We start from the raw sequence: 225,557 nt of genomic DNA, 5'->3' as shown, positions 1-225,557 counted from the left end.
CGCGGGGTCCACGGGCTGCGTCCACTGCCGGGCAAAGGCCCCGTAGCCGCCCGCAGGCTCGCTGCGTGGCTTGAAATCGCCGCGCAGCGAGCGCCAGACCATTTCGTACCAGGGGAAGTTGCCGATCACCACGGCAGGGTGCGTGTTGGCAAAGCGGCGGGGCGGTGAGGTCATGGTGGGGGGCTGCGTCCGTGCAAAAAGATCGGGCCAGGCTACGAGGCCGCATGATGCCGGATGCCCGGTGCTGTGGCGGGTTGCCAGCGCATCAACCCTGCGGCGCGCGGGCCTTGTCCTCTGCCACGCCAGCGGCAGGGCGCGCCACGGGGTCAGCCGCCCGCCACCGCGTCCCGCGCCGCAAAACGCACGCTGAAGCGTGCACCGGGCGGGGTCTGGCCAGGCCGTGCGTCTTCGAGCGTGACCTCGGCATCGTGCTTGCTGGCGATCTCCAGCACGATGGGCAGGCCCAGGCCGGAGCCGTCGGCCTCGCTGCCCAGTGCGCGGTAGAACGGCTGGAACACCAGCTCGCGCTCGGCCTCGGGCACGCCGGGGCCGGAGTCCTCGACCTGCAGCAGCAGCACATGGCCGAAAGTGTCGGCCAGCACGCGGGCGGTAACCACGCCGGGCTTGTCGGGGGTGGAGGGCGTGTAGTTGATGGCGTTGTCCACCAGGTTGCGCACCAGCTCCTTGAGCAGCGTGGGGTTGCCGTCGATCAGCACACCCGGCGATCCGGGCTCGGCGCCGTCGTAGCCCAGGTCGATGTGTTTGTCGAGCGCACGGGGCACCGAGTCGCGCACCACCTCGATCACCAGGCGCGCCAGGTCGCAGGGCTGGCGGGCAATGCCCACGCCGCTGCCCTCGGCCCGCGCCAGCGCCAGCAGCTGGTTGACGGTGTGCGTGGCGCGGATGCTGGAGCGCCCGATCTGCTGCAGCGAGCGCTTGAGCTCTTCGGTGCTGGTGCCTTCGCGCTGGGCCAGGTCGGCCTGCATGCGCAGGCCCGCCAGCGGGGTCTTGAGCTGGTGCGCGGCATCGGCCAGAAAGCGCTTTTGCGTGGCCAGCGAATCGTTCAGTCGCGTGAGCAGGTCGTTGACGGACGACACCAGTGGCGCCACTTCGAGCGGCACGGTGCGGTCGTCCAGCGGCGAGAGGTCGTCGGGGTTGCGCGCGCGGATGCGCTGCTCCAGCTGGTTGAGCGGCTGGATGCCGCGCGCCAGCGCCAGCCAGACCAGCAGCACCGCCAGCGGCAGGATGACGAACTGCGGCAGCATCACGCCCTTGATGATTTCGGTGGCCAGTACGCTGCGTTTTTCGCGCGTCTCGGCCACCTGGACCAGCGCCACCGGCGTGTCTTTCAGCGGCAGGCGCACCCAGATGTAGGCCACGCGGATGTCGATGCCGCGCATCTCGGCATCGCGCAGCCGCACCTCGCCCGACAGGGGCACCTCGTCGCTCGGGGGCTCGGGCAGTTCGCGCTCGCCTGAGAGGAACTCGCCGCCCGGGCCGATGACCTGGTAGTACACGATGTCGGAGTCGTCGGCGCGCAGGATCTCGCTGGCGGGCTGGGGCAGGTTGAACTGGGCCTTGTCGCCCACCACGCTCACCAGTTGGGCGAGGGCGTGGGCGTTGTACTCCAGCGCCCGGTCAAACGGCTTGTTGGCCAGGCCCTGTGCCACCAGCCAGGTCAGCGCCAGGCTCACAGGCCACAGCAGCAGCAGCGGCGTGAGCATCCAGTCGAGGATTTCGCCGAACAGGGAGCGCTGCTCGCGCTGGAAGATCTTCACAGCGGCCGCCGTGGCATTTTTGAAGCCAAAACACCCGATAGCGCTAGATTCATATGCACAAGCTGCTATCGTTTTGATAGTTAATTGGGGATCTTCTCAAGGCAGTAGCCCAGGCCGCGCACGGTGGCGATGCGGATGGGCCCGCCTTCGATCTTCTTGCGCAGGCGGTGGATGTAGACCTCGATGGCGTTGTTGCTCACCTCCTCGCCCCACTCGCACAGGCGCTCCACCAGCTGCTCCTTGCTCACCAGGCGGCCGGCGCGCTGCAGCAGCACTTCCAGCAGGCCCAGCTCGCGGGCGGACAGCTCGATCATCTTGCCGTCGATGGTGGCCACGCGGCCGGCCTGGTCGTACACCAGCGGGCCGTGCTTGATGGCGCTGCTGGTGCCGCCCATGCCCCGGCGCGTGAGGGCACGCACGCGGGCTTCGAGCTCTTGCAGGCTGAAGGGCTTGGCCATGTAGTCGTCGGCGCCAAAGTCCAGGCCCTTCACGCGTTCTTCCACGCTGTCTGCGGCGGTGAGGATGAGCACCGGCAGGGCGGAGCCCCGGCCGCGCAGCTTTTTCAGCACCTCCAGCCCATGCATCTTGGGCAGGCCCAGGTCCAGGATGAGCAGGTCGAACTCGTTGTTGGTCATCAGCGCCGCGTCGGCCTCGCTGCCGCTGGCGACATGGTCCACCACGGCGCCCGAGGCACGCAGCGTGCGCAGCAGGCCATCGGCCAGCACCTGGTCGTCTTCGGCAATGAGGATGCGCATGCGGACTGTCTCCTTGGGTGGTGCGGCCCGTGGGCGGGCCTGTGTCGTCATTGTCTGCCTGTGCGAGGATTTTAGGGTGCCCAAAGACGCCAGCTCCCGGTCCGGCGTCTTTGGCTGACTGCAAGCTGGGGACGCGGAAAATGGCGGCCATGCACATCCTGCTCATCGAAGACGACCTGGACCTGGGCCAGGCCCTGCTGCAAGCCCTGCAGCAGGGCGGTTTCACGGTGCAATGGCTGCGCAGCGTGGCCGCCACGCCGCCCCTGCCCGACGCCAACGAGGTCGCCGCCGTGCTGCTGGACCTGACCCTGCCCGACGGCCAGGGCATGGCGTTGCTGCGTCGCTGGCGCCGCGCGGGCCTCAGCCTGCCGGTGATCGTGATCACGGCCCGCACCGCCTTGCAGGACCGGCTTGACGGCCTGGACGGCGGTGCCGACGACTACGTGCTCAAGCCTTTCGACGTGCCCGAGCTGCTGTCGCGCCTGCACGCCGTGCTGCGGCGCAGTGCGCGCCAGGCCAGCGAGGAGTGGACGCTGGGCGCACTGCGCTTGGCGCCCCGGCGGCACGAGGCCTGGCTGGGCAAAGAGCCCCTGGCGCTGTCGCCGCGCGAGTTCCGGCTGCTGGTGGAGCTGGCGCGCGAACCCGGCAAGGTGGTGGCCAAGAACGTGCTTGCCCAGCGGCTCGAACCCCTGGGCGATGCGCTGGACCCCGCCACACTGGAGGTGCATGTCTCCAACCTGCGCAAGAAGATCGGCGCAGAGCGGGTGGTCACGGTGCGTGGCGTGGGCTACCGGCTGCAGCCATGACACCACCGACCGAAACCCCCGCGCCCCCACGCGGCTGGTGGGGCCCGAGCCTCATGCGCCGCACCCTGCTGGCGCTGCTCGCGGCCATGGCGTTGGTGTGGCTGGTGCTGCTGGGCCAGGCGGCCATCACCCACTACCGCGCCATAGACACCAACCCCGGCGTGCGCCAGCTCGCGCAGGGGCTGGCAGGGGCGCTGGCCACGCTGGAGCAACCCGCCGAGGCCCGCGCGCTGGTGCACGGCATGGCCCACACCCTCAATGCCATGCGCGCCGATGTGGACCTGCTGCAGGGCACCTCGGTGCTGCTGGCGCTGCCGCTGGTGGGCCTGCCGCTGTGGCTGGCCGTGCGCACCGGGCTGCGCCCGCTGGCGCGGCTGGATGCCCAGATCGCCGCGCGCTCGGCCAACGACCTGCGGCCGCTGCAGCACCTGCCGCCCCAGCGCGAGCTGCACGGCCTGGCCCAGTCGTTCGACCAGCTGCTGGCCCGCCTGCGGGCCCACCTGGCGCGCGAAAAGGCCCTGGTGCACGACGCGGCCCACGAACTGCGCACGCCCATGGCGGTCATCGCCACCCAGGCCCATGTGCTGGCGCAAGCCCCCGAAGGCCCCGCACGCGCGCAGGCCAGCGAGGCGCTGACGCGCGCCGTGCAGCGCGCCGCGCATCTGAGCGAACAGCTGCTCATGCTGGCAGCCCTGGAAGAAGCCCCCGCGCTGGACCCCGCCGCGCCCCAGGACCTGATGGCGCTGCTGCAGGACTGCCTGGCAGAGCGCGCGGGCTGGGCCGAGGGCCTGGGCGTGGAGCTGTCGCTGGACGGCCCGGACACCCTGGAGCTGCCGTTGGACCGACAGCTGCTCTGGTCCGCCCTGGGCAATGTGCTGGACAACGCGCTCAAGCATGGCTGCGGCCCCGGTGCGGGGCGCGAGGTGCAGTTGCGGGTGTGGCAGGAGGGCGGCGACGTGGTGGTCTGGGTTGCCGACGACGGCCCGGGCATAGCGGCCGGCGAGCAAGACCGGGTGTTCGAGCGCTTCTGGCGCTCGCCACGCGCGCGCAGCAGCGGATCGGGCCTGGGGCTCACCATTGCGCAGCAGGCCATCGGCCACCTGGGCGGGCAGGTCCGCCTGGGGCCGGGGCTGCACGGGCGGGGCGTGGGCTTCACGCTGCGTTGGCCGGTGGCGGGCTGACAAACCGTACCCGGCAGCCGTCATTCCCCACACAGATCTTTGGGTTTGCCCAAGGTTGGCGTTTCAACAATCCCGGCATCTTCTTCACTTCACGAGATGCCATGAACCCTACCCGCCTTGTTACCCCGTCCACGGCGCGCAGCGCCCCCCTTCTCTCGCGGCGCCACTGGCTGGCCGCCGCAGGCCTGTCCACGCTGGGCAGTGTGCTCACCGCCTGCGGCGGTGGCGACGACGACGGCCCCCGGGAAGCCCACAAGCGGGTGCAGACCCTGGCCCAAGGGCTGGTGAAGCAGGGTGTGGTGGGCGCCGCAGCCGGGTGGGCGGACCCGCGCCAGGTCCGCACAGCCGTCGCGGGGCTGCGCCGCCTGGGTGGCAATGCGCCCCTGGCCACCGGCGACCTGATGGCCATCGGCTCCAACACCAAGGCCATGACGGCCTGCGCGGCCGCGAGCGTGGTGGACCAGGGCCTGCTGCGCTGGGACAGCACGCTGGCCCAGACCTTGCCCGAGCTGGCGCGGAGCGCCCTGCCCGCCTACCAGCAGATCACGCTGCGCGACCTGCTGGACCATCGCGCCGGGGTGATGGGTTTTTCAGCCATCGAAGACGTGGACCTGTTCGTGAATGCAGTGGGCCCTGAGGTGCTGGCGCGCTGGCAGCAACCTGCGGAGGCGGAGGCGTTCTTCCTGCAGTGGCTGCTGCGCCAGCCGCCCGTTCGCGGCACGGGCGCAGACCCGGGCTTTGCCTACTCCAACGCAGGCTATGCGCTGGCGGCCCGCATGCTGCGGGCGGCCACGGGTCTCGGGTGGGAGGACTTGCTGCGCCAGCGCGTGGCCCAGCCCCTGGGTCTTTCGCTCTTTGTGGGAGAGCCGATGCGTGCCGGGAGCCAGCAGCCCGCCGGACATGAAATCCTGGACGGGCGGCTGCAGCCCCTGCCGCTGGCCGAGGCGCCGGAACGTGTGTGGCTGGAGGTCTTGGACCCGGCAGGCGCCTTGAGCCTGACGGTGGAGGAGGACGCGCGGTGGCTGCAGTGGCACCTGCAGGCATTGCGCGGCGACGCCACCCCCTTGCCCCGCAGCTATGTGAAGGGCCTGCAGGACCTGGGGCATGCCCCCGCAGGCCGCTATGGCCTGGGTTGGCTGGTGCATGCGGTGCACGGCACGGGCTGGTTGCTGCACAACGGCCAGGACGCGGGCTTTCAGGCCATGTCGGTGGTCGCACTCGATGGTTCGCGCGCGGGCCTGGCCCACAGCAATATCGCCACGGCGGACAGCATGGGCCTGCTCTACGAAGGGGTCTCCACGCTGGTGGCCTGAGCCCGCCGGGCCTGCGTCGGGTGCTCAGCGCGGATCGTGTGCCAGCAGCCTCTGCACCAGGGTCTTGAGGTCCGCCTGCAGCCGCGCCATGCCCTCGGGCATCTGCGCGAGCGTGGTCTCGTCCATGTACAGCTTGCGGTTGATCTCGACCTGGATGCTGTGGCGGTGCTGCGCGGGGTTGCCGTAGCGGCGCACCAGCTCCACGCCCTTGTAGGGGTGGTTGTATTCGACGCTGTAGCCGCACGCGCGCAGGTGCTCGCAGATCAGTGCCGACAGCGCAGGGCTGGCGGTGGTGCCATCGCGGTCGCCCACCACAAAGTCGGCATGTTCCAGCCCCGGAAACTCGGTGGCAAAGCGCCCAGCCACGGCGGGCATGGAGTGGCAGTTGAGGTGGATGCTGTAGCCGTGGCGCGCATGGGCGGCGTCAATGGCCTGGGCCACGGCGGCGTGGTACGGGCGCCAGCAGCGGTCGATGCGCGCACGCACCTCGGCCACGGTGAGCTGGCGCTGGTAGATGGGTTCGCCCTGGTCGGTGAACTTCCAGATCAGCCCCTTGCCCAGGCGCACCTTGCTGAGCACCTTGGGGTCGGTGGAGATGGGGTCGGGCCAGTCGCCATCGAGCAGGCTGGTGTCCAGCTCGGTCGTATCGCGGTTGGCGTCCAGGTAGATGCGGGGGAAGTGGGCCTCGACCCAGGCCACGCCGAGCGCGGGGGCAAAGGCGTAGATCTTTTCGACGTGCGTGTCTTCGGCCCGGCGCAGCGTGGCCAGGTCGAGGGCGGAACCAAAGTCGTCGGGGTACCGGGTGCCGCTGTGGGGGGAGTCGAGTACCAGTGGTGTGCTGCCGGGCACCGCAGTGACGGTGGCGGTGCTGGACGGTTGTGTGGCAAGCCCCGGCGAGCCGGTGACGCCGGGCTGGGCCTGCTGGAAGCGGTGGTGGATCAGTTTCAAGGCTGCATGCATAGGCAGAGTGTGCGCAAAGGAGGGCGGCTGGCCTAGCCGCCCAGACCGGGATGTGACTATGGTTATCCCTGAGACCTTGAGCAGGCCCGGGAAGCAGGCTTGCCTGCGTCGTCTCACCATCCCAGCTGTGGCCGTCCCCGGGCCCAGGGCCCGGGGGAATCAGGTCAGTCGAGCACCACCTTGGCGTAGGCCGCCACGCGCTTCATCTTGTCGATCTCGCTGGCGATCTGGGCCGTGAATTCCTTGGGTGTTGTGCCCGAGGGGTAGAGGCCCTGTCCCGCCAGGCGCTCGCGCACGGCGGGCTCCTTCAGGGTCTGGGCGACGGCTTGCTGGATGCGGTCTGCCGCCGCCGGGGGCGTGCCCGCAGGGGCCACCAGGCCAAACCATGAAGGCTCGTTGGCCTGCTTGTAGCCCAGTTCGGCGTAGGTGGGCACATCGGGCAACACATCCAGCCGCTCGGGCCACGACACCGCCAGCGCCTTGAGCTTGCCCGATTTGACGTGCGGGAGCGACGAAGCCACCTGGTCAAAGTACACCGCCACCTGACCCGCCAGCACGTCGTTGATGGCCGGGCCTGCACCACGGTAGGGGATGTGCACCATGGAGGTGCCGGTGCTGCTCTTGAACAGCTCGCCCCACATGTGGCCGATGGTGCCGTTGCCGGGGGTGGCGTAGGACACCTTGCCGGGGTTGGCCTTGAGGTACTTCACCAGCTCCGCAAAGTCCTTGACGGGCACCACGGCCGGGTTGATCACGATGACGCCCGGGGCCTTGACGATCTCGGTCACGCCGATGAAGTCCTTGGTCGGGTGGTAGGGCAGCTTGGTGTACACGGCGGGGTTCACGCCATGGGTGGACAGCGTGGCCACGCCCAGGGTGAGGCCGTCTGCCGGCGCGCGGGCGACTTCGGCCATGCCGATGGAGCCGCCTGCGCCGCCCCGGTTTTCCAGCACCACGGGCTGCTTGAGGATGCGCGCCAGCGACTCTTGCAGGCTGCGGGCCGTGATGTCCGTGGCGCCCCCGGGCGGGAACGGAACGATGATGCGCAGGGGCTTGCCCTCTTGCGCCAAAGACATTCCGGGAGCGAAAGATACGGCGGCCAGCGCTGAGAGCAGGTGACGGCGTTGCATGGGCGTTTCTCCTATGGGTTGCATTGAGGTTAAAGGATTCAATGCGCTCTACCAAGCAATGGATATGCCTGATAACATTCCTATTTGGAATGATTTGATTACTTACTATGTCATCCCTTCGCCGCCTCTCGCCACCCGTTCACCTGCTGCGGGCTTTTTCCACGGTGACGCGGTTCGGCGGGGTGTCCCGCGCGGCCGAGGCCCTGCACCTCACCCAAAGCGCGGTCAGCAAACAGGTCAAGGAACTGGAGACCTGGGTGGGCGTGCCGCTGTTCGAACGCAGCCGCAAGCGCCTGGCGCTCACCCCCGCCGGCGAGCGCTACGAAAAGGCGGTGCGTGGCGTGCTGGCGCAGCTGGAGGCCGCCACGCTGGAGCTGATCACCAGCGATGACGGTGGGGGGGCGCTGCACCTGTCCAGCCTGCCCACGTTTGCGGCCAAATGGCTCATCCCACGCCTGCCGCAGTTCCAGCAGCAGCACCCCCAAATCACGCTGCACTTTGTGCCCTATGTGCACAGCTACGACTTCACCCGCCCCGAGCTGGACTGCGCCATCCTTTTCGGCGACGGCCACTGGCCCGGCGCGCACGCCCACCACATCACGGGCAACGAGGTGGCGCTGATCGCCCCCCGCACCAAGGTGGCCGACTGGCCCATCCACACCCCGCGCGATGTAGCCCGCTACACGCTGCTGCGCCACGTGACCGTGCCCGAGGCGTGGTTGCGCTGGAGCGAGACGCACGGGGTGGAGGGCCTCATCGATCCGCTGGCCGGGCCGCAGTTCGACCAGTTCCAGACCATGATCCGCGCCGTGATGGCGGGCATGGGCCTGGCGCTGGTGCCGCGCTGCCTGGTGCAGGATGAAATCACGGCAGGCCTGGTGCGCGAGCCCCTGCCCGATGCCGACCTGCGCGGCGGTTACCGGAGTGATGTGGGCTACTGGTTCTGCTACCCCGAAGGCCGCACGCAGCTGCACGCGCTGCAGTGCTTCAGGGAATGGCTGCTGGCGTGCGCCGAGCCGATGGGGGCTCAGGCACCCGTATCGCCGCCCGCATAGGCCTCCAGCCCAATGGCCACCACGGTGGCCACGTCATGGCCCACCTCGGCGCGGAACTCCGCCTCGGCCTGCGCCACGGCATCCCGGAACGCCTGCAGCCACGCCAGGCCGGTGGGCGTGAAGCACACGCGGCGCGCCCGCGCATCCAGCGGGTCGGCCTCGCGCGTGACCAGCCCCCAGGCCTCGCACTGGTCCACCAGGTTGGCCATGGCCTGCTTGGTCATGCCCGCGCGCTGGGCCAGATCGGTCAGTCGGTCGCCCTGCAAGGCCAGGTGCCGGGTGATGTGCACGTGTGCAGCCGTCACCTGGTCGCGTGCTGCCAGGTTGGACAGCGCCAGCGGCACCTCCACATTGCGCGCCATGAGCTGCAGTACCCGCGCGTCGAAGCGGCGCAGGGCGCTGCCCATCAGGCGGCCCAGGTGGGTCTGGCGCCAGCGGTCGTCAGGCCCCTGGGCGGGCGTGGCAAGGGGGGCGGCTGGAGAAAAATCGGGCATCCGATATTGTCAGGCAAACTGACTAAAAATCGCTTTATCTAGATTTTATTGCTCGCTTAAACTACTGTTCAAGCATCCAGCCTGTGATTAACCGCAGAGCGATGCAAGCATCCAACCTGTTGTTTTTCAAGGAGTTTCTCATGGACGTCGCAGTCAAAGGCACCAACCCCGCATTGCCCGTGAACACGGAAAAGGCCAAGGCCCTGGCCGCCGCGCTCGCCCAGATCGAGAAGCAATTCGGCAAGGGCACGATCATGCGCCTGGGTGAAGGCGAGGTGATCGAGGACATCCAGGTCGTCTCCACCGGCTCGCTGGGCCTGGACATTGCGCTGGGTGTGGGTGGTCTGCCCCGTGGCCGTGTGGTCGAAATCTATGGCCCGGAATCGTCGGGCAAGACCACGCTCACGCTGCAGGTGATTGCCGAGATGCAAAAACAGGGCGGCACCTGCGCGTTTGTCGACGCAGAGCACGCCCTGGATGTGCAGTACGCCCAGAAGCTGGGTGTGCAACTGTCCGACCTGCTGATCAGCCAGCCTGACACCGGCGAGCAGGCGCTGGAAATCGTGGACAGCCTGGTGCGCTCCGGCGCCGTGGACCTGATCGTGGTGGACTCGGTGGCTGCGCTCACGCCCAAGGCCGAAATCGAAGGCGAGATGGGCGACGCCCTGCCCGGCCTGCAAGCCCGCCTGATGAGCCAGGCGCTGCGCAAGCTCACCGCCACGATCAAGAAGACCAACTGCATGGTCATCTTCATCAACCAGATCCGCATGAAGATCGGCGTGATGTTCGGCTCGCCCGAAACGACGACCGGCGGCAATGCGCTCAAGTTCTATGCCTCGGTGCGCCTCGACATCCGTCGCACCGGCACGATCAAGAAGGGCGACGAAGCCATCGGCAACGAGACCAAGGTCAAGGTGGTCAAGAACAAAGTGAGCCCGCCCTTCAAGACGGCCGAGTTCGACATCCTGTTCGGTGAAGGCATCAGCCGCGAGGGCGAGATCATCGACATGGGCGTGACGGCCAAGATCGTGGAAAAGAGCGGTGCCTGGTACGCCTACAACGGCGAAAAGATCGGCCAGGGCCGCGACAACGCGCGTGAGTTTTTGCGCGAAAACCCCGACCTGGCCCGCGAGATTGAGAACAAGGTGCGTGAAGGCCTGGGCATTGCGCTGCTGCCTGGCGCACTGCAGGCCCCAGCAGCGGCTGCGGACGAGTGATTTCCGGTTTTTGAAGGCAAATAGCCTGCAGGCGCACATTTCATATGCGCCTGCAGCTATTAAAACTATAGCTTTGGATCAGTCATGGGATTCACTGCGCTCTCGCTCAAGGGCCGTGCGCTGCGGCTGCTGAGCCAGCGGGAGCATTCGCGCGCCGAGCTGCAGCGCAAGCTCGCGCCCCATGTGCAGGAGGGCGAAGACCTGGACGCCGTGCTGGACGACCTGCAGGCCAAGGACTTCATCAGCGAGGCCAGGGTGGTGGAGTCGGTGTTGCACCGGCGCGCAGGGCGTCTGGGCGCTTCGCGCATCCGGCAGGAGCTGCAGTCCAAGGGGCTGGGGGCAGAGGCTGTGCAGCAAGCAGTGGCCCAGCTGCAGGGCAGCGAACTGGAGCGTGCCCGCGAGGTGTGGCGCCGCAAGTTTGGCGAGCCTGCCGCAGATCCGCAAACCCGCGCCAAGCAGATGCGGTTTTTGCTGGTGCGGGGGTTCTCAGGCGATGTGGCGCGGCGTGCGGTGCTGGGCGCCGATGCGTCTGACGAGGGCTGACCGCAACGCCAACAAGCGGGGCATCGGTCCCGCTTCCTGATGCGCTCTGAGGTGTTTACACGCCCAGCATCAATTGCAGGTTCTGCACTGCAGCGCCACTGGCGCCCTTGCCCAGGTTGTCCAGGCGCGCGATGACCACGGCCTGCCGGTACTGCTCGTTGGCAAACACGCGGAGCTCCAGCTTGTTGGTGTCGGTCAGCGTGTCGGCAGCCAGCTTCAAATCGTCGGTGGGGGGCAGCACGCTGACCCATTGTTCTGGCGTGTTGGTGCGGCTGTAGTGGCTGGCCAGCACGTCGTGCAGGTCGTTGGCCTTGGGGGCTCCGGGCAGCAGGTCCAGGTGCAGCGGCAACTGCACCAGCATGCCCTGGCGGAAGTTGCCCACGGCGGGGATGAACACCGGGCGGCGTGTGAGCCCGGTGTAGCGCAAGATTTCGGGGATGTGCTTGTGCGACAGGCCCAGTGCATACGCCTCATACGGCGCTGCGGTGCCCGCCTCGTAGGCTTCGATCATGGTGCGGCCGCCGCCGGAGTAGCCCGAGACCGAGGGCAGGCTCAAAGGGTAGTCCGCCGGGATCAGGCCCGCATCGACCAGCGGGCGCAGCATGGCAATCGCCCCCGTGGCGTAGCAGCCGGGATTGGAGACGCGGGTGGCGTCGCGCACCGCTTGTGTCTGCGCTGGCGCGAGTTCCGGAAACCCGTACACCCAACCATTGGCCGTGCGGTGCGCCGTGCTGGCATCGATCACCTTGACCTTGCGGCCCGAGCTGCGCTCGATCTCGTCCACCATCGCCACGGTGTCGCGCGCAGCGTCGTCGTGCAGGCACAGCACCACCAGATCCACCCCCGCGATCAGGTCGCGCTTGGCGGCCGGGTCCTTGCGCAGCTCGGGCGCAATGCTGACCAGTTCGATCTGCGACATGGCCTGCAGGCGCTCGCGGATCTGCAGGCCCGTGGTGCCGGCTTCGCCATCAATAAAGACTTTGGACATAGGGTGCTCCTGCAAAAAGATGGCAGCGTCTGCCGGATAGAAGTGGGGGCGGGAAGGCCGCCAGGCCCACCCAGGGTGTAAGTCAGGCACAAGGATGGTGCGTTGCAGCATGATACAGTCGCGGGTTGCCATGTCCCAAGCCCGCGGCCAGACATCTGTTCATGGTAAACGGGTAACTACCACCCTTCCCTGAGAGAGACCTCATGAAGATTCACGAATACCAAGGCAAGGAAATCTTGCGCAATTTTGGTGTGCCCGTTCCGCGTGGCATTCCCGCATTCACGGTGCAAGAAGCCGTGGAAGCAGCCCAGAAGCTCGGCGGCCCCGTGTGGGTTGTCAAGGCCCAGATCCACGCCGGTGGCCGTGGCAAGGGCGGCGGCGTGAAGGTTGCCAAGACCATCGACGACGTGAAAGCACGCGCCAGCGACATCCTGGGCATGCAGCTGGTCACGCACCAGACCGGCGCTGAGGGCCAGAAGGTCCGCCGCCTGTACATCGAAGACGGCGCCGACATCAAGAACGAACTGTACGTCTCGCTGGTCACCGACCGCGCCACGCAGAAGGTCGCCCTGATCGCTTCGAGCGAAGGCGGCATGGACATCGAGGAAGTGGCCCACTCCACACCCGAGAAGATCGTCACCGAGATGATCGACCCGCTGGCCGGCATCACCGAAGCGCAGAGCCGCAAGGTGGCAGCTGCCATTGGCCTGACCGGCGCTTCCATCGACCAAGCCGTAGACATCTTCGCCAAGATCTACAAGTGCTACATGGAAACCGACGCGTCGCTGGTGGAAATCAACCCCCTGAACTGCGACTCCAAGGGCAACCTGATGGCCCTGGACGCAAAGTTCAACTTTGACGCCAACGCCCTGTTCCGTCACCCAGAAATCGTGGCCTTCCGCGATCTGGACGAAGAAGATCCGGCCGAAGTGGAAGCCTCCAAATTCGACCTGGCCTACATCAGCCTCGATGGCAACATCGGCTGCCTGGTGAACGGCGCCGGCCTGGCCATGGCCACCATGGACACCATCAAGCTGTTCGGCGGCGAGCCAGCCAACTTCCTGGACGTGGGCGGCGGTGCCACCCCCGAGAAGGTGACTGAAGCCTTCAAGATCATGCTGAAGAACCCCAAGGTCGAAGGCATTCTGGTCAACATCTTTGGCGGCATCATGAAGTGCGACACCATCGCCACCGGCGTGATCACTGCTTGCAAGGCCGTGAACCTGAACGTGCCGCTGGTCGTGCGCATGAAGGGCACGAACGAAGAGCTGGGCAAAAAGATGCTGGCCGAGTCTGGCCTGCCCATCATTGCCGCTGACACCATGGCCGAAGCTGCGACCAAGATCGTTGCTGCCGTCAAGTAAGCCCGGAGAACACACATGTCGATCTACATCAACAAAGACACCAAGGTCATCACCCAGGGCATCACGGGCAAGACTGGCCAGTTCCACACCGAAAAGTGCCAGGAATACGCGAACGGCAAGAACTGCTTCGTGGCGGGCGTGAACCCCAAGAAGGCGGGCGAGTCGATCTTCAACATCCCGATCTACGCCTCCGTCAAGGAAGCCGCCCAGCAGACCGGTGCCACCGTGTCGGTGATCTATGTGCCGCCCGCAGGCGCTGCTGCCGCCATCTGGGAAGCTGTCGAAGCCGACCTGGACATGGCCATCTGCATCACCGAAGGCATTCCAGTGCGCGACATGCTGGAAGTGCGCAACAAGATGAAGGCCAAGGAAGCGGCCGGCGGCAAGAAGACGCTGCTGCTGGGCCCCAACTGCCCTGGCCTGATCACGCCCGACGAGATCAAGATCGGCATCATGCCCGGCCACATCCACCGCAAGGGCCGCATCGGCGTGGTGAGCCGTTCCGGCACGCTGACGTACGAAGCCGTGGCCATGCTGACCGAAGTGGGCCTGGGCCAGTCGAGCGCCGTGGGCATTGGTGGCGACCCCATCAACGGCCTCAAGCACATCGACGTGATGAAGGCCTTCAACGACGATCCGGACACCGATGCCGTGATCATGATCGGTGAAATCGGCGGACCCGACGAAGCCGAAGCCGCCCAGTGGTGCAAGGCCAACATGAAGAAGCCTATCGTGGGCTTCATCGCTGGCGTGACCGCCCCTCCCGGCAAGCGCATGGGCCACGCTGGCGCGCTGATCTCCGGCGGCGCCGACACGGCCGATGCCAAGCTCGCCATCATGGAAGAGTCGGGTTTCATCATCACCCGCAACCCTTCGGAACTGGGCAAGCTGCTCAAGGCCCAGCTGAAGTAAACGGGCTGCCGCCGTCCCGTCCGTAAGCACAATTACGGACGCGGGGCGCGGCACAGACCGCTAGACTAGTGGCTCCTACAAAAAGAGAAGCGCTCGGAACCCTGGTTCCGGGCGCTTCTTGCATTCATAACAGTGGAGTCAGTCATGGAGTTTCTGCAAAGCGCCGATTTTTGGATCGGCTTGGTGAAGATCGTCTGGATCAACATCATCTTGTCGGGTGACAACGCGGTGGTCATTGCGCTGGCAGCCCGGTCCCTTCCCCCCCATCAGCAAAAGAAAGCCGTGTTCTGGGGCTCCGGCGCTGCCGTGGTCTTGCGGATTTTGCTGACCGTTGTGGCTGCCAAGCTGCTAGAGCTGTCGTTCCTGCAGATCGTGGGCGGGTGTCTGCTGCTGTGGATCGGCTTTCAGCTGCTCAGCGACGACGAGGAGGACGAGGGCGAGTCCAAAACCTATGGCAGCCTGATGGCCGCTGTCCGCACCATCCTCATCGCCGACCTGGTGATGAGCCTGGACAACGTGATCGCTGTGGCGGCTGCGGCCCAGGGCAACGTGGTGCTGCTGGTGTTGGGCTTGGCCATCAGTATCCCGCTGGTGATTTTCGGCAGCACCCTCATGATCAAGCTCATGGAGCGTTTCCCTGTCATCGTGGTGCTCGGCGCCGCGCTGATCGGCTGGGTGGGTGGAGAAACCATCGCCAGCGATGCCATCTTGCATGACTACGCTGTGGCGCACCCAGCGTTGCACTATGTAGCGGCCGCGCTGGGCGCCGCGCTGGTGGTGGGCGTGGGCAAATTCTGGCGCAAGGGATCCAACAGCGCATCCGCGACCTGAGGGTTGCAACCAGGGGGCTCGCACGAAGGTGCAACCCCTCTTTGAGGCCAGCGAGTGACAAAAATGGCATCGCGCTGGCGTCCCATCCCGGGGTTGCGTGACAAGAACGACACGCAACGCCACCCCTGCTGCCCATTCGCTCCAAATCTCCTCTTGTCAACGGTCCTGAGGCCCTTGGATTGCATGGGCGCAGTTATTGCTTCAAACCCACCCAATACTGAGTGGAATAACAGCAAGTGGGACGAAAAACCTCGGCGCGGCGGATGGATGGATGGCGTACCGATGGCTTATGGGGCGGATTGGTGGCACTGGCCGTAGCGGGCCTGTGCGCGGTCACGGGCGCATCGTTGTCGCTCGAACACAAGCTCTACGACGCAGCCATCCGCACCTCGTCCCCCGCCCCGTTGGCAGACGTGGTGATTGTGGGCATCGACGATGCCAGCTTGGCCGCTCTGGGGCCGTGGCCCTGGTCGCGTGATATCCATGCGCGCTTGGTTGATCGCCTGTCAGCGGCTGGCGTACAAACCGTTGTTTACACCCCCCCACTCACACAGCCCCAAAACGACAGGGGCTTGGGCTACCTGAGAAAAATCCGCGAAACCCTTGCCGCTGCGCCTGAGGGAACCGCACTGACGGCCGAGCTCGGCCGTGTGGTGGGTGAGGCAGAAGCTCTACTCGACGGCGATGCGCGTCTGGCAGCCTCCATACAGCGGGCGGGCAACGTGCTCCTGGCTTCGCGTTATGAAAGTGGCGGGGCTGCTGCGCCCCTGCCATCGTACGTGCGTCGCAGCACGCTACCCGACCCGGGTGCTGCTGTAACGCCGATACAGTCGGCGCAGCACCCCATCCCGTCGTTGGGCGCAGTGGCGGCTGGGGTGGGGCACTTGTATGCAGAGGCTGACCTGGATGGGCGTGTACGCCAGGTTCCACTGCTTCTTCGCTACGACAGCGTGGGGGTGCCGTCCTTGGCGTTGCTGGCGGCGCAACACAGCCTGCATCTGGGGTTGGGTGATATCCGCGTGGCGGATGCGCCTGCGGGGCTGCGGCTCGGAGGGCTGAACATTGCCACCAATGCAGCCGCCGTGCTGCGTCCCCGCTGGCAGGTGGCTGGCGATGGAGCCGGCACCTTCCCTATCCTGTCGGCTGCCAGCGTGCTCGATGGAACCGCCGCCGCCGGTAGCCTGCAGGGCAAGATCGTGTTGGTGGGCGAAATGACGGAGAAGCTGGTCGCCCCAGCGGCGCAGCTGGGGGAGCGTGCTGTCTATCCGGTGGAGGTTGTGGCGCAAACCTTGTCATCCATTCGCCTCGGGCTGGGCGTGATAGAGCCAGGCTGGGCTACTCCGGTCGCTTGGCTGGTGTTGGCGCTGGGGGCGGTGTATCTGGTGTTGTTGGCGCCGCGTTTGGCGCGCCCCGTCGGGATGGGGGTCGGTACGGCGCTCGTGCTCACCGTTGTCATCGCCGAATGGACCCTTCTGCGCTATGGGGGGTTGTGGGTTCCGTTGTTGCTGCCAGTGCTGGCTGTGTTGGCGGGTACTACCGTGGTGGTGCTTTTGCACCGTGGTCGACTGAGTGACGCCTCCGGACGTTCCGCAGAAGCCGCCGAGACGGACCGCATGATGGGCTTGGCCCTGCAGGGCCAGGGACAACTGGATATGGCCTTTGAGCGCCTGCGCAAGGTACCTGCCAGCGACGCGCTTCTGGACAATCTCTACCATCTGGCGGAGGATTTCGAGCGCAAGCGCCACTTCGGCAAGGCGCAGACGGTCTACGAACATATCCTGCGCCATGACCGGCACTACAAGGACGCCCGCAGCCGCTACAAGCGTGCCAAGGCTCAGGCACAAGGTGGCGCGCAAGCTCCGCAGGGCGCCACAGACTCTTTGCCGGGTGTCGGCGCTGCAGCGCCCCGCCTGCCAGGCGATGCGAGTGTCGGCGTGCCCATGTTGGGGCGCTACCAGATTGATCGCGAAATTGGCAAAGGCGCCATGGGAGTGGTGTATCTGGGGCGCGATCCGAAGATCGGCCGCGTCGTAGCCATCAAGACACTGGCCTTGGGGCAGGAGTTCGAAGGTGACGCCCTGATCGATGCGCGCGCACGGTTTTTCCGCGAGGCCGAAACTGCTGGCCGATTACAGCATCCGAACATCGTCACCATTTTTGATGCCGGTGAGGAGCATGACTTGGCCTATATCGCCATGGAGTTCCTCAAGGGTCAGGACCTGACCCATGTCTGTGGCCAGGACCGGCTGCTGCCGGTCCCCACCGTGCTCTCCATTGCAGCCAGGGTGGCCGATGCGCTGGACTATGCCCACGCCCACAATGTGGTGCACCGCGATATCAAGCCCGCCAACATCATGTTTGACAGCGGCTCAGACGCGGTCAAAGTGACGGACTTCGGTATTGCCCGCATCACGGATTCGAGCAAGACCCGTACGGGGCTGGTTCTGGGAACACCCAGCTTCATGTCTCCGGAGCAACTGGCGGGAAAGAAAGTCGATGGGCGCTCCGACCTTTATTCGCTGGGCATCACCCTCTTCCAGTTGTTGACGGGCACGCTGCCGCTGCGGGGCGCGTCCATGACCGAGCTGATGCACAAGATCGCGAGCGTGGAGGCTCCCGATGTGCGCCAGCTGCGCCCCGAACTCTCAGCCGCGGTGGCCAGGGTGGTGGCGCTTTCGTTGCAAAAGCGGCCAGAGGCGCGTTATCAGACCGGGCGGCAGTTCGCGGCGGATCTGCGGCAGGCCATGGCCGGAGATGCCCGATTCAGCCCTGAATCAGTCGTCTATGATGCGGACCGCGATGCAACAGGGCAAGAAATGGCGGATTTTCAGGAAACCGTGATGGAGCCCCCCGCTGTGCGGGGTGCGGCAGCCCCGCCGATTTCGGGCGCCCCATGACGCACGCCTCCACATCCATGACCTACGAATTCACTGCGCGGACCGACAAGGGCCGCGTGCGTTCCAACAACGAAGACGCGGTAGCCGTTGACCGCGATGCGCAGGTCGCGATATTGGCCGATGGCATGGGCGGCTACAACGCGGGCGAAGTGGCCAGTGGCATGGCCACCACCTTCATCCGCACCGAAATGGCCCGCTGGTTGGCCCAAGCCGGCGCGAGTCCTCAGTCCACGGACGTGCGCCGGGCGCTGGAAATCTGCGTAGAAAACGCCAATCACGCCATTCTGGGGGCATCTCTCTCCAATCCGCAGTACGCGGGCATGGGTACGACGCTGGTGGTTGCCGTGTTCCACGGCAGCCGCCTGATCCTGGGGCATATTGGCGATTCGCGCTGTTACCGTCTGCGTGATGGTGCTTTGCAGCAAATCACGCGCGACCATTCCTGGTTGCAGGAACAGGTCGATGCGGGGCTGCTGACGGCGCAGCAGGCGGCCATGTCTTCCAATCGCAATCTGGTGACTCGGGCCTTGGGTGTGGAGCCCAATGTGCTGATGGAAGTCAACGAGTTTCAGGTGGCGCCGAATGATCTGTTTCTACTCTGTTCCGATGGGCTCACCGACATGGTGTCCGATTCGGATCTGGCGGAGCTCGTGCGGGCGCCCATGCCTTTGGAGGAAAAAGCGACACTGCTCATTGACACCGCCAACGCCAACGGCGGTCGTGATAACGTGAGCGTGCTGCTGGTGCAGGCTGCCGCTGGGGGCAAGAAGCGTGGCCTCATGTCCCGATTGCTAGGGGCCTCTTGAACGGCCCGAACTACAACAATTCATCACATCAGGAGTGGATCATGCCGAGAATGATCGTTTCAATCGACGGCGTTGTCATCAAGGAAGTGCAGCTGACCAAGGAGCGGACCACGCTGGGCCGGCGCCCCTACAACGACATCGTGATCGACAACCTTGCGGTGAGCGGTGAGCATGCCGTGCTCCACATGGTGGGACAGGATGTGGAGATTGAAGACCTGGGCAGCACCAACGGCACTTATGTGAACGCCAAGGCCGTCAAGCGCCAGGAGTTGCGCAATGGCGATACGGTGGAGGTGGGCAAGTACAAGATTCGGTTCCTCCAGGACGCCGAAGGGCAGAACTTTGAGAAGACCATGATCTTCAAGCCCGGAATGGTGCCGCCTGCGGTCGCCGCTGCCAGGACCGCTCCGGCCGCGCCCGCGCCAGCCCCGATTTCGGCCGTGATTCGGGTCATGTCCGGTGCCGCTGCGGGGCGTGAAGTGTCGCTGCAGAAGGTGGTCACCACGATTGGCAAGCCGGGTGTGGCTGTGGCTTCCATCACCAAGCGGCACCAGGGTTTTGTCTTGGCCCATGTCGAAGGACCGGACATGCCGCTGCTCAACGGCGCTGCCATTGGTGCATCGCCGGTTCCTCTTAAGCACGGGGATCGCCTGGAGCTGGCGGGCACCGAGATGCAGTTCGAGCAAAGCTGATACTCTGCAAAAGGCTCGCATCTTCGCTGCGGGCCCTTGCTGACTGGACACTCCCATTCCTGCGCGTGGACCTATGTTGCAGTCCTTGTCGCAGCTGTTCCTCCGACGCTGGCAACGCATCGCAGTCACGCTGATACCGCTGGTTTTTGCGTTGCTGCACGTGGCCGATGTGCTCCACCTGCAGGTGTTGGAGCGACTGGATAACATCATCTATGACACCCGCTTGCGGGTGACCATGCCACGAACGCTGGATGAGCGGATCGTCATCGTCGATATCGACGAGAAGAGCCTGGGGCGTGTGGGGCAATGGCCCTGGCGCAGGGACAAGATGGCTGCGCTGGTGCGTGAGCTGTTTGAGCGCCAGCAAGTGTCGGTCGTTGGATTTGACGTTCTGTTTGCCGAGTCCGATGAAAGTTCGGGCCTCGCTACGTTGCAACAACTGGCGCAGGGCCCTTTACGCAGTCAGTCGGCATTCAAAGAGCAACTGGAACGTCTGGCGCCCTCGCTGGACCATGACGCTCTTTTTGCGCAGTCTCTGCATGGGCAGCCAGTGGTGCTGGGTTACTACCTTTCGGGCGAAGACCGCGATGGCATCACGAAAGGCATGTTGCCAGAACCCGCCCTGCCCGTGGAGCGCTTGCGGGGCTTGCCTCTGGGGGCTACTACGTGGCGTGGGTACAGCAGCAATATTGAGTCCCTGACCCAGGCGGCACCTGCTGCAGGCTTCTTCAACTCGATCACGGACGAGGACGGAGTTGTTCGTTCCCTGCCCCTGTTGGCAGAGTACCAGGGGCAGTATTACGAATCGCTGGCATTGGCCATGTTCCGCACCGCCATCGGTCTGCCAGAGATTCACCCGGGCTTTGTGAATCCCAAGCCGTCCGGGACGCATGATGTGCTCCAAAGCATCGTGCTGCGCCAAGATGGTCGCACGCTGGCGCTCCCCGTGGACCAGCAGTTGGCCACGCTCATCCCCTACCGTGGGCCGGGCGATGCCAAGGGTGGTTCCTTTCGGTACATCTCGGCGTCGGATGTTCTGGATGGCTTGCTGCCGGCTGGTCAACTCAAGGACCAATTGGTGCTGGTAGGTTCGACGGCACCTGGTTTGCTGGATTTGCGTGTGACGCCGGTGGGCAGAACGTACCCAGGCGTGGAGACCCATGCCAACGTGTTGTCGGCATTCCTGGATGGCAAGAGCATTGTTCGGCCTGACTATGCCGCTGGGTTTGATGTGCTGCAGCTGCTGTGCGCGGGTTTGCTATTGGCCGTTGCCTTGCCGCTCTTGTCTGCATCGTCTGCGGTCTTGCTCAGTGGTGGTGTGCTTTGTGCGCTGGTAGGAATCAACCTGTGGATGTACATCGCGCAGGGGCTGGCGTTTCCGCTCGCCACTGCGGTGGTGATGGCTATGCTGGCCTTTGCCCTCAACATGGCGTATGGCTACTTTGTGGAGAGCCGCTCCAAGCGCGAGCTCGCAGCGCTGTTCAGCGCCTATGTGCCGCCAGAGCTGGTGGCCGAGATGGTCAAGCAGCCTGAGCACTACAGCATGCAGGCCACCAACCGGGAGCTGACGGTGATGTTCTGCGATATGCGCGGCTTCACCGCAATGTCTGAACGGATGGAACCGCTGCAATTGCAAGGCTTGTTGAATGAGGTGTTCAGCAAGCTCACCCACATCATCCGCAGCCACCGGGGAACGATTGACAAATACATGGGCGACTGCGTTATGGCTTTTTGGGGGGCTCCAGTGGCCACGCCTGATCATGCGCAACTGGCAGTGACTGCGGCCCTGGAAATGTCGCAGGCCATTGGGCAAATCAACGCCAATCATCGCCAGCGCGGTTTGCCCGAGATCGGAGTGGGCATTGGACTCAACACCGGGGTCATGTGCGTAGGTGACATGGGCTCGGACATCCGGCGCAGCTATACGGTCATCGGCGATGCGGTCAACCTTGGCTCCCGCCTGGAGGGACTGTCCAAGCACTACGGTACTTCGATCGTGGTGAGCGAATCTGCGATGCAGCTCGCCCCTCAGTTTGTATGGCAGGCCATGGATCGCGTGCGCGTCAAGGGCAAGGCGCAGGCCGTGCCGATTTATCAGCCGCTGGCGCCCCGGGATCACCTACCCGCCGAACTCGCCGAAGAACTGGTGGTATGGGAGGGTTTTCTGCGAGCCTATGCGGTACAGGAATGGGCACAATGCGACAAGCTGATGGCTCAGTTGCGAGGCCTCAGACCTCGCTGCACTCTCTACGAGTTGTATGCTGCACGGGTCGAAGGCCTGCGTGGGTTGCCTTTTAATCCAGACTGGGACGGCGCCACCAATTTCGACACCAAGTAGAAGGCTCGACATGAAGGTTCGCGTGCTGGGATGTTCCGGCGCTATCGCCAAGGACTGTCGCACGACATCGTTCTTGATTGGTGAGAGCATCTTGCTTGATGCTGGCACCGGCGTGGGTGACCTGACGTTGGAAGAGATGGGCAAGATTGACCATGTACTGTTGACCCATTCCCACTTGGACCACATCGCCGCGCTGCCCCTGATGCTCGACGCGGTGTCGTCACAGCGCCGTCACCCGGTGCAAGTGCACGCCCTTACTGCCACCATCTCTGCGCTTCAGACGCATGTCTTCAACAACGTTATCTGGCCGGATTTCAGCGCGATACCGTCCGCTGCATCCCCATTTCTGCAGTATCAGGCTTTTGTATGCGGTGACGTACTGAGCATCGCAGGGGTTCAGATCGAAGTGCTGCCGGCCCACCATACGGTCCCCGCCGTGGGGTTTGCGATGCAAGGCGACACCGGCTGGTGGGTGTTCAGCGGCGATACCGAGCGCAATCCTCTATTCTGGAATCGCATCAACACGTTGAAAGTGGTTTGTCTGGTGATCGAGACAGCCTTTAGCAATCGTGAGCGTGATCTGGCCCGGCGAAGCTTGCACCTCTCCCCCGAGACCTTGGCTCAGGAGTTGGCTCACATCCCCGCAGCGGACCGTTACCCTATCTACATCACTCACACTAAGCCGCAGGAGACTGCACTTATCGTAGAGGAGATCCGGCAATTCGATAGCAGTCCCCTGCACTGCTGTAACCCGCACAACATCCGATGGCTTGAGGCGGGGCAGATTCTCGATGTGTGAGGCTTACAAAAGCTGACATTACTGAATGACAAAAATGTAATAAACCTTGAAAACTGACTTCGATGTTCAAGGAGCACTGGCTAGGTTGAGATCGCGCTTTTGATGCTCCCCCTTGGCTCAAAAACGGACAAAGTTCACTTATCGAATGATTCGTGAAGATGCGGCTTGGCCTCTGTCGGGTGTGTAGCTACTGATGACATAAGCTGGCGTTGGCCCTTTGCGCGCTCCATTCATCAGCGGGCATGGGGATTGCATAGCAATCCTGCATTTGCAACTTTTCAAGGAGTTTTTCATGAAGCGCTCTCTCCAAAAGGGTTTTACCCTGATCGAACTGATGATCGTTGTGGCGATCATCGGTATCTTGGCAGCCGTGGCCCTGCCTGCATACCAAGACTACACTGTGCGCGCACGCGTGACTGAAGGTATTTCTCTGGCCAACGCTGCGAAGAAGCTGGTGGAAACAGACGCTCAGACAGCAGCCGAACTGACCGCTTTGGCCAATACCTTCAATAAGCAAGCCAACAGCACTGGTGCTACCAGTAAATATGTCAAGAACGTCCAAATCGACGCCGCGACGGGTGCAGTGACGGTGACCTTTAATGAAGCCAACATTGGTGCTATCCCTGTGAATTCCACCTTGGTTTACACCCCTTACATTCGTTTGGGCGCGACGACTCCACAGCTGCAAGCTGCGTTGACTGGTACGGACACTGGCTCTATGGACTGGGGTTGTGCTTCCGTTTCTAATGCGGTCTCTGCCGGTCGTGGCTTGCCGACCCTCACCGCTGGCACTTTGCCCGCTAAGTACGCCCCCAGCGAATGCCGCTGATGGTTTGAGCGGGTAAAAGCCGCTCATTGGCAGTCAAAGCGCCCGCTTTGCGGGCGCTTTTTTTATTGTGGGCCCAGGAAGTTTGAGCCCACTAGGAACGGTTAGGTCTGACGCCCAACGCGAAGAGGTGAGTCCCACATGCCTGTTTCTTTGAATGAGCCGCGCTGCAAGGTGGTAGCCACGCATTTCGCTGTCTCGCTTTTTTTTGCTACTTTGCTGGCAATTTTAGTGTTCAGGCTTTGGTTTCCAGAGGGGACCCACAGGCTCTCAGGCGGTTGGCAGCTGTTCTGGTGGATTGTGTGTGTTGATGTAGTTTGTGGACCGCTACTAACGCTGCTGCTATACAACCCGCACAAACCCAAGTGGGAGCGTTACACCGACCTTGCGCTCGTGCTGTTGATTCAACTGGCGGCTCTGGGTTTTGGCCTGCACAGCCTGGCGCAGGTGCGTCCGTTAGCGCTGGTGTTTGAAGTAGATCGGTTTCGCGTGGTTAGTGCTGCGGATATCGTTGACGCAGATATTGATCATCTGCCCGGCTGGTTCCGGCCTTGGAGCGCAACGTCAATACGTACTTTGGGTGCGCGCCCGCTGACTTCTGAGAATGAAAAGTGGAAGAGCCTTGAAGCTGCCTTGCAGGGAGTTGAGGCGGGGCAACGGCCTTGGCGGTGGCAGGACTATGAAAAAAGCCGTCCTGAAGTTCTGGCGCATGCCCGGCCGCTGGCTGGTTTGCAAGCTGCACACCCGGAAAAGCGCATGTTGATTGACAGCGCAATTGAAGCGGCACTGAGTGAAACACTGGCAAGAGAAGAGCGCGATGGCCAAGGGTTGCTTTGGCTGCCTCTGGTGTCGCGCAGAAGCATGGAGTGGGTTGTTCTAATTGACCCCTTGACCTTGCGAATCAGGGCGTACGTTCCTCTAGATGGCTTCAAATAAGCATGGAATGCTTTTTGCACTTGGCTTGCGGAAATCTATTGGAGGTTCAATAAATCATGATCTCTTCAAAATATCGAGGCTTCACTCTCATAGAGTTGATGATCGTCGTTGTAGTGATTGGAATTTTGGCCGCAGTTGCCATGCCTGCTTATCAAGATTTCACGATTCGGGCTCGGGTGTCTGAGGGGTTGCTAGTTGCGAGCGGAGCACAGCTTGAAGTAAGTGTCGGATCGGGTACTGCGTTGGATTTGGTGAGTACTGTCTCGACATGGAACGCTCGAGCGGGTGGAAAGGGGGCGCTCAGTAAGTATGTGACTAGCGTTCTGATGAATCCTGCCGTTGGAACGGCTTCTCATGGCGAGATCACAGTCACATTTAGCGCCAATGCAGGTCCCATTGATGGGCGGACGCTTGTGCTGACACCTTGGATACGAGCCGCTGCCGGGCCCGTACCTTTGGGGACCTCTTACGCGACCAGTACGACAGGAACACTGGATTGGAGCTGTCAATCGCTGACTAACAATGTCTCTGTAGCGCGCGCTATGGGTGGAACGTCGGGCACCTTACCTGCGAAATTTTCGCCAAGTGAATGCCGTTAGTCCATGTGTCAGAGTTGCTCTTCTGATGTATCACCGAAGGTAGCGTTCAACAAAGGCGCATGACATTAATCAGCGGACGCGGCGCGTGTTATTTTGTCGTAACCACCCGCGCTAAGCTTGTCTTTGTTGAAAGATTAGTGCCTGCGAGAGAGGCGCACGCTGACGATCTAACGCCTTGGCGAAGGCAGGAGCGGGGATAAGTCGATGAACATCTATTCGAGTGATGCCAAGGCTCGTCTATATGTATCCCCGTCATTCGAACAATACCGCCCACTGCAGAGGACCGTGTGTTGCTACCGATCACAGAGCTGGAAAAAATTTCGTATTGAGAAGTGCATCCGAAATGCACTTCCGATAATCACTTAGGAAAGAGTTGAGTTGACGCTGCTTTGAGGGGTTGGCATATAAAACCAAATGGTGGTCTGCTGGCATTTTTTCTTGTTTGCATCGACAGACGCAACACTACCAACTTCGATAGATGGTCCTCCAGATAATTAAGAATTTTTCTAAAGGCCGAGAAATACCTGTTCCCTGGTGGATTTTTGGGGCAATTATTTTCGTGGTCAATCTCCCCAATTTTCTGTGGCTCGAATCGAGTGGATCTTTGCAAGTTCACTCCATCGAGTTTCTAGAAAAATTGCTGTTTTGCCTCTTGCTGACTGCCTGTTTTCTCACCCTTTTCGCGCGCCCTCGGCAAGCGTGGTTAGTACTTTACTTGTTGTTTCTCTGGTGGCAACCACTGGCATTGGGTGTGCGCTTCATGAGTGGACTGCCCATCAATGCAACGATGGTGGGGATGGCTATGGCTACAAGCCCCACCGAACTTCGTAATTTGTCGACAATTATTCCAGGGCAGTGGTTTGCCTTCTTCATCATATGGAATATGTTTTGCGGCGGGGTGTTGTGTGCATTGTTGAAGAAGCCCCATTGGCGCTGGAGTTGGAATTTTCGCAGTAAGGTTTTTATATTTAATTTCGCTTTGTTGGCTCTGCCTTACATAGTACTGTCCGGAGTGAGTAAGGTTCCAGGGGAACCGGTACAGCCAACTACCACATCGGATCAACTTGATTCAATTGACTTTTGGAATGGCTTTAAACAGGCGGACCAGCATGCGGATAGGGCAAAGAATTTATCAGAGGCCTTCCCTTATGAGCTGCCGTTTGCCATCCTGCACTACTTGGAGGGTAGGCGTGCGATAAATGCCGTGCGCGCCCACCTGAGTCCCCCCCCGCCTGAATATACCCTCGAAGGTGTTCAACCTCGTGCAGAGGTGGTGGTATTGGTCATTGGTGAGTCGTCTACACGTAACGCTTGGCACTGGTTTAATCCGCAAGCCCCGGCCACCACACCAATGTTGGAAGCACGTGCTGCGCGCGGCGAATATATATTCGGTTACTCTCAAGCACTGGCTCAAACTACTTCAACGCGCCAAGCGGTGCCCTCAATGCTTTCGGTACAACCTCTGGTGTGGCCCGATGGCTCGTTCAACCCAAAAGCAACGTACTCCATTGTGTCGGTGGCAAAACAAGCAGGCTTCGCCACCGCGTGGCTTTCTAACCAAGCCGCCATTGGAACCCATGATGGAATCATAGCTGCCTATGCGCAAGAGGCCGAGGCCCAGGCCTTCCTGAATCCGTCTGGTTTTGCTGACCAAGGTAATTTTGATAATGTACTGCTGCCCGCCCTGCAGCGCTACCTAGCAGAAAACTCTCGTGCTTTTGTTGTTCTGCACACCATGGGCAGTCACTTTAATTACAAATATCGCTACCCTAATGGGTTTGGCCCGTATCCAAATAGCAGAGATGCGCGCGAGGCATATTTTAACAGCGTGGCTTATACAGATACGATACTCGACCAGATTGTAGAAATGCTGGCCCGTGACGGACGTAAAGCTGTATTGTTGTACGCGTCCGATCATGGCGAAGCGGTGCCTGGTGGGGCTTGCAATGTCGGAAGTGCTAATCGAAATACCATCGATGCTTATGAGGTGCCAGTACTTGTATGGCTTAGCCGCTCTTATGGTGACGCCAACCGCGCTTTGGCCGAGCGTTTAGCTCAGCATCAAACGCAATCATATACAGTAGCCGCAATCCCTCAAACTTTGATTGACTTGATGCGTGGAGATATAAGAGAACCTACTCCCGGGCTTCAGAGCCTTGCTTGGTCCTCGCGGCGGCATAACTCGACTTGGCCCGAATCGTTATCCGTATGGGTTGAGAAATATAAAAAAGCAGCGGAGAAAAATCCTTGTTTCGTGTTAATTCGCTGAGAGAGTGATCGATGGAAAAAAAGCTTCTAAAGATAGAAGGAATTAGGTTCCTGGATGTGGTTTTGTCTGGTAGCTTTTTTCTCTCTGGCTGTTGTGCATTAGTATACCAAGTTGGGTGGCAGCGTATTCTATATGGTATTGTTGGGGTGGATATTGATTCAATAACCATTATAGTTTCTGTGTTTATGTTTGGTATCGGCGTCGGTGGGATGCTTGGTGGCCGGGTTGCAGATATTGCACCTCATCGTAGAATAAAACATTACGCCATTGCAGAATTTTCGATCGCGATATATGGGTTGGTGTCTGTTGAGTTATTGCAATACTTGGGAGAATGGCTTGCGCTGACTAGGAGCGATGCTCTATGGAGTGGAGTAGCAAGCTTTCTTTTTCTTATTGTGCCGACCGTGTTAATGGGTATGACCCTGCCTCTTTTGACAATGGCTTTCAATGAATGGAATCAAAGCGTTGGCGTTTCTGTCGGACGACTGTACTTTTTTAACACGCTCGGAGCGGCCATTGGTGCAGGGGTCGTACCTTTTCTGCTTTTTCCCCGATGGGTGTTGAATGACGTCATTTTCTTTGCTGCCATGGGCAATGTTTTTGTGGGACTAACTGCCATTGTTGCATACAGAAGGCAGATGAGTCTCAAAAATAAATATTCACTGGACTTATGAACTATCCGGCAATACTTTCCTTTTTTTGTGGATTCATTAGCTTAAGTCTTGAAATTCTTTGGGTCCGGCTCTATGGGTTTGCGATGCTGTCGACCCCTAAGGCGTTTGGCTTCGTGTTGATGGCCTATTTGGCTGGAATCGCGCTGGGAGCATGGCAAGGGGGTAAAGTCTGTAAAAAAACGACTGATCGCTTGGTGCTCTGGAGGCACAGTGTGGCAGCTTTGGCCATTTCTGCTGTATTGACTCTCATAAATCCCGTAATTTTTGTCTGGGCGCAGAATCAATGGTGGCGCAACCCTGTGTTTGATTTTTTAATGATTGCCTCTGTCTCTTATGTCTTAGCCTATATTTTTCCGATTGCCCATCATTTGGGGGCGGGTTTCAGCGCAAAGAAGCAAGGGCAGCGATTTGCAGATGTCTATACATCCAATGTTGTTGGCGCTTCTTTGGGGCCTCTGGTAGTTGGTTATGTAATACTTAATTATCTAACATTGCAACAGGCATTTGTTTGTGTGGCATTGCTGCAGTTGAGTGTGATCGGGATTTTCTATTGGGTGCAGAGAGTCGGGGTATTCCGTGCTGCCATATTGGTAGGCTGCTTGCTTGTATCTGCTGCATTTGTGGTTTTATCAAGCAGATTTGACTCTCACGCGCTTGTTCAGAAAATAAACAATAATAAGCTAGTTGCGACTCAGGTTGTTGAGAATAGGCACGGCATTATTACTATTTTTCCCGGTGATGGGGAGAAAAAATTAATAGGTGACGATGCGGTCTATGGGGGTAATGTGTATGATGGTCGGACGAATCTCTCTATTAAAGAAAATACTAACGGATTGCATCGACCGTTATTGTTGGCCGCACTCCAGCCAAAGCCGAAGAAGGTGTTGATGGTTGGTTTGTCTATAGGGTCTTGGTTAGCACTTGTGAATGGTATGCCTGGAGTGGAGAAAATTGATGTAGTTGAGATAAACGACGGGTATTTGAGGGCGATAAAGCCTTATCCTATTCAGGCAAATGCTTTGCAAGATCCCCGTGTACGAATTATTGTTGATGATGCAAGGCGCTGGCTACGCCTTCATCAAGAAGAAAGTTACGATGTAATTATTATGAATACCACGTGGCATTGGCGTGCTAACGCAGGTTTTTTACTATCGCAAGAGTTTTTCCAGCTTGTGAAAAAACATATGGCTTCAGGGGCTGTAATGGCATTCAATGCGACGGGCTCGCCAGATGCATTTTTCACGGCAACGCATGTTTTCAATCATGCTTATCGATATGATAATTTCATCTATGCTGCAGATTTTGATTTCAGGTATAGAAAAGATAATGATGATGCTAAAAAGATTTATTCTAGTATAAAAATTGAAGATAAAAAATTATTTGTAGATGATGGTTTGATTGTTGACTTGTTGAGTAAAAAATTTGTGACTATTGAGCATGATGCTAAAAATTTAGAGCGCCCATTGGAGATAATTTTGGACAATAATGGAATTACTGAATTCAAATACGGATACCCTCTGAGTCATCTGTACTGAGTCAAATTAATGATTGTCGCCCGTGTTCCATCCGTTTGCGGAATTTGCCTAATTATTCGAGGAGATGGTCAAAATTTATTTCGAAAATATTTAATTGCAATTGTGGATTTTCCTGCAAGCAGGAGTGCGAAATTTAGTGCTCCTAGTGCTTTGGTGCGTTTTGTATTGTGAAATTGTGAGCGCTTAAATTAATATTAGGCCTAATGTTCCGGGTAGGCTGATGATGGAAAGGGTCATATTTTATTCAGGAGCTCACGAAACTTCCTGATTTGCCTCCATGCTTTTCTATCAAGCGCACATCCTGTATCGCCATGCCTCGATCTGCGGCTTTGCACATGTCGTAGATAGTAAGCAACGCGATTTGTACAGCAGTTAGAGCTTCCATTTCAACGCCGGTGACGCCAATGGTTTCAACGGTCGCTGTACAAAAAATGCCTACGGTACCGCGTTCATAGATGTTAGTTGAGTCAAAATCGACGGTGATGCGTGTCAGTGCTAGCGGGTGGCACAATGGGATGAGATCACCGGTTCTTTTGGCCGCCATAATTCCAGCGATACGGGCAATGCCCAGTACGTCGCCCTTTTTGGAGGTGCCAGCCTCGATCAGGGAAAGTGTTGCGGGCTGCATTTCGATGCGGCCGCTGGCAACCGCAACGCGATGCGTGGCGGCCTTAGCTGATACATCAACCATGTGGGCTTGGCCCTGGGCGTCAAAGTGGGTGAGTGCAGACATAGGGTGGTAATTTGTCGGTTGGCAGGAAACATTTCTGCGAAAAGGCATCATACGAGGATGCTAAGCACCAATAGCGTCCCTGCAGAGCCTACAAATGAGTATCCGTTGGTTACTCGTAGGGCCCCACGGAAAATGCATGCAACGCTTTCTAGATTTGGGCGTGCGATCTTTTTGTTGGTAGCGATGGTGGGCGGGATAGCTTGGTCCGCAAAAGCTCAGCCTCCCCTCCCCACCCTCGGCGACACCAGCGACCTCACCACCAGCGCGGAGCGTCGCTTGGGCGACCGCATCATCCGCGAGCTGTACAGGGACCCCGACTACGTCGATGATCCGGTCGTGGCTGACTATGTGCAGGGGATCTGGCAGCCTCTCCTGTCCGCAGCCAAGTCACGCGGTGAATTGAGCCCCGAACTTGACGAACGCTTTGCCTGGGAGATCCTGCTGGGACGCGATCGTACTGTGAATGCTTTTGCCCTGCCCGGCGGCTACCTAGGGGTACATCTGGGGTTGATTGGTGTGGTGGCGACCCGCGATGAACTGGCCTCCGTACTGGCGCACGAGCTGAGCCATGTGACCCAGCGTCACATCTCGCGACTGATCACGCAGCAGAGCAAGCAGACGCCCTTGCTGCTGGGGGCCATGGTGTTGGGTGCACTTGCGGCCAGCAAGAACCCAGGCGCCACGCAGGCCCTGGTCGTGGGAGGCCAAGCCTTGGCCATTCAGAATCAGCTCAATTTCTCGCGGGACATGGAGCGTGAGGCGGACCGCATTGGCTACGGGCTGATGGCCCCCGCAGGTTTTGCGCCCCAAGGGTTTGTGAGCATGTTTGAAAAGCTGCAGCAAGCCAATCGACTCAATGACAATGGGTCGTGGCCTTACTTGCGCAGCCACCCGCTGACCACGGAGCGTATGGCAGACATGCAGTCGCGCATCCCTCCGGGTGCAACATCTGCGCCGGGCGCCGCAATGCAGGCTTCCAGCGAACATGCCATGGTGGCTGCGCGGGCGCGTGTGCTGTCTAACCCCGGAGTGGATACCTTGCGCCAGTGGATCGCTGAGCCCAAGGGCTCCGCGTTTCAGTCGCAGCCGCTGCCACGACGGGCCGCCGCGCTGTATGCGGCGGCGTTGGCAAGCAGCCAGTTGCGTGATGCGGCAAATGCGCGTCTGATCGCGCGCCAACTGGAGGACTTGGTGCGGCAGGACGCCGCTGCGCATCGCCAAGCACGCCTGTTGGTGGCAGAGACCGAATTGGCAGCTGGCGATGCATCTGCGGCCCTGCCGTCCATTCCAGATGGCAACAACGCACGCAGGCCAGAACTTGTGCTGCGTACCCAAGCCCTGTTGCGCGCCAACCGACCTGCTGACGCCACGCAAGCCTTGCAAACCTGGGTGGCAACCCACCCCAAGGATGCGACTGTATGGCAACTACTGGCGTCCACCTGGCAAGCACAAGGCCAGGCGCTCAGGGCGATTCGTGCCGAGGCAGAAGCGCAGGCTGCACGCTATGACTATGCCGCCGCTGTAGACCGGTTCAAGGCCGGCCAGGATATGGCTCGCCGAGGCGGTGCGGCGGTGGATCATATTGAGGCCTCCATCATCGACACGCGCCTGCGTGCGATGGAGTCACTTCTTCGCGAACAAGCCGCCGAGCGCTGATTCGATGACCAGGCCCAGCACCGAGTAGATCAGCGAACCCAGCAGCGCAGCCCCAAAACCGGCGACGTGGAAGCCGTTCAGCACGCTGGCCGCTGCCCAGAACATGAGTGCGTTGATGACGAAGAGAAACAGCCCGACCGTAACGATGGTGACGGGTAAGGTGAGTACGACCAGCACCGGTCGCAACACCACATTGAACAGGCCGATCACGAAGGCCGCGATCAGCGCCGAGGTGAAGCTTTTCACCTCCACACCGCTGTAGATGTAAGCCACAAACAGCAGCGATGCAGCGCTGAGCAGCCATTTCAGAAGAAGTCGCATGGCCGGAGAATAGCACTGGCCTGCTGTACTGCAATCGCTGGATGTGGCTTGCCAGGCCACACACACCTACCGGCCTATTCGAGCGCCAGCACCCACAACACACCAAAGCCGGTGAGCACGCTGCCTAGCGTGCCCGACAGTGACGACCAGCGCCCGTCCACGCGGCCTGTGGGCTGCAACGGCTCGGACTTGGGTCGGCGCGCGTCCACCACGGGTGCGGTCGCCATGCCGCCGGCATCTGCCTGCAGCTGAGCCGTGAGCTCGGCCAACGGGCCCTTGGCCACCACGGTGGTTACAGCCCCCGAGGGGGTATGCAGTGTCGGAACAATTTGTGCGAACAGCTTATCCGCCCACTTGGTACGCCAGTTCTCGCGGGTGCTGTGGCTCACCCATTTGCTGACACGGTGGGTCATGCGTGGCGCACACGCTACCAGCACCCAATGGGTGTGTGCGCTGGCTGGGCGCCCACACAGGGGTGCCAGCACTTGCTGTGCGTACGCTGCGTCGTCCACATACACGATGACTCTGTCCATACCCACCTCCAGGTGTGATGCTGACCACAGGGGAGCGGTATGGCCCCCTGCGCCGCCTCAGATGCAATGCAATTCGCGTGAAGCGGTCAGTGCCCAGCCGGTGCCGAGCCGGCACTGGCACGGCGAGCCAGGATGATCTTGCCAGCCAGCAAAACCAGCAGCGCACCGGCCACACTGGCCCCGTACTTCACGACATCGGTGACTTCCCCGCTCACGCTATCGACGGGCATCTTGAGCATCCACTGCCACTTGTCAGGGTTGGCGAGGGCTGGGTCGGTGACCAGCATGCCGCCGGCAATCCAGCCCAGCAGCATGCCACCCAGCGTGATGATGAGGGGAAACCGCTCCATGAGCTTGATGACCAGCTGACTCCCCCAGACGATGATCGGGATAGAGATCAGCAAACCCAGCACCACCAGCAGGAACGAATGGTCACCTGCGTTCTGGGCTGCGCCGGCGATAGCGATCACGTTGTCCACGCTCATGACCAGGTCGGCCACGATGATGGTCTTGATGGCAGCCAGCAGCTTGTCGCTACCTTGCACGTCGCCATGGCCCTCTTCATCGGGAGCCAGCAGCTTCACACCGATCCACACCAGAAGCAGCGCGCCCACGAACTTGAGGAAGGGCAGCGCCAGCAAGGTCATCGCAAAGGCGATCAGGATCACGCGAAGCACGATGGCGCCCGCAGTGCCCCAGATGATGCCCTTGGTGCGTTGTGCAGGGGGCAGTTTGCGGCAGGCCAGGGCAATGACCACGGCGTTGTCACCACCCAGCAGGATGTCGATGATGATGATCTGGCCGAGTGCGAGCCAGAATTCGGGCGAAGCCAAAAAGTCCATAAATTCCTCAATGTCAGTGGCGCGAAACGAGGATCCTGGCGCCACTGTAGCGCCGAGTCCCCCGCAGGGATAGGGGGCTTACGGTGACCTGGTCAAGGAAGGCTTGCCCCAGACAGGGGGAGACATGGCAAGCGAAGGGACGGCCTTGATCAGCCCACGATGGGCCCATCAAAGGTCTTGCTCAGTTCTACACAAGCTGGTTGTGCGTGAACCCGGATTGCCGGAAGCAAAGCTTCGTATTGACGACAAATCCGATGCCTTGTGCCGCTCAAGCCCGGATAGCGGTGGGCTGGCTGGCAAGGCGGGAGCTACTCCCCTTCGAGACCGCGATTGGAACATTACCGGCGAGGCAGCGCAAGGGCCGGGGTGTTGTGGTTACTGCGTACACGCTGGGGTGGGGCTGGGCGTGCTGCCTCGCCCGGGGAAATACGACGGATACCACCACTGCCAGCATCCCTTGTGGCGGGCCGCTATCATCCAGCCCCTCTTGTGCCCCTGCGCTTGCGCGTCCCTTGTCCCCCTTTCATGGCTGCCATCCACATCACCGACATCGAAGCTGCCATCAATCACTGGCGGCACCGTGCGCCCGCATCACCCGATGGGTTGGGTCTGGCGCCAGAGGTCCAGGCCCTGGGGGAGGTCTATGCGCTGATGGTCTACGGGCACACCACAGAGATCGACGAGGACAGCCTGCCTCCCGCAGCCATGGCGGCATGGCAGGCCTGGTACGACACGACGCCAGACACACCTTGCATCGCGATTTGCTCCACCAGCCAAGGCGACGACCTGTGCAAGGGCTGCGGGCGCACCTTCGACGAGGTGCAATTCTGGCCCTCGTTCACTCCGGCGGAAAAGCGGGGGGTGTGGCGCCGTATCACGCTGGAGCACTCGGCCTGGCGTTTCAACCGATACGCCGAGCGCGCGGCAGAGGGCGTGACCGCGCCAGGGGCGCCAACGGCGGGGTAGGTTGATGGGCGATGGGCTGTACGCACGCCCGGCAAACCGCTAAGGTGGCGCCATGCTGCGCCTGACCCAAGCTCCGAACATCGCCATCGCCACCCTGTGGGCGGATCTGCTGTGCGAAGCGGGCATGACGGCCTCTGTGCAGCGTCAGTACCTGGGCGCTGCCGCCGGACACCTGCCACCCGATCAGTGCCTGCCCGAGATCTGGCTGGACCACGAAGAGCACGCTGCGCGTGCACAAGCCTTGCTGCAAGAGTTACACAACCTGCCGCAGCGCCACTGGGCCTGTCTCTGTGGCGAGTGGGTAGAAGGCGGTTTTGAACAGTGCTGGAATTGCGGAGCGTTCATGCCGCGCGACTGACGGTATCGGGTGGTTTGCTATATATTTGATAGCTAGTAAGGTATATTCCTCTGGCGCTACCAGGAACTTTGCCCAAAAACGCCCTCACTTCCAGCGTACAGGCTCCACATGCACGCTGCCTTGTGTGCTGCTGAGGGTGATGGATCCTTCCTGCACTGTGGCCTGCAGCTGCATGCTGCGCTCGGCCAGCTGCGCCAGCGCTTGCGACGCCTCGGTCGGAATGCGCCAGACCTGCAGCTTGTCCAGCCGCGAAAGCTTGGTTTCAATGCCCTTCCACCAGATCTCGGCCGCGTGGTTGAAGCAGTACACGATCACCGAGTCGGCCTTGCTGCAGGCTTTGGTCAGGGGCTTGTCTTCCGGCTGCCCTACTTCGATCCACACGCGTTTACGGCCGGTAAAGTCCGTCAGCGATGCATCTGGGTCATCCGGGTCTGACAGCCCTGCGCCGAACGCGAGTGTGGCGTCGCCATTGCACAGGTCATTGAGCTGGTGCGCCTGAATGGCCAGGGCCGCCAGCCGCACCATCATGCGCTCGTCCGTCTCGCTGGGGTGGCGTGCCAGGGTGAGCGCATGGTCGGCGTAGTAGCCGTGGTCGATGTCGGCGATTTGCAGGTTCGCCTTGAAAATGGTGGATTTGATGGCCATGGGGTGTATCAAAAACAAGAGCTGCCAGCGCAAGTATTTACTTGCTTTGGCAGCTCTAGAGGTTTCAAAAGCCCGTGCTACCGGCACAGGCAGCTATCATTTTTATACGCGACGGGCCAGCTCGGCCGCCTTGCCCACATAGCTGCCGGGCGTCATCGCCAGCAGTCGGTCCTTTTCGGCCTGAGGAATCTCCAGCGACTGGATCAACCCGTGCAGCGCTTCGGCTGTCACGGTCTTGCCCCGGGTCACTTCCTTGAGCTTTTCGTAGGCGCCCTGCACTCCAAAGCGGCGCATCACCGTCTGGATGGGTTCAGCCAGCACTTCCCAGGACGCGTCCAGGTCTTCGGCCAGGGCTTCTTCGTTGATTTCGAGCTTGTTCAGGCCCGTGAGCAACGAGGCATAAGCCAGCGTGGCGTAGCCCAGGGCCACGCCCATGTTGCGCAGCACGGTGCTGTCGGTCAGGTCACGCTGCCAGCGGCTGATGGGCAGCTTTTCGGACAGGTGCTTGAGCAGCGCGTTGGCCAGGCCCAGGTTGCCTTCGGCGTTCTCGAAGTCGATGGGGTTGACTTTGTGCGGCATGGTGGACGAGCCGATTTCGCCCGCCTTGAGGCGCTGCTTGAAGTAGCCCAGGCTCACGTAACCCCAGATGTCGCGCGAGAGGTCGATCAGGATGGTGTTGGCACGGGCGACGGCATCGAACAGCTCGGCCATGTAGTCATGGGGCTCGATCTGGATGCTGTACGGCTGGAAAGTCAGGCCCAGGCCCAGAGGCTCGGGTGTCTCGATGACCTTCTTGCTAAAGGCTTCCCAGTCAAAGTCGGGCCAGGCAGACAGGTGGGCGTTGTAGTTGCCCACTGCACCGTTCATCTTGCCCATGATCTTGACGCTGGCGATGCGGTCGCAGGCGGTTTGCAGGCGCATCACCACATTGGCCATTTCCTTGCCCACGGTGGTGGGGCTGGCCGTCTGGCCGTGGGTGCGGCTGAGCATGGGCACTTCGGCAAAGGCGTGGGCCATTTCGCGCAGCTTGAGCACGATGCGGTCCAGCCCTGGCAGCACCACCTGGTCGCGACCCGAGCGCAGCTGCAGGGCATGGCTGGTGTTGTTGATGTCTTCGCTGGTGCAGGCGAAGTGCACGAACTCCGAGGCTTTTTCCAGCTCGGGGCGTGCCTCGAACTTGCTCTTGATCCAGTATTCGACCGCCTTCACGTCGTGGTTGGTGGTCTTCTCGATCTCCTTGATGGCTGCAGCATCGGCCTCGGAGAAGTTCTTGACCAGGCCCAGCAAGTAAGCGCGCGCTCCGGTGGTGAGGGGCTTGAACTCTGCAAACCCTGCATCCGACAAGGTAATGAACCACGCCACTTCCACTTGCACGCGGCGGTGCATGTAGCCGTGCTCGCTCATGATCGGGCGAAGGGCGGCAAGTTTGGGGGCGTAACGGCCGTCAAGCGGCGACAGGGCGGTGATGGTGGACAGGCTCATGGCGCACGATTGTAGGCGGGGCCGGTCGGCGGGGTTTGTGGGGGCGGCGCATCAGTCAGCCTCATGCCGGGTCGCTGTCGATAGAATCAAACCCGAATTGTTCAGCATTCCCCGCGCACTGGAAGACACACCATGAAATTGATCGGAGCCACCGCCAGCCCCTACGTGCGCAAGGTACGTATCGTGATGGCTGAGAAAAAGCTCGACTACCAGTTCGTGCAAGAAAACGTCTGGGCAGACGACACCCATATCTCTGCATCCAACCCCCTGGGCAAGGTACCCTGTCTGGTGATGGAAGGCGGCGAGGCTGTGTTTGATTCGCGCGTCATCGTCGAATACCTCGACACCTTGTCGCCCGTGGGCAAGCTCATCCCTTCCCAGGGCCGCGAGCGGGCTGAAGTCAAAACCTGGGAGGCCCTGGCCGACGGCGTGATGGATGCCGGCATCCTGGCCCGCCTGGAAGCCACCTGGGTGCACCGCAAGGACAGCGAACGCAGCCAGGCCTGGATCGACCGTCAACTGCTCAAGGTGAACGATGGCCTCAAGTCCATGAGCCAGGGCCTGGGCGACAAGCCCTATTGCAGCGGCATCCATCTGAGCCTGTCGGACATCGCCGTGGGTTGCGCTCTGGGTTGGCTTGAGTTCCGCTTTCCCGAGATCGCCTGGCGCAGCGAGTACCCCAACCTAGGCAAGCTGCTCGACAAGCTGATGCAGCGCCCGAGTTTCGCGGACACCAAGCCTGCCTGACCCCGTCGCTCGGCTGCTGAAAGGCTCCGGCGAGTCCGTCCTCCCGCGGAGTGCCGCGGGTCTTTGTGCAGTTCCGGTCCCCTGCTTGCCGTATGCTCCCGGGCGTATGAACGAAATGGTTCAAAACCCACCCCCCACCGCTGGTACCAGGGCGACCCGCCAGCGCGCCGCGCGCGAGGCCGCGGCCACGCCGGGCGCCGACCGGGTGCGCGTGAACGACCCAGACCGCACCATGGCCAACATCCTGCAGGTGGCCACGGCAGAGTTTGCCGACAAGGGCCTGGCCGGAGCCCGCATCGACGAGATCGCGGCACTGACCAGCACCAGCAAGCGCATGATCTACTACTACTTTGGTAGCAAGGAAGGTCTGTATGTGGCGGTGCTGGAAGACGCCTACCGCCGCATCCGGCGCATTGAGTCCGAGCTGCACCTCGAAGACCTGGCGCCCGAGCAGGCACTGCGCACGCTGGTCGGTTTCACGGTGGACTACCAGCTTGCCAATCCCGACTTCATCCGCCTGGTCATGAACGAGAACATGCACCGGGGCGAGTACATCACCCAATCCGCCACGATCCAGGAACTGAATATTCCGGTCATCCATGCCGTGCGCGACGTGTACCAGCGTGGCGTGGCGGCGGGGGTTTTTCGTCCGGACGTGGACCCTGTCGATCTGCACATGTCGATTTCGGCGCTGTGCTTTTTCAACGTGGCCAACCGCCACACCTTTGGCGCGATCTTCAAGCGCTCGCTGGATACGCCTGCCGCCACGGCGCAACGCCGTGAATCGATCATTGAAATGATCGTGCGCTTTCTGCGGCCCTAAATCGAATCCCCCCGGCGCTGCGCGCCTGGCACCCTGCTGTTCTTCAGGGCCATGAGCCGGAGGACGCTCTTCGCCGGGCGTGGTTGACCCTCCAATCGCGGGCCCACCGCGCGCCACCCGGTGCTGCCCTATCGCTGTTCGCGAGCAGGGTTTGCACCTAGATCAAATACTAACCAGTTCGTACAAAATTAAATCCACTAACTGATAACGACTGGAGACACCATGCTTGCACTGGCCGACCGCTGGCTCGGGCGATACACCCGCGCACTCGACATGCTTTCCGGCCTGTGTCTGGCCATCATGGTGGTGCTGGTGTTTGGCAACGTGGTGCTGCGCTACACGGTGAACTCGGGCATCACGGTGTCCGAAGAGCTGTCGCGATGGCTGTTTGTGTGGCTGACCTTCATGGGGGCCGTGGTGGCTTTGCGAGAGCATGGGCACCTGGGCACCGATGTCTTGGTGTCCCGCCTGCCCTCTGCGGGCAAGAAGGTCTGCCTGGTTCTCGCACAGATCTCGATGCTGTATGTCTCCTGGCTGCTGCTCAAAGGCAGCTGGGCCCAGATGCTGATCAATGCCGACACCGAAGCGCCGGTGACCGGGGCGTCCGTGGGCATCTTCTACGCCAGCGGTGTGCTCATGGGCGCATCAGCCATTGCCATTCTGGTCCGCGATCTGCTGCGCACGCTCTTTGTGCCAATGGGCGAGCATGAGCTGGTCATGGTGCAGGAAAGTGAAGAACTCGCGGCACTGCAACACCGCACGGAAGACGCCAGTGCCACCCCTCCCTCGGCGGGCACACGCCGCTGATCCCTCTTTTGCACTGGAACGCGCACCATGACCGTCACCATCTTCCTCGGTTCCCTGCTGCTCGCCATGGCGATCGGTGTCCCCATCGCTTACGCGCTGCTGATCTGCGGTGTGGCGCTGATGTGGCATCTGGACCTGTTCGACGCGCAGATCCTGGCACAGAACGTGATCAACGGCGCGGACAGCTTCCCGCTGCTGGCCGTGCCGTTCTTCATGCTGGCGGGCGAGATCATGAATGTGGGCGGGCTGTCCAAGCGCATCGTGAAGCTGGCGCTCACCGTGGTAGGCCATGTCCCCGGTGGCCTGGGCTACGTGGCCATCATGGCGGCCGTGATCCTGGCGGCAGTGTCGGGCTCGGCCGTGGCGGACGCGGCGGCCTTGGCGTCGCTGCTGCTGCCCATGATGGTGGCTGCGGGGCACAACAAGGAGCGTTCGGCGGGCTTGATTGCCTCCGCCGGGATCATCGCGCCAGTGATACCGCCCTCGATCGGCTTTGTGATCTTTGGCGTGGCCGCCAACGTGTCCATCAGCAAGCTGTTCCTGGCGGGCATTGTTCCTGGCGTGCTGCTGGGGCTCTCGCTGGCTGTGACTTGGTGGTGGCTGGTGCGGCGCGAGAACGTGGCGCCGCCGAAGCGCGCAACGCGCGCCGAGCTGCTGCTGGCGTTGCGTGAAGCCGTGTGGGCCCTGGGCCTGCCCATCATCATCCTGGTGGGTCTGCGCATGGGGGTGTTCACACCCACCGAGGCTGCTGTGGTGGCCGCCGTGTACTCGTTGTTTGTCGCGATGGTCGTGTACCGCGAGCTGACCTTGCGCCAGCTGGTGGATATCTTCCAGACCTCCGCACGCACCAGTGCCGTGGTCATGTTCCTGGTCGCAGCTGCCATGGTGTCGGCCTGGCTCATCACCGTGGCCGATCTTCCGTCCGCTGTCATCGGCATGCTGGAGCCTTTCATGGGCAACCAGACGCTGCTGCTGATCGCCATCATGGTGCTGGTCATGGTGGTGGGCACCGCGATGGACATGACGCCGACCATCCTCATCCTCACGCCCGTGCTGATGCCGGTGGTGAAGGCCGCGGGCATTGACCCGGTGTACTTCGGCGTGCTGTTCATCATCAACAACGCCATTGGCCTCATCACGCCGCCCGTGGGCACCGTGCTCAACGTGGTGGCCGGGGTGGGCCGCATTTCCATGTCGCAAGTCACCCGGGGCGTCATGCCGTTCATGGTGGCGCAGTTCATCGTCATGTTCCTGCTGGTGCTGTTCCCGTCCATTGTTCTCGTGCCCTTGCGCCTGCTGGGGGGCTGACCCTCCCTCCCGCGCCTACCGTTTCTGCCTGCCAAAAAACCAAGGAGACCATCCCATGAAGCTGCTCAAGACCCTGCTCGCCACGGCCCTCGTCGCCGCATCGCTGCTGCCCGCTGCGCACGCGCAGGAGCGCACCATCAAGTTCGCCTTCCAGAACCAGAAGGACCACCCGCAGGCCCAGGGCGCGCAAAAGTTTGCCGACCTGGTGGCGGCCAAGACCAACGGCCGCATTGCCGTCAAGCTCTTCCCCGGCGGCACGCTGGGCGGCGACCTGCAGACCGTGTCGGCGCTGCAAGGTGGCACGGTGGAGATGACGGTGCTCAACGCGGGCATTCTGTCGGCCCAGGCCAAGGAATTCGGCATCTACGACTTCCCCTTCCTGTTCGCTACGCCCCAAGAGGCTGACGCCGTGACGGACGGCCCCTTCGGCAAGAAGCTGCTCGACAAGCTGCAGGCCAAGAACCTGGTGGGCCTGGGTTATTGGGAGCTGGGCTTTCGCAACCTCACCAACAGCAAGCGCCCCATCACCAAGGCTGAAGACATTGCAGGCCTCAAGATCCGCGTGATCCAGTCGCCCATCTACATCGACATGTTCAACGCGCTGGGCGCCAATGCCGTGCCCATGCCCTTCCCCGAGCTGTACACGGCCATGGAGCAGAAGGCCGTGGACGGCCAGGAGAACCCGTTCTCCACCATCCTGTCGTCCAAGTTTGCGGAGGTGCAGAAGTACCTGACCGTGACGCGCCACATGTACAACCCCCAGGCCGTGATCGTGAGCAAGAAGTTCTGGGACAGTCTGAACCCTGCTGACCAGAAGGCGCTGACCGACGCCATGGCCGAGGCCACCACCTTCCAGCGCGGTGTGTCGCGCGTGCAGGCCAATGTGGCGCTGGAAGACCTCAAGAAGGCCGGCATGCAGGTGTCCGAGTTCTCGCCTGCCGAGCTGGACAAGCTGCGCGCCAAGGTGAAACCCGTGGTCGAAAAGCACAGCGAAAAAGTGGGCGCAGAGACGGTGAAAGAGGTCTACGCCACGCTGGCCAAGCTGCGCGGCGGCAAGTAAGCCCCACGCTGCCCTCCCTGCACGGCTGCCAGTGGCCCCGCCACGCCCGGCCGTGCATTCACCCCGTATCCCGCCCGCCCCATGAGCATCCAGCTGCTTGATCCACCGGTCACCACACCCACGTTCGCCATGCCATCCACAAGCCCCCGCAAGGTGCTGATCGGACTGATCGGTGCCGGCATCCAGAAATCGCTGTCGCCCGCGCTGCACGAAGAAGAAGCGCGCCACCACGGCATGCGCCTGCACTACCAGCTCATCGACCTGGACCGCTCTGCTTCCTCGGCGGAGCATCTGCCCACGCTGTTGTCGGCGGCGCGCATCATGGGCTACGCGGGCTGCAACGTGACCTACCCCTGCAAGCAGGCGGTGATTCCGCACCTTGACAGCCTGTCCGAAGAAGCGCGCGCCATGGGCGCCGTGAACACCGTGGTCATCCAGGGCGGAAAACTCGTGGGCCACAACACCGACGGATCGGGCTGGGCCTGGGGCTTTACCCGCGCACTGCCTGGCGCCGACCTGCGCCGCGTGGTGCTGCTCGGCGCGGGCGGTGCCGGCGCTGCGATTGCACACGCCGTGCTGCGGCTGGGCGCCGAGCACCTGAGCATCGTCGATGCGCAGCCCGAGCGTGCGGCTCAACTGGCAGCCGACGTGAATGCGCTTTACGGCGTCCGGGCCGAAGCCTCCGACATCCAATCGGCCATGGCGCAGGCCACAGGCCTGATCCACGCCACGCCCACGGGCATGGACAAACTGCCCGGCCTGCCACTCGATGTGGCCCTGCTGCGGCCCCCGATGTGGGTGTCCGAAGTGGTGTATTTCCCGCTCGACACCGCCCTGGTGCAGGCCGCACGCGCGCTGGGCTGCCGGGTATCCGACGGCGGTGGCATGGCTGTGGGACAGGCCGTAGGCGCTTTCGAGCTGTTCACCGGCGAGGCGCCCGATGCGGCGCGCATGGATGCACATTTCCGCCGCCTGGTCAGCACGCGCTGATGCCACTGCCCGCCGCAACCCCCAAGGAGCCGACACCATGAGCACCCCGATGATGGCCGCCCGCGAAACGCTGGGCGAACTGCCCAACCCCCTGGGCCTGCAGGGCGTGGAGTTCATCGAATACGCCACCAGCCGTCCGCAGGCGCTGGGCCAGGCGCTGGAGCGCATGGGCTTTCAGCCCGTGGCGCGCCACCGCTCGCGCGAGGTGCTGCTGTACCGCCAGGGCGACATGAACATCATCGTCAACGCCCACCAGGACAAAGAGCTCACCGGCGTGCACGCCCCGCCCGCGCTCACCGAAGCGCCGGTGCTCGCCGCCATTGCTTTTCGCGTGGGCAATGCGGCCGCGGCCTACCGCCGGGTGCTGGAACTGGGTGCCTGGGCCGTGCACACCGAGGTCGAGGTGATGGAGCTGAACATCCCCGCCATCCACGGGGTGGGTGCCAGCCGCATCTACTTTGTCGACCGCTGGAAGGAGTTCTCCATCTACGACGTGGACTTTGTGCCCATCCCCACCGTCAACCAGCGCCCGCCCGCGTTGCAGGGCCTGCACCTGTTTGGCGTGGTGCAGTACATCGGCCTGGGCCGTGGGGAGGACTGGATCCACTTCTACAGGGAACTGTTTGGCTTCGCCGAGCTGGCACCGGACCAGTCGTTTGGCGTGCTCACCCACGGCCGCATCCTGGCCAGCCCCTGTGGCACGCTGCATTGGCAGCTCATCGAACCGCTGGTCGATGCGCTGGAAGCCGACCCCGAAGAGTTGCTGCAACGTGTGGCCTTTGGCGCGCCCGACGTGCTGGCCACGGTGCAAGCGCTGCGCGAGCGCGGCGTGGACTTCGTCGAGTCCCCCACCGGCGTGCACACGGGCACGCGCGGCGCCCTCACCCGCGCAGATGCCGGAGCACCCAGCTTCGAACTGGTGCTGGACGCACGCTGAGCCTGGAGACTGCCCCATGCGCACATCCACCATGCAACGCAACGTCGCCGACTTTGGCATGGACACCATCAGCCTGGCCGGCCCGCTGGAGGCCAAGCTCGCCGCCGTCAAGGCCGCCGGATTTGGCCAGATCATGCTGGCCGCACGCGACATCGTGGGCCACCCCGAAGGCATCGAGGCCGCCGTGCATGCCGTGCGCAGCAGCGGCCTGCGGGTGACGGGCTTCCAGGTGCTGCGCGATTTTGAAGGCTTGTCGGGCCATCTGCACAGCTACAAGGTGGACATCGCCAAGCAGATGATCCTGATGGCGCGTGACCTGGGCGCGCCCGTGCTGCTGGCATGCAGCTCCACGTCTGCGCACGCCACGTCTGACGCCGATGCGATTGCGCGCGACCTGCGCAAGCTGGCCCTGCTGGCGCTGCCCCATGGCATCCGCGTGGCGTTTGAGGGCCTCTCCTGGGGCCGCCACATCAATGAGGTGCACCAGGCCTGGGCCGCCGTGGAACAGGCCGATTGCCCCAACCTCGGGCTGGCCATTGATTCGTACCACCAGTTCGCCACCAGCACGCCGCTCGCGGCGCTGGAGGACGTGGACCCCGCCAAGATCTACCTCGTGCAGCTGTCCGACTTCATGTGGCAGGAAACGCGCACAGTGCAAGAGCGCATCGAGACCGCACGGCACTTTCGCGTGTTCCCTGGCGAAGGCGTGCACAGCAAGGCGCTGGCCGAACTGGTACGCACGCTGGACGGCATGGGCTACCAGGGCGATTACAGCTTTGAGGTCTTCAACGACGACTACCAGCAGCTGCCTCTGCCCTATGTGGCGCAACGGGCGTGGAACAGTGCGCTGTGGCTGGCCGAAGGCGTGTTGCAACGCGCAGTGCCCTTGCCCGGGCATTCGCGCATCCGGGCAGTGGGGTGAAGAGGGTGAACAGGCCCCGGGGACCCGCTGCACGAATCACCGCGCCGTGTGCATCTGCGGTCTCGGGCAGCCTGCGGTGTTGCAACACCTCGCAATAGCGACAGCTAGTGCTGCGTTTTGCGCCTAGCAGATCATCCCGATCCGTAGCGCCCATATACCGCTCGATGCGTGCGGAGGATACTTAGCTGTTGGCGCGCTTTTTGAGCCAGCGCATCAGTGCGCCCACCACGGGCAGCTTTTCGTACAGCTCTTCGGCCGCATCCCAGTAGTCGCGGTGCAGCGTCACCCGACCCTGTTCGTCCAGCACCAGGTGCGAGGCACCACGCACCGTCTGCGTCACGCCCTTGTGAAAGTCCTTGAACGCGAACAGGAAGTCCCAGGTCAAGAAGCACTGCGTGCCCTGCACCACCCGGCCGGTGACCACAAAACGCGGCTGCTCCAGCGCCTCGAACATGTGGGCAAAAATGGCCTGGATGGCAGGCACGCCCTGCACCTCGTTGAAGGGGTCCTTGAAGCGCGCCTGTGGTGCGTAGAACTGGCCAATGGCCGCTATGTCGGCAGGCGAGAGGTTTTCAAAGAACGCGACAACGCGCGTGACGGCTTCTTCGGTGGATGGGGATGTGTTCGGGGGCTGCATCGCAAAAGTCAAAGGCCTGTGAAGCGGCGAACGGCGGGGAAATACCAACGGTACGGCAACAGCCGCAGCAGCTTCATCACGCGTGTGAAACGCTTGGGGAAGTGGATGTCGAAATGCCCCCGCTCCCAGCCCTGCACGATGGCCGCCGCTGCTGCTTCGGGTGAGATGAGGGCAGGCATGGTGAAGTCGTTGCCCGCCGTGAGTGGCGTAGCCACAAAACCAGGGTTGATCACGCTCACGCCCATGCCCAGGTCGTGCAGGTCCAGGTACAGCGCCTCGGCCAGGTTGATGAGGGCCGCCTTGGTGGGTCCATAGGCCAGGCTCTTGGGCAGGCCGCGAAAGCCTGCCACGCTGCTGATCAGGCTCACGTGGCCTGGGCGCCCGGCCTCCGCTGCGGCCAGCATGGCGGGCAACACGGCGGCCAGCACGTGCAGCACGCCGTTGTAGTTGATCTGCTCATGGCGCAGCATCACGGCCAGATCGAAGTCGGTGGCGCGCATGTCGCGGTAGTAGCCCGCGCAGTAGCACACCAGGTCGGGCGCCCCTCCCGCGAGCACCTGCGCTGCGGCGGCCTGCACCTGTGCCGGTTCGGCAGTGTCAAAAGCCAGCGCCATGCTGCCGGGGTGCTGCACAACAAAGGCGTTCAGTGCATCACCGCTGCGCGCCGACACGATGACCTGCGCACCGCGCGCATGCAGCGCGGCTGCGGTGGCCCGGCCAATGCCACTGCTGGCCCCGATGAGCCAGGCACGGCGACCCTGCCAGTCGCGCAAGGGAGGGTTGAGGCTCATGGTGCGCGTTTGGTGAAGGACAGCGTGATCTCGCCCAGGCGCACGCCGAACTTGGTCATGGTGGCGCGGTTGAGCATCACCCGGTCGTCGATGAGGTACATCCAGTCGTCCAGGTCCACGTTGTAGACCTTGCCATCCACCGGCAGGGCCAGCGTGTAGTTCCAGCGGAAGGCGTTGCCGCGCGTCTGGCCGTTGGCCACGCCCACCACATCGTCGGCGGTGCCGGTGTAACGGCCGTCGGCATGCTTCGTCAGCCGCCAGATGCGGCGCTGCGTGGTGCCGTCGGAGTAGGTGAAGGCTTCGTCGAGCACGCCTTCGTTGCCTTTCCATGTGCAGTCCATCACCACGGTGAAGCGTTTGACGATCTGGCCGCTGCGGTCCTGGAAGATGCCGTAGGCGTCGATCTTGCCGTTGAAATACTGGGCCAAGTCCAGCACCGGTTTCTCGGTGGCGTAGCCATCGAGGTTCTGGCTGGCGCAGCCGGACAGCACTACGGGCGCAGCCACAGCGGCGGAGAGGAGGAGGCGTCTTTGCATCATGGGTTGTGCCTTGGGGGTATGGGTGTCAGGTTCCAGCCATCGCCGCACCGCGTGGGTGCCGCAGAAAAAGGACGTACAGCGCTGCCGCTGCCGCCAGCTTGAGCGCGCAGGGCAGCACGGCGTAGGCCAGGCCCAGTGTCTGCAGGCCGTCATCGCTGCGCGTGCCCGGCGTGTAGCCCAACCAGCCCAGCAGAGGCAGCGCCAGGCCTGCGGCCAGGGCCAGGTTGAGCTTGGTGGCAAAGTTCCACCAGCCGAAGTACGCGCCCTCGTGCTGGCCGCTGTCGCCCTCGGCCGCGATCACGCCCGCCAGCAGGGCGCTGGGCAGGGCCAGGTCCGTGCCCAGGGCCACGCCTGACAGCGCGCAGACCAGGAGGAACGGCAACACATCACCCGCGCCCAGAAACGCCGTCCACACAAACACGGCAATCGCCAGCAGCATGCCCGCCAGCCAGGTGCGCGCCAGGCCCCAGCGCGCCACGGCACGCAGCCACAGCGGGATGGACAGCGCCGCACAGACAAAATAGGCTGCGAGGAACATGGGCTCCTGCGCAGGCGGGGCCTGCAGGCGGTCCTGGATGAAGAACAGCACCAGCGTGGCCGGGATGGCACTGGCGATGCCGTTGAGCATGAACACGGCCAGCAGGCGGCGAAAGGCAGCCCGTCCCCAGGGCCGCCACAGGCTGGCGCGCTGTGCCGGGCGGTACACGCCTGCCACGGCCTCAGCATGGTCTGCGGGGCGTGGGGCTCTGGTCCACGCCCACCAGCCCAGCAGCAGGGTGAGGGCAAACACACTGAGCATCACGGGCAGGCCCAGCAGCGCGGGCAGCACCGAAGCCAGCACCACGCCCACCAGCGCGGCGCCCTCACGCCAGGCCACGATGCGGCCGCGCTGCAGCTCATCGCCGCCCAGCCGTGCGCCCCAAGACTGGTGCGCAATGCCCAGCTGGCTATAGGCCGTGTAGGTGATGAGCAGTGCCACCAGCGCCCAGGCAATCAATGCATCCGCCCCACGCACCCACGGAAAGAACAGGCTGGTCAGCCCCAGTGCCAGCACCACGGCCGACACCGCGCCCACCACCAGCACGGCGCGCACCGAACGGCCGAACAGGTAGTCGGACAGGCGCCCCAGCAGCGGGTCGGACACCGCGTCGAACAGCCGCGCCGCCAGCAGCACCGAGCCCAGCGTGGCCAGCGGCATGCCGAACTCGCGGGCGTAGTGATTGGGCAGCAGCACGTACAGCGGCAGCGCCACAAAAGCCAGCGGCAGGCCCAGCAGCCCATAGGCCAAGCCTTGGCTGGCGCGCATGGGCGTGGTGGAGGTCATTGCTGCCCTTGTCCCGCAGTGCGGGTGGCCGCGATCAGCTCTTGCCGCAGTCCGGGTTCGGAGGTCTGCGGCGACAGCCAGATGCCGAAGAACAGGCGCGAGAACTCGGCGTCAGGCACTTCGCCCACCACCCGCCCGCCCATCTTGAACACGGCGCCCGTGCCGGGCTGGTACAGGCCCAGCAGCCGGTCGCCGGCCTTCACATCCGGCAGCGCGGCGGTCAGTGCCTGCTGCCAGCGCGCGGCCTGTTGCGGCGTGAAGCTGCCCACGCGGCGCATCTCTTCGATGGAGCGCTTGGCAATCGCCTCGGCCGAAAAATCGCGGTGGTAGGTCAGCTCCAGCGCCAGGGGGTGGGCGGCGTAGTTGTCGGCATCAAAGCCGGGCTGCACCCACAGCCGCGCACGGTAGATCTCAAACCCCAGAAACCGCAGCACGCCCTGGCCGACCAGGCGGGCCCCCGACAGCGGGGCTGCGGCGGCTGCGCTGGCCTCTGCAACCTGCGCCAGCGCGGTTTGAGGGCCAAAAGCCATCAATGCGCTGGTGAATATTGCGGTAGCAGCTATATTTTTCATAGCAATCATCAGTCCTTGGCCAGGGTGTACTGCACCAGGTCGATGTTGCTCATCGCAAACGCCGCCTCGCAATACGCCAGGTAGAACTCCCAGATGTGCATGAAGCGCTCGTCAAAGCCCAGCTGCAGGATCTGCGTGCGCTGCGCCAGGAAGCGCTCGCGCCACCGCTTGAGGGTTTCGGCGTAGTCCTGGCCAAACGCAAACTCGTCGACCACGCGCAGACCTGCCGCCTCGGCTTCGCGGCGGAACTCGCGCGGACACGGCAGGCAGCCACCCGGGAAGATGTACTGCTGGATGAAATCCGTGGAGCTGATGTAGCGCTCGAACAGGCTGTCGTCGATGACGATGCTCTGGATGCAGGCCCGGCCGCCGGGCTTGAGCAAGCGGTTCACCGACTGGAAGTAGGTGGGCCAGTATTCGCGGCCCACGGCCTCGACCATCTCGATGGAGCAGATGGCGTCGTACGGGCCGTCCTGGATGTCGCGGTAGTCCTGCAGGCGCAGGTCGGCGTGCTCGGCCACCCCTTGCTGCGCCATGCGCTTTTGCGCGAAGGCGAGCTGCTCGGTGGAGAGTGTCACGCCCGTCAGGTGGGCGCCGAATTCGACGGTCGCCATCTCGGCCAGCGCGCCCCAGCCACAGCCGATCTCCAGCACCCGGGAATTTGGCTGCACACCGGCCATGCGCAACGCGCGCCGCACCTTGGCGTGCTGGGCAGCGCGCATGTCGCCGCCTGCATCGCCTTCGAACCAGGCGGACGAGTAGTTCATCGTGTCGTCCAGCCAGAGTTCGTAGAACGCGTTGCCCAGGTCGTAGTGGGCGTGGATGTTCTTCTGGCTGTTGGCGCGGGTGTTGCGGTTGAGCAGGTGCTTGATGCGGTACAGCAGGCGGCCGGCCCAGGTGCCGTAGATCACGCCTTCCACCTGCTGGCGGTTGGCGATGAAGAGCTTGAGCAGATCGGTCAGGTGCGGGGTGGTCCAGTCGCCCGCGATGTAGCTCTCGGCAAAGCCGATGTCGCCCGACTTGAGCGCGGCGCTGCAGACATTCCAGTTCTTGAGCGTGATCGCCGCCGACGGGCCATCGCCGTGCCCGAAGTGCTGCAGGGTGCCGTCAGGCAACTGCACCGTGAGGTGACCGTGCTGCAGGCGCTGCAGCAGCCTGAGCGCGGTGCGGGCGGCTGCCGGAGTGCCTGCGGGCAGGGCCTGCGCGTTGCGGTCGGAGCGGGTGGCGGTGGTGGAGTTCATGGCGGCGGTCTCGCGGGGCTGGAACGACATGGAGATCAACGGGTCACGATGGAGGCAGGCGCCTCGGGCTTGCGATGGAAACGCACGCGCTTGAGCCACAGCTGCAGCGCGTGCCAGTGGATGCGGGCAATGATGGCCAGCGTCATGGCGGGGTAGCCCCAGAGCGCCTGGCGCAGGGTCTGTGCGGTGATGGCCTGCAGGGTGCCGCTCACGCTGGTCTGGATGAGCGGGCCGGTGTCGTCGTCGTGGTCGATGCGCACCACGGTGCGGCCTGCGTCCTGTGCACCGGCCTCGGTGCGCATGAAACGAAAGCGGTAACCGCCGCTCACCTCGCAGAACGGCGACACGTGGAACACCTTGCGTGCCTGCTGTTCCACGCCGTACTGCGGCGCATCCAGCAGGTAGCAGTGGCGCTCGCCAAAGGTGTTGTTCACTTCCACCACGATGGCGCGCAGGTGGCCATCGGCACGGTGGCAGTACCAGAAGCTCACGGGTTTGAAGGTGTAGCCCAGCACACGGGGGTAGCAGTGCAGCCACACCTCACCTGTGGCGTCGGTGATGCCTTCGGTGCGCAGCAACTCGTCCAGCCAGGCCAGCGCCCCGCCCTGCGCGGCGCTGCGGCCGTCGCCGTGGTCCGCATCATGGAAGCTGATGGCGCCACGCCGGTTCACAGCCAGCTCACCACGCATGCCGGGCAAGCTGCGCATCGGCAGCATCAGGAAAAACGTGGGGTAGGCGAACGCATGCCGCCGGGGCCGCAGCCGCGTGTGGCGCACCTGGCCGAAGCCGATCAGGGGCGCTGCGGTGGGGGCCGGCGCGTGGCTCACGCAGCCTCCGCCAGGGGGGCTGGCAGGGCTGCCAGCAATTGCTCGGCCACGGCCAGGCCCGATTTGAGGCCGTCTTCGTGGAAGCCGTAGCCCGTCCAGGCGCCGCAGAACCAGGTGTGCTGCTGCCCTTGCAGCTTGCCCACCTGCTGCTGCGCGCGGATGGCGGCCATGTCAAACACGGGGTGGGCGTAGTCGTAGCTGCCGATCACGTGTTCGGGCGCTATGTCGCGCACCGGGTTCAGTGACACCACCACGGGCTGCGCAAAGGGCACGGGCTGCAGCTGGTTGATGAGGTAGTGCAGGCACACGCGGGCCGACTCCCGGCTGCGTTGCTGGGCGCGCTCGTAGTTCCACGCAGCCCAGGCGGCGCGGCGCGCCGGCAGCACGGACGTATCGGTGTGCAACACGGCGCGGTTGGCCTGGTAGCGGATGGAGCCGAGCACGGCGCGCTCCTGCGTCGAAGGCTGGGCCAGCAGCGCGAGCGACTGGTCCGAATGGGTGGCCAGCACCACCTGGTCAAAGTGTTCGGTGTGGCCTGCGGTCACCACGCGCACCCCGGCGGCATCGCGCTCGATGCGGCGCACGGGGGTGTTCAGGCGCTTGTCGGCAATGCCCGCCACGATCTTGTCCACGTAATGGCGCGCACCGCCAGACACCGTCCACCACTGGGGGCGGTTGCTCACCTGGATGAGCCCATGGTTGTGGCAAAACCGGATCATGGTGGCCACGGGGAACTTCAGCATCTGGTCGGTGGGGCAGCTCCAGATGCAACCCAGCATGGGCAAGAAGTACCAATCGCGGAAGGCGTCGCCAAAGCGGTGCTCGCGCAAGAAGTCGCCCAGGGGCTGCATCAGCGCTGCCTCGGCCTGCTTGTCGGCAATGCGCGTGCAGAGCTTGTTGAAGCGCAGCAGGTCGCGCAGCATGCCCAGAAAGCGCGGGTTGATCAGGTTGGAGCGCTGGGCAAACACGGTGCTGAGGTTGGTGCCGCTCCATTCGAGCGCGCGGCCGCCGCCCAGTGCTGCGGGCACCTGCACTGAGAACGACATGTCCGACTTGGCGGTCTCGACGCCCAGCTCGGCCAGCAGGCGGATCAGGTGGGGGTAGGTGCGCTCGTTGAACACCAGAAAGCCGGTGTCCACGCCGTGGGTGACCGGGGTGCCTGACGCATCGGGCAGAGTGACATCGACGGTGTGGGTGTGACCGCCGAAGTAGTCGCCCGCCTCAAACAGCGTGATGTCCGCCTGGCCGCGCAGCTGGTGCGCGACGGAAAGCCCGGAGATGCCGGAGCCGATGATGGCGATTTTCATGACCGGCTCCCTCTGGCCGGTGCACGGAATAAAAAGGTTGCGAAGCGTCCCGAAACGAATAAGAGAGGGAGGGAGGAGAAGCGCTCCAGGAGGTCAGTCGGAACCCAGGGGCCCGAAAGGCTTCGCAACATTAAAACTGTACGCTGCGCAATCGTCTTGCGCAATGGATAGAGTGAGGCCGCCCCGGCGAAGTTCCAGAGGCCTCCTGTATTTTTTTTCAAAAAATGTAAAGAAGTCATTGCGCTCACCGGGGTGTGGGCATGGCGAGCTGCTGTTCGATGGCACGCACCAGGCCCTTGTTGTCCGGCCCGGTCAGGCTGGAGTAGTTGTCCACCAGCTTGCCGTCGCGGCCCAGCAGGTATTTGTGGAAGTTCCAGCGGGGCGCCGTGCCCGACAGCTGCGCCAGTTGCTGGTACAGCGGCGAGGCCTCCGGGCCCTTCACGCTGCTTTTGGCAAACATGGGAAATTTCACCCCGAAGGTGTTTTCGCAGAAGTCGGCGATTTCCTTGTTGCTGCCCTTTTCCTGGGCAAAGTCGTTGGACGGGAAGCCCAGCACCACCAGCCCCTTGTCCTTGTAGCGGGCATACAGCTCTTCCAGTCCCTTGTACTGGCCGGTAAAGCCACAGAAGCTGGCCGTGTTGACCACCAGAACCACTTTTCCGCTGTACTGGCAAAGCGACTGCGGCTTTTCGTCCTGCAGGCGCGGAAAGGTGTGCTGCAGCGTGGCCGGGCACGCTGCAGGCGCATCGGCCGCTTGGGCGGCGGGCGCCAGCAGCAGCCAGGCCGCCAGCGCGGTGGCTGTCGAGAGGAGTCTTGTAAGGCGGTTCATAGGACTTTGGGCAGTGAGTGCGGCCAATTTAACCATTTCATCATTTTTTGTCCACATGAGTTTTTATTTGTACTGAATGGTTTACGTGGTGCGAACGCATTTGGATTCAGATTTCGGAAGCAACGGGGTGAGGAGGCCCAAAACGGCCGTGCAGCCCAAACGGCGTCGGACGTTCACCCGGCAGGGACAGGGGCGAGCGCGGCGTCAGACCCGGTGCCAGGCACTAGGCACCAGGAGCAAGGCATGAGGGGCCGCTCAATGCCCAAAACAGGGGATGTGTTGTCCGCCGCAGACAGCGGCGGCACGCAGAACCGGGGGGCTCGCAGCGCCCTCCCAGGCGTCAGACCATCTGCAGCAGGCGGTCCAGCGACAGGTTGACCCGCACGTCCTTGAAAGCCACCACACCGGTGACCTTCCAGGGCGGCATGCCCGTATCGCGGGGAATGGGCTCGCCCGTGGCCATGCCGTCGCGGTTGGTCACCACGGCCACGCGAGGGGTGGTGGCGGTGGTGCCCCGGCGGATGACCACGCCCACTTCACGGCTGGCCAGGCGCACAAAGGCACCGGGGGGATAGACGCCCAGGGTCTTGACGAGGGCGGCTCCGGCCTCGTCCACCTGGTGCTCTTCGTCGTAGTAGCTGGCCTGCATGGCGGCAGTGACAGGCATGGGCAGCCGTGCGGCGCGGGGGGCCAGGCGGGCGCCAAAAATGTCGGCGCGCTGCAGCAGGCGGGCCATTTGCTGGGCTTCGGTCTTTTTGCCCAGCGGCCCGGGCGTGCGGTGGTGGTGGCAGCGCACGGCCTCCAGCCACACCGGGTCGGCCACGCCCAGATGGCGCAGCAGCGCCTCGGACCGCGCCGCGTGGTCTTCCACGGCGGCAATCTGGGTCGCGGTGAGGGGCTGGGTCTGCAGCACCAACTGGTCCTGCAGCTCGGTCATGGCGATGTTCATGCTCAGCGCTGCGTGCCCCAATTGCTGCACCCGGCCGCTGGGCCAGCGCAGCATCTCGCGGGCCACCACCATGCACACGCAGCTGACCAGCATGGAATGCGTGGCGCTGTACATGCGCGTTTCCTGGGCCGAGAGATAGATCAGTGCCAGCAGCGTGGCGTCGGGCGTCTGTTCGCAATGGCGCACCAGCTCGTCGTGCAGGGCCTGAAACCGACCGCCAAAGTCGCTGGGCGACGGGGCGCGCAGCAGCTGCGTAGCGCGCAACTGCAGCTCGGGCCAGTCGGGCAGGGTTTTGCCCGCACGCGCAGCGGCCGCTGCGGCGGCCTGCTCGCCGGCCGTCATCTTCATGGCGGCGATCTCGCCCAGGTTGGTGTCGGCGATCAGCATGCGCTGCAGCTGCGCCAGGTAGGCGCGGTGGCTGCCGCCGGATTCGTCGGTGTCCACACACAGCTCGCGCCCGCGTTCGACCAGCTTGGCCAGTTCGTCGCGGGTGCGGATCACATAGCCCTTTTGCGCCAGCAACACGCCGTCGGCCCCCCGCAGCACAAAAGGCAGGGGATGGCCCAGCTGGATGGATTCGATGTTGAGGCTGACGAGGTTCATGGTGCGCGTTGCATTATCCGACGGCTACCTCCCGCCAAAGCCCGCGCGACCCCCGTGATTGCCCTGCTTTTTGGGCTCACGCCGGGGGGGCGCGCCAAGACTTGGCGTCAGGGGGCAGAGGGAGAGGTGCTGGTTGCGCCGTGGCTGTGGCTGTGGCTTTGGCTGTGGGGGCCGCCGGTTCGCCCGGGGCATGGCGCCCCCCGCGCAGGCGGCGGGCCAGCCGGCCGAACCCTTGGCCCAGGTCGTCCACCCCAGTAAACACTGCCGGAATCACCAGGAGGCTCAGCAGCGTGGAGGTGATGAGCCCGCCAATCACCGCCACCGCCATCGGCGAGCGAAAGCTCGCGTCCGCAGCACCCAGGCCGATGGCGATGGGCAGCATGCCCGCGCCCATGGCCAGCGTGGTCATGATGATGGGGCGTGCACGCTTATGGCAGGCGTCGATCAGCGCCTCAAAGCGCGTCATGCCATGCTCGCGCCGCGCCAGGATGGCGTACTCCACCAGCAGGATGGAGTTCTTGGTGGCAATGCCCATGAGCATGATCAGCCCGATGAGCGAGGGCATCGAGAAGCTCTTCTGCGCAATCAGCAGCCCCACAAACGCGCCGCCCAGCGACAGCGGCAGCGCCGCCAGGATGGTCACCGGGTGCAGGAAGTCCTTGAACAGCAGCACCAGCACGATGTAGATGCACAGCACGCCGGTGAGCATGGCCAGGCCAAAGCTGGCAAACAGCTCGCCCATCATCTCGGCATCGCCAATGGTGATCTGGCGCACGCCGGCTGGCAGGTTCTGGATGGAGGGCAGCGCTTCCACCGCCTTGGTCACGTCGCCCAGCGGCTGGCCCGAGAGTTCGATCTCGAAGTTCACGTTGCGCGCGCGGTCGTAGCGGTCCACCACGGCCGGTCCGCCGCTGAACTCCAGCGTGGCCACCTGGCCCAGCATCACCGGGCCCTTGGCGCCGGGCACCGGCAGGCGTTCCAGCAGCGACAGGTCCTTGCGCGCATCGTCCTGCAGCTTGACGACGATGGGCACCTGGCGCGCGGCCAGGTTGAGCTTGGGCAGCGACACGTCGTAGTCGCCCACGGTGGCAATGCGCAGCGTTTCGGCAATCGCGCTGCTGGTCACGCCCAGGTCGGCGGCGCGCGCAAAGTCGGGGCGCACGGCAATTTCGGAGCGCACGAGGCTGGCGGTGGACGAGATGCTGCCCAGGCCGGGGATGGTGCGCAGGTCTTTCTCGACCGCCAATGCGGCCGTGGTCAGCGCCTGCGGGTCGTCGCCTGTGAGCACCAGCACGTACTTCTCGCCCGAGCCGCCCAGGCCCACCTTGCTGCGCACGCCAGGCAGCGTCTCCAGCGCGGCGCGGATCTGGTTCTCGATACCCTGCTTGCGCGGACGGTCGCCGCGCTCGGACAGCAAGATGGTCAGCGTGGCTTTGCGCGTTTCGGTGCTGGCGCCGCCCATAAAGGGGTCAGTGCCGGCCGAGCCGCCGCCGATGGTGGTGTACACACTTTGCACATGCTCCACCTTGGCGATGCGCTGCCGCGCGTCTTCTGCCACGGCACGTGTCTGCGCCAGCGTGGCGCCGGGTGGCAGCTCCAGGTACACCTGGGTCTGCGAGTTGTCGTCAGGCGGGATGAAGCCCGTAGGCAGCAGCGGGATCAGCGCCAGCGAGCCGATGAAAAAGGCCGCCGTGGCAATGAAGGTCATCCACCGGTGCTTGATGCACCACGCGGCCCAGCGCAGGTACACCGTCATCCAGCGCGGGTCCTTGTGGTTGCCCACGATGGGCTTGAGGATGTAGGCCGCCATCATGGGCGTGAGCAGGCGCGCCACCACCAGGCTGGCAAACACCGCGAGCGACGCCGTCCAGCCAAACTGCTTGAAGAACTTGCCCGCAATGCCGCTCATGAACGCCGTAGGCAGAAACACCGCGATCAGCGTGAAGGTGGTGGCGATCACGGCCAGGCCGATCTCGTCGGCCGCCTCCATGGCCGCCTGGTAGGGCGTCTTGCCCATGCGCAGGTGGCGCACGATGTTCTCGACTTCCACGATGGCGTCGTCCACCAGGATGCCCACCACCAGCGACAGCGCCAGTAGCGTGATCACGTTGATCGAGAAGCCCAGCCAGTACATGCCGATGAACGCCGGGATCACCGACAGCGGCAGCGCCACGGCCGACACAAACGTGGCGCGCCAGTCGCGCAGGAACAGCCACACCACCAGCACGGCTAGCAGCGCGCCTTCGTACAGCAGGTGCATGGAGCCGTCGTATTCCTCCTGCACGGGCTGCACGAAGTTGAAGGCCTCGGTGATTTCCAGGTCCGGGTGCTGCGCGCGCATCTCTTGCAGGGCCGCCTGCACGGCAGCGCCCACTTCCACTTCGCTCGCGCCCTTGCTGCGGGCCACCTCGAAGCCCACCACCGGCTTGCCGTTGAGCAGGGCCAGCGCGCGGGGCTCGGCGATGGTGTCTGTCACCGTGGCCACCTGGTCCAGCCGCACGTGGCGGCCGTCCGACAGTGCCAGCGTCAGGCCCGCCAGCTCCTGCGCCGACTGCACCGTGGCCAGCGTGCGCACCGGCTGCTCGCTGCCGCCCAGGTCGGTGCGTCCGCCGGCACTCTCCGTCTGCACCAGCCGCAGCTGGCGCGACACATCGGCCGCCGTGGCGCCCAGGGACTGCAGCTTGACCGGGTCGAGTGCCACATGCACCTCGCGCTGCACACCGCCCACGCGGTTGACGGCGCCCACGCCGCGCACGGTGAGCAGCTTCTTGGCCACGGCATCGTCCACAAACCAGGACAGCGCCTCGTCGTCCATGCGGGCCGACGCGATGGTGAAGGCCAGCACGGGCTGCGCGGCCAGGTCCATCTTGGTCACGATGGGGTCGCGCACGTCGCCCGGCAGGTCGCCGCGCACACGGGCCACGGCGGAGCGCGCGTCGTCCAGCGCCTCCTGCGTGGGCTTCTCCAGCCGGAACTCGGCGGTGATGGTGGCGCCGCCGTCCTGCACCTTGGTGTAGATGTGCTTGAGGCCCTGCAGCGTGGCGATGCTGTTCTCGATCTTGCGCGCCACGTCGTTCTCCAGCTGCGCGGGCGAGGCGCCCGGCAGCGCCACGGTCACGGAGATCGTGGGCAGGTCGATGTCGGGAAAGTTCTGCACCTTCATGGCGTTGAAGGACAGCAGGCCGCCGAAGGTCAGCAGCACAAACAGCATCAGCGCCGGTATGGGGTTCTTGATGGACCAGGTGGACACATTCATGTGGAATGCTCCTTAATTGATAGCCGTTTGCGCATGATTCACTAGCGCTACAGGCACTTTTTGCATGAAATGCTGGCTGGAGGACTGCTTGCCAGCCGCTGGCGCCGCCGCAGGGGCCGCCACGCGCACCAGGTCGCCATCGTTCAAAAAGCCCGCACCGCGCACAGCGACGGAGGCTCCAGCGTCCAGGCCCGACAGCACCTCGACCCGGTCGGCCACGCGGCGGCCGGTCTGGACCTTGCGCATCTGCACGCGCTGGTCTCCGCCCACCACAAACACGTACGAGAACCCGTCGCGCACCACCAGCGCCTCTTGTGGCACGGTGAGTGCGTCGCTGCTGCCCAGTGCGAACTCGCCCCGCGCAAACATCCCGGCGCGGAAGTCGGTGTTGGCGGGCAGGTCCACGTAGACCAGCGCATTGCGCGTTTGCGGGTCCACCGTGGGTGCGACCATGCGCACGGTGCCCTCGGCCGCGGCGCCGCTGGCAGCCGTAACGCTGACCTTGGCTCCGGGCTGAACGCGCCGCAGCTCGGTGGACGTGACCTCGGCGCGCCACTCCAGGCGGCCCTTGCGCACCATGCGGAACAGCTCCGTGCCTGCCCCCACCACCGCGCCCACGGTGGCCGTGCGGGCCGAGATCACGCCGCTGTCAGGCGCCACCACCTGCGTGTATTTGAGGCGCAGCTGCTGCGCGTTCAGCGCGGCCTTGGACGCTTCCACGCGGGCCTGGGCGGTTTGCTCAGCCGTGGTGAACTGCTGGATCTGCTGCTGGCTGAGTGCGCCCGTGGCTTGCAACGAGCGGGCGCGGTCGGCATTGGCGGAGGCCTCGGCCGCATTGGCCTGGGCTTCGAGCAGGCTGGCGCGGCTCTGGGCCACATCGGCCAGCACCGTGTCGGCCGAGAAGGTGGCCAGCACCTGCCCGGCCTTGACCATATCGCCCACGTTCACACGCACCTCGGTCAGGCGCAGGCCGTTGCTCTCGGCCCCAATACTCGCCTCTTGCCACGCGGCGATGTTGCCGTTGGCTGCCAGGCGCAGCGGCACCGGCATGCGCTGTGGCTGCGCCGTGCTGACGGTGAGTGCAGGCCGGGGCTGACCCGCCTTGGGTTCATCGGCGGCACGCGATGCGCCCGAGAAAACCAGTGCACCGCCCGTGGCCAGCACGCAGGCGGCGATCACGGCGAAGGCGGTGGGGGAAAACTTGAAGGAGAAAGAGGAGTGTTGCATGTGCATCTGTCCTGAAAAATTCATATCAGCTGTGCATGGTGTTGGGCGTCGCCCACTGCGTCCGAAACTGGCGGTGCGCAGACAAGGCGCAAAGCGCCTCAGGGGCGTGTCTCATAGCTTCCATCCGCCGCCAGCGGCGCGGTACAGCGCTATCCAGGCGGTCTGGCGCTCGTGTTGCAGCGCGACCAGCGCGTTCTCGGCGGCCAGTGCTGTGCGCCGGGCATCTTCCAGCTCCACCAGACTGGCCAGGCCACCACGCCAGCGCGCCTCGGTCGCGTCGAACGATGCGCGGTAGCCCTCGGCGGCCGTGCGCGCGCTGGCGCTGCGCTCGGCCGTGCTTTGCAGGCGTACCAGGGCTTGCTCGACCTCGCTCACGGCCTGGCGCACCTTGGCGCGGTACTGCGACGCGGCCTCGTCGTAGCGGGCCTGCGCCGCATCGGTCTGCGCGGCGCGGCGGCCGCCGTCAAAGATCGGCACGCTGAGCGCCAGCGGGCCGATGGTCCAGGTGTTCAGGTCGGTGGTCACGCCCCCCATGCGCACCTGGGCTGCACCCACACTGCCGCTGAGGGTCAGACGTGGGTAGCGCTGGGCCTGGGCGCTGGCGACGTCCGCACTGGCGGCAGCCACTTCGCGCTCGGCGTTGTACACGTCAGGGCGCTGGGTCAGCACCTGGGCGGGCAGTGCGTCCACGGTGAATAACGCGTCCGGGGCCGCAGCCACCGGCTGGGCCAACCGGGTGCGCAGCGTGGGTTCTTCCCAGCCGGTGAGCGCCACCAGGGCCTTGACCTCTACATCGCATTGCATGCGTTGCTGCGAGGCACGGGCCTGGGCCTCGGCGGCGCTGGCGCGTGCCAGTGCGGCCGTGGCGGGCGCGGTGAAGCCCGCACGTTCACTCAGCTGCGACAGGCGGGACGTTTCGCTACGGGACTGCGCATCGCGCTCGGCCACCTGTTGCTGGGCCAGGCAGGTGCGGATGCTGCTAGTCTGCTGCGCCACCTCGGCTGCCACGCTCACGCGCGCCTCGTGCCACAGGGCCTGCGCGCCGGCCAGCCGCTCATCGGCAGCGGTTTTGGCGGCGCGGTTGGCGCCAAACAGGTCCAGCTCCCAGCTGGCCTGCAGCCCCGCCTGCGAGGTGGTCGCCACGCGCGCCAGCTGGTCATTGAAGCCCCGGCTGGCGCTGGCCTGTGCGTCGAGTGAAGGCAGCAACGCTGCCCGGCTGCCCACCTGCGTGGCGCGGGCCTGCGCAATGCGCGACTGGGCCTGCGCGATGCCCGGGCTCACGGCCTGGGCGGCGTCGATCAGCTCGACCAGCAGCGGGTCTTGCAGCTGGGTCCACCAGCGGGCCATGCCCGTGAGGGAGCCCTGGTGCGGCAAGGGTGCGTTCCAGGCCGCAGGTGCGGGTGCCGATACCTGCGCAGGTGGTGCGGTGGTGGAGCAGGCCACCAGTGGCAGGACCAGCGCCAGCCACAAGGGTTTGTGTGAGATCAGTCGCATGTGCAAGTCACTCTGGGGTACGGGGAGAGGAGGTTTTTTTGGCGGGGGCGGCCGCGCGGGCCATAGCGCGGCGCTGGCGTTCCCCGTCCACCATGAACTGGGCAAAGTCCACCAGCCGGGATGTGGTGGCGGCCAGCCCCCGCGGCGTGGCGGTGAGGCCGGGGCGCACCGCCTGCACCACGTCGCGGCCCACGTAGTACTGCAGCGCCAGGGCGGTGATGGCCATGGCCAGGCGGTGCACATCGTCATCGGCAGTTTTCAGGCCGAACTCCTTGCACAGCAGGCCGACGAGCGCGGCGTGGGCAGGCTTGATCTCGCACTCCAGCTCCTGCTGCCACAGCCCGGTGGGGTCCAGCATTTCGCGAAAGTGCAGGCGCATGCACAGCTCGACCAGGTCGCCTTCGTGCAGGGGCTGCATGAAGCTCTGGATCAGCAGCTCGATGAACGCAGGCAAGGTGTCCGGCCAGGCATCCACGGCGATGGGGCTGCCCATGGGCTCGGTGAACGCTGCGCGGTACAGCCCGTTCTTGTCGCCGAAGTAGTAGCTGATGGACGCCGGGTTGACACCCGCCGCCTGGGCAATGTCGCGGATGGACGCCTTGGCAAAGCCGTTTTCGGCAAAGAGGCGCAAGGCGGCGTGTAGCAGCCGCGCGCGGGCCTGTGCGCCTTCCGTGGGCGGTGGGGGGGGCATGGAAGGCCGGGTTGGCTTGGGGGCTGAATCTGGCATGGAGCCGGATTACAGCACTATTTAATCAAACGATTGATTAAATTTTTGTTTCAAAAAATGTCGGGGGTGTTTCGGCTGTGTTTCCGCCGGGGCTGACCTGTTGGTTGCAGCGAGGGACGGGCAGATGGGATGGAGGTTTTGCACCGTCCCAATATATGGCGGGGAGGGGGAAGGCGACCCCTCCAGAAGTCGGCCTTCCCTTGCGCAGTGCGCCCGGCCGATCAGGCCGATGGGGCTGCGGAGCCGAAGACCGCCGACCACAGCGCCAGCACGGCATCGCGCTCGGTCTGCAGTGCGGGTGGCGTGACCTGGGTGGGCGCCTCGTCCAGCCGCGCCACGTGCTGTACACGGCGCAGTTCGCGGTAGGCGTCGGCGGCTGCGTGGCCCACGCCTGGGGGCAGCAGGCCCACTTGCTCGGCCCGCTGCAGCAGTGCAATGTTGCCCAGGTTGCCCCGCAATTCGGGGTGGGCGGCAGACTGCGAGAGCACCAGGTACTGCACGGCAAATTCGGCGTCTACCATGCCGCCCGGGCTGTGCTTCACGTCGAAGCGACCGGCGGGCGTGGGGTGGGCTGAGCGCACCCGCTCGCGCATGGTCACGATCTCGCCCCTCAACGCCAGCGGGTCGCGGGCAGAGGTGATGACGGCCTCGCGCACAGCGTCAAAGCGCTCGCGCAAGGCCTCGCTGCCCATCACGAACCGCGCGCGTGTCATGGCCTGGTGCTCCCAGGTCCAGGCGGTGTTGCTGCCGCGTTGCTGCTGGTAGTTGGCGTAGGCCTCGAAGCTCGTCACCAGAAGGCCCGAGTTGCCATTGGGCCGCAGGGCCGTGTCGATCTCGTACAGGTCGCCCTCGCCCGTCTTGACGGTGAGCCAGTTGATGAGCTTGCGCACAAAGGCCGCGTACACCTCGGGGGCGCGTTCGTCGTCGTCATTAAATACAAAGACGATGTCCAGGTCGCTGCCGTAGCCCAGCTCCTTGCCGCCCAGCTTGCCATAGCCAATGATGGCGAACTGGGGCTCGTCGCGGTGGCGGTTCTTGAGGCGGCTCCAGCACCACTGGCTGGTGATGCGCAGCACGCTGTCGGCCAGCGCGCTCAGGTCGTCGGCCACCTGCTCGACGGTGATGCGGCGCTCCACATCGCGTGCCAGGGTGCGGAAGGTCTCGGCATGCTGCGCACGGCGCAGCAGGTTGAGCAGGGTTTCGTCGTCATCCTCGCCCGTTGAGCGCAGCGATGCCAGGCGCATGCCCAGCTCGCGTTCAAAGTCGGCCACCAAAAAACGTTCGGACAACAGTGCATCGCCCACCAGTTCGTCGATCACACCGGGGTGCTGCAGCAGGTAACGCGCGGGCCACTTGGCTGCGCCCAGCAGGTGCAGCAGCTGCTCGTGCACCGAGGGCCGCTCCAGCAGCAGCGCCAGATAGCTTTCGCGCCGCAGCAGCGGCTCCAGCCAGTTGGCTAGGCGCACGGTGGCCTCTTCGGTGACGCGTCCTTCCTTGAGCCACTGGGCCGTGCGCTGCACCAGGCGGAACAGGCGGGCCCGCGCCTCGTCACGCAGCCCGGCCACGCGTGGGTGGTTGCGCCACTCGGCCACACGTTCGCGAAAGCCCGGTGGCAGTTGCTCCAGCAGGCCTTCCAGCTCTGGAGGCGGCGGTGCCGCCGCCCGGGGGCCACCACAGCCACCGCCACTGCATTGTTTTTTGCCGTTGCCACCCAGCAGGGTGTCGAACTCCTGGGCCACCAGCTCGCGGTGTGCGTCCAGCTCGTGCAGGAAGGCGCAGCAGTCCTTGTAGCCCAGGGTGCTGGCGATCCAGGCCAGGTCATCGTCGCGCGTGGGCAGCACGTGGGTTTGCTGGTCGTCCAGGTACTGGATGCGGTGCTCCACCCGTCGCAGGAACACATAGGCCCGGGCCAGCGCGTCGGCGGTTTCCTGCGGCATCAGGCCCGCATGGGCCAGGCGCTGCAGCGCATCGAGCGTGGGGCGGCGGCGCAGCTCGGGGAACTGCCCGCCGCGCACCACCTGCAGCAGCTGCACGGTGAATTCGATCTCGCGGATGCCGCCGCGCGAGAGCTTGACGTCGTTGGCACGCTCGGGGTGCCCGGCGCTGCGTTTGGACGCATGGTCCCGGATCTGGCTGTGCAGCGAGCGCAGCGCATCGAACACGCTGTAGTCCAGGTAACGGCGAAACACAAACGGCAGCACCACGCCGCGCAGGGCCTGCACCTCGGGGCGGCCGATGCACTCGCGGGGGGCCACCACGCGGCTTTTGAGCCAGGCAAAACGCTCCCATTCGCGGCCCTGCACCTGCAGGTATTCCTCCAGCGCGGCCAGGGACACCGATGCGGGGCCCGAGTTGCCGTTGGGCCGCAGGGCCAGGTCCACCCGGAAGACAAAGCCATGCTCGGTGGTGTCGCCCACCAGGCTGTAGATGGCCTTGACGGCGCGCGCAAAGTATTCGTGGTTAGAGATGCGGCCCCGGCCATCGGGCATGCCGGCGGTTTCGCCATCGTGCTCATACACATAGATGAGGTCGATGTCGCTCGAGACATTGAGCTCGCGGGCGCCCAGTTTGCCCATGCCGATGATCCACAGCTGCACGGGCTGGCCCTGTGGGCCGCGCGGGGCACCATGGCGTTCGTCCAGCTCGCGGCGCGCCTGCTGGCAGGCGCGGTCCAGGGCCAGCTCGGCCAGTTCGGTCACGGCCCGGGTGATGTCGGCCAGCGGTGTTTGCGCTTCGCAGTCCAGCTGGATCAGTCGTTCCATGACCAGCTGGCGCAGCACCCGCAGCGCGGTCCCGGTGTCGCAGCCACGCGCGCACAGAGCGTCGTAGGCCTGCTCCATGGTCGCAAGCACCGGAACACCGGGTGGCAGCAGCGGCAGGTCGTTGGCGTAGCGGCGGTGCAGGCGCTGGTAGAAGCGGGAATGCTCGGCCAGAGGTCCCTCGGGCAGGGGCTGATGGCAGCGGGGGTCAGACAGAGAAGGATGCATGGCAGCCACAGCCGGATGTTGGACGGGAAGCGGGGTGCTGGTCTGCGGGCCCGACGGCATACAAAAGCTCACTGGGCACTCGGGTCACGAGTGAACCCACGCCAGGGCTGCGGGTCATAATTCCTGCCACTTTCCATCTCACCATGATCGATCCCACCTCGCACCCCTCACGCCTGCTGAAAATAGTCGCAGGTTTTGCACGGTGGTCGCTGGGCTTGTTGCTCGCCTTCTGGCTGTTGCTGACCATCGCATGGGGGGCTCTTCATGGCTGGATTGTGCCGCGAATCGGTGATTTCCGCCCACAGTTGCAGGCGCAGGCCGCACGGGTATTGGGGGTTCCCGTGCAGATCGGCGCCATCGTGGCCCGCACCGAGGGGCTGATCCCGTCCATCGAGCTGTCTGATGTCGCGCTGCTGGATGCCTCGGGCCGCACTGCGTTGCGCCTGCCCCGGGTGGTGGTGGCGCTGTCACCCCGTTCGTTGCTGCAGTGGGGGTTCGAGCAGCTTTACATCGAAGGCCCCGACCTGGATGTGCGCCGGGCGAGTGACGGACGCATCTATGTGGCGGGGCTGGAGTTTGCACAGAACCAGGGCGACAGCAGCGCGGCGGCCGACTGGTTGTTCTCGCAGGGCGAGGTCTACATCAAGGACGGCACGGTGCGCTGGACCGATGAGCAGCGCGGCGCTCCCGAGCTGGCGCTGGAAAAGGTGGATCTGGTTTTGCGCAACGGCAACTGGCGCCACAACCTCCGGGTGGATGCCACGCCGCCGCCGGAATGGGGGGACCGTTTCAGCCTGGTCGGCTTGTTTCGCGCGCCGCTGCTGCGCGCCCGCGATGGCAACTGGAAGCACTGGAACGGTCAGGTGTTTGCGCACTTCACGCGGGTCGATGTGTCGCATCTGCGGCACCACGCCGATGTGGGCATCGAGGTGGCGCAGGGCCGGGGCGCGCTGCGGGCCTGGGCCGATGTGCGCAGCGGCCAGGTGGTGGGGGGCACGGCCGACCTGGCGCTGGCCGATGTGAACACCACGCTGGCCGCCGATCTGCGCCCGCTGGTTCTTCCTTCCATCCAGGGCCGGCTGGGGGGGCGGAGGCTCACCGGCGGCTTTGAGTTCTCGACGCAGGCGCTGCAGTTCCAGACCGATGACGGTCTGACCTGGCCCGGCGGCAACTTGCGGCTGGTGCACACCGATGCCAACGGCAAGGCCCCGGCGCAAGGCGAGTTGCGGGCTGACCGGCTGGACCTGGCGGCCCTGGCGCAGGTGGCCAGCCGCCTGCCGCTGGGGACGGTCGCCCACGACGCCTTGCGCTCTTACACGCCCCAAGGGCTGGTGGAAGAGATCCAGGCCACCTGGAAGGGACCTCTGGATGCGTTGCAGCAGTACCAGGTCAAGGGGCGTATCCAGGGGCTGGCACTGGCGGGTGCCACGGATGGCTCGGCCCCCGCCCACCTGGGTCTGCGTGGCGCCAATGTGGACATCGACATGAACCAGGCAGGGGGCAAGGCGGCACTGACCATGGCGTCAGGTGCGCTGGTGCTGCCAGGGGTGTTCGAGGAACCCGTCCTGCCGCTGGACCGGCTCAGTGCCGACGTGCGCTGGCAGCTGGATGGCAGCCGTATTGCCGTGCAGGCCAATGATGTGCAGTTCGCCAACGCCGACGCGCAGGGCGATGCCCGTGCCACCTGGCACACCAGCGACGCATCCAAGGCGCCCCACCGGTCGCGCTTTCCGGGGGTGCTGGACCTCACCGGCACCCTGCACCGCGCCGACGGCACCCGGGTGCACCGCTACCTGCCCCTGTCCATTCCTGCCGAATCCCGCCACTATGTGCGCGATGCGGTGGTCGCCGGCAGCGCCAGCAATGTGCAGTTCCGCGTCAAGGGCGATCTGCACGACCTGCCCTTCAACGATCCCAAGCAGGGCGAGTTCCGCATTGCGGCGCGCGTCAAGGACGTGACCTATGCCTACGTTCCTACCGCGCTGCAGCCTGCGGGCACCCTGCCCTGGCCTGCGTTGACTGACCTCGGCGGCGAGCTGATTTTTGAGCGTTCGTCCATGCAGGTGCGCGGCGCCAGCGGCGGTTTTGCAGGCAGCAAGGGCCTGCGGCTGTCCAAGGTCGATGCCCGCATTCCAGACCTGGCGCACACCGTGGTGGGCGTGAGCGCCGATGCACGCGGCCCGCTGGCAGAGCTGCTCACGCTCATGACCACATCACCGCTGGGCCGTATGACAGGCAATGCGCTGGAGCAGGCCAGCGGCACGGGCAATGCCGACTTCCAGTTGCGACTGAGCCTGCCCATCAGCGACATCAACAAATCCAAGGTGCAGGGCAGCGTCACGTTGGCTGGCAATGAGCTGCGCATCACCCCCGACACCCCGGCGCTCACCCGCGTTCGGGGCGCCGTGCAGTTCAGCGAGACCGGGTTTTCACTGTCCAATGTGCAGGCCCAGGCGCTGGGCGGCCCCGTGCGGCTGGAAGGCGGCATGCGTGCGCTGGCGGCCAATGCCCCGGCCACCGAGTCGGCGGTGCAGATCCGTGCGCAGGGCACCGCCACGGCCGAAGGCCTGCAGCAAACCCCGCAGCTGGGCATGTTGTCGCAACTGGCGCGGCGTGCCACCGGCAGCGCACCTTACGCGCTGGCCCTGTCGTTTCGCCGCGGGGTGCCCGAGCTGCAGGTCAACACCAGCCTGCAGGGCCTGGCCTTGGCCTTGCCGCCCCCGCTGGGCAAGACGGCGGACAGCAGCCTGCCCCTGCGCTTTGACAACCAGGTGGCGCGCGAATCACTGGTGGGCTTGGCGAGCAGCAACGGCAACGGGAGCAGTGCCCCCCCGTTGCGGGACCAGATCGTGCTGGACCTGGGATCACTTGGCTCCGCCACCTACCTGCGCGACCTGAGCGGCCCCCAGCCGCGCGTGCTGCGCGGCGCCATCGGTGTGGGTCTGAGCAACGGCGAGTCCGCCCCGATGCCTGCGCAAGGCGTGGCTGCCAACATCAACCAGGGCAAGCTGGATATGGACGCCTGGGACGAGGTGCTCACCCGGGCCACTGCCGCCGAGCCCGCCCCCCGGGGTGCCGCAGTGGCGACCACGCCTGCCGGGCAGGCCGTGGCACAGGACTATCTGCCCACCACCCTGGCGCTGCGTGCGCGCGAGCTCACGTTGCAAGGCCGCACGCTGCACAACGTGGTGGCAGGTGCGCTGCGCGACGGCTCCACCTGGCGTGCCAACCTCGATGCCACCGAACTCAATGGCTACCTGGAGTACCGCCAGCCCGGATCGCCCGACTTCAGCAACGGCCGTTTGTTTGCCCGACTGTCGCGTGTGAACATGCCGCAAAGCGACGTGACCCAGGTCGAAGAACTGCTCAACGAGCAACCAGGCAACCTGCCTGCGCTGGACATCGTCGTGGAGGATTTCGAGCTGCGTGGCAAGCGGCTGGGACGGGTGGAGATGGAGGCCCAGAACCGGGGCGGCGAGGGGGTGCAGCGCGAGTGGCGCCTGTCCAAGTTCAATATCACGGCGCCCGAAGCAGCTTTCACTGCCAACGGCAACTGGGCGGTGCTCAATGCAGCCTCTGCAGGCCCCCGTTCGGCCGAGCGGCGCACCGTGCTCAGCTTCAAGCTCGATATCCGCGACTCGGGCGATCTGCTGGCCCGCCTGGGCATGGCCAACGTGGTGCGGCGCGGCAAGGGCCGCATGGAAGGGCAGGTGGGCTGGATTGGCGCTCCCTTCAGCCCCGATTACCGCAGCATGACCGGGCAGATCAACCTGAATGTCGAATCCGGCCAGTTTCTGAAGGCTGATCCTGGTCTGGCCAAGCTGCTGGGCGTGCTCAGCCTGCAATCATTGCCGCGCCGCTTGACACTGGATTTTCGCGATGTGTTCAGTGAAGGTTTTGCGTTTGATTTTGTGCGCGGTGATGTACGCATCGAGCGCGGCGTGGCCACCACCAACAACCTGCAGATGAAGGGTGTCAATGCGGCCGTACTGATGGAAGGCAGCGCCAACATCGACCAGGAGACGCAGGACCTGCGTGTGGTGGTGGTGCCAGAGATCAACGCCATGACGGCGTCGCTTGTGGCCACGGCCATCAACCCGGTGATTGGCCTGGGCAGCTTTTTGGCGCAGGTGTTTTTGCGCGGTCCGCTCATCGAGGCTGCCACGCAGGAATTCCGCATCGATGGCACCTGGGCCGACCCGCGGGTGGTGCGCGTGGCCCGCCGCGGGCGCGAATCGAGCCCTGCCACCGAGGCGACGCCCCGGGCCAACCCACCCCCCAAGACTGGAGAACCTTCATGAAAGTCGCCGCCATCCAGATGATGTCTGGCATCGCGCTGGACGATAACCTGCGCGTTGCGCGCCAGCTGCTGGAACAGGCTGCGCAGGGCGGCGCTGAGCTGGCGGTGCTGCCGGAGTATTTTTGCCTGATGGGGCACAAGGACACTGACAAGCTCGCTTTGCGCGAGACCGCTGGTTCCGGAGTGATCCAGCAGTTTCTGGCCGATACCGCGCGCGCGCTTGAGATGTGGATCGTGGGCGGCACGCTGCCGATGGCCACGGGTACGCCGGACCGTGTGCGCAACACGACGCTGGTCTTCGACCCGACGGGTGCCTGTGTGGCGCGCTACGACAAGATCCATCTCTTTCGCTTCAGCAACGGCGCTGAACAGTACGACGAAGGCCGTGTCATCGACGCCGGTGACACCCCGGTGCAGTTTGATCTGCAAGCGCGCAGCGGTCAGCGCTGGCGAGTGGGGTTGTCCGTGTGTTACGACCTGCGCTTTCCGGAGTTGTACCGCGCGCATGCCCGCGCAGGTGCGGACTTGCTGCTGGTGCCCAGCGCCTTCACGCACACCACGGGTCAGGCGCACTGGGAAGTGTTGCTGCGTGCCCGCGCGGTGGAAAACCTGGCCTATGTGCTGGCCCCTGCCCAAGGCGGTGTGCACGCCAACGGCCGCCATACCTGGGGCCACAGCATGCTGGTGGACCCCTGGGGCAGCATCATCGCGCAGCGCGATCAAGGCGCTGGCGTGGTAGCCGGCGAGCTGGACGCGCAGCGCCTGAGTGCCGTGCGCGCCCAGCTGCCCGCATTGACCCACCGCGTGCTGTGAAGCCAACGCCCGTCAAACGCACCCTGCTGCAGCGCTGGCGCGGAGCCTGGCGGCGCTGGTCGTTGTGGACGGCGCTGGTGCTGCTCGTGGTGTCCATGCTTGCCACCATGGTGTGGCTGGCCGGGCGCTATGAAGCCAGCCAGGTGCAGACCCGCCTGGAGCGGGACACCGCCGATGCAGTCTCGGACATCCGCACCGCGCTGACGCACAACCTGCAAAGCCTGCAGGCACTCCCCAGCGACAACCCGAGCCATCTGGCCTGGGAGGTCGAGGCGTCTGACCTGCTGCGTAACCGGCGCGAGCTCGTGCGCATTGAGCTGCGCGATGCGAATCTGCGCATGCGCACCCACGTGCAGTCGCCCTACCGCCCGGTGGCCTGGGACATGCGGCTGCGCGACAGTGGCCAGTCGGACCTCACCATCGCCTGTGCCAACGCGCGTCGCCTGGGGGGGCCAGCGTATTCCAGCAGCTACTTTCAGCCCCATGGTGACGGCCTGGGCTCGGAGATGATGGAGCTGTGTGTTCCGTTGTCTGCCAGCGGACGCACCATGGGGTATCTGGTCGCGACGTATGCGCTGCAGGACATCCTGGCCAATCTTGTGGGGCACAACCTCACGCGCAGCCAGGAAGCCTCCTTCACAGAGGCCGACGGCACCCGGCTGGCGGTGCTTGGAGCGGCGCGACGGGGGTCGCGCATGTTCTCGGCGCAGCACCTGCTGGACTTGCCAGGCAGTACATTGGTGCTGCGCATGGACAGCTGGCACAGTGCACCCAGCCTGTTCCCCAATGTGTTGACGGCCCTGGTCACGGCCATGTCGATTGCGCTGGTGACGGTGATGGTAGTGCTGGTGCGCGACAACCGCCGCCGCCTGCGCGCCGAGCGTGACCTGGCCGATGCGCTGGCCTTTCGCAAGGCGATGGAGGACTCGCTGGTGACCGGGCTTCGCGCGCGCGACCTGGAGGGGCGCATCACCTACGTCAACCCGGCCTTCTGCGAGATGGTGGGCTTCAGCCCGCAGGAGCTGCTGGGCCTGAGCATGTCGGCACCCTATTGGCCCCCCGAGCGTGTGGAGGAATACCGCCAGCGCCAGGCCATCCGTTTTGCCGGCACCATGCCGCCGCGCGAGGGATTTGAGTCCGAGTTCATGCGCAAGGACGGCACGCGGTTTCCCGTGCTGATCATCGAGGCCCCGCTCATCAATGCCCAAGGCCAGCACACCGGCTGGATGAGCGCGTTCCTGGACATCAGTGAACAGCGCCGGGTGGAGGAGCTGTCCCGCGCCTCGCAGGAGCGGCTGCAGGCCACGGCGCGGCTGGCCACGGTGGGCGAGATGGCTTCGTTGCTCAGCCATGAACTCAACCAGCCGCTGGCCGCCATCTCCAGCTACGCCAATGGTTCCATCAACCTGCTGGAACATGCCACTCCCGCCAGTGCGTCTGTACCCGAGCCCGACGCGCTGGAGGATGTGCGCATGGCCATGCGCCAGATTGCCCGCCAGGCCGAGCGAGCGGGCCGAGTGATCAAAAGTGTTCACGACTTCGTCCGGCGCCGCGACCAGGCCCGCGAGGCAGTGCATGCGCAGCAATTGCTCGATGCCATCCTGCCGCTGGTGAGCCTGCAGGCCCGCAAACTGGGCGTGCGCGTCAACACATCGGTGGAGCAGGGCCTGGCGCCCGCGCTGTGTGACCGTACGATGGTGGAGCAGGTGTTGCTGAACCTGGCGCGCAATGCCATGCAGGCGATGGATGATCCCGGCGTGCGCAATCGCGTGCTGGATATCCGGGTGCGGCGTGCTGCCTCCAACCCGCATAACGGCTGGATTGAATTTGCTGTGACCGATGTGGGAACCGGGATTCCCCCCGAGGTCGCAGAAAAACTGTTCACCCCGTTCTTCACCACCCGACCGGAGGGCATGGGCTTGGGGTTGAGCATGTGCCGCACCGTCATCGAACAACACGGCGGTTTTCTCGGATTTGCGCCGAATGAGCCCCGTGGTACGGTATTCACCTTCACGCTGCCCGTAAACAATGGAACCACCCCCTGAGGCACGTTACGGCTGCCAGCGATGGGGCTTTGGTGCTTTCATCGTCTGCGCGTGACTGACATTGCAATGGACAACTGAACTGATCTATGGAGCCCATCACCAACGCCACCGTGTACATCGTGGACGATGACGCCAGCGTGCGCGAGGCGCTGGCCTGGCTGCTGCGCTCGCGCAGGCTGCCCAGCGAGTCCTTTGATTCGGCCGAAGCCTTCGATGCCATGCTGCAAAAGCGGCCCCCCCAACGCCAGCCCTGTTGCCTGCTGCTGGATGTGCGTATGCCTGGCACGAGCGGGCTGGCACTGTTTGACGTGTTGGCCGCGCGGGGCGACCTGGCCACCATGCCGGTGATCTTTCTCACTGGCCATGCGGACGTGCCCACCGCCGTGGACACCGTCAAGCGGGGGGCCTTTGATTTTTGCGAGAAGCCCTTTTCCGACAACGCGCTGGTGGACCGCATCGAGCAGGCACTCGCCCAATCGGCCGAGCGGCTGGCCCAGGTGCGCGAACGCAGTGACTTGCAGGTGCGGCTGAGCGAACTGACCGAGCGGGAGCGTGATGTGATGGACCTGGTGGTGGCCGGTCTTCCCAACAAGCTCATCGCTGACCAGCTCGACATCAGCGTGCGCACGGTCGAGGTTCACCGCTCACGGGTGTTCGACAAGATGCAGGTCAAGTCCGCTGTGGAGTTGGCCAACCTGCTGCGCACGGGTAACTGAGCCCACCGTCTGGCGGGGAGTTCGCAGTCCGGGCGATCAGCCCCGCGGTCGTTCGCCCACAAAAATCTCGACCCGCCGGTTGCGCGCACGGCCCTCGGCGGTATCGTTGGTAGCGATGGGGTAACGCTCGCCCATGCCTTCGATCACGATGCGGCGGCCATCCACACCGCGCGTTGTCAGGTAGCTGCGGGTGCTTGCGGCGCGGTCCATCGACAGGGGGTTGTTGGTGGCATCGCTGCCTGTGCTGTCGGTGTGCCCCACGATGCGTACGTCAGTGTTCGAGTTGTTGCGCAGGCCTGCGGCAAACTGGTCCAGGACCGGCGCGAAGTTGGGCTGGATGTCCGAGCGGCCCACGGCAAACGAGATGTCGCTGGGGATATTGAGCTTGAGCTGGTTGTCAGCCGTCTGGGTCACGGCGATACCGGTGCCCTGGGTGGCCTGTTCCATCTCGCGCTTTTGGCGCTCCATGTTTTGCGACCAGATGTAGGTGCCCAGTGCCCCGACACCGGCCCCCACCACGGCGCCGGTCCCGGCGCTGCCGCCGGTCGCGGAGCCGATGACCGCGCCTGCCAGCGCCCCAATGCCAGCTCCGGTGGCCGTACGGCGTTGGGTGTCGTCCATGTTGGCGCATCCGGTGACCAGAACGATGGCGGCGGCAGCGCCGAGAATTTGAATGTGTGTGCGCATGTGTGTGCTCCTTGAAAAGCGGTGGCGCTGGGTGGGCGGGCCTTGCACCCGCCGCGCTGTCGGAGCGTTATCGCGTCCCGTGCAGTGGCATCACCCAGCTCACGCCATCGTGGGGCCCGCGATGAAGCTGTGCCATCGGCGCGCTGGCCCATCGGTTGTAGGACAGGGCCGTCCCTGGGGCGCAACTCACTGCCCGTTCAAGGCGCTGGCGGATGCTTGTCGCTGTCGGCGGGCGGTGGGGACTTCAGTTCCCCTCCCTTGCGGCCCGAGAACATGGTCCACCACACGATAGCCACCAGTACCACCAGCGCCAGCAGCGCTTCAAGCAAAATCAGCCCCATGAAATTGACACTCCTGCGCGTTGCGTTGACCGCGCTGATTGTAGGAACGCTGGCCGCCTGCTCCACGCCCCCTGCCCCAGTCCCCGCACGCCCTGGGGGCACTCCTGCGCCGCTGCCGCCCAGTGCAGTGGTGCTGCCGGGCGACACCGGCCCGCTGCCATCGCCCATGGCGCAGCCCAAAAGCCGCTGGATTCCCGTGCGCTGGGCCGAGCTGCCGGGCTTTACCGAAGACGCGCTGCACGAAGCCTGGAACGCGTGGATCAAGAGCTGCGAGCGGCCCCAGCCGCCCTTCACTGCGCTGTGCAGCGAGGTCCGGCAGCTGAGCATTGCCACGGCCGATGAGCAGCGCGCCTGGCTCATCGCACGCTTGCAGCCCTACCGCGTCGAGGCCACTGACGGCAACGCCGATGGTCTGCTGACGGCCTACTACGAACCCATGATGGACGCGGCACGCCAGCCCGGCAATGGTTTCACGGTGCCTATCTATCGGGTACCCACCAGCCTGGGGGCGCGCAAGCCCTGGTACACCCGCCAGCAGATTGACACCCTGCCGGAGGCCCAGGCCGCGCTCGCGGGCCGGGCCATTGCGTGGCTGCGTGATCCCATCGAGTCCATGGTGCTGCACATCCAGGGGTCGGGCCGTCTGCGCATCACCGAGCCGGATGGCTCGGTCTCGCTGGTGCGGGTGGCCTACGCAGGCACCAATGACCAGCCCTACCAGAGCGTGGGCCGCTGGCTGCTGGACCAGGGCCTGACGCGCGATGCGACCTGGCCGGGCATCCGCGCCTGGGTGGCCGCGAACCCCCAGCGCACCAATGAGCTGTTGTGGAGCAACCCGCGCTATGTGTTCTTCCGCGAAGAGCCTTTGAGCCCGCTGGACGCCGGGTTTGGCCCGCGTGGTGCGCAGGGCGTGCCCCTGACGCCGGGCCGATCGATTGCGGTGGACCGGCAGAGCATTCCCTACGGCACCCCCGTGTGGCTGGCCTCGTCCGGCCCGCAGGTGCAGCTCAACCGCCTGGTGCTCGCACAGGACACGGGCAGCGCCATCCTCGGTGCCGTGCGTGCGGACTATTTCACGGGTTGGGGGCCAGAGGCGGGTGACATCGCGGGCCGGCTCAAGCAGAACTTGCGCCTTTGGGCGCTGTGGCCGCGCTGAGGCGCTCATGAAATGAGGCGTGGCCCCAATCTGCCCTGCCTTTTGGAGCCAGCAGAGCCAGAGCGGCGCGCCTTCAAGCCCGTGTGCGTGTGAGGTGTGTCAGCGGCAGCGCCCCGCTGGCCTTCACCTCACCCAGCGAGAAGCTGGTGTGCATGTCTTTCACGTTGGGCAGGTTCAGCAGCACGTCACGCGCAAACTGCGAGAAGCTGTCCAGATCCCGTGCCACCACCTGCAGCTCGAAGGTGCCGGTGCCGCTGATGTAGTGGCACGACACCACTTCCGGAATCTGTCGGATGGCTTCCTCCATCTTGCGCGTGAGGTTGCCCGTGCTGCGGTCCGCATCCAGCCGCACGAAGGCCAGTACCCCGAGGCCGATCTTGTGCCGGTCGATCTCTGCGCGGTAGCCCTTGATGAAGCCTTGCTCCTCCAGCGCCCGCACGCGGCGCCAGCAGGGTGCGGCCGACAGGCCCACCCGCTGGGCCAGCTCGGCATTTGTCAGTCGGGCGTCAGCCTGCAGCTCGTTGAGGATGGCGATATCGAATTTGTCGAGAGTGTTCACAAAGTGGTCGAAAAGAGAAAGATCCTTTCTCAGAATAGCCTAAACACGGCACAGAACGCAAAGACATATCAGCGGCGCAGACATACACTTACCTGCACACTAGTGCCGTGGCCCTAAACGGGCCGCATGGTGCTGCCCCAGCGTGCCCACAAGGCGCGGACCCCACAAAAGCCATTGGAGACATAGCCATGAACGCCCCCCTGCCCGAGTCCATCCGCAAAGCGCTAGAGACGGTCACTCTGGATGACAAATACACCTTGGGCGAGGGCCGCGCCTTCATGAGCGGCGTGCAGGCCCTCGTGCGCCTGCCCATGCTGCAGCGCCAGCGCGACGCCGCTGCCGGGCTCAACACGGCCGGCTTCATCAGTGGCTACCGGGGCTCGCCTCTGGGCACGTACGACCAGGCGCTGTGGGCCGCCAAGAAGCACCTGGCGGCCAACAACATCGTCTTTCAGCCCGGTGTGAACGAAGAACTGGGCGCCACGGCCGTGTGGGGCACGCAGCAGCTGGACCTATACCCGCAAAGCAAAAAGTTCGATGGCGTCTTCGGCATCTGGTACGGCAAGGGCCCGGGCGTGGACCGCTGCTCGGACGTGTTCAAGCACGCCAACATGGCGGGCACCGCCAAGCACGGCGGCGTGATCGCGATTGCGGGCGACGACCACATCAGCAAGAGCAGCACGGCCGCGCACCAGAGCGACCACATCTTCAAGGCCTGCGGCACGCCGGTGTTCTTCCCGAGCAGCGTGCAAGAGATTCTGGACATGGGCCTGCACGCCTTTGCCATGAGTCGTTTTTCGGGCGTGTGGTCGGGCATGAAGACCATCCAGGAGGTGGTGGAGTCGTCCAGCAGCATCAACATCGACCCGGACCGCGTGAAGATCGTGATGCCCGAGGACTTCGTGATGCCGCCCGGCGGCCTGCACATCCGCTGGCCTGATGCGCCCCTGGAGCAGGAGGCGCGCCTCATGGACTACAAGTGGTACGCGGCCCTGGCGTACATCCGCGCCAACAAGCTCAACTACAACGTCATCGAAGGCAAACAAGACCGCTTCGGCATCATCGCCAGCGGCAAGGCCTACAACGACACGCGTCAGGCCTTGGTGGATCTGGGGCTGGACGACGACACCTGCCGCAGCCTGGGCATCCGCGTACACAAGGTCAACGTGGTGTGGCCGCTCGAAGCCACCATCACGCGTGACTTTGCCCAGGGCCTGCAAGAGATTCTGGTGGTGGAGGAAAAGCGCCAGGTCATCGAATACCAGCTCAAGGAGGAGCTGTACAACTGGCGCCCCGATGTGCGTCCCAACGTGCTGGGCAAGTTCGACGAGCCCGAGGGCGACGCCACCGGCGGCGAATGGAGCATGCCCAACCCCAGCCAGAACTGGCTGCTGCGCGCCAAGGCCGACCTCACGCCCGCCATCATCGCCAAGGCAATTGCCAAGCGCCTCAAGAAGCTGGGGGTGCCCTCTGACATCGTGGCCCGCATGGAGGCACGCCTTGCCATCATCGAGGCCAGCGAACGCGCCATGACGGAGTTGAAGGTGGACACGGGCGAACGCGCTCCGTGGTTCTGCAGCGGCTGCCCGCACAACACCAGCACCCGCGTGCCCGAAGGCTCCCGCGCCGTCGCCGGCATTGGCTGCCACTACATGGTCAACTGGATGCCCGACCGCCGCACCAGCACCTTCACGCAAATGGGCGGCGAGGGCGTGACCTGGGTGGGCCAGCAGCCCTTCACCACGGACGCGCACATCTTTGCCAACCTGGGCGACGGCACCTACTTCCACAGCGGCCTGTTGGCCATTCGCCAGAGCATTGCGGCGGGTGTGAACATCACCTACAAGGTGCTCTACAACGACGCCGTGGCCATGACCGGCGGCCAGCAGGTGGGCGAGCGGCCTGAGGGCCACTCGGTGCTGCAGATCATGAACAGCCTCAAGGCCGAAGGTGTGGCCAAGCTCGTGATCGTGACCGACGAGCCGCACAAATACGACGGTGTGGCCCTGGCCGACGGCGTGACGGTGCACCACCGCGACGAGCTGGACACCATACAGCGCCAGTTCCGCGAGATCAAGGGCTGCACGGCCATCATTTACGACCAGACCTGCGCCACCGAAAAGCGCCGCCGTCGCAAGCGCGGCAAGCTGGCCACCCCTGACAAGACCGTGGTCATCAACGACCTGGTGTGCGAGGGCTGCGGCGACTGCTCGACCAAGTCCAACTGCCTGAGCGTGGAGCCGGTGGAGACGGAATTCGGCCGCAAGCGCCGCATCAACCAGAGCACGTGCAACAAGGACTACTCCTGCGTGAACGGTTTCTGCCCGAGCTTTGTGACGGTGGAAGGTGGCCAGCTCAAGAAGCCCAAGAAGGAGAAGAAGGGCGACCTGTCGGCGCTGCCTTCCATTCCTGAGCCTGTGCTGCCCGTGGCCGAAACGGCCTGGGGCATCGTAGTGGGTGGCGTGGGCGGCACGGGCGTGATCACCATCGGCTCGCTGCTGGGCATGGCCGCGCATCTGGACGGCAAGGGCGTGATCACGCAGGACGCCGGCGGCCTGGCGCAAAAGGGCGGCGCTACCTGGAGCCATATCCAGATCGCCAATCGCCCCGACGCCATCTACACCACCAAGGTCGATACCGCCAAGGCCGACCTGGTGATCGGTTGCGACTCCATCGTGGCCGCGCACAAGTACACCCTGGCTGTCATGCAGCCCGGCCGCACCTTTGTGGCGCTCAACACCCACAGCACGCCCACGGCGGCGTTTGTGAACAACCCGGACTGGCAGTTCCCTGGTGGCAACTGCGACGCCGCCATTGCCACCGCCGTGGGCGCGGCAGGTGTGGGCAGCTTTGACGCCGAGCAAGTGGCCACCCAGCTGCTGGGCGACAGCATCTACACCAACCCGCTGATGCTGGGCTACGCCTGGCAAAAGGGCCGCGTGCCACTCACCTACGCATCGCTGATGCGCGCCATGGAATTGAACGGCGTGCAGGTGGACAACAACAAGGCAGCGTTTGAATGGGGCCGCCGCTGCGCGCACGACCTGGCGGCGGTGCAGGCGCTGTTCCAGGCCGCGCAAGTGATCCAGTTCGTCAAGAAGCCGTCGCTGGCCGAGATGGTGGCCAAGCGCGTGGAGTTCCTGACGGGTTATCAGAACGCCGCTTACGCTTCCGAGTACCAGGCCTTCGTCGAGAAAGTGAAGGCGGCGGAAGCAAAACTGGGCAGCGGCACCCGCCTGTCTGAGGCTGTGGCCCGCTACCTGTTCAAGCTCATGGCCTACAAGGACGAGTACGAAGTGGCGCGCCTGCACACCGACAAGGCCTTCACGGACAAGATCGCGAACATGTTCGAAGGCGATTACAAGCTGGTGCACCACCTGGCACCGCCCCTGACCGCCAAGAAGAACGACAAGGGCGAGCTGGTGAAGCAGCCGTTTGGCCCTTGGATGCGCAGCGCCTTCGGCCTGCTGGCCAAGATGAAAGGCCTGCGCGGCACGGCACTGGACATCTTCGGCAAGACCGAGGAGCGCCGCATGGAGCGTGCACTGATCGTCGAATACCGCGCCTGCGTCGACGAGCTGCTGGCCCGCCTGAACGCTGACAACCTGGCCTTGGCGGTGGAAATTGCCCGCATTCCCGAAGAGATCCGTGGTTACGGCCACGTGAAGGAACGGCACCTGAAGGCGGCGCGTCCCAAGTGGGACGGCCTGATGGCCCAGTGGCGCACGGGCGCCCCGGTCCAGCGTCAGGTCGCCTGATAGGTCCTTCTGCCGTCAGTGTCTCCCACAAAAGCCCGCCTCTGTGCGGGCTTTTGCTATTAATAGTGTAGCTATCGAGGCATGAATCCCTAGCGCATCACCCGTTTTTGGCCTGTATTTCCGCTGGCAGGCCCTTGTGGGGCCCGCAGGTGGCAAACACCCGCTGCGCGCTTGGGTCTTCCCCCTTGGGCGGCGCTCAAGGCGCCGCATACAATGCCCTGTTCTGCCCCCGCAGGCGCTTTGGCGCGTGGTGTGGGCGGGTTGTGTGAATTTTGACCATCCGTTGTGGAGTCCAGTCCGTGTTTATTTCTTCCGCTTTCGCCCAAACCGCACCTGCCGCAGCCGCTGGCGGCGGTGACATCATGTCCTCTCTGACCGGCATGCTGCCCCTGGTGCTCATGTTTGTGGTGCTGTACTTCGTCATGATCCGCCCCCAGATGAAGCGCCAGAAAGAACACCGCGCCATGATCGACGCCATCGCCAAGGGCGATGAAGTGGCTACCGCCGGTGGCATCGTGGGCAAGGTGACGCGCCTGTCCGAAGGGTTTCTGCACATCGAGATCGCCAGTGGCGTGGAAGTGCAAATGCAGCGCAGCGCTGTGGTGCAGGTGCTGCCCAAGGGCTCCGTAAAGTAATCCATGAACATCCCCCTGAGGCGCTGCGCGCCCCGGCCCGTCCGGGCGCGGGGTCAGGGGGCGCTGGCGCGTAGGGCGCCTGCACAACTGAGGTGAGAGCGCGATCATGAACCGTTATCCGGTCTGGAAGTACGCGATCCTGGTGATCGTGCTGCTGGTGGGGGCCTTGTACACCCTGCCCAATTTTTTTGGCGAAGCGCCTGCTGTGCAGGTGTCGTCGGCCAAGGCCACCATCAAGGTGGATACCGCCGTGCAGCAGCGGGTGGAAGAAGCCCTCAAGGCCGCCGGTGTGACACCTGACTTTGTGGCGCTGGAGGGCAACTCGGTGCGCGCGCGTTTCGACACGCCCGACACCCAGCTCAAGGCCAAGGACGCCATCCAGAAGGCGCTGGTGCCTGACGCCAACGACCCTTCCTACATCGTGGCCCTCAACCTCGTGTCGCGTTCGCCGCTGTGGCTCAAGGCCCTGCACGCCAATCCTATGTACCTGGGGCTGGACCTGCGCGGTGGCGTGCACTTCATGCTGCAGGTGGACATGCAGGCGGCGCTGACCAAGAAGGCCGAGTCCTATGCGGGTGACATCCGCACGGCACTGCGCGACAAGAACATCCGCCACGGCGGCATCAGCCGCGACGGCCAGTCCATCGACATCAAGGTGCGCGATGAAGCCACGGCCACGGCCGCGCGCAACCTGATCGCCGACCAGTTCGCCGATCTCCAGGTCACCACCACGCCAGAAGGCACTGAGTTCAAGCTGCGCGCTTCGATCAAGCCCGAAGCCACACGCCGCGTGCAGGAGCAGGCGCTCAAGCAGAACATGGTCACGCTGCACAACCGGATCAACGAGCTGGGCGTGGCCGAGCCCGTGATCCAGCAGCAGGGCCTGGACCGCATCGTGGTGCAGCTGCCCGGCGTGCAGGACACCGCCAAGGCCAAGGACATCCTGGGCCGCACCGCCACGCTGGAAGTGCGCATGGTGGACGAGGGCACCGAAGCCCGTTCGGCAGAGACAGGCCGCGGCCCCGTGCCGTTCGGCTCCGAGCGCTACCTGGAACGCAACGGCCAGCCCGTCATCGTCAAGAAGCAGGTCATCCTGACCGGCGAAAACCTGACCGATGCGCAGCCGGGCTTCGACGGCCAGACGCAGGAACCCACTGTCAACCTCACGCTGGACGCCAAGGGCTCCCGCATCTTCAAGGACATCACGCGCGAGAACGTGGGCAAGCGCATGGCCATCGTGCTGTTCGAAAAGGGCAAGGGCGAGGTCGTAACGGCCCCTGTCATCCGTTCCGAAATCGGTGGCGGCCGCGTGCAGATCTCGGGCCGCATGACCACGGCCGAGGCCAACGACACCGCCCTGCTGTTGCGCGCTGGCTCGCTGGCCGCGCCCATGGAAATCATCGAGGAATACACCATCGGCCCCAGCCTGGGCGCCGACAACATCGAGCGCGGTATCCACAGCGTGGTGTGGGGCATGGTGGCCATTGCGGTGTTCATGTGCATCTACTACGCACTGTTCGGCATTTTCTCCACCGTCTCGCTGGCGGTGAACGTGCTGCTGCTGCTGGCCATCTTGTCCATGCTGCAGGCCACGCTCACGCTGCCCGGCATTGCTGCCATGGCGCTGGCGCTGGGGGTGGCGATTGACTCCAACGTGCTGATCAACGAGCGCATCCGTGAAGAACTGCGCGAGGGTGTGTCGCCCCAGGCGGCCATCCACGCAGGGTATGAGCGTGCCTGGGCCACCATCCTGGACTCGAACGTGACCACCTTGATCGCGGGCCTGGCGCTGCTGGCGTTTGGCTCCGGCCCGGTGCGTGGCTTTGCTGTGGTGCACTGCATCGGCATCCTGACCAGCATGTTCTCGGCCGTGTTCTTCTCGCGTGGCCTGGTGAACCTGTGGTACGGCCGCAAGAAGAAGCTCAAGAGCGTGGCCATCGGTCAGGTGTGGAAGCCTGAGTCCGATAGTGCTGTGGCCAAGACGAACTAAAGGAGGAAGACCATGGAATTCTTCCGTATCCGCAAAGACATCCCTTTCATGAAGCACGCGTTGGTCTTCAACGCGATCTCCTTCATCACTTTCGCTCTGGCGGTGTTCTTCCTGCTTACGCGTGGGCTGCACCTGTCGGTGGAGTTCACGGGCGGCACCGTGATGGAAGTGGCCTACAGCCAGCCCGCCGAACTGGCCAAGGTCCGCGACACCGTGGCCGCACTGGGCTACCCCGACGTGCAGGTGCAGAATTTCGGCACCTCGCGTGACGTGATGATCCGCCTGCCCGTGCAAAAGGGCGTGACGTCCGCACAGCAGAGCGAGCAGGTGCTGGGCGCCTTGAAGGCTGCAGACCCCGCAGTGACCTTGCGTCGCACCGAATTTGTAGGCCCGCAGGTGGGCGAGGAACTGGTGCACGGCGGCCTGATGGCGCTGGCCATGGTGGTCGTGGGCATCGTGATCTACCTGGCCTTCCGCTTTGAGTGGAAATTCGGCGTCGCTGCAATCATTGCCAACCTGCACGACGTGGTGATCATCCTGGGCTTCTTTGCGTTCTTCCAGTGGGAGTTCTCGCTGTCGGTGCTCGCCGGCGTGCTCGCAGTGCTGGGTTACTCGGTGAACGAATCGGTCGTGATCTTCGACCGGATCCGCGAGGCCTTCCGCAAGTACCGCAAGATGACCACGCACGAGGTGATCGACCACGCCATCACCAGCACGATGAGTCGAACCATCATCACCCACGCCTCCACCGAGGCGATGGTGCTGTCGATGTTCTTCTTTGGCGGCCCGAGCTTGCACTACTTTGCATTGGCGCTGACCATCGGTATCCTGTTCGGTATCTATTCCTCGGTGTTCGTGGCGGCGGCTATTGCCATGTGGCTGGGCGTCAAGCGCGAGGACCTCGTCAAGCCCGCCAAAAAGGAGGGGGATCCCAACGATCCCCATGCCGGAGCTACCGTCTGACCCGCTAATATCTGTTCATGCACACCACGCCCCCTTCTGTTCCGCAACGCCGCCTGGCCCGCCAGGCGCGCCAGCGGTTTGTAGAGGGGATCTGTGGAGGGTTGGTGGATCTGGACAAGACCGTCCAGGACTTCCTCACCGCGTTGATGAACCAGACGGGCACAGCCCGCGAGATGCAGTCGCGCCGGGATGCGTGGCTGCAGTACCAGCAAAAACATTCCGCATGGACGGAGCGCGCCGGCAAGGCCTGGCAAGAGGCGCTGGCTCCCCACGTCAGCTCTACACGTGGCCAGCTGGCGGCTGGTGGTGGTGGGCTCAGTCAGTTCGAGCTGCTCAGCGACGATGTGGTCGAGAACAAGATCCTCGCCTCGCGCATGGCGTTGACGGTGAACGAGCAGGTCAGCCATCAGTTCGACACCTTGCGCCAGCGCACCCAGTCGCTGGAGGGGCAGGAGCTGGACAGTAGCGACATCCTGCGACCCGACACCGTATGCCTGTTGCTGGTGGAACAATGGGTGGAGGCAGGTCTACCCCGCACGGACCTGCAAACCGTGGTGGACCCCCTGCAGCGCGAGCTGGCCAACCTGCTTCAGAAGCACTACCAGGCGGTCAACGTGTTCTACGTAGAGCAGGGCATCACGCCGCAGGTCGATCTCAAATCCAAGGTGCGCCGCACGCAGGGGGGCACCGCCACGGGCAGTGGCGGGGGCGATTCGGGTTCTGGAGGTTTGGCTTCGCAGGCCCTGGCGCAGACCCGCCAGGCCATGATGGCAGCGCGCGGAGGAGTGCAGCAGCCTCCCGGCGTGCCCGCTGGGGCTCGGCCGATGGGGCCACCGGGCACGCAGATGCCGCCCCCCGGACATGGCGGCTACCCCCGGCCACAACACGGAATGCCCACGGCCTTTGCCACGGGCATGACGCCGCTCGCCCGGGCACGTCAGCGTGCGCAGGGTGTGATGGGGCAGTTGCGGCGGCTGCTCACGCAGCCCGCCACCGGCTTTGACATGGTGAATGCGCCCCCCGCTTCGGCCGCGCTGGCCCATGCACTCACTGCGCACCGCGTGCATGCGGACACCTACTACAGCGGCGTGGCCACGCTGATGGAGGACTACAGCCCTGCAGCCGTGGTCCAGTTGGTGGGCGCCGTGCGGGAGCGCTCCACTGAACTCAAGAAGAAAGCGACCACCTCGGGCGAGAAGGCCATCATCGAGGTGGTGGCGTTGATGTTCCAGAGCATCCTCGCAGAGGACCGGATACCGCCCGCTGTGCGGGTGTGGTTTGCCCGGCTGCAGGTGCCGGTGCTGCGTGTGGCCTTGGCTGAGCCCGAATTTTTCAGCAATCTCGACCATCCCGCCCGCAAGCTGATCGACCGCATGGGTGCCTGCGTACTCGGTTTTGACGCGACCAGCATCAATGGCAGCGCGTTGGAAGCCGAGATTCGCCGTGTGGTGCAGGTGATCGAGCAGTACCCCGAGACCGGACGCCGCGTCTTCCAGCTCGTTTATGACGAGTTCGAGAAATTCCTGGCCAAGTTCCTGACCGAAAAGCAGGTCACTTCGCGCCTGGTAAGCGTCGCCCAGCAGGTCGAGCAACGGGAAACGCTGGCGATCCAGTACACCATCGAGCTGCGCACCATGTTGCGCGACATGCCGGTGCGCGACGAGATCCGCGAGTTCCTGTTCAAGACCTGGGCCGAGGTGCTGGCGCTTTCGGCCGTGCGTGATGGCCCTCAACATGCCGACACGGTGGCCTTCAAGCGCACGGCAGCAGACCTCGTCTGGGCCGCCAGCGCCAAACCCAATCGCAGTGACCGGGCCCAGGTCATCCAGAACCTGCCCGCGCTGCTGCAACGTCTGCGCCAAGGGCTGACCCTGCTGGGCGTGAACGGCGCGGCGCAGGATGCGCAGGTCAAAGTGTTGACAGACACCCTGGCCGACGCCTTTTTGTCCAAGACGGCGTCCATTCCCCAGGCGCACATCGATGCCATGGCCAAACGCCTGGCCAACCTCGAAGACTTCATCAGTGATGCCACACTGGGTGACATGCCGCTCAATGCGGACAACATCGAGATGATGCTCGGCATCGACGCCTCGTCCATCCACGTGATTGCTGACAACGGTGCTCCGGTGGACGATGCCATGGTGGCCTGGGCGCAGGATCTGCAGCCTGGCACCTGGTATACGCTGGACCACAACGGCGCATCGGCTCAGGTGCAGTACGCCTGGCAAAGCCAGCGCAAGCAGTTGCACTTGTTTGCTGCGGTGGATGGCAGCAGTTACCTGATCCAGTTGCGCCGCCTGGCGGCGTACCTGCAGGCTGGCTTGCTGGTGGCCCAGGACGAGGAAGGACTCACGCTGCGCGCCACGCGCGATGCCCTGGCCAAGCTGGACGCCAACCCGGAACGATTGCTGGACTGAGCCCCCGCAGGCGTTGCTCAGAGCCTGTGTGAGATCTCCTTTGAGATCGTCAACAGGCGCTTTTATCCGGGATGCGTGTTGGCATCCCTTGCGCTCCTCTGGCACCGGGCGATCCCGGAGCGATCAGCTAGCCCCTGCCGACCCGTTGAAACAACCCCCCCGGCAACCGCGCAATGCTGCCGTCGAGTTCCAGTTCCAGCAGGGCCACCTGCAGGGCCGATGCGCCCATGCCCGTGCGGGCGACCAGTGCATCCAGCCCCATGGGGTCGTAACCCAAGGCGGCAAGCACGGGGTCTTCGGTGCCGTCCGATACGGCAACTCCCCCGGCGTTCGCGCCTTCGTGGGGCAGGCCGGACATAGTGGTGGCGGGGATCTTGAGTTCTTCCAGCACATCCTGGGCAGACTCCACCAGCTTGGCGCCTTGACGGATCAGCGCATGGCAGCCGCGTGACTGCGGTGCATGAATGGAACCTGGAATGGCAAACACTTCACGCCCCTGCTCGGCCGCCATGCGGGCTGTGATCAGCGAGCCCGATGCCAGTGCGGCTTCCACCACCAGCGTGCCCTGCGAGAGGCCCGAAATGATGCGGTTGCGTTTGGGAAAGTTGCCTGGCAGCGGTGGAGTACCCAGGGGGTACTCGCTGACGATCAGTCCGAGTGCTGCAATGCGATGGGCCAAGTCCAGGTTCTTGCGCGGATACACACGGTCGAGCCCGGTGCCCACCACGGCGATGGTGGCGGCCCTTGCGCAAGGGGGCGTCGCCGAGTCCAGCGCGCCTTCGTGGGCAGCAGCGTCTACCCCCAGCGCAAGCCCCGACACGATGGTCAAGCCTGCGCTGTGCAGCGCCCGGGCAAACAGGCGAGCGTTCTCTGCACCCTGGGCGGTGGGATTGCGGCTCCCGACCACAGCCAGGCAGCGATCGCTGGGAAAAGGCTGGTGCTCCAGCAGTGATGCCGGGCCCATGAGGTAGAGCAGCAGCGGTGGATCTTCCGTGTCCAGCAAGGCCTGCGGATAGCGCAGGTCGCCCAGGCTCACGATGGCGCGCGCGGGGCCTTGTGGCACAGCACTGGCAAGCCATTGGGCGGTGGTCTGCCACAGGGCTTCCCACCCCTGCGGAATCTCGCACAACGCCTTGGCCTGTACGGCGGGCACACAGAGTTGCAGGGCGGCTTCGGTCTGTTGAAAGATGGATTGCGGCAAGCCAAAGCGTGCCAGCAGTCGCCGCGCGGCACCGTTGCCAATGCCTGGCGTTAAGGTCAGCCGCAGCCAGGCACCGAGCTCGTCGTGGTCCATGGATACCAATGCGGCGCGGCAGCCTGATTACCGCAGCGAAGGAGCCCCGCGCGGCGATAGGAACTGCCGGCCCTGAGCGTTACTTGGGGTTGACCAAGCGGTCGCCGACGCGCACACCGTTGCGGATTTCCAGCAGCAGCACATAGGACACGCGCTCGAAGGTGCGGAACACCATGGCGGTGCCGTTGACTTCACTGGGCAGCTTGACCATTGCCTTGTTGCTGTCGGTCATGTCCTTGATGCGGTCGCCCTTGGTGAGCAGGCTGAGCACATGGCCGGGCTCCAGTCCGTCCTGCGAACCCATGTTGATGGCCACCACCTGATTCTGGGCCGCGTAGGCCACCGCCGAGCTGCCATAGATGGACACCACTCGGGCGTCCACTTCCATCTCGGGGGCGCGGGGGGTGTAGCTCAGGAACGGGCGGGCGGGTGCGGGCAGCAGGCGGTCGCCCGCGCGGACTTCCTCCTTGGTGGCCGACAGATCCACAGTGGCGGGGATGTACTCCGCCGTGTATCCACCCTTGCCGTTTGGAATTTCTTCGAACGACTCGCCACGCACCAGCTCCGCTTTGCCCAGGTACTGGGCTTCGTATCCCAGCACTTCGGCCGTGACGGGGTCCTTGAGCGCCACGGCATTGCGGAACACACGGTAATACCGGGGTTCGCCCGCCTCTGCCAGCATGGGCGACGCGGCGTCTCCACGCACATAAACACGGTCACCCGCTGCCATCAGCACGCGCTCTTCCGTGGTTGCGATCACGCGTGGGGCGCTCAGCAGCACTTGTTCGTCCACCACGAGCGGCTCGACCAGGAAGGGCTCGATGAGGTGCTGCTTGAGTGTGGGCAGCGCGGAATCAGCCAAACTATCGCTGCGGGTGCGGGGCGAAATGCGCACGGTCTCGGGTTCGCTGGAGCGGCTGGTGCTCAGGCGGGCGTAGCCGCCTTCCTTGATAAGGTAAAGCGTCTGGCCAGGAAAGATCAGGTGCGGGTTGGGGATGGTCTTGAGGTTCATGCCCCAGAGCTCGGGCCAGCGCCATGGGCGCTTGAGGTACATGCCCGAAATGCCCCAGAGCGTGTCGCCCCGCTTGACGGTGTAGGTGTCTGGGGCGTTGGGCGCCAGCTCCTCCAGCGGTACACCCCGCTCGGACACCTGCTGCGCTGTGGCGCGCTGGCCGCTGGAGATGGGATAGTTCTGCGCCTGGGCCGGCATGACCAGCAGGGCGCCAGCAATGATCGTGAGCGCGCCCAGGGCGGTCCGCCGCACGCTGGTGAATGCCGTCATGTTGTTCCTTTTCTCATGCATTGGGAAACGCCCCCTCGCTGGCACCTTGGCGCACAAAGCAGGCGTGCGGCCGGGCAAATACGTTACAAAGCTTCTTAGATTCTCTGCTCAAGCCCTTGATTCGGCAACGATTATTGGCTCGCAAGGCGGCAGTAGGCCGCAAAAGTGGCGAAAATAGCGACATCTCTTACCTGCAGCCATGGCAATCCTTCCCATTCTCTGTTACCCGGACCCCCGGCTTCACAAGGTCGCCCGCCCCGTCCAGGCGGTGGACGACCGCATTCGCACGCTGGTGGCCGACATGCTGGCCACGATGTACGACGCACACGGCATTGGCCTGGCGGCCACCCAGGTGGATGTGCATGAGCGGCTGGTGGTCATCGACGTGTCGGAGGAGCGCGACCAGCCCCTGGTACTGATCAACCCCGAGCTGGTCTGGACCAGCGCCGAAAAGCACCTGAACGAAGAAGGCTGCCTGTCGGTGCCTGGCATTTATGACGGCGTGGAGCGTTTTGACGCGGTGCATGTGCGCGCGCTGGACGCCCAGGGCCAGTCCCGCGTCATCGAGGCCGACGGACTGCTGGCGGTTTGCATCCAGCACGAGATGGACCACCTGATGGGCAAGGTGTTTGTGGAATACCTCTCTCCCCTCAAGCGCAACCGCATCAAGACCAAGATGGTCAAGCAGCAGCGGGAGGCGCGCGGGTGATGCGCGCAGCGCTCTGCGTCCGCTGGGGCGTCAGAGTGCTGGCGCTGGTGGCGCTGGCTTGCCAGTTGGCGGGCTGTGTGCTGCCGGCCCGCGAACGGCCCGGCGCTTTGCGGGCCGAAGTGATCGCTCGCCTGGGCCCGCCAACCGCCACGATAGCGCTGCCCTCAGGCGAGCGGCTGCTGTACTCGGAATTGCCCGCCGGGTTTGCCGCCTACAACCTCGACTTTGATGCCAGCGGCCGGCTGGTGCGCAACGAGCAGGTGCTCACGCAGCAGCGATTCGAGAACCTGCCCGTGGGCACCTGGACTCGTGCCGACCTGCAAAACACCTTCGGAATGCCCTTGCGTGTCGAGCAGGTGGCGCGCTTTGATGGTGATATCTGGACCTACCGCTTCCGGCAGAACTCGGACCTGCGACAGGCCCATGTACACCTGGATCGCCAAGGGGTGGTGCGCCAGGTGTTGTTCACCGATGAACTGCCGAATTTTGACAACGCGCGCGATTGACTGGATGGGTGGTCCCGCTGGGCCACTGAGTCCCGCGCCCACCTGAGCCGCTATCTGCTTTCATGAGAGTCATTTTTGCTGGTACCCCCGAATTCGCCCGTGTGGCCCTGGAGCGGCTGTTGTCTGCAGGCTTCACCGTTCCACTGGTCCTGACGCAACCGGATCGCCCCGCTGGCCGTGGCATGAAGCTGCAGGCTTCGCCTGTAAAGCAATGCGCACTGGAGCACGGCATTGCTGTCGCACAGCCCCGCAGCCTGCGCCTGGATGGCAAATACCCCGAGGATGCCGCTGCGGCGCGCGAAGCCCTGCTCGCAGCCCAGGCCGATGTGATGGTGGTGGCCGCCTACGGGCTGATCCTGCCGCAGTGGACCCTGGATCTACCGCGCCTGGGCTGCCTGAACATCCACGCGAGCCTGCTGCCGCGCTGGCGCGGCGCCGCCCCCATCCACCGCGCCATCGAGGCAGGCGATGCCGAAACCGGCGTCACCATCATGCAGATGGATGCAGGGCTGGACACGGGAGACATGCTGCTGACCGAGCGCCTGCCTATTGCCCCGGGCGATACGACAGCCACCCTGCACGACCGCCTCGCCGCGCTGGGCGGTCGCATGATCGTCGAGGCGCTGGAGCTGGCCGCCTGCGGTGGCCTCACTGCTGTGCCGCAACCGGCAGACGGCATCACCTACGCCCACAAGATCGAAAAGGCCGAGAGCACGATCGACTGGACACTGCCTGCCGCAGTCATTTGCCAGCGCATTCGCGCGTTCGATCCCTTCCCGGGGGCCAGCACCGAGTGCAACGGCGAGACGATCAAGATCTGGAACTATGCAATTGATAGCGTTCAAGGCATATCTGACCAGCGCTCCGGGCAGATTTTGGCTGCGGATGGCGCGGGAGTGACCGTCGCATGCGGTAGCGGCACGGCGTTGCGCCTGACCACGCTGCAGCGGGCGGGGGGCAAGCGGCTGGCGGCGGCTGATTTCTTGCGCGGCTTTGACCTGCAGCCGGGCATGGTGCTGGGCGCAAACCCTGCATGAGCGTGTCTGTTGCGCTGGGCCGGACACTGCGCCACCCCTCCTTCCGAATGGCCGCCATCGACATGGCCGGTACCTCGCTGGGCATTGCAGCCTGGGGGCTGGTCACCGGGGTGGCCATGGTCAAAAGTGGCATGTCGGTCGGCATGGCCGTGTTCATGTCGCTGCTGGTGTATGCCGGCAGCGCCCAGCTCGCCGTCATTCCGCTGCTGTCCGTGGGCGCGCCGCTGTGGGTGGTGTGGCTCACGGCCGCCTGCGTCAACCTGCGGTTTGTGATTTTCAGCAGCATGTGGCGCAGCTACTTTGCGCACCTGCCGCTGCGCCAGCGCCTGGCCGTGGGGTATTTCAGCGGGGACGTGATCTATGTGGCGTTCATGAAGCGCTTTCCGGAACCCCGGCCGGCCCCAGAGCAGGTGCCGTATTTCTGGGGCGCGGCCTCCACCAACTGGCTGGCTTGGCAGGTGCCGTCCATCGCCGGCATCCTGCTGGCCAACGCGGTGCCCTTGTCCTGGGGACTGGGTTTTGCGGGGGTGCTGGCCTTGCTGGGCGTGCTGCTGTCCCTGCTGTTCGACCGGGCCACCTGGCTCGCCACGGGCGTTGCGGCCACTGCAGCGATTGCTGCGTTTGCCTTGCCGCTCAAGCTCAACATCCTGGTGGCGCTGGCGGCTGCCGTGGCGGCGGGACTGCTGATGGAGGCCGTGGACCGCCGCCGTCGCCAACCCGAGTTGCTGCTGGTGCCCGCTGACAGCGTCGTGCCGCCCGAGGAGCGCGAGCATGTCGAGGCGGGCGATGTGGTGCCGCTGCGCGAGGAACGCCACCCATGAGCTGGTCCTGGATCTATCCCTTGCTGGCCACTGTGGGCCTGGCGGTGATCACGGTGGTGTCGCGCTCCTTCTTCATGATCCCGGAGCGTGAGCTGCCCCTGCCCGACTGGCTCAAGCGTGGCCTCAAATATGCCCCGCTGGCCGCGCTCACCGCCGTCATCGCACCCGAGATCCTCATGGTGCAGGGCGAGCTGATCGACACCTTCATGGACGCACGCCTGCCGGCCGTGCTGTTCGCCAGCATGTATTACTTCTGGCGCCGGGGCATCCTGGGCACCATTCTGGTGGGTATGGCGGTGTATCTGCCACTGCACATCGGCTGGGGCTGGTAGGTGCTGGCGGCGGCCGGCCGCGTCAGCAGGGCCGCCTAAAATGGCGCCCCTGATCCACCGGCCCCTCCAGGAAACCTTCCCCCATGAACATCCTTCGTTTTTCCGATCTGTGCGCCCAGGGCAAGGCCCGCAACCAGCGCGTCTTCATCCGCGCCGACCTGAACGTGCCGCAAGACGACGCCGGCAACATCACTGAAGACACCCGCATCCGTGCCTCCATTCCCGCGATCCGCATGGCGCTGGACGCCGGTGCCGCTGTCATGGTCACCAGCCACCTGGGCCGCCCGACTGAAGGCGAATTCAAACCCGAGGACTCCCTGGCCCCCGTGGCCCAGCGCATGGCCGAACTGCTGGGCCGTGAAGTGCCGCTGGTCGCCAACTGGGTGGATGGTGTGCAAGTGGCACCCGGCCAGATCGTGCTGTTGGAAAACTGCCGCCTGAACGTGGGCGAGAAGAAAAACAAAGAGGAGCTGGCCCGCAAGATGGCCGCGCTGTGCGACATCTTCGTGAACGACGCGTTTGGCACCGCCCACCGCGCCGAAGGCACCACTTACGGCATCGCGCAGTACGCCCCCATTGCCTGCGCCGGCCCGCTGCTGTCGGCCGAGATCGATGCCCTGACCAAGGCCCTGGCGCATCCCCAGCGCCCGCTGGCAGCCATCGTGGCGGGCTCCAAGGTGTCCACCAAGCTCACCATCCTGCAAAGCCTGGCCGACAAGGTGGACCAGCTCATCGTGGGCGGCGGCATTGCCAACACCTTCATGCTGGCGGCAGGCCTGCCCATCGGCAAGAGTCTGGCTGAGCCCGATCTGCTGGACGCCGCCAAGTCCGTGATGGCTGCCATGAAGGCGCGTGGCGCCGAGGTGCCGATTCCCACCGACGTGGTCGTGGCCAAGACCTTTGCTGCGGATGCCCCCGCCACGGTGAAGGCCGCCACGGACGTGGCGCCCGACGACATGATCCTGGACATTGGCCCCGAGACGGCTGCCCGCCTCGCGGCCCAGCTCAAGTCTGCTGGCACCATCGTCTGGAATGGCCCCGTGGGCGTGTTCGAGTTTGCCGCTTTTGAGAACGGTACCAAGCAACTCGCCAAGGCGATTGCCGAATCCTCGGCCTTCAGCATTGCGGGTGGTGGCGACACGCTGGCCGCCATTGCCAAGTACGGCATCGACAAACAGGTGGGTTACATCTCCACCGGTGGCGGCGCTTTCCTGGAAGTGCTGGAAGGCAAAAAGCTGCCCGCTTTCGACATCCTGGAGCAGCGCGCAGCCGCTTCCGTGTAAGCAAATGCAAGGCGGGCCATCGCAAAGGTGGCCCTGCCTGCTTACATGCCTTGCATCGGCACACAACTGTGACCAAAAACAACGAACTGTGTACGCCGGAGCGTAGTTAGCGTAATTTTTTCTTGTTTTTGTTGAGGATACCGCCCAGAATTATTTTTCAATCGTGCGGGTCGCATCTGTTCGGATCCTCGCAAATTCAGTCCGTAGGAGGGAATCATGTCGTTTTCAAAGGCAATCAGCTTGGCCGTGCTGGCTGGCGCTGTGGCAACTTTGGTGGGGTGCGCACAGAGGGCGCCTATTCCCGTCGCGGAAAATTTCGAGTACACCTCGCAGCCCAAGGTTCGCTCCGCCGGACATTGGGACCTGGTCTCGCGCGATGTGGTCAATCAGACGCTGAGCACCCTGGACAAGGCCGGCGTGGCCCCCAACACCCCCCTGCATGTGTCATTGCCCGCCAATGCCACGCAGTTTGAGACCGCGTTCCGCGAGTTCCTGATCACCAAACTGGTCCAGAACGGCGCCGTGGTGCAGCAGAACCTGGGCCAGGCCCTGGAAGTCTCCTACGGTATCCAGGTCGTGCGTCACAACAGCGACCGCCCGCACTTCATCCCTGGTCAGTTCACCATGCTGGCTGCAGGCCTGTTTGCCGCCTACGGCCTGCGCCATGAGCACATCGACGCCCAGCTGGCCGCGGGCCTGGGTCTGTCGATCGCCGCCGACTATGCCAACAGCATCAACTCCGGTGGCCCGACCAACACCGAGCTGATCCTGACCACCACCGTCACGCGCGGCGGCCAGTACCTGGCCCGCAAGACCGACGTGTACTACCTGGAAAACGCTGACACCCCGTTGTTCACGCGCCCCTCGTACAAGAACGTCAACATGAAGGTTGTCTCGCAATGAAAACCCCCGCACTTCTTCTGACGGTGCTGGCCGGCGTCGTGCTGGCCGGTTGCGCCAACAACGCTGCGCCGGTGCGCGTCGAGCCCACCTACCAGGAAGCCGCCAGCAGCCAGTTCATCCAGAGCAGCCGCGACGCGGTGACCAAGCTGACCACCGGTTTCGACATGAACTCGCTGGGTGGCGGGCCCGTGCTCGTGGCCACCGTGGTCAACGTCAACGACCTCAGCCGCGCCGCCCCGCTGGGCCGCACGTTGTCCGAGCAGTACGCCACCAGCATGGCTGCCAGCGGCTTCAACGTGAAGGAAATCAAGCTGCGCGGTGACGTGTTCGTGCGCGAAGGCCAGGGCGAGCTGCTGCTGTCGCGTGAGATCAAGGACATTGCCCGCAACCACAATGCCTCCCTGGTGCTGGTGGGTACCTACTCTGCGGCCGCCAACTACACCTACGTGAGCCTGAAGCTCGTGCGCACCGAAGACAGCCGCATCGTGCGTGGCTACGACTACGCGCTGCCCAACGACCGCGACGTGCAACGCCTGTTGGCTGTGCCCCGCTGATCTTTCGTTCTCACCAGGGACTTGTTGCTCCCTGTGCTACCGCAAAAAAGGCCGTCTCGACGGCCTTTTTTGTTGCCCGTCGGCACACCCCGGGGTGCCCGAAACCTCCGCTTCGCAGAGCCTCTCCTCGACGATCACGGTCCCCGGCGGGGGCATCCCGTGCCCACCCACCTAAAATCACGCCCCATGAACTTCACCGACATGCTGCGCGACGCCACGGCACAGAACAACTCCCTGCTGTGCGTGGGCCTGGACCCTGAACCCACGCGGTTTCCCGCCGCGATGCAGGGCGACCCCCGCAAGATCTATGACTTTTGCGCGGCCATCGTGGACGCCACCGCCGACCTGGTGTGTGCCTTCAAGCCGCAGATCGCCTACTTTGCCGCGCATGGTGCCGAGGACCAGCTCGAGCGCCTGATGCAGCACATGCGGGCCAACGCACCGCAGGTGCCGGTGATCCTGGACGCCAAGCGCGGCGACATCGGCTCCACGGCCGAGCAGTACGCCAAGGAGGCCTTCGAGCGCTACGGTGCCGATGCCGTCACGCTGTCGCCCTTCATGGGCTTCGACTCCATCGAGCCCTATCTGGCCTACCACGGCAAGGGCGCGTTTTTGCTCTGCCGCACGTCCAACCCCGGCGGCGACGACCTGCAGACCCAGCGCCTGGCCAGCGTCGAGGGCCAGCCGCTCATGTACGAGCATGTGGCGCGTCTGGCGCAAGGCCCCTGGAACAAGAACGGCCAGCTCGGCCTGGTGGTGGGCGCCACCTACCCGCAGGAGATCGAGCGCGTGCGTGCCATCGCGCCCACGCTGCCGCTGCTGATTCCGGGCGTGGGCGCCCAGGGTGGTGATGCCGCCGCCACCGTGCGCGCCGGGCTGCGCAGTGACGGGCCGATCATCGTGAACTCGTCGCGGGCCATTCTTTACGCGTCCAAAGGCGAGGACTTTGCTGCGGCCGCGCGTGCCGAAGCCATGCGCACCCGAGGCGTTCTGGAAGCTGCCCGGGGCTGAGCCCTCTCACTCCGACTGCGGTGTCTGGTCCTCTAACGGGGCCGGCACAGCCCAGGCACCGGCCCACCAACCGGACAGCCGCCCCTTCAGGAGCCGACGATGCAGTTGAAATGGCTGGAAGACTTCATCGTGCTGGCGCAGGAGCGCAGCTTCACCCGCGCGGCGGAGCTGCGGCATGTCACCCACCCCGCGTTTGGCCGCCGCATTCGTGCGCTGGAAGCCTGGGCTGGCACGCCGCTGGTGGAGCGCGGCAGCGGTGGCCCGGTCACCCTCACACCTGCGGGGCAGAGTTTTCTGGAGACCGCCGGCCACCTGGCCCGCAGCCTCACCCAGTCGCATGAAGAGCTGCAAAGCCTGGCCGGGCGGCAGGCACGCACCGTGACCCTGGCCACGGGCCGCACCTTGGCGCGCACCGTGGTGGCCGACTGGCTGGTGCGCCTGCAGCCCATTTTGCAAGGCGGCGAGCTGTGCATTCGCACCCGGGCGCTGGCCGACACCGTGGGCATGCTGGAGCGCAACGAGGCCGATTTTTCGCTCGTGTACCACCACCCGGCCCTGGCCATCCGCCTCGATGCGCGGCAGTTCACGCACCTGACGGTGGCCTCCGACCGGCTGGTGCCCGTCTCGCGCGCCACGGCGCAGGGGCAGGCGTTGCACCGGTTCGGGCCCGACGCCACGCGGGTGCCCTACCTGGCCTACGCGCCCCAGCTGGCCCTGGGGCGGCTGGTGGAAGACCACCTGGCGCACAACCCCCATGCGCCCCGGCTGCAGCGCGTGGTGGAGTGCGACTCGGCCGACGCCCACTACGAATACGTGCAAAAAGGCCTGGGCGTTGCGTGGCTGCCCTGGTCCATGGTGTTTGCCGACTGCAAGGCCCAGCGGCTCGCGCTGGCGGGTGACGCCCGCATGGAGGTGCGTTTTGACGTGCGCCTGTACCGCCCCAAGCGCCGCCTGGGGCCGCTGGCCGAGGCGCTGTGGAAGGCCCTGGCGCAGCGCTGATGAGCGCGTGTCCACGGGGAGAGACCTGCGGGTTTCCCCGTGGTAGGCATCGCGAATCAGCACGACCTGGTGCCGTTTTGGCACCAACAGCCAGGGGCCGGTTTTTCACAATCCAATCCATACCTCACCCGCCCCATTCAGCCCCACGCCTTTGCCAAGGAGTTTCACCATGACCACCGTCCGTCCCTTGCGCCGTGCTGCACTGCTGTGCGGCCTGGCCGTTCTCGCTGCCCCTGCCATCGCCCAAGACGCCTACCCCAGCAAGCCCATCACCATCGTGGTGGGCTATCCGCCCGGCGGCAGCACCGACCTGACCGCACGCACGGTGGCCACCGAGCTGGGCAACAAGCTTGGCGTGCCGGTGGTGATCGAGAACCTGGGCGGTGCCGGTGGCGCGATCGGCGCGCAGAAGGTGGCCAACGCCGCACCCGACGGCTACACCCTGCTGGTGGGCGCCAACAACGAGATCGCCATCAACAAGCTCGTGACCAAGAAGGTCAAGTACGACATCAAGGACTTCACCGCCATCGGCCTCATTGCCTCCCAGCCGCTGGTGCTGGTGGCCTCCACCGGCGCGGGCGTCAAGAACATGGCGGAGTTCACGCAGAAGGTGTCCAAGAACCCCGGCAAGTTCAGCTACGGCAGCTCGGGCGTGGGCACGGCGTTGCACCTGGCGGGCGAGGCCGTGAAGGAGCAAGGCAAGCTGTTCATGACGCACATCCCCTACCGGGGCGTGGCGCCGCTCACCAGCGACCTCATGGGCAACAACCTGGAGTACGGCGTGTTCGTGCTCTCCAGCGGCCTGCCGCACATCAAGAGCGGCAAGGTGATTGCATTGGGCACCACCGAGGCCAAGCGCTCCGCCACCACACCCGACATCCCGGCGCTGGCCGAGTCGCCGCAGTACAAGAACGTGGACATCAGCGTGTGGTTTGCGCTCATGGCACCGGCCAACCTGCCCAAGCCGGTGACCGACAAGCTCAAGAAGGCACTGGCCGACAGCCTGCAATCGCCGGACTTCCGCAAGAAGATGGAAGCCAGCGGGTCCACCGTGGCCTCGCCCACCGTGAACATCGACCAGTTCCTGACCACCGAAGTGGCCAAGTACAAGAAGATTGTTGAATTCGCCAAGATCGAAGAATGAGCAGCAGTACTCTCCCCCCCGCATCCGTGCAACCCTTGGTGTTTGCGCTGCCCGCTCCCGACATCGGCGCCTGGCGGGCAGGCAACACCGGCACCGAAGGCGTGTGGCACTTCGACTCGGGCCGGCCCGGCCGCCACGTGATGATCAGCGCCCTGGTGCATGGCAACGAGCTGTGCGGCGCCTGGGCGCTCAAAGGCCTGCTCGACGCCGGTGTGCGCCCGCAGCAGGGCACGCTCACGCTTGCGTTCTGCAACCTCGACGCCTTCGACCGGTTTGACCCCGGCAACCACGACGCCTCGCGTTTCACCGACGAAGACCTCAACCGCCAGTGGCTGGACGAGCGCATCGATGCGGCCAACACCAACGAGCGCCGCCGCGCCGCCGCGCTGCGCCCGTGGGTGGCGCAGGCCGACTGGCTGCTCGACATCCATTCCATGCACGAGCCCTCGGCGCCGCTGCTGCTCACTGGCATCCAGCCGCGCAACCTGGCGCTGGCGCGTGCCATGCGCTCGCCCGAGCACATCGTGGTGGACGCCGGCCACAAGGACGGCGTGCGCATGCGCGACTACGGCCGGTTTGGCGACCTGGACGACAACGGCACCCGCTCGCTGCTCATCGAATGTGGCTTCCATGGCGACCCGGCCAGCCGCGCCGTGGCGCAAGACCAGTGTGTGCGCTTCATCGAACAGTCCGGTGCCCTGAGCGCCGACGCGCTGGCGCAGCAGCTGCCCGGCTGGCGCCTGCCCGACGCACCGCGCCAGTGGGCGCTGGAGGTGACCGGCCCCGTGGTTGCCACCAGCAGCGCCTTCCGCTTCGTGGCGCCGTACACGGGCCTGGAAGTGTTCGAGAAGGCGGGCACGGTGATTGGCGACAACGACGGCGTGCCGGTGGTGACGCCGTACGACGACTGCGTGCTGGTCATGCCCTCGGTGCGCCAGGCGCGTGCCGGGGTGACCGTGGTGCGCTTTGCGCGGCGCAGGTTACTGTAGCCGGTGTGGTGGCTGAATGCTATCTAATTGATAGCTGTTGCGGCATATTCAACTGGCGCTACCGGCCATTTTGGCTTGTAGTCGGGGCCCCAGCACCACACAGGCCAGCGCGGCCACCACCAGCGCAATGCCCGCCCACTGCCAGGGCGCCACGCCCTCGTCCAGCAGCAGCCAGCCTGCGGTGAGGCCCACCACTGGCACCGCCAGACTGAAGGGCGCCACGCGGTTGGCGGGGTAGCGCTGCAGCAGGTTGGTCCACAGCGCGTAGCCCACGATGGTGGCGGCCCAGCCCAGGTAGCCCACGGCGGCCCATGACAGCAGCGGCACGCTGGCCAGCGTCTGCCACTGCAGCCAGCGCGCGGCGTCAGGGTCGAACAGGGCGGACAGCGCCATGAACGGCAGCACCGGCACCAGGCTGCTCCAGATCACAAAGGCCAACGGGTCAAACCCCGGGCTGTGCTGCTGCGCCAGCCGCGCCACGATGTTGGACGACGCCCACATCGCCGCGCCACACAGCGTGAGCAGCAGGCCCGCCAGCGTGGTGGCCGCCGCCACCCCCACGCCGGAGCCCGGGCCCACATAGTTCATCGCAAAACACACCAGCCCCAGTGCGGCGAGCCCCATGCCCACGCGCAGCGGCAGCCCCGGCCGCTCGCGCAACAGCGCAAAGCCCAGCAGCGCCGTGAAGAACACCTGGGTTTGCAGCAGCACGCTGGCCAGCCCGGCCGTCATGCCCACCTTGAGTCCCATGAACAAAAAGCCGAACTGCCCCACGCCCTGGAACAAGCCGAACAGCAGCACCCAGCGCCAGTGCATGCGCGGTGGGCGCACCAGCAGCACCAGCGGCAGCGCTGCACACAGGTAGCGCGCGGCGCCCAACTGGAAGGGGCTGAAGCTGCGCAGCCCCCACTTCATCGCCACAAAGTTCACGCCCCAGAGGATCACCACCACCAGCGCTGCGAGCAGGTCGCGCGCACGCAGCGGGCTGGTGGCGGCTGCGGTCGGTGCAGCGCCGCTCATTGCGCCGCGCGCGCTGCGTCGATGTGCGCCTTCACACGCTGGGCCAGTGCAATGTCGCCGGGCGTCTCGGGGCTCCATTTGTCCACGGTGCGCGGCTGGTCGCTGGCATCCACGGCGGTGTACACGGCCACGCAGTGCACCACGTCCTCCAGCGGTGCGCCGTGCACGGCGCCGCTGCGCACCTCCACCGCCAGGCACATGCTCGTGTCGGTGGTGTAGGCCAGGCGCGCGTGCACCTCCACCAGGTCCCCCGGGCGGATGGCGCGCACAAAGTGGGCGCCGCCCACAAACTCGGTGATGCAGGCGCCCTTGGCCCAGGCGCTGGCGCAGGCGAACCCGGCTTCGTCCACCCAGCGCAGCACCGTGCCGCCGGGGATGCGGCCTGCCTGGGGCAGCGTGGTCTGGGACGCCAGGAAGCGCAGGGTGGTTGAGTGCATGCCGGGGCTCCAAAGGATGGGGAGGCGTTCATTATTCTCCAGCGCCCCGGTGGCCGCAGCCTCCACCCGTCCCCGAACGCAGCCCAGCGCTCGCGATGCGGCCGCATGGGCGAAGCTCTGCGTCACTTGACCTGAGTCAAAACCCTACTGCAAACGCGTCCCTACATTGAGAACCATTCCGTTTGGCCCTCGGTGCCGGTGGACGATTTCCCCATGCGATCGTCCTCAGGTTCACAGGGGCCGCCCTCCAGTCGGCGGTGCCGACACCCGCCCCTGGGGCCTACTCTAAAGCGCACGCCGTGTGGCCTGCGTCCATTGCCATGTCATTGCTTCACCGGTTGAATCTGCTCGAAAAATTCCTCATCCTGGGGACCATCGGGCTCATGATGAGTGCCTTGCCCACGTATCTGGTGGTGCGCGACTCCCTGCACGCCATCGACCACGCGCGCCTGGAGGCGCAGGGCGTGGCCCCTGCCCAGGCGCTCACGCTGCTGGTGCAGCGCATGCAGGTGCACCGGGGCCTGTCGGTGGGCATGCTGGGGGGCGACGAGTCGCTGGCCGCGCGCCGCCCCGCCGCGCGTGATGCGGTCAACACCGCGCTGGACGACGTGAGCGCCCGCTTTGCCGCCGCCAAGGTGCCCGCCGCGCAGATGGCGGCCTGGACCCAGGCGCAGCAGACCTGGCGCACCCTGGAGCAGGCCGTGGCCGCGCGCAGCATCGAACAGGCGCAAAGCACCGCGCAGCATACCCAGCTCATCGCAACGCTGCTGCAGCTCAATGAGTCGCTGGTGCATGCCTATGGCCTGCAAATCGACCCCGAGGCCGACACCCACGCGCTGGTGCAGGCCTCGCTGGCGCAGGCCCCCATGCTGGGGGAAAAGCTGGGCATGCTGCGCGCCCAGGGCGCCAGCGCCTTGGGCAAGCGCGAGCTCACGCCCCAGGGCAAGGGTCAGCTGCTGGTGCTGCAGCAGCGCGTGGCCGAGCTGCAGGGCGACACCTTCCGGGGGCTGGACCGCGCCTTGCAGGGCAATGCCGAGCTGCAGCGCGCGCTGGGCAGCAGCGCGCAGGCCGTGCAAGGGCAGATCCAGCAGTCGCTGCAGATGGTGGAGCGCGACATCCTCAACGCCACGGAGCTGCAGCTGCCGTCCAAGGATTACTTCGACGCGTTCACCCGCACCATCGAGGCGCTGAACGCACTCAACAACCTGTCGATGGCCAGCCTCGACCAGGCGCTGCAGGCGCGCGTGGCAGGGCTGCAGCGCAACCTGCTGTGGGTGGCGCTGGCCCTGGTGCTCACGCTGTCGGCCACCAGTGCGATGGCGCTGGTGTTCGTGCGCTCCATGACCGGGCCGCTGTCGCAGGCCGTGGCGCTGTCACGCGCCGTGGCGCAGGGCGACCTGAGCGGCGCTCCCATTGCCCATGGCACCAACGAGGTGGGCCAATTGCTGGAGGCCTTGCAGCAGATGCGTGCACAGCTCACGCAGGTGGTGCGCAATGTGCGCAGTGGCTCGGAGAGTGTGGCCACGGCCAGCGTGCAGATTGCCCAGGGCAACACCGACCTGTCGGCCCGCACCGAAAGCCAGGCCAGCGCGCTGGAGGAAACCGCCGCGTCCATGGAGCAGCTCAACGCCACCGTGCGCCAGAACGCCGACAGTGCCCAGCAGGCCAGCCAGCTGGCCGCCAATGCCAGCACCGTGGCCGTGCAGGGCGGTGAAGTGGTGGCGCAGGTGGTGGACACCATGCATGGCATCAACGCCTCGTCGCAGAAGATCTCCGACATCATCGGCGTGATCGACTCCATCGCGTTCCAGACCAACATCCTCGCGCTCAACGCGGCCGTGGAAGCCGCCCGCGCGGGCGAGCAAGGCCGGGGCTTTGCGGTGGTAGCCAGCGAGGTGCGCAGCCTGGCCGGGCGCAGCGCCGAGGCCGCGCGCGAGATCAAGACGCTCATCAGCGCCAGCGTGGAGCGCGTGGCCCAGGGCAGCGCCCTGGTGGACCGCGCCGGCGCCACGATGAGCGAGGTGGTGGGCGCCATCCGCCGCGTGACCGACATCGTGGGCGAGATCAGCGCCGCGAGCCACGAACAATCGCTGGGCGTGGCCCAGGTGGGCGAGGCCGTCACGCAGATGGACCAGGTGACCCAGCAGAACGCGGCGCTGGTCGAGGAGATGGCCGCCGCTGCCAGCAGCCTCAAGAACCAGGCCGAAGACCTGGTGCAGGTGGTGTCGGTGTTCCGCCTGGGCGACGATGGCGGCGGGCGCACGGCCGCAGGCGTGCTGCGAATTCAATAGCTGCAGCGTCATATTGCACTAGCGCTACCGGCCTGAATGACCCGAAATGCGCTGGAGCGGGCATGAAGGACCGTCATGGACGGCCGAACAGCCCCGGGGCTCAGCCCGCAGGCCCGTGCGCAATGTCCAGTTCGGCCAGTTCCGCGTCGGTGAACACCCGCGAGCGCGTGTGGAAGGCCTTGCCCTCCGGTCCCTCCAGCGAGAAGGTGCCGCCCGTGCCCTCGATCACATCGATGATGAGCTGCGTGTGCTTCCAGGTCTCGTACTGCGCGCGCCCGATGTAGAACGGGCAACCGCCGATGTCGCCCAGGTACACATCGCCCGCACCCATCGTGATCTCACCCGGCAGGTAGCAGTTGGCCGCGCTGTTGTCGCAGCAGCCGCCACTCTGGTGAAACATGAGCGCAGGGCCATGCTTTGCTTGCAGAAAGGCCACCAACTCCAGCGCGGCAGGGGTGGCGATGACTTTGTCGACCATGGTTGTCTCCAGCGTGCGATGCAAAAGAAGCAAAAAGCGGCGCGTTGGAACAACGCGCCGCCAGCAGCGTGTCCTGCGGTTCACAGGCCGTTTCTGGCTAGGCGTCTCCGTCGCAGACAGTAGCAACGCTACGGCAAGACGGAGCAACGACGCCAGGGACGGTTTTTGGACCGCCACCCCTTAGAAGAAGCCCAGCTTGTTTTCCGAGTACGAAACCAAGAGGTTCTTGGTCTGTTGATAGTGGTCCAGCATCATCTTGTGCGTCTCACGCCCAATGCCCGACTCCTTGTAGCCGCCAAACGCCGCATGCGCCGGGTAGGCGTGGTAGCAGTTGGTCCACACCCGCCCGGCTTTGATGGCGCGGCCCATGCGGTAGGCCACATTGCCGTTGCGGCTCCACACACCGGCGCCCAGGCCGTACAGCGTGTCGTTGGCAATGGCCAGCGCTTCGGCCTCGTCCTTGAAGGTGGTCACGGCCAGCACGGGGCCGAAGATTTCTTCCTGGAAGATGCGCATCTTGTTGTGGCCCTTGAACAGCGTGGGCTGCACGTAGTAGCCGCCTTCCAGGTCGCCGCCCAGGTGGGCCTGGCCGCCACCGGCCAGCACTTCGGCACCCTCCTGCTTGCCCAGGTCCAGGTAGCTCAGGATCTTGGTGAGCTGTTCCTTCGATGCCTGTGCGCCCATCATGCTGTCGGTGTCCAGCGGGTTCTGGTGCTTGATGGCGGCCACACGCTTCAAGACACGCTCCATGAATTTGTCGTAGATCGATTCCTGAATGAGTGCACGCGATGGGCAGGTGCAGACCTCGCCCTGGTTGAATGCGAACAGCACCAGGCCTTCAATCGCCTTGTCCAGAAACGCATCGTCCTTGTCCATCACGTCGGCAAAGAAGATGTTGGGGCTCTTGCCGCCCAGCTCCAGCGTGGCGGGGATCAGGTTGTTGGCAGCGGCCTGCGCAATCACGCGGCCGGTGCTGGTGGAACCGGTGAAAGCGATCTTGGCGATGCGCTTGCTCTGCGCCAGCGGCATGCCCGCCTCGCGGCCGTAGCCGTTGACGATGTTGAGCACGCCGGGCGGCAGCAGGTCGGCAATCAGCTCGACCAGGATCAGGATAGAAATCGGCGTGGACTCTGCAGGCTTGAGCACCACGCAGTTGCCGGCACCCAGCGCGGGGGCCAGCTTCCACGCAGCCATCAGGATGGGGAAGTTCCACGGAATGATCTGGCCCACCACACCCAGCGGTTCCTGGATGTGGTACGCCACCGTGTTCTCGTCGATGTTGCTCAAGGCACCTTCCTGCGCGCGCACGCAGCCCGCAAAGTAGCGGAAGTGGTCCACGGTGAGCGGGATGTCGGCGTTCAGCGTCTCGCGGATGGCCTTGCCGTTGTCCACGGTTTCGGCGTAGGCCAGGCGCTCCAGGTTTTCTTCGATGCGGTTGGCGATCTTGAGCAGGATGTTGGCGCGCGTGGCGGCATCGGTCTTGCCCCAGCTGTCGGCGGCGGCGTGCGCGGCGTCCAGGGCCAGTTCGATGTCTTCGGCCGTGGAGCGCGCGGCCTGGGTGTAGACCTTGCCGCTCACGGGCGTGATGACATCAAAGTACTGGCCCTTGACGGGCGGCACGAATTTGCCGCCGATAAAGTTGTCGTAACGGGGCTTGTAGGTGATCTTGGCGCCAGCGGCGCCGGGGGCTGCGTACACGGTCATGGTGTTGTCTCCTGCGATGGTTGTGTGCATCGGGCGGACTCGGTGGAGCCTGTCCGATGCCAACCCCTTACTCAAAACACATGCCAGCAGGCCACGGCGCGCGAAGTGTTGATTTCATTGGATTTTTTCGGCCGCCCAGGGCGGACACCTGTTGCAGCCGCCCGCATCGCGGTGTGCCGGGCCGCGACACCTGTCACGAAATGGAACAGTTGGCACACTGCTTGCGCCCACACCCTTGCCCCGCGCCGTGGAGCCCGCCATACTGGCCCACACACCACAAGCGGGCCGCCCTGAGCCCGCACGGAGACAAAGCGTGCGCCCCAACACTTCCCCCGTCGCCCTGCGACAGGCCCGCCAGCACCTGCTGGACTCTGGCCACTGCCCCAGCGGCCTGGTGGACGAGCGCCTGGCGCGCTCTTGGTCGCGCAGCATGGCGGCCGGCCTGCTGCCCACCGGGCGGCCGCAGGCCATCGACCACCCCAGCAGCGGCACGCTGCGCCAGGTGCTGGCCAGCAACCCCGAGCTGCTCGCGCATTCGCGGCCGGTGATGGAATACCTGTTCGAGCAAGTGCGCCACAGCCAGAGCGTGGTGGTGCTGGCCGACCGGCGCGGCATGCTCATGCACACGCTGGGCGATCCGTACTTTGTGGACAAGGCCGAGCGCGTGGCGCTGACCAGCGGTGCCTCCTGGCACGAGGCCCACCGGGGCACCAATGCCATCGGCACGGCGCTGGCCGAGGCCTGCGCGGTGGAGGTGCATGGCGGCGAGCATTTTCTGGAGCGCAACAACTTTCTCACCTGCGCGGCTTCGCCCATCCTGTCGGCCACGGGCGAGTTGCTGGGCATCCTCGACATCTCGGGCGACTACCGCCACGGCCACGCCCACACGCTGGGCCTGGTGAGCACGGCCGCCCGCATGATCGAAAACCGCCTGCTGGCGGCCGCCTGCAAACGCAACATCCGGTTGCACCTGCACAGCGCGCCCGAGGGCATTGGCAGCGTGGCCGAGGGCATCGTGGCCGTGTCGGCCGACGGCTGGATCGTGGGTGCCAACCGCGTGGCCCTGGCGCAGCTGGGCCTGCATGCGGGGGACGTGGGCGCCACCTTGCTGGAGCGGGTGCTGGACGTGCGGCTGGATGACCTGCTCTCGCACCACAAACGCCGCCCCCAGCAGCCGCAGGCTTTGCGCACACTGCAAGGCGCCTTGCTGTTTGCCCAGGTGCAGATGGACGCCGCCTGGGTCGCCACCCCCGCACGGCCCGCCGCTACGGCGGCCGCAGTGTCCCAGCAAGACGCCCTGGCCCAGCTGGACACCGGCGACGCCCGCTGGCGCGCCGCCGCCGACAAGGCCCGCCGCGTGGTGGGCAAACCGATTGCGGTGCTGGTGCAGGGCGAGTCGGGCGTGGGCAAGGAGGTGTTTGCGCGCGCGCTGCACGCCAGCGGCCCGCGCCGCAATGCGCCGTTTGTGGCCATCAACTGCGCAGCCATTCCCGAGCACCTGATCGAATCCGAACTCTTCGGCCATGTGGCCGGTGCTTTCACCGGCGCGCGCAAGGAGGGCCACCTGGGCCGCCTGCGCGAGGCCCATGGCGGCACGCTGTTTCTCGACGAAATCGGCGACATGCCGCTGGCCCTGCAGACCCGCCTGCTGCGTGTGCTGCAAGAGCGCAGCGTGACGCCCGTGGGCGCCAGCAAGGCCGTGCCGGTGGACTTTGCACTGGTCTGCGCCACGCACAACCAGCTCATGCAGGCAGCGGAACAGGGGCGCTTTCGGCAAGACCTGTACTACCGCATCAACGGCCTCACTGTGCAGCTGCCCGCACTGCGCGAGCGCAGCGACTTTGTAGCGCTGCTGCAGCGCCTGCTGGCCGACCTGGCCACCGAGCAGGGCCTGGGTTTTGAGGTGCAGGTGGCGCCCGACCTGCTGGCCCGTCTGGCCGCCTACCCCTGGCCCGGCAACCTGCGCCAGCTAGCCAACGTGCTGCGCACCGCCTGCGCCATGCTGGCCGAGGGCGAAGACACCCTGGGCTGGGAGCACATGCCCGACGACCTGGTGCAGGCGCTGACGGCGGTGCCCTCCAGCCCGCGCAGCGATGCCGCAGCGGGCGCTGGTGTGGACGGCCCGCCAGCCAGCCTGAGCCTGCAGCAGCTGTCCCAGGCTGCCATCGACCAGGCGCTGCAGGCCGCACGCGGCAACATGTCGCAGGCCGCGCGCCAGCTGGGCATCAGCCGCCAGACGCTGTACCGCAAACTGAAGATGCCGGTGGCCTGAGGGTCTGCCGGACTCACTGGATTGCTATCGATTTGAGAGCTGTTACCGCATATTGCACTAGCGCTTGCGGCACTTTTGGCTGAATTCCCAGTGCGCAGCGTGCCCTGGGCGCGCCCGGCGGCCTCAGGCCTGTCCGCCGAGAGGTAGCACCAGTCGCGCCCGCAGCCCCGCGCCCGGCGCGCTGTGCAGCTCCAGCCGCCCGCCGTGGCTGCGCGCCACGCGCTCCACAATGGCCAGGCCCAGCCCCGCGCCCGGGGCGCCGGAACGCGCCGCGCCATCGCCGCGCGCAAAGGGCTGGCGGATGCGGTCCAGCTCTGCCGGGGCGATGCCCGGGCCCTGGTCCTGCACTTCCAGCCACACCCCGTCAGCATCGGCCCCCGTGCGCAGCAGCACCGGCGGTGTGCCGTGGCGCCAGGCGTTTTCCACCAGGTTGTCCAGCGCGCGGCGCAGGGCCTGGGGGCGCACCGGCACGTCGGGCAGGGTGTCCAGCGCCAGCCGCACGGTGCGTCCATGGTCGGCCTGCGCCTCGGCCACGGCCTGGGCCAGGTCGTTGAGCGATGCCGTGGTGGGCACCTCTGCCTCACCGCTGCGCGCAAACTGCAGAAACTGGCCCACGATGCCGTCCATCTCGTCGATGCTGCGGGCCATGCTCGCGGCCAGGGGCGCATCCACCTGCGCACCGGCAATCTCCACGCCCAGGCGCAGCTTGGTCAGTGGAGTGCGCAGGTCGTGCGACACACCGGCCAGCATCAGCGCGCGCTCCTGCTCGGCTGCGGCCAGGCTGTGCGCCATGTGGTTGAAGCTGCGGCCCACGGTGGCGATTTCTTCGGGGCCGTCCTCGGGCAGCGGCGCAGGGGTCTGGCCCTGCGCCAGCTGCCGGGCCGCTGCCACCACCTGCGCTAGCGGGCGGTTGATGTGCCGCTGCAGCCACCAGGCCCCCAGCAGCGCCAGCAGCATGCTGGCCAGCGTGGCGGCCAGCCAGGCGCCGGTGAACTCGCGCGTGGGGAACACGCTGGGCAGGTTCAGCCAATAAGTCTCCGCTCCCTCCGGCCCCTGGTGCACCACACGCAGGGCCAGCACGCCCGTGCTGTCGCGGCGCCATACGGGTTGCGATGTGCTTGTTGCCGCATCGTCCGCCCCCAGGCGGCGCGACACCGCCTGCACAAACTGCCGCTCCATGGGCGACAGCAGCGCACGCCGCGCAGCGTTCTCCGCTGCCGCCGGCGGGGCCGACCGCACGGCCTGCTGGTTGAAGGCCTCAACAAATGCGGCCCGCTGTGCCGGGGGCAGTGCCTGCAGCCCTGCGCGCAGCGCGCCCACATTGCGCGCCACGCCATCGGCCACCTGTGCCACGCGGGGCTGAAAGATCATCTGCCGCACCAGTACGGCCGCCACCAGCTGGCCCAGCACGATGAGCACCGCCATCAGCAGCAGGTTGCGCCCGAGCAGGCTGCGCGGCCACCAGCCCCCGGCGGCCTGGGGTGTGGCAGAGGGTGTCATGCCTTGCCTCCGCCGCCCGGCGCTGCGCCATCCGGCATAAACACATAGCCCACGCCCCACACGGTGCGGATGTGGCGCGGCTGCGCGGGGTCGGCCTCGATGAGTTTGCGCAGGCGCATCACCTGCACATCGATGCTGCGGTCGGTGGCCGTGTGGTCGGGGCCATAGGCCAGTGCGATGAGCCGGTCACGGCCCAGGGGCCGGTGCGGTTGCTGTGCCAGCGCCTGCAGCAGCGCGAATTCGCCCGTGGTCAGGGGCACGTCTTGCGCACCTTGGCCGCCCTCGCCACCGTTGCGCTCCAGCCGGCGCTCGTCCAGCCACAGTGTGAATGCGCCAAACGCGATGTGCCCGCCCGTCTGGCGCGGCCCGGTGTGTGCACCCAGCAGGCGCTGGCGGCGCACCATGGCCTGGATGCGGGCCAGCAGCTCGCGCGGGTTGAAGGGTTTGGGCAGGTAGTCGTCGGCGCCCATCTCCAGGCCCACGATGCGGTCCACGGGGTCGCCCCTGGCCGTGAGCATCAGGATGGGAATGGTCTCGCCCTGCGCGCGCAGGCGGCGGCAGATCGACAGGCCATCCTCGCCCGGCATCATCACATCGAGTACCAGCACATCAAAGCGCTCGCGCTGCAGGAGCACATCGAGCGGGCCCGCGCCATCGACCGTGCGTACGCTGTAGCCCTGGTCGCTCAGGTAGCGCTGCAGCAGCGCACGCAGGTCGGGTTCGTCGTCGGCGACCAGGATCTTGGCCAAGGCTTCCGTCATGGGGCGGTGTGTGGGTGTGGCAGCGGGTGGGTGCAGCCAAGGCTGCGTGCCAATGGTAGGGCCGAAAACACCGGGTGCCAGCGCGGGCAGGTGCTCCGGTGCATGACAACGCATGACACGTACCGGTGGTTTGTCATGCTTTGTCATACATCGTGCAGCGGGCGCCACAACTGGCTCATACCTGGTGGCCATAGTTCAGGCCAGCGCAGCACCCCGCTGCTTCGTACCCCCTGTTCTGTTGCAAGGAGCCGACCGCCATGTTCCCTTCCGTCCCGACACCGACTGCCCCCGTTGCCACTTACCGCGCCATGCTGCTGGCCGCCTTGGCCGTGGCGGCACTGTTGCTTCTGGCAGCGAACGATGCCAACGCACGCAGCCGCCACACGGTGGAGCACAACGCCGACAGCAGCACCACCGCCCGCACCGGCGTGGTCCGCGCAGCGCCGGGCGGTGGGGGCGTGCTGCGCGGCCGCAGCGTGTCCACCGACGGCCAGGGCCACGGCAGTGTGCGCAGCGGCGCCACCGTGGTGGGCCCGAACGGCGCCACGGCGGTGCGCCAGGGCCAGAGCGCAAGGAATGCCGATGGCGCGGCCAGCCACAGCAGCACCTTGGCCGCACAGGGCGACCGGGGCACGCTGCAGAGCACGGGCGCCGCTACGCGCAGCGCCGACGGCAGCGTGACCCAGGGCCGCACCACCACGGCCACCAGCGCAGCCACTGGCAACAGCGTGCAGACCAGCAGCTCGTACACCGAGGACACCGGCCGCACCCGCAGCGCCAGCTGCTTTGACGCCAGCGGCGCCCCCATGGCCTGCCCTGCGCGGCCCTGATCCATTACCTTCCATTCATTGAGCCAGGAGATCCCGCATGTCCCGTCCATCCACCCCGCTCTCCGCGTTCGCCTCCCTGCGCACAGGCCTGGGCGCAGCGCTGTGTGCGCTCGCCGCTGTGCTGACCCCACCCGCCCACGCCCAGCTGCGGGGGCTGGGGCCTTTCGCGCAGGTGCGCGACACCGCTGCGGCCTTGCCAGCCGGTGTGCAGCGCGTGGCCGATGTGCCCTATGGCGCAGACCCGCTGCAGCGCATGGATGTCTACCTGCCCGCCGCTGGCGGTGGCGCCAGCAGCGCTGCGGTGGCCAGCGGTTCGCGCGCTCCGGTGATCTTCATGGTGCATGGCGGCGCCTGGCGCACGGGCGACAAGGCCATGTCCCGCGTGGTGCAGGAGAAGGTGGCGCGCTGGGTGCCCAAGGGCTTTGTGTTCATCTCGGTGAACTACCGCCTGTACCCCGCCGTGAACGTGCTGCAGGAGGCGCAGGACGTGGCCATGGCACTGGCCGCCGCCCAAAGCCGCGCCGCCAGCTGGGGCGCCGATGCGTCGCGGTTCATCCTGATGGGGCATTCAGCGGGCGCGCACCTGGTGTCGCTCATCAATGCGTCGCCCACCCTGGCCCAGCGCGAGGGGGCCTGGCCCTGGCTGGGCACGGTGTCGCTGGACAGCGCGGCGCTCAATGTGCCGGTGGTGATGACCGCGCCGCACTACCCGTTCTATGACGAGGTGATGGGTGCCAACCCGTTGTTCTGGGCCGCAGTGTCGCCGTACCACGCGCTGTCGGGGCCGGTGCCGCCGTTCCAGTTGGTCTGTTCCACCGAGCGCCCCGACCACCCCTGCCTGCAGGCCCAGGGCATGGCCCGCCGCGTGCGCGACCTGGGCGGCCGTGCCGAGGTGCTGCCGCAGGAGCTGACCCACGGCGAGATCAACGCGCAGCTGGGCCTGGAGAGCGCCTACACGCGGGCCGTGGAGACCTTCATGGCCTCGCTGGATTCGGTGGTGGCGCAGCTGCTCAAGTAGTTGCGTTCAGTCCGCTTGCACGGCCCGCCGCAGCGCGGCACGCGCCAGCAGGCGGGTGGAGTCCAGCGTGGGCAGCGGGGAGTTGGCGTCGCTCAGGATCAGCGGGATCTCGGTGCAGCCCAGCACCACGGCATCGCAGCCGTCCTCGCGCTGCATGCGGGCGATGATCTGCTGGAACATGGCCACGCCCTCGGGGCGAATGACGCCGGGCACCAGCTCGTCCATGATGATGCGGTTGATCTCGCTGCGCTCGGCCTCGGTGGGGCGCACCCATTGCAGGCCCCGGGCCTGCAGCGCATCGGGGTACACGCTGCTGTCCACCAGCCAGCGCGTGCCGGTGAGCGCCAGGCGCCGGTGGCCGCGCGCTGCCGCCTCGGCCGCCACCACCTCGGCAATGTGCAGCCAGGGCAGCGGCGAGTGGGGCAGCACCCGGTCCATCGCCTGGTGAATGGTGTTGTCGGGGCAGATCAGAAAATCTGCGCCTGCACGCGCCAGCTTGTGGGCGGAGGCCAGCATCAGGTCGGCCACGCCTTGCAGGTCATGCCGGTCCAGGCAGTCCACATAGTCGGCCAGCGACGGCGTGTGCAGCGTCACCTCGGGGTGCGCATGCGGGCGGCCCAGCAATGCGGCGCCTTCGGCGCACAGGGTGCGGTAACACAGGGCGGCACCTTCGGCGGAGCAGCCCACGATGCCGATGTGTTGGGGCATGACGGTGGTCCAGAGCGGTTGCAAAGGCCCATTATTGCCACCGCGCTGCCTTGGCCTGGCCCCAGCGCTGTGTCCGTCAGTCTCCACGCACCCTTTGCGCAAACCCGCGCGTGCTGAACTGCTCCAGCACAAAGTCCACAAACACCCGGGTGCGGGCGGGCAGCAGCTTCTTGCTGGGGTAGTACAGCGAGGTCGGCCCTGCATCGGCCCACCAGCCGGGCAGCACCCGCACCAGGTCGCCCCGCGCCAGCCAGGGCTGCGCAAACGGCATGGGCAGCACGGCCAGGCCCAGGCCCATCAGCGCGGCCTGGCACATGGCCTCGGGGTCGTCGAACACGACGCGCGGGCGCAGCTCCACGGGGGCGGCATCGCCCGCCTTGTTGCGCAGCGTGGTGAGGTTGATGCGCCCGGTGCGGATGTTGCGCCGTGCAATGCCATCCCACTGCGCCAGGTCCGCCGGGTGGCGTGGTGCCCGCTTGCGGCCCTGCAGCAGTGCAGGCGCTGCCACAACTACCAGGTGGATGGGACCCAGCGTGCGCGCCACCATGTCGGGGTTCAGGTTCAGGCCGCCGCCAATGCCGGCGTCAAAGCCCTCGCCGATCAAGTCCACCTGCCGGTTCTCAAAGCGCCAGTCGGGCTGGATGGCCGGGTAGCGCTGCAGGAACTCGGTGAGCAGCGGCACCAGGTACGCGCGGCCAAAGGCCTGGCCCATGCTGACCTTGAGCGTGCCCGCAGGCTGCTGCTCGGCCTCGGCCGCGTGGTCCACCGCATCGGCCAGTGCGGTGAGTGGCGGGCCCACTTGCGCCAGGAGGCGCTGCCCGCCCTCGGTCAGCGTGAGGCTGCGCGTGCTGCGCTGGAACAGCCGCACGCTCAGGCTGGCCTCCAGCCTCGCCACGTTCTTGCTCACGGCGGCGGGCGTCAGGCCCATGAGCCGTGCGGCGGCCGAAAAGCTGCCCGCCTGGGCGGACTGTACGAAGGATTCAAGGTGGCTGAGGGGCTGCATGCGGTGTATTTTCAACCAAGGGTTGAAGGATATACAGCCCATTCATGGCTACCGGAGCATGAGTGTTTTTCTGACACTGCAGGTCTTCCCGGTTCGGTTGCGAACCATTTTCTGCATGCATCTCGTTGGAGAAACAACACCATGTCTTCCGTGTCTGAAACATCCCCGGTCTCCGCCCCTTCATCGCCTGGCCGCCCGCTGGCGGGCAAGGTCGCGCTCGTCACCGGCGGCGCGCGCGGCATTGGCGCGGCCATCGTGCGGCGCCTGGCGCGCGACGGGGCGGCCGTGGCCTTCACCTACAGCAGCTCCGCAGCGCCCGCGCAGGCTCTGGTGGCGGATATTGCTGCGAGCGGTGGCAAGGCCCTTGCCCTGCAGGCCGACAGCGCCGATGCCGTTGCCCTCACGCAGGCGGTGGACCGCGCCGCGCGCGACCTGGGCCGCCTGGACATCCTCGTCAACAACGCGGGCGTCGCCATCGCGGGTGAAATCGGCAGCTTTGCGCTGGCCGACTTTGACCACACGCTTAACGTCAATGTGCGCGCCGTGTTCGTAGCCACCCAGGCCGCCGTGCGCCACATGGGCCAGGGCGGTGCCTATGGCCGCGTGATCACCATCGGCAGCACCAACTCCGACCGCGTGCCATGGCCCGGCTTCAGCGTGTACGGCATGAGCAAGGCCGCCATCGTGGGCCTGACCAAGGGCCTGGCGCGCGACCTGGGTCCGCGTGGCATCACGGTGAACAACGTGCAGCCCGGCCCCGTGAACACCGACATGAACCCCGCTGACGGCCCCATGGCGGGCGACATGCACGGCCTGATGGCCCTGAGCCGCCATGCCCACCCCGATGAGATCGCGGGCATGGTGGCGTATCTGGCCGGCCCGGAGTCGGGCATGGTGACGGGGGCGAGCTTGCTGATCGACGGCGGCTTTGCGGCTTGAGAAGGTGTGAACGAACCCATCATGCCCGCTCATCCCGCCAAAACACGCCCGCTCGTCGTTGCAAATGCTCGCCATAGCCCGCGCTATGGCTGTGCTTTGCGCCTAGACCGGCCGTGTTTTAGCGGCCTGCTCGGACACGCCGGATCCGTTCACACCTTCTGAGCTGTCAGCACGGCGCTCAAGGCGTGGGCTTTCGCGCCCGGGGCTTTTTCTGTACAGCCGGGCCGTGGGTCGCCAGCTCTTTGGGCGCGAGCAGGTAGGCGGGGTTGTTGGCGACCATCTCCACCGCCAGGTCGATGAAGGCCCGCACGCGCGCTGGCAGCGCCGTGCGGCTGCCGTAGTACACGTAGAGCGCCAGGTGCTGCGCCACATGCTGGGGCAGCAGCGGCACCAGCTGGCCGCTGCGCACCAGCGGCGCGGCCGTCACGCCCACCAGCTGACCCACCGCGTGGCCGCCCAGCACCGCTCGGGCCTCCACCTCGATGTCGTTGGTGCAGAAGGTGGGGTGGATGGTGCGCGCCACGATGTCGTCGCCCACCTGGAACTCCCAGGGCATGGGCTTGCCGGTGGACGCATGGCGAAAGCCGCTGCAGCGGTGCTGCGCCAGGTCGTCGATGCTGGCCGGCGCACCGTGGCGTGCGATGTAGGCGGGCGCGGCGCACACGATGAGCTGCAGCGTGAGCAGCCGCCGCGCCACCACGCCACCCTCGGGCGGGTAGCCCGAGCGGAAGCCCACGTCCACGCGGTCTTCCACCCAGTTGCCGATGCGGTCGTCCAGCTGCACATCGGGCTCCACCAGCGGGTGGCGGCGGCAGAACTCGTGCAGCACCGGCCAGATCACCTCCAGCAGGATGGAGCGCGGCGCCACGATGCGCAGCGGCCCTGCCATTGCCTCGCGCCCGCGCCGCGCGCCCTGCACCGCGTGCTGCAGCGTGGCCAGGCCCGGCTGTGCCGAGGCCAGGAACTGGCGCCCTTCTTCGGTCAGGCTCAGGCTGCGCGTGGTGCGGTGGAATAGTCGCACGCCCAGGTGCGATTCGAGCTGCACCAGCAGCTGGCTGGACGCCTGTGGCGTGATGCCCTGCGCGGCCGCCGCCTGGCGCAGGCTGCCCAGCTCGGCGGCCTTGACGAAGTTGGCGATGGCGCGCAGTTCATTGATGGCCATGGTGGGCAGGCATTTTGCGTGGTGGGTGTGCAGTGAATTGGCAAGCATTGCTTGCGAATGAATCCAGAGATTATGGGCTATTCGCATGGCAATGGCTTGCCTAAAGTTCACCGCCATGGGCGCCGCCCATTGCTCAACACCACCTCAAGGACCAACCATGAACGCCGCACACACCACCCCCACCACAGCCATTCCCACCACCCGTTCTTCCTACCCCCGCGTCTGGCTGATCACCGGCGCCTCGCGTGGCATCGGCGCGCGCATTGCCGAGGCCGCGCTGGCCCAGGGTGATGCCGTCATCGCCACATCACGCGATGCCGCCTCGGTCGAAAAGCGCTTGGGCGCACACGATGCCCTGCTGCCCCTGGCGCTGGACGTGACCGACGAGGCCCAGGCCCGCCATGCCGTAGGCGCGGCGCTCGACCGCTTCGGCCGCATCGACGTGCTGGTCAACAACGCAGGCTACGGCCTGCTGGGCGCGGTGGAAGAGGCTACCGCCGACGAGGTGCGGCGCCTGTACGACACCAACGTGTTCGGCCTGCTGCATGTGACCCGCGCCGTGCTGCCCGCTATGCGCGCGCGCCGCGCCGGGCATGTGGTCAACATCTCGTCGCTGGGCGGCGTGCAGTCGGCCGCCGGGTTTGGCCTGTACTGCTCCACCAAGTTCGCGGTCGAGGGCATCACCGAGGCGCTGCATGCCGAGCTGGCGCCGCTGGGAATCCACGCCACCGTGGTGGAGCCGGGGTACTTCCGCACCGAGTTTCTGGACAGCGCCTCGCTGGCCGTGTCGCCCCGGGTGCTGGACGACTACGCCGAGAGCGCCGGTGCCGTGCGCGAGGCCGCCCGCCGCATCAACCTGAACCAGCCCGGCGACCCGGTGCGCCTGGCCCAGGCCGTGATGCAGCTGGTGGCCAGCCCCACGCCGCCGCTGCGCCTGCCGTTGGGCACGGACACGCTCCAAACCATTGCCGACAAACATGCCTTTGTGGCTAAAGAGACAGCGCAGTGGCGTGCGGTGGCTGCGTCCACAGACTTCCCGGTGCAGGAAGCCGCGCTTCAGGCGGCGTGAGTCCCTGCTCCTCTTGGGGTAGCTGGCAGCACCCTGCCATCAGGCCGCAGGGGCTGTTGGGTCTCCCATTTTTGGGCCTGGTGCTGGGGGCTGACCACGCTCACACAGGCCGTGCAAACTCCATCACCCAGTTCACCTCCCAGGTCGCGCCGCCATCGTCCGAAAACGCCTGCTGCCAGCGCGGGGCGCCGGTGTGCATCTGCGACCATTCGAAGCGCACGCGCACCGGGCGGCCTTCGAACAGCTCCTCGCCTTCAAACAGGCCCACACCGCCCTGGAAGCCGCCCACCACGGGCGGCAGCAGCAGGCCGTTGGCCGGGTCCAGGCCGCCCGTGAGGTTGTCCAGCCAGTAGATGCTCCAGCGCTGCGTGACGGGGTTGAACACACGCAGTGCCATGCCCACGTAGCCGGGCTTCCATGCCAGCGGCGTAAAGTCGTCGAAGTTGCCGATGCCACCGGGCAATGGACGTGCGGTGCCCGTGGCGTCAAACACCTCCCAGTCGTGGCAGCCCGCGAGCCTGCGCACCAGCCGCGTGTTGCGAATGCGCCAGGGGCCCATGAGGAAATCGAAGTCGCGCGCAGCGCTGGGCGCCACGGTGGGCGACGGGATGGGAGTGAGGCGGGCTGAGGTGGACATGGTGGGGCTCCGTGGTGGTTGATGCGTCAGGGGGAGAGGTGTGCGGTGCGTCACGCATGCAGCGCCGAACGCGCGGTGGGCTGCAGGCGGAGCACCTCGGGCTCTGCCGCCAGCCAGGGCGCAAGACCGGGCACCACGTCACGCGCCCAGGCCCCGCTGTCGGTAAACGATGTCAGCGCAGCCTCGTCGCCAAACAGGGCCAGGCCCACCAGCACGGGTTCGCCTTCGCGCACCGGCAGGCGGGCAAAAGTGTTGGGGCTGGGCTCGGTGCAGAACCAGGCGATCTGGCGCGCGCCACCGCGCTGCAGGGTGGGCGTCATGCGGTGGCGGCAGAAGTCCAGCAGTGGTGGTGTGGCGGGTTCCCGCAACGGCAACACGGTGACCTGCAGGACGCCAGCGGTGGCACCCTGCGCGCCGGGCTGCGGCCTTGCATGGTGTGGCAGGGCCGCCGCGGCGCCGGGCCAGGCGGGGCAGAGCAGGTGCACGTTGTCCGAATCGATCATGGTCGCATTGGCGGCGTTGCGGTGTGCCGCCCACACGGGGCCGCCATAGAAGCCCTCCAGCGCGCGGTGGCGCGCCTGCATGTCGGCAAAGCTGCGCAGCCAGACGAACCGGTCGGGCCGGTCCAGGTCGCGGAACTGGCCCAGCACGCGCATGCCGAGCGCCTCCTGGGTTTCCACAAACTCCCGGTCGAACAGGTCGATGAGCACCTCGCGCTGTTGGGGGTGCAAGGTGTACTGGCGCAGTTCGACGATGGCGTGGGGATCGGTGGTGAGCATTGGGGGCTCCTGAAAAGGTAGGGAGGGCAACAAGGCCAAGACAGGCCTGCAGTGTGCGCACCGATACCTGCCAACCCATGGCAGGTATTTGCGCTATCTTTGGTGTCCTGTCTTTTTGCACCACCCCTGCCAAAACCCATGCGCGCCAGCCGTTTGTTGTCCCTTCAGATGCTGCTGGAGACGCGTGGCCGCATGAGCGCGCAGGCGCTGGCCGAGGCGCTGGAGGTGTCGGTGCGCACGCTGTACCGCGATGTGGACCAGCTCAGCGCTGCGGGCGTGCCCATCTATGCCGAGCGGGGGCGCCATGGTGGCTTTGCGCTGCTGCCGGGCTGGAAGACCACGCTCACAGGCCTCACGCCGTCGGAGGCGCAGGCCGTTTTCTTGAGCGGCCTGCCCGGCCCTGCGCAGGACCTGGGCCTGGGCGGCGATGTGGCGGGGGCGCGCCTGAAGCTGCTGGCCGCACTGCCCGCCGCCTGGCGCGACGACGCGCAGCGCGTGAGCACGCGCCTGCACCTGGACCCCGTGGATTGGTACCGCGAGAGCGACCCCACGCCGCATTTGCCCACGGTGGCAGCCGCCGTATGGAGCGGCCACCAGATCACCCTGCGCTATGAGGGCTGGGCGCGCACGGCAGAGCACACGGTGAGCCCGCTGGGCCTGGTGCTGAAAGCGGGTGTGTGGTACCTGGTGGCCTTGCCCACGGGAGCCGACACGCGCGGGCCCCGCACCTACCGCGTGTCGAACATCCTCGCGGCCACAGCGCTGGACCAACCAGCCAGGCGCCCCGCACGCTTTGACCTGCCGGGCTACTGGGCCGCGTCGATCCGGCGTTTTGAGTCAGGCCTGTACACGGGCGAGGCCGCACTGCTGGCCACGCCCGAAGGGTTGCGCGGTCTGCGCGCGCTCAGCAGCGCCGTGGCCCGAGCGGTGGCCGCCACCCCTCCGTCCCGCCGCAAGGACGGCCGCACGGCCGTGACGATCCCCATCGAGTCGGTGGAGCATGCCTGCGGGCAGCTGATGCGGCTGTCGCCGCAGGTGGAAGTGCTGCGGCCCGTGGCATTGCGCCGCGCGCTGGTGGCGCGGGTGCAGGCCACGGCGCGGCTGTATGGGCTGGCGGCCGGATGAGGCACGGGAAGTATCTGCTGCAAATTAGATAGCGGCAAAGGCATTGTTTGTGGGCGCTACCGGCCCATAGGACCATCGAAGCCTGTTCCAGGGCAGTTCTTGAGTGGACCCGGCGTGCGCGGTGCGCTCACAGCCCCCGTTCCACCATGTCCAGCAGGCGCTGGCCCAGCAGGTCCAGCATCTGTTGGGGCGTGCCGCGCAGCGGCCCGTCGATGGCCAGCAGCGCCATGCCATGCACGGTGGACCAGGCCAGGTATTCGGCGCCGGGGCGGCGCCCGGGCGGCAGGGCGCCCGCGGCCACCAGGTCGTCCAGTGCGGCGCTCAGGTGCTGGAAGGGGTTGAGCCCCGTGGCACCGCCCATGGCGGGGTCGGGGGTTTGTTGCACCGTGAAGCGGCCACCGAAGGCGGTGCGAAAGAGCCCTGTCTCGGTGTGCGCAAACCGCAGGTAGCCGGCGCCCACGGCGCGCACCTTGGCGTGGGCCTGCTCGGTGGGCGTGCCGGTGGTGGGCACCAGGGCCAGCTCGGCTTCCATCGACCGCGCGGCGTTCGCCACAGCTGCGGCGCGCACCGCGCCCAGCAGGTCGTCGCGGTTGGCGAAATGGCGGTAGGCCGCATTGGGCGCCACACCCGCGCGGCGCGTGGCCTCGCGCAGCACCACCGCATCCGGCCCGCCCTGGCGCGCCAGTTCGATGCCCGCGTCCAGCAGCGCACGGTGCAGATCCCCGTGGCGGTAGGTGGCGCGTGCGGCGGGTGCGCTGGAGGGGGCAGCTCTGTTGCGGGTGCTTACGGTCATGGATCGTTGGGATGTGGACACTGTCCATTATCTTTGTTATTGTTTGTGGACGGTGTTCACAATTGCGCGCCGAAACCCTTTCTGCCCCGTCCATGTTCCCCAGGAGACCCCCATGAAAGTCGAGCCCTACCTGATGTTCGAAGGCCGCTGCGATGAAGCGCTGGAGTTTTACCGCCACGCTTTGGGCGCCCAAGTCACCATGCTCATGCGCTACAAGGACAACCCCGAGCCCGCCGCCGGCGAGGGCTGCGCCGATGGCAGCGGCCCGGGCCCCACGCCCGAGATGGTCATGCACGCCTCGTTCACCGTGGGCGACACGCAGATCATGGCGTCGGACGGCATGGGCTCGGGCCACGCCAGCTTCCAGGGCATCTCGCTGGCGCTGAGCCCCGCCAATGCGGCCGATGCCAAACGTTATTTCGATGCGCTGGCCGATGGTGGCAAGGTGCAGATGCCGCTCACCAAGACCTTTTTCTCGCAGGCGTTTGGCATGGTGGCCGACCGCTTTGGCGTGCCCTGGATGGTGGTAGCCCCTGAATGAGTGCAATCGCCATCACCACCGCCGACTTCCCCACAGGAACCCGCATGCTCGCTCTCTATGGTCATCCTTTTTCGTCCTATACCCAGAAGGTGCTGATCGCGCTGTACGAGAACGGGACACCGTTCGAACTGCTCAATCTTGACCCCGCAGAGCCCGTCAGCCATTCGGCCGACTGGTTGCGCCACTGGCCGCTGGCGAAGTTTCCGGTGCTGGTGGACGGTGACCACACGGTGGTCGAAAGCAGCATCGTGATCGAGCACCTGCAGCTCGCGCACCCGGGGCCTGTGCCGCTGATTCCCGCCGACCCCCGGGCGGCACTGGACGTGCGATTCATGGACCGCTTTTTTGACCTGCACGTGATGGCCCCGGTGCAGCACGCGGTGAATGCCGCGCTGACCGGTAACGCCGAGCGCAAGGCAGAAGGCGTGGCCTGGGCTGCGGAGAAGCTGGAGAAAGCCTACGCCTGGCTGGAGGGCATGTGGGCAGGGCGCACCTGGGCGGCGGGCGAGCCATTCTCGCTGGCCGACTGCGCAGCGGCGCCCTCGCTGTTCTATGCCGACTGGACGCACCCCATCGCGGCCACCTACCCGCAGTTGCGCGCGTACCGTGCCCGGCTGCTGGCACGCCCCTCGTTTGCACGCGCGGTGGAAGGCGGGCGCCCCTACCGCCACTACTTTCCGCTCGGGGCGCCCGACCGCGACTGAGCAGCGCCCGCACCACGACACCAGGAGCATCCCATGATGAACCCCGAACCCCACGCCATGCATCGCTGGCTGCAGCAGCTGCTGGGCGACTGGACCTGCGAATCCATGGCCGACATGGGTCCGGACCAGCCCCCCGCGCAAAGCCGGGGCACCGAGCAAGTGCGCGCGCTGGGCAGCCTGTGGGTGCTCTGCGAAGGGGTGGGCTCCATGCCCGGTGGGGGCGGCGAGGCCCGCATGCTGATGACGCTGGGCTACGACCTGGACCAGCAGGCGTTCGTCGGCACCTGGGTGGGCTCGATGATGACCCACCTGTGGGTGTACCGTGGCACGCTCGATGCGGACCAGAAGGTGCTGACGCTGGAGACCGAAGGCCCTAGCTTCAAGAACGATGGCGCCACCGTGCGCTACCGCGACGTGATCACCATGGTCACCACCAACGAGCGCACGCTCACCTCATTCGGCCAGCAGCCGGACGGCAGCTGGAAGCAGTTCATGCAAGCCAAGTACACGAAAACCCCCTGAGCCGCTGCGCGGCTTCCCCCTGGAGGGGGACGCACCCGTTGGACTGGCGGAGCCAGCTCCACAGGCGCACTGGCATGGCACTCCGCCCGCCGCAAGCGCAACGCGCGTGACACACTGCGCTGTCCATCTCTTCTGATTTCCGCTGTCCCATGACCCTCCGCATCGAAGGCCGCGCACGCTGGCCCGCACTCATCCTGCTGTGCCTGGGCGAGCTGATGATCGTGCTCGACACCACCATCGTGAATGTCGCGCTGCCCAGCATCAAGGCCGACCTGGGCTTTACCGAAACCTCGCTGGTGTGGGTGGTCAACGCCTACATGCTTACCTTTGGCGGCTGCCTGCTGCTGGGTGGGCGGCTGGGCGATCTGTACGGCCACCGGCGGCTGTTCCTGGCGGGCATCACGCTGTTCACCATCGCATCGCTGGCCTGCGGGCTGGCCAATACGCAGGGGCTGCTGGTGGCGGCGCGCGCGGTGCAGGGCGTGGGCGGCGCGGTGGTGTCGGCCGTGGCGTTGTCGCTCATCATGAATCTGTTCACCGAGCCCGGCGAGCGTGCGCGCGCCATGGGTGTCTACGGCTTTGTGTGTGCCGGGGGTGGCAGCATTGGGGTGCTGTTGGGCGGGGTGCTCACCAGCGCATTGAGCTGGCACTGGATCTTTCTGGTCAACATTCCCGTGGGCGTGGCCATCTACCTGGCCTGCCTGGCGCTGCTGCCGGGCGGCAAGGGGCAGGCCCACGGGCAGCGGCTGGACGTGGCGGGCGCCCTCACCATCACCGCGTCGCTGATGCTGGCGGTGTACGCCATCGTCAACGGCAACGCGGCGGGCTGGACCTCGCTGCAGTCGCTGGGGCTGCTGGGGGCTGCGGCGGCACTGCTGGCGGCGTTTTTGTTCATCGAGTCGCATGTGGCTGCGCCGCTGGTGCCCCTGCCGCTGCTGCGGCTGCGCAACCTGGCCATCTCCAGCGTGGTGGGCGTGCTGTGGGCGGCGTCGATGTTTGCGTGGTTCTTTCTGTCGGCGCTGTACATGCAGCTGGTGCTGGGCTACGACGCCATGCAGGTGGGCCTGGCGTTCCTGCCGTCCAACCTCATCATGGCGGGCTGCTCGCTGGGGCTGTCGGCCTGGGTGGTGATGCGTTTTGGCATCCGCCGCACGATGGGCTGGGGGCTGCTGCTGGCGGCGGTGGGCCTGGCCCTGTTTGCGCTGGCGCCCACCGAGGGGCGGTTTGTGGTCCACGTGCTTCCCGGCATGCTGCTGCTGGGCGTGGGCGCCGGCATTGCGCTCAACCCGCTGCTGCTGGCCGCCATGGGCGATGTGAAGCCCGAAGACTCGGGGCTGGCCTCGGGGGTGGTGAACACGGCCTTCATGATGGGCGGCGCGCTGGGCCTCGCCATTCTGGCCAGCCTGGCCGATGCGCGCACCGACCACCTGCGCGAGGCCGGGGCCAGTGTGCAGCAGGCGCTCAATGCAGGCTACCAGCTGGCATTCTGGGTGTCGGCCTTGTGCTCGCTGGTGGCCGCCGTGCTGGGTGGTTTCGTGTTGCGCCCGGCACCGCAGCCGTCCGCCGCTGCGCCTTCCCACGCGGGTGCCGTGTGAGGAGATAGGGCGCTATTTAATTGATAGCTGATCGGGCATATTCCACTAGCGCATGCAGTCATTTTGGCTTGAAATGGTGGCGAAGTTGTGTGCGCCCGCGGTGCGGCACTGTCCTGTATGCCGCACCGCACTGTTCCACCCAGCGCACTTCTGAAAGCGGCCGCTGGCCTTATCTTTGGCAGGCGTGCTGCCCGATAGCCGGTGGCGCAAACCCAAGGAGTCCTTGATGTCGTCCTCCCCCACCGTGTCTTCGTCTGCCGCCAGCCTGCCCGTCGTGCAGGCCCAGGCGCTGGGTCCGCTGTGGCCCACGATGGACCCGTTCCTGTTCTGCGCCCACCATGACGACGCCTACCCCGCAGGCAACGGCGCGTTTGCGCCGGCCGTGTCGCTGGAGGGCCGCCAGATCGGCAGCGACTTCAGCCGCAAGGACGGCTGGAGCATGTACCACGGCGACACCGTGCCCGGCTTTCCGGGCCACCCGCACCGGGGCTTTGAAACCGTGACCCTCGTGCGCAAGGGCCTCATCGACCATTCCGACTCGCTGGGCGCCGCCGCGCGCTTTGGCGGGGGCGATGTGCAGTGGGTCACGGCGGGCAAGGGCATCGTGCATTCGGAGATGTTCCCGCTGCTCAACGCCACCGAGCCCAACCCACTGGAGCTGTTCCAGATCTGGCTGAACCTGCCCGCGAAGAACAAGATGGTGGAGCCGCACTTCACCATGCTGTGGAACGAGCGCATTCCGCGCCTGGTCCACCACCACGACGCGGGCCGTGCCACCACGGTGACGGTGGTGGCGGGCGCCCTGCCCGGCGCGCCCGCGCCGCTGGCGCCGCCACCCGAGTCCTGGGCTTCGCAGCCCGAGGGCGATGTGGCGATCTGGACGCTGCGCATGGACCCCGGCGCGCAGTGGACGCTGCCCGCCGCGCGCGGCCAGGGCACGCGCCGCATGCTGTACTTCTTTGTGGGCGACAGCCTGCGCGTGGGCCCGCAGGACGTAGGCCAGCACGCTGCGCTGGAGCTGGTGGCCGGGCAGGACTGGCAGCTGACCAACACCGGCGCCACGCCGCTGGAATGCCTGCTGCTGCAAGGCCAGCCCATCGCCGAGCCCGTGGCGCAGTACGGCCCGTTTGTGATGAACACACAGGCCGAGATCATGCAGGCCATGAACGACTACCGCCGTACCCAGTTCGGCGGCTGGCCCTGGCCCGACCAGGACCCGGTGCACGGCACCGAGGCGCGGCGTTTTGCGCGCTACCCCGGCCAGACCGAGGAAGAGCGCCCGGCCGAGGCCCCGGCGGGCGCATAGGTTTGTTCACCAGGCCCTGCCAAGCCTCCACGAGGCCCTGCGGCAGCCGTGCGGCGCCTCGTGGACAATCCGGGGTTTCGTTCTGACCCGCGCGGCGGCTGGTGGCATACCCCTGCCAGCCCCGCGCCGATTCTTCACCGCCTGAAAGCGCAAGCACCACCATGGCCACCACCATCACCAAAGACTCCGCCGTCACCATCACCTACAAGGTCACCACCCCCCAGGGCAAGCCGCTGGATGCGGGGCACCTGTCGTACCTGCACGGTGGCTACGAAAACATCTTCCCCAAGGTCGAGGCCGCACTCGATGGCCAGGCCGTGGGCTTCAGCACCACGCTGCAGCTGGCGGTGGAAGACGCCTTCGGCGCGCGCGATGAAAGCCTGGTGCGCACCATTCCCAAAAGCGAGTTCCCGCCCGGCGTGAAGGTCGGCGGCCAGCTGCAAGGCGTGGGCAACGACGGCCAGCCCGCCGTGTTCAACGTGGTCAAGATCAAGGGCCCCGAAGTGCACCTGGACGGCAACCACCCGCTGGCAGGCCAGGCGTTGACCTTCAGCTGCAAGGTCACCGAAGTGCGCGCTGCCAGCCCCGAAGAAGTTGCGCACCGCCATGTGCATGGTGCGCACGGCCACCACCATTGATGGTTGCTCGCCAGCCTGGGGCTGGTGACGCCCTCAGACCTTGGTGAACGAGCCATCTGCGCCGGCGTCCGGTAGCGGATATCCAGGCACAAAAAAGCCCGCATTGCGGGCTTTTTTGTTGGGTGAAGCGTTGTGAATTACTTGGCTGCTTCAGGCTTGGCAGCGTCGGCTTTTTTCTCTGCCGTTGCCTTGGTCTTCTTGGCCTTCGCCTTCTTCTCTGCCTTCTTTTCTGCAGGGGCCGACGCGGTGGCGGTTGGCGTTACTGCGGGCTTGGCTTCGGCTTTGACCGCTGGTGTGGCGGGCGTGGCCGGAGTCGCTGGGGTGGCAGGCATGGCCGATGTGGCAGGGGTCGCAGGCGCCGCGGCCTTCGCGGGGGTTGCTGGCGTTGCGGGGGCCGCAGGGGCTTGGGCAAACGATGCGGTCACAAAGAAACCGGCGAGCAGGGCAGCGAGGAGCTTGTTCATGAGAAATCCTTTCAGATCGGATAACCGCCCGACACAGCGTCGGACTTAGCTATGCAACGGCGCTCGGAGGCGTTGCGATGACAGGTTACGAAGTCATTGGCAACAAGGCGTTACCGCGCCCCAGACCGCGCCCGTTCAGCACCGGCTCCTTGGTCAAGCGCTCGCGTGCCCATTCCACAAAGGCGCGCACTTTCGCCGGGGCCCGCCGGCCTGCGGGGTACACGATGTGCACGGGCACAGGTGGCAGTTCGTGGTCGGCCAGCACGATGCGCAAGCGCCCTGCGCGCAGGCTGGCTGCGGCCTGGTAGGCAAGGCAGCGGGTCAGGCCGATGCCCGCCTCTGCGGCGGCAATGTCCACCTCGTTGCTGTTGCTGATCCAGGTGAATTGCGGCTGGCCGGTGGCGCCATCGCGAAACTTCCAGGGCGATGGCGTGCGTGCGTCAAAGGCGAAGCCGATGGCCCGGTGGCTGCTCAGGTCGGCTGGGTGGCGTGGCTTGCCGTGTTGCGCCAGGTAGGCGGGAGACGCCACCACCAGGCGGCGCAGCGCGCCCACCTGCACCGCAGTGAGGCCGGAGTCAGGCAGGTGCGCGATGCGGATGGCCACGTCCATGCCTTCTTCGAGCAAGTGCACCAGGCGGTTGACGAACAGCGTGCGCACCTGCACGCGCGGCTGGGCCTGCAAAAAGCCCTGCACGATGGGGGCCACATGCTGGATGCCGAACATCTGCGGTGCCGTGATGGACAGCAGCCCCTGGGCCTCGGCCTGTGCACCGCTGGCGGCCTGCTCGGCCTCGTGCAGGTCGTTCAGGAGGGGACGGCAGTCGTGCAAGAAGCGCTCGCCCGCCTCGGTCAAGCGCACCATGCGCGTGCTGCGCTGGAACAGCAGCACACCCAGCCGCGCCTCCAGCGCCGCAATGGCGCGCGTGACAGCCGTGGCGGAGCAGCCCAGCCGCCGCCCCGCCACGGCAAAGCCGCCAGCGTCCGCTACGGCCACAAAACAGCGCAGGGTGTCGAGATAGTCCATGCAGCCCATTATTGCGGATGCCGCAATTATGAAAAGCGGTGATTGGTTATTCACATCGCAGATTGCAATAGATATCGTCGAGCCATCTTTTCACTCACCCACCGACGAGGCTTCACCATGTTCCCCACCACCCCGCTCCAGCTGTACCGCATGCCCATCTCGGGCCATTGCCACCGCGTGGAGCTGATGCTGTCCCTGCTCGGCTTGCCCTATGAACTGATTGACGTGAATCTGCTGCGCGGCGAACACCAGCGCGCGGAGTTTCTGGCACTCAACCCGCTGGGCCAGGTGCCCGTGCTGGTGGACGCGGGCCAGGTGCTGAGCGACAGCAATGGCATCCTGGTGTATCTGGTGCAGCGCTACGCCCCCGGCAGTGCCTGGCTGCCACAAGACGCCGTGGGGCAGGCGCAGCTGCAGCGCTGGTTCAGCCTGGCGGCGGGCTTTCTGGCGCCGGGCATCGGGGGGCCGCGCTTTGCGACGTTGACGGGCCGTGCCGTGAACGAAGTGGCGCAGGCCACCGGCAAGCGCCTGCTCGCCTTCATGGAGGACGAACTGCAGGGGCGTGCCTGGTTGCTCGGGGGCTCAGCACCCAGCCTGGCCGATGTGGCCATGGTCAGCTACACCTCGCAGGCCCACCTGGCAGGGCTGCCGCTGGATGCCTACCCGCGCATTGCGGCCTGGGTGGCGCGCATGCAGGCCTTGTCGGGCTATCCGGTGCTGGCCGACCAGCTGCCCGCTGCCGAGCAGGTGGCGGCATGACAGCCACCGTGCCCGCTGCATCGGTTGGGGTGCCGGTGCCGCCCGAGGCATTCCACCCCGGTGAGCAGGCCTTGCAGGCGCGCGTGGGCGTGCGCGAGCGCATGGCGGCCGTGGGTGCCATGGTGTTGCGCGACCACATGCCCGACCAGCACCGCGAGCTGTTTGAAAAGCTGCCCACCTTGCTGCTGGGGACGTTGGATGAAGAAGGCCAGCCGTGGGCCACGATGCTTGCCGGACCGCCCGGGTTTGTGCGCACCCTCGATGCGCAGCGCATGCAGATCGCGACCGCGCCGGATTCCAAGGACCCAGTGCTCGCACACCTGGCGCCAGGCGCGGCCGTGGGCGTGCTGGGGCTGGAGCCGCACACGCGGCGGCGCAACCGCATGAACGGGCGGGTGGCAGCGTTTGGCGATACCGGCCTGGGCGTGCAGGTGGTGCAGAGCTTTGGCAACTGCCCCAAATACATCCAGGCGCGGCAGCCAGGCCTGCGCGCTGCGCTGGTCGCTCCGGGCCCGGTGCAGTGGCTGGGGGCCGGACTGGACGCCGACGCCATCGCGCGCGTGCAGCGTGCCGACACCCTGTTCATTGCCAGTGCCTCGGCGCCACGCCCTGGTGCCGGGCACAGCGAAGGCGTGGATGTATCACACCGGGGCGGTGAGCCGGGCTTTGTGCAGGTGGCGCACACGGAGGCCGGCGTGGTGCTGAGCCTGCCGGACTACCCTGGCAACCAGTTCTTCAACACCCTGGGCAACCTTGCGCTGCACCCGCTGGCAGGCCTGCTGGTGGTGGACTATGAAGAGGGCGGCTTGCTGCACATTGCCGCGCAGGCCGAGGTGCTGTGGGACCGCGCTGCGCGTGCTGCCTGGCCCGGCGCACAGCGTGTGCTGCGGCTCACGGTGCTGCGCGCCCTGTGGCGGCCGCAGGTGCTGCCGTGGCGCTGGACACCGCCGGTGTCGGCCCCTCAGTTCCGGGTGATGCGCGAGGCGGCGCCGGACTGAGTGGGGCACCACCAGCGGGCCGCGCACCGGGTGTTGTTGTCCCCGCGATGCGCCTGCGCGGTACGGTGGCCTCGGCTTCCACCATCTTGGCGCTGCGCTCGTGCGCGGTTTGAGCCAGCTCGGTGATGAGCGTGGCCTCGGGCAGGTTGTGCCAGTAGCGCGTGGGCATCTCCTTCTTCATCATGGCCAGCTTGAGCCGCGCGGGGTTGAAGATGTGGCGGTAGTAGGTGAGCCACAGCGCCTCGCCCGCATCGGGCGGTGGCGCGTCGCTGCGCTGCGCGCCCGGGCCGGTGTGCAGCTGCTGCCCGTCCCAGCGCACGCTGGCGTCGGGCGTGAGGATGGCCCAGCGCATCTGCGTGAAGCGGCGGATGAAGAAGCCCGCGTTGGCCACGGTGATGTAGTGGTCGGGCTCGAACCAGGCCATGTGCAGGGTTTGCCCATCGGCCTCTACCACGGGCCGAAAGCGCACAAAGGCGTACATCTTGTGCATGTCGCGCCGCACGGCACGCACCATGTGGTGGACCTGCATGCGGTCGGCGTCCAGCGGGTCGTGCCGCGCGCTGTCGGCTTCATGGCCGCCCTGCGCCATGCGCCACAGCAGGCGGTACATCAGCGCAAAGCGGGCGGGGTCGCGGTGCAGGATGAGCTGCTCGCACAGGTGCACAAAATCGGGCGGTACGCGCAGCGGCGGCGCATCGGGGGCTGCGCTGGGCCAGGTGTCGCTGACTGCAGGTTCGGGCGCGAACAGGTCTTCAGCGGCATCCGCCTGGCAGCGCCAGTCCACCGCCTGCGGAGGCACGTTGGCTTGCACCAGGGCGCGTGCCGCTTGGCGAAAGCCGGGCCAGTCGGTGGCGTGGTCCAGCGTGACGGTGTGGCGCTGCATGCGGGGCTCTCGCGCTCAAAACAGGCTGCGCTGCACCGGCGGCGGCGTCAGTTGCGCCGCCAGGTCGGCCGCGTCCAGCGCACGGCCGGGGCGGTAGTCGGCCGCCTCCACAAAGGGCAGCACTTTCTTGAGCGGCACATGCAGCCGCGCCAGGTCCGCATGTCGCAGGCGGCGCACGCGGCGCGCGGCCAGCAGGCGGTCTACCGTCTGCACACCAAACCCGGGCACGCGCAGCAGCAGTTCGCGCGGGGCAGTGTTGAGGTTGACCGGAAAACGCTCGCGGTGCGCCAGCGCCCAGGCGAGCTTGGGGTCCATGTCCAGCGCCAGCATGCCGGCCTGACCTCCTGGGGCGCCTTGGCTTGGCGGCACGATCTCGTCGTGGGTGAAGCCATAAAAGCGCATCAGCCAGTCGGCCTGGTACAGCCGGTGCTCGCGCACCGTGGGTGGCGCGGCCAGTGGCAGGGCGCGCGCCGCATCGGGGATGGGGCTGAAGGCCGAGTAGTACACGCGCCGCAGCCGGTGCACGCCGTACAGCCGCGCGCTGGTGGCGAGGATGGTGCGATCGTTGGTCGTATCCGCCCCCACGATCATCTGCGTGCTCTGCCCGCCGGGCGCAAACAGCGGCGCGCTGGCCCGGCGCGTGGTGCGCGACTGCGGCATGGACACGATGGCCTGCGCGGCTTGCTCCTTGCGCGCCGCACGCGATTCGCCAATGTGCACCGCCATGCGGGCCATGGACCGGTCGATGGCGGCGCTGTTTTTCTCAGGGGCCAGCGCCTTCAGGCCCTCGGCCGTGGGCAGCTCGATGTTGATGGACAGGCGGTCGGCATAGCGGCCAGCGCGCTGCATCAGCTCGGGCGATGCGTCGGGAATGGTTTTCAAGTGGATGTAGCCGCGAAAGTCGTGCTCTTCGCGCAGCACGCGCGCCACCTCCACCACCTGTTCCATGGTGTAGTCGGGGCTCTGGATGATGCCGCTGGACAGGAACAGTCCCTCGATGCAATTGCGTCGATAAAAGTCCAGCGTGAGCCGCACCACCTCATCGACCGTGAAGCGCGCGCGGGGCACGTTGCTGGTCACGCGGTTCACGCAGTACAGGCAGTCGTACTGGCAGAAGTTGGTGAGCAGAATCTTGAGCAGGGAGATGCAGCGCCCGTCCGGCGCGTAGCTGTGGCAGATGCCCATGCCCTCGGTGGACCCCATGCCGCGCCCGCCCACCGAGTCGCGCGGCGCAGCACCGCTCGATGCACACGAGGCGTCGTACTTGGCGGCGTCGGCCAGGATGGCGAGTTTGGACTGTAAATTCACTGGATGAATTTACAGTATTTTGATTGTCTGACGCCAGCCTGGGGTCAAGCGATAGCGGCAATGTGCTCCTGATTTGATAGCTGCAAGCGCATGAAAATCATGCGCTTGCAGCCAAAATCACCTGAGAATTGCTGGACTACACCGTTTCGAGGGCCATCACCGCCGTGGCCGTGTTCGAAATGGGGATGTGATAGTTGCTGTGCACCCGCCGCACGCCCGCGCTGGCGGTGGACAGCGCCCCGCGCATGGCCAGCCACATCAGCAGTTCCACGCCCTGGGTGCCGGTCTTTTCCACCAGCTCGTGCACGCTGAACTGCGTGGCCCACTCGGGGTTGGTGGTCAGGCTTTCGATGAACTGCAGGTCAAACGCCTTGTTGATGAAGCCCGCGCGCTCGCCGTCGAGCTGGTGGCTGAGGCCTCCTGACGCAATTACTGCCACCTTCTTGTTGCTGTCCCAACTCTGGATCGCCTGGCCCACGGCCTTGCCCAGGGCGTAGCAGCGCTTGGCCGAGGGCAGCGGGAACTGCACGGTGTTGATGCACACCGGCACCACCGTCACGGGGCAATCGCCCTCGGGCCAGAAGAGCTTGAGCGGCAGGGTGCAGGCGTGGTCCACCAGCATCTCCTGGCAGGTGGTCACGTCAAACTCCTGCTCGACCAGCGTGTTGATGAGGTGCCACGACAAGTCCACCTCGCCCGGGAAGGGAGGCAGCGTGGGGATGCCCCAGCCTTCGTCGGCGTTGTGGTATTGCGCCGCCGCACCCACGGCAAAGGTGGGCATCTTGTCGAGAAAGAAGTTCAGGCCGTGGTCGTTGTAGAACATCACCACCACGTCGGGCTGCTTCTCGCCCAGCCACTGGCGGATGGGCGGAAAGCCGTCGAAGAAGGGCTTCCAGTACGGATCGTTCTGCAGGCCCTTGTGGATGGCGTTGCCAATGGCCGGGATGTGCGAGGTGCCGAGGCCGCCGATGAGTTGTGCCATGTGGTGTCTCCTTATTGGCCCGCTGCGACCAGCATGGCTTTGAATTCGTCCTTGGTCATGCCCGTCTGCTGTGCGCCGATGTCCTGCATGTCCAGCTTGAAGATGCCCGCGAACTTGGCCAGGTAGTAGGCGTTGCCACCTGCGGCAATCAGTTGCAGCACGTTCTTGGCGCGGATGGCGGCGGCCTGCTGCTCGTTCAGGCCGTACTTGCGCATGTACGCCTCTTCGTCGGTCAGAAAGGCCTTGCGGTTGGCCTCGTCGTTGAACGAAAAGCACATCTTGTTCAGCGCGTAGCCCTTGCGGGCCTGGTCGCCATCGAACGGCGTGGTGCCGGGGATCGGGGGCAGTGGGGAAGGCATGGAAGTCTCCGGGGCTTGATGTAAGTCAGCCCGCAGTGTCGCGACGGCATTGCCAAAGATGAAGGGGCCCAAGATCATCGAATGCATGAGCAAATTCGATGGATCACAGCTGGACGGGCACCTGCTGAAGCTGCTGCTGGCGGTGCTGGAGACGGGCAGCATCACGGCGGCGGCCGAGCGCCTGGGCGTCACCCAGTCGGCGGTGAGCCACTTGCTCGACAAGCTGCGCGCCATCACCGGCGACCCGTTGTTTGTGAAGCGCGGGCGCGGCATCGTGCCCACTGCCCGCGCCGAGGCTCTGGCCCAGCCTGCGCGCGACATGCTGCACCAGATGCAGCGGTTTGCCCAGGGGGCCGCGTTTGACCCGCTGCATTGGCAGACCGAGCTGACCATTGCGGCCAACGATTTTCAGCGCGATCTGCTGCTGCCCGCGCTGGCCACCCGCCTGCGCAGCGCGGCACCGGGCGTCACGCTGCGCATCGTGCCCAGCGGCGCGCCCAGCGCCGAGTTGCTGCGCTCGGACGCATGCCAGCTCGTCATCAGCCCCCGCCCGCCGGAGGGCACCGACATCGTGCAAAAGCGCTTGTTGGAGGATCAGTACCGCGTGTTCTACGACCCCGCCGGGCGCAGTGCTCCGCTGTCAGAGACCGAGTACCTGGCCGCGGACCACGCCACCGTGGCCTACGAGGCGAGCCGGGGGCTGGAGCTGGACCAGCTGCTGGAGGCGCGCGGCGTGCGCCGTCGCATGGTGGTGCGTGTGCCGGGCTTTGCGGCCCTGCCCGCGTTCGTGCGGGGGACTGCGCTGCTCACCACCGCGCCATCGCTGATGGGGCGCACCGCCTTGGCAGCGCTGGCGCATGTGCCGGTGCCAGTGGCTTGCCCCAGCCTGCCCATGTACCTGATCTGGCATGTGCGCTACCAGCAGGACGCGGCGCACCGCTGGTTGCGGGCACAGCTGCAGGAAGTGCTGTTTGCGGTGTTGCCGCCGGGCAGGGGTGCACCGGCGTCTGCGTCAGTTGCGCTGCCGTGACAGTGCTTGACGCAGCCGCCGCGCGGCCCGCTCCCGCAGCGAGGGCGCGGGGCGCGCCGCAGGTCGCGGGTGGGCCTTGGCTTGTTCGCAAGCCGCCAGAAAGTCATTCAGGATGGCCGTGTCGTCCAGCGTGTCCGAGCCCTGCTTGTGGAACTCGGGGTGCCATTGCGTGGCGGCGATGTAGCCGCGCCCTGGCGCGGGTTTGAGGCGAATCGCCTCGGGCACGCCATCGGGTTCGCTCAGTGCCTCGACCACAAATTCCGGAGCCACCCGCTTGATGCCCTGGTGGTGGATGCTGTTGACCCGCGCGCGTGGCGTGTTGGGGTACAGCTTGGCCAGATGCGAGTCCGGCAGGATCTGGATGTCGTGGAAGTGCTGGTCGTAGGTGGTGGCGTTGCGGTGCTGCTGCGCGCCAGGGTGCTGGGTCTCGATGTCCTGGTACAGCGCGCCGCCAAAGGCCACGTTGATGAGCTGCAGGCCCCTGCACACGCCAAAGATGGGCTTGCCGACCTGGGCAAAGGCTTTGACCACGGCCAGGTCGTACAGGTCGCGCACGCGGTCACCCACCCACTCCTCGCGCAAGGGCTCCTCGCCATAGTTGCCCGGCCACACGTCGGCGCCGCCGTGCATCACGATGCCGTCCAGCCATTCGGCGTAGTGGTCCAGCGTCACGTCACCACGCGCGGTCTCGCCCGTGGGACAGGGCACCATCACCACCATGGCACCGGCCGACATCAGCCAGTGGGCGATGGACTGCTCGACATACTGCAGCGTCTTGCCCGTGAACAGCGGGCGTGCAGGGTCGGCGTGTTGAAAGCAGGCGGACAGGCCAATCTTGAGGCGGGGGGCAGCAGGCATGGGGGAAAGCTCCGGGCAGCGCTTGTGCGCGTGATTCCTGCAGTTGTAGCACCGCACCCCCTGTGGCGTCTGTAGGAAAGGGCCGTGCGGAGCGGCGCGTCGCCTGCATGGGTTGGTGGAGCGCGCAAAGCGCCACAACCTGCAACGAAATGTGGCTTTCTTCATGAAATGTGTCCGCATGTCGACGGGACGCGGGCGAAATCTGGGGGGCTGATCGCCATAATTTCGGCTCACCCGGTGCCAGGGAGGGGCGCCCGGTGGCGCGATGCACGCCTTCCCCGAAAGCAGAAAAAATGTCCCATCCAAAATTCCGTTTGTCCGCCCTGGCTGCGCTGGTGGCCGCGACAGCTGCCGCCTGTCCGCTGGTGGCACAGGCCACCGTGCCCGCCGGTGCGGCAGCCGAGATCATCAGCCTGCAAGGCACAGGTGACCAGCGTGCCGCCTCCGCAGCCGACTGGGGCCCTGCCCGACTCGCCCAGGCCCTGGCCCAGGGCGACTTTGTGCGCACGCGCCAGGCCGCCAAGATGGCGCTGCTGTTCGCGGACGACACCCAGCTGCGACTGCACCAGAACACGGTGCTTCAGGTCAAGGGCGTGGCCACCCCGGCACAGCCCGTGACCACCTTGCTGCTCAACGCTGGCCGTGCGTGGACGCAGACCAAACGTGCCGACGGCAGCCGCCTGAACCTGGAGACACCGGCCGCGACCGCTGCGATCCGTGGCACCGATTGGGACATCAGTGTGGAGGACGATGGCCGCACGCTGATCACCGTGCTGTCGGGCACGGTGGAGTTTTCCAACGCGCAGGGCTCGGTGTCGGTGGGCGCCAACGAAGCGGCGCTGGCCGAAGTGGGCAAGGCCCCGGTCAAGCTGGTGCTGAGCCAGCCGCGAGACCGTATCCAGTGGGTCAACGCGCTGCGGGCCGACCCGGTGCCCCACCTGTCGGCCGAGCCCGTGCCTGCAGCGCTGGCGCCCGTGCGGGATGCCCTGGCGGCGCGCGACCTCGCGGCAGCCCGTGCCGCGCTGGCGCAGGCGCGCACCACCGCAGCGCCTGTATGGGTGGATGTGTTTGATGCAGCCGTGGCCCTGCAGGCGGGCGACCTGCTGGCCGCACGCGGGTCGCTGGCGCGGCAGGTGGCTGCAGTGGACGCCGCGCCGCTGCCCGCGTGGCTCATGCAGTCCGACGTGCAGCTGATGGAGGGGGAAGGGGCTGCAGCGGCCGGGACGCTGCGCACGGCGCTCCAGCGCTGGCCCGCCCACCCGGCGCTGGTGGCGCAACTGGCGCGCGTGCAGATCCTGAGCGACCGGGTGGACGAAGCGGCTGCCACCCTGGCCCCCGCGCAAGGCACGGCCAACGTCGACCTGGCGCTGGTGCGGGCTGAGCTGGCCCGGCGCCGGGGCGATGCGCCTGGCACCCTGGCCGCCTATGCCGAGGCCCAGACTTTGGCGCCAGGCGATGCACGCGCCTGGCAAGGCCTGGGCAGTGCGCATGCCGAGCGCGAAGACCCGCGCCCCGCCCGCGAGAACCTGCATCGCGCGTTGCAGCTGTCGCCGCAATCGCCCGGTGCCTGGGGCGAGTTAGGGACTCTGGAAACCTTTGTGAACCAGTTCACCGAAGCGGGTCAGGCGTTTGCCACTGCGCTGGGCGACAACCCGGCAGACTACGTTGCGCTCACCGGCCAGGGGCTGCTGCACCTCAAGCAAGGGCAGCCGGATGCCGCGCTGGATGCGTTCTTGCGGGCGGGCGTGATGGAGCCGCGCTATGCCCGCGCCAAGACCTGGACTGCCGTGGCCTACTACCAGCTGGGCCGCCATCAGAATGCGCTGACCACCTTGCAGCAGGCGACCGTACTGGACGACAAGGACCCTGTGCCCTACATGCTGCTGGCGCAGATCCACACCGATCTGTTCCAGCCCGGCGAAGCGGTGGAGGCTGCGCGCGCCGCCGTGGGGCGCATGCCATATCTCAAGTCGCTCAACCAGGTGGCCAACGACCAGAAGGGCAGTGCGAACCTGGGTTCATCGCTGGCGTTCTTTGGCATGGAAGACTGGGCGCTGGAGATGGCGCAGCAGAGCTTCTACCCCTACTGGGGCGGCAGCCACCTGTTCATGGCAGACCGCTATGCGGGCGAATTCAACAAGAACTCGGCGCTGTTCCAGGGCTTTCTGACCGACCCCATGGCGTTTGGGGGCAGCCAGCGTTATTCGCCGCTGCTGCAGCAGCCCGGAAGCCACGGATCGGTGGGCGTGACGCTGGACCGCGAGTTCTACCGCATGCGTGCGCCAGCGGTCACGCTCAATGGCCTGGACAACAGTCATGTGCCGGTGTCGTGGTTCTTCAAGGCGCAGACGGCGGATGTGAGTGCCTATCCGTTCGACCTGCAGGTCAACCGCCTTCCTGCCATGCGTGCGGGCGAGGGAGACCTGCGTGCCCATGCCATCACCGCTGGGGTGGGCATGCAGCCCACCGAGCGCATCAACCTGTTTGCCTACGCCAACCAGTTCAGCATGCGCCTGCGCGGCCAGAACGCGCAGGAGACTTCGCTGGACGACACCGTCACCCAGGGCGCCCTGGGCATGGCCTACCGGTGGGGGCCGACGGAGCAAACCTGGATCAAGCTGGGCCGCAGCGTGGACAACCTGCAATTGCTGCGCTACCCAACGGCCTACATCGAGCCACCGTTCCTGACCGTCATGGGCGTGAGCAGTGCCCCGCGCAAGGACTTCAGCGACATTCAGCTGCGCCACACCGTGGACACCACCCCCGGCAGCCGCTGGAGCGTGACGCTGGAGCATGTGCGCGAGCGCCAGAACAACCTGCTGGCGGGCGAGGCCGCCGTGGTGGCTGACATTCCAAACGTGGGCCTGTACCGCGACTACCTCGTCCTGGCAGGCTACAACCGCATTGACCGTCGTTACACCGGCCTCACCCTGGCCACCACGCAACGCCTGGACCCGGCGCTGCGCCTGGACGCAGCCCTGGGGCTGCAGCAAATCCGCCACCGCGTGGACGGCCTCACGCAGAGCTACCTGGTGGGGCTGGATGCCCTGAGCGAAGACCAGGCCCGCCGCGCGGACACCGAGCGCGTGGTCACGCCGCGCCTGGGGGCGGTGTGGCAGCCTGCTGCGGGCACCACGCTGCGCGTGGCCTATCAGGACTGGCTGCGGCCTCTCAGCGTCTCCACCCTTGCCAGCGTGGAGACCGCAGGCATCCCTGTCGAGGACCGACTGGTGGAGGCCGGAGGGCGCCACAAACGCACAGTGGCACAGCTGGGCATGGAGGTGGGTGCCAACACCTTTGTGGGCCTGCGGGCCGACCATCTGCGGGTGAACAACCCCGGCACGATTGGTGTGGACCTGCGCACGCCCAGCCTGCCGTTCCTCGAAGAGATGCGCAACGCGCAGCTGGTCAACCTGTCCACCAGTGACCTGCTGGAGGACACGCCGAGTTTTGAGCGCGGCACGCTGCAGACCTTGGGTGGCACGGTCAACCACATGTTCAGCCGCCGCTGGTCGGGCTACGCCAAGTACCTGTACCAGCACAGCGAAAGCCGCATGCTCGATGGTGGTGCCGAGGTGGTGGGGCGCATTCCCTACATTCCGCGCCATACCGTGGCGCTGGGTGCCACCTGGGCCAGCGCGCAGCGCCTGTACCTGAGCGCGCGCGCGGTGTACCGCTCGGAGCGGTTTGAGGACAAGGAGAACCTCACGCGCCGTGCGCCGGGCTGGGGCGTGGACCTGATGGGTTTCTGGGAAACGCAGGACAAACGCTGGGTGGTGGGCGTTGCGGCCATGAACCTGTGGGCGCCCAAGTCCGACCGGCAAAAGACCCGCTATGTCCTGGATGCGCGCTATCGCTTCTGATCGGGCGGTGGTGCCGCAGGCTCGGCAGCGCCAGCGGTGGCTCTCGCTCGCGGCGGGGGGGCTGGCGTTGCTGCTGGTAGGGGCAGCCACGCTCAGCCGCACATGGCATGCGCTGGAGTTCAAGACCTTTGACGTGCTGACGGCGCTGGCTGCCCCCCACCGCACGACCGTGCCGGTGGTGATTCTTGCGATCGACGAGCCGACGTTTCAGGAGCTGCAACAGACCTGGCCATTTCCGCGCAGCGTGCATGCGGCCCTGCTGGAGCGGCTGCGCGCAGACGGTGCCCTGGCCGTGGGGCTGGACATTGTTTTTGCCGACCCCACCACCGAGGCTGAAGACGCCGCTCTGGACCGCACGATGGCCCAGGTGGGGCAGGGCTTGCCCGTGGTGCTTGCCTCCACCCGCGAGAAGATCGACAGCGCCAATGCCGCGCTGTGGATGGACATCCAGCCGCTGCAGCGGTTTCTGGACGCTGGCGCCGATGCGGGCGATGCCGGGGTCGAGCCGGACGACGACTTCGTGGTGCGCCGCGCCCCCGTCGCGCGCGAAGGCTTTGCGCTGCGGCTGGCCCAGCGCGTGACAGAGGCGCGCGGCCAGGCCCCGGCGCTGCACCATTTCGACTGGATCGGCTACCGGGGCCCGCGCGGAACGTTTGACACGCGCTCGTACTACCAGGCGCTGGAGCCGGGGTTGCTGCCTGCAGGTTTCTTCAAGGGCAAGATCGTGCTGGTGGGGCGCTCGGCGCGCACCGCCACCGAGCTGGCGCACTCGCAGGCCGACCTGTTCAACTCGCCGTTTGGCACGGCGGGCGGTGAGCGGCTTTTTCCGGGGGTGGAGCTGCAGGCCACGCTGCTGGACAACTACCTCACCGGCGGCGGGCTGCGCAGCGTGTCGGACGCTTGGACTTTGGCGATCACCGTGCTGCTGCTGCCTGTGCTGTTGGGGGCGAGCCGGCGGCTGCACCCGGCGGGCGCGGCGGCGCTGACGGCGGCGCTGGTGGTGGCCATGGGAGCCGTGTCGTGGGGGCTGTTTGCCGGCCTGCGCCTGTGGTGGCCGCCGCTGTTGCCTGCGGCGGCGGCAGTCGCCATTTATGGGGCGGCTGCGCTGGTGGGCTATGCCGTGGTGCGCCAGCGCGCGCGCCAGACGCGGGCGATGTTTGCGCAGTACGTGCCGCCTGCCGTGGTCTCGCGCCTCATTGCGCAGCCCGAGCTGATGCGCCTGGGTGGCGAGGCACGCGAGGTCACGCTCATGTTCACCGACCTGGCCAACTTCACCACGCTGTCCGAGCAGCTCAGTGCCGAGCAGACGGTGGAGGTGCTCACCGGCTACTTCAACGCCATGACGCCGATCGTGCACGCCACGGGCGGCACCGTGGACAAGTTCATTGGCGACGCGGTGATGGCCTTCTGGGGTGCGCCGCTGGACGACCCGCGGCATGCCGAACACGCCGTGGCCGCCGCCATCGCCATGCAGCAGGCCATGCAGGCGCTGGTGGCCGACCTGCGCGCGCGCGGACTGCCGCCCATCCACATGAGGATCGGACTGCACACAGGGCGTGTGGTGGTGGGCAATGTGGGCTCGGACCAGCGCTTTTCGTACACGGCCATTGGCGACGCGGTGAACCTGGCCGCGCGGCTGGAGGGCGCCAACAAGGCGTTTGGCACCGGCATCCTGCTGTCGGCCGCCACCGCAGCGCAGCTGCCGCCCACGGTGGCGTTGCGCGCGCTGGACGATGTGATCGTGAAGGGCAAGACCGAGCCCGTGCGCGTATTCACGCCATGCGAGGATGCTGCGGTGCGCGATGCCAGCCTGGCCGCGTTGAAAGCCTTCCATGCGCGCGACTGGCCCGGGGCCGAGGCACAGCTGGCAACGGTGCTGGAGCGGCTGCCCGGAGACCCGGCCGCTACCCGCCTACTGGCGCGTGTGAATGAAGCGCGGGGGTTGCCTGCCGATGCGCCCTGGCAGGCCGCCGTGGCGCTCGAAAAACTGTAAGAGCCTGTGGACCATCCCCCGCGACATCGTCACCAGGCTCTCTACATCCTTTGACATGTATTCACCGGGGATATGGATGCAGGTGCCATGATGGGGACTTCGCAACTTCATCAGGAAGGACCCTCTCCATGCAAGTACAAGTCAACACCGACGACCACATCCACGGCGGCGATTCGCTGGCGCGCTGGATCACGGACGAGTGCAAGAGCCGGCTGTCCCGCTTTCAGGACCACGTGACGCGGCTGGAGGTGTTCCTCGCCGATCTGGATGCGGGCAAGTCCGGTGCCAATGACAAGCGCTGTCGCATCGAAGCGCGTGTCACGGGCCGCCAACCCATCACCGTGACTGATGAGGCCGACAAGATGGCCAACGCCTTCATCGGCGCGGCCGACAAGCTGGCCCGCGCCCTCGACACTGACCTGGGCCGTGTGAAGGACCGCAATGGCCGCGACACCATCCGTGTGGCCGCCGACGAACGGGATTGAAGTGAATTCGAAGTGAAATGGGCTTCTAGCGCATGGTTTTCATGTGCTGGTAGCTATCAATTCAGGAGTAATGAAAAAGGCGCTGCTGCCCGAAGGTTGCAGCGCCTTTTTGTTGGGGTCGCCTACAGGTCGAGCACCAGCAGCTTGCTGCGCGCGCGGGAGCAGCAGGGCATGAACTGCTCGTTGGCCGCCTTTTCTTCGTCGGTCAGGTACATGTCGCGGTGGTCCACCTCGCCCTCCAGCACGCGCGTGAGGCAGGTGCCACATACGCCTTGTTCGCACGAGGTCAGGATGTCGATGCCCTCCTTGCGCAGCGCTTCCACCACCGACACATCGGGGGCAATGGGGTAGACCTTGCCCGTGCTGGCAATGCGCACCTCAAACCCCTGGTCGCCCGAGGTGTCTTGCGCCGGGGCGCCAAAGTATTCCAGGTGGATGTGGTCCTGCGCCCAGCCCAGTGCCTTGGCGGTGGTCACCACATGGTCGATGAAGCCTGCCGGGCCACACACGTACAGACGCTTGTCGGGGCCGGGGGCCGCCAGCACGGCGGCGGTGTCCAGCTTCTGCTCGGGGGCGCCTGCATCGAAGTGAAAGTGGGCGTGGGGCGCAATGGCCGATGTAGCAATTTCGGCAGCAAACGCCGTGCGTTCGGCAGAGCGGGTGCAGTAGTGCAGCGCAAAGTCAGCGCCCGTGCGCGCCAGCCGGTCGGCCATGCACAGCAGTGGCGTCACACCAATGCCTCCCGCCAGCAGCAGCGTGCGCTGTGCAGGGTGCAGCGCAAAGTGGTTGCGCGGCGTGCTGATGGTGATCACGTCGCCTTCGTGCACGCTGTCGTGCATGGCGACCGAGCCGCCGCGCGATGCCGGGTCACGCAACACGGCGATGCGGTAGCGGTGCGACTCGTGCGAGGCATTGCACAGCGAGTACTGCCGCGTCAGCCCGCCCGGCAGGTGCACATCGATGTGCGAGCCCGCGCTGAACGGCGGCAGTGCGGCGCCGTCCAGCCGCGCCAGCTCATAGCTGGCGATGCCCTCGGCTTCGGCCTGCTTCTTGACGACGCGGACCTGCAGGGTCTCCTGCGCGGTCATGCGGCCACCGCCTGTGCTGCGGCAGGTGTGCGTTCTGCCGCCAGCAGGCGGTCCAGAATCTTGCGCGACTGCACGCCACCCGCATCGATGTTGAGCATGAGCAGCTTGCGGTCGGGGTAACGCAGCAGGTTCTCCTGCTGCAGCTCCAGCATCTGCTGGTCCTCCGCAAAGATCTTGCCCTGGCCGTCGCGGATCTGGGTGGTGAGCGACGGGTCTTGCGGCTTGAAGTTGCGCGCCATGCCCCAGAAGTAGTGGATCGACGTTTCGGTCTCGGGCGTGATGAAGTCCACCACGATGCTCGATGCCTTCTTGTCGGCCGGGGCGTTGTAGCCGCCGTTGCCGGCCAGGGCCACGCCCACCTCGATCAGCACATGGCTGGGGGGCGTGAAGTGGCAGATCTGCCAGCGGTCCACCAGCTGGTCGTCGGGCAGGCCGTTCATGCGCAGCGCCATCTTCCAGAATGGAGGGGCTTCAATGCCTTCCATGAAGCGGCTGGTGATCACCTCGTCGCCCTCCACGCGGGTCTTGCAGGGCACCTCGTCGATTTCCTTCTGGCCGATGCTGGTGGAGTGCACATAGGTCTCGTGCGTCAGGTCCATCAGGTTGTCGATCATCAGGCGGTAGTCGCAGGCGATGTGGTACAGCCCGCCGCCGTAAGCCCATTCAGGGTTGTTGGCCCAGGGCAGGTGGTGGATGGTGGCGGGGTCGGCCTTGTCGGCGTCGCCGGGCCACACCCAGATGAAGCCATAGCGCTCCACCACCGGAAAGCTGCGCGCCTTGGGGAACCCCTGCACGCGCTGGCCGGGCATGGACACCGACTTGCCCGTGCATTCCACCCGCAGGCCGTGGTAGCCGCACTGCAGGTGGCCTTCGCACACCGTGCCCAGCGACAGCGGGGCGCCCCGGTGGGGGCAGAAGTCGTCCAGCGCGGCGACCTGGTCGGGCGCGGGGCGGTAGAACACGATCTTCTCGCCGCAGATCGTGCGGCCCAGGGGCTTGTCCGCGATCTCGTCGGGCGTGCAGGCTACGTACCAGGCGTTCTTGGGATACATGGTTGTCTCTCTCCGTGGTGGATGGTGTCGTTGCAGGCTTGGTATACAGCCCGCTCGCAGATCGCAGGCTAGGTGGGGCGATTGTGCGAAAAAGGCGAGTTTATGTATACATAGTAAAGGCGTAAAGCAGCTATTGCACTCTGGCATATCTTCTAACTTGTTGTTTTGTAATGTGTTGAAGTGTTTTTGAGTGGATGTTGTTTTGGTTTGTGTATACATTGCGCTGACTGACTCTCTCCCCCTCGCTGGTCGCATCGCTCCCTATCGCCATGAACCCTCCCGAACCCCTGACCATTGCCCTGCCGGCCGAGGCCGCCGAGGCAGGTACCTCGCAGGCCGTCAAGGCGCAATTGCGCCTGCGCGAGATGATCCTGGCGGGCGAGCTGCCCGGCGGCGCCCGCATTGCCGAGCTGACCCTCGTCGAGAAGCTGGGGGTATCGCGCACGCCCATTCGCGCCGCGCTGATGCGGCTGGAGCAGGAGGGCCTGCTGCACCGACTGCCCGGTGGCGGCTACGCCGTGCGCACGTTCTCTGAAACCGATGTGGCCGACGCCATTGAACTGCGCGGCACCATGGAAGGGTTGGCCGCGCGCCTGGCGGCCGAGCGGGGCGTGGCCCCCGCCCTGCTGGCCGAGGCCCATGCCTGCCTGGACGCCATCGACAGTGCCCTGGCCCCGCCCACGCTGGATGACGAAGGTTTTTCGCGCTATGTGGAGTTGAATGCACGGTTTCACTTGCTGCTCAGCCGCATGGTGGGCAGCGATGTGGTGGCGCGGGAGCTGGACCGCGTCAAGGGCCTGCCGTTTGCGTCGCCCTCTGCGTTTGTGGTGGTGCAGACGCATTCGGCCCAGGCGCGCGACATGCTGGTGGTGGCGCAAGACCAGCACCGCCAGGCGCTCGATGCCATCGAGCGGCGCGAGGGTGCACGGGCCGAGGCCATCCTGCGAGAGCACTCGCGCATCACCCGGCGCAACCTGCTGGCGGCGGTGCAGGCGTCGCAGGTGCAGGGCTTGCCCGGTGTACAGCTGATCCGCGAGCGGGCATAACGGCCGGTGCAGGCGTCCGGGGCTTCTTGGGTTATTGCATTTGGCGATACCTGAATGCTTGAATTTGCGCTTGTGAAATAACGCAGCCCACGCCAAACTCCCGCCAGCATTTTCTGTATACAACGACTTTCCACAGGAGACAACGATGCAAAAACGCCACCTTCTTCGTGCCTCGGCTGCCGCCGCCATCGCGCTGTCCACCGGCCTGACCGTGTTGCCCGCCGTGGCGCAGGACAACGTGTTCAAGATCGGCCTGGTTCTGCCCATGACCGGCCAGCAAGCCACCACCGGCCGCCAGATCGAAGCCGCGGCGCGCCTGTACATGGCCCAGAACGGCGACATGGTGGGTGGCAAGAAGGTACAGCTCATCATCAAGGACGACACCAGTCTTCCTGATGTGACCCGCCGCCTGGCCCAGGAGCTGGTCGTCAACGAAAAGGTCAACGTGCTCGCCGGCATGGGCATCACGCCCTCAGCCATGGCCACCGCCCCGCTGGCCACGCAGTCCAAGACCCCCCTGGTGGTGATGGCTGCCGCCACGTCCAGCATCACCGAGGCCTCGCCCTATGTGGTGCGTACCAGCTTCACGCTGCCGCAAGTGTCGGTGGCCCTGGCCGACTGGGCACCCAAGAACGGCATCAAGAAGGTCGTGACCCTGGTGAGCGACTACGGCCCCGGCATCGACGCCGAAAAGTTCTTCAACCAGCGCCTCACGTTCAACGGCGGCCAGGTGACCGAAGCCCTGCGCGTGCCGCTGCGCAACCCCGACTTCGCTCCCTTCCTGCAGAAGGTGCGCGACGCCAAACCCGACGCGCTGTTTGTCTTTGTGCCCTCGGGCGCGGGCGCTGCGGTGATGAAGCAGTTCCTGGAGCGCGGCATGGACAAGGCCGGCATCAAGCTCATCGGCACCGGCGACGTGACGGACGACGATCAACTCAACGACATGGGCGACGGCGCGCTGGGCGTGGTCACCTCGCACCACTACTCGGCTGCGCACCCCTCGCCCATGAACAAGAAGTTCGTGGAAGCCTTCGAGAAGGCCAACAAGGGCCTGCGTCCCAACTTCATGGCCGTGGGTGGCTATGACGGCATGCGCGTGATCTATGAAGCGCTCAAGACCACCAAGGGTGCCGGCGGCGGTGACGCCCTGCTGGCCGCCATGAAGGGTCAGATCTTTGAAAGCCCGCGCGGCAAGGTGTTCATCGATGCGCAGACCCGCGACATCGTGCAGGACGTGTACCTGCGCAAGGTGGAGCGTGTGAACGGCCAGCTGTACAACGTGGAGTTCGACGTGATCAAGGACGTCAAGGACCCCGGCAAGACTAAATAAGCCCCCCTGAGCCGCGACCCGCTCGGTGTGTCCGCCAGATGCGGCCCTCTTCGTTGCCGTCCAAGCCTGCGCAGGCAGGCTCGGAGCCGCGGCACTCAGCCCCCAAGGGGGACGCCGCCAGCGCGGCGGGGCGGCCCTTGCGCGGCGGCCGCTGGTCTGGGCCGCGCCAGTATTTACGGGCAGGCTCCCTCTCGATCAGTTCGGGCTGAGCCTGTCGAAACCGGGGGCCGCAGGTTGAACGTCCGGCTTTGGTGATTCGTCGCACTTCCACAGCCCTGAGCAGGGTGGTGCACTTTTGTCTTCAATGAAGTGATTTCATGCTGACCATTTTTTTCGACGGCGTTGCCTACGGCATGCTGCTGTTCATCCTGGCAGTCGGCTTGGCCGTGACCATGGGGCTGATGAACTTCATCAACCTCGCGCACGGGGCCTTTGCCATGGCGGGGGGCTACATCACCGTGCTGCTCATGCAGCGGCTGGATGTGCCTTTCCTCGTCTGCCTGCCCATCGCCTTTGTCGGTACGGCCTTGCTGGGCGGCGTGCTGGAGCGCACGCTGTACCGCCCGCTGTACCACAAGGCCCACCTGGACCAGGTGCTGTTCTCCATTGGCCTGGTGTTCATGGCCGTGGCCAGCGTGGACTACTTTGTGGGCTCCACGCAGCAGATCATGCAGCTGCCTGAATGGCTCAAGGGCCGTACCGAGATCGGCAGCGGTGCCCTCATGCTGGGCATGGGGCACTACCGCCTGTTCATCATCGCGGTGTGCGCTGCGCTCACCGTGGGCCTGCAGTATGTGCTCACCAAAACCCGCTTCGGCAGCCGCCTGCGCGCCAGTGTGGACGACCAGCGCGTGGCCGCTGGCATGGGCATCAACGTGAACATCGTGTTTTTGTCCACCTTTGCTTTCGGGTCCGGCCTGGCGGGCCTGGGCGGTGCGCTGGGCGCGGAGGTGCTGGGTCTCGACCCGAGCTTCCCGCTCAAGTTCATGATCTACTTTTTGATCGTGGTGGCGGTGGGCGGCACCTCGTCCATCACCGGCCCGCTGCTGGCCGCGCTGCTGCTCGGCATTGCCGACGTGGCAGGCAAGTACTACATCCCCAAGCTGGGCGCCTTCATTGTGTACAGCCTCATGATCCTGATCCTCATCTGGCGCCCCCAGGGCCTCTTTGTGCGCAAGGGGGGCAAGTGATGTCGAACCTGCAAAACACCTTGCTGCAGGCCCGGCGCTTTCGCTGGTGGGAGCCCGTGCTGTGGCTGCTGGCCTTTGCCGCGCCGCTGGCGCTGCCGAGCCATGCGCTCATCATCAACGAGATCGCCATCGTGGCGCTGTTCGCGATTTCGCTGGACCTCATCCTGGGCTACACCGGCATTGTCTCGCTGGGCCATGCGGCGTTCTTCGGGCTGGGCGGCTACGCGGCCGCGCTGTTTGCCAAGCATGTGATGCCCGACCCGCTGGTGGGCCTGGCCGTGGGCATTGGCGCGGCCACCGTGCTGGGCGCCGTGGCGTCGCTCACCATCATGCGCGGCACCGATCTCACCCGCCTCATGGTCACGCTGGGCGTGGGACTGGTGATGCTGGAGCTGGCCAACAAGCTCGACTGGCTGACCGGTGGCGCCGACGGCCTGCAGGGCGTGATGATGGGGCCGGTGCTGGGCCAGTTCGAGTTTGACCTGTACGGCCGCACGGCCGCGTGGTATTCGCTCACCGTGCTGCTGGTGTTCTTCCTGCTCGCGCGGCGCATCGTGCAGTCGCCTTTTGGTGCCACGCTCAATGCCATCCGCGACAACCGGCTGCGCGCCATGGCCATCGGTATCCCCGTGACGGCCAAGCTGGCGCAGGTGTACACGCTGGCCGCTGCGCTGGCCGGTGCCGCGGGCGCACTGCTCACGCAGACCACGGGCTTTGCCTCGCTCGACCTGTTCGAGTTCCACCGCTCGGCCGACGTGATGCTGATCCTGGTGATCGGCGGCGTGGGCTGGCTGTACGGCGGCATCCTCGGCGCCATTGGCTTCAAGCTGCTGCAGGACGTGATCTCGTCCATCACACCGCAGTACTGGACCTTCTGGGTGGGCTTGTTCCTGGTGGTGCTGGTACTGGTCGGGCGTGACCGTCTGTTCCGCCCCTGGACCTGGTTTGGCGCCGGTCGCAAGGCCGGGGCTGCCTCCAAAGCTGGAGGCCATTGATATGAACACGACAACTTCCACCACCGTGCTGTCGGCCAAGGGCTTGGTCAAGCGTTTTGGCGGCATCACGGCCACCAACAACGTCACGCTGAACCTGCAAAAGGGCGCGCGCCATGCGCTCATTGGCCCCAATGGCGCGGGCAAGACCACGCTCATCAATCTGCTGACTGGCGTGCTGGAGCCCACCGAAGGCTCCATCACCCTCGAAGGCCAGGACATCACGCGCCTGGCGCCGCACCAGCGTGTGCAGCGCGGCATGGTGCGCACCTTCCAGATCAACCAGCTGTTCGACACCCTCACGCCGCTGGAGACACTGGCGCTCACCGTGTCGCAGCACCAGGGCCTGGGCGGCAAGTGGTGGCAACCGCTGGGCGCGCGCAAGGCGGTCACCGAGCGCTGCGAGCAACTGCTGGAGCAGTTCCACCTGACTTCCGTGATGGCCGAGGAAACGCGCGTGCTGGCCTACGGCAAGCGCCGCCTGTTGGAGATTGCGATTGCGCTGGCCTGCGAGCCGCGCGTGTTGCTGCTCGACGAACCCGTGGCCGGTGTGCCCGCCGGCGAGCGCGAGGAGCTGCTGCAGACCGTGGCGGCCCTGCCCGCCGATGTCTCGGTGCTGTTGATCGAACACGATATGGACCTGGTTTTCAGCTTTGCCAACCGCATGACGGTGCTGGTCAACGGCACGGTGCTCACCGAGGGCGACCCGGACACGATCGCCAATGACCCGCAGGTGAAGGCGGTTTACCTCGGTCATGGGGAGGATGCGCATGTCTAAGACAGAACTCCTGCGCATCGAGGGCCTGAGCGCGGGCTACGGCGAGGCCGTGGTGCTGCAAGGCATTTCGCTGGCCCTGCCCGAAGGCGACACGCTGGCCCTGCTGGGGCGCAACGGCACGGGCAAGACCACGCTCATCAACACGCTGGCCGGGGCCACGCGCCAGCATGCCGGCACAGTGAGCCTGGCCGGCGTGGCGCTGCACAAGCTGCCCCCGCACGAACGCGCGGCGGCCGGCATCGGCTGGGTGCCGCAAGAGCGCAACATCTTCAAGTCGCTCACGGTGCACGAGAACCTCACGGCCGTGGCGCGCCCGGGCCGCAAAGGATCGACCGCACGGCCGTGGACGCCCGAGCGCGTGTACGAAATGTTCCCGCGCCTGGCCGAGCGCAAGACCAACCTGGGCACACAGCTGTCGGGTGGCGAGCAGCAGATGTTGGCCGTGGGCCGCGCGCTGGTGCTCAACCCGCGCCTGCTGCTGCTGGATGAGCCGCTCGAAGGCCTCGCGCCCATCATCGTGGAAGAGCTGCTGCGCGCCATCCGCCGCATCACGCGCGAAGAGGGCCTGTCGGCCATCATCGTGGAGCAGCATCCGCAGGCCATCCTGGCCATCTCGGACCACGCCGCCGTGCTGGACCGGGGCACTGTGGTGCACACCGGCAGCGCTGCCGAGCTGAGCGCCCAACCCGAGCTGCTGGACCGCCTGCTGGGCGTGGCACGGTAGCGCGCGCCATGCAAGCCGTGCACCGCAGAACCCTTCTGGCCTGGCTGGCAGCGTCGTTCGGCGGTGCGGCCAGCGCGCAGGCCGCTTTCCCCTCACGCCCGCTGCGCATCGTCGTACCCAATGCGGCGGGCGGTGCGGCCGACATCACGGCGCGCACCGTGGGCCAGAAGATCGCCGGCCCGCTGGGGCAAAGCGTGGTCATCGAAAACAAACCCAGCGCTGGCGGCGTGGTAGCGGGAGACTTGGTAGCGCGGGCTGAGCCCGACGGCCACACGCTGCTGCTGGTGAGCAGTGGCACGGCGGTGAGCGCCGCGCTGTTCCAGTCGCTGCCGTTTGACACACTCAAGGACTTTGCGCCTGTCTCGCTGCTGGCCACGTTTGATCTGGCCGTGGTGGTGAAAGAAGGCGGGCGTTTTGCCACCCTGGCCGAGCTTCTGGCTTATGCGCGAGCCCACCCGGGCAAGCTCAACATCGGCACGCCACAGATCGGCACCACACAGAACCTGGCGGCCGAGCTGTTCAAGGTGACGGCGGGCATCGACGCGCAGGTGGTGCCTTTCAACGGCACGCCGCCGGTCATCACGGCGCTGCGGGGTGGCGAGATCGACGTGATGATCGACATCCTGGGTGGTCTCATGCCACAGATCGGCGCCAAGGCCCTGCGGCCGCTGGCTGTGATGGGCGCGCAGCGGGCGCCGCAGTTGCCCGACGTGCCCACGGTGCGCGGAAGCGGCGGGCCACTGGCGGGCTTCAACGTCACGTCGTGGAACGGCCTGGCCGTGCCCGCCAAGACACCTGCTGCCGTGGTGGAGCGTCTGTCGCGCGAAGTGCAGACCGCACTCGCCCAGCCCGATGTGAAAAAGCGCCTGCTGGAACTGAACCTCCATGCCCAGGGTAGCACCCCCGCGCAACTGGGCGAGCACCTGGCGGCCGACGTGCGCCGCTGGAGCGACGTGATCGCCCGGGCCAAGATCGCGCGGCAGTGACGGTTGCTGCGCTTCGGCTTTTGTGACCGAAAGGCAAATCGGATGAACATCACACACATCGGCCTCGTGGGCTATGGCGAGGTGGGCAAGATCTTCAGTGCGGGCTTGCGTGTCCAGCCCGGCGTGGCCTCGGTCGCTGCCTGGGACCTGAAGCTGGCCGACCCCGCGCACCGCGACGCCCTGCAGAAGCACGCCGCGCAAGCGGGCGTGGTGGCCGTGGATGGGATGCAGGCACTGTGCACGCGTTGTGACTGCATCATCTCGGCCGTCACCGCATCGAACACGCTGGCCGTGGCGCAGGAGGCCGCGCAGCACATCCGCCCCGGCACCGTGTTCCTAGACCTCAACTCGGCATCGCCCGGAACCAAGCAGCAAGCCGCTGCGCTCATCGGGGCGCGGGGTGCGCACTATGTCGAGGCGGGCGTGATGACCTCGGTGCCCCCCTACGGCATCCGCGTGCCCATGCTGCTGGGCGGCGCGCAGGCCGCCGCACTGGCCGCTGTGCTGACCAGCTGGGGCATGGATGCCCAACCCGTGAGCGAGCAACTGGGCGTGGCCAGCGCCATCAAGATGTGCCGCAGCATCATGATCAAGGGCCTTGAAGCCCTGGTGATTGAGAGCTACGCCACCGCCCGCCACTACGGCGTGGAAGACCATGTGCTGCCCACCTTGGCCGAGACCTTTCCCTCCATCGACTGGCACGAACAGGGTCGCTACTTCTTCAGCCGCGTCGTGCAGCACGGCCAGCGCCGCGCCGAAGAGATGCGCGAATCGGCCCACACGGTGCACGAGGCCGGCATGGAGCCACTGATGGCCTCGGCCATCGCTACCAAGCAGCAGTGGGTGGCCGACCTGGCCCGCGAAGGCGTCTTTCATGGCCTGCCCAAGGACGCGCGCTGGCAGGACTATGCGGATCGGGTGCTAGGCAGTTTGCCTGCCGCACCCGCGAAGGACTGAGCCCTGCGAATCGCCACCCGCCGGTGAAACTGGCGCGGCGCAATGCCAGAGGCACCGAGCAAGGGCCGCCCCGCAGCGAGGGCGTCGTCCCCCTCGGGGGGAAGGCGCGAAGCGCCTCAGGGGGGGCTTCTATACAAAGCCTGCAGCGTCGTCCGAATCAGCTCTGCCATCGCCTGCTGTGTGAGTGTGGCCGGGCGTTGCGAGCTGACTGCCATGAACAGCTTGCTGCGCAGGCGGGTGCTGCCGCCCTCCTCCTCGCCGTCCCCATCGCTGCCCGCGCCGTGGATGGGCCGGGTACTGAACACTTCCGATTTGCCCGACGTGGTGACCGCATTCATGGGCAGCACCGCGCAGCCCGCGCCATCGGCCACCAGGTCCAGGATGGCGGCCACGCCGTCGATCTCCAGGCTGATCTGCGGGCGCTTGCCGCGTGCGGCCAGTTCGGATTCCACCAGCATGCGGATGGAGTTGGGGCGCGTGGGGATGACCAGCGGAAAGCGCGGCAGCTCGTCCAGCGGCAGGGGCGTGCGGGCCAGGGCATCGGCCTCCGCCTCGCTCTGGCCTGGGGCGCGGCGCTGCACCAGAAACAGGTCTTCCTCCAGCAGCGCCGTGGTCTCGATGCCCGGCGCGGGCGTGGTGTTGTAAAGCAGTGCGATGTCGAGCAGCCCGGTGGTCAGCGATTCGCGCATGGCAACCGACAGGCCCTCGCTGATGGCCAGCGCCGCGTCGGGCATCTTCACGCGGAAGGCGCGGGTCAGCGGCACGGTCAGCACCTTGGCAATGCTGGGCGGCAGGCCGATGGCCACGCGCCCGGCCAGGGCGCCGCGCACGCGGCCCAGCTCCTCGCGGGCGCGCTCCACCTGGTGCAGGATGCCGCGCCCGTGCTCCAGCAGCAGCTTGCCCGCCTCGGTGGGCGTGGCGCCCCGGCCGTTGCGCACCAGCAGGTTCTGGCGCAGCTCCACCTCCAGCAGGCGCACCTGGCGGCTCAGGGCGGGCTGGGCGATGTCCAGTACCACCGAGGCGCGGGTAAAGCTGCCCAGCTCGGCCACCCGCACAAAGTATTCGATCTGCTTGAGGTCCATGGCAAGGCTCTCTGCTATTTGCAATAGCTGTAGGTCAACGATCACGGAATGATATATCTGGTAGTGCCGGTGCCGCCTTCATGTTTGGGCTGCGGCTGCCCACAATCGGCGGCATGTATACAACTGCACGCACCGCCTGGGCCACCCGCAGCCCGGCAGGAGACAACGCATGACGGCGCCAGTGATCCGAGGCATTTCTTCCATGGCCACGCGCCAAGTGCTGGCAGACCTGGTGGCCGGTTTTGCGCAGCAATCGGGCACACAGGCCGCCATCGAATCGGTGGGCGGTGTGGACGCTGCCAAGCGTGTGGCGGCCGGTGAGGCGTTCGACGTGGTGATCCTCGCCTCCGACGCCATCGACAAGCTTTTGGCTGCGGGCCATCTGGTGCCCGGTAGCAAGGTGGACTGGGTGCACTCCGGCGTGGCCGTGGCCGTGCCTGCCGGCGCGCCGCTGCCCGACCTGTCGAGCGAAGACGCCGTGCGCCAGGCCGTGTTGGCTGCGCCCAGCATCAGCCTGTCCACCGGCCCCAGCGGCGTGGCGCTGGCCAAGCTGTTCGAGCGCTGGGGCATTGCCGATCAGATCGCCCCGCGCATGGTGCAGGCGCCCCCCGGCGTGCCCGTGGGCTCGCTGGTGGCCAAGGGCGAGGTGGCGTTGGGCTTTCAGCAACTGAGCGAGCTGCTGCACGTGCAGGGCATCCAGATCGTGGGCCCGCTGCCACCGGCCATCCAGATCACCACCACGTTTTCCGCAGGCGTTGGCGTGCATTCGCAACAGGCGGATGCAGCACGTGCGTTGCTGGCTTACCTGGCCTCTCCCGCTGCGGCGGACGCCAAGCAAAAGCAGGGCATGACCCCCGCCTGACCGATCACAAGAACACCTTCCTGGAGCACCCAAAAATGAGCCTCATCATCGACTGCCACGGCCACTACACCACGGCCCCCAAGGCGCTGGAGAACTGGCGCAATGCGCAGATCGCCGGCATCAAAGACCCAGCCGCCATGCCCAAAGTGGCAGACCTGCACATCAGCGACGACGAGCTGCGCGAGTCCATCGAGACCAACCAGCTCAAGCTGATGAAGGAGCGCGGCAGCGACATCACGCTGTTCAGCCCACGCGCCAGCTTCATGGCCCACCACATCGGCGACTTCAATGTGTCCAGCACCTGGGCCGCCATCTGCAACGAGCTGTGCTATCGGGTCTCCACGCTGTTCCCCGACCACTTCGTGCCCGTGGCTATGCTGCCGCAAAGCCCCGGTGTCGATCCCGCGACCTGCATCCCTGAGCTGGAAAAGTGCGTGCACGAATACGGCGCCGTGGGCATCAACCTGAACCCTGACCCTTCCGGCGGCCACTGGACCAGCCCCCCGCTGACCGACAAGCACTGGTACCCCATCTACGAAAAGATGGTGGAGTACGACCTGCCCGCCATGATCCACGTGAGCACCAGCTGCAACGCGTGCTTCCACACTACCGGCGCGCACTACCTGAACGCCGACACCACGGCCTTCATGCAGCTCATCCAGGGCGACCTGTTCAAGGACTTCCCCACGCTCAAGTTCCTGATCCCGCACGGCGGTGGCGCGGTGCCTTACCACTGGGGCCGCTTCCGTGGGCTGGCGCAGGAAATGAAGAAGCCGCTGCTCGACGAGCACCTGATGAACAACGTGTACTTCGACACCTGCGTGTACCACCAGCCCGGTATCGACCTGCTGAACACCGTGATCCCGGTGAAGAACGTGCTGTTCGCCAGCGAAATGATCGGCGCGGTGCGGGGCATTGACCCCACCACCGGCAACTACTACGACGACACCAAGCGCTACATCGAGGCCTCCACCATCCTGAGTGCCGACGACAAGCACCAGATCTACGAAGCCAACACGCGCCGCGTGTTCTCCCGACTCGACTCACGCCTGAAGGCAAAGGGGCTCTGACATGTTTGAACTTGGCGTTGTCTATCGCAACATCACCCGCGCTGACCGCGCAGCCGCTGACGGCCTGGCCGCCCTGGGCTCGGCCACCGTGCACGAGGCCATGGGCCGCGTGGGCCTGCTCAAGCCCTATATGCGCCCCATCTACAGCGGCCAGCAGGTCAGCGGTACGGCCGTCACCGTGCTACTGCAGCCTGGCGACAACTGGATGATGCATGTGGCGGCCGAGCAGATCCAGCCCGGCGACATCGTGGTGGCGGCCGTCACCTCGGAGTGCACCGACGGCTACTTTGGCGACCTGCTGGCCACCAGCTTCCAGGCCCGCGGCGCGCGCGCCCTCATCATCGACGCCGGTGTGCGCGACGTGAAGACGCTGCAGGAGATGAACTTCCCCGTGTGGAGCCGCGCCATCAGCAGCAAGGGCACCATCAAGGCCACGCTGGGCTCGGTCAACATCCCCGTGGTGTGCGCCGGTGCATTGGTCACGCCGGGCGACGTGATCGTGGCCGACGACGACGGTGTGGTGTGTGTGCCCGCCGCCCGCGCGGCCGAGACCCTGGCCGCCGCCCAAAAGCGCGAGAGCTTTGAAGGCGAGAAGCGCGCCAAGCTCGCCAGCGGCGTGCTGGGCCTGGACATGTACAACATGCGCCCCGGCCTGGAGAAGGCGGGCCTCAAGTACATCGATTGAGCAGTTTTTCAGTCTTTTGGGCTGCAAGCGCTAGTCAATCATGTGCTTGTAGCTATGTAATTAATAGCAAGCAGCTTCTTCTTTCCATGCGTTGTTCCGTGTCTCCTGTTTCTCTCTCCCGCCGTGTGGGCCTGGCCGTGGGCCTGGCCACAGCCCTGGGCTGTGTGCCCCAGTTCGCCTCGGCGCAGGCGTTTCCGTCCAAGCCCGTGCGCATCATCACGCCCTTCCCCGTGGGCGGTGGCCCGGACGGCGTGGCCCGCCTGGTGGCCGACAAGTTGTCCAAGAGCTGGGGCCAGCCCGTGGTGGTCGAGAACCGCCCCGGTGGCAACGGCTTCATCGCCATCGATGCGTTCAAGCGCGGCGCCAAGGACGGGCATGACCTGATCGTGCTCGACAACGTGCACCTGGCCGCCTACCCCAGCCTGTTCAAGAAGCTGCCGTACGACACGGCCAAGGACTTCGACACGCTGCTGCCGCTGTTCAAGACCTATTTCTTCTTCACCGTGGCCGCCAACAGCAAATACAAAACCGTGGGCGACATCGTGGCCGACGCCAAGGCCAACCCCGGCAAGCTCAACTACGGCTCCTGGTCCATCGGCAACCCGGTGCACCTGGGCTCCGAGCTGTTTGAAAGCGCCACCGGCACGCAGATGGAGCACGTGCTCTACAAAGAAACCACGCAGCTCTACACCTCGGTCTCCACCGGCGAGCTGTCGTTTGCGCTGGGCAGCGCCGCCACAGCCGGGCCGCTGCAACGTGCGGGCAAGCTGCGCTTTCTGGCCGTCACCGCGCCGCAGCGCCTGGCCAGCTTTCCGGATGTGCCCACTGTGGGCGAATCGGGTGGCCCCAAGGGCTTTGAGGTGACGGGCTGGAACGCCATCGCGGTGCCGCCCGGCCTGCCCCCTGCCGTGACCGACAAGATCCGCAAGGACCTCGAGCAGGCCCTGTCCGGCGCCGATGTGCAGGAGAAGTTCAAGAGCTTTGGCTACGAGCCCTTCCCCACCACCCGCGCGAATTTCGCCCAGTTCGTCAAGGACGAGAGCCAGCGCTTTGGCGACGTGATCAAGAAGGCCAACGTGTCCCTCGACTGACCTGCCCCACCCAGCAACCAAGGACCCACGCCCATGAGCGAATTCACCAAGACCCCCGGCTGGCTGGACTGGTACGCCGGCCCCAGCAAACCCCGCTTCCAGGTGCCCGCAGGCGCTGTGGACGCGCACTGCCACGTGTTCGGCCCCGGGGCCGAGTTCCCCTACGCGCCCGAGCGCAAGTACACGCCCTGCGACGCCAGCAAACACCAGCTGTACGCGCTGCGCGACCACCTGGGTTTTGCGCGCAACGTGGTGGTGCAGGCCACCTGCCACGGTGCGGACAACCGCGCGATGGTCGATGCGCTGGTGCACTCTGGCGGCAAGGCGCGGGGCGTGGCCACCGTCAAGCGCTCGGTCAGCGACGAAGAGCTGCAGGCCATGCACGCGGCCGGTGTGCGCGGCGTGCGCTTCAACTTCGTCAAGCGCCTGGTGGACTTTACGCCCAAGGACGAACTGATGGAGATTGCCGCGCGCATCGCCAAGCTTGGCTGGCACGTGGTGATCTACTTCGAGGCCGTGGACCTTCCCGAGCTGTGGGACTTCTTCACCGCACTGCCCACCACCGTGGTGGTGGACCACATGGGCCGCCCCGATGTGAGCAAGCCCGTGGACGGGCCGGAGTTTGAGCTGTTCCTGAAGTTCATGCGCCAGCACCCCAACGTGTGGAGCAAGGTGAGCTGCCCCGAGCGCCTCTCCGTGACTGGCCCCAAGGCCCTGAACGGCGAGCAAAATGCCTACACCGACGTGATCCCGTTCGCCCGCAAGGTGGTCGCAGAGTTCCCCGATCGCGTGCTGTGGGGCACCGACTGGCCCCACCCCAACCTCAAGGACCACATGCCCGACGACGGCCTGCTGGTGGACTTCATTCCGCACATCGCCCCCACGGCGGAGCTGCAGCAAAAGCTGCTGGTGGATAACCCCATGCGCCTCTACTGGCCTGAAGAAGTGACAAAGAAAGGCTGATGCCATGCCACTCGACAAACCCTACCTGGACGTGCCCGGCACGACCATCTTCGACGCCGAGCAAAGCCGCAAGGGCTACTGGCTCAACCAGTTCTGCATGAGCCTGATGAAGGCCGGCAACCGCGAGCGTTTCAAGGCCAACGAACGCGCCTACCTCGATGAATGGGCGATGACCGAAGAGCAGAAGCAGGCCGTGCTGGCACGCGACCTGAACTGGTGCATCCGCCTGGGCGGCAACATCTACTTTTTGGCCAAGATCGGCGCCACCGATGGCAAGAGCTTCCAGCAGATGGCGGGCAGCATGACCGGCATGACCGAAGAGGAATACCGCAACATGATGATCAGCGGCGGCCGCTCGGCCAATGGCAACCGCGTGATCGGCGAAGACGGCGACGCACAGGCACACCGCCAGCCACAAGGCGCTGCCGGCAAGAAAGGAAACTGACCATGGCCAAGATCACCGCCTCCGTGTTCACGTCGCACGTGCCTGCCATTGGCGCTGCGCTGGACCTGGGCAAGACGCAGGAAGACTACTGGAAGCCGCTGTTCGCGGGCTACGACTTTTCCAAGCAATGGATGAAGGACAACAAGCCCGACGTGATCTTCCTGGTCTACAACGACCACGCCACGGCCTTCAGCCTGGAGATGATCCCCACGTTCGCCATCGGCACGGCCGCGCAGTTCCAGCCCGCCGACGAGGGCTGGGGCCCCCGCCCTGTGCCTGTGGTGCAGGGCCACCCCGACCTGGCCGCGCACATTGCCCAGTCGGTCATCCAGCAGGACTTTGACCTCACCATCGTCAACAAGATGGACGTGGACCACGGCCTCACCGTGCCGCTGTCTCTGATGTGCGGCGAGCAAGACCCGAAGACGGGCGCCTGGCCCTGCCCGGTGATCCCGTTCGCCGTCAACGTGGTGCAGTACCCCGTGCCCAGCGGCCGCCGCTGCTACAACCTGGGCCAGGCGATCCGCAAGGCAGTGGAGAGCTACGACGGAGACCTGAATGTGCACATCTGGGGCACGGGCGGCATGAGCCACCAGCTGCAGGGCCCGCGCGCAGGTCTCATCAACAAAGAGTTTGACAACGCCTTCCTCGACAAGCTCATCAACGACCCCGAGGCCGCCGCCAGCATCCCGCACATCGACTATGTACGCGAAGCGGGCAGCGAAGGCATCGAACTCGTGATGTGGCTTATCGCCCGCGGCGCCATGGCCGATGTGGCTGGTGGCAAGCCGCCCAAGCTGGCGCACCGCTTCTACCATGTGCCCGCGTCCAACACCGCCGTGGGCCACCTGATTCTTGAGAACACCTAAAAAACACGCCAAAGGACACACACCATGACCATCAAAGTCGCACTCGCCGGCGCTGGCGCCTTCGGCATCAAGCACCTGGACGGCATCAAGAACATTGACGGCGTCGAAGTCGTCTCCCTCATCAGCCGCGACCTGGCCAAGACCCAGGAAGTGGCCGACAAGTACTGCATCAAGCACGTCACCACCGACCTGGCCGACAGCCTGGCCATCAAGGAAGTGGACGCCGTGATCCTGTGCACGCCCACGCAGATGCACGCCAGCCAGACCATCGCCTGCCTGGAAGCGGGCAAGCATGTGCAGGTCGAGATCCCGCTGTGCGACGTGCTGGCCGATGGCGAGAAGGTCATCGCCCTGCAAAAGCAGACCGGCCTGGTGGCCATGTGTGGCCACACCCGCCGCTTCAACCCCAGCCACCAGTACGTGCACAAGAAGATCACGGCAGGCGAGTTCAACATCCAGCAGATGGATGTGCAGACCTACTTCTTCCGCCGCACCAACATGAACGCGCTGGGCCAGGCCCGCAGCTGGACGGACCACCTGCTGTGGCACCACGCTGCCCACACGGTGGACCTGTTCGCCTACCAGGCTGGCAGCCCCATCGTGAAGGCCAATGCCATCCAGGGCCCTATCCACCCCACGCTGGGCATTGCGATGGACATGAGCATCCAGCTCAAGGCCGCCAACGGTGCCATCTGCACGCTGTCGCTCTCGTTCAACAACGACGGCCCGCTCGGCACATTCTTCCGCTACATCGGCGACTCGGCCACGTACATCGCGCGCTACGACGACCTGGTGAATGGCAAGGAAGAGAAGATCGACGTGAGCAAGGTCGATGTGAGCATGAACGGCATCGAGCTGCAGGACCGCGAGTTCTTCGCCGCCATCCGGGAAGGCCGCGAGCCCAACGCCAGCGTGGCCCAGGTGCTGCCGTGCTACCAGGTGCTGCACGACCTGGAGCTGCAGCTCAACGCAGGCTGATTGCAAGCCCAATGGGCTGCTGGCGCTTTTGTATCAATCGCCAGCGGCTATGCATTTGATAGTTAGGGGTGTCTGGCATCACCCCTTCAATGCCGCCTTGTGCTCGATGATGCGTGAGACCAGGCCGTATTCCACCGCCTCTTCGGCCGACAGCCAGCGGTCGCGCTCGATGTCTGCCAGCACCACCTCCGGCGGCCTGCCGGTCTGCCGAGCGATGGTGGCTGCAATCCGCTCACGCGCTTTCACCATCTCGCGCGCCTGGATGGCGATGTCACTGGCCGGGCCGCCGGCGCCACCGCTGGGCTGGTGGATCAGAAAGCGCGTGTTGGGCAGGCAGAACCGCCGCTCGCGGGGTGCCGCCAGGTACAGGTGCGTGGCCGCGCTGCCCACCCAGCCGGTGCCAATCATGTTCACCGGCGCAGTGATGAAGCGCACCAGGTCGTGGATCGTGTCGCCCGACTCCAGGTGCCCCCCGGGCGAGTTCACCAGCATGTCGATGGGCTCGGCGCTCTCGGCATCCAGCGCAATCAGCCGCCGCGCCACATCGGCGGCCAGGGTGTCGGTGATGGTGCCAAAGACCAGCAGGGTGCGGGCCTTGAAGGCTTTTTCTTCCAGGTAAGACGTGCGCGGTTCGGCGCCTTGGGCTGGAGCGGGTGTGTTGGTGTCTGGCGTGTCCATGGGGCAAGTCCTTGCGAGTGATAGGACTGCCTTGACGAACGAGAGACGCCGGGCGTGACATTTCTCTGCGCTTGCATATTCAGGCCAGCGCTGCATGGCGGACCCACTGGCCCGCACTGCGCCCCTCGGACTGTTCAGCCTGCGGCCACGCGTTGCCCCGGCGCAATGGTGGGGGGCGCCGCATTCAGCGTCTCGATCGCAAAGCCCGCCGCCGCCTTGTAGCGAGCCATGAAGCCCTCGCGTTCCTCACGTGGCAGCACGTCGTCAATGTGGTCGAACACCCCGCCGCAGCGCTCGTCCACCAGCCCCAGCAGACCAAACGGGCCGGAGCCCCGGTTGCGCAGCACCAGCGCAGAGATGTCCTTGCACAGCTTGTCGTCATAGGCACGCAGCGCCTGCGGGCCCACACCGTGCGCGATGAGCTGCGCCCCCAGAACGCGCGCATCCACGATGGCCTGGCTGGCGCCGTTGGAGCCCACGGGGTACATCACATGCGCCGCGTCGCCCAGCAGCGCCACGCGGCCGTCCACCCAGGTGGGCACGGGGTCGCGGTCGATCATGGGGTATTCAAAAATGTCCTTGGCGCCACGCAGCATGGCGGGCACGTCCAGCCAGCTGTAGTTCCAGCCCTCGAAGTGGTGGATGAACTCCTCCAGCGCCACGCGCCGGTTCCAGTCGCCGTGCTGCCAGCCGCCCTGGTTGTCCACCGTGATCTCGGCGATCCAGTTGATGGTGGCCAGGCCCGTGGCCGGGTCGGGCGGCGTGATGGGGTAGAACACCACCCGGTGTCGCAGCGAGCCCACGCCCACAAACGACGCGCCTGTGCGCACCGGCACCCCCGGCGTGGTGCCGCGCCACATGATGGCGCCGCCCCACTGGATGGGCGGCTGCGTGGGGTGCATCTGCGCCCGCACGGCCGAGTGCAGGCCGTCGGCGGCAATCAGCAGCGAGCCAGCTACCTCACGCTTCTCTCCGTCGCGTGTCTCGACAATGGCGGTGACGCCGTTCGCATCCTGCCGGTAGCCCACCACCCGCTGCCCCAGCTGCACTGCGTCGGTTCCCAGGCGCTCTCGCACCGCGTTGAACAGCATCATCTGCAGCTGCCCCCGGTGCACCGAATACTGCGGCCAGTGGTAGCCCGCCTCCAGCCCGCGTGGCTCGGCGTACACCTCATTGCCGTTGCGACCCACCAGCGCCCATTCGCGCGCCTGCAGGCCGATCGTGTCCAGCACCTCGTTGCCAAACCCCAGGTCGTGCAGTTCTCGTACTGCGTTGGGCTGCAGGTTGATGCCCACGCCCAGCGGCTGCAGCTCGGGCACCGATTCAAAGACGATGCAGGGCACGCCGATCTGGTGCAGGGTGAGGGCAGTGGCCATGCCACCGATGCCGCCGCCGGCGATCAGCACGGGGCGGGGCGAGGAAGGGTGTGAACTAAGAGTAGGTGCGCCAGACATGCCGAGATTGTCCATGCAACGGCGGGTGGAGCTTGTCGCGGACGCCGCAGCGGAGTGCGGTGATTGCGATTGGCTCTGTGCTATGGGCTGCTCCAGTTCGGCCAGACTTGCCAAGCGCAGAAATAGACCTACTGGTCAGAACAAAGAGCTGACCCGTATTGCAACCGCTGGGTTGTGCCTCTGGAGGAGTGCTATCGGCCAGTAGCGGTCTCTTACCGACTGCCGCTGACCCGCGATCTTCCTTGTACCATCCTGCCGGGCTGGGAGAACAAGATGACGCCGATTCGCCTGTACTACATGACCGAAGCCAGATGGGCAAAGAAGATCCTGCAAGAACAGCGGTTCAAGCTGTCCAGGTTGAACGACCTCAACGACCCGTTTGAGTTTATTGGGGCGTGCATTGGCGAAAAACAGGCCCGCAAGGTCGCGAAGGTGCTGCACGACCACTGGCACAAGAACATCGGCATTCTTTGTACAGGCACTTCGTACGAAAGCCCGGTAATGTGGGCGCACTATGGACACAAACACCACGGCGTGTGCCTTGGCTTCGACTTCGTCGTGGATGACGAACGGCACTGGCCGTCGCAGGTGAAGTACGAGCCGAACCGGATCAAAGGACTATTTGACAGCCTCGGACCAAACAACTTGATGACCGAAAGGCAGTTTGAACTGCTGTTGACAACGAAGTTCAAGGACTGGGAGTATGAAAAGGAATGGCGGTTGTTTGCCAATCTTGAGGAGCGCAACGCGGAGGACGGGCTTTACTACTTAAAATTCGAACCGCATATTCAGCTTCGCGAGGTCATCTTGGGTGCCCGGTGCAAGGAAACGGTTAAGGACTTCGCGGCCCTGGTGCCACCACCGAAGCAGCCGGTCGAAGTCTTCAAGTTGCGTGGGGCGTTCAACAGCTTCGCAATGGTCCGGCAGAAGCAGATTTCCCCGATCTTCGTACGGCCAAAGAAGACTAAGCCGAAACCGACCTAATCCGCATCCTCGGTCAAGCCTCGCACGCCAGAGGCCACCCCCTCACGTCGGGCCTTGATTGGTCGCTCCCACGTATGCCATGTCAACGGGGCGGCTGGTCGCTCAGGGCCCAACCCCGTCCTTCGACTCAACGCCAGATCCCTGTATTCGTCCACCCACTTCTGGCCTGGTCTGCTTTTGGTTAGCCTGTGGCACCATGCCCCAATGCAAGACGACGAACACACCCTGGCGCTCTTGGATGCCAGCCGCAGCGCCCTGGTCCGCGCAGCCACGCGCCTGCTGGGCCCGGCCGAGGCCGAGGACGCCGTGCAGGACGCGTATGTGCGTGCGTTGGAAGCCAAAATCCCGGTGCTCAACGCGGCCCAGGCCTGGCTGCTGACGGTGGTGCGCAACCTGGCCATTGACCGCTTGCGGCGGCGCCAGTGGATGGCACAATGGTTGACCGAAGCCACGCAGACCGCGCACGGCGATGTCGTTGGTACGGTCGCACCCTCGGCGGAGGCTGATGCGGCCCTTGCGCAGCAGGCTATGCTGGCGCTGCGGCGGCTGGTGGCGCATGTAACGCCCGCGGACGGCGCTGCGGTGTTGCTGCATGCGGTGTTCGACGCCAGTCATGCAGAGCTGGCGCAGGCCAGTGGCCGCACTGAGGCGGCCAGCCGTCAGCAACTGCGCCGCGCGTTGCAGCGCCTGCGGCCGGCTCCAGAGTGCAGCGAAGCCAGCGATGAGCCCCGGGGCGTCAACGCAGCAGTGCTGCGCCTGTACCTGCAGTCCCTGCAATCGCGAGACCCACAGACACTGTGGGCGCTGCTGCGCCAGCCGCCCGTCAGCGCGGGGGCGGTGCATGCCGCAGCCCAGGCGATGCAGCTTGTGCCACCGCGTGCCCAGCACGCAAGCGCCACTGTGGGTGGGGTGGTGCAAGTAGGCGGGCAGTTGGGGCTGGTGCTCACGCTTGATGGTGTGACGCTGTGCGTGGTGCCGCTGGGACCACACGCCGAGCAAGTGCATGACGCCGTGGTGGCCTGACCCGCGCACCTGCAGCTGCAACTGGTAGGAAGAAGGCAAGACGGAAGGACGTTTGCAGCACCATGATCCAGCAGCCCGCGCCCACCTTCTTTGCCACCCCGCAGGCGTTCCGCGATTGGCTGGAGCGCCACGCCGCCAGTGCGACGGAGCTGCTGGTGGGTTTTCACAAGGTGGGCTCGGGCCGCCCCAGCATGGGCTGGCCGGAGTCGGTGGACGAAGCGCTGTGCTTTGGGTGGATCGATGGCATTCGGCGGCGTATTGACGAGCACACGTATTCGATCCGCTTCACTCCGCGCAAGCCGTCGTCGATCTGGAGTGCGGTCAATATCGCCAAGGTGGAGCAGCTGCAGGCGGCAGGCCGCATGACGCCTGCGGGGCTGGCCGCCTTCGCGCACCGCAAGGCAGACAGGTCGGCCATCTACTCGCACGAGCAGGCGGGGGTGGCCGAGCTGCCGGTGGCGCTGCAACGCACGTTCCAGCGCAACAAGGCCGCGTGGCGGTACTTTCAGGAGTCCACACCGCCCAGCTACCGCAAGGTGATGCTGCACTGGGTCACATCCGCCAAACGTGATGAGACCCGGGAGACGCGGTTTGCGCAGCTGGTGGCCGCCTGTGCTGCGGGCGAGCGCATTGAGCTGTGGGCGAAGCGGCCACCCGTTGCAAAGGCTTAGCCCAGCCTCCAAGCCCGAGCCACCCGGTGGGTTGCCGCGCTTGCCGTAAGCTCGCAGCATGCAACAAAGAAACCTTGGACCTTTCTCCGTCTCGGCCATCGGCCTGGGCTGCATGAACCTGTCGCACGCCTATGGCGCCCCGGTGTCTGCCGAGCAGGGCGAACGCGTGCTGCTGGCCGCGCTGGATGCGGGCGTGACGCTGTTCGACACCGCCACGCTGTACGGCTTTGGCGCCAACGAAACCCTGGTGGGCCGTGTGCTGAAGCAGCACCGCAGCCGTTTCACCCTGGCCAGCAAATGCGGCATGCAGGGCGTGGATGTGAATGGCGACGGCAAGCTGGTGCGCGTGATCGACGGCCGCCCCGCCACGCTGCGCCAGACCTGCGAAGACAGCCTGCGCCGCCTGCAGACCGACGTGATCGACCTGTACTACTTGCACCGCTGGGACAAGAAGGTGCCCATTGAAGACAGCGTGGGCGCACTGGCCGACTTGGTGCGCGCGGGCAAGATCCGCAGCATCGGCCTGTCGGAGGTGTCGGCCGCCACGCTGCGCAAGGCGCACGCGGTGCACCCCATTGCTGCGGTGCAGACCGAGTATTCGCTCTGGACGCGCAACCCCGAGATTGCTGTGCTGGACGCCTGCCGAGAACTGGGCGCCGCCTTTGTGGCGTTCAGCCCCGTGGCGCGGGGCTTTCTGTGTGGCGATCTGCGCGATGTGAGCACGCTGGATGCCAAGGATATCCGCCGCGCCATGCCCCGTTTTGCGCCCGACGCCTATGCCGCCAATCTGAATCTGCTCGACGGCTATCAAGCCATTGCGCACGATGTGGGTTGCACCCCCGCCCAGCTGGCGCTGGCGTGGCTGCTGCACAAGGCCGAGCACATCATTCCCATCCCAGGCACCACCAGTGTGGAGCATTTGCAGGACGACCTGGGTGCTGCCAACGTGCGGCTGGACGCCGCCACCATGGCGCGGCTGGATGCGCTGATCAACGAGCGCACGGTAGTGGGCCAGCGCTACAACGCACAATCCGCGAGCGAAGTCGATACCGAAACGTTTGAAGACCGCGCAGCGTAGGCGGCGCGGTCTTTGTGGGCTTCAGTGCAGGTTCACTGCAGCTTCAATACGGCTTGACGGTGGGGCTTTTTGTGGGGCCTCAACGGCCTCGCAAATTGCCCTTGTCATCGGCAATCACGATCTCCACACGGCGGTTCATGGCGCGGCCTTCGGGCGACGCGTTGTCAGCCACCGGGTGGGCCTTGCCGTAGCCGCGTGCGGCGATGCGGCTGCTGTCCACGCCGCGCTGCACCAACGCATCGCGCACGGCCTGCGCGCGGCGGTCTGACAGGTCCTGGTTGTAGCTGTCGCCACCCACGCTGTCGGTGTAGCCCTCGATCAACAGCTTGCGGTCCGGGAACTGTTTGAGAAAGTTCGCCAGCTTGTCCAGGCGCGGGCCGGCCTGGGCCGAGAGTTCGGCCTTGTTGAAGGCAAACAGCACATCGCCCAAGGTCACCAGCAGGCCGCGTTCGGTCTGCTGGGCTTCGAGTTCGCGCAATTGCGCTTCGAGTGCGCGCACGCGGTCTTGTGCCGCATTGGCCTGGGCCATGGCAGCGGTGGCTTGCGCCTGCTGTTGTGCGGCGCGTTGCTCGGCGCTCATCGCCTGCTGCTGGGCTTGCTGGGCGCGCAGGCGGGCCGCGTCAGCCTCTTGGGTGCGGGCCTGCAGACGGATGCGGTCGGCTTCGCTGCCGGCCTGTTGGATGTTGGCATCGAGCTGGCGTGCGCGGGCTGCGTTGGTGGCGATCTCAGCGCGTTGACGGGCGATGTACGCCAGGTGGTTGGTCTCGGATGTATCGTGGTCGTCCGCCCACACGCGGTCGGCCTGGGCGAGCGCATCGGTGGCCTGCTTCAGTTCGAGCTGCGCGTACTGGTTCACAGTGGGGTCTCCGGCCGCAGTGCCCACTGCGGTGCGGGCCTCTTCCAGTGCAGGCGATGGCGTGGTGCTTGCACACGCGGCCAGCAGGCCAACGGCAATCAGGCTGGTGCACAGGGCGGTGGTGCGATGAAAAATGCGGTGCATGGTCAGGTGTTCCTTGAAATGGGATGGGGCAATCGCGGGGCCTCAACGGTGTGGTGCCTGAGGCGAAGCCAGGGGCGCGGTGGCACCATGGTTGGCGCTGGCTCAGCGGGGCGATCGGCGGTTGATTTCTTCTTGCAGTGCGCGGATACCGTCTTGCACTTGGGCGAGGTTGGCGGCATTGCTGGCCGCGTCTGCGCGGGTTTCAGCGACACGGGCATCTACCTCGGCCTCAGCGGCCAGGCGGCGTGCCGCCACATAGTCCTTCTCTGCCATCGCTTTTTCGGCCTGCATCAGCTTCTCGCGTGCTTGCTGCAACTGCACGGGGGCGCTGGTGGCCACAGCCGGGGCAGCCGCCACGCGGTTGACAGTGGTGCGGGTGACCGCCATCTGTTCGGTGGGCGCCGGGGTGGAAGAACAGGCGGCCAGTGCGCCCAGTGCGAGTGCTGCTGTGGCGGTACGGATCAATGCGGATGAATGCATGGTGTGGTGGACTCCTCTGGAGGTGGTTGGGTAGGCCGTGCCGACGTATCGGGCGGGCCACCAGGGGGTTCTGGTGTTGATGCATTGTTGGGGCAGGCCCGGCAAGCAGGCGTAGGCCCTGCCTCTGTATTGCTGTGGGGCATGTCTTACGAACACTTGCAAACAAGGCGCCCACCATTTGCGTGAAGGAGAGTGGCTTGTTGCGTTCGGGAACTCTCATCTCCCCCAGGTCTCGATCAATGACAGCACGCGCACGCAGCGTGTTGTTGCGGGTGCCCTTCACCCGTACGCCACGTCCCATGGCCGGGCCTCTGCGCGGGCGCTGCGCACGCTCGCTCCATCACCGCAACACAACGAAGAGGAGAGTTACTGCATGCCGCCATCCACCTTTTTCACCTGGGTCCAGGAGACCACCTTTGCGGGCGTGCCGCTATGGAGCCTGTGTGTGGCCCTGGCGGCGGCTGTGGCCACCTACGCAACCATCCTCGTGGTGCTGCACCTGCTGACCCGGCGCGCCAAGGTGTGGGCCACGCAGTCGCACAGTGGCATGGCGCTGACCCTGGTGGATGTGCAGGAAGGCACGAGCCGCACGCTGATGCTGGTGGTGGCGCTGCTGGTGGGCGCAAGCCTGCTCGACCTGCCGGGCCGCTGGGAGAGCCGTCTGAGCCAGCTGTGGTTTGTCGCCGTGGCGCTGCAGATGGGGCTGTGGGGCATGCGCGCGATTGGCATTGGCGTAGGCCGCTATGTGGAGCGGCACTCGTCCAGCGGCATGACGCAGGTCAGCGCCTCGGCCACGCTGATGTCGTGGGGGCTGCGCACGCTGCTGTGGAGCGTGGTGCTGCTGGCCATCTTGTCCAACGTGGGTGTGAACATCACGGCCTTCATCGCCAGCCTGGGGGTGGGCGGTATTGCCGTGGCGTTGGCGGTACAGAACATTTTGGGCGACCTTTTCGCATCGCTGGCGATTGCGGTGGACAAGCCTTTCGAGGTGGGCGACTTCATCGTGGTGGGCAATGTGTCGGGCACCGTGCAGGTGATTGGTCTCAAGACCACCCGCATCCGCAGTCTGCAGGGCGAGCAGATCGTGATGTCCAACACCGATCTGCTCAAGCAGACCATCAGCAACTTCCGCATGCTGGAGCGGCGGCGCATCGTGTTCACCTTTGGTGTGGCCTATGGCACCACCCCCGAGCAGGCCGAGGCCATTCCAGGCGTCGTGCGCAAGCTCATCGAGGCGCACCCGGAGCTGCGCTTTGACCGTGCACATTTCAAGGCGCTGGGCACCAACTCGTTGGACTATGAGGTGGTCTACATCGTCGAAGACCCGGCCTACAACCTTTACATGGACCTGCAGCAGTCCATCAACCTGGGGCTGCTGCGCGAGTTCAAAGCCATGGGCGTGGAATTTGCGTTTCCTACCCGCACGGTGCACATTGCCAGCGCTCCGCCGCAGGCGCCTGCCGCTGCCATGCTCTGAGGCGGGGCAAGCCACCACAAACGCGCAGACGAAAAAAAGCCGGTGGCCTTTACAGGCGACCGGCTTGAACAGGGTAGTTGCTTCTAGCGCTTTTTCAACTTCTCAAAAAAGCTTACTTGGCGACCACGCGCACCATTTCCAGGCACTTGTTCGAGTAGCCCCATTCGTTGTCGTACCAGCTCACGACCTTGACGAAGGTGCCGTCCAGCGCGATGCCGGCGTCAGCGTCAAAGATGGACGTGCGGGTGTCGCCACGGAAGTCGGTGGCCACCACCTTGTCTTCGGTGTAGCCCAGCACGCCCTTCAGGGCGCCTTCGGACTGGGCCTTCATTTCGGCCTTGATTTCTTCGTAGGTGGCGGCCTTGTCCAGTTCCACCGTCAGGTCCACCACCGACACGTCGGAGGTGGGCACGCGGAAGGACATGCCGGTCAGCTTCTTGTTCAGGGCAGGAATCACCACGCCCACGGCCTTGGCAGCACCGGTGCTGGAGGGGATGATGTTTTCCAGAATGCCGCGGCCGCCGCGCCAGTCCTTGTTCGAAGGGCCGTCCACGGTCTTTTGCGTGGCGGTGGCTGCGTGCACGGTGGTCATCAGGCCGCGCTTGATGCCCCACTTGTCGTTCAGCACCTTGGCCACGGGAGCCAGGCAGTTGGTGGTGCACGATGCGTTGGAGATGATGGCCTGGCCCGCGTAGGTGTCGTGGTTCACGCCGAACACGAACATCGGGGTGTCGTCTTTTGACGGAGCCGACAGGATGACCTTCTTGGCGCCAGCGTCCAGGTGCTTCTGCGCGGTGACCTTGTCCAGGAACAGGCCGGTGGATTCGATCACCACGTCGGCGCCGACTTCGTTCCACTTCAGGTTGGCGGGGTCGCGCTCTTGCGTGAGGCGGATCTTCTTGCCATTGACGATCAGGGTGTTGCCCTCGACCGCCACGGTGCCCTTGAAGCGGCCGTGCACCGAGTCGTACTGCAGCATGTACGCCAGGTACTCAGGCTCCAGCAGGTCGTTGATGCCCACGACTTCGATGTCGCTGAAGTTCTGGATGGCCGAGCGCAGCACGTTGCGGCCGATGCGGCCGAAGCCGTTGATACCAATCTTGATCGTCATAGGGAGCCTCTTCAAAGTTGCAAAGTCGAAATCATGAATTGGCCGCCGCGCGCCCGCTGGCAGCGGTGCGCAGCGGGCAAAGGGCGTTTTACCGGGCCTTCTTGGCGGGCTTCAGGCGGGCTGCGCCGATGGCCACCAGCACTGCGTCGGCCACGTTCTCTTCGGTGAAGCCGAAGTGCTTGAACAGCACAGGCGCGGGGGCCGATTCACCGTAGGTGTCGATGCCCACCACGGCGGCGCAGCCGTACTTCCACCAGCCGTCGGTCACGCCCATTTCCACGGCCACGCGCGGCACGCCCGCAGGCAGCACACTGCTCTTGTACTTGGCATCTTCGCGGTCGAAGGTGGTCGTGCTGGGCATGGAGACCACGCGAACGCCGATCTTCTTGTCGGCCAGCAGGCGCTGGGCCTTCAGGGCCAGCTGCACTTCAGAGCCGGTGGCAATGATCACGGCCACGGGCTTCTTCTTGAGGCCCACGTCGGCAGGCTCGCTCAGCACGTAGGCGCCGCGCGAGATGTCGCCCAGGTCGCGTTTGGGCGCGTAGGGCAGGTTCTGGCGCGACAGGGCCAGCGCGGTGGGCTTGTTGCGGTTGGACAGGGCCACGCTCCACGCCACAGCGGTTTCTGCCGTATCGGCGGGGCGCCAGACATCCAGGTTGGGAATCAGGCGCAGGCTGGCCACGTGCTCGATGGACTGGTGCGTGGGGCCGTCTTCGCCCAGGCCGATGGAGTCGTGCGTGAACACGTGGATCACGCGTTGCTTCATCAGCGCAGCCATGCGGATGGCGTTGCGGCTGTAGTCGCTGAACGTGAGGAAGGTGCCGCCGTAGGGGATGAAGCCACCGTGCAGCGCCACGCCGTTCATGATGGCGGCCATGCCGAATTCGCGCACGCCGTAGTTGATGTGGCGGCCACCGATCTTTTGGCCGTTTTCGAGCGCGGTCTGCACCACGTTGCCCTGCATGTCAAAGCGCAGATTGGGTGTGCTCTTGGTGTTGGTGAGGTTGGAGCCTGTCAAGTCGGCGCTGCCGCCCAGCAGTTCGGGCAGCGCAGCGGTGAAGGCTTCCAGCGCCAGCTGGCTGGCCTTGCGGCTGGCCACAGTCTCGCCCTTGGTGTGCGCGGCCACCACGGTGTCCACGGCCACTTGCGCAAAGTTGGCGGGCAGGTCGCCCTGCATGCGGCGGGTGTATTCGGCAGCCAGCTCGGGGAAAGCCTTGCTGTAGGCGGCAAACCGTTCGTTCCAGGTGGCTTCAGCGGCAGCGCCAGCGGCCTTGGCGTCCCAGCCGGCGTAAACATCTTCGGGGATCACGAAGGGCTCGCTGGTCCAGCCCAGTGCTTCGCGCGTGAGCTTGATTTCTTCGGCGCCCAGGGGCTCGCCGTGGGCCTTGGCGGTGTTCACGCGGTTGGGGCTGCCCTTGCCGATGTGTGTCTTGCACACGATGAGCGTGGGGCGCTCGGTCTGCTTCTTGGCTTCGACGATGGCTGCGGCCACCTTGTCGGCGTCGTGGCCATCAATGGGCCCGATCACGTTCCAGCCGCTGGCCACGAAGCGCAGGGGGGTGTTGTCGGCAAACCAGGGAGCAACCTGACCGTCGATGCTGATGCCGTTGTCGTCGTACAGGGCGATCAGCTTATTGAGCTTCCAGGCGCCCGCCAGCGACACGGCTTCGTGGCTGATGCCTTCCATCAGACAGCCATCGCCCAGGAAGGCGTAGGTGTGGTGGTCCACCACGGCATGGCCTTCGCGGTTGAACTCCGCAGCCAGCAGCTTTTCGGCCAGCGCAAAGCCCACGGCATTGGTGATGCCCTGGCCCAGCGGGCCTGTGGTGGTTTCCACGCCGGGGGTGATGCCCACTTCGGGGTGGCCGGCGGTCTTGCTGTGCAACTGGCGGAAGTTCTTCAGCTCGCCGATGGGCAGGTCGTAGCCGGTGAGGTGCAGCAATGCGTACAGCAGCATCGAGCCGTGGCCGTTGGACAGCACAAACCGGTCGCGGTCAAACCACTGGGGGTTGGTGGGGTTGTGCTTGAGGTGGCGGCTCCACAGTGCCACGGCCATGTCGGCCATACCCATGGGGGCGCCGGGGTGGCCGGAGTTGGCTTGTTGAACGGCGTCCATGGCCAATGCGCGGATCGCATTTGCCATCTGTTGGGATTGCTGGGTGTTGGCCATGGGGGGAGAGTTCAGGGTGGGTGAGTCGGGGGAAACCCGGCATTTTACCGAGGTGGCTTGCGCTCACCTGAATTCGCAGGCTGCCAGCAGGAAGCCCGGTGGCAATGCACTACAGTGCGGCCCATGCAAGGACTGCATCTCACCGCCGATCTCCATGGCTGCCGTTGCGCCTCCGCATGGCTGCTGGACGCTACCGCCCTGGGCCGCGCCTGTACCGATGCGGTGCGCGCCGCTGGCCTCCAGCCTGTGGGGCATTTGTTCCATGAATTTCCTGCCACCGAGCATGGCCCCGGCGGGGTGACTGCCACGGTGTTGCTGGCCGAGTCGCACCTGTGCGTGCACACGTGGCCCGAGCAGCGCGGCGTGACGCTGGATGTGTATGTGTGCAATTTCGGCGCCGACCATTCGGCCAAGGCGCGTGCGCTGATGGAAGCCCTGCTGGCTTTGTTCGACCCCACCACCGTGGAGCGCCATGCGCTCCAGCGGGGCTCTGTGAGCGGGGTGGCGGCATGAGTGCCGCCCGCCATCAGGTGCCTGCCCTGCTTCTGGCCGCAGGCCGTGGCGAGCGCATGCGCCCGTTGACCGACAGCATGCCCAAGCCGCTGCTGCAGGTGCAGGGCCAGCCACTGCTGCAGTGGCACCTGCAGGCTTTGCTGGACGCAGGTGTGGAGCGGGCGGTGATCAACACCGCATGGCTGGGCGAACAGATCAGTGCGTTTTTTTCCAGCGTTTTTGCCTCCAAGCGCAGGAAAAATATGCCTGAGCAGCTATCAATTTCATACTCCCACGAAGGGGTGGACTTTGGCGGCGCGCTGGAAACCGCTGGCGGCATCGCCCGTGCATTGCCGCAGCTCGGCCCGGTGTTCTGGCTGGCCGCAGGCGATGTGTTTGCGCCCGATTTCGTATTCGACAGCGCAGCGGTGGCGGCCTTCGAGGCCAGCGATCATTTGGCCCACCTGTGGCTGGTGCCCAATCCGGCGCACAACCCGCGTGGCGACTTTGGCTTGTCGGCAGACGGGCTGGCGCTCAACCTGCCCGCCGACGACCCCGCGCCACGCTACACCTATAGCACCATCGCCCTGTTGCGCGCCGAGCTGTTTGCAGCGCCGTGGTGCGACATTCCGCCCGGAAACCCCAGCGGCATCAAAGCCCCGCTGGCGCCGCTGCTTCGCCGTGCAATGGACAATGGCCGCGTCAGTGCGCAGCTCTACACCGGCCGCTGGACCGATGTGGGCACGCCAGAGCGGCTGGCCGAACTCAATTCCTATTCTCACGACGCGCCATGAACACCACCGTGCCTGCCTCTGTCTATGCCCAGCGCCGCGCGCACCTGGCTGCCCAGCTGGGCCCCGGCGGCATTGCCATCATTCCTACGGCGCTGGAGCGTCCGCGCAACCGGGACAGCGACTTTCTGTTCCGCCACGACAGCTACTTCTATTACCTGACAGGCTTTACCGAGCCTGGCGCCTGCCTGGTGCTGGCGCACGATGGCCGCAGCACGCTGTTCTGCCAGCCCAAGGACCTGGAGCGTGAGATCTGGGACGGCTACCGCCTGGGCCCGGCTGCCGCGCCTGCGGCCTTGGGTGTGGACGCCGCGCATTCGATGGCCGAACTGGACAGCAAACTGCCACGCCTGCTCGAAAACACGGCCTGCGTCTGGTACCCGTTTGCCACGCACAGCGGCCTAGCCGCGCGCGTGGAGGGCTGGCTCAATGTGGTGCGGGGGCGTGTGCGCTACGGCGCCATCTGCCCTGCCGAGCAGAACGATTTGTGCACGCTGCTCGACGAGATGCGCCTGTTCAAGGACGCGCATGAGCAGGACATCATGCGCCGTGCCAGCGCCATCAGTGCGCGGGCCCACATCCGCGCCATGCAGCGCTCGGCCCGCATGCTACGCGCCGGGGAGGATGTGCGCGAATACCACCTTGACGCCGAGCTGCTGCACGCGTTCCGCGACGCGGGCTCGCAGTACCCGGCCTACAGTTCCATCGTGGCGGCGGGCGCGAATGCCTGCGTGCTGCACTACCGGGCCGATACCGCACCGGTGCGTGATGGCGAGCTGGTGCTGATCGACGCGGGTTGCGAGCTGGACAGCTACGCCAGCGACATCACGCGCACCTTCCCCGCCAACGGCAAGTTCACGGGCCCGCAGCGCGCGCTGTACGACCTGGTGCTGGCCAGCCAGGATGCGGCTGTGGCTGCCACCAAGGCAGGTGCACGCTTCAACGACCCGCACGACGCCACGGTGGCCGTGCTGGCGCAGGGCATGCTGGACCTGGGCCTGCTCGACAAGAACAAGGTGGGCACCGCACAGGACGTGATCGACAAGCGCGCCTACTTCCAGTTCTACATGCACCGCACCAGCCACTGGCTGGGCATGGATGTGCACGACTGCGGCAGCTATGTGGAGCCCGACGAAGTCGGCCAGGTGAGCGAGCGCAAGGACCCGCTCTCGGGCGAAACGATCACCAATCGCCCCAGCCGCATCCTGCGGCCCGGCATGGTGCTGACCATCGAGCCCGGCATCTACGTGCGCCCCGCCGACGGTGTGCCCGAGCAGTTCCACAACATCGGCATTCGCATCGAAGACGATGCCATCGTCACCGAGACGGGTTGTGAGCTGATCACGCGCGGTGTCCCGGTGAAGGCCGACGAGATCGAAGCGCTGATGCGCGCCTGAGCGTGGGCAAAACCATGGCCGTGGACAACACTGCCGGGGCAGACGCGGCGCGCGCTCCGGCGCAACCCGGCAAGTGGCGGCTGGGCGGTGCGCTGTGGCTGCTGGGCATGCCCGGCGTGGTGGCGGTGGTCTGGGCGCTGCTGCCCACCCTGAAGGCCAACGAAGCCCTGCTGCCGCTGCCACCAGGGGTCGTGCTGGTGCTCAGCGGGTTGCAGACGGCGGTGCTCCTGGCGCTGGCCGTGGCGCTCGGGGTGTGGCTGGCGCCTCGCGTGGGCCTGCAGGCGCCCGCCATGTCTTCCTGGCTGGCCGGCCGGCCCGCAGGGCCCGCGCTGCGGGCTCAACTCCTGCCCGGAGTCTGCGGTGGGGTGGCGGGCGCTGCGTGGCTATGGGGGCTGTCCCGCCTGGCGCCCACGGCGCTGCAGCCCTCCGATCCTGCCAGTGCCATGCCATTGGCGGTCAAGTTGCTGTATGGCGGCATCACCGAAGAGCTGCTGGTGCGCTGGGGCGTGATGACCCTGCTGCTGTGGCTGGGCTGGCGCCTGCTGCAGCGTGGTCAGGGGCGGCCCGGCAAGGGGCTGGTGGCTGCGGCGGTGGTGCTCAGCGCTGTGTTGTTTGCCGTGGGGCATCTGCCTGCCGCGCAGGCGCTGGCCGGGGTGTTGACCGTGGCCGTGGTGGTGTTCGTGCTGGTGGGCAACACGGCCTTTGGTCTGGTGGCGGGCTGGCTCTATGCGCGCCACGGCCTGGAGGCCGCGGTCATTGCGCACGTGCTGGCGCATCTGCTGTCATCTCCGCTGCTCTGAGAGGCCGAGTCACGGTGTTGCTGCATGGGGTAACTCGCATGTAACCGCTTCGTGTGAGAATTGAAACTCGATTACATCCCCAACGACCGAGAGAAAAGAGACATGTCCATGCCTACCCGCCGCGCCACCAAGATTGTTGCCACCCTGGGTCCTGCATCGAGCGACCCGGCGCTGCTGGAGGCGATGATCCGAGCGGGGGTGAACGTGGTGCGGCTGAACTTCAGCCACGGCAAGGCGCAGGACCACATCGACCGCGCCGCCACCGTGCGTGCGGCCGCCCAGCGCGCAGGCCGCGAGGTGGCCATCATGGCCGACCTGCAGGGGCCCAAGATCCGCGTGGGCAAGTTTGCCGAAGGCAAAGTGCAGCTGGAATCGGGTGCCAAATTCGTGCTCGACGCCTCGCGCACCGAGCTGGGCGACATCGAAGGCGTGGGGCTGGACTACAAGGAGCTGCCGCGTGACGTGAAAGCGGGTGACCTGCTGCTGCTCAACGATGGCCTGATCGTGCTCACCGTGGATGCGGTGCGCGGCGAAGAAGTACACACTACCGTCAAGGTGGGCGGCGAGCTGTCGAACAACAAGGGCATTAACAAGAAGGGCGGCGGCCTCACGGCACCGGCCTTGACGGCCAAGGACATGGAAGACATCCGCACGGCCATGAGCTTCCAGGCCGACTATGTAGCGGTGAGCTTTCCCAAGAACGCGACCGACATGGAAATGGCGCGCCAGCTGTGCAATGTGGCTGCTTCCGAGTACCGCCACAAGCCGGGCCTGATCGCCAAGATCGAGCGCGCCGAGGCCATCCCGCACCTGGAGGCCATCCTGCGCGTGAGCGACGGCATCATGGTGGCCCGCGGCGACCTGGCCGTGGAAGTGGGCAACGCGGCCGTGCCGGCGCTGCAAAAGAAGATGATCCGCATGGCGCGCGAGCTGGACAAGGTCGTAATCACCGCCACGCAGATGATGGAAAGCATGATCACCAACCCCGTGCCCACGCGCGCCGAGGTGAGTGACGTGGCCAACGCCGTGCTGGATGGCACCGACGCCGTGATGCTGAGTGCCGAGACGGCCGCAGGCCGCTACCCGCTCGAGACCGTGGAAGAGATGGCCACCATTTGCGCCGCGGCCGAAGCGGCGGAAGACCACCAGCTCGATGCCGACTTCACCGGCCAGACCTTTGGCCGCATCGACCAGTCCATTGCAATGGGCGCACTGTTCACCGCCCACCACCTGGGCGCCAAGGCCATCGTCGCCATGACCGACAGTGGCGCGACGGCACTGTGGATGAGCCGGCACAGCATCCGCATCCCCATCTACGCGCTCACCCCCAAGGTGGCCACGCAACGCAAGATGGCCATGTACCGCAACGTGCGCCCTTTGCTGATGGACACCAGTGCCGACCGCGACACCGCGCTGGATCAGGCAGAGCGCCACCTCAAGAGCCGCAACATCGTGCAAAAGGGGGATGTGTACGCCATCACCTGCGGTGAGCCCATGGGCGCACCCGGCGGCACGAACATGCTGAAGATCTGCGTGGCCAGCTGACCGATCGAGGGGTTGCACCCTCACCGCTGCGGGGCAGCGTCCCGGGCAGGAGTCCGGCGGCGCTGGGCGGCGGTCAGTGCGAGTTGCCTTGTGGCGACTTGTGCTCCAGGGCTGCTTGCCAGCGCGGTGCGCGCGCGGCCAGTGCGTGGATGGCCGCCGCTGCCAGCCCCCCGGTGACCAGGCCCGCCAGCACATCAGACGGGAAGTGCACTCCCAGGCAGACGCGGCTCCACACCATGGCGGCTGTGACCGCTGCGGCCAGCCAGGTCAGCCCGCGAACCGGCCGCAGGGCGAGACTGGCCGCCAGCGCGGCGGCTCCCGCCACATGCATGCTGGGAAAGCCTGCGCGCGCGGCATGCTCGATCCACTGGACGCCAATGCCCAGCTGCGAAGGCCGCGGCGCCGGCACCGCCAGTCGCAACAGCTGTACTCCTACCCACGCCAGGGCCATGGACGCGAGCGCCAGCGCCAGGGCGCGCCGCTGCGCTGCGTTGCCCAACACAAAGCTGCCGAGCAGCAGGCCGCCCATGGCGGTGGGTAGTTGCTGTGACACCCACCGTGCCACCGTCACCACGGCAGGCAAGGTCGCGGCGTCGGCATTGAGGGCCTGAAACAGGGCCAGATCGAGTTCAAGCATGGGAGCTGTCCGGTGGCGTGGTGGTGCTGGCAAAATGCGGGAAGCGTGGACGCAGAGCCGTGGCAGCCAGGTCGCAAAGCCAGCCGGTGACCCAGCACAGCCAGCCCGTCCACAGTGTGTGGCTCATGAAATGGGCGCCTCGCACCTGCTGGGCTGCACCCAAGACGAACCCCGCCAGCAACGCACCCGCCAACCACCAGCGTGCGGCCGAAGGTACCTTGTGGCGCAATGCGAAGTAGCCTCCCAAAAAGGCGAATCCGGCCGACGCATGGCCCGCCGGAAAACAGCGGCCGCTACCGCCATCGAGCACGCCCAGCGCCCAGTGCGACACATGGCGCGCCACGCCGCCAAATTGTGCGAGGTCCCACGGGCAACTGGTGGCGCTGAGGTTCTTGGTGATGCTGACCACGGCCAGCGAGAGCAGGGCGCTCACGGCCATCTGCAGGCGCTCGCTGGCGTCCAGCTTGCGCAGAAAGCCGCGCGGCCACCACACGCTCAGCGCCAGCAGCAGCACCAGCAGCCAGCCCAGACGGCGGGCGCCTTCATGCAGCACCTGCACAAAAAACCACTGGTCCCGCATCGGAAACCCGTTGGACGATCCAAACACCTGCGCAAACGCCAGGTCCTGCCCTGCGGCATCCCAGGCCACCACACAGGCCAGAGCGCCCAGGGTCCAGAAAAGCAGCGTGTGGCGTTGAGAGGGGGCGTGGGGTGTGATGGGCGCGATGGACGGCGTGACGGGCGAAGGCTGCATGTGCCGGAAGATAGGCGGGCGTACTTAACGCCGTCTTAAAGCCGGCGCTGCCCTTGTCCCGCCCCTGTCCGATGGGCTGCGACAATGCCTGCATGCGAATACTCGTGGTCGAAGACGATGCGGGCATAGCCAGTGGCCTGCGCAGCAATCTGCAGCAACGCGGCTATGCGGTGGATGTCAGTGACGGCGTCGCCAGTGCCTGGAGTGCCCTGCGCGCTGAGCGTTTTGACGCTGTGCTGCTGGACCTGGGGTTGGTGGACGGTGACGGTAGCGAACTGCTACGGCGTCTGCGCCTGAGCCCGCCCGCCACCGGGGCTGCGTCGGCAGCTCTGCCGGACCCCGCTACGCCTGTCCTCATCGTCACGGCGCGTGACCAGGTGCACCAGCGCATCGCGGGGCTGGACCAGGGCGCCGATGACTACCTGACCAAGCCCTTTGATGTGGATGAATTGGACGCGCGTTTGCGGGCGCTGCTGAGGCGCGCGGCGGGACGGACGTCGCCCACCATCCGTCTGGGCGATATCGAGCTGGATCCAGCGACCCGCACGGTGCGCCAGCAAGGCAAACCCGTGGAAATGTCTCCGCGCGAGTTTTCCGTGTTGTTGGTGCTGCTGGAGGCGCGGGGCCGGGTGCTGTCGCGCCAGCAGATCGAGGAACGCCTGTACAGCTGGGATGCCGCTGTGGAGAGCAATGCGGTCGAGGTCCACATCCACCACCTGCGCCGCAAGCTGGGCAGTGCCTGTATCCAGACCATGCGCGGGGTGGGTTACTTCATGCCGCAGGAGAAACCCCCGTGAACGCACCCACCGCTCCTCGCACGGCGCCAGCGCGTCGCCCTTCGCTGACCCGGCAACTGTTGTTATGGTCGCTGGGGGCTCTGGCCATTGTCTGGGGCAGCTTCGTCTTCATTGGCTACCAGACCGGTGTGCATGAGGCCGACGAGCTGACCGACGGGCACCTGGCCAGCGTGGCCGCGCTGCTGCTCAACCTGCGGGCCACCGAGGCGATGCAAGGCCCGCAGCGTACCGAGCGCACCCCTACGCCCTGGCTCAAATCGCACGATTACCAGCAGACCATCAGCGTGGTGCAGTGGGATGCGCAGGGGCGGGTGCTATCCCTCACGGGTTCGGTGCCCGAGCCGCCTTTCAGCGATGCCGAGGGGTTTGCCGACCTCACGCTGGGCCCGGACAAGGTGGCCTGGCGCAGCTTCTCCCAATGGGATGCCGGGCGCACCCGCAAGATCATGGTGATGCTGGAGCTGCGCGAGCGGGACGAGCTGGCGGATGACATTGCCGGACAGCTCATCGAGCCCGGTCTGTGGTTGCTGCCTGTGGTGTCTCTGGCCCTGGGGCTCGCGCTGTGGCGCGGCTTGCGGCCTTTGTACGCGCTGTCGGCCGACGTGGCGGCGCTGGACCCGACCAGTACCCAGCGGCTGGCATCGCGCCATGCCTGGAACGAGTTCGAGTCGGTCGTGGCATCGATCAACACCTTGCTGGACCGCCAGCAGGTCGCCATGGTGCGCGAGCGCCGCCTGGCCAATGAGGTGGCCCACGAATTGCGCACCCCGCTGTCCTCCATCGCGCTGCAGGCCAGCGCCCTGGCGGGGGAGCTGACGGAAGAGGCCCGGGCCCAGTCGCTGGCGCGCATCGGCCAGGATGCTCTGCGTGCGGGTCACGTTCTCAACCAGCTGCTGGCCCTGGCCCGCGCCAGCCGGGCCGAGCTGCACGAAGCCAAGGCGCCCGTGGACCTGAGCGCACTGGCGCGGTCGGTGTGCGCCGACTATGCCCAGGCGGCGTGGAAACGCGGCGACGACCTGGCCCTGTCGGCCCCGCCCGCGCTCACCGTGCCCGGCCATGCGGTGTTGCTGGACATCGCAGTGCGCAATCTGGTGGAAAACGCGCTCAAGCACACGCCCGAGGGCACGCAGATTGCGGTCCAGCTGGGCTCCGCCGACGCTGGTGGCGCGTGGTTGCAGGTGTGTGACGACGGGGCACGCCACCAGGTGGGGAGCGCGGCGGGTCGCACAGCAGCGGTGCCGGTGGACAGCCTGCATCTGGGGCATGAAATCCTGCGCCGCGTGGCGGACATCCATGGGGGGCACTTTGGCGCAGCACCTGCACCAGCGCCGTTTACCACCTGCTACCGGTTGGATTTGCCATCGCCGCCCGTATCGGCCCCCGGTTAAAATTACGAGTTACCAAGCGGTTACCACCGCGTTGCCAGGTGCTACAGCGCCTCGCGCCCTCCTTCATCAACCCACCACGGACCCCACGACCATGCCCCTCGTTTCGATGCGCGAACTGCTCGACCATGCCGCTGCCAACAGCTATGGCATCCCTGCCTTCAACGTCAACAACCTGGAGCAGGTGCAGGCCGTGATGGCTGCTGCGGACGAAGTGGGCGCTCCCGTCATCCTGCAGGCCAGCGCTGGCGCACGCAAGTACGCGGGCGAGCCCTTCATCAAGCACCTGATCCAGGCGGCGGTCGAGGCCTTCCCCCACATCCCGCTGGTGATGCACCAGGACCACGGCACCTCGCCCAAGATTTGCCAGGGTGCCATCGACCTGGGCTTTGGCTCGGTGATGATGGACGGCTCGCTGATGGAAGACGGCAAGACCCCTTCGTCCTTCGACTACAACGTTGAAGTGACGCGCAAGGTGGTGGACATGGCGCACAAGGTGGGCGTTACGGTCGAAGGCGAACTGGGCTGCCTGGGCAACCTCGAAACCGGGGACGCGGGCGAAGAAGACGGCATTGGTGCCGTCGGCAAGCTCGACCACAGCCAGATGCTGACCGATCCCGAAGAAGCCGCCGTGTTTGTGAAGGCCACACAGTTGGACGCCCTGGCCATCGCCATCGGCACCAGCCATGGCGCCTACAAGTTCAGCCGCAAGCCCACGGGCGACATCCTGGCCATCAGCCGCGTGAAGGAAATCCACCAGCGCATCCCCAACACCCACCTGGTGATGCATGGCTCCTCGTCGGTGCCTGCCGAGTTGCTGGCCATCATCAACCAGTACGGCGGCAAGATGAAGGAAACCTACGGCGTGCCCGTCGAGGAAATCCAGGAAGCCATCAAGCACGGCGTGCGCAAGATCAACATCGACACCGACATCCGCCTGGCCATGACCGGCGCGGTGCGCAAGTTCCTGGCTGAGAACCCCGACAAGTTCGACGCCCGCGAATGGCTCAAGCCCGCCCGCGAAGCGGCCAAGCAGGTGTGCAAGCAGCGTTACCTGGAGTTCGGCTGCGAAGGCCAGGGCAGCAAGATCAAGGGCCTGAGCCTGCAGGCCGTGGCCGCCCAGTACGCCTCGGGTGCGCTGGCCCAAGTGGTGAACTGATCGTTGGCACCAGGCCCTGCGGGGCCGCTGCCCAGCCTGGCTGCTTTGTGCTGCCAGGCTTTTTTTTGCCTGTTTGCGGAGGGAGACTGGGGAGTTCCCTCTACTGCAGACAAAGGCGACAGCGACAAGATTTTCTTCATGTAAGCTCGCGGTCAGCTTGCCCACCGGCAGCGCCGCAAGAAGTGTCCGATACCAGGGCGCTTTCAACACATTTTTCACCAGCTACACCGAGTTGGTTGTTGCATGGCAGAAGCCGTCGAGGGACGGACTTGGGTGCCGTGGGATGATTGAAGGCGAATTCGTATGAACCTTTCTCTATGACTCTGACCATTTCAAAGTTCCGGCGGCTGTTGCCTGTGTTGGCTGTGACGGTGTTCACGGTGGCGTGCGCGCCCCTGACCGTTCCTCCCAAGTCCGAATATCCAGTCGGGCGCGCCCGCCTTGTACTGCCGCCGGGGGCCTGGCAGGACCTGGGCACTTCGGAGGAAGCCGTTGCGGGTTCCGGAGGCCGTACCTCACTTCAAACACGTGACGTGGGGCTCCGTGGTGCGCAAGGCGAATGGCTGGCTGCGCTGCGCGTGCAGACGAACCGCACCAGCGACCTGCGTGGGTCTCCGCAAGGGGTGGGGTATTGCCCGGCGCAACAGGACGTCATGGTGAAGGATTCCGCCGATGGCAGCCCTGTGCGGGCCGATTGCCTGCGCTTTAAGCTTTGGGCGAGCAGCCCCAAGTGGCTTGAAAAGAACCGGCCCGACCTCGTTCAATGGATGGCCAGCCGCCAGATCGCGTTGAAAGCACCCTATTCCCATGTTGCCTATGGTTACGTCACTGAAGCGGGTGTCTGGGTGGTGGTGGATGCACTGGTCGATCAGCGGTTGTTGAGCTCCCGTCCGCGCAACAACGAAGAATTCCTGGTGGCGGGCCGGCCCGCACAGCAGTGGGCCTATGACCTGGCCCAGGCCGTGCGCCAGAGCTCCGGCATGGTGGACGGCCACCTGGCCATTCCGCCCTTCCCATTCCCTGCGCCCACATCCAAACCCTAGCGCGCCAGTCCTCCCCTGCCTGGCGGCCTTGCATAACGATTACGAAACTCGAGGAGACCTCTGATGCAGACAAGCCCCGTCCCGCAGCCGCAGCGTATCGGCGTGCCAAGGGAAACCCTTCCCGGTGAAAAGCGCGTGGCCACCGTGCCCGATGTGGTGGAGAAGCTGATCAAGCTGGGCTTCTCTGTCACGGTGGAGTCTGGGGCTGGGGATGGCGCCAACTTCAGTGACGACGCCTACCGCGCTGCGGGCGCCGAGATCGTGGGCGACGCTGCCTCGCTGTGGGCTGCATCCGATATCGTCTTCAAGGTCCGCCCGCCCAGCAGCGATGAAGTGGCGCTGATGCGCGAGGGCACGACGCTCATCGACTTCATCTGGCCCGCCCAGAACCCTGAACTGATGCAGCAGCTGGCGGCCCGCAAGGCGACGGTGCTGGCCATCGACTGCCTGCCGCGCACGCTCTCGCGCGCCCAGAAGATGGACGCGCTCACTTCCACCGCAGGCGTCAGCGGCTACCGCGCCGTCATCGAGGCGGCCAATGCCTTCGGCCGCTTCTTCAACGGCCAGATCACGGCCGCAGGCAAAGTGCCGCCCGCCAAGGTGTTCATTGCAGGCGCTGGCGTGGCCGGTCTTGCCGCCATTGGCACCGCAGCCAACCTGGGCGCCATCGTGCGCGCCAATGACACCCGTGCCGAGGTGGCCGACCAGGTCAAGTCGCTGGGCGGCGAGTTCGTCAAGGTGGACTACGAGGAAGAAGGCTCGGGCGGCGGCGGCTATGCCAAGGTCATGAGCGAGGGCTTTCAGGCTGCGCAGCGCAAGATGTACGCCGAGCAGGCCAAGGATGCCGACATCATCATCACCACCGCGCTGATCCCGGGCAAGCCCGCGCCAAAGCTCATCACCGCCGAGATGGTGCAGAGCATGAAGCCCGGCAGTGTGATCGTGGACATGGCGGCCGAGCAGGGCGGCAACTGCGAGCTGACCGTGCCCGGCCAGGCCGTGGTGCGCCATGGTGTGACCATCGTCGGCTACACCGACCTGGCCTCGCGCCTAGCCAAGCAGTCTTCCACGCTGTACGCCACCAACCTGTTGCGCCTGACGGAAGAGCTGTGCAAGGCCAAGGACGGCGTGGCCGTGGTCAACATGGAGGACGACGCGATCCGCGGCCTCACTGTGGTCAAGGAAGGCTCGATCACCTGGCCTGCGCCGCCGCTCAAGCAGGCGCCGGCACCCGCGCCCAAGGCGGCCGCCCCGGTGGCCGAGAAGAAATCGAGCCACGGCACAGGCGCACCCATGTCCGCCAAGACGCTGACCATCGTTTTTGCCGTGCTGGCTGTGCTGTTCTGGGCCATCGGTGCCTACGCGCCCGTGGCCTTCCTGGGGCACTTCACGGTGTTCGTGCTGGCCTGCTTCATCGGCTACATGGTGGTGTGGAACGTTACACCCGCACTGCACACGCCGCTGATGAGCGTGACCAACGCCATCTCCAGCATCATCGCCATCGGCGCCCTGGTGCAGATTGCGCCGCCCGATGCGGGCATCAACGGGCGCCCGGACGGGCTGATCCTGTGGCTGGCCTTTGCGGCCCTGGTGCTCACGGCCATCAACATGTTCGGCGGCTTTGCGGTCACGCGCCGCATGCTCGCCATGTTCCGCAAGTAATCCGATAACGACAAGAACAACGAGGAGCACAGAACATGTCCCAAAGTCTCGCTACCGTGGCCTACCTGGGTGCGGCCATTTTGTTCATCCTGAGCCTGGGTGGGCTCTCCAACCCTGAAACCTCGCGCCGGGGCAACCTGTTCGGCATGGTCGGCATGGCGCTGGCCGTGCTGGCCACGGTGTTCGGCCCGCGCGTGAGCCCCGCAGGTGTGGCCTGGATCGTCGGCGCTCTGGTCGTTGGCGGCGGCATCGGCCTGTATGCGGCCAAGGTCGTCAAGATGACCCAGATGCCCGAACTGGTCGCGCTCATGCACAGCCTGGTGGGCCTTGCGGCTTGCCTGGTGGGGTTTGCCAGCTATGTCGATACCTCGATTCAGCTGCAGGGTGCTGAGAAGATCATCCACGAGGTGGAGATTTATGTGGGCATCCTGATTGGTGCCGTCACCTTCAGTGGCTCGCTGATCGCCTTTGGCAAGCTCAACGGCAAGATCGGTGGCAAGCCGCTGCTGCTGCCCGGCCGCCACTGGCTCAACCTGGCGGCGCTGCTGATCGTGATCTGGTTTGGCCGTGAGTTCCTGCGCGCCGAGACCGTCGAGCAAGGCATGGTGCCGCTCATGGTGATGACGGTGATCGCGCTGCTGTTCGGCATCCACATGGTCATGGCCATTGGTGGTGCCGACATGCCGGTGGTGGTGTCCATGCTCAACAGCTACTCGGGCTGGGCGGCTGCGGCCACGGGCTTCATGCTGTCCAACGACCTGCTCATCGTGACCGGCGCGCTCGTGGGTTCTTCGGGCGCCATCCTGTCTTACATCATGTGCAATGCGATGAACCGCAACTTCATCAGCGTGATTGCGGGTGGCTTTGGTTCGGGCGCGGGCACGCCCGCCAAAAAGGGTGAAGCTGCCGAGCCGCAGGGCGAGGCCGTACCCGTCAGCTCCGCTGAGACGGCCGAGCTGCTGCGCGACGCCAAGAGCGTCATCATCGTGCCCGGTTACGGCATGGCCGTAGCCCAGGCGCAGCACACGGTGTACGAGATCACCAAGACCCTGCGCGAGAAGGGCGTGGATGTGCGCTTTGCCATCCACCCCGTGGCAGGCCGCATGCCCGGCCACATGAACGTGTTGCTGGCCGAGGCCAAGGTGCCCTACGACATCGTGATGGAGATGGACGAGATCAACGAGGACTTCCCCGATGCCGACGTGGCAATGGTCATTGGCGCCAACGACATCGTGAACCCCAGCGCGCTGGACGATCCGTCCAGCCCCATCGCTGGCATGCCGGTGCTCGAAGTGTGGAAGGCCAAGACCTCCATCGTGATGAAGCGCTCGATGGCCTCGGGCTATGCGGGGGTGGACAACCCCTTGTTCTACAAGGACAACAACCGCATGCTGTTTGGCGATGCCAAGAAAATGCTGGATGAGGTACTGACCGCGCTCAAGAGCTGACGGGCATAATTCCTCCACAATAAAAGCACGATCGTGCTGAAAAACATCGGCGTGCTTGCAGGACCCCCATAAAACCTACCAGGAGACAATCCCAATGACCGACCGCCCGTGGCTGGCCGCCTATCCACAAGGTGTTCCCGCAGACATCGACACCACGCAGTACAGCTCCCTTGTGGCGCTGATGGACGAGGCGTTCAAGAAGTACGCCAACCGCGTGGCCTACAGCTTCATGGGCAAGGACGTGACCTACGCCCAGACCGATTCGCTCTCCAGTGCGTTTGCTGCCTACCTGCAGGGGCTGGGTCTGGTCAAGGGCGACCGCGTGGCCATCATGATGCCCAACGTGCCCCAGTACCCTGTGACCGTGGCTGCCGTGCTGCGCGCCGGGTTCGTGGTCGTCAACGTGAACCCGCTGTACACGCCGCGCGAGCTGGAGCACCAGCTCAAGGATTCGGGCGCCAAGGCCATCGTCATCATCGAGAACTTCGCCACCACGCTGGAGCAGTGCATTGCGCACACGCCCGTCAAGCATGTAGTGCTGTGCGCCATGGGCGACCAGCTGGGGCTGCTCAAGGGGGCGCTGGTCAACTACGTGGTGCGCAACGTCAAGAAGATGGTGCCGGCGTACACCCTGCCGGGGGCCGTGCGCTTCAACGATGCGGTGGCGCAGGGCACACGCGGCACGCTCAAGAAGCCCGACATCAAGCCGGACGACATCGCGCTGCTGCAGTACACCGGCGGCACCACGGGGGTGAGCAAGGGCGCGGTGCTGCTGCACCGCAACGTGATCGCCAACGTGCTGCAGTCCGAGGCCTGGAACGAGCCCGTGATGAAGAAGGTGCCCGCTGGTGAGCAGCCCACCAGCATCTGCGCGCTGCCGCTGTACCACATCTTCGCGTTCACCGTGAACATGATGCTGAGCATGCGCACGGGCGGCAAGACCATCCTGATCCCCAACCCGCGCGACCTGCCTGCGGTGCTCAAGGAGCTGTCCAAGCACACCTTCCACAGCTTCCCGGCCGTCAACACGCTGTTCAACGGCCTGGCCAACCACCCCGACTTCAACACCGTCAACTGGAAGAACCTCAAGGTCTCGGTGGGCGGCGGCATGGCGGTGCAGGGCGCGGTGGCCAAGCTCTGGCTCGAAAAGACGGGTTGCCCCATCTGCGAAGGGTATGGCCTGTCGGAGACCAGCCCTTCGGCCAGCTGCAACCCCACCACCAGCACCGAATACACCGGCACCATCGGCGTGCCGCTGCCCAGCACCTCCATGAAGCTGCTGGACGATGAAGGCCGTGAGGTCACCACGCTGGGCGAGCCGGGCGAAATCGCCATCAAGGGCCCTCAGGTGATGGCCGGCTACTGGCAGCGCCCCGATGAAACGGCCAAGGTCATGACCGAAGACGGCTACTTCAAGTCGGGCGACATCGGCGTGATGGATGCGCGCGGCTTCTTCAAGATCGTGGACCGCAAGAAGGACATGGTGCTGGTCAGCGGCTTCAACGTGTACCCCAACGAGGTCGAAGAAGTGGTGGCCAACTGCCCTGGCGTGCTCGAATGCGCCGTGGTGGGCGTGCCCGACGAAAAGACGGGCGAGGCCGTGAAGCTCGTGATCGTGAAGAAGGACCCGGCGCTCACCGAAGCGCAGGTCAAGGAGTTCTGCCGCCACGAGCTCACGGGCTACAAGCAGCCCAAGGTGATCGAGTTCCGCACCGAGCTGCCCAAGACCCCCGTGGGCAAAATCCTGCGCCGCGAACTGCGCGACAAGAAGTGACGCGGCCTGCTGGCACGTCACAATCCCCAGGCGGCTTCGGCAGCCTTTTTTGCGACCGCGCTGCCCAGGATGGCGCGGGTGTTTTGTGGCCCCATGACATGACCCCAAGGACCTTTGCATGAGCACTGCCATTCTGAGTGCGCTGCCCGAAGAACAGAGCTCGCTGGTGCAACAGCTGGCGCACCCGCAGCGGCTGATGCACGCCGGCCGCGCGTTCTGGCGCGGAGAGCTGCACGACCGCCCGGTGGTGCTGGCGCTGTCGGGCATCGGCAAGGTGGCCGCTGCCACCACGGCCACGGCCCTGATCGAACATTTTGGGGTAGCGCGCATCGTCTTCACGGGCGTCGCGGGTGGCGTCGGCGATGGGGTGCACCGGGGCGATGTGGTGGTGGCGCAAGACTATGTGCAGCACGATATGGATGCCTCGCCGCTGTTCCCTCGGTGGGAGCTGCCGGGCTACGCACGCACCCGCCTGGCGTGCGATCCGGTACTGACTGCTATGCTTTTGGAAGCTGCCAACCTATGCGTCACTAGCGCAAGCGGTCTCTGGGGCTTGAAAAATATCCATGGGGGTGCCCACCAGGCGCACCAGGGCCTAGTGGCCAGCGGCGATCGTTTTGTGGCCACCGCCCAAGAGTCCGAGCGCCTGTGCACCGCCCTGCGCGCGGCCGGGCACGATGTGCTGGCCGTGGAGATGGAGGGTGCCGCCGTCGCCCAGGTGTGCCATGACTACAGCCTGCCCTTTGCCGCAGTGCGCACCATCTCCGACCGCGCTGACGATGCCGCCCACGGCGACTTCGCCCAATTCGTGCAGACCGTGGCCAGCCGGTACGCCGAGCACATGGTGCTGTCGTTTTTACACAAACTATGAAATTGATAGCGGCTAAGGCATGTTGCACTAGCGCTTGCGGCAGATTTTCCCTCTAAAGAGGACTCCAACGCATCCCATTTGCTGTTCGCCACGATGCGCTGCAACCAGCGCTATGTATCTACCAGCGCCACCGCGGAACCGGCTTTGCCGGGCCGCTGGAGGCGTCCCCCTCGGGGGGAAGGCGCGCAGCGCCACAGGGGGGCTACTTCAACCAGCCCCGCTTGCGGAAGTACCACATGGGCCCGAGCGCGCTGGCCAGCATCAGGCCCAGCGCATACGGGTAGCCCAGCGACCAGTCCAGCTCGGGCATGAACTTGAAGTTCATGCCGTACACGCTGGCGATCAGCGTGGGTGGCAGCAAGGCGACGCTGGCCACCGAGAAGATCTTGATGATCTTGTTCTGGTTGATGTTGATGAAACCGACCGTGGCGTCCATCAAGAAGTTGATCTTGTCGAACAGGAACGCCGTGTGGTTGTCCAGCGACTCGATGTCGCGCAGGATCTGGCGGGCTTCCTCGAACTGCTCGGAGTTGAGCATCTTGGAGCGCATCATGAAGCTCACGGCGCGGCGCGTGTCCATCACGTTGCGGCGGATGCGGCCGTTCAAGTCTTCCTGGCGCGCGATGGCGGCTAGTACCTCGCCGGCGCGGGTGTCGGTCACATCGCCCGCCAGCACCTGCTTGCTCACGGCCTCCAGCTCGTCATAGATGTTCTCCAGCGTGTCGGCCGAATACTCGGCGTCGGCGTCGAACAGCTTGAGCAGCACTTCCTTGGCATCTTCGATGAGGCCGGGCGCGCGGCGCGCGCGCATGCGCAGCAGGCGGAACACGGGCACGTCTTCATCGTGGATGGAGAACAGCACGCCCCGGCTTTTCAGGTTGGTGTTGTGCTGGTTCAGGATGAAGGCCACGCGCACCGAACGGGGGTCTTCGTCGTCATCGATCAAGAAGTCGCTGCGGATGTGCAGCTCGCCGTTGTCTTCCTCGTAGAAGCGGGCGGATTCCTCGATGTCCTCGTCCATCGCATCCTCGGGGATGGACAGGCCGTAGTGCTGCTTGATCCAGCGCTTCTCTTCGAGCGTGGGGGCTTCCAGGTCCACCCAGATCGGCTGGAACTTGGTCAGCTCTTCCAGGGATTCGATTTCTTCCTGGAACAGCCGGCCATTGGCGAGCGTAAAGATGTTGAGCATGGGCTCACTCCCTTGTTTTTTGGCGTCTGCGGTGTGGGGTAGGGGTGCTTTCAACCCCACAGCAGTCAAATGCGCCGGGAGCTGAAAGCTACCAACTCGGGTAGGTTTCCAAGGAGCTGTCTCCGTAAAAATTAGGCAAGCGGCGGATTATGGCACCGGGCGATGATCTCGCCGGTCCGGCGGGGGGCATGGAAGGGGGCTGGGGCCCTGCCAACAGGCTCTCAGCCCTCGGCCTCGGCACTGCGCACCATGGCCAGCGCCCGGCACAGGTCGGCCCAGGCGGCGGCCTTGTTGTCCTGCGAGCGCAGCAAAAAGGCGGGGTCGTAGGTCACCACCGCCGGGCACCCGGCCAGCACATGCGGACCTGCGCGCAGGCGGCCCAGGGGCTCGGTGCGGCCCAGGGCCGCGCGCGCCGCCACATGGCCCAGCACCAGCACCATGGCGGGCTGCAGGCGGGCCACGGTGTCGGCCAGGGTGGCCGGGATGTCGGTGCTGGCTTCGGTGCCGGGCGCAGACCGCTCCAGGGCGGCCAGGAACACGCGCGGGTGCCGGTGCAATTGCATGGCCCGCAGCATGTTGTCGAGCAAGCGGCCCGCATCGCCACCCAGGGGCTCGGCGGGGGTCAAGCTCTCGGCCACGATGAGCCAGCCCCGGCCCAACCCGGCGGGCGTTTGCGCCGGGTCGGCGGTGGGGTAGAGCGTCTGGGGTGGGTGCAGCCGCAGGGCGGGCGCGGCCGCGCCTGTGGTGGCAGGTGCAGGGGTCGGAGCCGGCGGTGCGCTGCGGCTGGTGGTGTGGGCCGGCGGCGCTTGGGGGCGCTCGGCGAGCGCAGGGGACGGTGTCTGTGTTTGTGCGCGCGGCGGCGCCATGGCAGGTGCTGCCACGGCCGCAGGAGCCGCAGAAGCGATTGCCTGGGGCTGGGCGATGGCCTCCTGGGCGGGGGATGGGCCCCACACGGTGACGCCCATTTCTTGCAGCATGGCGCGCTGGCGCGCATCGAGGTGGAGGCTCATACGGAAAGAAAACAGGCCATCGGTGGTTCAGCAGGTACGGGGTGCGGTGCGGGGTCAGAGCGCCAGGCTCATGACCACGGCATCTTCGCGCTGTCCGTGTGCTGCGGGGTAGTAACGCTTGCGGTCGCCCACGCGGCGGAATCCATGGGTCTGGTAGATCTGCTGGGCGCGCAGGTTGCTCGCCCGCACCTCCAGCCACAGCCATTGTGCACCGCGCCCGCGTGACCACAAGGCCAGGGCGTCCAGCAGCACGCGGGCCCAGCCCTGGCGCTGGTATTCGGGGGTGACGGTGATGTTGAGCAGGTGCACCTCATCCACCCCCATCATGGCCACGAAGTAGCCCAGCAGATGGTCGTCCGCCATCAGGAGCTGCGTCTCGTAGCCAGACGCCATGGCGTCGGTGAAGTTGCCACGGGTCCAGGGGTGCGAATAGGCGCGCTGCTCCACGGCCAGCACGGCATCTAGCCGGGCCAGGGTCAGGGCCTCAAAGCGCGCCTCGGGGCGGTTTGGGCTGGCATCGGACGGCGATGTGGAGGGGGTAGGCAGTGCGCTCATGCTGGATTCGTTCACCCTTTTTTCAGGGCGTCACAGCCGCCTGGGCGGCGCGCAGTGCGGCGCGTTCAGCGGTGGTTTGCGCCACTTTATCGCGGATATAGCGCGGCAGGGCGTCACCAGCGGCCACGGCATGGCCCGCTGCAATCAGCGCGGGCGCCAGGCTCAGCAGGGCCGTGGCGGTGGGCAAAGCAGTGATGTGCGTGGCGGTCGGTGCCAGCCGGTCGCCATAGGCTGCGCGGGCATTGCCGGCTACCGTCCAGCCATCGGGCGGCTGCACCGACTCGGGCGCCCCCAGGCCAAAGTCTTCGTCTGCGTGCCAGCGGGCTTCGGCGGGCAACCATTCGCAGCGCGCGTGGTAGACCTCGTCCATGCGGGCGTCCAGCACCGCCACCACATGGGTGCAGCCTTGTTGCTGGCGTGCTTCCTCCGCCACGGCCAGCAGGGTGTCCACGGGCAATACCGGCACGCCCTGACCGCCCTTGGCGCCAAAGGCCAGCCCCTGGGCCACGGCGCAGGCGGTGCGCAGTCCGGTGAACGAGCCGGGGCCGCGCCCGAACACCACCGCATCCAGTATGTCGAAAGTCAGGCCCGCCTTCGCCATCAGCGCACGCACGGCGGGGATCAGCGTCGCCGAGGCCTGTGCGCCCCCCGGCCCCTGGTGCAGCCAGACCCCATCGCCATGCTGCACGGCGATGGAGAGGGTGTCGGTGCTGGTGTCAAAGGCGAGCAGATTCATGGGCAGGGTCGGAAGATCTTGGGTGGCGCGGTCGGTGAGCAGGCGCTCAGGAGGTGGCTGTGGCTGGGGTGGAAGGGGCCGGGCTCTTGCGCAGCACGCCCAGGAGGATACCGGCGGTGACCAGCAGCAGGCCGGCCACCAGATTCCAGTGCATCGGCTCGTCCAGGAAAATCACCGCCCCCATGGCGGACAGACCGGGCACCAGGGCCGTGATCATGGTCGAGCGCACGGGGCCGTAGTGCTGGATCATGCGCGTGAAGCCAATGCCGGAGACCACCACGGAGCCACCACCCTGGAACAGCATCTGGAACGCGATCTCGCTCCATGGCGCCTGGGCCAGGTGGCTGCTGACCGCGCCCAGCCAGACTAGCAGCGCATAGCTGGGCAGGTACACCACGCAGGCAAACGCGGTGATGGCGATGGTGGCCTGCACCGCATCGACCGCGTGGCGCCTCGCCAGCACGCTGTAGGTGGCCCAGGACGACGCGGCCAGCATGAACAGCAGGTCGCCCTTCCAGACGTCCCCGCCCGAAAACGCCGCCAGCAGGCTGCGCCCACCCACCAGCAGGTCGCCCGCCACGATCAGCGCCAGGCCTGCAGCGCGCAGCGGCGTGATTTGGTCGCGCAGCAACCAGGCGGCCAGCAGCGCCGTCCACAGCGGCAAGCTGCCCGGCATGAGCACCGCCGCATGGGTGGCCGGTGCATGGAAGAACCCTGAATAGGCCAGCAGCGCGTACAGCAGCCCGCCAAAGCTGCCCAGCAGCGCCGTGGTGCGCAAGGGCAAGGGAGAGATGCCTGCCAGGCTGGACGGCGGTGCCGAGGCCCCCAATGCCGTCTGGCGCCGTCGCACCATCCACCAGCCCCAGGGAAGTAGCACCAGGCTGGCGCCCACGATGCGCAGCAGTGCGATGTCGAACGGGGTGAGCGTGCGCTGAGCCGAGGCGCGGGCGATGATGATGAAGCCCGTCCAGATGGTGACGGTGACCACGGCCGCCAGCAGGCCGATGGTGCGGGGAGAAAAACGCATCGCGCGATTATCGGCGCCCGCCGCATGCCGTGCTGGCGCGGGGCCTGGTGCGGGTGCGCGGGCGATAGACTCCCCGCCATGTTGTCTGTTTCTGCTCTTTGGCGCCGCCGTGTGCTGCGTGGTGTGGTGGGTTGTGGGGCTGCGTGGCTAGTGGCCGCAGGCGGGGCGGGCCTGGCGGGGGCGCAGACGGGCGGGCCGCCTGCTGGCTCGCTGCCGCCCGAGGTGGAGGCCGCCCTGGCGCGCGCCAAGCTGCCGCGCGAGTCCCTGTCGGTGGTGGTGGTGGACGCGCAAGCTGCCGGCAAGGCCAGCCCGCGCCTTGCACACCGTGCCCAGGTGCCTGTGAACCCCGCGTCGGTGATGAAACTGGTGACCACCTATGCGGCGGTGGAGCAGCTGGGCCCTGCCTATGTATGGAACACGCCGGTGTATGTGCAAGGCACGGTGCAGGGCGGCAGCCTGCGGGGCAATGTCTACATCCAGGGCCAGGGCGACCCCAAGCTGGTCATGGAGCGGTTGTGGCTGCTGATGCGGCGGCTGCAGGGCCAGGGCATCCAGGTCATCGTGGGCGATATCGTGCTGGACCGCACGGCGTTCGACGTGCCGGACCAGGACCCGGCACGGTTTGATGGTGAGCCGCTGCGGCCCTACAACGCCTCACCCGACGCCCTGCTGCTCAACTACAAATCGTCGGTGATGACCTTTGTGCCCGATGCGGCCGCCGGCCTGGCGCGCATCCAATACGACCCGCCTCTGGCTGGAGTGCAGCGCCAGCCCACCGTGGCGCTGGCGGCGCCGGGCGCCGACTGTGGCGACTGGCGCACAACGTTGCGAGCGGAGCTGTCGGACCCCTCCAAGGTGTCTTTCCAGGGCGTGTACTCCGCTGCGTGTGGCGAGCGGGTGTGGCCGGTGGCGGCGGCCGACCCGCGTGGCTTTGCGGCGAGGGCGGTGGAGGGCATGTGGCGCGAACTGGGTGGCAAGCTCACGGGCAGCGTGCGCGACGGCAAGGTGCCCCCGGGCCTCAAGCCCGCGTTTGTGGTCCCGTCCCCTGCACTGGCCGAGGTGGTGCGCGACGTGAACAAGTACAGCAACAACGTGATGGCGCAGCAGGTCTTTCTGACCCTGGCGCTGCAAAAAAATGGCGTGGCCACATTCGACGGCGCCCGCGAGGTGCTGCGCCAGTGGTGGCAGGCCCGCATGGGCGATGCCGACCTGCCGCAGGTGGACAACGGCGCTGGGCTCAGCCGCGACGCACGCCTGACCGCACAGGCCCTGGCCCGCATGCTGCAGGTGGCCTGGGTATCGCCCGTGATGCCCGAGCTGGTGGCGTCGCTGCCGGTCACGGGGGTGGACGGCACGCTGCGCCGCAGCCAGAGTCGTGCTGGTACCGCCCACCTCAAGACGGGCAGCCTGCGCGACGTGATGGCCGTTGCAGGCTATGTGCATGCCGCCAGCGGGCGCCGCTATGTGCTGGTGGCGGTGGTCAACCACGCCAATGCAGGGGCAGCGCGGCCCGTGCTCGACAGCCTCATCGACTGGACGGCGCGCGAGCAGTGAATAATCGCTGCTGCCCTGCGTTTTCCCCACCATGCAACTCCATGAACTGATCGGCTACCTGGCCGCCTGCCTGACCACCTGCAGCTTCGTGCCGCAGGCCCTGCACACCTTTCGCACGCGGGACGTGAGCGGTATCTCGCTGGGCATGTACAGCGTCTTTACCGTGGGGGTCGCGCTGTGGCTGGCCTACGGCCTGGCGCTGGCGGCCTGGCCCATCGTGGTGGCCAATGCCATCACCCTGGCCCTCGCGGGCACCATCCTGGGCATGAAGGTTTTGTACGGCGTGCGCCGTCCCGACTGACTGGTCTAACAGGCCTGCGCGCGCTGTCGCCTAGGTGTCTGGCGGCGCCCGTCCTCCCGCGTTATCCCCTATGGATGCTGCAGCGCAGGTGCGCGCACGATGCGTCGTTCTTCACTGACCGAGGTATCCATCCATGACCTATTTCCGCCTTACCTGTGTGGCCGCTGCAGCGGTCCTGCTTGTCGCCTGCGGTGGCTCTGACGACCCGGCGCGCGGCGCAATGATCGACCCCCCCGCCACGCTCACGACGCTCACCGTGGCGCAGATCGACGCGGCCACGGCCAGCAGCGGCCTGCAGGCGATCAGCGGCAAGGCCAAGTGCGATGTGAAGGTGGTGTCGCTGAACTATGCGACCGTGGGTGCCAAGAGCGGCGAAAACACCAACGCCTCGGGCGTGATGCTGGTGCCTGCCGGCGCCTGCACCACCGCAGCGCCCCTGGTGGCCTATGCCAAGGGCACCGATGTGCAAAAGCCCCGCACCCTGGCCAACCCGCAGGACAACGAAACCTTCCTGCTGGCGGCCATGTACGCCGCGCAGGGTTATGCCGTGGTGGCCACCGACTACCTGGGCTTTGCCAAGTCGGGCTACAGCTATCACCCCTACCTGCATGCCGACTCGGAAGCCACATCGGTCATCGACTCGGTGCGTGCTGCACGCAATGCGGCGGGCACTGTGGGGGCCACGCTGTCGGGCAAGGTGATGTTCACCGGGTACTCGCAGGGCGGCCACTCGTCCATGGCAGCGCAGCGCGCAGCCGAGCGGGACTACGGCAACGAATTCAATGTGGTCGCAGGCGCGCACCTGGCAGGCCCCTACAACCTGTCGGGCTCGCTGCGCATTCCGGACGCGATCGCGGGCGTGCAGTTCTTTGTGCCCTACCTCGTGACGTCCTGGCAGAAGGTCTATGGCAACGTCTATACCGACGTGAAGGATGTGTTCAAGGCGCCGTACTCCGGCTACATCGAGAACCTGCTGCCCAACCCCACGCTCAACTACACCACCCTGGTGACCACGGGCACGCTGCCGTCGGGCACACCCAACCAGGCGCGTGACGCGCTGTTCCAGTCGGCGTTCATCACCGGCTCCCAGACCAGCACCACCCACCCGCTGTACCTGGCGGCCAAAAAGAACGACCTGCTGGGCTGGACCCCCAAGGCGCGTGTGATGCTGTGTGGCGGTGCTGGCGACCCCACCGTGCCGCCGGCCGTTCACATGGTCGTCATGAAAGCCGACTTTGACAGCCGGGGTGTGACGAACGTCAACACAGTCGATGTGGACGCTGCCATCCAGGCCACCTACGGCCCTGGCGGCAAGGCGCCCACCGACCCTAACTCGGCAGCCTTTGCCACCTACTACGGCAGCTACCACGGCACCTACGAGCCGCCGTTCTGCCATGCGCAGGCCAAGGCCGTGTTCGACACCGTCAAATGACAGCCGTGATGCCTGTGTGAAGCGCTGAACGGGCCCCACAGGCTTTTAGAACCCGCCACCTAAGCCCCACCGGTGTTTACCCGGTGGGGCTTTTTTTTGTTGGCGAATATGATTTGCGAGGAATAGCACGGTCGTTCTATTTTTAAGATAACAGGAGTGATACCGATGGTTTTTCAGCGCAAGGCTTTGTGGGTTTCTCTGGCGGCAGCATCGCTGCTGGTGGCGTGTGGGGGCGGCGGTGCCGACACCTCGCCAGTGGCGCCCATCAAGACGGTCAAGGTCATGGGTGACAGCATTGCCGACAGCGGCACGTTTGGCTTCAAGTTCACGGTGCAGGGCAGTGCGCCCACAGGCCCAGCGTCCACACCCATCTGGCCCGAGCTGGTGGCCAGCAGCTATGCAAACACGCTCTGTCCCCGCTATGTGTCCACCGGCAGCGCGTTCAACACAGCGGCGGGTTGTACCAACTACGCCATTGGCGGCGGTCGCATCAACAACTTCACGGCGCCTGCATCGCCTGTCTCCATCGTCAAGCAACTGACCGACGCAGGGGCTGACGGCTTCAGCGCGGGGGACCTGTTGCTGATCGACGGTGGCGGCAACGACGCTGCGGACCTCATCGGTGCCTACCTGTCGGCCTCCAAGGATGGCGGCAAGGCTTTCGGCGCACTGCTGTCCACCTTGCTGCCAGCGGCCACGGTGAACGCCGGCCTGGCGGGCGGTGCCACGGGCCAGGCTCAGGTGGGCGGCGCCTACATGGTGGCGCTGGCCGACAAGTTCCACGACGCGATCGAAGCCAATGCCTTGAGCAAGGGCGCGCAGCGTGTGGCGGTGCTCAACATGCCCGCCATCGACAAGACGCCGCGTCTGCAACAGGTGCTCGGTGGCATCACGGCGTCGGCCGGCGCCGCCGCGAGCACGCAGGTGCAGGGCCTGCTCAAGGCCTGGCTCGAAGCCTTCAACGCCCAGCTGGCCAAACGTTTTGCGGGCAACAGCAAGGTGGTGGTGGTGGACTTCTACACCTCGTTCAACGACCAGGTGGCCAACCCCGCGCAGTTCGGGCTGACCAATGCCAAGAACACCGCGTGCCCCATCACCGGCCAAGGTGCTGACGGCCTGCCCACCTATACCTTCCCCACGTGCACGGCGGCAGCTTTGTCAGCACAGACGCCGCCCGCAGGCGCCATGGGCGGCGCGGACTGGTGGAAGACCTATGCGTTCTCCGACAGCTTCCACCCCACGCCGTATGGCCACCAGCTGGTCAGCCAGCTGGTCTCGCGTTCGCTGGCCCGCGCGGGCTGGCTGTAATCGGCAGTTGAAGGGTTCATACACCATGCAAAACAAAACCATCACCCCTTCCCTGGCTGGCGTTGTGGCCGCGCTGGCGTTCACCCTGTCCGGCGGCGCGCAGGCCCAGACCGCTGGCAGCTGGCTGGTGCGCGCGGGCGCCACGCAAATCGCGCCCCAGGTCACCAGTGGCGACCTGTCCGCGCCCAGCTTCACGGGCACCAAGGTGGATGTGCATGCCGATACGCAACCGGCCGGCGGCATCACCTACATGCTCACCGACCACTGGGCGGTGGATGTGCCTCTGGCGCTGCCTTTCAAGCACAACATCATGGGCGCCGGAGCCATCGGCGGCGTGGGCAAGATTGGCGAGGTCAAGGTGCTGCCCATGACCGTGTTCGCGCAGTACCGCTTTCTGGAGGCCAATGCGCGGGTGCGCCCCTACGTGGGCCTGGGCGTGACCTATGCCAAGTTCTTCAAGGAGCGGGGTACCGCCGCGCTGACCGGCCTGACCGGCGGCAGCCCCTCCCGTCCCACCACGCTGAGCGCTGAATCGCGGTTCGGCCTCACGCCTCAGGTGGGGGTGAGCATTGCGCTCAACGACCAGTGGTCGCTGGACGTGGCGTACTACAAGACTTTTGTGAAGACCCGCAATACCCTGTCCACAGGCCAGACCATCGACGTCAAGCTCAACCCGAACGTGGTGGCATTGGGCGTGGTGTATCGGTTCTGATCCGCACAAGGTGGCCAGACCAGCCGCCCACAAAAAAAGGCCGCCCTCGGGGCGGCCTTTTTGTTTCGGGGCGCCTGCAGCGCTCCGTCTTACCAGCGCGCGCGCAGGCGGTCGTAGGCGTAGGTGCCAAACTGGCGCTGGGCCGACGGCGTGAGGTACACGGTGTCAGCAAACACGAACGAGGTGGCATTGGCACCCGACAGCAGCGTGGAAGATGTGCACAGGGCCGAGTTGACCTGGCCTGCGCCAATGCCGATGCCGTTGGTCGCATCCACCGACGTGCACACTGCCGCCGTGGAGTTGTTGAAACCGTAGTTGCCAGGCACGCTGGTGTACAGGTTCACGTAGTAGGCCGAGTCCACGTACAGCACGTTGGCGCCCAGGTCCACGATGCCCACCAGCAGGCCTTCGTTGAAGCGGCTGCTGGCGTTGCTCAGCAAAGCTTCGCGGCCGATGGTCTTGGCCCAGGGGGTCTTGCTCAGGTCGTAGGTGCCGGTCACCACCACATACTTGGCTCCCGCCGTCACCAGGCGGCGCACCTGTGCAGCCAGGTCCTCTCCAGCCTTGCGGGCGGCGGCCACCATGGCGTCCTGGGTCTGGGTGCCTGCGTTCACAGCGGCCATGCCGGCGATCACGTCGCTGATACCGCCGCTCACGATCACCACGTCGGTGGCCGCAAAGCTGCCGCTGGCCAGAAAGGTATCGATTTGTTCGATGACGGTCCGGGTGCTGGCATTGCCTGCGGCGTCGGGCTTGGCGCTGACGCGGGCGTTGCCAGTGGCGTAGCTCAGGCCGCCTGCGGAGACCGGGGCGAGCGACTTGCCGTAGTTGGCCACCAGTTGCAGGGTCCAGTTGTTGACGCTGCCGTCATTGACGGTGTAACGCGAGCCGTTTTGCCCCACATCGTTCATGGCGTCGCCGAACGCAATAAAGCGCTGGGGCGAGATGGCCGATTCGGTGGTGCTGGAACCGCAGGCCGCGAGCAACGCGGCCGACGCACATGCGGCGACCATGATGGTGCGGCGCATCCAATTTGCTGCCATGTATTTCTCCAGAAAAGTGGGGGGTAGTTTAACGACGCAAAGTCAACGGATGTAAAGCGGCGCCATCGTGCCGGGTCAGGCGGCGGAGGCGCGCTGCAGGCGGTCGCGCACGCCCTCCCAATCGGGGCTCGCCGGCGGGGTCTCGATCCAGATCAGCTTCACGCCCTCGTCGTCAAAACCGCGCAGCACGGCGAACAGCTGCTGCGCCGTGGCAGCCGCGTCATCGGGCATGCGCCGCATGACCAGCTTGGAGGACCGACTGCGCAACGCAGCGCGGGCATAGATCGCAATGTGGGCGGCATCGGTACCCAGCAGGTCCAGGCTGGTCTGCAGCGCCTTCGCGTCCATCAGCCGCACCTTGGCGCTGGGGGCATAGTGAGCCTCCAGCGTGCCCGAGGCGCGGGGTGTGGCCGTGGGGAGGTCTTCCTTGGACAGCGGGGCCATGCCGCAAGCGGCCGCAATCTGCGCCCGGGTGATGGCGCCGGGCCGCAGCAGCACCGGCACACCACGCGTGCAGTCCACGATGGTGCTTTCAATGCCCACGTCGCAGGGCCCGCCGTCCAGCACCAGCAGGTCGGCGCCCAGCTCGTCCTGCACATGCTGGGCGGTGGTGGGGCTCACGCGGCCAAAACGGTTGGCACTGGGGGCTGCAACGCCCCACACAGGAGGGCCGCCGGCCTCATTGCTGTCGCCAGCGGCTGCGCAGGCCACCAGCAGGGCGTGGGCCACGGGGTGCGCGGGGCAGCGCAATCCCACGCTGTCCTGCCCGCCGGTGGCGGCGGTGGCTACGCCGGGCAAGCGCGGCAGGATGAGCGTGAGCGGGCCGGGCCAGAAGGCATCAACGAGCTTTTGTGCAAAGCCGGGCACTTCACTGGCGAAATGCGCAATGCCCTCGGCATTGGCCACGTGCACGATCAGCGGGTGGTCGCTGGGCCGCCCCTTGGCCGCGAAGATCTGCGCCACGGCGGTATCGCTGCTGGCATCGGCTGCGAGGCCATACACCGTTTCGGTGGGGAGACCCAGCAGGGCGCCGCTGCGCACTGCGCGTGCAGCGGTGGCGATGGCCTGGGGGTCGTTGCCGTCGAGAATCATGGAAACAGCCTGGCTCAGAAGGGCTCGATGCCCAGCAGCGCTGCGGCCTGCAGGGCCGTGGCGCGCGCAGCCTCGGGGGTGGCGGCGGTGATGTTCAGGTGCCCCATCTTGCGGCCGCGCTTGGCGTCGCGCTTGCCATACAGGTGCAGGTGGGTGCCGGGCAGGGCCAGTACCTGGGCCCAGGGCGGGGTCTGCGCCGCGTCGCCGTGGGCAAACCACAGGTCGCCGAGCAGGTTCAGCATGACGGCGGCGCTGTGCTGGCGCGGCTGCGTCAGCGGCAGGCGGGCCATGGTGCGCACCTGCAGCTCGAACTGCGACACATCGCAGGCGTTCTGGCTGTAGTGGCCGCTGTTGTGCGGACGCGGGGCGATCTCGTTGACCACCAGGCTGCCGTCCTGCAGCACGAAGAACTCCACACACAGCACGCCCACATACTGCAGGCCTTCTGCTACAGATTTTGCAGCGGCTACCGCTTGATCCACTAGCGCTTGCGGCAGATTTCCTTCATAAACCTCGGTCACTGCCAGGATGCCGTCGCGGTGCAGGTTGCGCTGCACCGGCAGGTGCACCATCGTCCCATCGGCACCACGCGCCACGATGACGGAACATTCCAGCTGCAGCGGCAGCATCTTCTCCAGCACGCAGGCCACTTGGCCGACCGAATCCCAGGCGGCGGCCAGCTCGGCGGGCGTCTTCACGCGCACCTGGCCCTTGCCGTCGTAGCCCATGCGGGCCGTTTTCAGAATGCCTGGCAGCAGGTCGGTCGATACAGCGGTCAGTTGTTCTGCCGTTTCGATCACCGCATACGGCGCGCAGGGCACACCGCAGGCCACAAAGTGCGCCTTCTCGCGTGCACGGTCCTGCGCCACCGACACAGCGCTGGCGGCGGGCGACACGGGGCGTTGCGCGGCCAGGGAGGCCAGTGCAGCGGCGGGTACGTTCTCGAACTCGGTGGTCACCGCATCCGACAGGCGGGCCAGCTCCGCGAGGCCCTGCGGGTCTTCGTAACCTGTCTGGATGTGGTGGTGGCTCACCAGCCCGGCAGGGCTGGTGGGGTCGGCATCGAGAACAGCCGTGAAGTAGCCCATGGCCTGGGCCTGGTGGACGAACATGCGGCCCAGCTGGCCGCCACCCAGAACACCCAACGTCGATCCGGGGAGCAAGGGTTGCATGGCGGCGCTCATGCAGCGGGCGGCAGGGTCATGTTGCGGGCCACTTCCGTCTGCTCGGCGCGGAAGGCTTCCAGGCGCTGGCGCAGCTCGGGGCTCTCATTGGCCAGCAGGGCCACAGCAAACAGGGCTGCGTTGGCCGCACCGGCGGTGCCGATGGCAAACGTCGCCACGGGGATGCCTTTGGGCATTTGTACGATGGAGTGCAGCGAATCCACACCCTGCAGGTGGCGGCTGGCCACGGGCACGCCCAGCACGGGCACGGTGGTCTTGGCGGCGATCATGCCGGGCAGGTGGGCAGCACCGCCGGCCCCGGCGATGATGGCCTTCAGCCCCCGGCCGGCGGCGGCCTCGGCGTAGGCAAACATGTCGTCGGGCATGCGGTGGGCCGACACCACGCGGGCCTCGTGCGCGATGCCGAACTGTTCAAGGATTTGCACTGCATGCTGCATGGTGTCCCAGTCGCTGCTGGAACCCATGACCACGCCGATCTGGATGGGTTTCATGGTGTGGAAGGTGCTGGCCGGCAGGCCTTGCCTGCCCAGCCGCTATAGGTAGAACCCGCGATTTTACTTTTTGCGCCTCCCTGGCGGGTGTGGGGCTGTTTCGATGGGCCAAAATAGCGCGCAAACCGCTCCATAGGCCTCGGGCCCCACACCATCATGATTGACGTCACCGTAGAGAACTTTGAAGCCGAGGTGGTTGCCGCCTCGATGAACGTGCCCGTGCTGGTGGACTTCTGGGCGCCCTGGTGTGGCCCCTGCAAGTCCCTGGGGCCGGTGCTGGAGAAGCTGGAGACGGAATACGCGGGCCGCTTCAAGCTCGCCAAGATCGACTCCGACCAGGAACAGCAGCTGGCGGGCATGTTCGGAATCCGCAGCATTCCTACCTGCGTGCTGCTGACGAACGGTCAACCTGTCGATGGTTTCATGGGCGCCTTGCCCGAAGGCCAGGTGCGCGCCTTTCTCGACAAGCACGTCCCCACCGCTGAAGAGATGGTGGCCGAGGCCGAGGAAGAAGAGGCGCAGGAAGCTCTGGCCGAAGGTGATACCGGCACCGCATTGGAGAAGCTGCAGCATGCCGTCGTGACCGACCCCGCCAACGATGACGCGCGCTTTGACTACGTCAAGCTGCTGCTGCAACTGGGGCGCGAGGACGATGCCAAGGTGGCTTTTGCGCCCGTGATTGCCAAGGCCGCCATGTCGCGCAAGCTGGGGGCCCTCAAGACCTGGATGGATGCTCTTGATTTTGTAGCGTCTGGCGCATATGACGCTAGCGCTGAGGCCGGATTTGAGGCACAAATCGCCGCGAACAAGCGGGATTTCGACACCCGCTATGCCCGCGCCCGCTGGCTCATCACCCAGCAGCGCTGGACCGACGCCATGGACGAGCTGCTCGAAATCCTCATGCGCGACAAGGCGTGGAGCGAAGAGATCGCCCGAAAGACCTACGTCGCCATCCTCGAACTGATCGAGGCGCCCAAGCCCAAGGTAGCCGAGGGCCAGATCCCGCCCGAAGACCCGGTGGTGGCAACCTACCGCCGGCGGTTGTCGAGTGTCGTGCTGAGCTGAGAAGGCGCACTCCAAAGAAAAAAGGCCCTTCAAGGGCCTTTTTTATAGCTGCACGGGCGTTGGCGGCAGCGCAGGTCAGCTTGTCAGCCGCTCCAGTGCCTCACGGTACTTCGCCGCCGTCTTTTCAATCACCGCCTGAGGCAGGCGGGGAGATGGAGGGGTCTTGTCCCAGGGCTTGCCGTTGACCTGGGCCTGCTCCAGCCAGTCGCGCACAAACTGCTTGTCGTAGCTGGGGGGGTTCTCGCCCTTGGCCAAGGCTTCGGCATAACCTTCCACTGGCCAGTAGCGGGAGCTGTCGGGGGTCAGCACCTCGTCCATCAGCACCAGCGTGCCGTCAGGGGCCAGGCCAAACTCGAATTTCGTGTCGGCAATGATCATGCCCTTGGTGAGCGCGATGTCGGCCGCGGCCTTGTAGATGGCAATGCTCAGATCGCGGATGCGGGTGGCCAGGTCCAGGCCAATCATCTCCACCGTGCGCTCGAAGGTGATGTTCTCATCGTGCTCGCCCATGGCGGCCTTGGCGGCGGGCGTGTAGATGGGTTCGGGCAGCTTGGCGGCGTTGGTCAGGCCTTCGGGCAGGGGCACGCCACAGACCGAGCGCGATTCCTGGTATTCCTTCCAGCCGCTGCCAGCCAGGTAGCCGCGCACCACGGCTTCGACCGGAATGGGTTGGAGGCGCTGGACCAGCATCGAGCGGCCACGAATTTGAGGGGCTTCCTCGGGGCTCACCACGCTCTCGGGTGCGTCGCCTGTGAGGTGATTGGGGCAGATGTGGCCGAGCTTGTCGAACCAGAACAGGGCCATTTGGGTGAGCAGCTCGCCCTTGCCGGGGATAGGCTCGCCCATGATGACGTCGAAGGCCGACAGGCGGTCGCTGGCCACCATCAGGATGCGGTCGTCGCCCACGGCGTAGTTGTCACGCACCTTGCCGCGTGCCAGCAGGGGCAGCGAAGTCAGGGCCGAAGTGTGCAGGGCGGTGGAGCTGGGCTGGGTCATGGTGTCGGTGTGGGCGGTGGGTGTCCGCTGCGGGCAGTCCGAAGAACGTAGGGGAAAGGGGGCGCGGCAGGGGAGGCCCGGACGCAACCGATGGATTTTACGCGCCGCTCTGAAGGGCGGCGGTTTCCGCGGGGAATGCGCCGAGAAGGGGGTGTTCCGGGCCGGCATGCGGCACACTGTGCGGCCCTGAACCTGCCTGGGCCCCTGCGGCCGTCTGCTGTGTCTTCTTCTACGCCTGAGCTTTCTCCCCGCCGCGAACTGTGGCTGCTGCTGACGCTGGCAGGCATCCAGTTCACCCACATCCTGGATTTCATGATCATGATGCCGCTGGGCCCGCAGCTCACGCAGCTGTTTGCGATCACCGACGCGCAGTTTGGTTTGCTGGTGTCTGCGTACACGCTGTCGGCGGGGGCGTCAGGCCTGCTGGCTTCGACTTACATCGATCGCTTCGGTCGCAAGCGGCTTCTGCTGGTGCTCTATGGCCTGTTTGGGCTGGCGACGCTGGCCTGTGGCCTCGCGCCCACGTACGGCACGCTGATGGTGGCACGCATTCTCGCGGGGACTTTTGGCGGCGTGCTGTCGGCCTTGTCGCAGACCATCGTGGCGGACGTGGTGCCCTTTGAGCGGCGAGGGCGTGCCATGGGCATCGTGATGACGTCGTTTTCCGTGTCCACGGTGGCTGGCGTGCCCCTGGGGCTGATCCTCGCGCAGTACGGGGGCTGGAACCTGCCGTTCATTGGCATTGCCGCTATGGTGGGAGTGCTGGCCGTGCAGGCGGCCCGCACGCTACCGACCATGGCGGGCCATGTCCAGGCTGCCAACGGGCGGTCTGTGCTGAGCGGTATCACCCAGGTGCTGGCGGATGGCAACCACCGGTGGGCATTTCTGTTCTCGGCGTTGCTGATGTTTACAGGTTTTACGGTGATTCCCTACATCACCATTTACATGCAGACCAATGCGGGTGTGCGCGCCGATCAGGTGCCGTTGGTGTACTTGTGTGGCGGGGTGGTGACCTTGTTCACGGCACGCCTGTTCGGGCGCATGACCGACCGGCATGGCAAGGTGCCCACCTTCCGGTGGCTGGCCCTCGCCGGCCTTCCCTGCATCCTGGGTATCACGCTGGTGCAGGGGTTGCCGCTGTGGGGCGTGTTGACGGTGTCCACGCTGATGTTCACCTTTGTCAGTGGCCGCATGATTCCGGGCATGGCCATCATTGCCTCTGCGGCGCACGCGCCTTTGCGGGGGACCTTCATGACGCTGAACGCCTCCGTGCAATCGGCGGCGATGGGTGTTGCGTCTTTTGTGGGAGGGGTGCTGATCAGCCGCGATGCGCAGGGGCTGGTACAGAACTACTGGGTGGCTGCGCTGGTGGGCATCGGCGCCAGCCTGCTGTCGATGCTGGTGGCGGGGCGCCTCACGCTGCATGGCGCGACGCCGTCGGCACGGTGACAAGGGAGGGGCTTGCGCTGCACTTTGGCCAGCCCCTTCAATCCGCCCATTGTGCGCGCTTTTCGGGTGCTTGGCACCTTGCCGGGCATAACCCAGCGGCCTGCGGCGGTATGGGATTGCATTTCAGGGAGGGCAGGGGCATAGTGAACCCACGACGTCAACAACAGATGCATCCAAGTTCGCCGAGCCGCTCCTCTGATCCAGGACGGCGTTTTTCCACCGAGAGCCACAGGAGACTTATTTATGAACTTGACGATCAGCGGTCACCACCTCGAAGTTACTCCCGCCTTGCGCAACTACGTCACCACCAAGCTGGACCGGATCACCCGCCATTTTGACCAAGTTGTCGATGTCAAGGTACTGCTGACGGTAGAGAAGCAAAAGGAAAAGGAAAAGAGACAGCGAGCGGAATGCAACATCCACGTCAAGGGCAGCGACCTGTTTGCCGAAAGCTCCCACGCCGACCTGTATGCGGCTGTGGACGAACTGGTCGATAAGATGGACCGTCAGGTGGTCCGCCACAAGGACCGTTTGCAAGATCACCACCACGAAGCCGCCAAGCGCGAACTGCACGCTTGATGCGCCAGCCCTGAGCCTGGCACAGCAGCCGCCCCTCTCGGGCGGTTTTTTTGTTGCCTGACGCGCCGCGCTCAGGGTTTTCGCCAATATGTGCATAATTGTTACCCTTGACCATGAACCGACTCGCCTCCATCCTGCCCTCCGCTCAAGTGCTTGTGAGCGTGGACGCCACCAGCAAGAAGCGTGCTTTTGAAGAAGCGGGTCTGCTGTTCGAGAGCCAGCACGGCCTCTCTAGGGCGCTGATCACCGACAGTCTGTTTGCCCGCGAACGCCTGGGCTCCACCGGGCTCGGTCATGGCGTGGCCATTCCCCATGGGCGCATCAAAGGCCTCAAGGCCCCGATGGCGGCCGTGTTTCAGTTGCTCAACCCCATTGGGTTCGATGCGCCGGACGAGTTGCCGGTGGGTCTGCTGATCTTTTTGCTGGTGCCCGAGGCGGCCACGCAAAAACACCTGGAAATCCTCTCCGAGATTGCCGAGTTGCTCAGCGACTCTGCCTTGCGCGAAAAGCTCAAGGCCTGCGCTGATGCTGCCGAACTGCACGGCATGATCGCGGGCTGGCAATCCACCCAAACGGCCTGAGTGCTTTCGCCGCCGCCTGCGCTGATCACCCTGACTGACCTGCCGTGAAGCCCAATGTTGTCAGCGCCGACGTTCTTTTCGAGGAATTTCGCGGCCCCCTGAAGTGGGAGTGGGTGGCAGGTCTCGGAGCCTCCGAGCGCCGTTTTGACGAAGTGGCCGTGCGCTCCGCGCGTTCCGGCGCTGACTTGGTCGGCTATCTCAACTACATCCATCCCTACCGGGTCCAGATCCTCGGCGAGCGCGAGATTGCGTACCTGAGCAACGCCTCCCCTGACGATTGCAAGCGCCGCATCGCCCGTATCGTGACGCTGGAGCCCCCCGTGCTGGTGCTGGCCGACAACCAGACCGCACCCGACGCGCTGGTGTCGATGTGCGAGCGCGCGCAGATTCCGATGTTTTCCACGCACGAGTCGTCGGCTTTTGTCATCGACGTGCTGCGCGCCTACCTGTCCAAGCACTTCGCTGACCGCACCACCATGCACGGTGTGTTCATGGATATTCTGGGCCTGGGCGTGATGATCACCGGCGAGTCGGGCCTGGGAAAGAGCGAGCTGGGCCTGGAGCTGATCTCGCGCGGCAACGGCCTGGTGGCCGACGATGCCGTGGATTTGTTCCGCATCAACCAGACCACCATCGAAGGCAAGTGCCCCGAGCTGCTGCAAAACCTGCTGGAAGTGCGCGGCATCGGCCTGCTCGATATCCGCGCCATCTTTGGTGAGACGGCGGTGCGCCGCAAGATGCGCCTCAAGCTCATCGTGCACCTGGTACGCAAGGAGACGCTGGAGCGTGACTACGAGCGTCTGCCCTACGAGCCGCTCACGCAGGACGTGCTGGGCGTGCCGGTGCTCAAGGTCGTGATCCAGGTGGTCGCCGGCCGCAACATCGCCGTGCTGGTCGAGGCCGCCGTGCGCAACACCATCCTGCAACTGCGCGGCATCGACACCTACCAAGAGTTTGTCGAACGCCATCGCCGTGCCATGGAGCGCGATACGGGCGGCTAGCGGCGCTCAGGCCACCGAAAACTGGCGCGGCCCATACCAGGGCTCCCGCGCAAGGGCGGCCCCGGGAGCGTCTCCCTTGGGGGGAAGACGCCGAAGGTGGCTCAGGGGGGAGTCATTTCTTAGCGCAGTCGGCGCACTGCCCGTACAGCGCCATGGTGTGGTCCTGCACCAGCCAGCCCTTGGCCTTGGCCACCGCATGCTGCCGCTTTTCGATCTCGGGGTCGTAAAACTCTTCCACCTTGCCACACGAAGTGCAGATGAAGTGGTCGTGGTGTTGCCCTTCGTTGAGCTCGTACACCGCCTTGCCGCTCTCGAAATTGCTGCGGATCAGGATGCCAGCCTGCTCGAACTGTGTGAGCACCCGGTACACGGTGGCCAGGCCGATGTCCGAGCGCTCTTCCAGCAGCACGCGGAACACGTCTTCGGCCGTCATGTGGCGCTGCGCACCCTTCTGGAAAATCTCCAGAATCTTCAGTCGGGGCAGTGTGGCCTTGAGTCCCGTGCTTTTGAGTTCGTCGATATTGGTCATGGCTGGCTCTTTCGGGGGCGGGCAACCGGCTCAGGGTCCGGAGGGGCTGCCGCTACAATGGGACGATCATATCCTTTGGCCTTTTACCCATGCCCGTCCAAGCCCGTTACAGCGCCCGTCTGGGCCTGGTTGTGTTGATTGGTGCCAGCATGGCCGCCCTGACCGGTTGCGGCAGTCTGGATGGCGCCAGCAGCCGCATCGCCAACATCGTCAAGCCCTACCGGGTGGACGTGGTGCAGGGCAATTTCGTGTCCCGCGAGCAGGTCGAAGCCCTGCAGCCCGGCATGAGCCGCCAGCAAGTGCGTGAGATTCTCGGGACGCCGCTGGTCACCAGCCTGTTCCATGCGGACCGCTGGGAGTACGTGTTCACGCTCAAACGCCCTGGCGAAGAGATTCAGACCCGCAAGCTGACCGTGTTCTTCAAGGGCGATGCCCTGGAGCGCTCCGAAGGCGATGAAATGCCGACCGAGACCGAGTTCGTCGCCACGCTGGGTGCGCGCGACGGTGCCAAGGGCAAGGTGCCGGCTTTGGAAGCCACGCCGGAGCAACTGGCCAAGTACCCGGTCAAGGAGCGCCCCGCGCCAGCAGCGGCCACACCGCCGGCATTGCCTGCCGCCACCAGTTACCCGCCGCTTGAAGCGCCCGCGCGCTGAACCTTGCGGCCCTGGCAGTGAGCCCGGTGCGCTGGCTGCCCTATCAATGAACAGGATCTTTTCATGACCGCGACTTCTTCGCCTGCGGCTCCCGCGGCATCCCCCCTCCGTGTAGCCGTCGCCGGGGCTTCGGGCCGCATGGGCCGCATGCTGATCGAGGCCATCCGCACCAGCGACGACTGCGTGCTGGCCGGTGCACTGGATGTGGCCGCCAGCCCGGCCATCGGCTCGGACGCCACTGCCTTTCTGGGCTACGCCAGCGGTGTGGCCATCACGGCCGACGTGGCGGCCGGCCTGAAGAACGCCGATGTGCTCATTGACTTCACCCGCCCCGAGGGCACGCTGGCCCACCTGGCCGTGTGCAGCCAGCTGGGCGTGAAGGCCGTCATCGGAACCACCGGCTTCACCGATGCACAAAAGGCCGAACTCGACGCCTACGCACAGCGCACCGCCATCATGTTCTCGCCCAACATGAGCGTGGGTGTGAACGTCACGCTCAAGCTGCTGCAGATGGCCGCCAAGGCCATGGCCACGGGGTACGACATCGAAATCATCGAAGCCCACCACCGCCACAAGGTCGATGCACCCTCGGGCACCGCGCTCAAGATGGGCGAGGTGATTGCCGAGGCCCTGGGCCGCGACCTCAAGGACTGCGCCGTGTACGCCCGCGAAGGCGTGACGGGCGAGCGCGACCCCTCCAGCATCGGCTTTGCTGCCATCCGTGGTGGCGACATCGTGGGCGACCACACCGTGCTGTTTGCGGGCATCGGCGAGCGCATCGAGGTCACGCACAAGTCCTCCAGCCGCGCCACGTATGCGCAGGGCGCCTTGCGCGCTGTACGCTTCCTGGCGGCCCACAAGACTGGCATGTTCGACATGTTCGACGTGCTGGGCTTGCACTGATCCGCCGACTCCCATGGACGCGCTCCACTGGTGGCGCCAGGGTGATGCCGTGACGCAAAGCGCGGCACTGGTCTTGCTGGCCATGTCGGTGGCAAGCTGGGTGGTCATTGTGTGGAAGCTGCGGCTCATGCGCCGCGCCAGTGCCGACGTGGCCCGCTGCACGGCCGCGTTCTGGCAGGCGCCCTCGCTGGCCCTCGCGCAGCAACGTTTGCAGTCTTTTGACCGGGATGCGCTAGTGCTTCCTTTGGTGGTTGCTGCAAATTTGATAGCGAATCACGACAGCATAGCCCAGTCCACGCTGGCCACGGCTGGCAGCCTGTCGCAGCGGCTCACGCGGGTGCTGCGCGATGCCCTGCACGATGTGCTGGGACGCCTGCAGTTTGGCCAGGTGCTGCTGGCCACGGTGGGCTCCACGGCGCCTTTTGTGGGGCTGCTGGGCACCGTTTGGGGCATCTACCATGCGCTCACCGCCATGGCAGGCGCGGGGCAGATCACCATTGATCGCGTTTCCGGCCCGGTGGGCGAGGCCCTGGTCATGACGGCGGCTGGGCTGGCCGTGGCAATCCCTGCCGTGCTGGCCTACAACGTATTTGGCCGCTTGCTCGGTCGCATTGAGGCTGACCTGGAAGGGTTTGCGCGCGATCTGCGAGAGCTGATCATTGACACCTCTGTCCCCGCCGATCCTCGGCCCTGAGCTCCAGGAAGCTTGACCGCGCCATGGCCTTCGGAAGACTTGAACGCACCACCGGGCCGCAGCCCATGAGCGACATCAACATGACGCCGCTGGTGGACGTGATGCTGGTGCTGGTGGTCATCTTCATCCTCACGGCACCGCTGCTGGCCAGCTCCATCCGGCTGGACCTGCCGCGCACCGAAGGCGCCACGCCCGGCATGGCCCCGCAATTCGTCACGCTGGTGGTCGACGCCTCGGGTCAGGCCTTTCTGGATGACCAGCCCCTGTCGCAGGCTGCGCTGGCCGAGCGCTTGCGCCGCATTGGCGCCGAGCGCCCTGACACCGAGGTGCAGCTGCGCGCCGACGCTGCCGTGCCCTATGGCCGCGTGGTCGAAGTCATGGGCGCGGCCCACCTGGCTGGGCTGCAGCGCATCGGATTTGTGGCCGAACCTGCGGCCAATCCTGTGTCGCCTGCGTCTCCAGCCCCGTCCCGCTGACCCGCCCCGGCTGCTGGCACGCCGGTGCCAGTCCCTGACCGCCTAAAATCCCTGCAGCGCGGCCCTGCGGCTGCACTCTTCTCTCACCCCCGAGCTCCCATGCAAGACAAATACTCTCCCCAAGACGTCGAACGCGCGGCGCACGACCACTGGACCGCCACCGACGCCTACCGCGTGACGGAAGACACGAGCAAGAAGAAGTTCTACGCCTGCTCCATGCTGCCCTACCCCAGCGGCAAGCTGCACATGGGCCACGTGCGCAACTACACCATCAACGACATGCTCACGCGCTACCTGCGCATGAACGGCCACAACGTCTTGATGCCCATGGGCTGGGACGCGTTCGGCCTGCCCGCCGAAAACGCGGCGCTGAAGAACGGCGTGCCACCGGCCAAGTGGACGTACGAAAACATCGCGTACATGAAAAAGCAGATGCAGGCCATGGGCCTGGCCATCGACTGGAGCCGCGAGGTGGCCACCTGCGACCCCGAGTACTACAAGTGGAACCAGTGGCTGTTTTTGAAGATGCTGGAAAAAGGCATTGCCTACCGCAAGACCCAGGTCGTGAACTGGGACCCGGTGGACCAGACCGTGCTGGCCAACGAGCAGGTGATTGACGGCAAGGGCTGGCGCACCGGAGCCACCGTGGAAAAGCGCGAAATCCCTGGCTACTACCTCAAGATCACCGACTACGCCGAAGAGCTGCTGGGCTTTGTGACGGGCGACAAGCTGCCCGGCTGGCCCGAGCGCGTGAAGCTGATGCAGGAGAACTGGATCGGCAAGAGCGAAGGCGTGCGCTTCGCCTTCCCGCACGACATCCGGGGTGATGACGGCGCGCTGATCGGCGACGGCAAGATGTACGTGTTCACCACGCGCGCCGACACCATCATGGGTGTGACCTTCTGCGCCGTGGCGCCTGAGCACCCGCTGGCCGCCCATGCCGCCAAGACCAATCCTACGCTCCAGGCCTTCATCGAAGAATGCAAGAGCGGCGGCACCACCGAAGCCGAGCTGGCCACGCAAGAGAAAAAGGGCGTGCCCACGGGCCTGTTCGTCACGCACCCGCTCACCGACGAAAAGGTCGAGGTCTGGGTCGGCAACTACGTGCTGATGGGCTATGGCGACGGCGCCGTGATGGGCGTGCCCGCCCATGATGAGCGCGACTTCGCGTTCGCCCTGAAGTACGGCATCGAGATCAAGCAGGTCGTGCTGGTCGATGGCGAGCACTTTGACTACCACCAGTGGAACGACTGGTATGGCGATAAGCAACGCGGCGTGACCATCAACTCCGACAGCTTCAGCGGCCTGTCGTACAAGGAAGCCGTGAACGCCGTGGCCCACGCGCTGGAGCAAAAGGGCCTGGGCGAGAAGAAGACCACCTGGCGCCTGCGCGACTGGGGCGTGAGCCGCCAGCGCTACTGGGGCACGCCGATCCCGATCATCCACTGCGACGAGCACGGCGCCGTACCCGTGCCCGAAAAAGACCTGCCCGTGGTGCTGCCGCAAGACTGCATCCCCGACGGCTCGGGCAACCCGCTGCACAAGCACGAAGGCTTCCACGCGGGCGTGACCTGCCCCGTGTGTGGCAAGGCTGCCCGCCGCGAGACGGACACCATGGACACGTTCGTGGACAGCTCGTGGTACTTCATGCGGTACTGCGACCCCAAGAATGCGGACGCCATGGTGGCCGGTGGTGCCGACTACTGGATGCCGATGGACCAGTACATCGGTGGTATCGAACACGCCATCCTGCACCTGCTGTACGCCCGCTTCTGGACCAAGGTCATGCGCGACCTGGGCCTGGTCAAGGTCGATGAGCCCTTCACCAAGCTGCTCACACAAGGCATGGTGCTCAACCACATCTACAGCCGCCGCACCGCCAAGGGCGGCAAGGACTACTTCTGGCCGCACGACGTGGAGCATGTGCTCGATGAAGGCGGCAAGATCATCGGTGCCAAGCTCAAGAACGAAGCCACCAGCGGCGACGGCATGTTGCCCGTGGGCACGCCCATCGACTACGAGGGCGTGGGCACCATGTCCAAGTCCAAGAACAACGGCGTGGACCCGCAGGACCTGATCGAGAAGTACGGCGCCGACACGGCCCGCCTGTACACCATGTTCACCGCGCCGCCCGAAGCCACTCTGGAGTGGAACGACGCTGCGGTGGAAGGCAGCTACCGCTTCCTGCGCCGCGTGTGGAACTTCGGCCTCAAGCTCTCGGCCATCGACCGCGACGCTGCCATGGCCAGCGTGGCCGGTGCCAGCAGCCTGCAGGACGTGCAGTTTGGCAAGGAGGCCAAGGCCCTGCGCCTGGAGATCCACAACGTGCTCAAGCAGGTGGACTACGACTACCAGCGCATGCAGTACAACACCGTGGTCTCCGGCGCGATGAAGATGATCAACGCACTCGAAGATTTCAAGGCCATGGACTCGGCCGGTGCCCAGGTGGCGCTGATCGAAGGCTTTGGCATCCTGCTGCGTTGCCTGTACCCCGCCACGCCCCACATCGCCCACAGCCTGTGGACGGGCCTGGGCTACGCCGGTGCGCTGGGCGACCTGCTCGATGCGCCCTGGCCGCAGGTGGATGTCGGTGCGCTGGTGCAGGACGAGATCGAACTCATGCTGCAGGTCAACGGCAAGCTGCGCGGATCCATCCATGTGCCCGCCCAGGCCGACAAGGCCGAGATCGAGCGCATTGCGCTGGCCAGCGAGGCCTTTGTGGCCCAGGCCGCAGGCGCTCATCCGAAGCGCGTGATCGTGGTGCCAGGTCGTCTGGTGAACGTGGTGGTCTGACCCCATGAACAAACGCACACTGCTCAGCCTGGCCCCGGTGGCCCTGTTGTCTGCCTGCGGATTCCGGCTGCGTGGCGTGCCGGAGTTCGGGTTTGGCTCGCTCTACATCGCGGCCCCTGCCAGCTCGCCGCTGGCGCGTGAGCTACAGCGCACGCTCGACGGATCGGGTAGCCAGCTCAAGCTGCTGCGCGACCCGGCCAGCATGCCGACGGCAGAGGCCATTTTCGACCTGCTGCAGGAGCAGCAGGAGCGTGTGGTGGTGGGCCTCAACGCGTCGGGACAGGTGCGCGAACTGCAGCTGCGCCTGCGCATCAAGTTCCGCCTGCGCACGCCCACCGGCGTGGAGCTGATCCCGGACACCGAGCTGCTGCAGCAGCGCGACATCAGCTACAACGAAACCATTGCGCTGGCCAAGGAGGCCGAAGAGGCGCTGCTCTACCGCGACATGCGGACGGATCTGGTGCAGCAGCTCATGCGCCGGCTCGCAGCAGCCAAGCGCTAAGAGCAGCTCACAGAACTCCCCTGGCGTTGTTGTCTCGCCTAGTCGTACTAGTCTTACTAGTCGTGCTGCCTGCGGCGAAACGCCCAGCCATGGCCGCTTCGCTGAGGTTTGGGAGCTGCTCTAAGAATGTGCGCGCTCAGGCGCTCAGCGTCGGCCCCTGACCGTGCGAGGACACGCGCATCAGCGTGCTCTTGCCAAACAGCGACTCCACCAGGTCCACCGCCAGCACGGCCGTGCGGTTGCGCACATCCAGCGCAGGGTTGAGCTCCACAATGTCCAGCGAGGCCAGGCGCCCGCTGTCGGCAATCATCTCCATGCACAGCTGCGCTTCTCGGTAGGTGGGGCCGCCGGGTACCGTGGTGCCCACGCCGGGGGCAATGTCGGGGTCCAGAAAGTCCACATCAAAGCTCACATGCAGGTGGGTGTGCGCATCCAGCCCGGCCAGCGCCTGCTGCATGGTCTGGCGCATGCCCACCTCGTCGATGTAGCGCATGTCGAACACTTCCAGGCCCTGCTCGTGCACAAAGCGCTTTTCGCCCGCGTCCACGCTGCGGATGCCGATCTGCCGGATCTGCGAGGGGTGCAGAGCCGGGCCACCGCCCGGCATGCGGGCCAGCCCGGTCAGCGCCTCGGGGCCAAACCCGCACAGGCAGGCCACGGGCATGCCATGCACATTGCCGCTGGGGGTGAGTGCACTGGTGTTGAAGTCGGCATGGGCATCGAGCCACAGCACCCGCAGTTTTTTGCCCACCTCCGCGCAATGGCGGGCCACGGCGCTGATGCTGCCCAGGCCCAGGCAGTGGTCGCCACCCAGCAGGATGGGCAGGTGGCCCAGCTGCAGTTCTGCATACACCGCGTCGAACACGCGCTGGTTCCATTCCACCACCTCGGGCAGGTGGCGGTAGCCGTCCACGGGCGGCTGCCACGGGTTGGCGGGGCCACTCAGGTTGCCCCGGTCAAACACCTGCAGCCCGTGGGACTCCAGCGCCGCCTGCAGGCCGGCCACACGCAAGGCCTCGGGCCCCATGGAGGCGCCGCGCGCGCCGGCGCCGATGTCGGTGGGGGCGCCGATCAGGCTGGTGGGCTGGGCGCTGCGCAGGGCGGTGGGGGGCATGGCGGTCTGACTTTCTGGGGTATGGCAGTGAGCGGGAAGGGCGCGGGCGCCCGGGGGAATTCTCAGGGCTTTGGGCGCCAATGAACAGCGCCGCAGCTGATCGGTTCGTGACCTCTCTTGTGCACTGTGCGGGCATACGCTGGCAATTTGCGCAATGCCGGGCCTGCCCAGGCGATAAACTTTGCCGCATGCAAGTCGCCCTGGCCCAACTCTCTCAGCATCTTCAACGGGGCCTGTCGCCGCTTTATGTCCTGCATGGCGACGAGCCCTTGCTCCAGCAAGAGGCGGCCGACGCCATCCGCGCCACCGCCCGCACCCAGGGCTACACCGAGCGCAGCAGCTACACCGTGGCCGGTGCCCATTTCGACTGGAGTGCGGTGCTGGCGGCCGGCGGGTCACTCAGCCTGTTTGCCGACAAGCAGATCGTCGAGATCCGCATTCCGTCGGGCAAGCCCGGCAAGGACGGCAGCGTGGCGCTGCAGCAGATCGCCGAATTGGCCCGGGGTAACGACAGCACCCTCACCATGGTCATGCTGCCGCGCCTCGATAAAGCCACCAAAACCGGTGCCTGGTTTGCCGCGCTGGAGGGTAACGGCACGTCGATTCAGATCGACCCCATCGAGCGCGGCCAACTGCCGCAGTGGATCGCAGCGCGCCTGGCCGCGCAGGGCCAGCGTGTGGTCGCGGGGGAGGAAGGCCAGCGCACCCTGCAGTTTTTTGCCGACCGCGTGGAAGGCAACCTGCTGGCCGCGCACCAGGAGATCCAGAAGCTCGCCCTGCTGCACCCCGCCGGAGAGCTGACGCAAGCCCAGGTCGAAGCCGCCGTGCTCAACGTGGCCCGCTATGACGTGTTCAAGCTGTCCGAATCGGTGCTGGCCGGGCAGACGGCCCGCGTGCAGCGCATGCTTGACGGCCTGCAGGCCGAGGGTGAGGCCGAGGTGCTGGTGCACTGGGCGCTGGCCGAAGACATCCGCGCCCTCAAGCGCGTGAAAGACGCGATGAACGCTGGCCGCCCCTTGCCCATGGCGCTGCGCGAGAACCGCATCTGGGGCCCCAAGGAGCGGCTGTTTGAACGCATCCTGCCCAAGGCCAGCGATGCGGCCCTGGCGCGCCTGCTGCAGTCGGCCCACACGGTGGATGGCATCGTCAAAGGCCTCAAGCAGCCCGACTGGCCGCAAGACGGCTGGCAGGCCCTGCAGCGCCTGGCCTTGCAGCTGTGCCGCCTGACCAGCGCGGCGCGGTGATGGCGCATGTGGATGCCACCCTGCGGCCCTCGCAGGGTTCTCGGCCCCTGCGCCTTCCCAACGACGACGCCACCAACGGCTGGTCCGCCATCCTGCCCCCACGCACGCCGCGCCCTGCGCTGTTGGGCGAGGTGCTGGCCGACTGGCTGGTACTGGGCGCGGGCTTTGCGGGCCTGGCCGCCGCGCGCCGCCTGGCCGAGCTGCGCCCGCACGCACACATCGTGGTGGTGGATGCAGGCACCGTGGGCAACAACGCCTCGGGCCGCAACTCGGGCTTTGCGATCGATGTGCCGCACAACATCGGCAGCTCGCTCGAAGAACTGCGACAGGCCGCGCACTACCAGGCCTTGCTCACGGCAGGCATGAACGACCTGGAGCTGCTGGTGGCGCAGCACCGCATCGACTGCCAATGGCGCCGCGCAGGCAAGTACCACTGCGCCGTCTCGCCCGCTGCCGAGCGCACGCTGCAGCACCATGTGGATGAGCTGCGCGCCCTGGGGGCTGCGCACGAGCTGCTGGACCGCAACGCCCTGGCCGCGCGCTTGGGCACCCGCTACTTTGCCGCCGGGCTCTACACGCCGGGCACCGTGCTGCTCAACCCCGCCGCGCTGTGCCGGGGCCTGGCCGATGCGCTGCCCGCCAACGTCACCCTGCACGAGCAAACGCCGGTGCAGCGGCTGGACCTGTCAGGTAGCAAGGTGGTGGCGCACACCCCGCAGGGCCGTGTGCGTGCGCCGCAACTGTTGCTGGCGGCCAATGGGTTTGCGCAGCAGCTGGGGCTGTTTGGCAGCGCCTGGGGGGCAGAGACGTTTCCGTTGGTCACCTTTGGCTCGCTCACAGCCCCGCTCACGCCCGAGCAGCGCAGCCGCCTGGGCGCGCCCGAGGGCTGGGGCGTGACGCCCGCCAGCGCCGTGACGGGGGCGACGCTGCGCTACACGGACGACCACCGCATTCTGGTGCGCCAGGGCTTTGAATATGCGCCGCAGTTCCGCGTCAGCCCTGCGGTGCGCGAGCGCGTGCGGCGTGAGCATGCGGCCGTGTTTGCGGCGCGTTTTCCGCAACTGGGTGATGTGGCGTTGGAGCATTTCTGGGAAGGCTCGATCGCCATCACCCGCAATGGCGCACCGCGCTGGGGGCGGCTGGCCCCGCAGGTGCATGGCGTTGCAGGGTGCAATGGGGCGGGGGTGGTGAAGTTCACGGCCCTGGGGGCTCTGGCAGCGGATTTGGCGCTGGGGCAGGACCACCCGTTGCTGGCGCATGCCTTAGCCTTGGGTGGGCCGACGCGCATGCCGCCGCAGCCGTTCATGGGGCTGGGGGTGCGGGCTTATATTGCGCGGGAGAAGTGGTTGGGGCGGGCGGAGGTTTGATTATTTTTGGCTTCTAGTGCCTGTGAGATAAGCACTGAAAGCTATTAAATTAGGAGTGGTTGTCGTGGCTTGCTCGCTGATTTGGTGGCATGCCTGTGCGCACGGCGGGAGCCGGGTTGTCGCCCCGGCGGGCGAGGTACTTTTCTTTGCTTCGCCAAAGAAAAGTACCCAAAAGAAAGGCGGCCCCACTGTCTGCGTCCCTGCGCTTCGCTTCGGGCAACCTGCGGTGCTCGCGTCCAGCGGGGGCTCGCTCAAACTCGCTGCGCTCAGACAGTCGCGAGCCCTGACCCGCTGGCCGCTGCGCTCCTCGGCGCATACAGAGGGGATGGGAAACGAACAGCCACTCGGGCCGTCGCGTTGCTCGGCCCCGGAGTGGTCAGCCAGCGTTCAATGTGCCCTGTGCTTTTTCTGCCCACATCGTCAAGTTCGCCACCAGATCCTTCTGGCTGAACGAGCAGCTTTCTTCCGAGAACAACGCGCTCGATTCCAGCCGGTCCAGCAGGTTCAGCAGCACATCGCTGTAGCGCGGGGGCAGGGCGTCCAGCAGGGTGGTTTGCTCGCGGGCCAGGGTGCTCAGGGTGGCGGCGGTGTGGTCGCCGCGTTCAAAGGCTTGCAGGGCCTGGGTGAAGGTGGTGAGCTGGGTGTGGGCGGTGTCGGTCATGGCGTAGCCGGGCGGGGCCAGGATGGGTGATACGCCCGAGGGTAAAGCAGCCATGGGCCCGCGCCCACCGGGCCGATACCAAGTGCGGCAAAATCGCCGGATGAACGCCCTCAACGTCGCTGAATACACGCACTCCCTCGGTCTCCAGGCAAAAACGGCCTCTGCGCTGATGGCCAAAGCGCCAGCAGCTATCAAAAACAAAGCGCTCAAGGCGCTGGCCCGGTTGCTGCGCGAGAACGTGACGGCGCTGCAGGTCGACAATGCCAAAGACCTGGAGCGCGCCGTGGCCAATGGGCTGGCGGGCCCGATGGTGGACCGGCTCAAGCTCACCCCCAAGGTGCTGGAGACCTGCGCCGAGGGCTGCGAGCAGCTGGCCGCCATGCCCGACATCATTGGCGAGATCCTCGGCATGAAGCAGCAGCCCAGCGGCATCCGCGTGGGGCAGATGCGCGTGCCGATTGGGGTGTTCGGCATGATTTACGAGAGCCGTCCCAACGTCACCATCGAGGCGGCCAGCCTCAGCATCAAGAGCGGCAATGCCTGCATCCTGCGCGGTGGCTCCGAGGCCATTGATTCGAACAAGGCGCTGGCCAAGCTGGTGCAGCAGGCGCTGGCCGAGGCGGGCCTGCCACCGGACGCGGTGCAACTGGTGCAGACCACCGACCGCGAGGCCGTGGGTCAGCTGATCGCCATGCCGCAGTTTGTGGACGTGATCATCCCGCGCGGCGGCAAGGGCCTGATCGAGCGCATCAGCCGCGATGCCAAGGTGCCCGTCATCAAGCACCTGGACGGTAACTGCCACACCTATGTGGACGACCCCTGCGACATCGCGATGGCCGTCAAGGTGGCCGACAACGCCAAGACCAACAAGTACAGCCCCTGCAACGCGAGCGAAGGTCTGTTGGTGGCACGCGGCGTGGCGGCAGAGTTTTTGCCGAAGATCGGCGCGGTGTATGCCGCCAAGGGCGTGGAGATGCGCGGTTGCACCGAGTCGCTGGCCATCTTGCAGTCGGTGCCAGGTGCCCACCTGGTGCCCGCCACCGAGCAGGACTGGAGCGAGGAATACCTGGCCCCGATCATCAGCGTGAAGATCGTGGCGGGGGTGGATGAAGCCATCGCCCACATCAACCGCTATTCCAGCCACCACACCGATGCCATCCTGACGCGCGACCACATGCACGCCCAGCAGTTCCTGCGCGAGGTGGATTCGGCCAGCGTGATGGTGAACGCGAGCACGCGGTTTGCCGACGGTTTCGAGTACGGCCTGGGCGCCGAAATCGGCATCAGCACCGACAAGTTCCATGCGCGGGGCCCGGTGGGCATCGAAGGCCTCACTTCGCTCAAGTACGTGGTGCTGGGCGAAGGTGAGGTGCGGGCCTGATGTGCTCCTGAAACGATAGCTGCTGGCGCATGTTCGACTAGCGCTTGCGGCCTATTTCATATGAAAATCATCATCCTCGGCGCCGGCCGCGTGGGCCAGAGCGTGGCAGACAGCCTGGTGTCCGAGCGCAACGACATCACCGTCATCGACACCGACGCCGCGCGCCTGCGCGACCTGGAGTCGCGGTTTGATCTGCGCGGGGTGGTGGGCAACGGCATCGAGCCTGCCGTGCTGGCCGAGGCGGGGGCCGAGGACACCGACCTGCTGATTGCCTGCGCCGCGCAGGACGAGACCAACCTGGTGTGCTGCAAGATCGCGCAGCTGCTGTTCAACATCCCCAAGCGCATTGCGCGGGTGCGGACCACAGGCTTCGAGGCCCATGAGCGGCTGGTGGGCCCCGAGGGGTTTGCGGTGGACCGCATCATCTGCCCGGAAGAATCGCTGACCCGCTACATCGGCAAGCTCATCGAGTACCCCGAGGCCATGCAGGTGCGCGAATTTGCCGGAGGCCGCGCATGCCTGGTGTCGGTACGGGCGCGTGCGGGGGCTCCGATGGTGGGGCACTCCATCGGCGCGCTGCGCGAGAGTGCGCCGGAGCTGGCGATGCGCATGGTGGCCATCTACCGGCGCTTTCCCGACGAGCCTGACCGCTTCATCGCCTGCGACGGCCGCACGCGCGTCGAGCCGGGGGACGAGGTGTTCGTGCTGGCCGCGCACGAGCACATCGCCAACGTGCTGGCCGCTCTGCACCGCCCGGCATCCCAGCAGCTCCAGCCTGTGCGCCGCATCATGATTGCGGGCGGCGGCCGGCTGGGTCTGCGGCTGGCGCGGCAGCTCAGCCAGGCGGGCGGGCGTTTTCACATCAAGATCATCGAGGACCATGCGGACCGCTGCGTGGAGCTGGCATCTGCCCTGCCGCCTGAGGTGCTGGTGCTGCAGGGCGACACCACTGACGAAGACCTGCTGGGTGATGAAGGCATCGAGGAGGTGGACCTGTTCCTCGCGCTCACCGACGACGACGAGGACAACATCATGTCGTGCCTGCTGGCCAAGCGCATGGGCGCAAGCCGGGTGCTGGCCCTCATCAACCGGCGCAGTTATGCCGACCTGATGCACGGCACGCAGATCGACATCGCGCTGTCGCCCGCGCAGGCCATGCTGGGCGAGCTGCTGGCCTATGTGCGCCAGGGCGACGTGCAGGCTGTGCACAGCCTGCGCCGTGGGGTGGCCGAGGCGCTGGAGATCGTGGCGCGCGGCGACCGCAAGAGCTCGCGCGTGGTCGGCCGCAAGGTCAGCGATCTGCAACTGCCGCGCGATGTGCACATCGGCCTGATCGTGCGCGGTCTGCCTGACGCTTCGGAAACCACGGGTGCATCCGCTGCCGATCTGCGCGAGCCCGAGGTCATCATCCCGCGCAGCGCCACGGTGATCGAGAGCAATGACCACGTGGTGTTCTTCCTGCCCAACAAGCGGCTGGTGCGCGATGTGGAAAAGCTCTTCCGCGTGAGCGCGACTTTTTTCTGACCTGGCACCGAGCTGCGCGAGACCCCCATGACGGACATGTTTCCCGTTCTGCGCGTGCTGGGCATTCTGGTGATGATCTTCTCGCTGTCCATGGGCCTGCCGCTGGTAGTCTCGCTGTGGACGCGCGACGGCGTCTGGTTTGTGTACCCGCTGTCCATGGGCGCCACGATGCTGGCGGGCGCATGGCTGTGGTGGCGGCTGCGGCTGTTCCGGCAAGAGCTGCAGCCGCGCCACGGCGTGATGCTGGTTTCTCTGGTGTGGATGCTGTTGCCCCTGTCGGCCGCGCTGCCGCTGATGCTGGCCGGGCACTACACCGGGCACCCGCTGTCGTTCACGCACGCCTACTTCGAGGCGGTGTCGGGGCTGACGACCACGGGCTCCACCGTGCTGGCGGGCCTGGATGCGTTGCCGGTGTCGGTGAATGTGTGGCGCACCTTTTTGCAGTGGATGGGTGGCATGGGCATCCTGATTTTGGCCGTGGCCGTGCTGCCGCTGCTGGGCGTGGGGGGCAGCCAGCTGTTCAAGGCCGAGGCGGCGGGGCCTCTGAAGGACACCAAGCTCACGCCACGCATGACCGGCACGGCCAAGGGGCTCTGGGGGGTGTATGCGCTGTTCTCCGTGCTGTGTGGCCTGGCCTACTGGGCCGGGGGCATGGCGCCGCTGGATGCGTTAATGCACATGTTCACCACCGTGAGCCTGGGCGGGCTGTCGTCGCACGACCTGAGCTTTGGCTACTTCCAGTCGCCGTTGCTGGAGGCGATCTGCATCTTCTTCATGCTCGTGGCCAGCTGCAATTTTGCGTTGTACTTCGTCGCCATTCGCAAGGGCCAGTGGGGCGGCTTCTGGCGCGACCCGGAGCTGCGGGCCACGCTGGTCACCCTGATTGGCGGCGGCCTGCTGGTGGCGCTGCTGCTGTGGGCCAAGGGCGTGTACGCGCCGCTGGATGCGCTGCGCCATGGCATGTTCAACCTGGTGTCGCTGGCCACCACCACCGGCTTTGCCACGGTCGACTACCTGGCGTGGCCCGTGTTTGCGCCCGTGTTCATGCTGTTGCTGTCGGGCGTGGCCACCAGTGCCGGTTCGACGGGCGGTGGCATCAAGATGGTGCGCATGCTCATTCTGGTCAAGCAGGCGCGCCGCGAGATGAACCGCCTGGTGCACCCGCGCGCGGTGCAGCCGGTGCAGCTGGGCGATGCCGTGGTGGACAACCGGGTGATCTTCTCGGTGCTGGCCTTCATGCTGGTCTATGGCGGCACGGTCTTCGGGCTGAGCATGGTCATGCTGCTGACAGACCTGGACCCGGTGACGGCGTTTTCGGTGGTGCTGGCCAGCGTCAACTGTGCGGGCCCGGGCCTGGGCAGCGTGGGGCCTGCGTCCAACTACGCCGTGCTGACCGATTTCCAGATCTGGGTATGCACCCTGGCCATGCTGCTGGGGCGGCTGGAGATTCTGAGCTTCATGGCCTTGCTGACCCCGGCGTTCTGGCGCCGGTAGGGGGGCAGGGCCGTGGCTGCGCCGGGGGTGACTTGCGAAAACCCGGCCTGACCCCACATCCTACAATTCACCGCAATCGCTTCCCGAGGGCTTTCCATGGTTCCGCATCTCATCACGGCCCTCACCGGGCCGATTAACGAACTCGAACAGCGCATTCTCGACTCGATGCCCGCCATCGAACGCTGGTTCCGGCTGGAGTGGATGGAGCACACCCCGCCGTTCTACACGTCGGTAGACATCCGCAATGCGGGGTTCAAGCTGGCCCCGGTCGACACCAACCTGTTCCCGGGCGGCTGGAACAACCTGACCAAGGAGATGCTGCCCCTGGCCGTGCAGGCGGCGATGGCTGCCATCGAAAAGATCTGCCCCGAAGCGCGCAACCTGCTGATCATTCCGGAGAACCACACGCGCAACACGTTCTACCTGTCCAACGTGGTGCAGCTGCAGCGCATCTTCAACATGGCGGGCCTCAACGTGCGGGTGGGCTCCATCAGCCCCGAGATCAAGAAGTCCACGCTGATCGAGCTGCCCAACGGCGACACCGTGACCCTGGAGCCCGTGGTGCGCACCAAGCGCCGCCTGGGGCTCAAGGACTTCGACCCCTGCACCATCCTGCTGAACAACGACCTCACTGCAGGCGCCCCCGGCATTCTGGAAGACATCCACGAGCAGTACCTGCTGCCCCCGCTGCACGCCGGCTGGAGCGTGCGCAAGAAGAGCACCCACTTCAAGAACTACGAAGAGGTGGCCAAGCGTTTTGGCAAGATGCTGGGCATCGACCCCTGGCTGGTCAACCCCATGTACAGCCAGTGCGGTGAGGTGGACTTTGCCGAGGGCACGGGCATGGACCAGCTGCAGACCAGCGTGGACGCACTGCTGACCAAGGTGCGCCGCAAGTACAAGGAATACGGCATCAACGAAAAGCCCTTCGTGATCGTCAAGGCCAACAACGGCACCTACGGCATGGGCATCATGACCGTGCGCGACGCCAAGGAGCTGGACGCGGTCAACCGCAAGACGCGCAACAAGATGGCCGTGATCAAGGACGGCCAGCCGGTGAGCGAAGTCATCATCCAGGAAGGGGTGTTGACGCAAGAGCGCGTGAACGACGCCGTGGCCGAGCCCGTGGTCTACATGATGGACCGCTACGTGGTGGGGGGCTTCTACCGCATGCACGCCGAGCGGGGTGTGGATGAAAACCTCAACGCCCCCGGCGCGAGCTTTGTGCCCCTGGCCTTTGAACACAGCACCCACATGCCCCAGCCTGGCGTGCGCCCGGGTGTGAGCGCGCCCAACCGCTTCTATATGTACGGCGTGGTGGCCCGGCTGGCGATGCTGGCGGCCAGCTACGAGCTGGAGGCCACCAACCCCGACGCCGAGGTGTACGACTGAAAACCAGAGTCTCTGTGGCCCCTTGCGGGTCTTGGGGGCACCGGGTCTCAACGTCTGCGCCCTCCCGGCGACGCTGCACAGCGGGCCTGCGGGGCAGGGCTGTGGCCCGCATGCCACGCCCGCGCCCGGTTGCCAAGGGCAAGTTGCTGCGTTGCAACATGGGGTTTCGCCTCCAAACGCTTGATCTGGCTCAGGCGCACAATAGCGTTCCCAAAAGTAACGGAACCCCGTCAGGCCCAGTGCGCGGGGGTGGTCAGTGCAAAGCTCCAAGTCATCGCTCGCAGCGCTCACGCTGGGCGCCATCGGTGTTGTGTATGGCGATATCGGCACCAGCGTGCTGTATGCCGTCAAGGAGGTGTTCGGGTCCGGCCATGTGCCGTTCACGCCCGCAAACATCTACGGCATCCTCTCCATCTTTTTCTGGACCCTCACGGTCATCGTCTCCCTGAAGTACGTGGTGCTGGTGCTGCGTGCCGACAACCATGGTGAGGGGGGCCTCATCGCCATGCTGGCCCTGGCCTCCCAGGCGGTCAAAGACAAGCCCCAGCTGCGCAGCGTGTTGCTGGCCGTGGGCATTTTTGGCACCTCGCTGTTTTACGGCGATGGCGTCATCACCCCGGCCATCTCGGTGCTGTCGGCGGTAGAGGGGCTGGAAGTGGTGTCGGACCACTTCAAGCACTACGTGATACCGATCACGCTGGTGGTGCTGTTTTGCCTGTTTGCCGTGCAAAAGCGCGGCACGGGCGGCATCGGCAAGTTTTTTGGTCCCATCACGCTGGTGTGGTTTGTCACCATCGCGCTGCTGGGCGTGTCGCACATCGTGGGGCACCCAGAGATCTTGTGGGCGCTGAGTCCGCACCACGCGTTGGGCTTCATGTGGGCCAACCCGGGCACCAGTTTCATCATTCTGGGCGCGGTGGTGCTGTGCGTGACGGGCGCCGAGGCCCTGTACGCCGACCTGGGCCACTTTGGCAAGCGCCCGATCCGCATGGCCTGGTTTGGTGTGGCCATGCCGGCGCTCACCCTCAATTATTTTGGCCAGGGCGCGCTGCTGCTGGCCGAGCCCGAGGCCGTCAAGAACCCGTTCTATCTGATGGCCCCCGACTGGGCGCTGGTGCCTTTGGTGATCCTGGCCACCATGGCCACCGTGATTGCCTCGCAGGCGTTGATCACCGGCGCATTCAGCGTGACCAAGCAGGTCATCCAGCTGGGCTACCTGCCGCGCTTGAACATCCAGCACACCAGCGTGCGCGACACGGGCCAGATCTACATGCCGCTGGTCAACTGGGGGCTGTTCGTGGCCATCGTGCTGGCGGTGGTCATGTTCCGCTCGTCGAGCAATCTGGCCGCCGCCTACGGCATCGCGGTGACGCTGGACATGCTGATCACCACCACGTTGACCTTCTTCGTGATCCGTTACGGCTGGCGGTATCCGCTGGCGCTGTGCATTGCGGCCACGGGCTGCTTCTTTGTGGTGGACCTGGCGTTCTTCGCCTCCAACTTGCTCAAGCTGTTCCAGGGTGGCTGGTTCCCTCTGATGATTGGCGGCATCGTGTTCTCGCTCATGATGACCTGGAAGGAAGGGCGCCGCCTGCTCAATGACAAGCTGCGTGCCGACGCCATCGACCTCAAGGACTTTCTGGAGTCGATCTTCATCAGCCCGCCCACGCGGGTGGATGGCACGGCCGTCTTTCTGACGGCCGAAACCGGCGCGGTGCCCAATGCCCTGCTGCACAACCTCAAGCACAACAAGGTGCTGCACCAGCAAAACCTGTTTGTCACCGTGCACAACCACGAGACGCCCTGGATTGGTCTGGACAAGCGGCTGCAAGTCGAATCGCTGGGGCACGACTGCTGGCAGGTGGTGGTGCATTACGGCTTCAAGAACGACCCCGACCTGCCCCGCGCGCTGGAGCTGCTGCGTGGGCGTGGCTGCGAGCTGGAGTCCATGACCACCAGCTATTTCCTGTCGCGGGACACCGTCATCCCCACCATCGGCAGCGGCATGGCGCCCTGGCGCGAAAAGCTGTTTGCCCAAATGCACCACAACGCCAGTGGCGCGGCCGACTTTCTGCACCTGCCCAATAACGCGGTGGTCGAGCTGGGCTCAAAGATCGAGATCTGACGGGCTGAGGGGGCTCCCCCTGGCCTGGGACGGGTGCCTTGGGCTGGTTTTGCGCTGTTTTTGCCTTGTGGCGCTAGTGCCTATTGTCTGAGATGCTATCAATACTGTAGCTTTTGGAGTGGGCTGACGGCTTGCCTGAGCGCCAGGCGCGCGCGGTGCCAGAATCGCGCCCATGCAATTTTTCAAAGACCTGAGCCTTTCCACTGCGGTGGCGGGCTTCGTGGCGGTGCTGGTGGGCTTTACCAGCTCCGTGGCCATCGTCTTCCAGGCCGCCCAGGCATTTGGGGCCACACCCGCGCAGATCACGTCCTGGATGTGGGCGCTGGGTTTGGGCATGGGGCTGTGTTCGCTGGTGCCCTCGCTGATCTTGCGCCAGCCCGTCATGGTGGCTTGGTCCACACCGGGCGCCGCCGTGCTGGCCACGGCGGGGTTGGCAGGCGGTTTCAGCATGGGCGAAGCCATCGGCGCCTTCATGATCAGCGCGTTGCTCATCACCCTGGCGGGCGTCACCGGCTGGTTCGAGCGCGTGATGAACCGCATCCCCATGGAAATCGCCGCTGCCCTGCTGGCCGGCGTGCTGGCCCGCTTTGGCCTGCAGGCGTTTGCGGCAGCCCAGACCGCATTGCCCTTGGTGCTGCTGATGTTGATGGTGTATCTGGTGAGCCGCCGTTTGGCTGCCCGGTATGCGGTGGTCATCACCCTCGCCATGGCGGTGGTGTTCGTGGCCACCCAGGGGCAGATGGCCTGGTCGGCGGTGCAGCTGGAGCTGGCCCTGCCGGTTTTCACGGCGCCCCAGTTCAGCGTAGCGGCTGCCGTCAGCCTGGCGATTCCTTTGTTTGTGGTCACCATGGCGTCGCAGAACCTGCCCGGGGTGGCGGTGATCCGGGCGTCGGGCTACAACTTGCCCATCTCCCGGCTCATCACTCTCACGGGTCTTGCCACCCTGGTGCTGGCGCCCTTCGGGGCGTTTGCGCTCAACTTCAGCGCCATCACCGCCGCGATGTGCATGGGCCCCGAGGCGCACGCTGATCGCCGCCGGCGCTACACGGCCGCGGTGGCATGCGGCGCCATCTATGTGGCGATCGGTCTGTTTGGCGCAGTCATCACCGGGCTGCTTACCGCCTTTCCCAAAGAGCTGGTGGTGGCCATTGCGGGGTTGGCCCTGCTGGGCACCATCGGCAACGGTCTGGCGACGGCGCTGCGGGACGAGTCGCACCGCGAGGCGGCACTCATCACCTTTCTCGTCACCCTCAGTGGCGTGGTCATCGTTGGGGTGGGCTCGGCCTTCTGGGGCGTGGTGGCCGGCAGCATTGCGCTATTTGTGCAACAGTACAGGCGTTCGCAGGCCAGCGGCGCGTAAGTCGCCTTGGCTGCCTGGGCCCCTGGCCTCCTCCATTTCTTGACCCGACACCATGAAACTGCTCTTCATCGCCGACCCGCTGCAAAGCTTCAAGATCTACAAGGACACCACCTTCGCCATGATGCGCGAGGCACAGCGGCGTGGTCATACCCTCACGGTCTGCGAACCGCAGCACATCACCTGGCAGCGCGGCAGCAAGGTCACCGCACGGGTGCAGGACGTCCGCCTCACGGGGGATGCAATCCATTGGTACGAGGCCCAGCCGCAGCGCAGCGCAGCGTTGGCTGATTTTGATGCCGTACTCATGCGCAAGGACCCGCCCTTCGACAGCGAGTACTTTTACGCCACCCACCTGCTGGAGCAGGCGGAGCGCGATGGCGCCCGGGTCTTCAACAAACCCAGCGCTCTGCGGGACCATCCGGAAAAGCTGGCCATCATGGAGTTTCCGCAGTTCATCGGACCGACACTGGTCACCCGGGATGCGGAAGACATTCGCCGCTTCCATGCGGAGCACCAGGACATCATCCTCAAGCCTCTGGATGGCATGGGTGGGATGGGCATCTTCCGTGTGGGGCCGGACGGCCTCAACCTGGGCAGCATCACCGAAACCCTCAATCGCCACGGCGCGCAAAGCGTGATGGTGCAAAAGTTTTTGCCCGAAATCGTCGATGGCGACAAACGGGTCCTCATCATCGGCGGCAAGCCTGTGCCGTTCTGCCTGGCGCGTATTCCCCAGGGCAGCGAAGTGCGCGGCAATCTGGCCGCTGGCGGCAAGGGCGTGGCGCGCCCTCTGTCTGCGCGGGATCGTGAGATTGGAGAAGCGCTGGGCCCGGTGCTGCAGTCGCGTGGCTTGCTGCTGGCTGGTGTAGACGTGATCGGCGACTGCGTCACAGAGATCAATGTCACCAGCCCGACCTGCTTTCAGGAAATCTTCGATCAGACAGGCTGCGA

Annotated in this window: 206 protein-coding genes and 1 pseudogene (2 of these 207 only partly in view); 131 read left to right on the top strand and 76 right to left on the bottom strand. The window is 65.7% G+C overall.

Annotated features, from left to right (window positions below; genetic code table 11):
* The 3 genes from C8C96_RS02975 to C8C96_RS02965 all read right to left on the bottom strand — a co-directional run.
* Positions 1-174: the 5' end (the start) of an MBL fold metallo-hydrolase gene (locus C8C96_RS02975; protein ID WP_121941372.1), read on the bottom strand. Its footprint begins 831 nt before the window's first position; 174 of the gene's 1,005 nt are visible here — the first part of the coding sequence; the start codon lies at positions 172-174; its stop codon lies off the left edge, out of view.
* 152 nt (positions 175-326) lie between these two features.
* Positions 327-1,778 carry a sensor histidine kinase gene (locus C8C96_RS02970; RefSeq protein WP_121941371.1) on the bottom strand — a complete coding sequence of 484 codons (1,452 nt, stop codon included), beginning with the start codon at positions 1,776-1,778 and terminating at the stop codon, positions 327-329.
* A gap of 80 nt (positions 1,779-1,858) precedes the next feature.
* Positions 1,859-2,533: a response regulator transcription factor gene (locus C8C96_RS02965; RefSeq protein WP_056056624.1), complete on the bottom strand. Its 675-nt coding sequence runs from the start codon at positions 2,531-2,533 to the stop codon at positions 1,859-1,861.
* A gap of 149 nt (positions 2,534-2,682) precedes the next feature.
* Here C8C96_RS02965 and C8C96_RS02960 point away from each other — a divergent pair, with 149 nt between their 5' ends.
* The 3 genes from C8C96_RS02960 to C8C96_RS02950 all read left to right on the top strand — a co-directional run bounded on the left by C8C96_RS02960 (position 2,683) and on the right by C8C96_RS02950 (position 5,833).
* Complete coding sequence (locus C8C96_RS02960; RefSeq protein WP_121943845.1) at positions 2,683-3,339, top strand: response regulator; 657 nt, start codon at positions 2,683-2,685, stop codon at positions 3,337-3,339.
* Complete coding sequence (locus C8C96_RS02955; RefSeq protein WP_233584138.1) at positions 3,336-4,520, top strand: cell wall metabolism sensor histidine kinase WalK; 1,185 nt, start codon at positions 3,336-3,338, stop codon at positions 4,518-4,520. Before C8C96_RS02960 ends, C8C96_RS02955 begins: the two co-directional genes overlap by 4 nt.
* Before the next feature lie 101 nt (positions 4,521-4,621).
* Positions 4,622-5,833, top strand: a complete 1,212-nt coding sequence (locus tag C8C96_RS02950) for a serine hydrolase (RefSeq protein ID WP_121943844.1) — start codon at positions 4,622-4,624, stop codon at positions 5,831-5,833.
* Positions 5,834-5,857: 24 nt separating this feature from the next.
* Here C8C96_RS02950 and C8C96_RS02945 read toward each other — a convergent pair whose 3' ends face one another.
* A complete protein-coding gene (locus C8C96_RS02945) occupies positions 5,858-6,793 on the bottom strand; it encodes an N-formylglutamate amidohydrolase (protein WP_121941369.1) in 936 nt (311 codons plus the stop codon).
* A 164-nt stretch (positions 6,794-6,957) separates the two neighbouring features.
* A complete protein-coding gene (locus C8C96_RS02940) occupies positions 6,958-7,923 on the bottom strand; it encodes a tripartite tricarboxylate transporter substrate binding protein BugE (protein WP_121941368.1) in 966 nt (321 codons plus the stop codon).
* Between the two features lie 107 nt (positions 7,924-8,030).
* On the opposite strand from C8C96_RS02940, the gene C8C96_RS02935 reads away from it, so the two are divergent.
* On the top strand, positions 8,031-8,978 hold the full coding sequence (locus C8C96_RS02935; protein WP_056056616.1) for a LysR substrate-binding domain-containing protein: 948 nt from the start codon (positions 8,031-8,033) through the stop codon (positions 8,976-8,978).
* On the opposite strand, the gene C8C96_RS02930 is transcribed toward C8C96_RS02935, so the two are convergent.
* A complete protein-coding gene (locus C8C96_RS02930; protein ID WP_121941367.1) occupies positions 8,951-9,472 on the bottom strand; it encodes a MarR family winged helix-turn-helix transcriptional regulator in 522 nt (173 codons plus the stop codon). The genes C8C96_RS02935 and C8C96_RS02930 overlap by 28 nt on opposite strands.
* Before the next feature lie 140 nt (positions 9,473-9,612).
* On the opposite strand from C8C96_RS02930, the gene recA reads away from it, so the two are divergent.
* Positions 9,613-10,689, top strand: a complete 1,077-nt coding sequence (gene recA, locus C8C96_RS02925) for a recombinase RecA (RefSeq protein ID WP_056057577.1) — start codon at positions 9,613-9,615, stop codon at positions 10,687-10,689.
* 84 nt (positions 10,690-10,773) lie between these two features.
* Positions 10,774-11,232 (top strand): recombination regulator RecX, encoded by a 459-nt coding sequence (recX, locus tag C8C96_RS02920; protein WP_121941366.1) that lies wholly within the window; start codon positions 10,774-10,776, stop codon positions 11,230-11,232.
* A 55-nt stretch (positions 11,233-11,287) separates the two neighbouring features.
* Here the strand turns inward: recX and argC are convergent, their stop codons facing one another.
* Positions 11,288-12,220 carry an N-acetyl-gamma-glutamyl-phosphate reductase gene (gene argC / locus C8C96_RS02915; protein ID WP_121941365.1) on the bottom strand — a complete coding sequence of 311 codons (933 nt, stop codon included), beginning with the start codon at positions 12,218-12,220 and terminating at the stop codon, positions 11,288-11,290.
* A gap of 203 nt (positions 12,221-12,423) precedes the next feature.
* Between argC and sucC the strand changes: the two genes are divergently transcribed.
* From sucC to C8C96_RS02845, 14 genes are all read left to right on the top strand, one after another.
* Positions 12,424-13,584 (top strand): ADP-forming succinate--CoA ligase subunit beta, encoded by a 1,161-nt coding sequence (gene sucC, locus C8C96_RS02910; protein ID WP_121941364.1) that lies wholly within the window; start codon positions 12,424-12,426, stop codon positions 13,582-13,584.
* A 15-nt stretch (positions 13,585-13,599) separates the two neighbouring features.
* Positions 13,600-14,496, top strand: a complete 897-nt coding sequence (sucD, locus tag C8C96_RS02905) for a succinate--CoA ligase subunit alpha (protein ID WP_121941363.1) — start codon at positions 13,600-13,602, stop codon at positions 14,494-14,496.
* A gap of 144 nt (positions 14,497-14,640) precedes the next feature.
* A complete protein-coding gene (locus tag C8C96_RS02900; protein WP_056056608.1) occupies positions 14,641-15,327 on the top strand; it encodes a TerC family protein in 687 nt (228 codons plus the stop codon).
* Positions 15,328-15,590: 263 nt separating this feature from the next.
* Entirely contained in the window at positions 15,591-18,224 is a 2,634-nt protein-coding gene (locus tag C8C96_RS02895; protein ID WP_233584137.1) for a CHASE2 domain-containing serine/threonine-protein kinase, read from the top strand.
* A 17-nt stretch (positions 18,225-18,241) separates the two neighbouring features.
* On the top strand, positions 18,242-19,030 hold the full coding sequence (locus C8C96_RS02890) for a Stp1/IreP family PP2C-type Ser/Thr phosphatase (RefSeq protein WP_116748326.1): 789 nt from the start codon (positions 18,242-18,244) through the stop codon (positions 19,028-19,030).
* 41 nt (positions 19,031-19,071) lie between these two features.
* Complete coding sequence (locus C8C96_RS02885; RefSeq protein ID WP_121941361.1) at positions 19,072-19,722, top strand: FHA domain-containing protein; 651 nt, start codon at positions 19,072-19,074, stop codon at positions 19,720-19,722.
* 73 nt (positions 19,723-19,795) lie between these two features.
* A complete protein-coding gene (locus tag C8C96_RS02880) occupies positions 19,796-22,060 on the top strand; it encodes a CHASE2 domain-containing protein (protein WP_121941360.1) in 2,265 nt (754 codons plus the stop codon).
* A 10-nt stretch (positions 22,061-22,070) separates the two neighbouring features.
* Positions 22,071-22,859 carry an MBL fold metallo-hydrolase gene (locus C8C96_RS02875; RefSeq protein WP_121941359.1) on the top strand — a complete coding sequence of 263 codons (789 nt, stop codon included), beginning with the start codon at positions 22,071-22,073 and terminating at the stop codon, positions 22,857-22,859.
* A gap of 292 nt (positions 22,860-23,151) precedes the next feature.
* Positions 23,152-23,688, top strand: a complete 537-nt coding sequence (locus C8C96_RS02870; RefSeq protein ID WP_121943843.1) for a pilin — start codon at positions 23,152-23,154, stop codon at positions 23,686-23,688.
* A gap of 138 nt (positions 23,689-23,826) precedes the next feature.
* Complete coding sequence (locus tag C8C96_RS02865; protein WP_147455640.1) at positions 23,827-24,621, top strand: hypothetical protein; 795 nt, start codon at positions 23,827-23,829, stop codon at positions 24,619-24,621.
* Positions 24,622-24,677: 56 nt separating this feature from the next.
* A complete protein-coding gene (locus C8C96_RS25380; protein WP_121941357.1) occupies positions 24,678-25,220 on the top strand; it encodes a pilin in 543 nt (180 codons plus the stop codon).
* A gap of 478 nt (positions 25,221-25,698) precedes the next feature.
* Complete coding sequence (locus C8C96_RS02855; protein WP_121941356.1) at positions 25,699-27,489, top strand: phosphoethanolamine transferase; 1,791 nt, start codon at positions 25,699-25,701, stop codon at positions 27,487-27,489.
* Between the two features lie 11 nt (positions 27,490-27,500).
* Positions 27,501-28,163 (top strand): fused MFS/spermidine synthase, encoded by a 663-nt coding sequence (locus C8C96_RS02850; RefSeq protein WP_199737426.1) that lies wholly within the window; start codon positions 27,501-27,503, stop codon positions 28,161-28,163.
* Positions 28,160-29,698 (top strand): spermidine synthase, encoded by a 1,539-nt coding sequence (locus C8C96_RS02845; protein WP_121941355.1) that lies wholly within the window; start codon positions 28,160-28,162, stop codon positions 29,696-29,698. Before C8C96_RS02850 ends, C8C96_RS02845 begins: the two co-directional genes overlap by 4 nt.
* Positions 29,699-29,942: 244 nt before the next feature.
* On the opposite strand, the gene moaC is transcribed toward C8C96_RS02845, so the two are convergent.
* Positions 29,943-30,431: a cyclic pyranopterin monophosphate synthase MoaC gene (gene moaC, locus C8C96_RS02840; protein WP_121941354.1), complete on the bottom strand. Its 489-nt coding sequence runs from the start codon at positions 30,429-30,431 to the stop codon at positions 29,943-29,945.
* 183 nt (positions 30,432-30,614) lie between these two features.
* Here moaC and C8C96_RS02835 point away from each other — a divergent pair, with 183 nt between their 5' ends.
* A complete protein-coding gene (locus C8C96_RS02835; RefSeq protein ID WP_121943842.1) occupies positions 30,615-32,087 on the top strand; it encodes a M48 family metalloprotease in 1,473 nt (490 codons plus the stop codon).
* Here C8C96_RS02835 and C8C96_RS02830 read toward each other — a convergent pair.
* From C8C96_RS02830 to C8C96_RS02820, 3 genes are all read right to left on the bottom strand, one after another.
* Positions 32,055-32,408, bottom strand: a complete 354-nt coding sequence (locus tag C8C96_RS02830; RefSeq protein WP_121941353.1) for a phage holin family protein — start codon at positions 32,406-32,408, stop codon at positions 32,055-32,057. The two genes, C8C96_RS02835 and C8C96_RS02830, sit on opposite strands and share 33 nt — an antisense overlap.
* Before the next feature lie 74 nt (positions 32,409-32,482).
* Positions 32,483-32,941, bottom strand: coding sequence for a hypothetical protein (locus C8C96_RS02825; protein ID WP_121941352.1), 459 nt, complete (start codon positions 32,939-32,941; stop codon positions 32,483-32,485).
* 86 nt (positions 32,942-33,027) lie between these two features.
* On the bottom strand, positions 33,028-33,783 hold the full coding sequence (locus C8C96_RS02820; RefSeq protein WP_056056589.1) for a TerC family protein: 756 nt from the start codon (positions 33,781-33,783) through the stop codon (positions 33,028-33,030).
* Positions 33,784-34,308: 525 nt separating this feature from the next.
* Here C8C96_RS02820 and C8C96_RS02815 point away from each other — a divergent pair.
* Together C8C96_RS02815 and C8C96_RS02810 are read left to right on the top strand one after the other, a co-directional pair.
* Positions 34,309-34,749: a DUF3717 domain-containing protein gene (locus tag C8C96_RS02815; RefSeq protein WP_121941351.1), complete on the top strand. Its 441-nt coding sequence runs from the start codon at positions 34,309-34,311 to the stop codon at positions 34,747-34,749.
* Between the two features lie 52 nt (positions 34,750-34,801).
* The gene (locus C8C96_RS02810; RefSeq protein ID WP_121941350.1) at positions 34,802-35,107 is read left to right on the top strand and encodes a DUF2007 domain-containing protein; all 306 of its coding nucleotides are present in this window, start codon (positions 34,802-34,804) and stop codon (positions 35,105-35,107) included.
* A gap of 84 nt (positions 35,108-35,191) precedes the next feature.
* On the opposite strand, the gene C8C96_RS02805 is transcribed toward C8C96_RS02810, so the two are convergent.
* Together C8C96_RS02805 and purB are read right to left on the bottom strand one after the other, a co-directional pair.
* Entirely contained in the window at positions 35,192-35,752 is a 561-nt protein-coding gene (locus C8C96_RS02805) for a YaeQ family protein (protein WP_056057564.1), read from the bottom strand.
* A 102-nt stretch (positions 35,753-35,854) separates the two neighbouring features.
* Positions 35,855-37,234, bottom strand: a complete 1,380-nt coding sequence (gene purB / locus C8C96_RS02800; protein WP_121941349.1) for an adenylosuccinate lyase — start codon at positions 37,232-37,234, stop codon at positions 35,855-35,857.
* Positions 37,235-37,366: 132 nt separating this feature from the next.
* Between purB and C8C96_RS02795 the strand changes: the two genes are divergently transcribed.
* The 8 genes from C8C96_RS02795 (at position 37,367) to C8C96_RS02760 (ending at position 44,828) form a co-directional block, all read left to right on the top strand.
* On the top strand, positions 37,367-37,981 hold the full coding sequence (locus tag C8C96_RS02795; RefSeq protein WP_056742845.1) for a glutathione S-transferase N-terminal domain-containing protein: 615 nt from the start codon (positions 37,367-37,369) through the stop codon (positions 37,979-37,981).
* A gap of 106 nt (positions 37,982-38,087) precedes the next feature.
* On the top strand, positions 38,088-38,804 hold the full coding sequence (locus C8C96_RS02790) for a TetR/AcrR family transcriptional regulator (protein WP_116748312.1): 717 nt from the start codon (positions 38,088-38,090) through the stop codon (positions 38,802-38,804).
* Positions 38,805-39,026: 222 nt separating this feature from the next.
* A complete protein-coding gene (locus tag C8C96_RS02785; RefSeq protein WP_121941348.1) occupies positions 39,027-39,611 on the top strand; it encodes a TRAP transporter small permease in 585 nt (194 codons plus the stop codon).
* Positions 39,612-39,638: 27 nt separating this feature from the next.
* Positions 39,639-40,919 carry a TRAP transporter large permease gene (locus tag C8C96_RS02780; RefSeq protein WP_015016272.1) on the top strand — a complete coding sequence of 427 codons (1,281 nt, stop codon included), beginning with the start codon at positions 39,639-39,641 and terminating at the stop codon, positions 40,917-40,919.
* Positions 40,920-40,974: 55 nt separating this feature from the next.
* A complete protein-coding gene (locus C8C96_RS02775; protein WP_099731779.1) occupies positions 40,975-41,979 on the top strand; it encodes a TRAP transporter substrate-binding protein in 1,005 nt (334 codons plus the stop codon).
* A gap of 81 nt (positions 41,980-42,060) precedes the next feature.
* Positions 42,061-42,969 (top strand): shikimate dehydrogenase, encoded by a 909-nt coding sequence (locus tag C8C96_RS02770; RefSeq protein ID WP_121941347.1) that lies wholly within the window; start codon positions 42,061-42,063, stop codon positions 42,967-42,969.
* Between the two features lie 37 nt (positions 42,970-43,006).
* Complete coding sequence (locus C8C96_RS02765) at positions 43,007-43,906, top strand: VOC family protein (protein ID WP_099731780.1); 900 nt, start codon at positions 43,007-43,009, stop codon at positions 43,904-43,906.
* Positions 43,907-43,922: 16 nt separating this feature from the next.
* A complete protein-coding gene (locus C8C96_RS02760) occupies positions 43,923-44,828 on the top strand; it encodes a sugar phosphate isomerase/epimerase (RefSeq protein ID WP_121941346.1) in 906 nt (301 codons plus the stop codon).
* A gap of 181 nt (positions 44,829-45,009) precedes the next feature.
* Here the strand turns inward: C8C96_RS02760 and C8C96_RS02755 are convergent, their stop codons facing one another.
* The 15 genes from C8C96_RS02755 to glnE all read right to left on the bottom strand — a co-directional run bounded on the left by C8C96_RS02755 (position 45,010) and on the right by glnE (position 64,138).
* Positions 45,010-45,465, bottom strand: coding sequence for a nuclear transport factor 2 family protein (locus C8C96_RS02755; RefSeq protein WP_121941345.1), 456 nt, complete (start codon positions 45,463-45,465; stop codon positions 45,010-45,012).
* 8 nt (positions 45,466-45,473) lie between these two features.
* On the bottom strand, positions 45,474-46,256 hold the full coding sequence (locus tag C8C96_RS02750; protein WP_099731782.1) for an SDR family oxidoreductase: 783 nt from the start codon (positions 46,254-46,256) through the stop codon (positions 45,474-45,476).
* A complete protein-coding gene (locus C8C96_RS02745) occupies positions 46,253-46,795 on the bottom strand; it encodes a DUF3833 domain-containing protein (protein WP_121941344.1) in 543 nt (180 codons plus the stop codon). Before C8C96_RS02745 ends, C8C96_RS02750 begins: the two co-directional genes overlap by 4 nt.
* 25 nt (positions 46,796-46,820) lie before the next feature.
* Positions 46,821-48,119: an MFS transporter gene (locus C8C96_RS02740; protein ID WP_121941343.1), complete on the bottom strand. Its 1,299-nt coding sequence runs from the start codon at positions 48,117-48,119 to the stop codon at positions 46,821-46,823.
* Positions 48,116-48,649, bottom strand: a complete 534-nt coding sequence (locus tag C8C96_RS02735) for a chalcone isomerase family protein (protein WP_056057555.1) — start codon at positions 48,647-48,649, stop codon at positions 48,116-48,118. Before C8C96_RS02735 ends, C8C96_RS02740 begins: the two co-directional genes overlap by 4 nt.
* A gap of 50 nt (positions 48,650-48,699) precedes the next feature.
* A complete protein-coding gene (locus C8C96_RS02730; protein ID WP_056057551.1) occupies positions 48,700-49,932 on the bottom strand; it encodes a cyclopropane-fatty-acyl-phospholipid synthase family protein in 1,233 nt (410 codons plus the stop codon).
* Positions 49,933-49,967: 35 nt separating this feature from the next.
* Positions 49,968-50,759, bottom strand: coding sequence for a DUF1365 domain-containing protein (locus C8C96_RS02725; protein ID WP_086928480.1), 792 nt, complete (start codon positions 50,757-50,759; stop codon positions 49,968-49,970).
* A complete protein-coding gene (locus tag C8C96_RS02720; protein WP_121941342.1) occupies positions 50,756-52,066 on the bottom strand; it encodes an NAD(P)/FAD-dependent oxidoreductase in 1,311 nt (436 codons plus the stop codon). The genes C8C96_RS02725 and C8C96_RS02720 overlap by 4 nt, the downstream gene beginning before the upstream one ends.
* A gap of 244 nt (positions 52,067-52,310) precedes the next feature.
* Complete coding sequence (locus tag C8C96_RS02715) at positions 52,311-52,895, bottom strand: glutathione peroxidase (protein ID WP_233584136.1); 585 nt, start codon at positions 52,893-52,895, stop codon at positions 52,311-52,313.
* Positions 52,896-53,235: 340 nt separating this feature from the next.
* Positions 53,236-54,447: an HD-GYP domain-containing protein gene (locus tag C8C96_RS02710; RefSeq protein ID WP_121941340.1), complete on the bottom strand. Its 1,212-nt coding sequence runs from the start codon at positions 54,445-54,447 to the stop codon at positions 53,236-53,238.
* A 76-nt stretch (positions 54,448-54,523) separates the two neighbouring features.
* A complete protein-coding gene (locus tag C8C96_RS02705; protein ID WP_121941339.1) occupies positions 54,524-57,703 on the bottom strand; it encodes an efflux RND transporter permease subunit in 3,180 nt (1,059 codons plus the stop codon).
* 12 nt (positions 57,704-57,715) lie between these two features.
* The gene (locus C8C96_RS02700) at positions 57,716-58,930 is read right to left on the bottom strand and encodes an efflux RND transporter periplasmic adaptor subunit (protein WP_121943841.1); all 1,215 of its coding nucleotides are present in this window, start codon (positions 58,928-58,930) and stop codon (positions 57,716-57,718) included.
* A gap of 111 nt (positions 58,931-59,041) precedes the next feature.
* The gene (locus C8C96_RS02695; protein WP_121941338.1) at positions 59,042-60,424 is read right to left on the bottom strand and encodes an efflux transporter outer membrane subunit; all 1,383 of its coding nucleotides are present in this window, start codon (positions 60,422-60,424) and stop codon (positions 59,042-59,044) included.
* A 7-nt stretch (positions 60,425-60,431) separates the two neighbouring features.
* Positions 60,432-61,115 carry a CerR family C-terminal domain-containing protein gene (locus C8C96_RS02690; protein ID WP_116748299.1) on the bottom strand — a complete coding sequence of 228 codons (684 nt, stop codon included), beginning with the start codon at positions 61,113-61,115 and terminating at the stop codon, positions 60,432-60,434.
* A 257-nt stretch (positions 61,116-61,372) separates the two neighbouring features.
* Complete coding sequence (gene glnE, locus C8C96_RS02685) at positions 61,373-64,138, bottom strand: bifunctional [glutamate--ammonia ligase]-adenylyl-L-tyrosine phosphorylase/[glutamate--ammonia-ligase] adenylyltransferase (RefSeq protein WP_121941337.1); 2,766 nt, start codon at positions 64,136-64,138, stop codon at positions 61,373-61,375.
* Between the two features lie 143 nt (positions 64,139-64,281).
* Between glnE and C8C96_RS02680 the strand changes: the two genes are divergently transcribed.
* From C8C96_RS02680 to C8C96_RS02665, 4 genes are all read left to right on the top strand, one after another.
* Positions 64,282-68,439, top strand: a complete 4,158-nt coding sequence (locus tag C8C96_RS02680) for a YhdP family protein (RefSeq protein ID WP_121941336.1) — start codon at positions 64,282-64,284, stop codon at positions 68,437-68,439.
* Entirely contained in the window at positions 68,436-69,251 is an 816-nt protein-coding gene (locus C8C96_RS02675) for a carbon-nitrogen hydrolase family protein (RefSeq protein WP_121941335.1), read from the top strand. The genes C8C96_RS02680 and C8C96_RS02675 overlap by 4 nt, the downstream gene beginning before the upstream one ends.
* The gene (locus C8C96_RS02670) at positions 69,248-71,296 is read left to right on the top strand and encodes a nitrogen regulation protein NR(II) (protein WP_233584135.1); all 2,049 of its coding nucleotides are present in this window, start codon (positions 69,248-69,250) and stop codon (positions 71,294-71,296) included. Before C8C96_RS02675 ends, C8C96_RS02670 begins: the two co-directional genes overlap by 4 nt.
* 86 nt (positions 71,297-71,382) lie before the next feature.
* Complete coding sequence (locus tag C8C96_RS02665) at positions 71,383-72,012, top strand: response regulator transcription factor (RefSeq protein WP_121941334.1); 630 nt, start codon at positions 71,383-71,385, stop codon at positions 72,010-72,012.
* Between the two features lie 36 nt (positions 72,013-72,048).
* Here the strand turns inward: C8C96_RS02665 and C8C96_RS02660 are convergent, their stop codons facing one another.
* Both C8C96_RS02660 and C8C96_RS24975 read right to left on the bottom strand, forming a co-directional pair.
* Positions 72,049-72,699 carry an OmpA family protein gene (locus tag C8C96_RS02660; RefSeq protein ID WP_121941333.1) on the bottom strand — a complete coding sequence of 217 codons (651 nt, stop codon included), beginning with the start codon at positions 72,697-72,699 and terminating at the stop codon, positions 72,049-72,051.
* Positions 72,700-72,896: 197 nt separating this feature from the next.
* Positions 72,897-73,040, bottom strand: coding sequence for a hypothetical protein (locus C8C96_RS24975; protein ID WP_165836524.1), 144 nt, complete (start codon positions 73,038-73,040; stop codon positions 72,897-72,899).
* Here C8C96_RS24975 and C8C96_RS02655 point away from each other — a divergent pair.
* The gene (locus tag C8C96_RS02655; RefSeq protein WP_121941332.1) at positions 72,973-74,196 is read left to right on the top strand and encodes a murein transglycosylase A; all 1,224 of its coding nucleotides are present in this window, start codon (positions 72,973-72,975) and stop codon (positions 74,194-74,196) included. The two genes, C8C96_RS24975 and C8C96_RS02655, sit on opposite strands and share 68 nt — an antisense overlap.
* A gap of 73 nt (positions 74,197-74,269) precedes the next feature.
* Here the strand turns inward: C8C96_RS02655 and C8C96_RS02650 are convergent, their stop codons facing one another.
* Positions 74,270-74,755, bottom strand: a complete 486-nt coding sequence (locus tag C8C96_RS02650; protein WP_056067858.1) for an Lrp/AsnC family transcriptional regulator — start codon at positions 74,753-74,755, stop codon at positions 74,270-74,272.
* A gap of 188 nt (positions 74,756-74,943) precedes the next feature.
* Here C8C96_RS02650 and C8C96_RS02645 point away from each other — a divergent pair, with 188 nt between their 5' ends.
* The 5 genes from C8C96_RS02645 (at position 74,944) to C8C96_RS02625 (ending at position 84,518) form a co-directional block, all read left to right on the top strand.
* A complete protein-coding gene (locus C8C96_RS02645) occupies positions 74,944-78,513 on the top strand; it encodes an indolepyruvate ferredoxin oxidoreductase family protein (RefSeq protein ID WP_121941331.1) in 3,570 nt (1,189 codons plus the stop codon).
* Between the two features lie 299 nt (positions 78,514-78,812).
* Positions 78,813-79,148, top strand: a complete 336-nt coding sequence (gene yajC / locus C8C96_RS02640; protein WP_015016243.1) for a preprotein translocase subunit YajC — start codon at positions 78,813-78,815, stop codon at positions 79,146-79,148.
* 106 nt (positions 79,149-79,254) lie between these two features.
* Positions 79,255-81,138 carry a protein translocase subunit SecD gene (secD, locus tag C8C96_RS02635; protein WP_099731794.1) on the top strand — a complete coding sequence of 628 codons (1,884 nt, stop codon included), beginning with the start codon at positions 79,255-79,257 and terminating at the stop codon, positions 81,136-81,138.
* 12 nt (positions 81,139-81,150) lie between these two features.
* Positions 81,151-82,101: a protein translocase subunit SecF gene (gene secF, locus C8C96_RS02630; RefSeq protein WP_056742880.1), complete on the top strand. Its 951-nt coding sequence runs from the start codon at positions 81,151-81,153 to the stop codon at positions 82,099-82,101.
* Positions 82,102-82,118: 17 nt separating this feature from the next.
* Positions 82,119-84,518, top strand: coding sequence for a DUF1631 domain-containing protein (locus C8C96_RS02625; RefSeq protein ID WP_121941330.1), 2,400 nt, complete (start codon positions 82,119-82,121; stop codon positions 84,516-84,518).
* Between the two features lie 127 nt (positions 84,519-84,645).
* Here the strand turns inward: C8C96_RS02625 and dprA are convergent, their stop codons facing one another.
* Together dprA and C8C96_RS02615 are read right to left on the bottom strand one after the other, a co-directional pair.
* Positions 84,646-85,812, bottom strand: a complete 1,167-nt coding sequence (dprA, locus tag C8C96_RS02620) for a DNA-processing protein DprA (protein ID WP_121941329.1) — start codon at positions 85,810-85,812, stop codon at positions 84,646-84,648.
* 79 nt (positions 85,813-85,891) lie between these two features.
* The gene (locus tag C8C96_RS02615) at positions 85,892-87,094 is read right to left on the bottom strand and encodes a LysM peptidoglycan-binding domain-containing protein (RefSeq protein WP_121941328.1); all 1,203 of its coding nucleotides are present in this window, start codon (positions 87,092-87,094) and stop codon (positions 85,892-85,894) included.
* Positions 87,095-87,293: 199 nt separating this feature from the next.
* Between C8C96_RS02615 and def the strand changes: the two genes are divergently transcribed.
* The 12 genes from def to C8C96_RS02555 all read left to right on the top strand — a co-directional run bounded on the left by def (position 87,294) and on the right by C8C96_RS02555 (position 97,382).
* The gene (gene def / locus C8C96_RS02610; protein ID WP_056067873.1) at positions 87,294-87,803 is read left to right on the top strand and encodes a peptide deformylase; all 510 of its coding nucleotides are present in this window, start codon (positions 87,294-87,296) and stop codon (positions 87,801-87,803) included.
* Positions 87,803-88,309 carry a hypothetical protein gene (locus tag C8C96_RS02605; RefSeq protein WP_121941327.1) on the top strand — a complete coding sequence of 169 codons (507 nt, stop codon included), beginning with the start codon at positions 87,803-87,805 and terminating at the stop codon, positions 88,307-88,309. The genes def and C8C96_RS02605 overlap by 1 nt, the downstream gene beginning before the upstream one ends.
* A gap of 62 nt (positions 88,310-88,371) precedes the next feature.
* On the top strand, positions 88,372-89,346 hold the full coding sequence (gene fmt / locus C8C96_RS02600; RefSeq protein WP_121941326.1) for a methionyl-tRNA formyltransferase: 975 nt from the start codon (positions 88,372-88,374) through the stop codon (positions 89,344-89,346).
* A 47-nt stretch (positions 89,347-89,393) separates the two neighbouring features.
* Positions 89,394-90,167, top strand: a complete 774-nt coding sequence (locus C8C96_RS02595; RefSeq protein WP_370107381.1) for an AzlC family ABC transporter permease — start codon at positions 89,394-89,396, stop codon at positions 90,165-90,167.
* Positions 90,164-90,499 (top strand): AzlD domain-containing protein, encoded by a 336-nt coding sequence (locus C8C96_RS02590; protein WP_121941324.1) that lies wholly within the window; start codon positions 90,164-90,166, stop codon positions 90,497-90,499. Before C8C96_RS02595 ends, C8C96_RS02590 begins: the two co-directional genes overlap by 4 nt.
* A gap of 83 nt (positions 90,500-90,582) precedes the next feature.
* Positions 90,583-91,782 (top strand): phosphoglycerate kinase, encoded by a 1,200-nt coding sequence (locus tag C8C96_RS02585; protein WP_056742896.1) that lies wholly within the window; start codon positions 90,583-90,585, stop codon positions 91,780-91,782.
* 216 nt (positions 91,783-91,998) lie between these two features.
* Positions 91,999-92,685: a hypothetical protein gene (locus C8C96_RS02580; protein ID WP_056067885.1), complete on the top strand. Its 687-nt coding sequence runs from the start codon at positions 91,999-92,001 to the stop codon at positions 92,683-92,685.
* Positions 92,682-93,239: a FlgO family outer membrane protein gene (locus C8C96_RS02575; protein WP_056742900.1), complete on the top strand. Its 558-nt coding sequence runs from the start codon at positions 92,682-92,684 to the stop codon at positions 93,237-93,239. Before C8C96_RS02580 ends, C8C96_RS02575 begins: the two co-directional genes overlap by 4 nt.
* Before the next feature lie 186 nt (positions 93,240-93,425).
* Positions 93,426-94,250, top strand: a complete 825-nt coding sequence (gene pyrF, locus C8C96_RS02570; RefSeq protein ID WP_116748285.1) for an orotidine-5'-phosphate decarboxylase — start codon at positions 93,426-93,428, stop codon at positions 94,248-94,250.
* Between the two features lie 99 nt (positions 94,251-94,349).
* A complete protein-coding gene (locus C8C96_RS02565; protein ID WP_099731806.1) occupies positions 94,350-95,249 on the top strand; it encodes a LysR family transcriptional regulator in 900 nt (299 codons plus the stop codon).
* A 169-nt stretch (positions 95,250-95,418) separates the two neighbouring features.
* The gene (locus tag C8C96_RS02560; RefSeq protein WP_056067894.1) at positions 95,419-96,393 is read left to right on the top strand and encodes a tripartite tricarboxylate transporter substrate binding protein; all 975 of its coding nucleotides are present in this window, start codon (positions 95,419-95,421) and stop codon (positions 96,391-96,393) included.
* Positions 96,390-97,382 carry a succinylglutamate desuccinylase/aspartoacylase family protein gene (locus C8C96_RS02555; protein ID WP_121941323.1) on the top strand — a complete coding sequence of 331 codons (993 nt, stop codon included), beginning with the start codon at positions 96,390-96,392 and terminating at the stop codon, positions 97,380-97,382. Before C8C96_RS02560 ends, C8C96_RS02555 begins: the two co-directional genes overlap by 4 nt.
* 48 nt (positions 97,383-97,430) lie before the next feature.
* Here C8C96_RS02555 and C8C96_RS02550 read toward each other — a convergent pair whose 3' ends face one another.
* Both C8C96_RS02550 and C8C96_RS02545 read right to left on the bottom strand, forming a co-directional pair.
* A complete protein-coding gene (locus tag C8C96_RS02550) occupies positions 97,431-98,402 on the bottom strand; it encodes an EamA family transporter (RefSeq protein ID WP_121941322.1) in 972 nt (323 codons plus the stop codon).
* Positions 98,399-98,839, bottom strand: coding sequence for an acyl-CoA thioesterase (locus C8C96_RS02545; protein ID WP_110960816.1), 441 nt, complete (start codon positions 98,837-98,839; stop codon positions 98,399-98,401). Before C8C96_RS02545 ends, C8C96_RS02550 begins: the two co-directional genes overlap by 4 nt.
* Positions 98,840-99,159: 320 nt before the next feature.
* On the opposite strand from C8C96_RS02545, the gene C8C96_RS02540 reads away from it, so the two are divergent.
* On the top strand, positions 99,160-101,130 hold the full coding sequence (locus tag C8C96_RS02540; protein WP_121941321.1) for a methyl-accepting chemotaxis protein: 1,971 nt from the start codon (positions 99,160-99,162) through the stop codon (positions 101,128-101,130).
* Positions 101,131-101,230: 100 nt separating this feature from the next.
* Here the strand turns inward: C8C96_RS02540 and C8C96_RS02535 are convergent, their stop codons facing one another.
* Together C8C96_RS02535 and C8C96_RS02530 are read right to left on the bottom strand one after the other, a co-directional pair.
* Positions 101,231-101,608: a DUF779 domain-containing protein gene (locus C8C96_RS02535; RefSeq protein ID WP_121941320.1), complete on the bottom strand. Its 378-nt coding sequence runs from the start codon at positions 101,606-101,608 to the stop codon at positions 101,231-101,233.
* A gap of 180 nt (positions 101,609-101,788) precedes the next feature.
* Positions 101,789-103,312, bottom strand: coding sequence for an aldehyde dehydrogenase family protein (locus C8C96_RS02530; protein ID WP_015016223.1), 1,524 nt, complete (start codon positions 103,310-103,312; stop codon positions 101,789-101,791).
* A 313-nt stretch (positions 103,313-103,625) separates the two neighbouring features.
* Here C8C96_RS02530 and C8C96_RS02525 point away from each other — a divergent pair, with 313 nt between their 5' ends.
* A complete protein-coding gene (locus tag C8C96_RS02525) occupies positions 103,626-105,584 on the top strand; it encodes a sigma-54-dependent Fis family transcriptional regulator (RefSeq protein WP_121941319.1) in 1,959 nt (652 codons plus the stop codon).
* 123 nt (positions 105,585-105,707) lie between these two features.
* Here the strand turns inward: C8C96_RS02525 and C8C96_RS02520 are convergent, their stop codons facing one another.
* Positions 105,708-107,084 (bottom strand): ATP-binding protein, encoded by a 1,377-nt coding sequence (locus C8C96_RS02520; RefSeq protein ID WP_121941318.1) that lies wholly within the window; start codon positions 107,082-107,084, stop codon positions 105,708-105,710.
* A complete protein-coding gene (gene ompR, locus C8C96_RS02515) occupies positions 107,081-107,845 on the bottom strand; it encodes a two-component system response regulator OmpR (RefSeq protein ID WP_121943839.1) in 765 nt (254 codons plus the stop codon). The genes C8C96_RS02520 and ompR overlap by 4 nt, the downstream gene beginning before the upstream one ends.
* Before the next feature lie 257 nt (positions 107,846-108,102).
* On the opposite strand from ompR, the gene C8C96_RS02510 reads away from it, so the two are divergent.
* Complete coding sequence (locus tag C8C96_RS02510; RefSeq protein ID WP_121941317.1) at positions 108,103-108,675, top strand: hypothetical protein; 573 nt, start codon at positions 108,103-108,105, stop codon at positions 108,673-108,675.
* Between the two features lie 37 nt (positions 108,676-108,712).
* Positions 108,713-109,693: an alpha/beta hydrolase gene (locus C8C96_RS02505; protein WP_121941316.1), complete on the top strand. Its 981-nt coding sequence runs from the start codon at positions 108,713-108,715 to the stop codon at positions 109,691-109,693.
* Between the two features lie 6 nt (positions 109,694-109,699).
* On the opposite strand, the gene C8C96_RS02500 is transcribed toward C8C96_RS02505, so the two are convergent.
* Together C8C96_RS02500 and C8C96_RS02495 are read right to left on the bottom strand one after the other, a co-directional pair.
* Positions 109,700-110,401 carry an aspartate/glutamate racemase family protein gene (locus C8C96_RS02500; RefSeq protein ID WP_121941315.1) on the bottom strand — a complete coding sequence of 234 codons (702 nt, stop codon included), beginning with the start codon at positions 110,399-110,401 and terminating at the stop codon, positions 109,700-109,702.
* A gap of 76 nt (positions 110,402-110,477) precedes the next feature.
* Positions 110,478-111,404 (bottom strand): LysR family transcriptional regulator, encoded by a 927-nt coding sequence (locus C8C96_RS02495; RefSeq protein WP_121941314.1) that lies wholly within the window; start codon positions 111,402-111,404, stop codon positions 110,478-110,480.
* A gap of 141 nt (positions 111,405-111,545) precedes the next feature.
* On the opposite strand from C8C96_RS02495, the gene C8C96_RS02490 reads away from it, so the two are divergent.
* Complete coding sequence (locus C8C96_RS02490) at positions 111,546-112,343, top strand: SDR family oxidoreductase (RefSeq protein WP_121941313.1); 798 nt, start codon at positions 111,546-111,548, stop codon at positions 112,341-112,343.
* Positions 112,344-112,521: 178 nt separating this feature from the next.
* Here the strand turns inward: C8C96_RS02490 and C8C96_RS02485 are convergent, their stop codons facing one another.
* Entirely contained in the window at positions 112,522-113,505 is a 984-nt protein-coding gene (locus tag C8C96_RS02485; protein ID WP_121943838.1) for a LysR family transcriptional regulator, read from the bottom strand.
* A gap of 157 nt (positions 113,506-113,662) precedes the next feature.
* Between C8C96_RS02485 and C8C96_RS02480 the strand changes: the two genes are divergently transcribed.
* A complete protein-coding gene (locus tag C8C96_RS02480) occupies positions 113,663-114,574 on the top strand; it encodes an oxidoreductase (RefSeq protein WP_056742927.1) in 912 nt (303 codons plus the stop codon).
* A gap of 100 nt (positions 114,575-114,674) precedes the next feature.
* On the opposite strand, the gene C8C96_RS02475 is transcribed toward C8C96_RS02480, so the two are convergent.
* Both C8C96_RS02475 and C8C96_RS02470 read right to left on the bottom strand, forming a co-directional pair.
* Positions 114,675-115,211, bottom strand: coding sequence for a hypothetical protein (locus tag C8C96_RS02475; RefSeq protein ID WP_121941312.1), 537 nt, complete (start codon positions 115,209-115,211; stop codon positions 114,675-114,677).
* 50 nt (positions 115,212-115,261) lie between these two features.
* The gene (locus C8C96_RS02470) at positions 115,262-115,990 is read right to left on the bottom strand and encodes an NIPSNAP family protein (RefSeq protein ID WP_121941311.1); all 729 of its coding nucleotides are present in this window, start codon (positions 115,988-115,990) and stop codon (positions 115,262-115,264) included.
* A gap of 138 nt (positions 115,991-116,128) precedes the next feature.
* On the opposite strand from C8C96_RS02470, the gene C8C96_RS02465 reads away from it, so the two are divergent.
* Positions 116,129-117,115 (top strand): YafY family protein, encoded by a 987-nt coding sequence (locus C8C96_RS02465; RefSeq protein ID WP_121941310.1) that lies wholly within the window; start codon positions 116,129-116,131, stop codon positions 117,113-117,115.
* Positions 117,116-117,242: 127 nt separating this feature from the next.
* Here C8C96_RS02465 and C8C96_RS02460 read toward each other — a convergent pair whose 3' ends face one another.
* Positions 117,243-117,908 (bottom strand): TetR/AcrR family transcriptional regulator, encoded by a 666-nt coding sequence (locus C8C96_RS02460; protein WP_121941309.1) that lies wholly within the window; start codon positions 117,906-117,908, stop codon positions 117,243-117,245.
* Between the two features lie 112 nt (positions 117,909-118,020).
* On the opposite strand from C8C96_RS02460, the gene C8C96_RS02455 reads away from it, so the two are divergent.
* From C8C96_RS02455 to C8C96_RS02430, 6 genes are all read left to right on the top strand, one after another.
* Positions 118,021-118,449 carry a VOC family protein gene (locus C8C96_RS02455; RefSeq protein ID WP_099731825.1) on the top strand — a complete coding sequence of 143 codons (429 nt, stop codon included), beginning with the start codon at positions 118,021-118,023 and terminating at the stop codon, positions 118,447-118,449.
* Positions 118,446-119,153 carry a glutathione S-transferase family protein gene (locus tag C8C96_RS02450; protein WP_233584134.1) on the top strand — a complete coding sequence of 236 codons (708 nt, stop codon included), beginning with the start codon at positions 118,446-118,448 and terminating at the stop codon, positions 119,151-119,153. The genes C8C96_RS02455 and C8C96_RS02450 overlap by 4 nt, the downstream gene beginning before the upstream one ends.
* 36 nt (positions 119,154-119,189) lie before the next feature.
* Entirely contained in the window at positions 119,190-119,675 is a 486-nt protein-coding gene (locus tag C8C96_RS02445; protein ID WP_370107346.1) for a DUF1579 domain-containing protein, read from the top strand.
* 149 nt (positions 119,676-119,824) lie between these two features.
* Positions 119,825-121,270 carry an MFS transporter gene (locus C8C96_RS02440; RefSeq protein ID WP_121941307.1) on the top strand — a complete coding sequence of 482 codons (1,446 nt, stop codon included), beginning with the start codon at positions 119,825-119,827 and terminating at the stop codon, positions 121,268-121,270.
* A 226-nt stretch (positions 121,271-121,496) separates the two neighbouring features.
* The gene (locus C8C96_RS02435; protein WP_121943836.1) at positions 121,497-122,576 is read left to right on the top strand and encodes a pirin family protein; all 1,080 of its coding nucleotides are present in this window, start codon (positions 121,497-121,499) and stop codon (positions 122,574-122,576) included.
* Positions 122,577-122,737: 161 nt separating this feature from the next.
* Positions 122,738-123,214: a peptidylprolyl isomerase gene (locus C8C96_RS02430; RefSeq protein WP_056067938.1), complete on the top strand. Its 477-nt coding sequence runs from the start codon at positions 122,738-122,740 to the stop codon at positions 123,212-123,214.
* A gap of 137 nt (positions 123,215-123,351) precedes the next feature.
* Here C8C96_RS02430 and C8C96_RS02425 read toward each other — a convergent pair whose 3' ends face one another.
* Both C8C96_RS02425 and C8C96_RS02420 read right to left on the bottom strand, forming a co-directional pair.
* A complete protein-coding gene (locus tag C8C96_RS02425) occupies positions 123,352-123,678 on the bottom strand; it encodes a hypothetical protein (protein ID WP_116748262.1) in 327 nt (108 codons plus the stop codon).
* Positions 123,679-123,763: 85 nt separating this feature from the next.
* On the bottom strand, positions 123,764-124,702 hold the full coding sequence (locus C8C96_RS02420) for a LysR family transcriptional regulator (RefSeq protein WP_121943835.1): 939 nt from the start codon (positions 124,700-124,702) through the stop codon (positions 123,764-123,766).
* 117 nt (positions 124,703-124,819) lie between these two features.
* On the opposite strand from C8C96_RS02420, the gene C8C96_RS02415 reads away from it, so the two are divergent.
* Together C8C96_RS02415 and C8C96_RS02410 are read left to right on the top strand one after the other, a co-directional pair.
* A complete protein-coding gene (locus C8C96_RS02415; protein WP_121941306.1) occupies positions 124,820-125,461 on the top strand; it encodes a glutathione S-transferase family protein in 642 nt (213 codons plus the stop codon).
* Entirely contained in the window at positions 125,458-126,459 is a 1,002-nt protein-coding gene (locus C8C96_RS02410; protein ID WP_121941305.1) for a pyridoxamine 5'-phosphate oxidase family protein, read from the top strand. The genes C8C96_RS02415 and C8C96_RS02410 overlap by 4 nt, the downstream gene beginning before the upstream one ends.
* Here C8C96_RS02410 and C8C96_RS02405 read toward each other — a convergent pair.
* The 4 genes from C8C96_RS02405 to C8C96_RS02390 form a co-directional block, all read right to left on the bottom strand.
* Positions 126,353-127,342, bottom strand: a complete 990-nt coding sequence (locus C8C96_RS02405) for a TIGR03915 family putative DNA repair protein (protein WP_233584133.1) — start codon at positions 127,340-127,342, stop codon at positions 126,353-126,355. The genes C8C96_RS02410 and C8C96_RS02405 overlap by 107 nt on opposite strands.
* Before the next feature lie 15 nt (positions 127,343-127,357).
* Positions 127,358-128,650, bottom strand: a complete 1,293-nt coding sequence (locus tag C8C96_RS02400) for a putative DNA modification/repair radical SAM protein (protein ID WP_121941304.1) — start codon at positions 128,648-128,650, stop codon at positions 127,358-127,360.
* A 136-nt stretch (positions 128,651-128,786) separates the two neighbouring features.
* The gene (locus C8C96_RS02395; RefSeq protein WP_121941303.1) at positions 128,787-129,632 is read right to left on the bottom strand and encodes a class III extradiol dioxygenase family protein; all 846 of its coding nucleotides are present in this window, start codon (positions 129,630-129,632) and stop codon (positions 128,787-128,789) included.
* Between the two features lie 11 nt (positions 129,633-129,643).
* On the bottom strand, positions 129,644-129,991 hold the full coding sequence (locus tag C8C96_RS02390; RefSeq protein WP_121941302.1) for a protocatechuate 4,5-dioxygenase subunit alpha: 348 nt from the start codon (positions 129,989-129,991) through the stop codon (positions 129,644-129,646).
* A 76-nt stretch (positions 129,992-130,067) separates the two neighbouring features.
* Here C8C96_RS02390 and C8C96_RS02385 point away from each other — a divergent pair, with 76 nt between their 5' ends.
* Entirely contained in the window at positions 130,068-131,021 is a 954-nt protein-coding gene (locus C8C96_RS02385; RefSeq protein WP_121943834.1) for a LysR family transcriptional regulator, read from the top strand.
* Here the strand turns inward: C8C96_RS02385 and C8C96_RS02380 are convergent.
* Positions 131,004-131,879, bottom strand: coding sequence for a gamma-glutamyl-gamma-aminobutyrate hydrolase family protein (locus C8C96_RS02380; protein WP_121941301.1), 876 nt, complete (start codon positions 131,877-131,879; stop codon positions 131,004-131,006). The two genes, C8C96_RS02385 and C8C96_RS02380, sit on opposite strands and share 18 nt — an antisense overlap.
* 293 nt (positions 131,880-132,172) lie before the next feature.
* Between C8C96_RS02380 and C8C96_RS02375 the strand changes: the two genes are divergently transcribed.
* The 3 genes from C8C96_RS02375 to C8C96_RS02365 all read left to right on the top strand — a co-directional run bounded on the left by C8C96_RS02375 (position 132,173) and on the right by C8C96_RS02365 (position 138,220).
* Positions 132,173-135,742 carry a TonB-dependent receptor domain-containing protein gene (locus C8C96_RS02375; RefSeq protein WP_121941300.1) on the top strand — a complete coding sequence of 1,190 codons (3,570 nt, stop codon included), beginning with the start codon at positions 132,173-132,175 and terminating at the stop codon, positions 135,740-135,742.
* Positions 135,714-137,735 (top strand): adenylate/guanylate cyclase domain-containing protein, encoded by a 2,022-nt coding sequence (locus C8C96_RS02370; protein ID WP_121941299.1) that lies wholly within the window; start codon positions 135,714-135,716, stop codon positions 137,733-137,735. Before C8C96_RS02375 ends, C8C96_RS02370 begins: the two co-directional genes overlap by 29 nt.
* 128 nt (positions 137,736-137,863) lie before the next feature.
* On the top strand, positions 137,864-138,220 hold the full coding sequence (locus tag C8C96_RS02365; protein WP_056067963.1) for an HPF/RaiA family ribosome-associated protein: 357 nt from the start codon (positions 137,864-137,866) through the stop codon (positions 138,218-138,220).
* 122 nt (positions 138,221-138,342) lie between these two features.
* Here the strand turns inward: C8C96_RS02365 and C8C96_RS02360 are convergent, their stop codons facing one another.
* Together C8C96_RS02360 and C8C96_RS02355 are read right to left on the bottom strand one after the other, a co-directional pair.
* Positions 138,343-139,308, bottom strand: a complete 966-nt coding sequence (locus C8C96_RS02360; RefSeq protein WP_056067964.1) for a PDR/VanB family oxidoreductase — start codon at positions 139,306-139,308, stop codon at positions 138,343-138,345.
* On the bottom strand, positions 139,305-140,360 hold the full coding sequence (locus tag C8C96_RS02355) for an aromatic ring-hydroxylating dioxygenase subunit alpha (protein ID WP_108497914.1): 1,056 nt from the start codon (positions 140,358-140,360) through the stop codon (positions 139,305-139,307). The genes C8C96_RS02360 and C8C96_RS02355 overlap by 4 nt, the downstream gene beginning before the upstream one ends.
* Before the next feature lie 269 nt (positions 140,361-140,629).
* Here C8C96_RS02355 and C8C96_RS02350 point away from each other — a divergent pair, with 269 nt between their 5' ends.
* The 8 genes and pseudogenes from C8C96_RS02350 (at position 140,630) to C8C96_RS02315 (ending at position 148,363) form a co-directional block, all read left to right on the top strand.
* A complete protein-coding gene (locus C8C96_RS02350) occupies positions 140,630-141,406 on the top strand; it encodes a GntR family transcriptional regulator (protein ID WP_056742974.1) in 777 nt (258 codons plus the stop codon).
* Between the two features lie 142 nt (positions 141,407-141,548).
* A pseudogene (locus C8C96_RS02345) lies at positions 141,549-142,736 on the top strand (ABC transporter substrate-binding protein); the annotation flags it as partial.
* Between the two features lie 317 nt (positions 142,737-143,053).
* Positions 143,054-143,926, top strand: a complete 873-nt coding sequence (locus C8C96_RS02340; protein ID WP_121941298.1) for a branched-chain amino acid ABC transporter permease — start codon at positions 143,054-143,056, stop codon at positions 143,924-143,926.
* Positions 143,926-144,921, top strand: a complete 996-nt coding sequence (locus tag C8C96_RS02335; protein WP_121941297.1) for a branched-chain amino acid ABC transporter permease — start codon at positions 143,926-143,928, stop codon at positions 144,919-144,921. Before C8C96_RS02340 ends, C8C96_RS02335 begins: the two co-directional genes overlap by 1 nt.
* A gap of 1 nt (position 144,922) precedes the next feature.
* The gene (locus C8C96_RS02330; protein WP_056742979.1) at positions 144,923-145,696 is read left to right on the top strand and encodes an ABC transporter ATP-binding protein; all 774 of its coding nucleotides are present in this window, start codon (positions 144,923-144,925) and stop codon (positions 145,694-145,696) included.
* Positions 145,689-146,420 carry an ABC transporter ATP-binding protein gene (locus C8C96_RS02325; RefSeq protein WP_060984899.1) on the top strand — a complete coding sequence of 244 codons (732 nt, stop codon included), beginning with the start codon at positions 145,689-145,691 and terminating at the stop codon, positions 146,418-146,420. The genes C8C96_RS02330 and C8C96_RS02325 overlap by 8 nt, the downstream gene beginning before the upstream one ends.
* 8 nt (positions 146,421-146,428) lie before the next feature.
* On the top strand, positions 146,429-147,406 hold the full coding sequence (locus C8C96_RS02320; RefSeq protein ID WP_121941296.1) for a tripartite tricarboxylate transporter substrate binding protein: 978 nt from the start codon (positions 146,429-146,431) through the stop codon (positions 147,404-147,406).
* 42 nt (positions 147,407-147,448) lie between these two features.
* The gene (locus tag C8C96_RS02315; protein WP_121941295.1) at positions 147,449-148,363 is read left to right on the top strand and encodes an NAD(P)-dependent oxidoreductase; all 915 of its coding nucleotides are present in this window, start codon (positions 147,449-147,451) and stop codon (positions 148,361-148,363) included.
* A 116-nt stretch (positions 148,364-148,479) separates the two neighbouring features.
* On the opposite strand, the gene C8C96_RS02310 is transcribed toward C8C96_RS02315, so the two are convergent.
* Positions 148,480-149,445: a LysR substrate-binding domain-containing protein gene (locus tag C8C96_RS02310; RefSeq protein ID WP_056067984.1), complete on the bottom strand. Its 966-nt coding sequence runs from the start codon at positions 149,443-149,445 to the stop codon at positions 148,480-148,482.
* A gap of 169 nt (positions 149,446-149,614) precedes the next feature.
* Here C8C96_RS02310 and C8C96_RS02305 point away from each other — a divergent pair, with 169 nt between their 5' ends.
* The 8 genes from C8C96_RS02305 (at position 149,615) to C8C96_RS02270 (ending at position 156,408) form a co-directional block, all read left to right on the top strand.
* On the top strand, positions 149,615-150,307 hold the full coding sequence (locus C8C96_RS02305) for a substrate-binding domain-containing protein (protein ID WP_121941294.1): 693 nt from the start codon (positions 149,615-149,617) through the stop codon (positions 150,305-150,307).
* Positions 150,308-150,342: 35 nt separating this feature from the next.
* Positions 150,343-151,377, top strand: coding sequence for an amidohydrolase family protein (locus C8C96_RS02300; protein ID WP_056742987.1), 1,035 nt, complete (start codon positions 150,343-150,345; stop codon positions 151,375-151,377).
* A gap of 1 nt (position 151,378) precedes the next feature.
* Complete coding sequence (ligK, locus tag C8C96_RS02295) at positions 151,379-152,062, top strand: 4-carboxy-4-hydroxy-2-oxoadipate aldolase/oxaloacetate decarboxylase (protein WP_056067987.1); 684 nt, start codon at positions 151,379-151,381, stop codon at positions 152,060-152,062.
* A gap of 86 nt (positions 152,063-152,148) precedes the next feature.
* Entirely contained in the window at positions 152,149-153,153 is a 1,005-nt protein-coding gene (locus tag C8C96_RS02290) for a tripartite tricarboxylate transporter substrate binding protein (RefSeq protein ID WP_121941293.1), read from the top strand.
* Positions 153,154-153,186: 33 nt separating this feature from the next.
* Positions 153,187-154,116 carry an amidohydrolase family protein gene (locus C8C96_RS02285; protein WP_121941292.1) on the top strand — a complete coding sequence of 310 codons (930 nt, stop codon included), beginning with the start codon at positions 153,187-153,189 and terminating at the stop codon, positions 154,114-154,116.
* Between the two features lie 4 nt (positions 154,117-154,120).
* Positions 154,121-154,561 carry a protocatechuate 4,5-dioxygenase subunit alpha gene (ligA, locus tag C8C96_RS02280; protein ID WP_056067994.1) on the top strand — a complete coding sequence of 147 codons (441 nt, stop codon included), beginning with the start codon at positions 154,121-154,123 and terminating at the stop codon, positions 154,559-154,561.
* Between the two features lie 2 nt (positions 154,562-154,563).
* A complete protein-coding gene (locus tag C8C96_RS02275) occupies positions 154,564-155,430 on the top strand; it encodes a class III extradiol dioxygenase subunit beta (RefSeq protein WP_121941291.1) in 867 nt (288 codons plus the stop codon).
* 24 nt (positions 155,431-155,454) lie between these two features.
* Positions 155,455-156,408 carry a Gfo/Idh/MocA family oxidoreductase gene (locus C8C96_RS02270; protein ID WP_121941290.1) on the top strand — a complete coding sequence of 318 codons (954 nt, stop codon included), beginning with the start codon at positions 155,455-155,457 and terminating at the stop codon, positions 156,406-156,408.
* 78 nt (positions 156,409-156,486) lie between these two features.
* On the opposite strand, the gene C8C96_RS02265 is transcribed toward C8C96_RS02270, so the two are convergent.
* Positions 156,487-157,086, bottom strand: coding sequence for an ATP-dependent Clp protease proteolytic subunit (locus tag C8C96_RS02265; protein WP_121941289.1), 600 nt, complete (start codon positions 157,084-157,086; stop codon positions 156,487-156,489).
* A gap of 134 nt (positions 157,087-157,220) precedes the next feature.
* The gene (locus tag C8C96_RS02260; protein WP_121941288.1) at positions 157,221-158,540 is read right to left on the bottom strand and encodes a flavin-dependent oxidoreductase; all 1,320 of its coding nucleotides are present in this window, start codon (positions 158,538-158,540) and stop codon (positions 157,221-157,223) included.
* 273 nt (positions 158,541-158,813) lie between these two features.
* Here C8C96_RS02260 and C8C96_RS02255 point away from each other — a divergent pair, with 273 nt between their 5' ends.
* From C8C96_RS02255 to C8C96_RS02240, 4 genes are all read left to right on the top strand, one after another.
* Complete coding sequence (locus tag C8C96_RS02255) at positions 158,814-159,524, top strand: DUF2971 domain-containing protein (RefSeq protein WP_121943833.1); 711 nt, start codon at positions 158,814-158,816, stop codon at positions 159,522-159,524.
* A 204-nt stretch (positions 159,525-159,728) separates the two neighbouring features.
* The gene (locus C8C96_RS02250; RefSeq protein ID WP_121941287.1) at positions 159,729-160,547 is read left to right on the top strand and encodes a sigma-70 family RNA polymerase sigma factor; all 819 of its coding nucleotides are present in this window, start codon (positions 159,729-159,731) and stop codon (positions 160,545-160,547) included.
* Positions 160,548-160,609: 62 nt separating this feature from the next.
* Positions 160,610-161,218, top strand: a complete 609-nt coding sequence (locus C8C96_RS02245; protein ID WP_121941286.1) for a YdeI family protein — start codon at positions 160,610-160,612, stop codon at positions 161,216-161,218.
* Positions 161,219-161,276: 58 nt separating this feature from the next.
* Positions 161,277-162,296, top strand: coding sequence for an aldo/keto reductase (locus C8C96_RS02240; protein ID WP_121941285.1), 1,020 nt, complete (start codon positions 161,277-161,279; stop codon positions 162,294-162,296).
* 79 nt (positions 162,297-162,375) lie between these two features.
* On the opposite strand, the gene C8C96_RS02235 is transcribed toward C8C96_RS02240, so the two are convergent.
* Positions 162,376-163,296, bottom strand: coding sequence for an OmpA family protein (locus C8C96_RS02235; protein ID WP_121941284.1), 921 nt, complete (start codon positions 163,294-163,296; stop codon positions 162,376-162,378).
* Positions 163,297-163,398: 102 nt separating this feature from the next.
* Positions 163,399-163,776 (bottom strand): DUF4398 domain-containing protein, encoded by a 378-nt coding sequence (locus C8C96_RS02230; protein WP_056068013.1) that lies wholly within the window; start codon positions 163,774-163,776, stop codon positions 163,399-163,401.
* 373 nt (positions 163,777-164,149) lie between these two features.
* Here C8C96_RS02230 and C8C96_RS02225 point away from each other — a divergent pair, with 373 nt between their 5' ends.
* Entirely contained in the window at positions 164,150-165,253 is a 1,104-nt protein-coding gene (locus C8C96_RS02225) for a mechanosensitive ion channel family protein (protein ID WP_121941283.1), read from the top strand.
* 112 nt (positions 165,254-165,365) lie between these two features.
* Here the strand turns inward: C8C96_RS02225 and gap are convergent, their stop codons facing one another.
* Together gap and tkt are read right to left on the bottom strand one after the other, a co-directional pair.
* Positions 165,366-166,364: a type I glyceraldehyde-3-phosphate dehydrogenase gene (gap, locus tag C8C96_RS02220; protein WP_099731861.1), complete on the bottom strand. Its 999-nt coding sequence runs from the start codon at positions 166,362-166,364 to the stop codon at positions 165,366-165,368.
* A gap of 88 nt (positions 166,365-166,452) precedes the next feature.
* Entirely contained in the window at positions 166,453-168,534 is a 2,082-nt protein-coding gene (gene tkt, locus C8C96_RS02215) for a transketolase (RefSeq protein ID WP_121941282.1), read from the bottom strand.
* 123 nt (positions 168,535-168,657) lie between these two features.
* Between tkt and C8C96_RS02210 the strand changes: the two genes are divergently transcribed.
* The 5 genes from C8C96_RS02210 to pyk all read left to right on the top strand — a co-directional run bounded on the left by C8C96_RS02210 (position 168,658) and on the right by pyk (position 173,559).
* A complete protein-coding gene (locus C8C96_RS02210; protein WP_121941281.1) occupies positions 168,658-169,047 on the top strand; it encodes an S-adenosylmethionine decarboxylase family protein in 390 nt (129 codons plus the stop codon).
* Positions 169,044-169,820, top strand: coding sequence for a nucleotidyltransferase family protein (locus tag C8C96_RS02205; protein WP_121941280.1), 777 nt, complete (start codon positions 169,044-169,046; stop codon positions 169,818-169,820). The genes C8C96_RS02210 and C8C96_RS02205 overlap by 4 nt, the downstream gene beginning before the upstream one ends.
* Positions 169,817-171,214 carry an aminopeptidase P N-terminal domain-containing protein gene (locus C8C96_RS02200; protein WP_121941279.1) on the top strand — a complete coding sequence of 466 codons (1,398 nt, stop codon included), beginning with the start codon at positions 169,817-169,819 and terminating at the stop codon, positions 171,212-171,214. The genes C8C96_RS02205 and C8C96_RS02200 overlap by 4 nt, the downstream gene beginning before the upstream one ends.
* 2 nt (positions 171,215-171,216) lie before the next feature.
* Positions 171,217-172,014 (top strand): type II CAAX prenyl endopeptidase Rce1 family protein, encoded by a 798-nt coding sequence (locus C8C96_RS02195; protein ID WP_233584132.1) that lies wholly within the window; start codon positions 171,217-171,219, stop codon positions 172,012-172,014.
* 108 nt (positions 172,015-172,122) lie between these two features.
* A complete protein-coding gene (pyk, locus tag C8C96_RS02190) occupies positions 172,123-173,559 on the top strand; it encodes a pyruvate kinase (protein ID WP_056743254.1) in 1,437 nt (478 codons plus the stop codon).
* A gap of 73 nt (positions 173,560-173,632) precedes the next feature.
* Here pyk and C8C96_RS02185 read toward each other — a convergent pair whose 3' ends face one another.
* Together C8C96_RS02185 and C8C96_RS02180 are read right to left on the bottom strand one after the other, a co-directional pair.
* On the bottom strand, positions 173,633-174,196 hold the full coding sequence (locus tag C8C96_RS02185) for a phosphatase PAP2 family protein (protein WP_121941278.1): 564 nt from the start codon (positions 174,194-174,196) through the stop codon (positions 173,633-173,635).
* The gene (locus tag C8C96_RS02180; protein ID WP_121941277.1) at positions 174,189-174,950 is read right to left on the bottom strand and encodes a phosphatase PAP2 family protein; all 762 of its coding nucleotides are present in this window, start codon (positions 174,948-174,950) and stop codon (positions 174,189-174,191) included. The genes C8C96_RS02185 and C8C96_RS02180 overlap by 8 nt, the downstream gene beginning before the upstream one ends.
* Before the next feature lie 92 nt (positions 174,951-175,042).
* On the opposite strand from C8C96_RS02180, the gene C8C96_RS02175 reads away from it, so the two are divergent.
* From C8C96_RS02175 to C8C96_RS02140, 8 genes are all read left to right on the top strand, one after another.
* Positions 175,043-175,747, top strand: a complete 705-nt coding sequence (locus C8C96_RS02175; RefSeq protein WP_056068151.1) for a response regulator transcription factor — start codon at positions 175,043-175,045, stop codon at positions 175,745-175,747.
* Positions 175,744-177,135 (top strand): histidine kinase dimerization/phospho-acceptor domain-containing protein, encoded by a 1,392-nt coding sequence (locus C8C96_RS02170; RefSeq protein ID WP_121941276.1) that lies wholly within the window; start codon positions 175,744-175,746, stop codon positions 177,133-177,135. Before C8C96_RS02175 ends, C8C96_RS02170 begins: the two co-directional genes overlap by 4 nt.
* Before the next feature lie 91 nt (positions 177,136-177,226).
* Positions 177,227-178,291, top strand: coding sequence for a class II fructose-bisphosphate aldolase (fba, locus tag C8C96_RS02165; RefSeq protein WP_121941275.1), 1,065 nt, complete (start codon positions 177,227-177,229; stop codon positions 178,289-178,291).
* A gap of 317 nt (positions 178,292-178,608) precedes the next feature.
* Entirely contained in the window at positions 178,609-179,334 is a 726-nt protein-coding gene (locus C8C96_RS02160; protein ID WP_121941274.1) for a hypothetical protein, read from the top strand.
* 63 nt (positions 179,335-179,397) lie between these two features.
* Entirely contained in the window at positions 179,398-180,996 is a 1,599-nt protein-coding gene (locus C8C96_RS02155) for a Re/Si-specific NAD(P)(+) transhydrogenase subunit alpha (RefSeq protein ID WP_121941273.1), read from the top strand.
* A 35-nt stretch (positions 180,997-181,031) separates the two neighbouring features.
* Complete coding sequence (pntB, locus tag C8C96_RS02150; protein ID WP_121941272.1) at positions 181,032-182,444, top strand: Re/Si-specific NAD(P)(+) transhydrogenase subunit beta; 1,413 nt, start codon at positions 181,032-181,034, stop codon at positions 182,442-182,444.
* A gap of 94 nt (positions 182,445-182,538) precedes the next feature.
* Positions 182,539-184,218, top strand: coding sequence for a long-chain-fatty-acid--CoA ligase (locus C8C96_RS02145; RefSeq protein ID WP_121941271.1), 1,680 nt, complete (start codon positions 182,539-182,541; stop codon positions 184,216-184,218).
* 118 nt (positions 184,219-184,336) lie between these two features.
* Positions 184,337-185,089 (top strand): 5'-methylthioadenosine/adenosylhomocysteine nucleosidase, encoded by a 753-nt coding sequence (locus tag C8C96_RS02140; protein ID WP_121941270.1) that lies wholly within the window; start codon positions 184,337-184,339, stop codon positions 185,087-185,089.
* 202 nt (positions 185,090-185,291) lie between these two features.
* Here the strand turns inward: C8C96_RS02140 and corA are convergent, their stop codons facing one another.
* The 5 genes from corA to C8C96_RS02115 all read right to left on the bottom strand — a co-directional run bounded on the left by corA (position 185,292) and on the right by C8C96_RS02115 (position 189,606).
* Positions 185,292-186,278, bottom strand: a complete 987-nt coding sequence (gene corA, locus C8C96_RS02135) for a magnesium/cobalt transporter CorA (RefSeq protein ID WP_015016148.1) — start codon at positions 186,276-186,278, stop codon at positions 185,292-185,294.
* 221 nt (positions 186,279-186,499) lie between these two features.
* Positions 186,500-187,288: a uracil-DNA glycosylase family protein gene (locus tag C8C96_RS02130; protein ID WP_233584131.1), complete on the bottom strand. Its 789-nt coding sequence runs from the start codon at positions 187,286-187,288 to the stop codon at positions 186,500-186,502.
* A 54-nt stretch (positions 187,289-187,342) separates the two neighbouring features.
* Positions 187,343-187,843: a ribosomal protein S18-alanine N-acetyltransferase gene (rimI, locus tag C8C96_RS02125; RefSeq protein WP_121943830.1), complete on the bottom strand. Its 501-nt coding sequence runs from the start codon at positions 187,841-187,843 to the stop codon at positions 187,343-187,345.
* Between the two features lie 22 nt (positions 187,844-187,865).
* Positions 187,866-188,579, bottom strand: a complete 714-nt coding sequence (gene tsaB / locus C8C96_RS02120; protein WP_121941269.1) for a tRNA (adenosine(37)-N6)-threonylcarbamoyltransferase complex dimerization subunit type 1 TsaB — start codon at positions 188,577-188,579, stop codon at positions 187,866-187,868.
* A gap of 46 nt (positions 188,580-188,625) precedes the next feature.
* Positions 188,626-189,606, bottom strand: a complete 981-nt coding sequence (locus C8C96_RS02115; protein WP_121941268.1) for a DMT family transporter — start codon at positions 189,604-189,606, stop codon at positions 188,626-188,628.
* A 78-nt stretch (positions 189,607-189,684) separates the two neighbouring features.
* On the opposite strand from C8C96_RS02115, the gene dacB reads away from it, so the two are divergent.
* The 5 genes from dacB to C8C96_RS02090 all read left to right on the top strand — a co-directional run bounded on the left by dacB (position 189,685) and on the right by C8C96_RS02090 (position 194,913).
* The gene (gene dacB / locus C8C96_RS02110) at positions 189,685-191,160 is read left to right on the top strand and encodes a D-alanyl-D-alanine carboxypeptidase/D-alanyl-D-alanine-endopeptidase (protein ID WP_121941267.1); all 1,476 of its coding nucleotides are present in this window, start codon (positions 189,685-189,687) and stop codon (positions 191,158-191,160) included.
* A gap of 31 nt (positions 191,161-191,191) precedes the next feature.
* Positions 191,192-191,461 carry a SemiSWEET transporter gene (locus tag C8C96_RS02105; protein WP_015016142.1) on the top strand — a complete coding sequence of 90 codons (270 nt, stop codon included), beginning with the start codon at positions 191,192-191,194 and terminating at the stop codon, positions 191,459-191,461.
* Between the two features lie 133 nt (positions 191,462-191,594).
* The gene (locus C8C96_RS02100) at positions 191,595-192,893 is read left to right on the top strand and encodes a lipase family protein (protein WP_121941266.1); all 1,299 of its coding nucleotides are present in this window, start codon (positions 191,595-191,597) and stop codon (positions 192,891-192,893) included.
* Between the two features lie 165 nt (positions 192,894-193,058).
* Entirely contained in the window at positions 193,059-194,201 is a 1,143-nt protein-coding gene (locus C8C96_RS02095; protein ID WP_121941265.1) for an SGNH/GDSL hydrolase family protein, read from the top strand.
* Between the two features lie 25 nt (positions 194,202-194,226).
* Complete coding sequence (locus C8C96_RS02090; protein WP_199737424.1) at positions 194,227-194,913, top strand: OmpW family protein; 687 nt, start codon at positions 194,227-194,229, stop codon at positions 194,911-194,913.
* A gap of 89 nt (positions 194,914-195,002) precedes the next feature.
* Here the strand turns inward: C8C96_RS02090 and C8C96_RS02085 are convergent, their stop codons facing one another.
* From C8C96_RS02085 to purE, 4 genes are all read right to left on the bottom strand, one after another.
* Positions 195,003-195,956 carry an SGNH/GDSL hydrolase family protein gene (locus C8C96_RS02085; protein ID WP_121941264.1) on the bottom strand — a complete coding sequence of 318 codons (954 nt, stop codon included), beginning with the start codon at positions 195,954-195,956 and terminating at the stop codon, positions 195,003-195,005.
* A gap of 75 nt (positions 195,957-196,031) precedes the next feature.
* A complete protein-coding gene (locus C8C96_RS02080) occupies positions 196,032-197,048 on the bottom strand; it encodes an L-threonylcarbamoyladenylate synthase (protein WP_116748214.1) in 1,017 nt (338 codons plus the stop codon).
* A gap of 14 nt (positions 197,049-197,062) precedes the next feature.
* Entirely contained in the window at positions 197,063-198,232 is a 1,170-nt protein-coding gene (locus tag C8C96_RS02075; protein ID WP_121941263.1) for a 5-(carboxyamino)imidazole ribonucleotide synthase, read from the bottom strand.
* Positions 198,229-198,723, bottom strand: a complete 495-nt coding sequence (gene purE / locus C8C96_RS02070; protein WP_055395445.1) for a 5-(carboxyamino)imidazole ribonucleotide mutase — start codon at positions 198,721-198,723, stop codon at positions 198,229-198,231. The genes C8C96_RS02075 and purE overlap by 4 nt, the downstream gene beginning before the upstream one ends.
* 156 nt (positions 198,724-198,879) lie before the next feature.
* Between purE and trxA the strand changes: the two genes are divergently transcribed.
* Positions 198,880-199,788, top strand: coding sequence for a thioredoxin (trxA, locus tag C8C96_RS02065; protein WP_121941262.1), 909 nt, complete (start codon positions 198,880-198,882; stop codon positions 199,786-199,788).
* A gap of 75 nt (positions 199,789-199,863) precedes the next feature.
* Here the strand turns inward: trxA and C8C96_RS02060 are convergent, their stop codons facing one another.
* On the bottom strand, positions 199,864-200,784 hold the full coding sequence (locus tag C8C96_RS02060; protein WP_121941261.1) for a phosphoribosylaminoimidazolesuccinocarboxamide synthase: 921 nt from the start codon (positions 200,782-200,784) through the stop codon (positions 199,864-199,866).
* Positions 200,785-201,003: 219 nt separating this feature from the next.
* Here C8C96_RS02060 and C8C96_RS02055 point away from each other — a divergent pair, with 219 nt between their 5' ends.
* The 4 genes from C8C96_RS02055 (at position 201,004) to hprK (ending at position 204,394) form a co-directional block, all read left to right on the top strand.
* Entirely contained in the window at positions 201,004-202,233 is a 1,230-nt protein-coding gene (locus C8C96_RS02055; RefSeq protein WP_121941260.1) for an MFS transporter, read from the top strand.
* Positions 202,234-202,476: 243 nt separating this feature from the next.
* Positions 202,477-202,812 carry a ribosome hibernation-promoting factor, HPF/YfiA family gene (gene hpf / locus C8C96_RS02050; RefSeq protein WP_015016131.1) on the top strand — a complete coding sequence of 112 codons (336 nt, stop codon included), beginning with the start codon at positions 202,477-202,479 and terminating at the stop codon, positions 202,810-202,812.
* Positions 202,813-202,925: 113 nt separating this feature from the next.
* Positions 202,926-203,393 carry a PTS sugar transporter subunit IIA gene (locus C8C96_RS02045; protein WP_056068066.1) on the top strand — a complete coding sequence of 156 codons (468 nt, stop codon included), beginning with the start codon at positions 202,926-202,928 and terminating at the stop codon, positions 203,391-203,393.
* 44 nt (positions 203,394-203,437) lie between these two features.
* The gene (gene hprK / locus C8C96_RS02040; RefSeq protein WP_056068067.1) at positions 203,438-204,394 is read left to right on the top strand and encodes an HPr(Ser) kinase/phosphatase; all 957 of its coding nucleotides are present in this window, start codon (positions 203,438-203,440) and stop codon (positions 204,392-204,394) included.
* Between the two features lie 112 nt (positions 204,395-204,506).
* Here the strand turns inward: hprK and fur are convergent, their stop codons facing one another.
* A complete protein-coding gene (gene fur / locus C8C96_RS02035; RefSeq protein ID WP_056068069.1) occupies positions 204,507-204,923 on the bottom strand; it encodes a ferric iron uptake transcriptional regulator in 417 nt (138 codons plus the stop codon).
* Between the two features lie 89 nt (positions 204,924-205,012).
* Here fur and C8C96_RS02030 point away from each other — a divergent pair, with 89 nt between their 5' ends.
* From C8C96_RS02030 to lptE, 6 genes are all read left to right on the top strand, one after another.
* Positions 205,013-205,576 (top strand): outer membrane protein assembly factor BamE, encoded by a 564-nt coding sequence (locus C8C96_RS02030; protein ID WP_056068072.1) that lies wholly within the window; start codon positions 205,013-205,015, stop codon positions 205,574-205,576.
* A 63-nt stretch (positions 205,577-205,639) separates the two neighbouring features.
* A complete protein-coding gene (dapB, locus tag C8C96_RS02025; RefSeq protein ID WP_121941259.1) occupies positions 205,640-206,479 on the top strand; it encodes a 4-hydroxy-tetrahydrodipicolinate reductase in 840 nt (279 codons plus the stop codon).
* 13 nt (positions 206,480-206,492) lie between these two features.
* Entirely contained in the window at positions 206,493-207,173 is a 681-nt protein-coding gene (locus tag C8C96_RS02020; RefSeq protein ID WP_121941258.1) for a MotA/TolQ/ExbB proton channel family protein, read from the top strand.
* Between the two features lie 23 nt (positions 207,174-207,196).
* Positions 207,197-207,649, top strand: coding sequence for a biopolymer transporter ExbD (locus C8C96_RS02015; protein ID WP_121941257.1), 453 nt, complete (start codon positions 207,197-207,199; stop codon positions 207,647-207,649).
* Between the two features lie 99 nt (positions 207,650-207,748).
* Positions 207,749-210,442, top strand: a complete 2,694-nt coding sequence (gene leuS, locus C8C96_RS02010; protein ID WP_121941256.1) for a leucine--tRNA ligase — start codon at positions 207,749-207,751, stop codon at positions 210,440-210,442.
* A gap of 4 nt (positions 210,443-210,446) precedes the next feature.
* Positions 210,447-210,944, top strand: coding sequence for an LPS assembly lipoprotein LptE (gene lptE / locus C8C96_RS02005; RefSeq protein ID WP_056068079.1), 498 nt, complete (start codon positions 210,447-210,449; stop codon positions 210,942-210,944).
* A gap of 136 nt (positions 210,945-211,080) precedes the next feature.
* Here lptE and rocF read toward each other — a convergent pair whose 3' ends face one another.
* Positions 211,081-212,058 carry an arginase gene (rocF, locus tag C8C96_RS02000; protein ID WP_121941255.1) on the bottom strand — a complete coding sequence of 326 codons (978 nt, stop codon included), beginning with the start codon at positions 212,056-212,058 and terminating at the stop codon, positions 211,081-211,083.
* A gap of 188 nt (positions 212,059-212,246) precedes the next feature.
* Between rocF and holA the strand changes: the two genes are divergently transcribed.
* Together holA and C8C96_RS01990 are read left to right on the top strand one after the other, a co-directional pair.
* A complete protein-coding gene (gene holA, locus C8C96_RS01995; RefSeq protein WP_121941254.1) occupies positions 212,247-213,302 on the top strand; it encodes a DNA polymerase III subunit delta in 1,056 nt (351 codons plus the stop codon).
* A complete protein-coding gene (locus tag C8C96_RS01990) occupies positions 213,275-214,669 on the top strand; it encodes an FAD-binding oxidoreductase (protein WP_233584130.1) in 1,395 nt (464 codons plus the stop codon). The genes holA and C8C96_RS01990 overlap by 28 nt, the downstream gene beginning before the upstream one ends.
* A 376-nt stretch (positions 214,670-215,045) precedes the next feature.
* Here the strand turns inward: C8C96_RS01990 and C8C96_RS01980 are convergent, their stop codons facing one another.
* Positions 215,046-215,384: a hypothetical protein gene (locus tag C8C96_RS01980; protein WP_121941252.1), complete on the bottom strand. Its 339-nt coding sequence runs from the start codon at positions 215,382-215,384 to the stop codon at positions 215,046-215,048.
* 46 nt (positions 215,385-215,430) lie between these two features.
* On the opposite strand from C8C96_RS01980, the gene C8C96_RS01975 reads away from it, so the two are divergent.
* The 7 genes from C8C96_RS01975 to gshB form a co-directional block, all read left to right on the top strand.
* Positions 215,431-216,711, top strand: a complete 1,281-nt coding sequence (locus C8C96_RS01975) for a glutamate-5-semialdehyde dehydrogenase (RefSeq protein ID WP_121941251.1) — start codon at positions 215,431-215,433, stop codon at positions 216,709-216,711.
* 60 nt (positions 216,712-216,771) lie between these two features.
* Positions 216,772-218,235, top strand: a complete 1,464-nt coding sequence (gene trkA, locus C8C96_RS01970; RefSeq protein ID WP_056068090.1) for a Trk system potassium transporter TrkA — start codon at positions 216,772-216,774, stop codon at positions 218,233-218,235.
* A gap of 27 nt (positions 218,236-218,262) precedes the next feature.
* The gene (locus tag C8C96_RS01965) at positions 218,263-219,729 is read left to right on the top strand and encodes a TrkH family potassium uptake protein (protein WP_121941250.1); all 1,467 of its coding nucleotides are present in this window, start codon (positions 218,263-218,265) and stop codon (positions 219,727-219,729) included.
* Between the two features lie 96 nt (positions 219,730-219,825).
* Positions 219,826-221,121 carry a glutamate--cysteine ligase gene (gshA, locus tag C8C96_RS01960; RefSeq protein WP_015016114.1) on the top strand — a complete coding sequence of 432 codons (1,296 nt, stop codon included), beginning with the start codon at positions 219,826-219,828 and terminating at the stop codon, positions 221,119-221,121.
* A 256-nt stretch (positions 221,122-221,377) separates the two neighbouring features.
* Complete coding sequence (locus C8C96_RS01955) at positions 221,378-223,246, top strand: potassium transporter Kup (protein WP_108497813.1); 1,869 nt, start codon at positions 221,378-221,380, stop codon at positions 223,244-223,246.
* A 172-nt stretch (positions 223,247-223,418) separates the two neighbouring features.
* Positions 223,419-224,606 (top strand): benzoate/H(+) symporter BenE family transporter, encoded by a 1,188-nt coding sequence (locus tag C8C96_RS01950; RefSeq protein ID WP_121941249.1) that lies wholly within the window; start codon positions 223,419-223,421, stop codon positions 224,604-224,606.
* A gap of 52 nt (positions 224,607-224,658) precedes the next feature.
* Positions 224,659-225,557 carry the 5' portion of a glutathione synthase gene (gshB, locus tag C8C96_RS01945; protein ID WP_121941248.1) on the top strand. It continues 58 nt past the right edge of the window, so 899 of the gene's 957 nt are visible here — the first part of the coding sequence; it begins with the start codon at positions 224,659-224,661; its stop codon lies beyond the right edge, outside the window.

The organism is Acidovorax sp. 100 (assembly GCF_003688355.1).
In the GTDB taxonomy this organism is placed as follows: domain Bacteria; phylum Pseudomonadota; class Gammaproteobacteria; order Burkholderiales; family Burkholderiaceae_C; genus Acidovorax; species Acidovorax delafieldii.
The sequence above is the reverse complement of the archived record's forward strand: the minus strand, read 5'-3'. Positions and strand labels throughout refer to the sequence as shown.

What these genes read in the sequence shown, in the direction of transcription:
- pyrF (WP_116748285.1), top strand. Translation starts at nt 93,426, where the DNA reads ATGAACTTCACCGACATGCTGCGCGACGCCACGGCACAGAACAACTCC.
- C8C96_RS02145 (WP_121941271.1), top strand. Translation starts at nt 182,539, where the DNA reads ATGACCGACCGCCCGTGGCTGGCCGCCTATCCACAAGGTGTTCCCGCA.
- C8C96_RS02300 (WP_056742987.1), top strand. Translation starts at nt 150,343, where the DNA reads ATGAGCCTCATCATCGACTGCCACGGCCACTACACCACGGCCCCCAAG.
- C8C96_RS02885 (WP_121941361.1), top strand. Translation starts at nt 19,072, where the DNA reads ATGCCGAGAATGATCGTTTCAATCGACGGCGTTGTCATCAAGGAAGTG.
- C8C96_RS02955 (WP_233584138.1), top strand. Translation starts at nt 3,336, where the DNA reads ATGACACCACCGACCGAAACCCCCGCGCCCCCACGCGGCTGGTGGGGC.
- C8C96_RS02090 (WP_199737424.1), top strand. Translation starts at nt 194,227, where the DNA reads ATGCAAAACAAAACCATCACCCCTTCCCTGGCTGGCGTTGTGGCCGCG.
- purE (WP_055395445.1), bottom strand. Translation starts at nt 198,723, where the DNA reads ATGAAACCCATCCAGATCGGCGTGGTCATGGGTTCCAGCAGCGACTGG.
- C8C96_RS02320 (WP_121941296.1), top strand. Translation starts at nt 146,429, where the DNA reads ATGCAAGCCGTGCACCGCAGAACCCTTCTGGCCTGGCTGGCAGCGTCG.
- C8C96_RS01965 (WP_121941250.1), top strand. Translation starts at nt 218,263, where the DNA reads ATGACGGACATGTTTCCCGTTCTGCGCGTGCTGGGCATTCTGGTGATG.
- C8C96_RS02095 (WP_121941265.1), top strand. Translation starts at nt 193,059, where the DNA reads ATGGTTTTTCAGCGCAAGGCTTTGTGGGTTTCTCTGGCGGCAGCATCG.
- C8C96_RS02545 (WP_110960816.1), bottom strand. Translation starts at nt 98,839, where the DNA reads ATGCACTCAACCACCCTGCGCTTCCTGGCGTCCCAGACCACGCTGCCC.
- C8C96_RS02155 (WP_121941273.1), top strand. Translation starts at nt 179,398, where the DNA reads ATGCAGACAAGCCCCGTCCCGCAGCCGCAGCGTATCGGCGTGCCAAGG.
- ligA (WP_056067994.1), top strand. Translation starts at nt 154,121, where the DNA reads ATGCCACTCGACAAACCCTACCTGGACGTGCCCGGCACGACCATCTTC.
- C8C96_RS02355 (WP_108497914.1), bottom strand. Translation starts at nt 140,360, where the DNA reads ATGTATCCCAAGAACGCCTGGTACGTAGCCTGCACGCCCGACGAGATC.
- C8C96_RS02740 (WP_121941343.1), bottom strand. Translation starts at nt 48,119, where the DNA reads ATGACCTCCACCACGCCCATGCGCGCCAGCCAAGGCTTGGCCTATGGG.
- C8C96_RS02390 (WP_121941302.1), bottom strand. Translation starts at nt 129,991, where the DNA reads ATGCCTTCCCCACTGCCCCCGATCCCCGGCACCACGCCGTTCGATGGC.
- C8C96_RS02930 (WP_121941367.1), bottom strand. Translation starts at nt 9,472, where the DNA reads ATGCCCGATTTTTCTCCAGCCGCCCCCCTTGCCACGCCCGCCCAGGGG.
- C8C96_RS02370 (WP_121941299.1), top strand. Translation starts at nt 135,714, where the DNA reads ATGTCCTGGATGCGCGCTATCGCTTCTGATCGGGCGGTGGTGCCGCAG.
- C8C96_RS02185 (WP_121941278.1), bottom strand. Translation starts at nt 174,196, where the DNA reads ATGCTTGAACTCGATCTGGCCCTGTTTCAGGCCCTCAATGCCGACGCC.
- C8C96_RS02855 (WP_121941356.1), top strand. Translation starts at nt 25,699, where the DNA reads ATGGTCCTCCAGATAATTAAGAATTTTTCTAAAGGCCGAGAAATACCT.
- C8C96_RS02100 (WP_121941266.1), top strand. Translation starts at nt 191,595, where the DNA reads ATGACCTATTTCCGCCTTACCTGTGTGGCCGCTGCAGCGGTCCTGCTT.
- C8C96_RS02305 (WP_121941294.1), top strand. Translation starts at nt 149,615, where the DNA reads ATGACGGCGCCAGTGATCCGAGGCATTTCTTCCATGGCCACGCGCCAA.
- C8C96_RS02105 (WP_015016142.1), top strand. Translation starts at nt 191,192, where the DNA reads ATGCAACTCCATGAACTGATCGGCTACCTGGCCGCCTGCCTGACCACC.
- C8C96_RS02585 (WP_056742896.1), top strand. Translation starts at nt 90,583, where the DNA reads ATGAACATCCTTCGTTTTTCCGATCTGTGCGCCCAGGGCAAGGCCCGC.
- C8C96_RS02240 (WP_121941285.1), top strand. Translation starts at nt 161,277, where the DNA reads ATGCAACAAAGAAACCTTGGACCTTTCTCCGTCTCGGCCATCGGCCTG.
- C8C96_RS02790 (WP_116748312.1), top strand. Translation starts at nt 38,088, where the DNA reads ATGAACGAAATGGTTCAAAACCCACCCCCCACCGCTGGTACCAGGGCG.
- C8C96_RS02495 (WP_121941314.1), bottom strand. Translation starts at nt 111,404, where the DNA reads ATGCAGCCCCTCAGCCACCTTGAATCCTTCGTACAGTCCGCCCAGGCG.
- C8C96_RS02440 (WP_121941307.1), top strand. Translation starts at nt 119,825, where the DNA reads ATGACCCTCCGCATCGAAGGCCGCGCACGCTGGCCCGCACTCATCCTG.
- C8C96_RS02075 (WP_121941263.1), bottom strand. Translation starts at nt 198,232, where the DNA reads ATGAGCGCCGCCATGCAACCCTTGCTCCCCGGATCGACGTTGGGTGTT.
- C8C96_RS02715 (WP_233584136.1), bottom strand. Translation starts at nt 52,895, where the DNA reads ATGAACCGCCTTACAAGACTCCTCTCGACAGCCACCGCGCTGGCGGCC.
- C8C96_RS02365 (WP_056067963.1), top strand. Translation starts at nt 137,864, where the DNA reads ATGCAAGTACAAGTCAACACCGACGACCACATCCACGGCGGCGATTCG.
- C8C96_RS02820 (WP_056056589.1), bottom strand. Translation starts at nt 33,783, where the DNA reads ATGGACTTTTTGGCTTCGCCCGAATTCTGGCTCGCACTCGGCCAGATC.
- C8C96_RS02805 (WP_056057564.1), bottom strand. Translation starts at nt 35,752, where the DNA reads ATGGCCATCAAATCCACCATTTTCAAGGCGAACCTGCAAATCGCCGAC.
- leuS (WP_121941256.1), top strand. Translation starts at nt 207,749, where the DNA reads ATGCAAGACAAATACTCTCCCCAAGACGTCGAACGCGCGGCGCACGAC.
- C8C96_RS02335 (WP_121941297.1), top strand. Translation starts at nt 143,926, where the DNA reads ATGTCGAACCTGCAAAACACCTTGCTGCAGGCCCGGCGCTTTCGCTGG.
- C8C96_RS02940 (WP_121941368.1), bottom strand. Translation starts at nt 7,923, where the DNA reads ATGCAACGCCGTCACCTGCTCTCAGCGCTGGCCGCCGTATCTTTCGCT.
- C8C96_RS02500 (WP_121941315.1), bottom strand. Translation starts at nt 110,401, where the DNA reads ATGCCCCAACACATCGGCATCGTGGGCTGCTCCGCCGAAGGTGCCGCC.
- C8C96_RS02795 (WP_056742845.1), top strand. Translation starts at nt 37,367, where the DNA reads ATGAAATTGATCGGAGCCACCGCCAGCCCCTACGTGCGCAAGGTACGT.
- C8C96_RS02810 (WP_121941350.1), top strand. Translation starts at nt 34,802, where the DNA reads ATGCTGCGCCTGACCCAAGCTCCGAACATCGCCATCGCCACCCTGTGG.
- C8C96_RS02290 (WP_121941293.1), top strand. Translation starts at nt 152,149, where the DNA reads ATGCGTTGTTCCGTGTCTCCTGTTTCTCTCTCCCGCCGTGTGGGCCTG.
- C8C96_RS02745 (WP_121941344.1), bottom strand. Translation starts at nt 46,795, where the DNA reads ATGATGCAAAGACGCCTCCTCCTCTCCGCCGCTGTGGCTGCGCCCGTA.
- C8C96_RS02380 (WP_121941301.1), bottom strand. Translation starts at nt 131,879, where the DNA reads ATGCCTGCTGCCCCCCGCCTCAAGATTGGCCTGTCCGCCTGCTTTCAA.
- dprA (WP_121941329.1), bottom strand. Translation starts at nt 85,812, where the DNA reads ATGGACCACGACGAGCTCGGTGCCTGGCTGCGGCTGACCTTAACGCCA.
- C8C96_RS02845 (WP_121941355.1), top strand. Translation starts at nt 28,160, where the DNA reads ATGAACTATCCGGCAATACTTTCCTTTTTTTGTGGATTCATTAGCTTA.
- C8C96_RS02230 (WP_056068013.1), bottom strand. Translation starts at nt 163,776, where the DNA reads ATGCATTCATCCGCATTGATCCGTACCGCCACAGCAGCACTCGCACTG.
- C8C96_RS02200 (WP_121941279.1), top strand. Translation starts at nt 169,817, where the DNA reads ATGAACACCACCGTGCCTGCCTCTGTCTATGCCCAGCGCCGCGCGCAC.
- C8C96_RS02330 (WP_056742979.1), top strand. Translation starts at nt 144,923, where the DNA reads ATGAACACGACAACTTCCACCACCGTGCTGTCGGCCAAGGGCTTGGTC.
- C8C96_RS02575 (WP_056742900.1), top strand. Translation starts at nt 92,682, where the DNA reads ATGAAAACCCCCGCACTTCTTCTGACGGTGCTGGCCGGCGTCGTGCTG.
- C8C96_RS02870 (WP_121943843.1), top strand. Translation starts at nt 23,152, where the DNA reads ATGAAGCGCTCTCTCCAAAAGGGTTTTACCCTGATCGAACTGATGATC.
- C8C96_RS02935 (WP_056056616.1), top strand. Translation starts at nt 8,031, where the DNA reads ATGTCATCCCTTCGCCGCCTCTCGCCACCCGTTCACCTGCTGCGGGCT.
- C8C96_RS02750 (WP_099731782.1), bottom strand. Translation starts at nt 46,256, where the DNA reads ATGAGCCTCAACCCTCCCTTGCGCGACTGGCAGGGTCGCCGTGCCTGG.
- C8C96_RS02450 (WP_233584134.1), top strand. Translation starts at nt 118,446, where the DNA reads ATGAGTGCAATCGCCATCACCACCGCCGACTTCCCCACAGGAACCCGC.
- C8C96_RS02675 (WP_121941335.1), top strand. Translation starts at nt 68,436, where the DNA reads ATGAAAGTCGCCGCCATCCAGATGATGTCTGGCATCGCGCTGGACGAT.
- C8C96_RS25380 (WP_121941357.1), top strand. Translation starts at nt 24,678, where the DNA reads ATGATCTCTTCAAAATATCGAGGCTTCACTCTCATAGAGTTGATGATC.
- C8C96_RS02770 (WP_121941347.1), top strand. Translation starts at nt 42,061, where the DNA reads ATGAGCATCCAGCTGCTTGATCCACCGGTCACCACACCCACGTTCGCC.
- C8C96_RS02255 (WP_121943833.1), top strand. Translation starts at nt 158,814, where the DNA reads ATGACGCCGATTCGCCTGTACTACATGACCGAAGCCAGATGGGCAAAG.
- C8C96_RS02350 (WP_056742974.1), top strand. Translation starts at nt 140,630, where the DNA reads ATGAACCCTCCCGAACCCCTGACCATTGCCCTGCCGGCCGAGGCCGCC.
- C8C96_RS02590 (WP_121941324.1), top strand. Translation starts at nt 90,164, where the DNA reads ATGAGCTGGTCCTGGATCTATCCCTTGCTGGCCACTGTGGGCCTGGCG.
- C8C96_RS02480 (WP_056742927.1), top strand. Translation starts at nt 113,663, where the DNA reads ATGAACGCCGCACACACCACCCCCACCACAGCCATTCCCACCACCCGT.
- C8C96_RS02130 (WP_233584131.1), bottom strand. Translation starts at nt 187,288, where the DNA reads ATGAGCCTCCACCTCGATGCGCGCCAGCGCGCCATGCTGCAAGAAATG.
- C8C96_RS02695 (WP_121941338.1), bottom strand. Translation starts at nt 60,424, where the DNA reads ATGCGACTGATCTCACACAAACCCTTGTGGCTGGCGCTGGTCCTGCCA.
- C8C96_RS02815 (WP_121941351.1), top strand. Translation starts at nt 34,309, where the DNA reads ATGGCTGCCATCCACATCACCGACATCGAAGCTGCCATCAATCACTGG.
- C8C96_RS02410 (WP_121941305.1), top strand. Translation starts at nt 125,458, where the DNA reads ATGACAGCCACCGTGCCCGCTGCATCGGTTGGGGTGCCGGTGCCGCCC.
- secF (WP_056742880.1), top strand. Translation starts at nt 81,151, where the DNA reads ATGGAATTCTTCCGTATCCGCAAAGACATCCCTTTCATGAAGCACGCG.
- C8C96_RS02735 (WP_056057555.1), bottom strand. Translation starts at nt 48,649, where the DNA reads ATGGCTTTTGGCCCTCAAACCGCGCTGGCGCAGGTTGCAGAGGCCAGC.
- lptE (WP_056068079.1), top strand. Translation starts at nt 210,447, where the DNA reads ATGAACAAACGCACACTGCTCAGCCTGGCCCCGGTGGCCCTGTTGTCT.
- C8C96_RS02825 (WP_121941352.1), bottom strand. Translation starts at nt 32,941, where the DNA reads ATGGACAGAGTCATCGTGTATGTGGACGACGCAGCGTACGCACAGCAA.
- C8C96_RS02865 (WP_147455640.1), top strand. Translation starts at nt 23,827, where the DNA reads ATGCCTGTTTCTTTGAATGAGCCGCGCTGCAAGGTGGTAGCCACGCAT.
- C8C96_RS01980 (WP_121941252.1), bottom strand. Translation starts at nt 215,384, where the DNA reads ATGGCTGCTTTACCCTCGGGCGTATCACCCATCCTGGCCCCGCCCGGC.
- C8C96_RS02595 (WP_370107381.1), top strand. Translation starts at nt 89,394, where the DNA reads ATGGCCGCCATCGACATGGCCGGTACCTCGCTGGGCATTGCAGCCTGG.
- C8C96_RS02765 (WP_099731780.1), top strand. Translation starts at nt 43,007, where the DNA reads ATGAGCACCCCGATGATGGCCGCCCGCGAAACGCTGGGCGAACTGCCC.
- C8C96_RS02460 (WP_121941309.1), bottom strand. Translation starts at nt 117,908, where the DNA reads ATGACCGTAAGCACCCGCAACAGAGCTGCCCCCTCCAGCGCACCCGCC.
- C8C96_RS02895 (WP_233584137.1), top strand. Translation starts at nt 15,591, where the DNA reads ATGGATGGATGGCGTACCGATGGCTTATGGGGCGGATTGGTGGCACTG.
- C8C96_RS02490 (WP_121941313.1), top strand. Translation starts at nt 111,546, where the DNA reads ATGTCTTCCGTGTCTGAAACATCCCCGGTCTCCGCCCCTTCATCGCCT.
- C8C96_RS01975 (WP_121941251.1), top strand. Translation starts at nt 215,431, where the DNA reads ATGAACGCCCTCAACGTCGCTGAATACACGCACTCCCTCGGTCTCCAG.
- pntB (WP_121941272.1), top strand. Translation starts at nt 181,032, where the DNA reads ATGTCCCAAAGTCTCGCTACCGTGGCCTACCTGGGTGCGGCCATTTTG.
- gshA (WP_015016114.1), top strand. Translation starts at nt 219,826, where the DNA reads ATGGTTCCGCATCTCATCACGGCCCTCACCGGGCCGATTAACGAACTC.
- argC (WP_121941365.1), bottom strand. Translation starts at nt 12,220, where the DNA reads ATGTCCAAAGTCTTTATTGATGGCGAAGCCGGCACCACGGGCCTGCAG.
- C8C96_RS02535 (WP_121941320.1), bottom strand. Translation starts at nt 101,608, where the DNA reads ATGGTCGACAAAGTCATCGCCACCCCTGCCGCGCTGGAGTTGGTGGCC.
- C8C96_RS02445 (WP_370107346.1), top strand. Translation starts at nt 119,190, where the DNA reads ATGAACCCCGAACCCCACGCCATGCATCGCTGGCTGCAGCAGCTGCTG.
- C8C96_RS02555 (WP_121941323.1), top strand. Translation starts at nt 96,390, where the DNA reads ATGAGCAGCAGTACTCTCCCCCCCGCATCCGTGCAACCCTTGGTGTTT.
- C8C96_RS02880 (WP_121941360.1), top strand. Translation starts at nt 19,796, where the DNA reads ATGTTGCAGTCCTTGTCGCAGCTGTTCCTCCGACGCTGGCAACGCATC.
- C8C96_RS02690 (WP_116748299.1), bottom strand. Translation starts at nt 61,115, where the DNA reads ATGCCCCCCCCACCGCCCACGGAAGGCGCACAGGCCCGCGCGCGGCTG.
- C8C96_RS02835 (WP_121943842.1), top strand. Translation starts at nt 30,615, where the DNA reads ATGGTGGGCGGGATAGCTTGGTCCGCAAAAGCTCAGCCTCCCCTCCCC.
- C8C96_RS02625 (WP_121941330.1), top strand. Translation starts at nt 82,119, where the DNA reads ATGCACACCACGCCCCCTTCTGTTCCGCAACGCCGCCTGGCCCGCCAG.
- C8C96_RS01950 (WP_121941249.1), top strand. Translation starts at nt 223,419, where the DNA reads ATGCAATTTTTCAAAGACCTGAGCCTTTCCACTGCGGTGGCGGGCTTC.
- C8C96_RS02180 (WP_121941277.1), bottom strand. Translation starts at nt 174,950, where the DNA reads ATGCAGCCTTCGCCCGTCACGCCGTCCATCGCGCCCATCACACCCCAC.
- C8C96_RS02060 (WP_121941261.1), bottom strand. Translation starts at nt 200,784, where the DNA reads ATGACCCAGCCCAGCTCCACCGCCCTGCACACTTCGGCCCTGACTTCG.
- C8C96_RS02415 (WP_121941306.1), top strand. Translation starts at nt 124,820, where the DNA reads ATGTTCCCCACCACCCCGCTCCAGCTGTACCGCATGCCCATCTCGGGC.
- C8C96_RS02520 (WP_121941318.1), bottom strand. Translation starts at nt 107,084, where the DNA reads ATGACACCCTCTGCCACACCCCAGGCCGCCGGGGGCTGGTGGCCGCGC.
- C8C96_RS02700 (WP_121943841.1), bottom strand. Translation starts at nt 58,930, where the DNA reads ATGCAACACTCCTCTTTCTCCTTCAAGTTTTCCCCCACCGCCTTCGCC.
- C8C96_RS02475 (WP_121941312.1), bottom strand. Translation starts at nt 115,211, where the DNA reads ATGTCCACCTCAGCCCGCCTCACTCCCATCCCGTCGCCCACCGTGGCG.
- C8C96_RS02960 (WP_121943845.1), top strand. Translation starts at nt 2,683, where the DNA reads ATGCACATCCTGCTCATCGAAGACGACCTGGACCTGGGCCAGGCCCTG.
- C8C96_RS02485 (WP_121943838.1), bottom strand. Translation starts at nt 113,505, where the DNA reads ATGGCCATCAATGAACTGCGCGCCATCGCCAACTTCGTCAAGGCCGCC.
- def (WP_056067873.1), top strand. Translation starts at nt 87,294, where the DNA reads ATGGCAATCCTTCCCATTCTCTGTTACCCGGACCCCCGGCTTCACAAG.
- C8C96_RS02780 (WP_015016272.1), top strand. Translation starts at nt 39,639, where the DNA reads ATGACCGTCACCATCTTCCTCGGTTCCCTGCTGCTCGCCATGGCGATC.
- C8C96_RS02470 (WP_121941311.1), bottom strand. Translation starts at nt 115,990, where the DNA reads ATGCTCACCACCGATCCCCACGCCATCGTCGAACTGCGCCAGTACACC.
- sucD (WP_121941363.1), top strand. Translation starts at nt 13,600, where the DNA reads ATGTCGATCTACATCAACAAAGACACCAAGGTCATCACCCAGGGCATC.
- recA (WP_056057577.1), top strand. Translation starts at nt 9,613, where the DNA reads ATGGACGTCGCAGTCAAAGGCACCAACCCCGCATTGCCCGTGAACACG.
- C8C96_RS02900 (WP_056056608.1), top strand. Translation starts at nt 14,641, where the DNA reads ATGGAGTTTCTGCAAAGCGCCGATTTTTGGATCGGCTTGGTGAAGATC.
- holA (WP_121941254.1), top strand. Translation starts at nt 212,247, where the DNA reads ATGCAAGTCGCCCTGGCCCAACTCTCTCAGCATCTTCAACGGGGCCTG.
- fmt (WP_121941326.1), top strand. Translation starts at nt 88,372, where the DNA reads ATGAGAGTCATTTTTGCTGGTACCCCCGAATTCGCCCGTGTGGCCCTG.
- C8C96_RS02245 (WP_121941286.1), top strand. Translation starts at nt 160,610, where the DNA reads ATGATCCAGCAGCCCGCGCCCACCTTCTTTGCCACCCCGCAGGCGTTC.
- secD (WP_099731794.1), top strand. Translation starts at nt 79,255, where the DNA reads ATGAACCGTTATCCGGTCTGGAAGTACGCGATCCTGGTGATCGTGCTG.
- C8C96_RS02655 (WP_121941332.1), top strand. Translation starts at nt 72,973, where the DNA reads ATGGTCCACCACACGATAGCCACCAGTACCACCAGCGCCAGCAGCGCT.
- C8C96_RS02420 (WP_121943835.1), bottom strand. Translation starts at nt 124,702, where the DNA reads ATGGACTATCTCGACACCCTGCGCTGTTTTGTGGCCGTAGCGGACGCT.
- dapB (WP_121941259.1), top strand. Translation starts at nt 205,640, where the DNA reads ATGACCGCGACTTCTTCGCCTGCGGCTCCCGCGGCATCCCCCCTCCGT.
- C8C96_RS02565 (WP_099731806.1), top strand. Translation starts at nt 94,350, where the DNA reads ATGCAGTTGAAATGGCTGGAAGACTTCATCGTGCTGGCGCAGGAGCGC.
- C8C96_RS02015 (WP_121941257.1), top strand. Translation starts at nt 207,197, where the DNA reads ATGGCCTTCGGAAGACTTGAACGCACCACCGGGCCGCAGCCCATGAGC.
- C8C96_RS02965 (WP_056056624.1), bottom strand. Translation starts at nt 2,533, where the DNA reads ATGCGCATCCTCATTGCCGAAGACGACCAGGTGCTGGCCGATGGCCTG.
- tkt (WP_121941282.1), bottom strand. Translation starts at nt 168,534, where the DNA reads ATGGCCAACACCCAGCAATCCCAACAGATGGCAAATGCGATCCGCGCA.
- C8C96_RS02760 (WP_121941346.1), top strand. Translation starts at nt 43,923, where the DNA reads ATGCGCACATCCACCATGCAACGCAACGTCGCCGACTTTGGCATGGAC.
- dacB (WP_121941267.1), top strand. Translation starts at nt 189,685, where the DNA reads ATGTTGTCTGTTTCTGCTCTTTGGCGCCGCCGTGTGCTGCGTGGTGTG.
- pyk (WP_056743254.1), top strand. Translation starts at nt 172,123, where the DNA reads ATGCCTACCCGCCGCGCCACCAAGATTGTTGCCACCCTGGGTCCTGCA.
- C8C96_RS02710 (WP_121941340.1), bottom strand. Translation starts at nt 54,447, where the DNA reads ATGAACCTCGTCAGCCTCAACATCGAATCCATCCAGCTGGGCCATCCC.
- C8C96_RS02560 (WP_056067894.1), top strand. Translation starts at nt 95,419, where the DNA reads ATGACCACCGTCCGTCCCTTGCGCCGTGCTGCACTGCTGTGCGGCCTG.
- C8C96_RS02140 (WP_121941270.1), top strand. Translation starts at nt 184,337, where the DNA reads ATGAGCACTGCCATTCTGAGTGCGCTGCCCGAAGAACAGAGCTCGCTG.
- C8C96_RS02850 (WP_199737426.1), top strand. Translation starts at nt 27,501, where the DNA reads ATGGAAAAAAAGCTTCTAAAGATAGAAGGAATTAGGTTCCTGGATGTG.
- C8C96_RS02465 (WP_121941310.1), top strand. Translation starts at nt 116,129, where the DNA reads ATGCGCGCCAGCCGTTTGTTGTCCCTTCAGATGCTGCTGGAGACGCGT.
- trxA (WP_121941262.1), top strand. Translation starts at nt 198,880, where the DNA reads ATGATTGACGTCACCGTAGAGAACTTTGAAGCCGAGGTGGTTGCCGCC.
- C8C96_RS02510 (WP_121941317.1), top strand. Translation starts at nt 108,103, where the DNA reads ATGTTCCCTTCCGTCCCGACACCGACTGCCCCCGTTGCCACTTACCGC.
- C8C96_RS02265 (WP_121941289.1), bottom strand. Translation starts at nt 157,086, where the DNA reads ATGGACACGCCAGACACCAACACACCCGCTCCAGCCCAAGGCGCCGAA.
- C8C96_RS02505 (WP_121941316.1), top strand. Translation starts at nt 108,713, where the DNA reads ATGTCCCGTCCATCCACCCCGCTCTCCGCGTTCGCCTCCCTGCGCACA.
- C8C96_RS02225 (WP_121941283.1), top strand. Translation starts at nt 164,150, where the DNA reads ATGCCGCCATCCACCTTTTTCACCTGGGTCCAGGAGACCACCTTTGCG.
- ligK (WP_056067987.1), top strand. Translation starts at nt 151,379, where the DNA reads ATGTTTGAACTTGGCGTTGTCTATCGCAACATCACCCGCGCTGACCGC.
- rimI (WP_121943830.1), bottom strand. Translation starts at nt 187,843, where the DNA reads ATGAGCGCACTGCCTACCCCCTCCACATCGCCGTCCGATGCCAGCCCA.
- sucC (WP_121941364.1), top strand. Translation starts at nt 12,424, where the DNA reads ATGAAGATTCACGAATACCAAGGCAAGGAAATCTTGCGCAATTTTGGT.
- C8C96_RS02660 (WP_121941333.1), bottom strand. Translation starts at nt 72,699, where the DNA reads ATGCGCACACACATTCAAATTCTCGGCGCTGCCGCCGCCATCGTTCTG.
- C8C96_RS02705 (WP_121941339.1), bottom strand. Translation starts at nt 57,703, where the DNA reads ATGAATGTGTCCACCTGGTCCATCAAGAACCCCATACCGGCGCTGATG.
- C8C96_RS02375 (WP_121941300.1), top strand. Translation starts at nt 132,173, where the DNA reads ATGTCCCATCCAAAATTCCGTTTGTCCGCCCTGGCTGCGCTGGTGGCC.
- C8C96_RS02020 (WP_121941258.1), top strand. Translation starts at nt 206,493, where the DNA reads ATGGACGCGCTCCACTGGTGGCGCCAGGGTGATGCCGTGACGCAAAGC.
- C8C96_RS02210 (WP_121941281.1), top strand. Translation starts at nt 168,658, where the DNA reads ATGCAAGGACTGCATCTCACCGCCGATCTCCATGGCTGCCGTTGCGCC.
- C8C96_RS02275 (WP_121941291.1), top strand. Translation starts at nt 154,564, where the DNA reads ATGGCCAAGATCACCGCCTCCGTGTTCACGTCGCACGTGCCTGCCATT.
- C8C96_RS02425 (WP_116748262.1), bottom strand. Translation starts at nt 123,678, where the DNA reads ATGAACAAGCTCCTCGCTGCCCTGCTCGCCGGTTTCTTTGTGACCGCA.
- C8C96_RS02175 (WP_056068151.1), top strand. Translation starts at nt 175,043, where the DNA reads ATGCGAATACTCGTGGTCGAAGACGATGCGGGCATAGCCAGTGGCCTG.
- gap (WP_099731861.1), bottom strand. Translation starts at nt 166,364, where the DNA reads ATGACGATCAAGATTGGTATCAACGGCTTCGGCCGCATCGGCCGCAAC.
- moaC (WP_121941354.1), bottom strand. Translation starts at nt 30,431, where the DNA reads ATGTCTGCACTCACCCACTTTGACGCCCAGGGCCAAGCCCACATGGTT.
- C8C96_RS02550 (WP_121941322.1), bottom strand. Translation starts at nt 98,402, where the DNA reads ATGAGCGGCGCTGCACCGACCGCAGCCGCCACCAGCCCGCTGCGTGCG.
- C8C96_RS02315 (WP_121941295.1), top strand. Translation starts at nt 147,449, where the DNA reads ATGAACATCACACACATCGGCCTCGTGGGCTATGGCGAGGTGGGCAAG.
- C8C96_RS02325 (WP_060984899.1), top strand. Translation starts at nt 145,689, where the DNA reads ATGTCTAAGACAGAACTCCTGCGCATCGAGGGCCTGAGCGCGGGCTAC.
- C8C96_RS02310 (WP_056067984.1), bottom strand. Translation starts at nt 149,445, where the DNA reads ATGGACCTCAAGCAGATCGAATACTTTGTGCGGGTGGCCGAGCTGGGC.
- C8C96_RS02605 (WP_121941327.1), top strand. Translation starts at nt 87,803, where the DNA reads ATGCGCGCAGCGCTCTGCGTCCGCTGGGGCGTCAGAGTGCTGGCGCTG.
- C8C96_RS02270 (WP_121941290.1), top strand. Translation starts at nt 155,455, where the DNA reads ATGACCATCAAAGTCGCACTCGCCGGCGCTGGCGCCTTCGGCATCAAG.
- C8C96_RS02235 (WP_121941284.1), bottom strand. Translation starts at nt 163,296, where the DNA reads ATGCACCGCATTTTTCATCGCACCACCGCCCTGTGCACCAGCCTGATT.
- C8C96_RS02775 (WP_099731779.1), top strand. Translation starts at nt 40,975, where the DNA reads ATGAAGCTGCTCAAGACCCTGCTCGCCACGGCCCTCGTCGCCGCATCG.
- rocF (WP_121941255.1), bottom strand. Translation starts at nt 212,058, where the DNA reads ATGCCCCCCACCGCCCTGCGCAGCGCCCAGCCCACCAGCCTGATCGGC.
- C8C96_RS02405 (WP_233584133.1), bottom strand. Translation starts at nt 127,342, where the DNA reads ATGCAGCGCCACACCGTCACGCTGGACCACGCCACCGACTGGCCCGGC.
- C8C96_RS02615 (WP_121941328.1), bottom strand. Translation starts at nt 87,094, where the DNA reads ATGACGGCATTCACCAGCGTGCGGCGGACCGCCCTGGGCGCGCTCACG.
- C8C96_RS02645 (WP_121941331.1), top strand. Translation starts at nt 74,944, where the DNA reads ATGAACGCCCCCCTGCCCGAGTCCATCCGCAAAGCGCTAGAGACGGTC.
- C8C96_RS02430 (WP_056067938.1), top strand. Translation starts at nt 122,738, where the DNA reads ATGGCCACCACCATCACCAAAGACTCCGCCGTCACCATCACCTACAAG.
- C8C96_RS02875 (WP_121941359.1), top strand. Translation starts at nt 22,071, where the DNA reads ATGAAGGTTCGCGTGCTGGGATGTTCCGGCGCTATCGCCAAGGACTGT.
- tsaB (WP_121941269.1), bottom strand. Translation starts at nt 188,579, where the DNA reads ATGAATCTGCTCGCCTTTGACACCAGCACCGACACCCTCTCCATCGCC.
- hpf (WP_015016131.1), top strand. Translation starts at nt 202,477, where the DNA reads ATGAACTTGACGATCAGCGGTCACCACCTCGAAGTTACTCCCGCCTTG.
- fur (WP_056068069.1), bottom strand. Translation starts at nt 204,923, where the DNA reads ATGACCAATATCGACGAACTCAAAAGCACGGGACTCAAGGCCACACTG.
- C8C96_RS02395 (WP_121941303.1), bottom strand. Translation starts at nt 129,632, where the DNA reads ATGGCACAACTCATCGGCGGCCTCGGCACCTCGCACATCCCGGCCATT.
- C8C96_RS02950 (WP_121943844.1), top strand. Translation starts at nt 4,622, where the DNA reads ATGAACCCTACCCGCCTTGTTACCCCGTCCACGGCGCGCAGCGCCCCC.
- C8C96_RS24975 (WP_165836524.1), bottom strand. Translation starts at nt 73,040, where the DNA reads ATGGGGCTGATTTTGCTTGAAGCGCTGCTGGCGCTGGTGGTACTGGTG.
- C8C96_RS02435 (WP_121943836.1), top strand. Translation starts at nt 121,497, where the DNA reads ATGTCGTCCTCCCCCACCGTGTCTTCGTCTGCCGCCAGCCTGCCCGTC.
- fba (WP_121941275.1), top strand. Translation starts at nt 177,227, where the DNA reads ATGCCCCTCGTTTCGATGCGCGAACTGCTCGACCATGCCGCTGCCAAC.
- C8C96_RS02530 (WP_015016223.1), bottom strand. Translation starts at nt 103,312, where the DNA reads ATGACCGTGTACGCAGCCCCCGGCGCCGCTGGCGCCAAGATCACCTAC.
- C8C96_RS02160 (WP_121941274.1), top strand. Translation starts at nt 178,609, where the DNA reads ATGACTCTGACCATTTCAAAGTTCCGGCGGCTGTTGCCTGTGTTGGCT.
- C8C96_RS02205 (WP_121941280.1), top strand. Translation starts at nt 169,044, where the DNA reads ATGAGTGCCGCCCGCCATCAGGTGCCTGCCCTGCTTCTGGCCGCAGGC.
- C8C96_RS02580 (WP_056067885.1), top strand. Translation starts at nt 91,999, where the DNA reads ATGTCGTTTTCAAAGGCAATCAGCTTGGCCGTGCTGGCTGGCGCTGTG.
- corA (WP_015016148.1), bottom strand. Translation starts at nt 186,278, where the DNA reads ATGCTCAACATCTTTACGCTCGCCAATGGCCGGCTGTTCCAGGAAGAA.
- C8C96_RS02680 (WP_121941336.1), top strand. Translation starts at nt 64,282, where the DNA reads ATGATCGATCCCACCTCGCACCCCTCACGCCTGCTGAAAATAGTCGCA.
- C8C96_RS02250 (WP_121941287.1), top strand. Translation starts at nt 159,729, where the DNA reads ATGCAAGACGACGAACACACCCTGGCGCTCTTGGATGCCAGCCGCAGC.
- C8C96_RS02260 (WP_121941288.1), bottom strand. Translation starts at nt 158,540, where the DNA reads ATGTCTGGCGCACCTACTCTTAGTTCACACCCTTCCTCGCCCCGCCCC.
- C8C96_RS02830 (WP_121941353.1), bottom strand. Translation starts at nt 32,408, where the DNA reads ATGCGACTTCTTCTGAAATGGCTGCTCAGCGCTGCATCGCTGCTGTTT.
- glnE (WP_121941337.1), bottom strand. Translation starts at nt 64,138, where the DNA reads ATGCATCCTTCTCTGTCTGACCCCCGCTGCCATCAGCCCCTGCCCGAG.
- recX (WP_121941366.1), top strand. Translation starts at nt 10,774, where the DNA reads ATGGGATTCACTGCGCTCTCGCTCAAGGGCCGTGCGCTGCGGCTGCTG.
- trkA (WP_056068090.1), top strand. Translation starts at nt 216,772, where the DNA reads ATGAAAATCATCATCCTCGGCGCCGGCCGCGTGGGCCAGAGCGTGGCA.
- C8C96_RS02285 (WP_121941292.1), top strand. Translation starts at nt 153,187, where the DNA reads ATGAGCGAATTCACCAAGACCCCCGGCTGGCTGGACTGGTACGCCGGC.
- C8C96_RS02730 (WP_056057551.1), bottom strand. Translation starts at nt 49,932, where the DNA reads ATGAACTCCACCACCGCCACCCGCTCCGACCGCAACGCGCAGGCCCTG.
- C8C96_RS02115 (WP_121941268.1), bottom strand. Translation starts at nt 189,606, where the DNA reads ATGCGTTTTTCTCCCCGCACCATCGGCCTGCTGGCGGCCGTGGTCACC.
- C8C96_RS02030 (WP_056068072.1), top strand. Translation starts at nt 205,013, where the DNA reads ATGCCCGTCCAAGCCCGTTACAGCGCCCGTCTGGGCCTGGTTGTGTTG.
- C8C96_RS02945 (WP_121941369.1), bottom strand. Translation starts at nt 6,793, where the DNA reads ATGCATGCAGCCTTGAAACTGATCCACCACCGCTTCCAGCAGGCCCAG.
- C8C96_RS02340 (WP_121941298.1), top strand. Translation starts at nt 143,054, where the DNA reads ATGCTGACCATTTTTTTCGACGGCGTTGCCTACGGCATGCTGCTGTTC.
- C8C96_RS02665 (WP_121941334.1), top strand. Translation starts at nt 71,383, where the DNA reads ATGGAGCCCATCACCAACGCCACCGTGTACATCGTGGACGATGACGCC.
- C8C96_RS02360 (WP_056067964.1), bottom strand. Translation starts at nt 139,308, where the DNA reads ATGACCGCGCAGGAGACCCTGCAGGTCCGCGTCGTCAAGAAGCAGGCC.
- C8C96_RS02080 (WP_116748214.1), bottom strand. Translation starts at nt 197,048, where the DNA reads ATGATTCTCGACGGCAACGACCCCCAGGCCATCGCCACCGCTGCACGC.
- C8C96_RS02455 (WP_099731825.1), top strand. Translation starts at nt 118,021, where the DNA reads ATGAAAGTCGAGCCCTACCTGATGTTCGAAGGCCGCTGCGATGAAGCG.
- purB (WP_121941349.1), bottom strand. Translation starts at nt 37,234, where the DNA reads ATGAGCCTGTCCACCATCACCGCCCTGTCGCCGCTTGACGGCCGTTAC.
- C8C96_RS02085 (WP_121941264.1), bottom strand. Translation starts at nt 195,956, where the DNA reads ATGGCAGCAAATTGGATGCGCCGCACCATCATGGTCGCCGCATGTGCG.
- C8C96_RS02720 (WP_121941342.1), bottom strand. Translation starts at nt 52,066, where the DNA reads ATGAAAATCGCCATCATCGGCTCCGGCATCTCCGGGCTTTCCGTCGCG.
- C8C96_RS02755 (WP_121941345.1), bottom strand. Translation starts at nt 45,465, where the DNA reads ATGCAGCCCCCGAACACATCCCCATCCACCGAAGAAGCCGTCACGCGC.
- C8C96_RS02045 (WP_056068066.1), top strand. Translation starts at nt 202,926, where the DNA reads ATGAACCGACTCGCCTCCATCCTGCCCTCCGCTCAAGTGCTTGTGAGC.
- C8C96_RS02890 (WP_116748326.1), top strand. Translation starts at nt 18,242, where the DNA reads ATGACCTACGAATTCACTGCGCGGACCGACAAGGGCCGCGTGCGTTCC.
- C8C96_RS02540 (WP_121941321.1), top strand. Translation starts at nt 99,160, where the DNA reads ATGTCATTGCTTCACCGGTTGAATCTGCTCGAAAAATTCCTCATCCTG.
- C8C96_RS02785 (WP_121941348.1), top strand. Translation starts at nt 39,027, where the DNA reads ATGCTTGCACTGGCCGACCGCTGGCTCGGGCGATACACCCGCGCACTC.
- ompR (WP_121943839.1), bottom strand. Translation starts at nt 107,845, where the DNA reads ATGACGGAAGCCTTGGCCAAGATCCTGGTCGCCGACGACGAACCCGAC.